The sequence below is a fragment of the Rhizobium sp. WYCCWR10014 genome, assembly GCF_001657485.1.
Classification (GTDB): domain Bacteria; phylum Pseudomonadota; class Alphaproteobacteria; order Rhizobiales; family Rhizobiaceae; genus Rhizobium.
On the sequence record NZ_LXFU01000035.1, the window covers coordinates 57,672 to 286,192 of the forward strand.

Annotated in this window: 209 protein-coding genes and 1 tRNA gene (2 of these 210 cut by a window edge); 110 read left to right on the top strand and 100 right to left on the bottom strand. The window is 61.7% G+C overall.

The features are described from left to right. The 6 genes from A6U98_RS14605 to A6U98_RS14630 all read left to right on the top strand — a co-directional run. Window positions 1-6 carry the final stretch of an SDR family oxidoreductase gene (locus A6U98_RS14605; protein WP_064650877.1) on the top strand. It extends 774 nt beyond the left edge of the window, so the window shows 6 of its 780 coding nt (coding positions 775-780); its start codon lies beyond the left edge, outside the window; its stop codon occupies window positions 4-6. A 150-nt stretch (window positions 7-156) separates the two neighbouring features. Beyond that, window positions 157-588 carry an OsmC family protein gene (locus tag A6U98_RS14610; RefSeq protein ID WP_003543147.1) on the top strand — a complete coding sequence of 144 codons (432 nt, stop codon included), beginning with the start codon at window positions 157-159 and terminating at the stop codon, window positions 586-588. Between the two features lie 276 nt (window positions 589-864). Further along, a complete protein-coding gene (locus A6U98_RS14615; RefSeq protein WP_064650879.1) occupies window positions 865-1,473 on the top strand; it encodes a TetR family transcriptional regulator in 609 nt (202 codons plus the stop codon). 49 nt (window positions 1,474-1,522) lie between these two features. Then, the gene (locus tag A6U98_RS14620; RefSeq protein ID WP_064650881.1) at window positions 1,523-2,662 is read left to right on the top strand and encodes an efflux RND transporter periplasmic adaptor subunit; all 1,140 of its coding nucleotides are present in this window, start codon (window positions 1,523-1,525) and stop codon (window positions 2,660-2,662) included. 27 nt (window positions 2,663-2,689) lie between these two features. Next, entirely contained in the window at window positions 2,690-5,833 is a 3,144-nt protein-coding gene (locus tag A6U98_RS14625) for an efflux RND transporter permease subunit (protein WP_064650883.1), read from the top strand. A 214-nt stretch (window positions 5,834-6,047) separates the two neighbouring features. Beyond that, entirely contained in the window at window positions 6,048-7,958 is a 1,911-nt protein-coding gene (locus A6U98_RS14630) for a family 20 glycosylhydrolase (protein ID WP_064651371.1), read from the top strand. A 51-nt stretch (window positions 7,959-8,009) separates the two neighbouring features. Here the strand turns inward: A6U98_RS14630 and A6U98_RS14635 are convergent, their stop codons facing one another. Continuing rightward, window positions 8,010-8,921 (bottom strand): ROK family protein, encoded by a 912-nt coding sequence (locus tag A6U98_RS14635; RefSeq protein ID WP_064650885.1) that lies wholly within the window; start codon window positions 8,919-8,921, stop codon window positions 8,010-8,012. Window positions 8,922-9,323: 402 nt separating this feature from the next. Here A6U98_RS14635 and A6U98_RS14640 point away from each other — a divergent pair, with 402 nt between their 5' ends. From A6U98_RS14640 to A6U98_RS14680, 9 genes are all read left to right on the top strand, one after another. Further along, entirely contained in the window at window positions 9,324-9,902 is a 579-nt protein-coding gene (locus tag A6U98_RS14640; RefSeq protein WP_017962197.1) for an exopolysaccharide biosynthesis protein, read from the top strand. A 149-nt stretch (window positions 9,903-10,051) separates the two neighbouring features. After that, window positions 10,052-11,005 (top strand): sugar-binding transcriptional regulator, encoded by a 954-nt coding sequence (locus A6U98_RS14645; RefSeq protein ID WP_064650889.1) that lies wholly within the window; start codon window positions 10,052-10,054, stop codon window positions 11,003-11,005. A gap of 146 nt (window positions 11,006-11,151) precedes the next feature. Then, window positions 11,152-12,462, top strand: a complete 1,311-nt coding sequence (locus A6U98_RS14650) for a sugar ABC transporter substrate-binding protein (RefSeq protein ID WP_064650891.1) — start codon at window positions 11,152-11,154, stop codon at window positions 12,460-12,462. A gap of 140 nt (window positions 12,463-12,602) precedes the next feature. Continuing rightward, window positions 12,603-13,475 carry a sugar ABC transporter permease gene (locus A6U98_RS14655; RefSeq protein WP_029871796.1) on the top strand — a complete coding sequence of 291 codons (873 nt, stop codon included), beginning with the start codon at window positions 12,603-12,605 and terminating at the stop codon, window positions 13,473-13,475. Between the two features lies 1 nt (window position 13,476). Further along, window positions 13,477-14,307, top strand: a complete 831-nt coding sequence (locus A6U98_RS14660) for a carbohydrate ABC transporter permease (RefSeq protein ID WP_064650894.1) — start codon at window positions 13,477-13,479, stop codon at window positions 14,305-14,307. Between the two features lie 18 nt (window positions 14,308-14,325). Continuing rightward, window positions 14,326-15,324, top strand: a complete 999-nt coding sequence (locus tag A6U98_RS14665) for an ABC transporter ATP-binding protein (protein ID WP_064650896.1) — start codon at window positions 14,326-14,328, stop codon at window positions 15,322-15,324. An 87-nt stretch (window positions 15,325-15,411) separates the two neighbouring features. After that, window positions 15,412-16,893, top strand: coding sequence for a mannitol dehydrogenase family protein (locus A6U98_RS14670; protein WP_064650898.1), 1,482 nt, complete (start codon window positions 15,412-15,414; stop codon window positions 16,891-16,893). 96 nt (window positions 16,894-16,989) lie between these two features. Next, entirely contained in the window at window positions 16,990-17,679 is a 690-nt protein-coding gene (locus A6U98_RS14675; protein ID WP_064650900.1) for an HAD family hydrolase, read from the top strand. Continuing rightward, the gene (locus A6U98_RS14680) at window positions 17,679-19,262 is read left to right on the top strand and encodes an FGGY-family carbohydrate kinase (protein WP_064650902.1); all 1,584 of its coding nucleotides are present in this window, start codon (window positions 17,679-17,681) and stop codon (window positions 19,260-19,262) included. The genes A6U98_RS14675 and A6U98_RS14680 overlap by 1 nt, the downstream gene beginning before the upstream one ends. 54 nt (window positions 19,263-19,316) lie before the next feature. Here A6U98_RS14680 and A6U98_RS14685 read toward each other — a convergent pair whose 3' ends face one another. Then, entirely contained in the window at window positions 19,317-20,171 is an 855-nt protein-coding gene (locus tag A6U98_RS14685; RefSeq protein WP_003543085.1) for a MurR/RpiR family transcriptional regulator, read from the bottom strand. A gap of 234 nt (window positions 20,172-20,405) precedes the next feature. Here A6U98_RS14685 and A6U98_RS14690 point away from each other — a divergent pair, with 234 nt between their 5' ends. Beyond that, a complete protein-coding gene (locus tag A6U98_RS14690; protein WP_064650904.1) occupies window positions 20,406-21,119 on the top strand; it encodes a sulfate transporter family protein in 714 nt (237 codons plus the stop codon). 3 nt (window positions 21,120-21,122) lie between these two features. Here the strand turns inward: A6U98_RS14690 and A6U98_RS14695 are convergent, their stop codons facing one another. After that, window positions 21,123-21,548, bottom strand: coding sequence for a VOC family protein (locus A6U98_RS14695; protein WP_064650906.1), 426 nt, complete (start codon window positions 21,546-21,548; stop codon window positions 21,123-21,125). Window positions 21,549-21,632: 84 nt separating this feature from the next. Here A6U98_RS14695 and A6U98_RS14700 point away from each other — a divergent pair, with 84 nt between their 5' ends. Continuing rightward, a complete protein-coding gene (locus A6U98_RS14700) occupies window positions 21,633-22,211 on the top strand; it encodes a TetR family transcriptional regulator (protein WP_064650908.1) in 579 nt (192 codons plus the stop codon). On the opposite strand, the gene nth is transcribed toward A6U98_RS14700, so the two are convergent. Further along, entirely contained in the window at window positions 22,176-22,982 is an 807-nt protein-coding gene (gene nth / locus A6U98_RS14705) for an endonuclease III (protein WP_197496394.1), read from the bottom strand. The two genes, A6U98_RS14700 and nth, sit on opposite strands and share 36 nt — an antisense overlap. On the opposite strand from nth, the gene A6U98_RS14710 reads away from it, so the two are divergent. Together A6U98_RS14710 and A6U98_RS14715 are read left to right on the top strand one after the other, a co-directional pair. Further along, window positions 22,981-23,478, top strand: a complete 498-nt coding sequence (locus A6U98_RS14710) for a DUF2244 domain-containing protein (RefSeq protein ID WP_064650913.1) — start codon at window positions 22,981-22,983, stop codon at window positions 23,476-23,478. The genes nth and A6U98_RS14710 overlap by 2 nt on opposite strands. 199 nt (window positions 23,479-23,677) lie before the next feature. Beyond that, window positions 23,678-24,550, top strand: a complete 873-nt coding sequence (locus A6U98_RS14715) for a bifunctional helix-turn-helix domain-containing protein/methylated-DNA--[protein]-cysteine S-methyltransferase (RefSeq protein WP_064650914.1) — start codon at window positions 23,678-23,680, stop codon at window positions 24,548-24,550. 36 nt (window positions 24,551-24,586) lie between these two features. On the opposite strand, the gene A6U98_RS14720 is transcribed toward A6U98_RS14715, so the two are convergent. Further along, the gene (locus tag A6U98_RS14720; RefSeq protein WP_064650916.1) at window positions 24,587-25,612 is read right to left on the bottom strand and encodes a sugar-binding transcriptional regulator; all 1,026 of its coding nucleotides are present in this window, start codon (window positions 25,610-25,612) and stop codon (window positions 24,587-24,589) included. A gap of 431 nt (window positions 25,613-26,043) precedes the next feature. Here A6U98_RS14720 and tal point away from each other — a divergent pair, with 431 nt between their 5' ends. The 8 genes from tal (at window position 26,044) to A6U98_RS14760 (ending at window position 32,500) form a co-directional block, all read left to right on the top strand. After that, window positions 26,044-27,009 (top strand): transaldolase, encoded by a 966-nt coding sequence (tal, locus tag A6U98_RS14725; protein WP_064650918.1) that lies wholly within the window; start codon window positions 26,044-26,046, stop codon window positions 27,007-27,009. A 93-nt stretch (window positions 27,010-27,102) separates the two neighbouring features. Beyond that, window positions 27,103-27,771 (top strand): DUF1345 domain-containing protein, encoded by a 669-nt coding sequence (locus tag A6U98_RS14730; RefSeq protein WP_064650920.1) that lies wholly within the window; start codon window positions 27,103-27,105, stop codon window positions 27,769-27,771. Window positions 27,772-27,819: 48 nt separating this feature from the next. Further along, a complete protein-coding gene (locus A6U98_RS14735; protein WP_064650922.1) occupies window positions 27,820-28,269 on the top strand; it encodes a DoxX family protein in 450 nt (149 codons plus the stop codon). A gap of 126 nt (window positions 28,270-28,395) precedes the next feature. Continuing rightward, window positions 28,396-28,887, top strand: a complete 492-nt coding sequence (locus A6U98_RS14740; protein WP_064650924.1) for a hypothetical protein — start codon at window positions 28,396-28,398, stop codon at window positions 28,885-28,887. 188 nt (window positions 28,888-29,075) lie between these two features. Beyond that, entirely contained in the window at window positions 29,076-29,354 is a 279-nt protein-coding gene (locus A6U98_RS14745) for a hypothetical protein (protein WP_064650926.1), read from the top strand. A 202-nt stretch (window positions 29,355-29,556) separates the two neighbouring features. Continuing rightward, window positions 29,557-30,297 (top strand): response regulator transcription factor, encoded by a 741-nt coding sequence (locus tag A6U98_RS14750; RefSeq protein ID WP_064650928.1) that lies wholly within the window; start codon window positions 29,557-29,559, stop codon window positions 30,295-30,297. Then, complete coding sequence (locus tag A6U98_RS14755) at window positions 30,294-31,670, top strand: HAMP domain-containing sensor histidine kinase (protein WP_064650930.1); 1,377 nt, start codon at window positions 30,294-30,296, stop codon at window positions 31,668-31,670. The genes A6U98_RS14750 and A6U98_RS14755 overlap by 4 nt, the downstream gene beginning before the upstream one ends. 170 nt (window positions 31,671-31,840) lie before the next feature. Beyond that, window positions 31,841-32,500, top strand: a complete 660-nt coding sequence (locus A6U98_RS14760; RefSeq protein WP_197496395.1) for a DUF3313 domain-containing protein — start codon at window positions 31,841-31,843, stop codon at window positions 32,498-32,500. Between the two features lie 82 nt (window positions 32,501-32,582). On the opposite strand, the gene A6U98_RS14765 is transcribed toward A6U98_RS14760, so the two are convergent. Next, a complete protein-coding gene (locus tag A6U98_RS14765) occupies window positions 32,583-32,756 on the bottom strand; it encodes a DUF1328 domain-containing protein (protein ID WP_003552965.1) in 174 nt (57 codons plus the stop codon). Between A6U98_RS14765 and A6U98_RS37160 the strand changes: the two genes are divergently transcribed. Further along, window positions 32,716-32,916: a hypothetical protein gene (locus A6U98_RS37160; protein ID WP_184499860.1), complete on the top strand. Its 201-nt coding sequence runs from the start codon at window positions 32,716-32,718 to the stop codon at window positions 32,914-32,916. The two genes, A6U98_RS14765 and A6U98_RS37160, sit on opposite strands and share 41 nt — an antisense overlap. On the opposite strand, the gene A6U98_RS14770 is transcribed toward A6U98_RS37160, so the two are convergent. From A6U98_RS14770 to A6U98_RS14795, 6 genes are all read right to left on the bottom strand, one after another. Further along, window positions 32,907-34,334 carry a gamma-aminobutyraldehyde dehydrogenase gene (locus A6U98_RS14770; RefSeq protein WP_064650934.1) on the bottom strand — a complete coding sequence of 476 codons (1,428 nt, stop codon included), beginning with the start codon at window positions 34,332-34,334 and terminating at the stop codon, window positions 32,907-32,909. The genes A6U98_RS37160 and A6U98_RS14770 overlap by 10 nt on opposite strands. Before the next feature lie 12 nt (window positions 34,335-34,346). Further along, a complete protein-coding gene (locus A6U98_RS14775; protein ID WP_047622382.1) occupies window positions 34,347-35,159 on the bottom strand; it encodes an ABC transporter permease in 813 nt (270 codons plus the stop codon). After that, window positions 35,149-36,111 carry an ABC transporter permease gene (locus tag A6U98_RS14780; RefSeq protein ID WP_018243634.1) on the bottom strand — a complete coding sequence of 321 codons (963 nt, stop codon included), beginning with the start codon at window positions 36,109-36,111 and terminating at the stop codon, window positions 35,149-35,151. The genes A6U98_RS14775 and A6U98_RS14780 overlap by 11 nt, the downstream gene beginning before the upstream one ends. Beyond that, complete coding sequence (locus A6U98_RS14785) at window positions 36,108-37,094, bottom strand: ABC transporter ATP-binding protein (protein ID WP_064650936.1); 987 nt, start codon at window positions 37,092-37,094, stop codon at window positions 36,108-36,110. The genes A6U98_RS14780 and A6U98_RS14785 overlap by 4 nt, the downstream gene beginning before the upstream one ends. A gap of 216 nt (window positions 37,095-37,310) precedes the next feature. Then, a complete protein-coding gene (locus tag A6U98_RS14790) occupies window positions 37,311-38,471 on the bottom strand; it encodes an ABC transporter substrate-binding protein (RefSeq protein WP_064650938.1) in 1,161 nt (386 codons plus the stop codon). 116 nt (window positions 38,472-38,587) lie between these two features. Then, complete coding sequence (locus tag A6U98_RS14795) at window positions 38,588-39,496, bottom strand: LysR family transcriptional regulator (RefSeq protein WP_003566676.1); 909 nt, start codon at window positions 39,494-39,496, stop codon at window positions 38,588-38,590. Between the two features lie 179 nt (window positions 39,497-39,675). On the opposite strand from A6U98_RS14795, the gene A6U98_RS14800 reads away from it, so the two are divergent. Further along, window positions 39,676-40,389: a hypothetical protein gene (locus A6U98_RS14800; RefSeq protein ID WP_064650940.1), complete on the top strand. Its 714-nt coding sequence runs from the start codon at window positions 39,676-39,678 to the stop codon at window positions 40,387-40,389. An 11-nt stretch (window positions 40,390-40,400) separates the two neighbouring features. On the opposite strand, the gene A6U98_RS14805 is transcribed toward A6U98_RS14800, so the two are convergent. Continuing rightward, on the bottom strand, window positions 40,401-41,291 hold the full coding sequence (locus A6U98_RS14805; protein ID WP_064650942.1) for an AraC family transcriptional regulator: 891 nt from the start codon (window positions 41,289-41,291) through the stop codon (window positions 40,401-40,403). Between the two features lie 132 nt (window positions 41,292-41,423). Between A6U98_RS14805 and A6U98_RS14810 the strand changes: the two genes are divergently transcribed. After that, window positions 41,424-42,176 carry an SDR family oxidoreductase gene (locus A6U98_RS14810; RefSeq protein WP_064650944.1) on the top strand — a complete coding sequence of 251 codons (753 nt, stop codon included), beginning with the start codon at window positions 41,424-41,426 and terminating at the stop codon, window positions 42,174-42,176. 167 nt (window positions 42,177-42,343) lie between these two features. Here the strand turns inward: A6U98_RS14810 and lysS are convergent, their stop codons facing one another. From lysS to A6U98_RS14835, 5 genes are all read right to left on the bottom strand, one after another. Beyond that, window positions 42,344-43,840, bottom strand: coding sequence for a lysine--tRNA ligase (gene lysS, locus A6U98_RS14815; protein ID WP_064650946.1), 1,497 nt, complete (start codon window positions 43,838-43,840; stop codon window positions 42,344-42,346). Between the two features lie 22 nt (window positions 43,841-43,862). Next, window positions 43,863-45,329, bottom strand: coding sequence for a glutamate--tRNA ligase (gene gltX, locus A6U98_RS14820; protein WP_064650948.1), 1,467 nt, complete (start codon window positions 45,327-45,329; stop codon window positions 43,863-43,865). Between the two features lie 245 nt (window positions 45,330-45,574). Further along, complete coding sequence (locus tag A6U98_RS14825; RefSeq protein WP_064651372.1) at window positions 45,575-46,324, bottom strand: TerC family protein; 750 nt, start codon at window positions 46,322-46,324, stop codon at window positions 45,575-45,577. A 155-nt stretch (window positions 46,325-46,479) separates the two neighbouring features. After that, window positions 46,480-47,319 carry an AraC family transcriptional regulator gene (locus A6U98_RS14830; protein WP_064650950.1) on the bottom strand — a complete coding sequence of 280 codons (840 nt, stop codon included), beginning with the start codon at window positions 47,317-47,319 and terminating at the stop codon, window positions 46,480-46,482. A 105-nt stretch (window positions 47,320-47,424) separates the two neighbouring features. Continuing rightward, window positions 47,425-48,105 carry a TetR/AcrR family transcriptional regulator gene (locus A6U98_RS14835; RefSeq protein ID WP_064650952.1) on the bottom strand — a complete coding sequence of 227 codons (681 nt, stop codon included), beginning with the start codon at window positions 48,103-48,105 and terminating at the stop codon, window positions 47,425-47,427. 151 nt (window positions 48,106-48,256) lie between these two features. Between A6U98_RS14835 and A6U98_RS14840 the strand changes: the two genes are divergently transcribed. From A6U98_RS14840 to xylA, 5 genes are all read left to right on the top strand, one after another. Continuing rightward, window positions 48,257-49,468, top strand: a complete 1,212-nt coding sequence (locus A6U98_RS14840; RefSeq protein WP_064650954.1) for an HlyD family secretion protein — start codon at window positions 48,257-48,259, stop codon at window positions 49,466-49,468. Window positions 49,469-49,496: 28 nt separating this feature from the next. Continuing rightward, window positions 49,497-51,095: a DHA2 family efflux MFS transporter permease subunit gene (locus tag A6U98_RS14845; protein WP_064650956.1), complete on the top strand. Its 1,599-nt coding sequence runs from the start codon at window positions 49,497-49,499 to the stop codon at window positions 51,093-51,095. A gap of 207 nt (window positions 51,096-51,302) precedes the next feature. Continuing rightward, window positions 51,303-52,325, top strand: coding sequence for a LacI family DNA-binding transcriptional regulator (locus A6U98_RS14850; RefSeq protein WP_064650958.1), 1,023 nt, complete (start codon window positions 51,303-51,305; stop codon window positions 52,323-52,325). A 21-nt stretch (window positions 52,326-52,346) separates the two neighbouring features. After that, on the top strand, window positions 52,347-53,801 hold the full coding sequence (xylB, locus tag A6U98_RS14855) for a xylulokinase (RefSeq protein WP_064650960.1): 1,455 nt from the start codon (window positions 52,347-52,349) through the stop codon (window positions 53,799-53,801). Between the two features lie 178 nt (window positions 53,802-53,979). Continuing rightward, window positions 53,980-55,290 carry a xylose isomerase gene (gene xylA / locus A6U98_RS14860; protein WP_017989459.1) on the top strand — a complete coding sequence of 437 codons (1,311 nt, stop codon included), beginning with the start codon at window positions 53,980-53,982 and terminating at the stop codon, window positions 55,288-55,290. A gap of 77 nt (window positions 55,291-55,367) precedes the next feature. On the opposite strand, the gene A6U98_RS14865 is transcribed toward xylA, so the two are convergent. Then, window positions 55,368-56,399 carry a LacI family DNA-binding transcriptional regulator gene (locus A6U98_RS14865; protein WP_064650961.1) on the bottom strand — a complete coding sequence of 344 codons (1,032 nt, stop codon included), beginning with the start codon at window positions 56,397-56,399 and terminating at the stop codon, window positions 55,368-55,370. A gap of 171 nt (window positions 56,400-56,570) precedes the next feature. On the opposite strand from A6U98_RS14865, the gene A6U98_RS14870 reads away from it, so the two are divergent. The 5 genes from A6U98_RS14870 (at window position 56,571) to A6U98_RS14890 (ending at window position 62,907) form a co-directional block, all read left to right on the top strand. Then, window positions 56,571-58,097: a sugar ABC transporter ATP-binding protein gene (locus A6U98_RS14870; RefSeq protein WP_064650963.1), complete on the top strand. Its 1,527-nt coding sequence runs from the start codon at window positions 56,571-56,573 to the stop codon at window positions 58,095-58,097. Window positions 58,098-58,173: 76 nt separating this feature from the next. Continuing rightward, window positions 58,174-59,178: an ABC transporter permease gene (locus tag A6U98_RS14875; protein WP_064650965.1), complete on the top strand. Its 1,005-nt coding sequence runs from the start codon at window positions 58,174-58,176 to the stop codon at window positions 59,176-59,178. A gap of 99 nt (window positions 59,179-59,277) precedes the next feature. After that, on the top strand, window positions 59,278-60,225 hold the full coding sequence (locus A6U98_RS14880) for a substrate-binding domain-containing protein (protein ID WP_064650967.1): 948 nt from the start codon (window positions 59,278-59,280) through the stop codon (window positions 60,223-60,225). A gap of 251 nt (window positions 60,226-60,476) precedes the next feature. Beyond that, a complete protein-coding gene (locus tag A6U98_RS14885; protein WP_012759029.1) occupies window positions 60,477-61,529 on the top strand; it encodes a sugar phosphate isomerase/epimerase in 1,053 nt (350 codons plus the stop codon). A 190-nt stretch (window positions 61,530-61,719) separates the two neighbouring features. Then, on the top strand, window positions 61,720-62,907 hold the full coding sequence (locus A6U98_RS14890; RefSeq protein WP_064650969.1) for a Gfo/Idh/MocA family oxidoreductase: 1,188 nt from the start codon (window positions 61,720-61,722) through the stop codon (window positions 62,905-62,907). Window positions 62,908-62,982: 75 nt separating this feature from the next. Here A6U98_RS14890 and A6U98_RS14895 read toward each other — a convergent pair whose 3' ends face one another. Further along, window positions 62,983-63,387, bottom strand: coding sequence for a DoxX family protein (locus tag A6U98_RS14895; protein WP_064650971.1), 405 nt, complete (start codon window positions 63,385-63,387; stop codon window positions 62,983-62,985). Between the two features lie 237 nt (window positions 63,388-63,624). On the opposite strand from A6U98_RS14895, the gene A6U98_RS14900 reads away from it, so the two are divergent. Both A6U98_RS14900 and A6U98_RS14905 read left to right on the top strand, forming a co-directional pair. Continuing rightward, complete coding sequence (locus A6U98_RS14900) at window positions 63,625-64,998, top strand: GH1 family beta-glucosidase (RefSeq protein ID WP_064650973.1); 1,374 nt, start codon at window positions 63,625-63,627, stop codon at window positions 64,996-64,998. Between the two features lie 223 nt (window positions 64,999-65,221). After that, the gene (locus tag A6U98_RS14905) at window positions 65,222-67,435 is read left to right on the top strand and encodes an EAL domain-containing protein (protein ID WP_064650975.1); all 2,214 of its coding nucleotides are present in this window, start codon (window positions 65,222-65,224) and stop codon (window positions 67,433-67,435) included. A gap of 18 nt (window positions 67,436-67,453) precedes the next feature. On the opposite strand, the gene A6U98_RS14910 is transcribed toward A6U98_RS14905, so the two are convergent. The 3 genes from A6U98_RS14910 to A6U98_RS14920 all read right to left on the bottom strand — a co-directional run bounded on the left by A6U98_RS14910 (window position 67,454) and on the right by A6U98_RS14920 (window position 69,819). Continuing rightward, entirely contained in the window at window positions 67,454-68,383 is a 930-nt protein-coding gene (locus A6U98_RS14910; RefSeq protein ID WP_064650977.1) for a rhodanese-related sulfurtransferase, read from the bottom strand. Window positions 68,384-68,444: 61 nt separating this feature from the next. Further along, window positions 68,445-69,353, bottom strand: a complete 909-nt coding sequence (locus A6U98_RS14915) for a CHAD domain-containing protein (protein ID WP_064650979.1) — start codon at window positions 69,351-69,353, stop codon at window positions 68,445-68,447. Continuing rightward, a complete protein-coding gene (locus A6U98_RS14920) occupies window positions 69,331-69,819 on the bottom strand; it encodes a CYTH domain-containing protein (RefSeq protein WP_064650981.1) in 489 nt (162 codons plus the stop codon). The genes A6U98_RS14915 and A6U98_RS14920 overlap by 23 nt, the downstream gene beginning before the upstream one ends. Window positions 69,820-69,973: 154 nt before the next feature. On the opposite strand from A6U98_RS14920, the gene A6U98_RS14925 reads away from it, so the two are divergent. The 4 genes from A6U98_RS14925 (at window position 69,974) to A6U98_RS14940 (ending at window position 72,485) form a co-directional block, all read left to right on the top strand. Beyond that, on the top strand, window positions 69,974-70,612 hold the full coding sequence (locus tag A6U98_RS14925) for a 2-dehydro-3-deoxy-phosphogluconate aldolase (protein ID WP_018243609.1): 639 nt from the start codon (window positions 69,974-69,976) through the stop codon (window positions 70,610-70,612). A 109-nt stretch (window positions 70,613-70,721) separates the two neighbouring features. Beyond that, window positions 70,722-71,441 carry a tellurite resistance TerB family protein gene (locus tag A6U98_RS14930; protein ID WP_064650983.1) on the top strand — a complete coding sequence of 240 codons (720 nt, stop codon included), beginning with the start codon at window positions 70,722-70,724 and terminating at the stop codon, window positions 71,439-71,441. A 145-nt stretch (window positions 71,442-71,586) separates the two neighbouring features. After that, window positions 71,587-72,282 (top strand): GNAT family protein, encoded by a 696-nt coding sequence (locus tag A6U98_RS14935; protein ID WP_064650985.1) that lies wholly within the window; start codon window positions 71,587-71,589, stop codon window positions 72,280-72,282. Further along, complete coding sequence (locus A6U98_RS14940) at window positions 72,279-72,485, top strand: hypothetical protein (RefSeq protein WP_064650987.1); 207 nt, start codon at window positions 72,279-72,281, stop codon at window positions 72,483-72,485. Before A6U98_RS14935 ends, A6U98_RS14940 begins: the two co-directional genes overlap by 4 nt. Before the next feature lie 2 nt (window positions 72,486-72,487). On the opposite strand, the gene A6U98_RS14945 is transcribed toward A6U98_RS14940, so the two are convergent. The 3 genes from A6U98_RS14945 to A6U98_RS14955 all read right to left on the bottom strand — a co-directional run bounded on the left by A6U98_RS14945 (window position 72,488) and on the right by A6U98_RS14955 (window position 75,288). Further along, a complete protein-coding gene (locus A6U98_RS14945) occupies window positions 72,488-73,564 on the bottom strand; it encodes a nickel/cobalt transporter (protein ID WP_064650989.1) in 1,077 nt (358 codons plus the stop codon). Continuing rightward, window positions 73,558-74,199: a DUF1007 family protein gene (locus A6U98_RS14950; protein WP_064650992.1), complete on the bottom strand. Its 642-nt coding sequence runs from the start codon at window positions 74,197-74,199 to the stop codon at window positions 73,558-73,560. Before A6U98_RS14950 ends, A6U98_RS14945 begins: the two co-directional genes overlap by 7 nt. A gap of 195 nt (window positions 74,200-74,394) precedes the next feature. After that, a complete protein-coding gene (locus A6U98_RS14955; RefSeq protein ID WP_018446032.1) occupies window positions 74,395-75,288 on the bottom strand; it encodes a LysR family transcriptional regulator in 894 nt (297 codons plus the stop codon). 527 nt (window positions 75,289-75,815) lie between these two features. On the opposite strand from A6U98_RS14955, the gene odc2 reads away from it, so the two are divergent. The 4 genes from odc2 to A6U98_RS14975 all read left to right on the top strand — a co-directional run bounded on the left by odc2 (window position 75,816) and on the right by A6U98_RS14975 (window position 80,183). Further along, window positions 75,816-76,949: an ornithine/lysine decarboxylase gene (gene odc2, locus A6U98_RS14960; RefSeq protein ID WP_003542992.1), complete on the top strand. Its 1,134-nt coding sequence runs from the start codon at window positions 75,816-75,818 to the stop codon at window positions 76,947-76,949. A 94-nt stretch (window positions 76,950-77,043) separates the two neighbouring features. Continuing rightward, window positions 77,044-77,634 carry an N-acetyltransferase gene (locus tag A6U98_RS14965; protein ID WP_020051676.1) on the top strand — a complete coding sequence of 197 codons (591 nt, stop codon included), beginning with the start codon at window positions 77,044-77,046 and terminating at the stop codon, window positions 77,632-77,634. Window positions 77,635-77,906: 272 nt separating this feature from the next. Continuing rightward, window positions 77,907-78,935, top strand: coding sequence for a serine hydrolase (locus A6U98_RS14970; RefSeq protein ID WP_064651374.1), 1,029 nt, complete (start codon window positions 77,907-77,909; stop codon window positions 78,933-78,935). 90 nt (window positions 78,936-79,025) lie between these two features. Beyond that, entirely contained in the window at window positions 79,026-80,183 is a 1,158-nt protein-coding gene (locus tag A6U98_RS14975; protein ID WP_064650994.1) for a GGDEF domain-containing protein, read from the top strand. Between the two features lie 305 nt (window positions 80,184-80,488). Here the strand turns inward: A6U98_RS14975 and cysE are convergent, their stop codons facing one another. The 5 genes from cysE to A6U98_RS15000 all read right to left on the bottom strand — a co-directional run bounded on the left by cysE (window position 80,489) and on the right by A6U98_RS15000 (window position 84,946). Then, window positions 80,489-81,304, bottom strand: coding sequence for a serine O-acetyltransferase (gene cysE / locus A6U98_RS14980; RefSeq protein ID WP_064650996.1), 816 nt, complete (start codon window positions 81,302-81,304; stop codon window positions 80,489-80,491). Window positions 81,305-81,400: 96 nt separating this feature from the next. Then, the gene (locus A6U98_RS14985) at window positions 81,401-81,898 is read right to left on the bottom strand and encodes a GNAT family N-acetyltransferase (protein ID WP_064650998.1); all 498 of its coding nucleotides are present in this window, start codon (window positions 81,896-81,898) and stop codon (window positions 81,401-81,403) included. 15 nt (window positions 81,899-81,913) lie between these two features. Next, entirely contained in the window at window positions 81,914-82,903 is a 990-nt protein-coding gene (locus A6U98_RS14990; protein ID WP_064651000.1) for a WD40 repeat domain-containing protein, read from the bottom strand. Beyond that, window positions 82,903-84,009: a GTP-binding protein gene (locus A6U98_RS14995; protein ID WP_064651002.1), complete on the bottom strand. Its 1,107-nt coding sequence runs from the start codon at window positions 84,007-84,009 to the stop codon at window positions 82,903-82,905. The genes A6U98_RS14990 and A6U98_RS14995 overlap by 1 nt, the downstream gene beginning before the upstream one ends. Window positions 84,010-84,157: 148 nt before the next feature. After that, window positions 84,158-84,946 carry a creatininase family protein gene (locus A6U98_RS15000; protein ID WP_064651004.1) on the bottom strand — a complete coding sequence of 263 codons (789 nt, stop codon included), beginning with the start codon at window positions 84,944-84,946 and terminating at the stop codon, window positions 84,158-84,160. Window positions 84,947-85,031: 85 nt separating this feature from the next. On the opposite strand from A6U98_RS15000, the gene A6U98_RS15005 reads away from it, so the two are divergent. The 3 genes from A6U98_RS15005 to A6U98_RS15015 all read left to right on the top strand — a co-directional run bounded on the left by A6U98_RS15005 (window position 85,032) and on the right by A6U98_RS15015 (window position 87,670). Continuing rightward, window positions 85,032-85,544, top strand: coding sequence for a MarR family transcriptional regulator (locus A6U98_RS15005; RefSeq protein WP_064651006.1), 513 nt, complete (start codon window positions 85,032-85,034; stop codon window positions 85,542-85,544). A 117-nt stretch (window positions 85,545-85,661) separates the two neighbouring features. Further along, window positions 85,662-86,684 (top strand): LacI family DNA-binding transcriptional regulator, encoded by a 1,023-nt coding sequence (locus tag A6U98_RS15010; RefSeq protein WP_064651008.1) that lies wholly within the window; start codon window positions 85,662-85,664, stop codon window positions 86,682-86,684. A 29-nt stretch (window positions 86,685-86,713) separates the two neighbouring features. Then, window positions 86,714-87,670 carry a 2-hydroxyacid dehydrogenase gene (locus A6U98_RS15015; protein ID WP_064651011.1) on the top strand — a complete coding sequence of 319 codons (957 nt, stop codon included), beginning with the start codon at window positions 86,714-86,716 and terminating at the stop codon, window positions 87,668-87,670. Window positions 87,671-87,735: 65 nt separating this feature from the next. On the opposite strand, the gene A6U98_RS15020 is transcribed toward A6U98_RS15015, so the two are convergent. Then, window positions 87,736-88,515, bottom strand: coding sequence for a gamma-glutamyl-gamma-aminobutyrate hydrolase family protein (locus tag A6U98_RS15020; RefSeq protein ID WP_064651013.1), 780 nt, complete (start codon window positions 88,513-88,515; stop codon window positions 87,736-87,738). A gap of 293 nt (window positions 88,516-88,808) precedes the next feature. Between A6U98_RS15020 and A6U98_RS15025 the strand changes: the two genes are divergently transcribed. Then, window positions 88,809-89,915, top strand: a complete 1,107-nt coding sequence (locus A6U98_RS15025) for a TRAP transporter substrate-binding protein (protein WP_003552852.1) — start codon at window positions 88,809-88,811, stop codon at window positions 89,913-89,915. A gap of 78 nt (window positions 89,916-89,993) precedes the next feature. Here the strand turns inward: A6U98_RS15025 and A6U98_RS15030 are convergent, their stop codons facing one another. After that, window positions 89,994-91,487 (bottom strand): TRAP transporter large permease subunit, encoded by a 1,494-nt coding sequence (locus A6U98_RS15030; RefSeq protein ID WP_064651015.1) that lies wholly within the window; start codon window positions 91,485-91,487, stop codon window positions 89,994-89,996. A gap of 21 nt (window positions 91,488-91,508) precedes the next feature. Further along, window positions 91,509-92,048, bottom strand: coding sequence for a TRAP transporter small permease subunit (locus A6U98_RS15035; RefSeq protein ID WP_064651017.1), 540 nt, complete (start codon window positions 92,046-92,048; stop codon window positions 91,509-91,511). A 328-nt stretch (window positions 92,049-92,376) separates the two neighbouring features. Here A6U98_RS15035 and A6U98_RS15040 point away from each other — a divergent pair, with 328 nt between their 5' ends. From A6U98_RS15040 to A6U98_RS15065, 6 genes are all read left to right on the top strand, one after another. Beyond that, window positions 92,377-94,680, top strand: coding sequence for an EAL domain-containing protein (locus A6U98_RS15040; RefSeq protein WP_064651019.1), 2,304 nt, complete (start codon window positions 92,377-92,379; stop codon window positions 94,678-94,680). 144 nt (window positions 94,681-94,824) lie between these two features. After that, window positions 94,825-95,577 carry a hypothetical protein gene (locus A6U98_RS15045; protein ID WP_064651021.1) on the top strand — a complete coding sequence of 251 codons (753 nt, stop codon included), beginning with the start codon at window positions 94,825-94,827 and terminating at the stop codon, window positions 95,575-95,577. Window positions 95,578-95,819: 242 nt separating this feature from the next. Continuing rightward, window positions 95,820-96,044 (top strand): aa3-type cytochrome c oxidase subunit IV, encoded by a 225-nt coding sequence (locus A6U98_RS15050; protein WP_003542954.1) that lies wholly within the window; start codon window positions 95,820-95,822, stop codon window positions 96,042-96,044. A 155-nt stretch (window positions 96,045-96,199) separates the two neighbouring features. Next, window positions 96,200-97,348 (top strand): Re/Si-specific NAD(P)(+) transhydrogenase subunit alpha, encoded by a 1,149-nt coding sequence (locus A6U98_RS15055; RefSeq protein WP_064651023.1) that lies wholly within the window; start codon window positions 96,200-96,202, stop codon window positions 97,346-97,348. Next, window positions 97,348-97,746: a proton-translocating transhydrogenase family protein gene (locus A6U98_RS15060; protein ID WP_064651025.1), complete on the top strand. Its 399-nt coding sequence runs from the start codon at window positions 97,348-97,350 to the stop codon at window positions 97,744-97,746. The genes A6U98_RS15055 and A6U98_RS15060 overlap by 1 nt, the downstream gene beginning before the upstream one ends. Before the next feature lie 7 nt (window positions 97,747-97,753). Next, window positions 97,754-99,148: an NAD(P)(+) transhydrogenase (Re/Si-specific) subunit beta gene (locus A6U98_RS15065; RefSeq protein ID WP_064651027.1), complete on the top strand. Its 1,395-nt coding sequence runs from the start codon at window positions 97,754-97,756 to the stop codon at window positions 99,146-99,148. Window positions 99,149-99,234: 86 nt separating this feature from the next. Here the strand turns inward: A6U98_RS15065 and A6U98_RS15070 are convergent, their stop codons facing one another. The 5 genes from A6U98_RS15070 to A6U98_RS15090 all read right to left on the bottom strand — a co-directional run bounded on the left by A6U98_RS15070 (window position 99,235) and on the right by A6U98_RS15090 (window position 104,922). After that, on the bottom strand, window positions 99,235-99,717 hold the full coding sequence (locus tag A6U98_RS15070; RefSeq protein WP_064651029.1) for a DUF992 domain-containing protein: 483 nt from the start codon (window positions 99,715-99,717) through the stop codon (window positions 99,235-99,237). Between the two features lie 114 nt (window positions 99,718-99,831). After that, window positions 99,832-101,484, bottom strand: a complete 1,653-nt coding sequence (locus tag A6U98_RS15075) for a sensor histidine kinase (protein WP_064651031.1) — start codon at window positions 101,482-101,484, stop codon at window positions 99,832-99,834. Window positions 101,485-101,924: 440 nt separating this feature from the next. Then, window positions 101,925-102,794 (bottom strand): tetratricopeptide repeat protein, encoded by an 870-nt coding sequence (locus A6U98_RS15080; protein ID WP_064651033.1) that lies wholly within the window; start codon window positions 102,792-102,794, stop codon window positions 101,925-101,927. Window positions 102,795-102,928: 134 nt separating this feature from the next. Further along, a complete protein-coding gene (rpsU, locus tag A6U98_RS15085) occupies window positions 102,929-103,141 on the bottom strand; it encodes a 30S ribosomal protein S21 (protein ID WP_003585885.1) in 213 nt (70 codons plus the stop codon). A 179-nt stretch (window positions 103,142-103,320) separates the two neighbouring features. Further along, on the bottom strand, window positions 103,321-104,922 hold the full coding sequence (locus A6U98_RS15090; RefSeq protein WP_064651035.1) for an adenylate/guanylate cyclase domain-containing protein: 1,602 nt from the start codon (window positions 104,920-104,922) through the stop codon (window positions 103,321-103,323). Window positions 104,923-105,209: 287 nt separating this feature from the next. On the opposite strand from A6U98_RS15090, the gene A6U98_RS15095 reads away from it, so the two are divergent. After that, the gene (locus tag A6U98_RS15095; RefSeq protein WP_064651038.1) at window positions 105,210-107,381 is read left to right on the top strand and encodes an adenylate/guanylate cyclase domain-containing protein; all 2,172 of its coding nucleotides are present in this window, start codon (window positions 105,210-105,212) and stop codon (window positions 107,379-107,381) included. Window positions 107,382-107,386: 5 nt separating this feature from the next. Here the strand turns inward: A6U98_RS15095 and A6U98_RS15100 are convergent, their stop codons facing one another. After that, window positions 107,387-108,439 carry a FecR domain-containing protein gene (locus A6U98_RS15100; protein WP_064651040.1) on the bottom strand — a complete coding sequence of 351 codons (1,053 nt, stop codon included), beginning with the start codon at window positions 108,437-108,439 and terminating at the stop codon, window positions 107,387-107,389. A 254-nt stretch (window positions 108,440-108,693) separates the two neighbouring features. Between A6U98_RS15100 and A6U98_RS15105 the strand changes: the two genes are divergently transcribed. The 6 genes from A6U98_RS15105 to A6U98_RS15130 are packed head-to-tail and all read left to right on the top strand — an operon-like array spanning window position 108,694 to window position 114,677. Then, window positions 108,694-109,947, top strand: a complete 1,254-nt coding sequence (locus A6U98_RS15105; protein ID WP_018497539.1) for a sarcosine oxidase subunit beta family protein — start codon at window positions 108,694-108,696, stop codon at window positions 109,945-109,947. Next, the gene (locus A6U98_RS15110; protein ID WP_064651042.1) at window positions 109,947-110,348 is read left to right on the top strand and encodes a hypothetical protein; all 402 of its coding nucleotides are present in this window, start codon (window positions 109,947-109,949) and stop codon (window positions 110,346-110,348) included. Before A6U98_RS15105 ends, A6U98_RS15110 begins: the two co-directional genes overlap by 1 nt. Before the next feature lie 12 nt (window positions 110,349-110,360). Next, window positions 110,361-110,702 carry a sarcosine oxidase subunit delta gene (locus A6U98_RS15115; RefSeq protein WP_012758989.1) on the top strand — a complete coding sequence of 114 codons (342 nt, stop codon included), beginning with the start codon at window positions 110,361-110,363 and terminating at the stop codon, window positions 110,700-110,702. Further along, window positions 110,699-113,692, top strand: a complete 2,994-nt coding sequence (locus A6U98_RS15120) for a sarcosine oxidase subunit alpha (protein ID WP_064651044.1) — start codon at window positions 110,699-110,701, stop codon at window positions 113,690-113,692. Before A6U98_RS15115 ends, A6U98_RS15120 begins: the two co-directional genes overlap by 4 nt. Then, window positions 113,685-114,233, top strand: a complete 549-nt coding sequence (locus tag A6U98_RS15125; protein ID WP_064651046.1) for a sarcosine oxidase subunit gamma — start codon at window positions 113,685-113,687, stop codon at window positions 114,231-114,233. Before A6U98_RS15120 ends, A6U98_RS15125 begins: the two co-directional genes overlap by 8 nt. 45 nt (window positions 114,234-114,278) lie before the next feature. Next, window positions 114,279-114,677, top strand: coding sequence for a VOC family protein (locus A6U98_RS15130; protein WP_064651048.1), 399 nt, complete (start codon window positions 114,279-114,281; stop codon window positions 114,675-114,677). A 15-nt stretch (window positions 114,678-114,692) separates the two neighbouring features. Here the strand turns inward: A6U98_RS15130 and A6U98_RS15135 are convergent, their stop codons facing one another. The 14 genes from A6U98_RS15135 to A6U98_RS15200 form a co-directional block, all read right to left on the bottom strand. Continuing rightward, complete coding sequence (locus A6U98_RS15135) at window positions 114,693-115,181, bottom strand: MaoC family dehydratase (RefSeq protein WP_027667785.1); 489 nt, start codon at window positions 115,179-115,181, stop codon at window positions 114,693-114,695. A gap of 90 nt (window positions 115,182-115,271) precedes the next feature. After that, complete coding sequence (gene glgX, locus A6U98_RS15140; RefSeq protein WP_064651050.1) at window positions 115,272-117,248, bottom strand: glycogen debranching protein GlgX; 1,977 nt, start codon at window positions 117,246-117,248, stop codon at window positions 115,272-115,274. A 12-nt stretch (window positions 117,249-117,260) separates the two neighbouring features. Next, entirely contained in the window at window positions 117,261-118,892 is a 1,632-nt protein-coding gene (locus A6U98_RS15145; RefSeq protein ID WP_064651052.1) for an alpha-D-glucose phosphate-specific phosphoglucomutase, read from the bottom strand. Window positions 118,893-118,898: 6 nt separating this feature from the next. Continuing rightward, window positions 118,899-120,341 (bottom strand): glycogen synthase GlgA, encoded by a 1,443-nt coding sequence (gene glgA / locus A6U98_RS15150; protein ID WP_064651054.1) that lies wholly within the window; start codon window positions 120,339-120,341, stop codon window positions 118,899-118,901. Window positions 120,342-120,344: 3 nt separating this feature from the next. Then, window positions 120,345-121,607 (bottom strand): glucose-1-phosphate adenylyltransferase, encoded by a 1,263-nt coding sequence (gene glgC, locus A6U98_RS15155; RefSeq protein WP_012758982.1) that lies wholly within the window; start codon window positions 121,605-121,607, stop codon window positions 120,345-120,347. A 19-nt stretch (window positions 121,608-121,626) separates the two neighbouring features. Beyond that, on the bottom strand, window positions 121,627-123,834 hold the full coding sequence (gene glgB, locus A6U98_RS15160; RefSeq protein ID WP_064651056.1) for a 1,4-alpha-glucan branching protein GlgB: 2,208 nt from the start codon (window positions 123,832-123,834) through the stop codon (window positions 121,627-121,629). Then, window positions 123,831-126,293 carry a glycogen/starch/alpha-glucan phosphorylase gene (locus A6U98_RS15165; protein ID WP_064651058.1) on the bottom strand — a complete coding sequence of 821 codons (2,463 nt, stop codon included), beginning with the start codon at window positions 126,291-126,293 and terminating at the stop codon, window positions 123,831-123,833. The genes glgB and A6U98_RS15165 overlap by 4 nt, the downstream gene beginning before the upstream one ends. A 277-nt stretch (window positions 126,294-126,570) precedes the next feature. After that, on the bottom strand, window positions 126,571-127,803 hold the full coding sequence (locus tag A6U98_RS15170; protein WP_064651376.1) for a TadE/TadG family type IV pilus assembly protein: 1,233 nt from the start codon (window positions 127,801-127,803) through the stop codon (window positions 126,571-126,573). Between the two features lie 113 nt (window positions 127,804-127,916). Then, on the bottom strand, window positions 127,917-128,795 hold the full coding sequence (locus A6U98_RS15175; RefSeq protein ID WP_064651379.1) for a transglutaminase family protein: 879 nt from the start codon (window positions 128,793-128,795) through the stop codon (window positions 127,917-127,919). Window positions 128,796-128,800: 5 nt separating this feature from the next. Then, window positions 128,801-131,218 carry a circularly permuted type 2 ATP-grasp protein gene (locus tag A6U98_RS15180; protein ID WP_064651061.1) on the bottom strand — a complete coding sequence of 806 codons (2,418 nt, stop codon included), beginning with the start codon at window positions 131,216-131,218 and terminating at the stop codon, window positions 128,801-128,803. A 40-nt stretch (window positions 131,219-131,258) separates the two neighbouring features. Continuing rightward, window positions 131,259-134,585 carry a transglutaminase family protein gene (locus A6U98_RS15185; RefSeq protein ID WP_064651062.1) on the bottom strand — a complete coding sequence of 1,109 codons (3,327 nt, stop codon included), beginning with the start codon at window positions 134,583-134,585 and terminating at the stop codon, window positions 131,259-131,261. 102 nt (window positions 134,586-134,687) lie between these two features. Beyond that, a complete protein-coding gene (locus A6U98_RS15190; RefSeq protein ID WP_064651064.1) occupies window positions 134,688-136,070 on the bottom strand; it encodes a sensor histidine kinase in 1,383 nt (460 codons plus the stop codon). Beyond that, window positions 136,067-136,744 carry a response regulator transcription factor gene (locus A6U98_RS15195; protein WP_003542898.1) on the bottom strand — a complete coding sequence of 226 codons (678 nt, stop codon included), beginning with the start codon at window positions 136,742-136,744 and terminating at the stop codon, window positions 136,067-136,069. The genes A6U98_RS15190 and A6U98_RS15195 overlap by 4 nt, the downstream gene beginning before the upstream one ends. 176 nt (window positions 136,745-136,920) lie before the next feature. Beyond that, window positions 136,921-138,789 carry an adenylate/guanylate cyclase domain-containing protein gene (locus A6U98_RS15200; RefSeq protein WP_064651066.1) on the bottom strand — a complete coding sequence of 623 codons (1,869 nt, stop codon included), beginning with the start codon at window positions 138,787-138,789 and terminating at the stop codon, window positions 136,921-136,923. A 434-nt stretch (window positions 138,790-139,223) separates the two neighbouring features. Between A6U98_RS15200 and A6U98_RS15205 the strand changes: the two genes are divergently transcribed. The 7 genes from A6U98_RS15205 (at window position 139,224) to A6U98_RS37165 (ending at window position 145,637) form a co-directional block, all read left to right on the top strand. Then, the gene (locus A6U98_RS15205) at window positions 139,224-140,093 is read left to right on the top strand and encodes an ornithine carbamoyltransferase (RefSeq protein ID WP_064651068.1); all 870 of its coding nucleotides are present in this window, start codon (window positions 139,224-139,226) and stop codon (window positions 140,091-140,093) included. A gap of 70 nt (window positions 140,094-140,163) precedes the next feature. Then, entirely contained in the window at window positions 140,164-140,676 is a 513-nt protein-coding gene (locus tag A6U98_RS15210; protein WP_064651070.1) for a GNAT family N-acetyltransferase, read from the top strand. A 95-nt stretch (window positions 140,677-140,771) separates the two neighbouring features. Next, complete coding sequence (locus tag A6U98_RS15215) at window positions 140,772-141,818, top strand: ABC transporter substrate-binding protein (protein WP_064651072.1); 1,047 nt, start codon at window positions 140,772-140,774, stop codon at window positions 141,816-141,818. Between the two features lie 376 nt (window positions 141,819-142,194). Next, window positions 142,195-143,139 carry a tripartite tricarboxylate transporter substrate binding protein gene (locus A6U98_RS15220; protein WP_064651073.1) on the top strand — a complete coding sequence of 315 codons (945 nt, stop codon included), beginning with the start codon at window positions 142,195-142,197 and terminating at the stop codon, window positions 143,137-143,139. Continuing rightward, entirely contained in the window at window positions 143,136-143,627 is a 492-nt protein-coding gene (locus A6U98_RS15225) for a tripartite tricarboxylate transporter TctB family protein (RefSeq protein ID WP_064651075.1), read from the top strand. Before A6U98_RS15220 ends, A6U98_RS15225 begins: the two co-directional genes overlap by 4 nt. Window positions 143,628-143,716: 89 nt before the next feature. Continuing rightward, window positions 143,717-145,234, top strand: a complete 1,518-nt coding sequence (locus A6U98_RS15230) for a tripartite tricarboxylate transporter permease (protein WP_018243554.1) — start codon at window positions 143,717-143,719, stop codon at window positions 145,232-145,234. 232 nt (window positions 145,235-145,466) lie between these two features. Further along, complete coding sequence (locus A6U98_RS37165; protein WP_184499760.1) at window positions 145,467-145,637, top strand: hypothetical protein; 171 nt, start codon at window positions 145,467-145,469, stop codon at window positions 145,635-145,637. 98 nt (window positions 145,638-145,735) lie between these two features. Here the strand turns inward: A6U98_RS37165 and A6U98_RS15235 are convergent, their stop codons facing one another. Next, window positions 145,736-146,827, bottom strand: coding sequence for a DUF475 domain-containing protein (locus A6U98_RS15235; protein ID WP_064651077.1), 1,092 nt, complete (start codon window positions 146,825-146,827; stop codon window positions 145,736-145,738). A 352-nt stretch (window positions 146,828-147,179) separates the two neighbouring features. Here A6U98_RS15235 and A6U98_RS15240 point away from each other — a divergent pair, with 352 nt between their 5' ends. Continuing rightward, a complete protein-coding gene (locus A6U98_RS15240; RefSeq protein WP_064651079.1) occupies window positions 147,180-147,410 on the top strand; it encodes a hypothetical protein in 231 nt (76 codons plus the stop codon). A gap of 57 nt (window positions 147,411-147,467) precedes the next feature. Then, complete coding sequence (locus A6U98_RS37170) at window positions 147,468-147,638, top strand: hypothetical protein (protein ID WP_197496396.1); 171 nt, start codon at window positions 147,468-147,470, stop codon at window positions 147,636-147,638. Window positions 147,639-147,695: 57 nt separating this feature from the next. Here the strand turns inward: A6U98_RS37170 and A6U98_RS15245 are convergent, their stop codons facing one another. Further along, window positions 147,696-148,208 (bottom strand): MgtC/SapB family protein, encoded by a 513-nt coding sequence (locus A6U98_RS15245; protein WP_064651081.1) that lies wholly within the window; start codon window positions 148,206-148,208, stop codon window positions 147,696-147,698. Window positions 148,209-148,440: 232 nt separating this feature from the next. On the opposite strand from A6U98_RS15245, the gene A6U98_RS15250 reads away from it, so the two are divergent. Beyond that, a complete protein-coding gene (locus A6U98_RS15250; RefSeq protein ID WP_064651381.1) occupies window positions 148,441-149,160 on the top strand; it encodes a hypothetical protein in 720 nt (239 codons plus the stop codon). A 102-nt stretch (window positions 149,161-149,262) separates the two neighbouring features. Here A6U98_RS15250 and A6U98_RS15255 read toward each other — a convergent pair whose 3' ends face one another. From A6U98_RS15255 to cpdR1, 5 genes are all read right to left on the bottom strand, one after another. Next, entirely contained in the window at window positions 149,263-149,757 is a 495-nt protein-coding gene (locus A6U98_RS15255) for a hypothetical protein (protein WP_184499764.1), read from the bottom strand. A gap of 432 nt (window positions 149,758-150,189) precedes the next feature. Then, the gene (locus A6U98_RS15260; protein WP_064651085.1) at window positions 150,190-151,233 is read right to left on the bottom strand and encodes a porin; all 1,044 of its coding nucleotides are present in this window, start codon (window positions 151,231-151,233) and stop codon (window positions 150,190-150,192) included. Between the two features lie 339 nt (window positions 151,234-151,572). Then, a complete protein-coding gene (locus tag A6U98_RS36785) occupies window positions 151,573-151,875 on the bottom strand; it encodes a hypothetical protein (protein WP_156667850.1) in 303 nt (100 codons plus the stop codon). A gap of 290 nt (window positions 151,876-152,165) precedes the next feature. Beyond that, window positions 152,166-152,240: transfer RNA gene (locus tag A6U98_RS15265), tRNA-Val, on the bottom strand. Window positions 152,241-152,324: 84 nt separating this feature from the next. Then, a complete protein-coding gene (gene cpdR1 / locus A6U98_RS15270; RefSeq protein WP_003542883.1) occupies window positions 152,325-152,687 on the bottom strand; it encodes a response regulator CpdR1 in 363 nt (120 codons plus the stop codon). A 187-nt stretch (window positions 152,688-152,874) separates the two neighbouring features. On the opposite strand from cpdR1, the gene A6U98_RS15275 reads away from it, so the two are divergent. Then, window positions 152,875-153,756, top strand: coding sequence for an N-formylglutamate amidohydrolase (locus A6U98_RS15275; protein ID WP_064651087.1), 882 nt, complete (start codon window positions 152,875-152,877; stop codon window positions 153,754-153,756). Between the two features lie 278 nt (window positions 153,757-154,034). Continuing rightward, a complete protein-coding gene (hisN, locus tag A6U98_RS15280; protein WP_064651089.1) occupies window positions 154,035-154,808 on the top strand; it encodes a histidinol-phosphatase in 774 nt (257 codons plus the stop codon). A 63-nt stretch (window positions 154,809-154,871) separates the two neighbouring features. Here hisN and A6U98_RS15285 read toward each other — a convergent pair whose 3' ends face one another. Further along, window positions 154,872-155,846 carry an alpha/beta hydrolase gene (locus A6U98_RS15285; protein WP_064651090.1) on the bottom strand — a complete coding sequence of 325 codons (975 nt, stop codon included), beginning with the start codon at window positions 155,844-155,846 and terminating at the stop codon, window positions 154,872-154,874. 422 nt (window positions 155,847-156,268) lie between these two features. Between A6U98_RS15285 and A6U98_RS15290 the strand changes: the two genes are divergently transcribed. Next, entirely contained in the window at window positions 156,269-156,739 is a 471-nt protein-coding gene (locus A6U98_RS15290; RefSeq protein ID WP_018072811.1) for an Hsp20 family protein, read from the top strand. Window positions 156,740-156,798: 59 nt separating this feature from the next. Here A6U98_RS15290 and A6U98_RS15295 read toward each other — a convergent pair whose 3' ends face one another. Beyond that, window positions 156,799-157,848: a bile acid:sodium symporter family protein gene (locus A6U98_RS15295; RefSeq protein WP_064651092.1), complete on the bottom strand. Its 1,050-nt coding sequence runs from the start codon at window positions 157,846-157,848 to the stop codon at window positions 156,799-156,801. 45 nt (window positions 157,849-157,893) lie between these two features. Here A6U98_RS15295 and A6U98_RS15300 point away from each other — a divergent pair, with 45 nt between their 5' ends. Continuing rightward, the gene (locus tag A6U98_RS15300) at window positions 157,894-158,748 is read left to right on the top strand and encodes a LysR substrate-binding domain-containing protein (protein ID WP_064651094.1); all 855 of its coding nucleotides are present in this window, start codon (window positions 157,894-157,896) and stop codon (window positions 158,746-158,748) included. 55 nt (window positions 158,749-158,803) lie between these two features. Here the strand turns inward: A6U98_RS15300 and A6U98_RS15305 are convergent, their stop codons facing one another. After that, a complete protein-coding gene (locus tag A6U98_RS15305) occupies window positions 158,804-159,856 on the bottom strand; it encodes a low specificity L-threonine aldolase (RefSeq protein WP_064651096.1) in 1,053 nt (350 codons plus the stop codon). A gap of 538 nt (window positions 159,857-160,394) precedes the next feature. On the opposite strand from A6U98_RS15305, the gene gltB reads away from it, so the two are divergent. The 3 genes from gltB (at window position 160,395) to A6U98_RS15320 (ending at window position 167,697) form a co-directional block, all read left to right on the top strand. Continuing rightward, complete coding sequence (gltB, locus tag A6U98_RS15310; RefSeq protein ID WP_184499770.1) at window positions 160,395-165,119, top strand: glutamate synthase large subunit; 4,725 nt, start codon at window positions 160,395-160,397, stop codon at window positions 165,117-165,119. Window positions 165,120-165,344: 225 nt separating this feature from the next. Continuing rightward, the gene (locus tag A6U98_RS15315; RefSeq protein ID WP_064651098.1) at window positions 165,345-166,799 is read left to right on the top strand and encodes a glutamate synthase subunit beta; all 1,455 of its coding nucleotides are present in this window, start codon (window positions 165,345-165,347) and stop codon (window positions 166,797-166,799) included. 265 nt (window positions 166,800-167,064) lie between these two features. Next, window positions 167,065-167,697 (top strand): hypothetical protein, encoded by a 633-nt coding sequence (locus tag A6U98_RS15320; protein WP_064651385.1) that lies wholly within the window; start codon window positions 167,065-167,067, stop codon window positions 167,695-167,697. A gap of 144 nt (window positions 167,698-167,841) precedes the next feature. Here the strand turns inward: A6U98_RS15320 and A6U98_RS15325 are convergent, their stop codons facing one another. Further along, window positions 167,842-169,056, bottom strand: coding sequence for a DUF459 domain-containing protein (locus tag A6U98_RS15325; protein ID WP_064651100.1), 1,215 nt, complete (start codon window positions 169,054-169,056; stop codon window positions 167,842-167,844). 189 nt (window positions 169,057-169,245) lie between these two features. Then, window positions 169,246-170,469 carry a lytic murein transglycosylase gene (locus A6U98_RS15330; protein ID WP_064651102.1) on the bottom strand — a complete coding sequence of 408 codons (1,224 nt, stop codon included), beginning with the start codon at window positions 170,467-170,469 and terminating at the stop codon, window positions 169,246-169,248. 204 nt (window positions 170,470-170,673) lie between these two features. Here A6U98_RS15330 and galU point away from each other — a divergent pair, with 204 nt between their 5' ends. Further along, the gene (gene galU / locus A6U98_RS15335) at window positions 170,674-171,561 is read left to right on the top strand and encodes a UTP--glucose-1-phosphate uridylyltransferase GalU (RefSeq protein ID WP_064651104.1); all 888 of its coding nucleotides are present in this window, start codon (window positions 170,674-170,676) and stop codon (window positions 171,559-171,561) included. Window positions 171,562-171,632: 71 nt separating this feature from the next. Here galU and A6U98_RS15340 read toward each other — a convergent pair whose 3' ends face one another. Further along, window positions 171,633-173,174 carry an outer membrane beta-barrel protein gene (locus A6U98_RS15340; RefSeq protein ID WP_064651106.1) on the bottom strand — a complete coding sequence of 514 codons (1,542 nt, stop codon included), beginning with the start codon at window positions 173,172-173,174 and terminating at the stop codon, window positions 171,633-171,635. A gap of 160 nt (window positions 173,175-173,334) precedes the next feature. On the opposite strand from A6U98_RS15340, the gene A6U98_RS15345 reads away from it, so the two are divergent. After that, window positions 173,335-174,330, top strand: a complete 996-nt coding sequence (locus A6U98_RS15345; protein WP_064651108.1) for a KpsF/GutQ family sugar-phosphate isomerase — start codon at window positions 173,335-173,337, stop codon at window positions 174,328-174,330. Window positions 174,331-174,358: 28 nt separating this feature from the next. On the opposite strand, the gene A6U98_RS15350 is transcribed toward A6U98_RS15345, so the two are convergent. The 12 genes from A6U98_RS15350 to A6U98_RS15405 all read right to left on the bottom strand — a co-directional run bounded on the left by A6U98_RS15350 (window position 174,359) and on the right by A6U98_RS15405 (window position 186,305). Beyond that, on the bottom strand, window positions 174,359-174,814 hold the full coding sequence (locus tag A6U98_RS15350) for an NfeD family protein (protein WP_003542867.1): 456 nt from the start codon (window positions 174,812-174,814) through the stop codon (window positions 174,359-174,361). Between the two features lie 3 nt (window positions 174,815-174,817). Then, complete coding sequence (locus A6U98_RS15355; protein WP_011653489.1) at window positions 174,818-175,858, bottom strand: SPFH domain-containing protein; 1,041 nt, start codon at window positions 175,856-175,858, stop codon at window positions 174,818-174,820. Window positions 175,859-176,041: 183 nt separating this feature from the next. Beyond that, a complete protein-coding gene (hemH, locus tag A6U98_RS15360) occupies window positions 176,042-177,076 on the bottom strand; it encodes a ferrochelatase (protein WP_064651110.1) in 1,035 nt (344 codons plus the stop codon). 125 nt (window positions 177,077-177,201) lie between these two features. Then, complete coding sequence (locus A6U98_RS15365; protein ID WP_064651111.1) at window positions 177,202-179,196, bottom strand: bifunctional UDP-sugar hydrolase/5'-nucleotidase; 1,995 nt, start codon at window positions 179,194-179,196, stop codon at window positions 177,202-177,204. Window positions 179,197-179,369: 173 nt separating this feature from the next. After that, window positions 179,370-179,690 carry a hypothetical protein gene (locus A6U98_RS15370; protein WP_064651113.1) on the bottom strand — a complete coding sequence of 107 codons (321 nt, stop codon included), beginning with the start codon at window positions 179,688-179,690 and terminating at the stop codon, window positions 179,370-179,372. Window positions 179,691-179,717: 27 nt separating this feature from the next. Further along, window positions 179,718-180,086: an outer membrane lipoprotein Omp10 gene (gene omp10, locus A6U98_RS15375; RefSeq protein WP_064651115.1), complete on the bottom strand. Its 369-nt coding sequence runs from the start codon at window positions 180,084-180,086 to the stop codon at window positions 179,718-179,720. Window positions 180,087-180,257: 171 nt separating this feature from the next. Continuing rightward, the gene (locus A6U98_RS15380; RefSeq protein WP_064651117.1) at window positions 180,258-181,709 is read right to left on the bottom strand and encodes a homospermidine synthase; all 1,452 of its coding nucleotides are present in this window, start codon (window positions 181,707-181,709) and stop codon (window positions 180,258-180,260) included. Between the two features lie 193 nt (window positions 181,710-181,902). Next, complete coding sequence (locus A6U98_RS15385) at window positions 181,903-182,268, bottom strand: DUF4440 domain-containing protein (protein ID WP_064651387.1); 366 nt, start codon at window positions 182,266-182,268, stop codon at window positions 181,903-181,905. Window positions 182,269-182,285: 17 nt separating this feature from the next. Beyond that, a complete protein-coding gene (locus A6U98_RS15390) occupies window positions 182,286-182,570 on the bottom strand; it encodes a YciI family protein (protein WP_064651119.1) in 285 nt (94 codons plus the stop codon). 2 nt (window positions 182,571-182,572) lie between these two features. Further along, window positions 182,573-183,202: an aminotransferase class IV family protein gene (locus A6U98_RS15395; RefSeq protein WP_064651121.1), complete on the bottom strand. Its 630-nt coding sequence runs from the start codon at window positions 183,200-183,202 to the stop codon at window positions 182,573-182,575. Then, window positions 183,199-184,359 carry an aminodeoxychorismate synthase component I gene (locus A6U98_RS15400; protein WP_064651123.1) on the bottom strand — a complete coding sequence of 387 codons (1,161 nt, stop codon included), beginning with the start codon at window positions 184,357-184,359 and terminating at the stop codon, window positions 183,199-183,201. Before A6U98_RS15400 ends, A6U98_RS15395 begins: the two co-directional genes overlap by 4 nt. Before the next feature lie 89 nt (window positions 184,360-184,448). Next, window positions 184,449-186,305, bottom strand: coding sequence for a M3 family oligoendopeptidase (locus A6U98_RS15405; protein WP_064651125.1), 1,857 nt, complete (start codon window positions 186,303-186,305; stop codon window positions 184,449-184,451). 310 nt (window positions 186,306-186,615) lie between these two features. Between A6U98_RS15405 and A6U98_RS15410 the strand changes: the two genes are divergently transcribed. After that, entirely contained in the window at window positions 186,616-188,160 is a 1,545-nt protein-coding gene (locus A6U98_RS15410) for a sigma-54 dependent transcriptional regulator (protein WP_064651127.1), read from the top strand. Between the two features lie 178 nt (window positions 188,161-188,338). Further along, complete coding sequence (locus A6U98_RS15415) at window positions 188,339-190,186, top strand: DUF882 domain-containing protein (protein ID WP_064651129.1); 1,848 nt, start codon at window positions 188,339-188,341, stop codon at window positions 190,184-190,186. A 153-nt stretch (window positions 190,187-190,339) separates the two neighbouring features. On the opposite strand, the gene A6U98_RS15420 is transcribed toward A6U98_RS15415, so the two are convergent. The 3 genes from A6U98_RS15420 to A6U98_RS15430 form a co-directional block, all read right to left on the bottom strand. After that, window positions 190,340-190,603 carry a DUF2312 domain-containing protein gene (locus A6U98_RS15420; RefSeq protein WP_003542853.1) on the bottom strand — a complete coding sequence of 88 codons (264 nt, stop codon included), beginning with the start codon at window positions 190,601-190,603 and terminating at the stop codon, window positions 190,340-190,342. Between the two features lie 91 nt (window positions 190,604-190,694). Beyond that, the gene (locus tag A6U98_RS15425) at window positions 190,695-191,000 is read right to left on the bottom strand and encodes a DUF1244 domain-containing protein (protein WP_064651131.1); all 306 of its coding nucleotides are present in this window, start codon (window positions 190,998-191,000) and stop codon (window positions 190,695-190,697) included. 50 nt (window positions 191,001-191,050) lie between these two features. Beyond that, window positions 191,051-191,839 (bottom strand): N-formylglutamate amidohydrolase, encoded by a 789-nt coding sequence (locus A6U98_RS15430; RefSeq protein ID WP_064651389.1) that lies wholly within the window; start codon window positions 191,837-191,839, stop codon window positions 191,051-191,053. A 202-nt stretch (window positions 191,840-192,041) separates the two neighbouring features. On the opposite strand from A6U98_RS15430, the gene A6U98_RS15435 reads away from it, so the two are divergent. The 3 genes from A6U98_RS15435 (at window position 192,042) to A6U98_RS15445 (ending at window position 194,724) form a co-directional block, all read left to right on the top strand. After that, on the top strand, window positions 192,042-192,527 hold the full coding sequence (locus tag A6U98_RS15435) for a DUF1036 domain-containing protein (RefSeq protein ID WP_156667851.1): 486 nt from the start codon (window positions 192,042-192,044) through the stop codon (window positions 192,525-192,527). Beyond that, a complete protein-coding gene (gene pyk / locus A6U98_RS15440) occupies window positions 192,527-193,966 on the top strand; it encodes a pyruvate kinase (protein ID WP_064651135.1) in 1,440 nt (479 codons plus the stop codon). The genes A6U98_RS15435 and pyk overlap by 1 nt, the downstream gene beginning before the upstream one ends. A 122-nt stretch (window positions 193,967-194,088) precedes the next feature. Beyond that, window positions 194,089-194,724 (top strand): LysE family translocator, encoded by a 636-nt coding sequence (locus A6U98_RS15445; RefSeq protein WP_064651138.1) that lies wholly within the window; start codon window positions 194,089-194,091, stop codon window positions 194,722-194,724. Window positions 194,725-194,726: 2 nt separating this feature from the next. Here A6U98_RS15445 and A6U98_RS15450 read toward each other — a convergent pair whose 3' ends face one another. The 3 genes from A6U98_RS15450 to A6U98_RS15460 are packed head-to-tail and all read right to left on the bottom strand — an operon-like array spanning window position 194,727 to window position 196,101. Then, window positions 194,727-195,284: a DUF4865 family protein gene (locus A6U98_RS15450; protein WP_064651140.1), complete on the bottom strand. Its 558-nt coding sequence runs from the start codon at window positions 195,282-195,284 to the stop codon at window positions 194,727-194,729. After that, window positions 195,281-195,685 carry a cupin domain-containing protein gene (locus A6U98_RS15455; protein ID WP_064651142.1) on the bottom strand — a complete coding sequence of 135 codons (405 nt, stop codon included), beginning with the start codon at window positions 195,683-195,685 and terminating at the stop codon, window positions 195,281-195,283. Before A6U98_RS15455 ends, A6U98_RS15450 begins: the two co-directional genes overlap by 4 nt. Beyond that, complete coding sequence (locus A6U98_RS15460; RefSeq protein ID WP_064651144.1) at window positions 195,682-196,101, bottom strand: tautomerase family protein; 420 nt, start codon at window positions 196,099-196,101, stop codon at window positions 195,682-195,684. Before A6U98_RS15460 ends, A6U98_RS15455 begins: the two co-directional genes overlap by 4 nt. Window positions 196,102-196,218: 117 nt before the next feature. Between A6U98_RS15460 and A6U98_RS15465 the strand changes: the two genes are divergently transcribed. Then, the gene (locus A6U98_RS15465; protein WP_064651146.1) at window positions 196,219-197,115 is read left to right on the top strand and encodes a LysR substrate-binding domain-containing protein; all 897 of its coding nucleotides are present in this window, start codon (window positions 196,219-196,221) and stop codon (window positions 197,113-197,115) included. 230 nt (window positions 197,116-197,345) lie between these two features. Next, window positions 197,346-198,152 carry a phytanoyl-CoA dioxygenase family protein gene (locus A6U98_RS15470; RefSeq protein WP_064651148.1) on the top strand — a complete coding sequence of 269 codons (807 nt, stop codon included), beginning with the start codon at window positions 197,346-197,348 and terminating at the stop codon, window positions 198,150-198,152. 38 nt (window positions 198,153-198,190) lie between these two features. Here A6U98_RS15470 and A6U98_RS15475 read toward each other — a convergent pair whose 3' ends face one another. After that, window positions 198,191-199,135, bottom strand: coding sequence for a GlxA family transcriptional regulator (locus A6U98_RS15475; RefSeq protein WP_064651392.1), 945 nt, complete (start codon window positions 199,133-199,135; stop codon window positions 198,191-198,193). 126 nt (window positions 199,136-199,261) lie between these two features. On the opposite strand from A6U98_RS15475, the gene A6U98_RS15480 reads away from it, so the two are divergent. Continuing rightward, on the top strand, window positions 199,262-200,059 hold the full coding sequence (locus tag A6U98_RS15480) for an SDR family oxidoreductase (protein ID WP_064651150.1): 798 nt from the start codon (window positions 199,262-199,264) through the stop codon (window positions 200,057-200,059). A gap of 96 nt (window positions 200,060-200,155) precedes the next feature. Here A6U98_RS15480 and A6U98_RS15485 read toward each other — a convergent pair whose 3' ends face one another. The 3 genes from A6U98_RS15485 to A6U98_RS15495 all read right to left on the bottom strand — a co-directional run bounded on the left by A6U98_RS15485 (window position 200,156) and on the right by A6U98_RS15495 (window position 203,955). After that, entirely contained in the window at window positions 200,156-201,130 is a 975-nt protein-coding gene (locus A6U98_RS15485; RefSeq protein ID WP_064651152.1) for a threonine/serine dehydratase, read from the bottom strand. 158 nt (window positions 201,131-201,288) lie between these two features. After that, the gene (gene ggt, locus A6U98_RS15490) at window positions 201,289-203,025 is read right to left on the bottom strand and encodes a gamma-glutamyltransferase (RefSeq protein ID WP_064651154.1); all 1,737 of its coding nucleotides are present in this window, start codon (window positions 203,023-203,025) and stop codon (window positions 201,289-201,291) included. Between the two features lie 75 nt (window positions 203,026-203,100). Continuing rightward, window positions 203,101-203,955 (bottom strand): helix-turn-helix transcriptional regulator, encoded by an 855-nt coding sequence (locus A6U98_RS15495; RefSeq protein WP_064651156.1) that lies wholly within the window; start codon window positions 203,953-203,955, stop codon window positions 203,101-203,103. A gap of 116 nt (window positions 203,956-204,071) precedes the next feature. Between A6U98_RS15495 and A6U98_RS15500 the strand changes: the two genes are divergently transcribed. Continuing rightward, complete coding sequence (locus A6U98_RS15500; RefSeq protein WP_064651158.1) at window positions 204,072-204,788, top strand: SDR family oxidoreductase; 717 nt, start codon at window positions 204,072-204,074, stop codon at window positions 204,786-204,788. A gap of 25 nt (window positions 204,789-204,813) precedes the next feature. On the opposite strand, the gene A6U98_RS15505 is transcribed toward A6U98_RS15500, so the two are convergent. Then, window positions 204,814-205,179, bottom strand: a complete 366-nt coding sequence (locus tag A6U98_RS15505; RefSeq protein WP_064651160.1) for a winged helix-turn-helix transcriptional regulator — start codon at window positions 205,177-205,179, stop codon at window positions 204,814-204,816. 104 nt (window positions 205,180-205,283) lie between these two features. Here A6U98_RS15505 and A6U98_RS15510 point away from each other — a divergent pair, with 104 nt between their 5' ends. Continuing rightward, the gene (locus A6U98_RS15510; RefSeq protein WP_064651162.1) at window positions 205,284-205,613 is read left to right on the top strand and encodes a nuclear transport factor 2 family protein; all 330 of its coding nucleotides are present in this window, start codon (window positions 205,284-205,286) and stop codon (window positions 205,611-205,613) included. Beyond that, window positions 205,610-206,413: an SDR family oxidoreductase gene (locus A6U98_RS15515; RefSeq protein ID WP_064651165.1), complete on the top strand. Its 804-nt coding sequence runs from the start codon at window positions 205,610-205,612 to the stop codon at window positions 206,411-206,413. The genes A6U98_RS15510 and A6U98_RS15515 overlap by 4 nt, the downstream gene beginning before the upstream one ends. On the opposite strand, the gene A6U98_RS15520 is transcribed toward A6U98_RS15515, so the two are convergent. The 6 genes from A6U98_RS15520 to A6U98_RS15545 all read right to left on the bottom strand — a co-directional run bounded on the left by A6U98_RS15520 (window position 206,365) and on the right by A6U98_RS15545 (window position 210,355). Beyond that, on the bottom strand, window positions 206,365-207,414 hold the full coding sequence (locus A6U98_RS15520; protein ID WP_064651166.1) for an alpha/beta hydrolase: 1,050 nt from the start codon (window positions 207,412-207,414) through the stop codon (window positions 206,365-206,367). The two genes, A6U98_RS15515 and A6U98_RS15520, sit on opposite strands and share 49 nt — an antisense overlap. A gap of 113 nt (window positions 207,415-207,527) precedes the next feature. Next, window positions 207,528-208,163 (bottom strand): hypothetical protein, encoded by a 636-nt coding sequence (locus A6U98_RS15525; RefSeq protein ID WP_064651168.1) that lies wholly within the window; start codon window positions 208,161-208,163, stop codon window positions 207,528-207,530. Window positions 208,164-208,275: 112 nt separating this feature from the next. Then, the gene (gene ykgO / locus A6U98_RS15530; RefSeq protein ID WP_003566454.1) at window positions 208,276-208,401 is read right to left on the bottom strand and encodes a type B 50S ribosomal protein L36; all 126 of its coding nucleotides are present in this window, start codon (window positions 208,399-208,401) and stop codon (window positions 208,276-208,278) included. Between the two features lie 164 nt (window positions 208,402-208,565). Next, on the bottom strand, window positions 208,566-209,642 hold the full coding sequence (locus A6U98_RS15535) for a 5-(carboxyamino)imidazole ribonucleotide synthase (protein WP_064651171.1): 1,077 nt from the start codon (window positions 209,640-209,642) through the stop codon (window positions 208,566-208,568). After that, window positions 209,639-210,133 (bottom strand): 5-(carboxyamino)imidazole ribonucleotide mutase, encoded by a 495-nt coding sequence (gene purE / locus A6U98_RS15540; RefSeq protein ID WP_011653459.1) that lies wholly within the window; start codon window positions 210,131-210,133, stop codon window positions 209,639-209,641. The genes A6U98_RS15535 and purE overlap by 4 nt, the downstream gene beginning before the upstream one ends. Window positions 210,134-210,151: 18 nt before the next feature. Continuing rightward, window positions 210,152-210,355 carry a DUF465 domain-containing protein gene (locus A6U98_RS15545; protein WP_064651173.1) on the bottom strand — a complete coding sequence of 68 codons (204 nt, stop codon included), beginning with the start codon at window positions 210,353-210,355 and terminating at the stop codon, window positions 210,152-210,154. 228 nt (window positions 210,356-210,583) lie between these two features. Here A6U98_RS15545 and A6U98_RS15550 point away from each other — a divergent pair, with 228 nt between their 5' ends. Then, on the top strand, window positions 210,584-210,757 hold the full coding sequence (locus A6U98_RS15550; RefSeq protein ID WP_003542831.1) for a DUF465 domain-containing protein: 174 nt from the start codon (window positions 210,584-210,586) through the stop codon (window positions 210,755-210,757). Between the two features lie 205 nt (window positions 210,758-210,962). On the opposite strand, the gene A6U98_RS15555 is transcribed toward A6U98_RS15550, so the two are convergent. Next, window positions 210,963-211,223, bottom strand: a complete 261-nt coding sequence (locus A6U98_RS15555; RefSeq protein ID WP_003542830.1) for a metalloregulator ArsR/SmtB family transcription factor — start codon at window positions 211,221-211,223, stop codon at window positions 210,963-210,965. Window positions 211,224-211,388: 165 nt separating this feature from the next. Further along, on the bottom strand, window positions 211,389-212,153 hold the full coding sequence (locus tag A6U98_RS15560) for a sulfite exporter TauE/SafE family protein (protein ID WP_064651175.1): 765 nt from the start codon (window positions 212,151-212,153) through the stop codon (window positions 211,389-211,391). A 107-nt stretch (window positions 212,154-212,260) separates the two neighbouring features. Here A6U98_RS15560 and A6U98_RS15565 point away from each other — a divergent pair, with 107 nt between their 5' ends. Together A6U98_RS15565 and A6U98_RS15570 are read left to right on the top strand one after the other, a co-directional pair. Next, entirely contained in the window at window positions 212,261-212,914 is a 654-nt protein-coding gene (locus A6U98_RS15565) for a thiamine phosphate synthase (RefSeq protein WP_064651177.1), read from the top strand. 10 nt (window positions 212,915-212,924) lie between these two features. Continuing rightward, window positions 212,925-214,007, top strand: coding sequence for a tetratricopeptide repeat protein (locus A6U98_RS15570; RefSeq protein ID WP_064651179.1), 1,083 nt, complete (start codon window positions 212,925-212,927; stop codon window positions 214,005-214,007). 135 nt (window positions 214,008-214,142) lie between these two features. On the opposite strand, the gene A6U98_RS15575 is transcribed toward A6U98_RS15570, so the two are convergent. Continuing rightward, on the bottom strand, window positions 214,143-215,885 hold the full coding sequence (locus tag A6U98_RS15575; protein ID WP_064651182.1) for a hypothetical protein: 1,743 nt from the start codon (window positions 215,883-215,885) through the stop codon (window positions 214,143-214,145). 342 nt (window positions 215,886-216,227) lie between these two features. Between A6U98_RS15575 and A6U98_RS15580 the strand changes: the two genes are divergently transcribed. The 10 genes from A6U98_RS15580 (at window position 216,228) to A6U98_RS15625 (ending at window position 227,904) form a co-directional block, all read left to right on the top strand. Beyond that, window positions 216,228-216,557: an STAS domain-containing protein gene (locus A6U98_RS15580; protein ID WP_064651394.1), complete on the top strand. Its 330-nt coding sequence runs from the start codon at window positions 216,228-216,230 to the stop codon at window positions 216,555-216,557. Further along, entirely contained in the window at window positions 216,554-216,922 is a 369-nt protein-coding gene (locus tag A6U98_RS15585) for a response regulator (protein WP_003552634.1), read from the top strand. The genes A6U98_RS15580 and A6U98_RS15585 overlap by 4 nt, the downstream gene beginning before the upstream one ends. Further along, window positions 216,919-218,976 (top strand): chemotaxis protein CheA, encoded by a 2,058-nt coding sequence (locus A6U98_RS15590; protein ID WP_064651184.1) that lies wholly within the window; start codon window positions 216,919-216,921, stop codon window positions 218,974-218,976. Before A6U98_RS15585 ends, A6U98_RS15590 begins: the two co-directional genes overlap by 4 nt. Further along, window positions 218,973-219,482, top strand: a complete 510-nt coding sequence (locus A6U98_RS15595; RefSeq protein WP_064651186.1) for a chemotaxis protein CheW — start codon at window positions 218,973-218,975, stop codon at window positions 219,480-219,482. The genes A6U98_RS15590 and A6U98_RS15595 overlap by 4 nt, the downstream gene beginning before the upstream one ends. Before the next feature lie 33 nt (window positions 219,483-219,515). After that, the gene (locus A6U98_RS15600; RefSeq protein ID WP_064651188.1) at window positions 219,516-221,225 is read left to right on the top strand and encodes a methyl-accepting chemotaxis protein; all 1,710 of its coding nucleotides are present in this window, start codon (window positions 219,516-219,518) and stop codon (window positions 221,223-221,225) included. 246 nt (window positions 221,226-221,471) lie between these two features. Then, the gene (locus tag A6U98_RS15605) at window positions 221,472-223,394 is read left to right on the top strand and encodes a methyl-accepting chemotaxis protein (protein ID WP_064651190.1); all 1,923 of its coding nucleotides are present in this window, start codon (window positions 221,472-221,474) and stop codon (window positions 223,392-223,394) included. Window positions 223,395-223,565: 171 nt separating this feature from the next. After that, window positions 223,566-225,380, top strand: coding sequence for a methyl-accepting chemotaxis protein (locus tag A6U98_RS15610; protein ID WP_064651193.1), 1,815 nt, complete (start codon window positions 223,566-223,568; stop codon window positions 225,378-225,380). Continuing rightward, a complete protein-coding gene (locus tag A6U98_RS15615) occupies window positions 225,377-225,859 on the top strand; it encodes a chemotaxis protein CheW (RefSeq protein ID WP_018072866.1) in 483 nt (160 codons plus the stop codon). Before A6U98_RS15610 ends, A6U98_RS15615 begins: the two co-directional genes overlap by 4 nt. A gap of 30 nt (window positions 225,860-225,889) precedes the next feature. Beyond that, complete coding sequence (locus tag A6U98_RS15620; protein WP_064651194.1) at window positions 225,890-226,747, top strand: CheR family methyltransferase; 858 nt, start codon at window positions 225,890-225,892, stop codon at window positions 226,745-226,747. A gap of 59 nt (window positions 226,748-226,806) precedes the next feature. After that, window positions 226,807-227,904, top strand: a complete 1,098-nt coding sequence (locus A6U98_RS15625; RefSeq protein WP_011653450.1) for a chemotaxis response regulator protein-glutamate methylesterase — start codon at window positions 226,807-226,809, stop codon at window positions 227,902-227,904. 82 nt (window positions 227,905-227,986) lie between these two features. On the opposite strand, the gene A6U98_RS15630 is transcribed toward A6U98_RS15625, so the two are convergent. Continuing rightward, a protein-coding gene (locus A6U98_RS15630; RefSeq protein WP_064651196.1) for a 3-oxoacyl-ACP reductase family protein crosses the window boundary here: on the bottom strand, window positions 227,987-228,521 show its 3' portion. 206 nt of this gene lie beyond the right edge of the window; 535 of the gene's 741 nt are visible here — the last part of the coding sequence; its start codon lies beyond the right edge, outside the window — the gene reads right to left on this strand; its stop codon occupies window positions 227,987-227,989.

Genomic DNA, 228,521 nt, shown 5'->3' on the forward strand with positions numbered 1-228,521 from the left:
GCTTGAAAGGGCTTCGATTCCGCTGATTTTTACAAGCCTGTCGTCTTCTCCGGATAGAGCATTATATTGCCCATCGGGAAGGCTCTCTGATCTCCCGCTGGCATGGAGCGGCGCCCCGCCGCTTTCTGAAAGCTCAATCGAAAACAGGAGGACGGCATGCAGATCAATCGTACGGCTTCGGCTCATTGGACCGGTGGCCTCAAGGACGGAAAAGGCCTGATCTCGACGCAGAGCGGCGCCCTGAAGGATTATCCCTACGGCTTTGCGAGCCGCTTCGAAGGCGTTGCCGGCACCAACCCGGAAGAACTGATCGGTGCCGCCCATGCCGGCTGCTTCACCATGGCGCTGTCGTTGATCCTCGGTGAAGCCGGCTTTACCGCCGAGCATATGGAAACCTCTGCCAAGGTGACGCTCGAAAGCGTCGAGGGCGGCTTTGCCATCACCGCCATCCATCTCTCGCTCTCCGGCCGTATTCCCGGTGCCGATGAGGCGACCTTCACCGAACTCGCCAACAAGGCAAAGGCCGGCTGCCCGGTTTCCAAGGCGCTCGCCTCCGTTCCGATCACACTCGACGTCAAGGTCGTCTGACTTGTCACTTTGAAGTGCCGCGCGCTTCGCCGCGGCACTTCCCATTTGCTGCCCCCATTCTCGGCGTCCGCCTATTCCGACGTCTCGGTCGTCGGCATCACGCGTGCGGGCCACGCATTCTCACCATTCATCGATCGTCTCGAGTTGGTGCTTTCGCCGGATCACGCTCGTCCGGCGAGACCTTGTGCTGCGCCACAGCATATTGACAAATAACGTCTGATATTTTACGACTGACGAAATTCGAAAATCGTCAGTCGTAATTGGACCTCGAAAATCATGAACGACATCGCGGAAAATACGCTCGACGTCACCCGGCAAGAGAATGTCACGCGCATTCTCGACGCGGCCGAACGGCTGTTTCGGCACTATGGCTACAGCAAGACGACGGTGGCCGACATTGCTCGCGATCTCGGCATGTCGCCCGCCAATATTTATCGTTTCTTCGCCTCCAAGGTTGAAATCCACCAGGCGCTCTGCGGGCGCATGCTCGCCACCGCCTATCAAATCGCCTATGACATTCGCCATCAGCCTATAAGCGCCAGCGAGCGGCTGCGCCGCTATGTCGAGACCCAGCATCAGTTGACGCTGGATCTGATGCTCGACGAGATGAAGGTGCACGAGATGATCATCGTCGCGATCGAGCGCGACTGGCATGTCATCGAGAAGCATATCGACCGTGTTCATGATCTCATTGCCGAAATCATCGCCGAAGGCATTGCAGCCGGGGAATTCGCCGAGCAAGACCCGGTCATTGCCTCGCGCTGCTTCGGTGCGGCGACGATCAATCTCTGCCATCCGCAGATGGTGGCGCAATGTCTTGCCAAAACGAACCGCGCAAGCGTCGACGAACTGATCGACTACGTGATCAGGGCGCTGAAGAAATAATGGACGGCAGCCGCCGTCGGAACCCCGAAACGATCCAGGAGTGCGGAAGATGTTTTCGCTCAAGACCCTCAGCCATCGCATGCCGTCCGTCGCCAGTCTCGTGCTCTTCGGCGCCATCGGCATCGGCGTTTCCGCCTGCTCGGAAGAGAAGGCTGAGGTCAAGCAAGTCATCCGGCCGGTGAAGGTCGTCGAGATCGCCAAGGCCGGCGACACCCGCAAGCTCGACTATTCCGGCTCGGTCAAGGCGCGTACGGAGATGAACCTCGGCTTTCGCGTCGCCGGCAAGATCACCGAACGCCTCGTCGATATCGGCGACAAGGTGAAGCCGGGCGACGTGCTCGCTCGGATGGACTCCACCGATTACCAACTGGCGGTCAAGACGGCGGAAGCCAATCTCGCAGCCGCTGAAAAAGGCGTCGAAACCGCCGATCTCGTGAACAAGCGCAATCAGCAGCTCTTCGACAAGAATGTTTCGCCGAAATCCCAGCTCGAGCAAGCCTCCCTCAGTTACGATCAGGCCGTTTCAAGCCGCGATGCCGCCGTCTCTGCGCTCGATCAGGCGAAGAACCAGGTGAGTTATGCGGAGCTGAAGGCCGACCACAACGGGATTGTCACGACCATCAATGCCGATGTCGGCCAGGTCGTTGCGTCGGGCACTCCCGTCGTCGCCGTTGCCGTCGATGGCGAAAAGGAAGTGCAGATTGCGGTTCCGGAAAATGACATTGCCGAATTCAAGCCGGGCAAGACAGTCAAGGCAAGCTTCTGGGCCGACGACAGGCTGGTGCTCGACGGCAAGGTGCGGGAGGTTTCCGGAAGCGCCGACCAGCAGTCGCGCACCTTTGCGGTCCGGGTGAGCCTGCCGAACGATCCGCGCGTTTTGCTGGGCATGACGGCGACGATCGAGGCCGATGTCAGCAACGGCAACAGCTATGTCTCGATCCCGCTCAGTGCCCTGGCTGAAAAGGACGGCAAGCAGATGGTCTGGACCGTCAACCGCGACACGGCGACCGTGCATGGCCGCGACATCAAGGTCGCCGATTTCACCGGCGACGGCGTGCATGTGACCGAGGGTCTCGATACCGGCGATCTCGTCGTTTCGGCCGGCACCCAGTTCATGAGCGAAAACCTGAAGGTGAAGGTGCCGGACCAGCAGTCGGCCCTGGCTGCCACGGACCAGACCGTCCGCTAATCGCGCCATAGGATAGGGAACAAGACCATGGACGCCACCACCGAAAAGCGGCCCTTCAATCTGTCGCGCTGGGCGATCGGACATCCAAGCATCGCCCGCTTCCTCTTCGGGCTGATCATCATCACCGGCGTGCTCGGCCTGATGCGCATGGGCCAGCGCGAGGACCCCGAATTCACTTTCCGCGTCATGGTCGTTCAGGCGATCTGGCCGGGTGCTTCCATCCAGGAAATGGAAGATCAGGTCGTCAACAAGATCGAGCGCAAGCTGCAGGAAACGCCGCATATCGACTGGGTCAAGTCCTATACGCGGGCGGGCAACGCGATCATCACCCTGCAGGTCAAGGGCGACACGAATTCGCAAGAAGTGGCGGATGCCTTCTACCAGGTGCGTAAAAAGGTCGGCGACATCTCCAATGAGCTGCCGCAGGGCCTGCTCGGCCCCTATTTCAACGACGAGTTCGGCGATACCTTCATCACGCTGCATTCGATCAGCGGCGACGGTTATTCCTATCCGGAATTGAAGAAATTCGCGATCCAGGCGCGCGACATGCTGCTGACGACGCCGGGCGTCGAGAAAGCCGTCATCATCGGCGACCAGCCTGAGAAGATCTATGTCGACGTCTCGTCGAAGGCGCTCGCCGAGCGCGGCCTGACGATCCTCGATCTGCAGAACGCCATCAAGGGCCAGAACAATGTCGATCCGGCCGGCTCCGTCGATACCGGCCTGCGCTCGGTGCGCATATCGGTCGAAGGCGACGTGAAGAAGGCGGCGGATATCCGTGAGCTGCGCCTTCGCGCCGGCGGCCAGGTGACGCGCCTCGGCGATATCGCCACCGTCAGTTCCGGGCTCGAAGATCCCTACCAGCGCAAGTACCGCTTCAACGGCCACGACAGCGTTCAGGTCGGCGTCGTGATGGCCAAGGGCTTCAATGTGACCGATGTCGGCAAGGGCGTGGAGGCGACCTATCAGCGCTTCGAGGAAGCGCTGCCCTACGGCGTCGCCGTCGATCAGATCGCCAACCAGCCCGACGTGGTGACGGATGCGGTCAGCGAATTCATGCATGCGCTCGGCGAAGCTCTCATCATCGTGCTGGTCGTCTCGTTCGTCTCGATCGGCTGGCGATCGGGCCTCGTCATCGCCATCGCCATTCCGCTGGTGCTCGCCGCCACCTTTGCGCTGATGTACGAACTCGGCATCGACCTGCAGCGCATCTCGCTTGGCGCGCTGATCATCGCGCTCGGCTTGCTCGTCGACGATGCGATGATCGTCGTCGAGATGATGGAGCGAAAGCTGGAGGAGGGGCTCGTCAAGATCGATGCGGCAAGCTTCGCTTATTCCTCGACCGCCTTCCCGATGCTGACGGGCACGCTGATCACCACGGCCGGCTTCATTCCCGTCGGCTTCGCCGCATCGACCGCCGGCGAATATGTGCGGTCGCTGTTCTACGTCGTCGGCATCGCGCTTGTCACCTCGTGGTTCGTCGCGGTCTACTTCACGCCGTGGCTCGGCTATATGATCCTCAAGCAGCGCCATCACGCCGGCGAGCATCACGACGCCTTCGATACCGGCTTCTACCGTCGGCTGCGCGGCACGGTCGGCTGGGCGGTGCGCCACCGTGTCATCGTGCTGCTGCTGACGCTCGGCACCTTTGTCACCAGCCTCTGGGCCTTCCAGTTCATACCGCAGAATTTCTTCCCGCAATCTTCGCGGCCGGAAATTCTCGTTGATCTGTGGCTGCCCGAGGGCACCAGCATCAAGGAAGTCGAGGTACAGGCAAAGGCGCTTGAAGCCAAGATGATGGATGATCCCGACAAGCGGTTCATCGCCACTTATATCGGCGAAGGCGCGCCGCGCTTCTTCCTGCCGCTCGACCAGCAGCTGCGCAATCCGAACTTCGCCCAGCTGCTCGTCATGGCCAATGACGAACCGGCACGCGAGCGGCTGATCGTCAAGCTGCGGACGATCCTTGCGGAAGACTTCCCCGACATTCGCGGCAAGGTCGACCGCCTCTTCCTCGGTCCGCCGACCGGCTGGCCGGTGCAGATGCGCGTCATGGGGCCTGACCGCCGGGAAGTCAGGGAGATCGCCGATCAGGTAAAGGCGCGCTTCCAGGCCAATCCGATGCTCGGCGCCATCCATGACGATTGGCTGGAAGAGGTGCCGGGGATGAAGCTGGTGATCGACCAGGATCGCGCCCGGGCACTCGGCGTCACCTCGCAGCGCGTCCGCCAGATGCTGCAGACCGCCATGTCAGGGGCTGCACTCGACGATTTCCGTGACGGCGAGGAGACGGTCTCCATCGTCGCCCGCGAGCCGGATGCCAGCCGCTCGTTGCTGTCGGCGGTCAACTCGGTCTATGTCCCGACGGATTTCGGCGGCTTCGTGCCGGTCTCGCAGGTTGCCAAGGTCGTGCCCGTCATGGAGCAGGGCATCGAATGGCGGCGCAACCGCCTGCCGACGATCACCGTGCGTGCGACGCTGCCTGACGATGTGCAGCCGAACGACGTGGTGATGAAGATGTATGCCGACATGAAGGACCTGCGCGACAGCCTGCCTGCCGGCTACAATGTCGAGATTCAGGGCGGCGCCGAGGATGCGGCGGAAAGCCAGATGTCGATCGCCGCCAAGGCGCCGATCATGCTCGCCGTCATCATCGTGCTGCTGATGGTGCAGCTGCAGCATTTCGGCAAGGCGATGCTGGTGCTCGCCACCGGTCCGCTCGGGATCATCGGTGCGGCGGCCGCATTGCTGATCAGCGGCGCGCCCTTCGGCTTCGTGGCGATCCTCGGCGTCATCGCGCTGCTCGGCATCATCATGCGCAACTCGATCATCCTGGTCGATCAGATCGACCAGGATATCAAGGCCGGTATGGACCGGCAGGAGGCGATCGTCGGTGCCGCCGTGCGGCGTTTCCGGCCGATCATGCTGACGGCGCTGACCGCCGTGCTGGCGCTGATCCCGATCTCGCGCGGTGTCTTCTGGGGTCCGCTCGCCTACGCGATGATGGGCGGCATCCTGGTTGCGACCGTGCTTACCATTCTGGTTCTGCCCGCCGGTTACGCCCTTTTCTTCGGCCGGGAGCCGAAGACAAAAGACGAGCCAGGCCAGCATGCCGACGCCATCCAGGAAGAGGCGGATGACAGACATCCGCCGGCGTTGGCAGCAGAGTGAGGACGGCGCGGCGAAAGCCGCGCCGTTTTCCTTGCAGGTCGCAGCTTACTCAACAAAGCGCGCTGCTGCCTCCAGCGCCGCGCAGTCTTTACGGGCTACTCCGTCTTGGAGCTGCGCGCCGATTCCATTGCCGCCTCGAAAAAGCTAAGCTGCAAACGCATGCCGGGAGAGCAACCGCGATCCCGGCCACTCATTGACGAGGCAGGGCACGACCATGGCCGATTACCATCTGGAAGCAAGCTGGAGCCCGATCGAGGGCAGTTTCGGGCGCCTCACCTTCACGCTTTTCAATATTTCGACCGAGCCGCTGTCCGGCTTCTCGCTCACCTATACGTCAGAGACGCGAGTTGCCGACAAACATGTCTGCGACGGCGGCAGCCTCAAGCGGCAGGTCGCGCATTTCCATGAATTCCTGCCGCCCGAAGACCTGACCGTGCCGCCCGGCGGGCGCTGGCGGTTCACCGTCGAGGGGCTGACCAGGGAGCCGAAACATAGGACATCAGGCGTCAAATCGGCCTTTCTGACATTTGGCGATGGACGCCACGTTCCTGTTGGTTTCGGCGATCTCATGCTCGAAGGACGGAATGGTGGCGTGGCGCCGCCGCTTCTGCCGCCGGGCCGGGCCGAGGAACCGTATTCGCTGCTGCCCTGGCCGCTGGCGCTCGGGCTGAAGGCGGGAGAGCTGCCGGTTATCCTTTATCCGGCCGAGCGGACACGGCCCGATGCGGTCAAGGCGCTCTCGCTGGTTCTCGCGCTCTACCAGCGGCTCTATCCGGCCGACAATATGCCGTTTTCCCTCAGTGCCGTCGAAGGCGGGCGGGCCATTCGTTTCGTCACCGAATCGTCGATCGCCGCCTTCGCTTACGAATTGCGTTTTACCGCGCATGAGATCGTGCTTTCGAGTTCGGACGATGCCGGGCGGCATTACGGGCTGATCAGCCTGGCGCAACTGCTGCACGGCGCCCGCGCCGATCCCGAGCGATTCAAATTCCCCAGTTTCGGCACGATCGCCGACCAGCCGCGTTATGAGTGGCGCGGCTGCCATCTCGATGTGTCCAGGCAGTTCTATCCGGTGGCGGACGTCGTACGGCTGATGGATATTCTCGCCTGGAACAAGCTCAACATCTTCCATTGGCATCTGACCGATGACGAAGCGTGGCGGCTGGAGATCAAGGTCTATCCCGCGCTGACGGAGATCGGCGCCCGGCGCGGGCCGGATGAGGTGCTCGTGCCGCAGCTTGGCGACGGGGCGCAAACGCGCTCCGGCCATTACACGCAGGAGGACGCCAGGCGGATCGTTGCCCATGCAGCCTCGCTGCATATCGAAGTGGTGCCGGAAATCGATATTCCAGGCCACAGCATGGCGACGCTGTTCTCACTGCCCGAGCTCGTCGACGGGCAGGAGGCGCCGGACAGTTACCGCTCGGTGCAGGGTTATCCGAACAACGCCCTCAATCCGGCGGTGGAATTCACCTATGAATTTCTCGGCAAGGTGTTCGACGAGATGGTGACGCTGTTTCCCGGCGAATATCTTCATATCGGCGGCGACGAGGTGGCGCATGGCTCCTGGCTGTCCTCGCCGCTCTGCAAGGCACTGATGGCGCGGGAGAAACTTGCCGGCACCGCCGAGCTGCAATCCTATTTCCTGAAACGTATCAAAGCCATGCTGTCGGAGCGCGGCAGGAAACTTGCCGGCTGGAACGAGGTCTCGCATGGCGGCGGCGTCGACCGCGACGGCACGCTGCTGATGGCCTGGGAAAAGCCCGCCGTCGGCATCGAGCTGGCGCAGGAAGGCTACGACGTGGTGATGACACCGGGGCAGGCCTATTATCTCGACATGGCGCAGGCTGAGGCATGGGCCGAGCCTGGCGCCGCCTGGGCGGGCTACGCACCGCCAGAACACACCTACGCTTACGAGGCCGAGGGCGAGCTGCCGGAGGCGCTGCAGGAGAAGATGCGCGGCATCCAGGCCTGCATCTGGACCGAGAATTTCGTCTCGCGCGCCTATTTCAACCGGCTGGTTTTTCCGCGTCTCCCGGCGGTCGCCGAGGCTGCCTGGACGCCTTCTGTGCGTAAGGACTGGGACCGCTTCGCAGCGATCGTGCGGATGTGGCCGGTGCTTTAAGGAAACGCAACTGCGGACGGAAAATCGCTTCGCACTTTTCGTGGAATTGCTTCAGGCCATCTCGGCCTTCAGTCCCAGTAGTGCCGCGCCAATCAGGCCGGGTTCGATGCGGCATTCGCTGCGCACCACCAGCGGGCGGTCGAATTTGCGCAGGATACGGGCGCGCACGGCGTGGTCGAGCTCGGCAAGCAGCGGCTCGACATTGGAAAGCCCGCCACCGACCGGCACGATGGTCGCGCCAGTGATGTTGATCGTCAGCGCCAAGGGCGAGGCGACGAGATCGACATAGACGTCGATCGTCCGTGTCGCCTTCTCCTCTCCATGGCGCCATTGAGCGATGATCTCCTCGCTGGCAAAGTCGAGATCGTGCAGCGTCTTGTGCAGGCGCTCCAGGCCGCGGGCGCCGCCGACGGTGTCGACGCAACCCTTCTGGCCGCAGCCGCAGGCATAAGCGGGAATGGCGACGGGCGGATTGCCGGCTGCGGATGCGATGATCGGCCCGTGACCCCATTCGCCGGCAAAGCCGCCGGCCTCGTTGACGAGGCGTCCGTCGGCAACCAGGCCGCCGCCGACGCCGGTACCGAGGATGGCGCCGAAGACGATGCGGTGGCCGCGGCCGGCGCCGAGGCCGGCTTCGGCCATCGCGAAACAGTCGGCGTCGTTAGCGATCAGCACCGGCAGGCTGAGCTCGGCTTCGAGGTCGGACGCGAGCGTGCGGTCGTGGATGCAGGGAATGTTGGCGCAGATCAGGCGCTGCGTATCGGGATCGACGACGCCGGCGATGGAAAGGGCGATGCCGTTCGGCTGTTCGCCGGTTTCGGCGATGATGCCGCGCAGGCTCTCGACGAAAGCGGCAAAATCATCCCTGGGTGTCGGACGGCGGCCGAGGGGAACGATGTCTGTCTCGGAACGAGCGATGCCACCCTTGATGGCGGTGCCACCGATGTCGAATGAAATGATCATTGCCACTCTGCCGTTTCTCTAGTCTCCCGCGTCTGCTTGCATTGTTGACGGGGAATTTCAAGCGTTCATTCGGCGGTGGTGTCGCGGGCTTTATGGTCGTGCCGAGTGCCACCCCTCTGTTCGGCCGGACATCTCTCCCACAGGTGGGGAGATCGGATAGACGGGACGGGTTTCCATCTTCCATTCCGTCATGGCAAGACGTTGGAGAAAGCTGGTGAACCGAAGCCCATCGGCTCCGATCGCAGCCGCAATTTCTAACCCCGCAAGTCATTCAATTGGCATATTGCATCGCCAGAATCCGGCCCTACACTTTCATCAACTGCCGGACCCACGACCATCGATACGAGAGAAAACAATACCATCCGAAGAGCACGTCCCAAAGGCCGCCGCCTCTCATCCATTTTGCGGCAGATGGCCGCCGATCACAGCCGCGAACGGATCTCGATCGGCGATCTATTCGATACGATGGGTGACAGGGCGATCAGCGCGTTGATGCTGATCTTCGCGCTTCCGAACGCCTTTCCCACTCCGCCGGGCACCTCGGCGGTGCTCGGCGCGCCCTTGGTCTTCCTGGCAGCGCAACTGACCTTCGGGCTGAAACCCTGGCTACCGAAGGTGATTGCCAACCGTTCGATGCGGCGGGAGGATTTCGAGACCATTGTCGGCCGCATCCACCGCTGGCTCGCTTGGGCGGAGCGCATGCTGAAGCCGAGGCTTGCGATCTTCGCCGAACCGCCGGCGGAATATCTTGCCGGGGCGGCATGCCTGCTGTTGTCGATCGTGCTGCTGCTGCCGGTTCCGCTCGGCAATATCCTGCCGGCGGTCACGATCTCGGTCTTCGCGTTCGGGATCTTGGGCCGTGACGGTCTTTTCGCGCTCATCGGCTTCGTGATGACGGCCGTGTCGCTCGTCGTTGCCGGCGGGGTGATTTACGGTCTCGTGAAGGCGGCGATCTATCTCGTCGTGCAATGGTTTGCTTGAGCGGGTTTACCCGAGTGACGGCGGTTATTTGGCGGGGCTCCTTGCAACAGGCTCGACATTTGCCGGAATTTTGTTTTGATCTGGCGCGATACAGACTCAAATCATGTTCGGCGACGGCACGCCGGCTCATTTTGCGCGGTAGGCATTAGATGGTAAAAAGATCCGAGACCCCTGCACGGCTCGACGATGCGGCGCGTGCCGGCTGGCTCTATTACGTTGCCGGGCGTACGCAGGATGAAATCGCCGCTGCGATGGGCATCTCGCGGCAATCGGCGCAGCGGCTGGTGTCGCTGGCGGTTGCCGAGCGCCTGATCAAGGTGCGGCTCGATCATCCGATCGCCGCTTGCCTCGAGCTCGGCAATCAGCTGCGGCGGAAATTCGGGCTGAAACATGTGGAGGTGGTGCCGAGCGATCCCGCGTCGTCGTCGACGACGGTCGGTATCGCCGAGGCGGCGGCGGCCGAGATCGAGCGGTGGCTGAAGCGGCCGGAGCCGATCGTCCTCGCCATCGGGACCGGCCGCACGCTGAAGGCAGCCGTCGACCAGCTTCCGGCGATCGAATGTCCCAATCACCGCATCGTTTCGCTGACCGGCAATATCGCCCCGGACGGGTCGGCCGCCTATTACAACGTCATTTTCAGCATGGCCGATGCGGTGAAGGCACGGCATTATCCGATGCCGTTGCCGGTGCTCGTCACCTCGGCGGAGGAGCGGGAGCTGCTGCATGGCCAACAGCTGGTGCGCTCGACGCTGAACATGAGCGCGCAAGCCGATGTCACCTTCGTCGGCATCGGCGAGCTCGGCATCGATGGACCGCTCTGCGTCGACGGTTTTCTGGAGAAGGACGAGATGATGGAGCTGATGCGCGGGGGGGCCGTCGGCGAAATCTGCGGCTGGATCTTCGATGTCGACGGCAGGTTGATCGACAACCCGATCAACGAGCGCGTCGCGTCAGCGCCGATCCCGTCCCGCGACGCATCGATGGTCATTGGGCTGGCCAAGGGGAAGCGCAAATTCAAGGCGATCAGAGCTGCCGTTGTCGGCCATCAAATCAATGCTTTGATCACTGATGAAGAGACTGCTGAGTTTTTGCTCAGGAATTGAGCAAAAAATATTTTAATTAAATCAATGAGATGACCATCTCCTTCGGCATCGCAGCAACGATTGTCGATTGACATTCTTTGTCGTTTGTTGAGTAATTGCCCATGAGCGAAGCGAATGCTCACACCCCATCTTCTGGGAGGAAGATTATGACATTGAGAACTTTTCTGCTGGGCGCCTGCTCAGCACTGGCGTTTGCCGGTATGGCTTCGGCCGAAACGCTGACCATTGCGACCGTGAACAACGGCGACATGATCCGGATGCAGAAGCTGACGGATGATTTCAAGGCGAAGAATCCCGGCATCGACCTTGAATGGGTAACCCTCGAAGAAAACGTGCTGCGCCAGAAGGTCACGACCGACATCGCGACCAAGGGCGGCCAGTACGACGTCTTGACGATCGGCACCTATGAAGTACCGATCTGGGCAAAGCAGGGCTGGCTGGTGCCGCTCGACAATCTCGGCGCCAATTACGACGTCGACGACCTGCTGCCGGCAATCCGCAGCGGCCTGACCATGGACGGAAAGCTCTATGCGGCGCCGTTCTACGGCGAAAGCTCGATGGTCATGTACCGCAAGGACCTGTTCGACGCTGCCGGCCTGAAGATGCCGGACGCTCCGACCTGGGACTTCATTGCCGACGCTGCCCGCAAGATCACCAACAAGGACAAGGAAGTCTACGGCATCTGCCTGCGCGGCAAGGCCGGCTGGGGCGAGAACATGGCCTTCCTGACGGCGATGTCCAACTCCTTCGGCGCCCGCTGGTTCGATGAAAGCTGGAAGCCACAGTTCGATCAGCCCGAATGGAAGGACACGCTCGACTTCTACGTCAAGCTGATGAAGGATGCCGGCCCTCCGGGCGCTTCCTCCAACGGCTTTAACGAGAACCTGGCGCTCTTCCAGACCGGCAAGTGCGGCATGTGGATCGACGCAACGGTTGCTGCGTCCTTCGTCAGCAACCCGAAGGAATCGACCGTCGCCGACAAGGTCGGCTTTGCGCTGGCTCCCGACAAGGGTCTCGGCAAGCGCGGCAACTGGCTGTGGGCCTGGAGCCTTGCCATCCCGGCAGGTTCGCAGAAGGCCGAAGCCGCCGAGAAGTTCGTCGCCTGGGCCACGAGCAAGGATTACACCAACCTCGTCGCCGAGAAGGAAGGTTGGCTGAACGCACCTCCGGGCACCCGCGCCTCGCTTTATGCGAATGCCGAGTACCAGAAGGCGGCTCCCTTCGCCAAGACGACGATCGACTCGATCAACTCGGCCGATCCGAGCAAGCCGACCGTCAAGCCGGTCCCTTATGTCGGCGTCCAGTTCGTGGCGATCCCGGAATTCCAGGGCATCGGCACGGCGATCGGTCAGCAGTTCTCGGCAGCCCTTGCCGGCCAGCTTTCGGTCGACCAGGCGTTGCAGAGCGCACAGCAGCTGGCCACCCGCGAAATGACCAAGGCTGGCTACATTAAATAAAACCTCCTGAGCAAGAGGCGGATCCTTGACAATCCGCCCCTCTGGGCCGCCGATTGCCCGAACTGCATCGGCGGCCGCTTTTTTCCCAGACAAAGCTGCCTTGCGGCCGCTCCCCGCTTCAGTCCAGATCGGTGATTGCCATGGCAACGTTACATACCCGCTCCTCCGCGCGCCTGATGATTGCGCCTTCCGTGCTGCTCCTCTTTGCATGGATGATCGTCCCGCTGGCGATGACGATCTATTTCTCGCTGCTGAACTACAATCTGCTCAGCCCCGGCATGGAAAGCTTCGTCGGTTTTCTGAACTATCAGTACTTCCTGACGGATCCGGCCTTCTTCGCCGCGCTGATCAACACGCTGCTGCTTGTTGCCGGCGTGTTGTTGATCACCGTCATCGGCGGCATCGCCTTTGCGCTGTTGCTCGACCAGCCGATGTACGGCCAGGGCATCGTGCGCATCCTGGTGATTGCGCCGTTCTTCGTCATGCCGACAGTGGCAGCGCTGGTCTGGAAGAACATGTTCATGAACCCGGTCAACGGGTTGTTTGCCCATCTTGCCAAGGCGCTCGGCCTGCAGCCGATCGACTGGTTGGCGAATGCCCCGCTGTTTTCCGTCATTCTGATCGTCGCCTGGCAGTGGTTGCCCTTTGCCACCCTCATCATGCTGACGGCGCTGCAGTCGCTCGACGAGGAGCAGAAGGAAGCCTCCGAGATGGACGGCGCCGGGCCGATCTCGAAATTCATCTACATCATCCTGCCGCACATGGCGCGCGCCATCACCGTGGTGATCCTGATCCAGACGATCTTCCTGCTTTCGGTCTTTGCCGAAATCCTCGTCACCACCAATGGCGGGCCGGGCACCGACAGCACCAACCTCACCTATCTCGTCTATGTGCAGGCGCTTCTCCAGTTCGATATCGGCGGGGCATCGGCTGGCGGCATTGTGGCTGTTATCCTCGCCAATATCGTCGCGATCTTCCTCGTGCGCCTCGTCGGCAAGAATCTGGAGGCTTGAGATGGCCAGAAAAGTTACAACGCAACGTAAGGTCATCGTCACCGCGATCGCCTGGACGCTCGGCATCCTGATCTTCTTCCCGATTCTCTGGACCTTCCTGACCAGCTTCAAGTCGGAAGCCGACGCCATCGCCTCGCCGCCGCAGTTCCTGTTCTTCCACTGGACGACCGAGAATTATACGGAAGTGCAGAGCCGGTCGAACTATCTGGGCCACTTCATGAACTCGGTGATCATCTCCTTCGGCTCGACGCTGATCGGCCTGGTCATCGCCATTCCGGCCGCCTGGGCGATGGCGTTTTCGCCGACCAAGCGGACCAAGGACGTGCTGATGTGGATGCTGTCGACCAAGATGATGCCGCCGGTCGGCGCGCTGATCCCGATCTATCTGATGTTCCGCAATTTTGGCCTGCTCGACACGCGCACCGGCCTGGTGATCGTGCTGACGCTGATCAACCTGCCGATCATCGTCTGGATGCTCTACACCTACTTCAAGGAAATCCCCGGCGAGATCCTGGAGGCGGCGCGCATGGATGGGGCGTCGCTGATGAAGGAGATCGTCTACGTGCTGACGCCGATGGCGGTGCCCGGCATTGCCTCGACGCTGCTTTTGAACATCATCCTTGCCTGGAACGAGGCGTTCTGGACGCTCAACCTCACCGCCTCGAAGGCGGCGCCGCTGACGGCCTTCATCGCCTCCTATTCCAGCCCCGAGGGCCTGTTTTACGCCAAGCTGTCGGCGGCATCGACGATGGCGATCGCGCCGATCCTGATCCTTGGCTGGTTCAGCCAGAAACAACTCGTCCGCGGCCTGACCTTCGGCGCTGTGAAATAACATAAAAGGGAGAGAAACATGGGCAGCATTACCCTTCAGAAGGTTTCCAAGGTCTTCGGCGAAGCCAAGGTCATCCCTTCGATCGATCTCGACATCAAGGACGGCGAATTCGTCGTCTTCGTCGGCCCGTCGGGCTGCGGCAAGTCCACGCTGCTCCGGCTGATCGCCGGGCTCGAGGATGTCTCCGGCGGCAAGATCGTGATCGACGGCAGGGACGCCACCGAAAAGGCGCCGTCTGAGCGCGGCCTTGCCATGGTGTTCCAGTCCTATGCACTTTATCCGCATATGAGCGTGCGTAACAACATCGCCTTCCCGCTGAAGATGGCCGGGATCGACAAGGCGGAGATCGACCGCAAGGTGAGCGATGCCGCCCGGGTGCTTAATCTCACCGATTATCTCGAACGCAAGCCGCGCCAGCTGTCCGGCGGCCAGCGCCAGCGCGTGGCGATCGGCCGCGCCATCGTGCGCCAGCCCTCGGCCTTCCTGTTCGACGAACCGCTGTCGAACCTCGATGCGGCGCTGCGCGTCAACATGCGCCTCGAAATCAGCGAGTTGCACCAGCAGCTGAAGACGACGATGGTCTACGTCACCCACGACCAGGTCGAGGCGATGACCATGGCCGACAAGATCGTCGTCCTGAACAGGGGCAATATCGAGCAGGTCGGATCGCCGCTCGAACTCTACAGTCGCCCCCGCAACCTCTTCGTCGCCGGCTTCATCGGATCGCCGAAAATGAACTTCATCACCGGCCAAAACGCCGCCGCGCTCAATGCTCATACCATCGGCGTCCGGCCCGAGCATGTGCTGCTGTCGATGGAAAGCGGCGACTGGAAGGGCAGGGTCGTGGTCGCCGAACATCTCGGTTCCGACACCTTCCTGCATATCGATGCCGATGGCATCGGCATGCTGACGGCGCGCGGCAGCGGCGATTTCGCCGCCAAAGCGGGCGATACGGTCTTCCTGACGCCGGACCGTTCGCGTATTCATAAATTCAACGAAGGCGGTCTTGCCATCTGAGGCAGCCGGCCGGGCCGGGGGCAGGCATGCGAGCCGGACGATGGCGCCCGGCCGTCTCGGCAAGAAGACCTTCAAGAGGACTGAAACATGACGTGCAAATTATCGCTGGCAACGCTTTCGGATGTGGCGCGCACTGCTGCCATCCCTGGATATGACAGGGCGTCGCTGAAAGCCGGCATCGTGCACTTCGGCGTCGGCAATTTCCACCGTGCCCATCAGGCGATCTATCTCGACGATCTCTTCAACGCGGGCACGGATCACGACTGGGCGATCGTCGGCGCTGGCGTGCTGCCGTCGGATGCCGCGATGCGCGAAAAGCTTGCGGCGCAGGATTTCCTGACGACGGTGGTCGAACAGGACAACAACAAGACGGCGGCGCGCGTCACCGCACCGATGATCGACATCCTGCCGGTCGGCGATGCCGCGGCGATCATCGGCAGGCTTGCCGATCCCGAAATCCGTATCGTTTCGATGACGATCACCGAGGGCGGTTATTTCATCGATGCATCAGGCACGTTCAATCCGGCCCATCCAGCAATCGCCGCAGACGGAGAGAACCCCGATGCGCCGAAGACGGTGTTCGGCCTGATCGTCGCCGGCCTGAAGGCGCGCAAGGACAAGGGCATCGAACCCTTCACCGTCATGTCCTGCGACAACATTCCCCATAATGGCATCGTCACCGCCAATGCCGTCGTCGGCACGGCGGCACTTTCGGATCCTGCCTTTGCCGACTGGATCCGGGCGAATGTCGCCTTCCCGAACGCCATGGTCGACCGAATCACGCCTGCGACCAGTCAGCGCGAGATCGATTTCCTCAGGGACAATTTCCAGATCGAGGACAGTTGGCCGGTCTATTGCGAGGAATTCAAGCAGTGGGTGCTCGAAGATAAGTTCACCGCCGGCCGGCCGGCGCTGGAAAAGGTCGGCGTCACCTTCGTTCCCGATGTTACGCCCTACGAGCATATGAAGATCCGCATCCTCAACGGCGGGCATGCCGCGATCGCCTATCCGGCGGCGCTGATGGACATTCATTTCGTTCATGATTCCATGGAAGACCCGTTGATCCGCGCCTTCCTCGCGAAGCTCGAGAAAGACGAGATCATCCCGATCGTGCCGCCGGTGCCGAACACGTCGCTGACGGATTATTTCGCGCTGATCGAACACCGCCTGCTCAATCCGAAGATTGCCGACACCATTCCGCGGCTGGCGCAGGACGGCTCGAACCGCCAACCGAAATTCATCCTGCCGTCGACGCTCGACAATCTGCGTCAGGGCAGGGACGTCGTTGGTCTGGCGCTGGTTTCAGCGCTCTGGTGCCGTTATTTCGCCGGCAAGACCGACAGTGGCAAGGATATCGTCTTCAACGACGCGAGCGCAGAGCGCCTGCATGCGGCAGCGCTGAAAGCCAAGGACGATCCGTCGGCCTTCCTCGTCTTCGACGATATTTTCGGCGAAGTGGCGAAGTCCGAACTTTTCCGCAAGCGTTTCGCCCATGCTCTCAAAACCTTGTGGGAAAAGGGCACGCGGGAGACGCTGCAGCTCTATCTCGACGGCAAGCTCGCAGTGTAAGGAATTCGGTGGCGGTCTCTACTGCCGCCATTCATCCGGCCTTGCGAGTGAAGCGGGACGGTAACGCGTCCGAATTGAACTCAGGTTGGGTCTTCCATGGCTGATGCTGAAACACGGCTGGTGATCTTCGATTGCGATGGCGTACTCGTCGATAGCGAGCCGATCTCGATCAGCGTGCTTGTCGGGGCGATGAACGATCTCGGCGTCTCGATCACCGAGGACCAGGCCTATGAGCGTTTTCTCGGCCGCAGCCTGTCGACCCTCATCGATACGTTGGAAACCGAATTCAACGTCCATGCCGACGAGGAATTCCTCGAGCGTATCCGCATCGAACTCTACGCCCGTTTTCGCACGGAACTGAAGCCGATCGACGGTATCGCCGCGGCGATCGACGGGCTTGGCGTTCGCTGTTGCGTTGCCTCCTCCAGCCAGATGGAACGAATCCGGTTGTCGCTATCGGTAACCGGGCTTCTCGACAGGCTGCCCGACATTTTCAGCGCAACGATGGTCAAGCGGGGCAAGCCGGCGCCCGATCTCTTCCTGCATGCAGCGCGTGAAATGCAGGTCGAGCCGGCTCATTGCCTTGTCGTCGAAGACAGCCCGGCCGGCATTGCCGCCGCCAAGGCGGCAGGCATGACGGTCTTTGCCTTCACCGGCGGATCACACGCAAATTTCACCGGATATCGTGCCGAACTCGACCGCCTTTCGCCGGAAGTGGTGTTTGACGCCATGCCGGATTTGATACACCTTGTCCGCAACCATAAGCTGGACGGGACCAAGACTTGATGCGTGATCATGTGGTTGCGGTGGATATCGGCACGGGCAGCGCGCGTGCCGGCGTCTTCGATGCACGCGGCCGTCTGCTTGCCAAGGCCGAGCATCCGATCGTGATGAACCGGCCGCGCGAAAACCATGCCGAGCATGATTCCGAAGACATCTGGTCGGCCGCCTGCACGGCGGTGCGCAGGGCGATGGAGCAATCCGGCATCGCCGCCGCCTCGGTCGGAGCGATCGGCTTCGACGCTACCTGTTCGCTCGTCGTCCGTGACCTGGAGGGCCGGCAGCTCAGCGTTTCCACAGGCGGCGACCGGCGTTTCGACACGATCGTCTGGCTCGATCACCGGGCGCTGACGGAAGCCGATTTCTGCACGGCGACGCAGCACAGGGTGCTCGAACATTCCGGCCACGTGATGTCGCCGGAAATGGAAATGCCGAAGCTGATGTGGCTGAAGAAAAAGCTGCCCGCCACATGGGAAAAGGCCGGCTACTTCTTCGATCTCGCCGATTTCCTGACGTGGAAGTCGACCGGATCCCCCGCCCGTTCGCGCTGCACGCTGACGGCGAAATGGAACTATCTCGCCCATCTCGAAAATGGCTGGCAGCAGGACTTCCTGGAGCAGATCGGCCTCGACGACCTTCGGGCGCGCGGTCACCTGCCGGATGAGACCACGGCTGTCGGAGACAGCGTCGGCCGACTGACTGAGGAAGCGGCGGAAGCGCTGGGGCTGACCGTGGACTGCCGTGTCGCTGCCGGGATGATCGATGCCTATGCCGGCGCGCTCGGCGCGCTCGGCGGCTATGCCAAAGATCCTGTCAAACTCGAGCACCAGCTGGCGCTGATTGCCGGCACGTCGAGCTGCATCGTTACCTTCTCGCGGGAGCGCAAGCCGAGTCATGGCATGTGGGGTCCCTATTACGAGGCAGTCTTCCCGCAATCCTGGCTGGTGGAGGCCGGGCAATCGGCGACGGGCGCGTTGCTCGACCACATCGTGCGCATGCATGCGGCCGGCGGTGAGCCGACGGCGGTGCTGCATCAGAAGATCGTCGCGCGCATCGCCGAATTGCGGGCCGAGGAGGGCGATGACTTCGGTGCGCGGATCTTCGTGCTGCCGGATTTCCATGGCAACCGTTCGCCGCTCGCCGATCCGCATGCGGTTGGCGTCGTCAGCGGGCTGACACTCGATACGTCCTTCGACGGGCTCTGCGCGCTCTATTGGCGCTCTGCGATGGGGATTGCGCTCGGCGTTCGCCATATTCTGGAAATGATGAAGGAATACGGCTACATGACCGATACGCTGCATATTGCCGGCGGGCATGTGAAAAACCCGGTGCTGATGGAGCTTTATAGCGATGCGACCGGCTGCAAGGTCGTGGTGCCGAAGATGAACCAGGCGGTGCTGCTCGGTACGGCGATGGCAGCATCCGTCGCCTGCGGCCTGTACAAGGATCTGGCGGCGGCCGGCGAGGCGATGTATCCGGGCGCCGACGAACGGCTTCCCGACAAGGCGAAGCAGTCGCTCTACGACCGCGACTACCGCCGTCTTCTCGCTATGCATCGGCACCGCGCCGAATTGGAAACGATGCTATAGAGCGCCGCTCGAAGGACGCTCTATCACTTTGAATCTGCGCCTGATCCTTTTAATTTAGTGGTTCGCCGTCTCGCCGAGGACGGTCGCGAACTCCATCATGCGGCGGCGGCGAAGTGCCGCCTCTTCTCCGACTTGAAGGATGACGGATTCCGACAGGCAATCGAGCAGCGCGATCAGCGGCGGAAGATTGTCGAGATCGGGGGCGCGAGCGGGCGGCAGGGGCAGCATGACATTCGACTGATCCGCCATCCAGTCGGCTTGCTGCGGCGAAATGAGCACGACCTTATAGCCGTAGCGCCGCGCCGTTCTGGCAAGCAGCCGTGCCTTGGCGAAGCGGCGACAATCGATGATGACGAGCAGCGCGTCGTCGACCGCCAGCCGGGCGAAAAGTTCCGCAAAACGGTTGTCGGCGGCGTCGAGCGTGCGCACGCCGTCGCGGGCTTGCGTCAGCCGCTGACAGAAATGATTGGCCAGGCTTGCGAGCCGCGCATGCGTGGCGATCGACACTTCGCGGGCGGTGCTGATCAAGCCGACGGCTTCCGACCAGTGCGGCTGCGCCGTCAGATGATAGATATGATGGAGGGCCTGGATCTGTTCGGCAACCAGCACGGCGAGCGGTTTGCCCTCCGCGGCGTCGGCATGCAGCTCGCTCATGGCGCTCTGCAATTGCGCCGGCGATGTCGTCACCGTCTCGCGAATCTCCACCTTGACGCTGTCCAATCCCTGATAACCGAGCGAGCGCAGGAAGCGCCCGACGGTCATCGGCGAGAGATCCAGCCTGTCGGCAACGGATGCAGCCGTCTCGAACGGCAGGTCGTTCAGGTGTTCGGTGAAATATTTCGCGATACGGCGCTCGGCTGGAGTACCGGTTTTTGCGTATTGCCTGAGTTTTTGGACAAAGTCTTCCACGTCAGCCTCCCCATCTTCCTCAGAGGCGTTCCGTGGATGCGCTGTTGCGACCCCTTGTCTTTGCAACTATTTCGGAAGCTGCTTCTCAGGCCCGTGCGTATTTCATGTATGCCACAATATTATATTAGTATTTGGTTTTCGACAAGTTTTCTATTACTGAATGCAATTTTATTCTCTCTTGTCGGTGGCCTCCATCTTTCCTACATCTTCGGCGCAACCGGAGACGCCTGAGACATGATTCTTGACGCCGCTCGACTTTCGCTCGCCAATCTGTTCGCGTCGGAAACGCGTTCTGTCTTCTGGAAGGTGCTCGGCCTGACGGTTCTCGTGCTCGTCGGCCTCTGGTTCACTCTGCGCGGAGCCTTCATGGCCTTTCTCTTTCCCTGGCTCACGGGTTTCTTTCCCGATATGCCGGATTGGGCGGGGTGGTTCGCTCTCATCTTCGCAATTCTTGCCGGTATCGGCCTTGCCCTCATGCTGGCGCTGCTGCTGTCGCCGGTCACGGCGCTGATCGCCGGCCTGTTTCTCGACGACGTCGCCGATGTCATCGAAAAGCGCGACTATCCCAAGGACACGCCTGGCACCGCCATGCCGCTCGGTCCGGCGATGGCAAGCTCGATCAAGTTCCTCGGTGTGGTGATTCTCGGCAATATCGTGGCATTGCTGCTGCTGTTCATACCCGGCGTCAATCTGGTCGCGTTCTTTCTGGTGAACGGCTATCTGCTCGGACGGGAATTCTTCGAATTCGCCGCCATGCGCTTCCGTTCGCCGGATGAGGCGCGGCTTTTTCGCGCCAAGCATGCCTCCACCGTCTTTCTCGGCGGGCTGATGATCGCCCTTTTCCTGGCGATCCCGATCGTCAATCTTCTGACGCCGCTTTTTGCGGCCGGCATGATGGTGCATCTGCACAAGCTGATTTCCGCACGGGATACCGGTTTGCGTGCCTAAGGCTCAAGCGGGCAGGGCGGAGGTGTCGTACATCGCCGCGAATTCGGCGCTCGGCGGGATCGGCTTGATGATGTCGATCAGCACGCCGTTCGGGTCGGCGGTGATGAAATGCCGCTGGCCGAAATCCTCGTCGCGGATTTCTCTGAGAATTGGCAGTCCGGCGTTCCGGCAGGCTGCATAAATCGCATCGACATCGTCGACCTCGAAATTGAGGAGCAGGCCGGACACCCTGCCGCGGGCTTTGGCCGGGATGGTCTCGTGGCTGCCGTCAAGGATGGCAAGCGCGATATGCTCCTCCTCTGCCGATTGGAGGTGAACATACCAGTCGCTTTCGAACAGGGCTTTGAAGCTGAAATGCGTGCAATAGAAGCTGGCGGTGCCGGCAACGTCTTCTGTCATGATGACAGGATAATAGCTCGTCGATTTCATCTCTTTTTCCTCCTTTTTTGTTTACATACAGTCTGTATGTTTTTTCTATTAACATACATTCTGTTTGTATGTAAAGAGGTGTGCATGAGCCGCAGCAATCGCGAGAGAACGGAGCAGACGAGACAGGCACTGATCGATGCCGGTCGACGTCTTTTCGTCGAGAAAGGTTATGCCGAAACCGCGACGCCGGAGATCGTCATGGCGGCGGGGGTCACGCGGGGGGCGCTCTACCATCATTTTGAAGACAAGAAGGCGCTTTTTCGGGCGGTTATCGAATGCGAGGCACGCGCGGTGGCCGCAGCGATCGAGGCTCGCTCGGCGTCCTACGACGCGCCGCGTGCCATGCTGATCGCCGGTGCCTCGGCCTATTTCGATGCGATGAGGGCAGAAGGGCGTACGCGGCTGCTGCTGATCGAGGCACCTGCCGTTCTCGGCTCGCTGGCGAGTGCGGCGATCGATGCAGAGAATGCGGAAGCGACGCTGCGGGCAGGGCTTGTAGCGATGCTTCCGGAGGCCGGCGCTATGCTCGAACCGCTGACGTCGCTGCTATCGGCAGCCTTCGATCGCGCGGCGATCGCGATCGAGTCGGGTGCCGAAAGGCGGCAATACGAACAGGCGATCGCTGTCCTACTCGACGGCCTCGCCGATCACCTGCGGCGGTAGCTCGACCAGCGGCGCCGGCACATCCCAGCTCTTCTCGAGCGATTTACAGAGATCGGCGATGACGCAGCGCTCACATTCGGGCCGGCGTGCCTTGCAGGTATAGCGGCCGTGCAGGATCAGCCAGTGATGCGCATGATAGAGGTAATGTTTCGGGATCACCTTCATCAGGCGTTCCTCGACCTCGTCAGGTGTCTTGCCGGGGGCGAGCCTGATGCGATTGGCGATGCGGAAGATGTGCGTGTCGACGGCCATCGTCGCCTGGCCGAAGGCCATGGAAAGCACGACATTGGCGGTCTTGCGGCCGACGCCCGGCAATCTCACCAACTCGTCGCGTGTCTCCGGCACCTTGCCGCCGAACTGGTCGACCAGCATCTGCGAGAGCGCGATGACGTTTTTCGCCTTGTTGCGGTAGAGACCGATCGTCCTGATGTGGTCGCGCAGCCGCTCTTCGCCGAGATCGAGCATCTTTTCCGGCGTATCGGCAATCTTGAAGAGCGCGCGCGTCGCCTTGTTGACGCCAACATCGGTTGCTTGCGCCGAAAGCGCGACGGCGACGACGAGCGTGAAGGGGTTGGTGTGCTCGAGCTCGCCTCTCGGTTCCGGCCGCTGCACCGAGAAGCGGCGGAAGATCTCCTCGCGCTCGGCCAGCGAATAGGCCGTGCGCACCACGGCCGCCGGCTTGCGGTGGGCGATCACATTCGCGTCCTGCGGCGTCTTGGTAACGGATTTGAGTTTCGGATTCGCCATGGAAACTCTATAATCAGCAGCCATGATGGAAAGCAACGCCGACAGCTTCAATGAGCAGCCTGTTTTCGCTGCCGAGCTCTTTCCCCACCGGTCGCTCGGCCGCCGGGGCTTCAAGGTGCTGCTTGCCCTATCCGGTGCCGTCTGCTTGCTTTACGGCACGTTCTTCATCGCGACGGGGGCCTGGCCGATCGGCTTGTTCTTCGGAGTGGATTTTCTGCTTCTCTACGGCGCCTTCTGGCTGAATTACCGCTCCGGGAAAGCGCGCGAACAGGTGACGGTATCGCGCACGGATGTGTCGGTGCGCAAGTTTGCGCCCTCGGGACGGATGGTGGAGCATCATTTCAATCCGTTCTGGACGCGCTTCCTCGTGCGCCGGCACCAGGAGATCGGCATCCTTTCCATGCATATCTTCGGCGAAGGCCGGCGCACGGATATCGGCTCGTTCCTCAATCCCGATGATCGCGAAAGCTTCGCCAAGGCCTTCAAGGGAGCGCTGGCAACCGTCAAGCAGCGGATCTGAGCTAGAGCGGTTCAGCTTTTCACGGAAGCGCAGAACCGCTCTAGCTTTTATTTTTACGCAATTCACGGCAAAAGCGCTTCGCGCTTTGCCTGGGAAAACCGCTTCGCACTTTTCCTGGCATTGCTCTATCCAGATGCACAAGAATCGGGTGGTTTGCTCACCGCCTATTGACTATCTCCTGGTTACAAGGAGAAAGACGATGAATATGATTGCCAACCTGCAGACAGACATCACGCCTGACGGCCCTGATTATGACATTGTCCGTCGGGTGATCGAACTCATCACCGAGGATTACCGCGACCAGCCTTCGCTGGAGGCGATCGCGGCGCGGCTCAACCAGTCGCCGACCCAGCTGCAGAAGACCTTTACCCGCTGGGCCGGGCTGTCGCCCAAGGGCTTCCTGCAGGCGGTGACGCTGGATCACGCCAAACGGCTGCTGCGCAAGGAAGACATGCCGCTGCTCGAGACCTCGATCGAGGTCGGCCTCTCCGGGCCGAGCCGCCTGCACGACCTTTTCGTCACCCATGAGGCGATGTCGCCCGGCGAATGGAAGGCCAAGGGCGGTGGTCTCATCATCCGCTACGGCTTCCACATCTGCCCTTTCGGCGTGGCGCTGATCATGGTGACCGACCGCGGCCTTGCCGGCCTTGCCTTCAGTGATTCCGGCGACGAGAGGGCCTGCCTCGAGGATATGACCTGCCGCTGGCCGAACGCTGAATATGTCGAAGACCTGCAGGCGACGGTCCCCTACGCTGCCCGCGTCTTCGAGCCCGGCAAATGGTCCTCCGACCAGCCGCTGCGTGTCGTGCTGATCGGCACGGACTTCCAGGTGCGCGTCTGGCAGAGCCTGCTGAAAATTCCGTTCGGCAAGGCCGTCACCTATTCCGATATCGCCAACGATATCGGCAGCCCCACGGCGCAGCGCGCCGTGGGTGCGGCGGTCGGGGCAAACCCGATCTCCTTCGTGGTGCCTTGCCACCGGGCGCTCGGCAAGAACGGCGCGCTGACGGGCTATCATTGGGGCCTCACCCGCAAGCGGGCGATGCTCGGCTGGGAATCGGCGCACGCCTGAGGGGCTTTCCTGGGCGGAGGGCGGGTCGTTCGCCGCTTATCGCTCCGCCACTTCTCCCTGCTGGGGAGAAATGGCAGACGGTGATGTCTCGGCCAGTTCCAGTAACGCCCGTGCAGCACTTTCATCGGTGATCAGCGTGTTGCAGCCGATGCGCTTGATCGTCGCACGGATCGCCACGGCCCGATGGGCGCCGCCGGAGGATAGCACGATATGCTTCGCCTCTTTCAGCGTGTCGAGATCGACGGACATCACGCGCCGATTGATCGAATGATCGACCGAATTGCCGTCCTTGTCGAGGAAGTTGAACATCGTGTCGCAGACGCAGCCGGCATCGATCAGTTCCTGCAGCTCGGCCTTCGAGATCCAGCCCTCCGACAGCGAGGTCGAATGCGGGCCAATATCGCCGCAGCTGACGATCGCCAGATCCAGGTTTTCGGCAAGACGGTAGATCGTGTCCAGCCCGCATTTCTCGATCAGATTGCGCTTGGTCTCGATGGAATCGACGAGGAGCGGCGCCAGGAACATGTAGCATTCGGCGCCGAGCTGATTTGCCAGCCGCCATGTGTAATCGATCGGGTTGGTCTGGTGCACGGCAACGATGCCGCCGAGTAGTGAAACGACCTTGCAATTTGCGCGGCGCGGCGGCCGGAAGCTCGACAGCGAGGCGGTCATGGTGCGGCCCCAGCCGACGCCGATGGTATAGTCGTCGGGGATGGCTTCGGAGAGGAACTGGCCAAGCGCCAGACCGACATTTTTAGCCAGAGAATTGACGTCGCCATTGACCGGTGCGGGTACGACGATCGCCTCGTCGAGGCCATAGGCGCGCTCCAGCTTCACCGAAAGTTCAACGCAGTCGCCGATCGAATCGTTGATCCAGATCTGGACTTCGCTGCGCTTCATCGCCTCGTCGAGCAGGCGAATGACGGTGGTGCGGCTGATACCGAGCTGTTCGGCGACATCCTTCTGGGTCAGGCCCTCGTTGTAATAGAGCCATGCCGCCCTTAGCCGCAGCGAGGATGCCTCCGAGTAGGCCGTGTGCGTGCCGCGTTTGAGCTTGACCACATCTCCTCCGCACGATTTCCTGCCCTAGATCCCTCATGACCATGAGATGAAGGCCTTAGCGACGCTTTTGTTGCCGGGGATAATGACGGGTGTGACACTTATGTCAATTGAAATGCACAAATGTCCTTGACTTTTCGTGAGGCGAATGGCGATAGTCCTGACGACACACGTCGTTCTTGTCCGTCCGAGGAGGACATAGTGCGGGCATGCCGAAAGTCACGACCGGCCTTCCAGCCGCAGGCGGTACCGCTTGCGTGCGAGCGGCCGTTCGTTCGCGGCCGGAACACGGCCACTGTCCTTCACGTTTATGAATCATCCGTGACGGATGCGCGCATTTTCGCCTGCAGTATGCAAACAACCTGTCGGTAGATCACCTTTGCCCGGCGGAACTCGCGCCGGTCGCAGCCCAAGTTCAACAAGGATTATTGACCATGACATCCAAGCTTGACCAACTACGCGAGATTACCACCGTGGTCGCCGATACCGGCGACATCGAGGCCGTCGCCCGCCTGAAGCCGGTCGATTGCACGACGAACCCGAGCATCGTGCTCAAGGCTCTCGGCACGCCGATGTTCGCCGACGCCATCAAGGAAGCCGTCACCTGGGGCAAGAAGCAGGGCGGCAATCCCGAGGCCGTTTCATCGGCCGTCGCCGATCGTCTCGCAATCTCCGTCGGTGCAGCCCTGGTGAAGCTCGTTCCGGGCCGCGTCTCGACCGAAGTCGACGCCGATCTTTCCTTCGATACCGAGGCTTCGCTTGCCAAGGCGCGCGCAATCATCGCCGCCTACAAGGATCGCGGCATCGGCCAGGACCGCATCCTCATCAAGCTCGCTTCCACCTGGGAAGGCATCCGCGCTGCGGAAGTGCTGCAGAAGGAAGGCATCGACTGCAATCTGACGCTTCTTTTCAGCAAGGCCCAGGCGATTGCCTGCGCCGATGCCAAAGTGTTCCTGATCTCGCCCTTCGTCGGCCGCATCCTCGACTGGTACAAGAAGTCGACCGGCAAGGACTACACTGCCGAGGAAGATCCGGGCGTCATCTCCGTCCGTGAAATCTACAACTACTACAAGGCGAACGACATCAAGACGATCGTCATGGGCGCCTCCTTCCGCAGTGCCGGCGAAATCGAAGCCCTTGCCGGCTGCGACCGCCTGACCATCAGCCCGAACCTGCTCGATGAACTGGCCAAGGATGAAGGCAAGCTGGAGCGCAAGCTCTCGCCGGAGAGCCGCAAGCCGGATCCGAAGGTCTCCGTCGACGAGAAGACCTTCCGCTGGATGATGAACGAAGACGCGATGGCGACGGAAAAACTCGCCGAAGGCATCCGCGCCTTCGCCAAGGATCTCGGAACGTTGCGCACCATGGTGCAGAAGGAACTGCAGCTCGCCGCCGCCTGATAAGGCGCGGCATGCAATCGGAGGCGCGGCTGTCGGCTGGCAGGCGCGCCTTTTTCATGCTGTTATCAAGGGCATATACTGTCGGAGACCGATATGGCGGATGAGGAACGGGCAAATTCGCTTGCGGCATTTGCCTACAAGCATGCGAGCTTCATCATCGCCGTTGTTGCCGGACTGGTGGTCTTCTTGGCTCTGACCTCGCGCGAAGTCAGCGCCGGCAATATCCTGTTCGGCTGGAATGTCAGCGCCGGCGTTTTTGTCGCGCTCAGTTGGCGCAAGATGCTCTGGGCGACGGTTGAAAGCATCCGAAAACGCTCGGCCGATCTCGATTTCTCCGACACCGTCCTGTTGGCTCTTTCGATCGGTGCCGCACTTGCCAGCATTGCCGGGATCGGCCTCGAGCTTCATTCGATCAAGGAGGCTGCACCCGACGTCGCGCTGGCGCGGGCAGGTGTTGCGGTTCTGACGATCCTGATCTCCTGGATCTTCCTGCACACGCTCTTCACCATCCATTATGCCCATTATTTCTATGGCGGGGCGGACGAGGAGGGCGGGCTCAAGTTTCCGGACGGGATCGAAGAGCCCGGCTACTGGGATTTCCTCTATTTCTCCTTCACCATCGGCGTTGCCGCACAGACGGCGGATGTCGCAGTCAGTTCGACCAGCATGCGCAAGCTGACGTTGCTGCATGCCGTGCTGTCGTTCCTGTTCAATACGACGATCCTGGCGCTGGCGATCAATGTCGGGGCGAGCCTGCTATAATGTGCCTTGCCATGAGCGGGCTAACCACCTGCTCTTCAAACGGAGGGTATGATGGAAAGCGCCTCAAGCCGGCCCCGACTGGCCGATCTCGTTCTTCTCCTCGGCAGGCTTCTGCTGTCGCTGATCTTCCTGCACGAAGGTTGGTCGCTCGCGGCAGATATCACGGCGACTTTCGACATTTTCGCAAAACTGGGGCTGTCGGCGCCGGTGGCGATTGCCACCATTGCCCTTCAGATCGGCGCCGGCCTTTCCGTTGCGACAGGCTTCCTCAGCCGGCTTGGCGCATTGGCATTGGCGCTCTTCTGCCTGGCGACCGCCTTGCTCTTTCACACGAATTTTGCGAGCCAGAATGAACTGCTGCATTTCGAGAAGGACCTGGCGATTGCCGGCGGCATGTTCGTGCTCTCGGCTTCGGGTGCGGGATCGATATCGATCGACAAGCTGCTGAGAAAGCGAACGAACAAAATGCCTCCATGGCTCAGGGCCGTGTTGTCGTGAAATGCGCGCACCGAAATCCGAAGGCCTGGTAAATTTCGCGGGCCCTCGGTGGCGCAATAAAACCGAATAAAACCGAACAAACAGAAGCGTCGATGCGAGCTACACTTTTGGCGACAGGTCAGGAGTGTGCCAGTGATGTCTTCCGCGCAAAACAATCAGCAAAAGCCAATTCTCGTCTTTCTCGCAAAAGGCGCTGCCTGTGACATCGTCTCGAAATTGAATGAGAACGGATATGTCGCGGCGGCCGTGTCCTCGGTGCCGGAGCTCTTCGATGCCTTGCGTTCGGACCGATATTTTCTGGCCGTAACGATGCGATCGGATATCGACATGGTCCGAAACATCAAGCCGATACCGGTCGTCAATCTGGAGGTGTTTTTCCATATCGTCCAGTCGGCCACGAAGTCCATTCGCTCCTCGAAGCAGTTCGACAGCGACGCATTTCTAATAAGGATCGCGGCCCTCACGGAGTCAAGGACAGGCAGGGTTAGTGCAGTCCGAAGAGATCCGGCCGCAAACGAGACAGTGACTGCAAGCACGGCGAAGGCATCCCGGTGGCGGGCCGCCACATCTCTTCTGTTAAGTCGCCGCGCCGCGCCCGGCGCAGAACGGGCCGATTAGACGTGGGCGCATTCTCATCCCCGACGGACCGGTCTTCACCAGGTTCAGATCCCGATGCCCCATCTCTCCGGCTGTCCACGCTGCGCAACGTTCCGGACGGATCTTATGGGCATCTTTCTGCCGGGTTTCGTCGGCTTGAAACCGTCGTTCCGAAAGCAGAACTTCTTACTTGGTGCGGGTGTCTTTTGATGTTTCAGTTGCTCGGGGCTGCGTCAGCAAGCGGATATATCATCACGGCATTGTTCCTGCTCGTGGCGCTCGGTCGTTTCGCCAGAAACAGCCTCGATAGACTGACCGCACGGCTGCCGAAGCGCTCGGCATTGAAGCATTACACGACTGCGGTCGTCTCTCTGGTGTTCTTTTGCCTGCTGGTCATTCGAATGTGTTTCATCGCCACCGTCATCATCGATAGCGCAATCCAAGGTGACCATGTGGAAGTCAGCGGTGACCTAGAAAGGCAGTTTTGACGGCGGACACCGTGACTGAAATCCCGCAACATATCTCAACATTATCGAATATAGCATTGCACGATACTTGATATCCTGAAGGCGGAGCCGTGTCGGTGCGGCGACAGATCGTGTGATGGTGACAGTGGCCGAAGCCGCCTGACCGAGGCACGGTGAAACGTGGTAATTTCGCGCCGAGAGACATCTTCCGGCTAGAGAACGAATGACGATGGCATATGAAATGGCAGTTCCCAATCAGGCTCATATTCTCATCGTCGAAGACGATCCCGCAATCGCAGATATGCTGGTGGACCTTGTTCGAAGCAGCAGCTTCGAGGCCTCTTCGGTGGAGAGCGGCGCGGCTATGGATCGAATGATGGCGCGACAGCAATTCGATCTCATCGTTCTCGATGCGATGTTGCCGGGCGAGGACGGCTTCAGCATCTGCAGACGGCTTCGTGCGTCGTGCTCGGTGCCAATCCTGATGCTGACGGCGCTGCAGGAGGACATCGACCGCATTCTCGGCCTGGAACTCGGAGCCGATGACTATGTCACGAAACCATTCAACTCCCGCGAGCTGCTGGCCCGGATCAAGAGTATTCTCCGCAGAGCGTCATATGCTCATCATCAGGAGGAAGCACTTGGACCGATGATGTTTTCGGGATGGCGCATCGATCCAAAAAGCCGCCAGCTCCACGACGCGGATGGAGCGCAGGTTTCCATGACAACCGCGGAGTTCGATATCCTCCTGGCCTTCTGCTGCAATCCCAACAAGGTTTTGACGCGAGAACAGCTCTTGTCGATGACACATGCCGGATCGGCGGGGCCGGTCGAGCGTAGCATCGACGCCCACATCAGCCGGGTCAGGCAAAAGATCGAACCAAATCTGAAAGATCCGACGTTCATAAAGACGGTGCGGCTGGGGGGATATCTCTTTGCATCCAAGGTAGAGCGTCTCTCTTGAGAAATTTCCGGCGAGCTTCGATCCAAAGCCAGATCCTCATATTGGCGACCTTCCTTGTCGTGCTCGTTTCCGTGGTGGCGACCGCCATGGAGCCCTATATCTACGGCCGTCATGATCGCGGGTTTCAAAACGGTCTGTTTGCTGCCAGAGCGGCGATGGTCGCGGAGCAATTTGCCCAGGCAAGTTCAGCGCAAGACGAAGTCGCCGTTCTCAAGAGAGCAGCGGTACTCGGCGTTGGGGTCGAAAAATTGTCGCTGGAGCAGCCGCTTGCCGGCAAGCAGCAGATGGTATCTCCCGGCGAATTGGTGGCGCGTATCAACACAATGCTCGCCGACAATATTTTTGCAGCATTTCATCGCTTCGTCATCGGTCAATCGCACCCAGATGTGCTGACTGTCAGAATTGACGACAAGCGCGCCCTCGTCTTTCAACTGCCGGTTTTTCCCAGCGACGTCTGGTTTGTTCCGGCTGCTGCGAGCGGGTTTTTGAAAATCGTCATCCCATTGGTGCTGCTCGCATATTTCAGCAGCTGGCTTATCACCGAACCTCTGAGGCACTTTGCCGCCGCTGCAAAGCGAGCGAGCCTGGAGAGCAGTTGGGAAAAGCCCTTCGAACCGGACGGCGCAGCCGAGATTCGAAGTCTGGCGGAATCGCTGAACGTCATGAGCGATCGAATCCAGAGCATGGCGGAGGATCGAACAAGAATGTTGAGTGGCGTGGGTCATGACCTCAGGACGCCTCTGACGAGATTGCGGATGCGTGCCGAGCGTTCCGGCGAGCCCGAGCTTCGCGGCCTGATGCTGGCCGATATCGCCACCTTGAGTTTCATGATCGACGAGTGCCTGGCCTATTTCAAAGATGCGTCCACTGCGGAAACTGATCGAAAGGTCGATATCTCAAGCCTGCTGCAGACGATTGCGACAGACTTCTCCGACATGGGCATCGATGTGAGCTTCACCGGTCCGCGGCGGCTGGCGTTTGTCTGCAAACCTCAGGCCCTTACTCGGGCAATTACCAATCTGATCGACAATGCGTCTCGTTATGCAAAACAAGTCGAAATCGATCTGCAAGATGGAGACGATGGCGGGATCAAAATATCGGTGGGCGACAACGGCCCGGGTTTGACTGACGAGGCCAAGGCGAAAGTTCTGGAGCCGTTCTTCAAAGTGGATAAATCCCGCCAGATCGGTGCCCAGGGCGGTTCCGGGCTTGGGCTCGGCCTTCCGATCGCCAAAGGGATCGTCACCAAAGCGCACAATGGACAATTGACGTTGTTGGACAGGAAGCCAACCGGCCTGGTCGTCATGATCGATCTTCCTGCCCCTCAGGGGATCCAGCCCGGAGGCTCGCCGTCGATCCCTTCATCACCATGACTTCCGGCCGGCCGGTGGCGTTGCCCCGGTTTACATCGGCTGTTTTCGTAGCAAAGACGGCTCGCGAACATTTCCGCATATCATAGCAAACACAGCAACATTCGAATTCCATAAAACCGGTGCCAGCAGATCCCATGCCATTCGGCATTTCCAAAGCTGGAGCCAAGCCCTTGATAAAAAATCTTAAAATCGGCGCCGCCCTGATGCTCGCCTGTTCGAGCGTTGCCGCATGCACGACCCCTGACCCCACGGTTTATTCCGGACTTGCTTCGGCATCGCAGCTCCAGCCGAACACTGAGGATAAGACTGGCCGCGTGCCGTATCGCTATCAAACGAAGGTCAACTGGAGCCAATACAACCGGATCATTGTCGATCCCGTTACCGTCTATAACGGTCCTGACAGTCAGTTCGGCAAGCTTCCGGAAAAAGACAGGATCTTCCTGGCCAATTACATGCAGACTCAATTCACCGAAAAATTGAAGACGCGCTTTGCGGTCGTCAGCGCAGTCGCTCCGGCAACTCTCAGATTGCATCTGACGCTGACGGGCGCCAAGGTGACGACTGCGGTACTCGGAACGGTCACGCGCATCGACGTCGCAGGCGGATTGTACAACACCGTCCAGGCCGCTCGCGGCCGAGAAGGTTCGATGACCGGTTCGGTGAATTATGCGGTGGAGATCTATGATGCTTCGAGCAATCGTCTCCTGTCTTCCTATGTCACCAAGCAGTATCCCAATGCGATGAATATCGGCGCAAGCTTCACGGCGATGGATGCCTCCATGGTGGGCGTCCGCAAGGGTGCCGATGCTCTCCTTGCCGAGTTGAAATAGGCCGCGGGGCTTAAGGGGGCTGTGGCGACAACAGACGGCGAGGGCCGCAAGCGCAAGGCGCAGCGGCCCCCCCCGCGACCGCTCACAGGATCGCCTGTCCGGCCATCAGCGCAAGGACAAGGAAGATCAGGAAGATCACCAGCGCGATACCGAAGAGAACGCGTGCGATTGTCGCGGTCGCTGCGGAGACGCCGGAGAAACCGAAGAAGCCGGCGATGATCGAAATCACGAAAAATATCAGAGCCCATTTCAGCATGACATCATCCTTTGCGTTTGCTTGGGAAAGACGCAGCAACCGGGAAAATGTTCCAGATCGTGGGAATGGAATGGCGCTGATCTTCGGCTTTATCCTCTCGGTGCTGCTGATGGGCGTTGCGTCGAATTTCGTACCTTGCCTTCCCCCTGATCAGCCGTGATTGATCATCACGTGGCGTACGGCGGTGTAATCCTCCAGCGCATAGACCGACATGTCCTTGCCGTAGCCCGACTGTTTGAGGCCGCCATGCGGCATCTCGTTGACCAGCATGAAATGTGTGTTGATCCAGGTGCAGCCATATTGCAGGCGCGCGGCGGTCTTCATGCCGCGGCCGATATCCTTGGTCCAGACGGAGGAGGCCAGGCCGTAATCGCTGTCGTTCGCCCAGGCGACGGCATCGTCGGCATCGGAGAAGCGAGTGACCGATACGACTGGGCCGAAGACCTCGCGGCGGACGATCTCGTCGTCCTGCAGGGCGCCGGCAATGACAGTCGGCGTGAAGAAGAAGCCCTTGTCGCCGGAAACCTTGCCGCCGGCGGTGATCTCCATGTGTTTGTGTTCGGAAGCGCGGGCGACGAAGCTTTCGACGCGGTCGCGCTGGCGCTTGGAGATCAGCGGGCCGATCTCGTTTTCGGTGTCGTCGGCCTGGTTGAAGCGAATGCTCGAGACGGCCGAGGAAAGATCGGCGACGAAATTGTCGTAGACCCTGGCATCGGCATAGATGCGGCAGGCAGCGGTGCAGTCCTGACCGGCATTGTAATAGCCGAAGGTGCGGATGCCTGCGACGACCGCATCAATATCGGCGTCATCGAAGACAATGACCGGGGCCTTGCCGCCGAGTTCCAGGTGGGTGCGCTTGACTGTCTTGGCAGCGGCCTGCAGCACCTTCTTGCCGGTTGCGACATCGCCGGTGATCGAGATCATGCCGATCTTGGCATGATTGATCAGGGCGTTGCCGACACTTTCGCCACGGCCGAGGATGACGTTGACGACGCCTTCGGGAAGGATTTCGGAGAGCAGCTTGGCCATCTTCAACGCCGTCAGCGGCGTCTGCTCCGAAGGCTTGAAGACCACGGTATTGCCGCCGGCAATGGCCGGCGCCAGCTTCCAGGCCATCATCATCAGCGGATAGTTCCACGGCGCGATCGAGCCGACAATGCCGATCGGATCGCGGCGGATCATCGAAGTGTGGCCGGGCAGATACTCGCCGGCCGCTGGTGTGTGCAGGTTGCGCACGGCGCCGGCAAAGAAGCGATAACAATCGACGATCGCCGGGATCTCGTCGTTCAGCACGGCATTGATCGGCTTGCCGCAATTCAAAGCTTCCAGCGTGGCGAAGCCGACGGCGTCCTTTTCGATCGCGTCGGCGATCTTCAGCAGGTAACCGGAGCGCTCGCCAGGCGTCGTCTGCGACCAGCTTGTGAAGGCTTTTTCGGCGGCATCGACGGCGGCATCGACCTGGGAGAGCGACGCTTCGGCAAGGTCGATCACCGTCTCGCCCGTCTTCGGGTTCAAGATGTGCTCTTCCGTCTCCGTGCCTTTTTCGAAGCGGGAACCGATCAGCATTTGGATATCCATGATGTTCTCCCTTTATTTGCCGGCGCCGGCGATCTGGTCGCCATCGCGGGTGAGGTAATAGGCTGCCAGGATTGGCAGGAAGGTGACGAGCACCACGACCATGGCGACCACATTGGTGACGGGGCGCTGGCGCGGGCGGATGAGTTCTTCGAGCATCCAGATCGGCAAGGTCGATTGCTGGCCGCCGGTGAAGGTGGTGACGATGACCTCGTCGAAGGACAGCGCGAAGGCAAGCATGCCGCCGGCAAGAAGAGCGGTGCCGATATTCGGCAGAATGACATGGCGGAAGGTCTGAAAGCCGTCGGCGCCGAGATCCATCGAGGCCTCGATCAGCGAGCCGGAGGTGCGGCGGAAGCGGGCGACCGCGTTGTTGTAGACGACGACCACGCAGAAGGTGGCGTGGCCGAGCACGATGGTCCAGACCGAAAACGGGATGTCGAACAGGCTGAAGGCGGAGCGGAGCGCAATGCCGGTGATGATGCCGGGAAGGGCGATCGGCAGGATGACCAGCAGCGAGATCGCCTCGCGTCCGAAGAACTTCGTCTGGCTGACGGCCGCAGCACAGAGCGTGCCGAGGACCAGCGCGATCGCCGTGGCGATGACGGCGACCTGTACGGAAAGGCTGAGCGCCGACCAGACGTCCGGCCGGTTCCAGGCGACGGCAAACCACTGCAGCGTCAGCCCGGGCGGCGGCCACTGATAGCTCTTCTCTTCGGTCGTGAAGGCATAGACGAAGATCAGCAGGATCGGCAGGTGCAGAAAGAGCAATCCGACGGCTGCGGCGATCTTCAAGGTCAGTGGCGATGTCCTGTGGTCAGAGCGCATCGAAAGCCCCCATTTTCCTGGCGAGCGACAGATAAAGCGCCATGATGACGATCGGCACGACGGAGAAGGCGGCGGCGAGCGGCACGTTGCCGGCCGTTCCCTGCTGGGCATAGACCGCCTGGCCGATGAAGAGCCTGGACGAGCCGATGATCTGCGGGATGATGTAATCGCCCAATGTCAGCGAGAAGGTGAAGATCGAACCGGCGACGATGCCGGGGAGCGCTAAGGGCAGGAGCACGGTGCGGAAGGTCTGGCGCGGCGTGGCGCCGAGATCCGCCGAGGCCTCGATCAGGTTGCCGGGTACCCGCTCGAGGGCCGCCTGCGTCGGCAGGATCATATAGGGGAGCCAGATATAGACGAAGACGATGAAGGTGCCGAGGTAGCTGACCGACAGTGAGTTTCCGCCGATGACGGGCAGGTTCAGGATGGCATCGAGCAGCCAGGAGAGATGGAGCTTCTCGAAGATCCAGGTGAGGATGCCCTCCTTGGCGAGGATTAGTTTCCAGGCGTAGATCTTGACGAGATAGCTCGACCAGAGCGGCAGCATGACGCCGAGATAGAAGAGCGCCTTCCATTTGCCTTGCGCATAACGCGCCGCATAGTAGGCGATCGGGAAGCCGATCAGGGCGGCAGCGATGGTGACCAGCGCCGACATCACCAAGGTGCGGATGATGATGTCGAAATTCGCCGGATTCAGCAGCTGCGCATAGGTCGAGAGGGTGAATTCGGTATTCACCAGCCCGGAGAAATCGTCGATCGAGAAGAAGCTCTGCAGAAGCAGGGCGATCAGCGAGCCGATATAGATGATGCCGAGCCAGAGCAGCGGCGGCGTCAGCATCAGGAAGAGCAGCAGCTTCGGGTGCCGCCAGAAGGCATCCGACAGTTGGCCGAAGAAACCGCCACGCCCCGGAAGGATCGAAGTCTTGCCGCCTGTGATGGTGAGCGCCGTCATGCCGCATCATCCATGTAGTGGATATCGGCCGGCTGCCAGGCGAGGCGGATACCGGCGCCGAGATCCGGCACTGGCGCGCCGGCCGGCAGCATGACATGCAGCCGGCTGCCCTTGAGGTCGACGCTGAGACGCGTCGCCGCGCCGAGGAAGCTTGCATTTTCGACTTTCGCCTCGACGCCGTCGCTTGCCAGCCGGATCGCCTCGGGGCGGAGGCTCGCCCAGCGTTTCTCACCGCCGAGCAAGGCCATGAGATCAGGCGCTATAACGTTCGAGGAGCCGACGAAATCGGCGACGAAACGGGTCTTCGGGCAGCGGTAGATATCCTGTGGTGTGCCCTGCTGAACGATGTTGCCATCGTTGAAAACGGCGACGCGGTCGGCCATGGACAGCGCCTCGCCCTGATCGTGGGTGACGAAGACGAAGGTGATGCCGAGCGCGCGCTGCAGGCTCTTCAATTCTTCCTGCATCTGCTCGCGCAGCTTCAGGTCGAGCGCGCCGAGCGGCTCGTCGAGCAGCAGCACCCTGGGCTTGTTGACGAGCGCGCGGGCGAGCGCCACGCGCTGCCGCTGGCCGCCGGACAGCTGGCCGGGGCGGCGGGCGCCGTAGCCGGGCAGCTTGACGAGCTCGAGGGCATCGCCTGCCGCCTTCATCCGCTCCGCCTTGCCGACGCCCTTGACCATCAGCCCATAGGCAACATTGTCGAGGATATTGAGATGCGGAAAGAGTGCGTAGTCCTGAAACACGGTGTTGACGTTGCGGCGATAGGGCGGAATGCCGTCGGCCGTCTCGCCGAAGATCTGGATATGGCCCGCGGTCGGCTGTTCGAAGCCGGCGATCAATCGTAGGCACGTCGTCTTGCCGGAGCCGGATGGCCCGAGCATAGCAAAGAATTCGCCAGGCGCGATCTCGAGATCGACGCCGTCGACGGCGCGAACCTGGCCGAAATGGCGCGATACCTGCTGGAAACGGACGGCGGGTGTCATTTTGGGGGCTCCGGCTTCTTTGCTTTTGAGAGAGGCTGAGGTCTTGTTTTATAAGACCCCGCCCCAAACCCCTCCCCACGAGGGGGAGGGGCTTAACCTGCCGCACCCTTTCGCAAATACCTTGGCGTTTCGGCAGGATCTCGGCGGTGCCACTCCGAGCCCCTCCCCCTTGTGGGGAGGGGTTGGGGAGGGGATTTTATCGACACGGATCGCGGTTTATCGCCCGCCGATCACGCCGATATAATCAGACACCCAGCGATGATAGGGCACGCATTCGCTCTGCGTCGTGCATTTGGCGACCGGGGTCTTCCAGAACTTGATCTTGTCGAAGTGATCGAAGCCGTTGGTGGCGCAGCCGCTATCGCCCATCAGTTCGTTGCCCTTGCAGGCGGCGGGAACCGAGGGCACGGCGCCGAACCAGGCGGCGGCGTCACCCTGGACCTTGGCTTTCAGCGAATGTTCCATCCACATATAGGCGCAGTTCGGATGTTCGCTGTCGGCGTGCAGCATGGTGGTGTCGGCCCAGCCGGTGACGCCTTCATCCGGAAAGGTGGAGGCGATCTTCTGCTTGTCGGCCTGCAGCAGGTTCACCTGGAAAGGCCAGGAGCCGGAGGCGACGACGCCTTCGTTCTTGAAGTCGTCGATCTGGATCATCGCATCGTGCCAGTAGCGGGAGACGAGCTTGCGCTGGCCGCGCAACAGGTCGAGGGCGGCCTTGTATTGGTCCTCGTTCAGTTCGTAGGGATCCTTGATGCCGAGATCCGGCTTGTGGGCCATCAGATACATGGCGGCATCGGCGATGTAGATCGCGCCGTCATAGGCCTGGACGCGGCCCTTGTTCGACTTGCCGTCGGGCAGTGTCTGCTCCTCGAAGACGACGTTCCAGCTGGTCGGCGCCTTGTCCTTGAACGCATCGGTATTATACATCAGCACGTTCGGCCCCCAGAGATAGGGTACGCCGTAATGCACGCCACCGACCGTGTACCACGGGCCGTTCTGCAGGCGCTCGTCGACGGTCTTGAAGCTCGGGATCAGATCGGTGTTGATCGGCTGGACACGCTTGCCGGCGATAAGGCGGAGCGAGGCGTCGCCCGATGCCGTGACGAGATCGAAGCCGCCCTCGTTCATCAGCGACACCATTTCATCGGAGGTGGCGGCGGTCTTGACGGAGACCTTGCAGCCGGTCTCCTTTTCGAAATCGGTGACCCAGTCGTAGTTCTTGTCGGTTTCGCCGCGTTCGATATAGCCGGCCCAGGCGACGATGCTGACCGCACCTTCGCCCTTGCCCAAGGCCTTTAGCGGTTCGGCGGCGATTCCCTGCGTCGCGAAGCTCAGGCAGGCGAGCGCTGCCGTGCAGGATTTCAACAGATTCGTCATCATCCGTCTCCCGGTTTGCCACTTCTGTGGCGGTTTGTTCCCGGATGAAAAGGTGACGCGAAAAAGCCGCTTTCGCAAATTCATTTATCAGAAAGACGGTATCGGAAATTCCGATATCAGCGGATGCGGCCGGATCTTAAACTCTCGGCGATACCGACGAAGTCGCGGGCCGCCTGCGGCAGGCTGGAGCCCTTGCGCCAGACCATGCCGACCTGGACGACCGGCAGCGAACCGGAGACGTCGCGGCTCTCGATGCGGTCGCCTTCCAGCGACCATGGTCGGTAGACAAGATCCGGAAGCAGGGCCACACCGGCGCCTGTTGCAACCAGGCTGCGCACCGCCTCCACCGAGCGGGTGCGGAAGGCGACATGCGGGCGGGCGCCGAGTGCTGAGAGCAGCTTGCCGGTATTCTCCTCGATTTCGTCGACCGTCAGCATGATCAGCGGTTCGCGGGCGATGTCGGCGACCGAGATGATGTCGGCCGACACCAGCGGATGGCCCATCGGCAGCCATAGTCGATAGGGCGAGGTTTCGAGGATCTCCGCCTGCAGCGCCATGCGGTCGCGCAGGTTGGATATCACCATCACGGCGACATCCAATTCGCCGCCGACCAGGAGATGTTCGAGGTAACCGCCATTGTCCTCGATGGCGCTGACCTCGATGCCCGGACAGGCGCGCCGGTATCGCGCCAGGAGATCAGAGAGCACATAGCCAGCGACAAGCGAGGTGACGCCGATGTTCAGCGTGCCGGAGAGGGCGCTTTGCTGGCCGGAAAAGCTGGTCCGCGCATCGGAGACGGAGGCCAGGATCTTCGTCGCATGACGCAGGAACTGATGGCCGTTGTGGGTGATTGTCAGGCCGCGCGGATGGCGCTCGAAGAGCTCGACGCCGAGGTCGGTTTCGAGCTCCTTCAGCGCTTCCGTCACCGAGGATTGCGAGATCGAAAGGTTCTGTGCGGCTCGCGTCACCGAACCCTGTTCGGCGACGGCGACAAAATATTGAACCTGGCGAAGCGTGAAGGCCATGGGGTTTTAGAGCATGGCGGAACGGGCCGTGGCAAGCGGTCGGAAAAAGCGGACCTTTTTTGGTATTTTCCTAAAATGGAGCGGGCTTCGCATGCCCACTTAAACTTTCGGAAACGTCATTTCCTTAGCTTTCTCAACACTTGTCCTGCGTTGGAGTTTCAGATGGCGGAGCAGTTGGCGTGAAGGCCTTACTGCGCATATTCCGGCCTTCCCGGAAATTGGCAATCATCATTGGCGGAGTCGCTCTTCTGGCGGGCGTGTCCGGCGGTGCGGCGGTCTATGTCGGCAAGGACAGGCTGATCGGTGCAACTGGTGGTGGCTACGGGCTTGAATGCAGTGACGTCAACCTGGTGACGATCCGGAAGCAGGACCACGTCTGGGTGCGCAAATACATCAAGACCGAACCGACCGACGGGATGACGCGGGTCAAGACCGCGCTTCGTGTCGCTCAGGCGGTTTATGCCGCGCAGAAGCCGGATCTGGTGCAGGTGGTGGTGCTCGACGAAAACGGACCGACGATGCGCGCCGATATTCGCGGCCGGGCGATTGGCGCCGATGTCGTCTATATCCCGCATCCCGACAAGACCGTTCCGGGCCTCGACGACAAGTCCTATACAGCGCGTTATTACGACGGCAAGGCCAGCGAAAACGGGCTGTTCTTCGGCGAGCGGATAGAGATGCCGTTCGACGAGATCGCCATGATCAGCGCCGCGTTCAAGGATCCCGAGGATTGCGTCGACCCGGTCGCGGTTGCTTCCACAAAGGGTGAGGGCAAGGCAGCAGCCGGCGGACACGGCGCAGCGCCGGAGACCAAGGAACCGTCTGCTCAGGAGGAGGCTGCCAAGGATGCAGCCGCTCCCGCAGAAGAACCGCCGGCCAAAAGCGGGCACTAAACCAAAAAGCATCAGGCGGCAGGCCTGATATTTTCCCTTATCAGCGAGGCGTCGCGCGCCGGCGGCTGGCCGAAGAAACGTGCATATTCCCTGGTGAATTGCGAGGCGCTCTCGTAGCCCACCGAATAGGCGACCGAGGAGGCGTTTCCGGATTGGGAAATCAGAAGCTGGCGGGCCTGCAGCAGGCGGATACGCTTCTGGAACTGGATCGGGCTCATCGCCGTCACAGCCTTGAAATGGCGATGAAAGGCCGAGACGCTCATGGCGGTGAGGGCGGCGAGTTTTTCGACCTCGACCGCTTCGGCATAGTGCTCGCGAACCCAGCGAATGGCGAGCCGTATCCGCGACAGGGCGCTATCGGGTGCTGCGATATCGCGCAGCATCCAGCCCTGCGGTCCCTGCAGCACGCGATAGAGGATTTCGCGTTCGTAGGCCGGGGCAAGGGCAGGGATATCCTGCGGGCGCTCCATGAGTTGCAGCATCCTCAGCCAGGCACCCAGAAGTTCCGGCGTCATGCGACAGACGGAATAGCCACCGCTTTGTCCCTCCTGATAGGATTGCGGCGGAAGATCCAGCAGAAGCGCTGCGACCTTTGCCGGATCGAGCGATAGGCTGACGCCGATATAGGGCCGGTCGGGACCTGCCTGCTGCACCATGCCCGTCGCTGGCACATCGATCGATATCACGAAGTAGCTGGCTGGATCGTAATAATAGTCCTGTCCTGCGATTGTCAGCGTCTTGCTGCCATCAAGGATCAGGTTGACCATCGGCTCATAAACGGCGCCGAGCCTGTGTTCGAGGATCTCCCCCTTGACCATCAGGATGCCGGGTATGCCGGTTTCCGTCGGGTGGTTTTCGGCGTGGGCCGTCAAACGGCGCATCTCTTCGAGCATTGTTTGCATGGCGAAATCCTGACCCAGCAAGTGACATGGCGCAAGGTAAAAGCAGGAATAGGCAAGAACGAGGCAGTTTCCGGCGGAGTGCAGGCCGGCTGTTTCCCATAGCTTCCGGCCATCGAAGCAAAGGAGACAGAGATGAAAATCGCAATCATTACCGGCGGCAGCCGTGGCATTGGTCAATCGGCAGCTCAGGAATGCGCAAGGCGCGGCATGGGTGTCATCCTCACCTATAACAGCCACAAGCCAGGTGCGGATGAAGTCATCGCCGCGATCAAGGCAGACGGTGGTCAAGCCGTTGCGCTTGCTCTCGATGTCGGTGATGCCGACAGCTTTCCGGCCTTCGTGGCGGAGGTTAAGAGGTTGCTTTCCACCTATTGGGGCCGGGATACGTTCGATTGCCTCGTCAACAATGCCGGTTTCGGCATGTTCAATCTCATGGAGACGGTGACGACGGACCAGTTCGACGCTCTGATGAATGTCCACCTGAAAGGGCCGTTCTTCCTGACGCAGGCCTTGCTGCCGCTGATGGTCGATGGCGGCGTGATCCTCAATGTAACGAGCGCTTCCGTTCGCGTCGCAACAGCAGGTGTTGCGCCCTATGCAGCCCTCAAGTCCGGACTTGAGACGTTGACCCGCTATCAGGCGAAGGAGTTCGGCGATCGCAGGATCCGCGCCAATGCTATCTCGCCCGGTCCTATCCGCACCAATCTTGCCGACGCTGCGCTGGACAAGAACCCGGAGTTCGCCGCGTTGCTTGCCTCACAGACGGCTCTCGGCCGTATCGGCGAAGCCGAGGATGTCGGCCGCGTCATCGCTATGCTCGCGTCCGACGACGGCGCATGGATCAATGCGCAGACAATCGAGGTCGCCGGCGGCTACATGATCTGAGTGTCAGGACGAACTCGGTTATAACAAAAACCAACGAAATAACGTCATTCCGTGATCGACCAAACCACTATGTCTTGGTCCATCGGCTCGGTTTTTCACCAGTCTGCCTAAAACAAAACGGAGCGTCCTTTCGGGCGCTCCGTTTTTTCATTTAAAGAATGTCGTTCTCAGTCGGCTTTGCTGCGGCGGGCCGGGAAGAGGATGACGTCGCGGATCGATGGCGCATTGGTCAGAAGCATGATGAGACGGTCGACGCCGATGCCGAGGCCACCTGCCGGCGGCATGCCCTGGTCGATCGCGTCGAGGAATTCCTCGTCCAGCTGCTTTTCCTTTTCGCCGCGGGCATGCGCCTGTTCAAGCTGCTCCACCATGCGGCGGCGCTGCTCTTCGGGATCGTTGAGTTCCGAGAAGGCGTTGCCGAGTTCCCAGGCGTTGCAATAGGTCTCGAAGCGCTCGACGAGGCGCGGCTCGCCCGGCACTTCCTTGGCGAAGGGCGAGATGTCCTTCGGAAAGTGCGTAACGTGCGAGGGTTGGATCAGCGTCTGCTCGACCTTCTCTTCGAAGATGAAGGCGAGGCATTCGCCCCAGGTCCAATCCTTCTCGACCGCGAAGCCGGCAGCCTTGGCGGCGGCCCGGGCCTCTTCATCGGTCTTGATGGCACGGAAATCGATGCCGGTCGCTTCCTTGACGGCGTCGGGCATCGGCACGCGCTTGAACGGACCCTTGAAAGACATGGTCTTGTCGCCGAAGGGGAATTCCGTTGTGCCGTGAATGGAAAGCGCCAAGCTTTCGAACAGCCGCTCGACGAGGTCCATGATGTCCTCGTAGTCGGCATAGGCCCAGTAACACTCCATCATGGTGAATTCGGGATTGTGCCGGGTGGAGACGCCTTCGTTGCGGAAGTTGCGGTTGATCTCGAAGACCTTGTCGGTGAGGCCCGAGACCAGCGTGCGCTTCAGGAACAGTTCCGGCGCAATGCGCAGGTACATGTCGAGCTTCAGCGTGTTGTGATGCGTCTTGAACGGCTCGGCGGTGGCGCCGCCATAGACCGAATGCAGCATCGGCGTCTCGACTTCCATGAAGCCGTCATTTTCCATGAAGCGGCGGATGCCGGAGAGGATCTTCGAGCGCTGCTGGAAGCGGAGCTTCGAATCCTCGTTGGTCATGATGTCGAGATGACGCTTGCGATAGCGCAGCTCGATGTCGGAGAGACCGTGCCACTTCTCCGGCATCGGCAGCAGCGACTTCGTCAGCATGGTGATGGTCTGCGCGTTAATCGTCAGCTCGCCACGCTTGGTGCGGCGCACGATGCCGGTGACGCCGATGATGTCGCCGATGTCGATCATCGGCAGCAGCGCGCGGGCTTCTTCCGGAGTCGTGTCCTTGTGACTGAAAATCTGGATCTTGCCGCCGGCATCGTGGATGTCCATGAACATGCCGGAGTTGCGCGACGAGTAGACGCGGCCGGCGACGGTGACGACATCCTGCGTCTCGACGTCAGATTCCAGGTTCTCATATTTCGCGATGAGCTCGGCATTGGTCATCGTGCGGTGGAAATGCGCCGGATAGACCTCGCCGATCTGCTCGCGCAACAGCTTCAGCTTCTGGGCGCGCACTTCCGTCGCGTCGGAGGAAAGGGTGTTTTCGGTCTTGTTATCAGCCACTGTCGAAATCCTCTGACTGTTCTTACTTCGAGCCGACGAGGGCGGCGACCGCCTGCGAGGCGAGCTTCAGGCGCTGACGCACAACGGACCGGCCGAGGATCGCCATGGAATCGAAGAGCGGCAGCGAGCGCGACGAGCCGGACACGGCGACGAAGAGCGGCGAGACCACGACCTTCAGCTTCTTGCCCATGCGGTCGGCGATCGCGCGCAGCTCCGCCTCGATCGTCTCGACATTCCATTCCAGGATCTTTTCGAGATCCGGCTGTACGGTGTTGAGGATCTCCAGGATCTCTTCCGGCGGCGACTTGATCTTGGCGAAGTCGGAAGGCTGCAGGCCAAGATCGGACTTCAACAGGAAGCCGGCGAGATCGGGCAGTTCGCCGAGCTTTGAAATGCGCGTCTGCGACAGGCGCAGACCTTCCTTCAGGCGGTCGTTTTCCATCGCCCAGGTCAGCACACGTGCCTGGAATTCCTCTTCGGAGAGCTTCTCGCGGATCCAGCGGCCGTTCAGCCAGTCGAGCTTCTGAATGTCGAAGATCGCGCCGGCCTTGGAGAGGTTCTCCGGATCAAACTTCTCGGAGAGCTCGTTGATATCAAGCAGCTCTTCGCCTTCGGCAATCTGGATGAAGAACAGGCCGAGGAAGTTCATCAGCGCTTCCGGGATGTAGCCGAGCGCGGAGTAATAGGAGATCGAGGTTGGGTTCTTGCGCTTCGACAGCTTCGACTTGTCGGCATTGCGCATCAGCGACAGATGCATGAAGACCGGCTGATCCCAACCGAAATAGCGATAGAGCAGGATGTGCTTCGGCACCGAAGCCAGCCATTCCTCGCCGCGCGCCACATGAGTGATCTTCATCAGATGGTCGTCGATGACGTTGGCCATGTGATAGGTCGGCATGCCGTCGGCCTTGACGAGGACCTGCATGTCGACCGAATCCCACGGGATGCTGACATCGCCATAGACGCCGTCGGTAAAGTCGCAGGAGCCTTCGGTCGGGATCTTCATGCGGATGACGGTCGTCTCGCCGGCGGCCATGCGTGAGGTGACTTCCTCGGCCGCAAGATTCAGGCAGAGGCCGTCATATTTCGGTGGCTTGCCGGCGGCACGCTGGGTTTCGCGCATCTGCTCGAGGCGCGCGGGCGTGCAGAAACAGCGGAAGGCATGGCCCTTGTCCAGCAATTCCTGCCCGTAAGGCTGGTACATGTCCTTGCGATCGGACTGGCGATAGGGGCCGTAGGGACCGCCGATATCAGGGCCTTCCTTCCATTCCAGCCCGCACCATTTCAGTGCGTCCAACACCTTCGTCTCGAATTCCGGGGTCGAGCGCGTCGCATCGGTATCCTCGATGCGCAGGATGAACTCGCCGCCGTGCTTCTTGGCGAAAAGGTAGTTGAAGAGAGCGATGTATGCGGTGCCGACATGCGGCTCGCCGGTCGGCGAGGGAGCGATGCGGACGCGGACGCCGGTGGCTGTCCCGGAAACTGTCATTGTGTGTGCCCGTCAATGAATGCCGGACGGCTTTCATGGGAAAGCGACGTTCGGCCGGAAGGATGCAGATAGCTTCGTCGGCAAACCGGCCGGAAAAGGGCATGCGCCCGCACTATCCGCCGATCGTCCGTTCGGCTGGCCTTAGGCCATATTCAACCGGGCGCGTCAAGAAAAACCGCGCCTGCAAAGGCCTGATAGCGGTGCGTGAGGGCGCGCCGGTTCCGCCGCGCCCTCACGCCGAAGCCTCAATGCGCGGCGTCGCGTTTGCGCTTGCGGGCGTTGCGCGCGAACATGTTCAGCACCTCGACCAGCGCCGAGAAGGCCATGGCGGCATAGACGTAGCCCTTCGGCACATGGAAGCCCATGCCTTCGGCGATCAGCGTCGTACCGATCATCAGCAGGAAGGCGAGCGCCAGCATGACGATCGTCGGATTCCTCTCGATGAAGTTGGCAAGCGGCGTCGCGGCAACAAGCATGACGGTAACGGCGGCGACGACGGCGACCACCATGATCGGCAGATGCGGCGTCATGCCGACGGCGGTGATGATGCTGTCGACTGAGAAGACGAGGTCGAGCAGCAGGATCTGGCCGATCGCCGATGCAAAGCCTGTCGTGGTCGAGTTGGCGATGAAATCTTCTTGATGGTCTTCCGGATCGACGGTGTGATGGATTTCCTTGGTGGCCTTCCAGACGAGGAACAGACCGCCGGCAATCAGGATCAGATCCTTCCAGGAGAAGCCGTGGCCGAAGGCTTCAAACAGCGGTTCGGTCAGCTGCACAATCCAGGCGATGGTGCCGAGCAGGACGAGACGCATGACGAGCGCAAGTCCGATGCCGATCTTGCGAGCCTTCTCGCGGTGCTCGGGCGGCAGTTTGTTGGTGAGAATGGAAATGAAGATCAGGTTGTCGATCCCGAGAACGACTTCCATCACCACCAGCGTGATGAGCGCCACCCAGGCGGCCGGATCCTGAATGAGCGTCATGATTTCCTGCATCAGCATATATCCCTTTTGCGTCACGTGAGTAATGACGCTCGCAATGTAATGTCGCCGGCCTGCCAGGCAAGCGCCGCAAGGGGGTATACGAAACCGATGTGACTTTTATTCCCTGGAACAGGATGTCGTCCGAGAACCGCTGACACTTTTCGGCATTATGCTCTGATCGGCAACCAGATTTCGGTGATGCCCATGCCGGTATAGGGGTCGAAGCGCTCGTCGTAGCGTTCGAACATGTCGGGTGTCTCGCCGTGCTCCAGGCCTGAGGTCGGCCACCATGCGCCAAATATCCGGTTCATGGTCGCCGGAATGCCGGAGACATGGCCGCGATGGGCAAAGACGACGTAGCGCTGGCCCGGAAGCTTGAGCGTTGCAAAATCCGCCGGCAGATCGCCGGCGTCCGAGATTTCGACCGCGGCCATATAGCGGAATTTCTCCGCTTCACCGTCGATATGCGTGCAGATGCCGTAGGCGACATTGCCTTTCTGACCGGAGATATGACCAAAATGGGCATTGAATTTCTGCCAGAGTGAGGGGATGGCGGCATTGCCGCCATAGGGGTAGATCTCCTGCAGGCCGGCAAACAGCATCGGTTGAAGGGTTTCGAAGCGGGGCGGTTCGAGGTCGTTGAGGTGGGCGGGGTCCATTCTGATCGGCTCCAGCAAGACAAGGTTACGGGCGTGCCCCTGTCTGCGCACCGCATCCGGCGTCATGCCGAACTGGTCGCGGAAGGCACGGGTGAAGGCCTCGTGCGAGCCGTAGCCCGCGCAAAGCGCAACCTCGAGAATGGTGGATGAACCGCCGACCAGTGCCGGCACGGCGCGGCTGAGGCGGCGCCCCCTTATATAGCCGCTGATCGAGTGACCGGTGACGAGCCCGAAGACGCGCGACAGATGGTAGCGCGACAATCCGGCTGCTTCCGATATCTCCTCCAGCGATATATCGCTTTCGAAATGGCTCTCGATGAACCAGATCGCCCGTCCGACGGCGCTCATCCTCATTCTCCTGGCTGCAGCTTCTTCTTTAGAGGAAGGCCGCCAGCCGGATTTGATCGCTATTGCGGGATTCTGGCCGATGGAGCGCCGCGGTCAAGGGTGCAGTCAGGCGGTCTCGTGCCGGCGCGCGCCGTAGGCGGCCATGAAGACCCGGATCGCGCCGCGGATGACGCGCTCGATTTCGTCACGCGGCGGCGGCTCTTCCATGCTTCCGAACAGGCGGAGCTTGAAGAAACTACCGCTGGCGAGATCGAGAAACTGGCCGGCGGCCAGATCGATGTCGTCGATCTCAAACCTGCCTTCGGCGATGTGTCGTTCCAGGAAGTCGCGCATGATGGTGCGCAGGTTTTCCGGGCCCCTGAAGAAGCGTTGACAGAGCACCGGCATGCGGTCGCGAACGCCGAGAACGGTGCGCATTGCGCTGATGACCTTTTCGTCGGTCATATGGGTGACGAAGCTTATCCCGAATTCGTACAGGCCGGCTTCGGGATCGTCATGTTCGGCAAGCGCCGTGCGCACGGCTGCCACGAAGGCGGCGCGCTCGGTCTCGATCATCGCCGAAAACAGTTCTTCCTTGTTGGTGAAATAGACGTAGAGCGTTCCCTTCGAGACTCCGGCCTCGCGCGTCACGTCGTTCATGCTGGCGGCGTCGAAACCCATCTTCATGAAGACGCGCTTGGCGCCGGCGAGGATCTGCTGGCGCTTGGCCGGATCTTCGCCTGCGGCAAATCGGCCTCCGGCAGCGGGAGGACTGAATACGGCGGCGTGGTCGGGTGTCAGCGTCATGTCCCCTTAACCGTGTTGACGGTTTCGCATGTTCCTTAAAAGAAATCGAACCGATTGGTTCTATACATCTTGATATGACGATAAAACAGGTTTAAGTCAACTGAACCGAACCGTTCAGTTCGATTATTTACTCCAGATCGGTAAAGTGGCCATGTCGAGCAACCAGAAGAGCAACGTCGCGCGTATCGTCAGCGAAAATGCCGGGACCGAAGAGGTAAAGGCCGAGGTCGCGGCCGTAGAAGCTCCGACGGCGGAAGCCCGCGAAGTTCCCTCTGCTCCCGCGCAGTCGGCGCCGGCTCCGGTCGTCGCACCGGCGGCTGCGAAGAAGCGCCGCAGCCCGGTGCTGCCGATCGTCGTGCTCGCCCTTCTCGCAGGCGGCGGCTGGTATGGTTACGAATGGTGGACGAACGGCCGCTTCATGGTGTCGACCGACGACGCCTATATCGAAGGCGATATCGCAACGATTTCGCCGAAGGTCACGGGCTACGTCGCGAAGGTGAACGTTGTCGCCAACCAGGAAGTCAAAGCGGGCGACGTGCTTGCCACGCTTGATAACGGCGACTACCAGAACGCCCTCGACTTGGCCCAGGCCCAGATCGTCACCGAACAGCTTTCGCTGCAGCGTATCGACGCGCAGATCGAAGGCGCGAATGCAAGCCTCGTGCAGGCGCAGGCGCAGAAGGTGGCACTCGAAGCGGCCGTTCGCGGTGCCGAGATCACCCAGAAGCGCCAGAGCGATCTTCAGGCGAAGTCGGTCGGCACCGCCGCCGATCTCGACAACGCCAATATCGCCCTTGACCAGGCCAAGGCCAATCTTGCCGGCGGCGACGCCAACATCACCGCCGCACAGGCCAACATCACCATTCTTCGGGCCCAGCGCAAGGAAGCCGAAGGCTCGGTCCGTTCGCTTGAGATCTCGCGCGACAAGGCCGTCCGTGACCTTTCCTTCACTGTGCTCAAGGCGCCTTATGACGGCATTGTCGGCAACCGCTCCGTCCAGGAAGGCGACCTCGTCTCTCCCGGCCAGCGCCTGATGGCGCTCGTTCCGGTGCGCCAGCTGTATATCGACGCCAATTTCAAGGAAACGCAGATCCAGCATCTGGTGCCGGGCTCGAAGGTCAATGTCCAGGTCGATGCCTATAGCGATCATCCGATCGTCGGCACCGTCGAATCGATCTCGCCGGCTTCCGGCTCGGTCTTTTCGCTGCTGCCCCCGGAAAACGCCACCGGCAACTTCACCAAGGTGATCCAGCGCGTGCCGGTGCGCATTGCGCTGCCGCAGGATGCGCTCGACAGCGGGCGTCTGCGCGCGGGCCTGAGTGTCGTCGTCGACGTCGATACGCGCACGGCGCCGAGCAAGTAAGCCTTCGGGAAAAGGCGGAGGTGGTCTGATGGCCGGAAGCGCGACAGCAACAGCGGGGACGATGCCGGCGGCACCCGCCCAGGCTGACGAGCGCATGGATCCGAAGAAGCTTATCGCTTTTTTCGCGATGGTGCTCGGCATGTTCATGTCGATCCTCGACATCCAGATCGTCTCGGCCTCGCTCGCCGAAATCCAGGCCGGCCTTTCGGCCGGCAGCGACGAGATCGGTTGGGTGCAGACGTCCTATCTGATCGCAGAAGTGATCATGATCCCGCTTTCGGGCACGCTGGCGCGCATCATCTCGACGCGTTATCTCTTCGCAATCTCGGCCGCCGGCTTCACCATGGCGAGCGCGCTCGCCGCCACCGCGACGAATATCGACCAGATGATCGTTTACCGGGTCATCCAGGGCTTCATCGGCGGCGGCATGATCCCGTCGGTCTTCGCGGCCGCCTTCACCATCTTCCCGCCGTCCAAGCGCAGCATCGTCTCGCCGATCATCGGCTTGATCGCGACACTGGCGCCGACCATCGGCCCGACCGTCGGCGGTTATCTCAGCCATGCCTTTTCCTGGCACTGGCTGTTCCTCGTCAACATCGTGCCCGGCATCATCGTCACGATCGTCACCTGGAACTTCATCGATTTCGACAAGCCGGAACTGTCGCTCTTCAAGAAGTTCGACTGGTGGGGTCTGATCTCGATGGGCGTCTTCCTCGGCGCACTGGAATATGTGCTCGAGGAGGGCAATTCGAACGACTGGTTCAACGACAGTTTCATCACCATCGCAGCGGTTGCCTCCGGCGTTGCCGCCATCGTCTTCTTCTATCGCGCCTTCACGGTGGATTTCCCCGTCGTCGACCTCAAGGCCTTTGCGAACCGGAATTTCTCCTTCGGCTCGGTGTTTTCCTTCGTCATGGGCATCGGCCTCTATGGTCTCACCTATATCTATCCGGTCTATCTCGGGCGCATCCGCGGCTATGATTCACTGATGATCGGCGAGACCATGTTCGTTTCCGGACTTGCGATGTTCTTCACCGCGCCCATCGCCGGGCGGCTGTCGACCAAGATGGACCTGCGCCTGATGATGGTGATCGGCTTCGTCAGCTTCGCCGCCGGCACCTTCATCATGATGCATCTGACGGCGGATTGGGATTTCTACGAACTGTTCATCCCGCAAATCCTGCGCGGCTTCGGGCTGATGATGTGCATGGTGCCGATCAACAACATCGCGCTCGGCACGATGCCGCCCTCGCGCATCCGCGGCGCGTCCGGCCTGTTCAACCTGACCAGAAACCTCGGCGGCGCCGTCGGCCTTGCCGTCATCAATACCGTGCTTACCAACCGGCAGGACGTGCACTACGAGCGGTTGCGGGAGAATATGGATTGGGGCAATCCGGCTGCGATCGACCAGATGAACAACATGGCCGCCAACTTCAACACCTATGGCATGGATGGCGCCTCGGTTGCGATCAAGCAAATGGTCGGCCTTGCCACCAAACAGGCGATCATTCTTTCCTTCAGTGACGTGTTCCTGATCCTGACCGCGCTCTTCCTTGCCATGATCCTCGGTGTCGCCATGATCAAGAAACCCGCGCCGCAAGGCGGGGGAGGCGGTGGCGGCCACTGACCTCCGGCCTGCCGCCCCTTGAAAAGGCCCTCTTCGGAGGGCCTTTTTGTTTGCCGTTTTCAGGTCGCTGTGCCATCGGTTGATCATCGCCGCGGATCGGTCCGAAGCGAATAGGGAATGCCGGGAAAACGATGCGGAAACCGGCCCGTTCGATTTTTTGATTTACGTACATCAAAATTGGCGCTAATGGTCTCGTCAGGAGGAATGATGAGGCCAACCGTTCACGATATCGCCGCCGCCGCCGGTGTCAGTCTGGCGACCGTTGACCGGGTTCTCAATCAGCGCCCCGGTGTGCGCCACGTCACGCGGGAAAAGGTCGAGACCGCGATCCGCGAGCTCGGTTATGTCAGAGACGTCGCCGCCGCCAATCTTGCCAAGGGGCGCACCTATCCGCTGGTCTTCATCCTTCCGGCCAGCGACAATTCCTTCATGCACGGGCTCAATGCCGAGATCCGCCAGGCGATCGTCCGTTCGTCGGCAGAGCGTACCGATATCCGCACCATCGAGGTGCCGGCCTTCGATCCCGCCGCCCTCGTCTCCGTGCTCGAAGAGCTTTCCCGGGAAAAGCCCTGCGGCATCGCGCTGGTTGCGACCGATGCGCCTGACGTGCGCGCCGCCGTCGACAGGCTGGTGCGCGAGCGCTTTCCCATCGTCACCCTGGTTTCCGATCTCACGGGCTCGCTGCGCCATCACTATGCCGGCGTCGACAATATCGCAGCCGGCCGCACAGCGGCCCGTCTGCTCGGACGATTCCTCGGGCCGCGAAAGGGCGAAATCGCCGTGCTCGCCGGCTCCATGCTGGTGCGCGACCATCGCGAGCGGCTGGAGGGTTTTAGCGCAGTCATGGCCGCGGAGTTTCCTGATCTGGCGATTCTGCCGGTTCTCGAAGGCCGCGACGACCCGGAGGTCGCCCACAGGCTCGTTGCCGACGCGCTCGGGAATGCCGGCATCATCGGCGTCTACAGTCTCGGCGCCGGCAATCGCGGCCTGATCCGGGCGTTGAAGGAGAAGGCCGTCGACCGCGTGCTGACCGTGGTTGCCCACGAACTGACCGCCCACACGCGCGCAGCACTGATCGACAACACGATCGATGCGATCCTCAACCAGGATGCCGGCCATGAGGTGCGCAGCGCGATCCGCGTGCTGAAGGCCAAGGCGGACGGGCTTGCCGTCATCGAAGCGCAGGAGCGCATCCGCCTCGACATATTCCTGAAAGACAATCTGCCGTAACGGCAAAGGGAGAAATACCACATGTATCTGGGTCTCGATCTCGGAACCTCCGGCGTCAAGGCGATGCTGATCGACGGTGATCAGAAGATCGTCGGCTCGGCCAATGGTTCGCTCGACGTCTCGCGTCCGCATTCCGGCTGGTCGGAGCAGGAGCCGGCCCACTGGGTGCGCGCCACGGAAGAGGCCGTCGCCGGCCTCAAGGCAAAACATCCGAAGGAGTTGGCGGCGGTCAAGGGCATCGGCCTTTCCGGTCAGATGCATGGCGCAACGCTCATCGATGCCACCGACAAGGTGCTGCGCCCGTGCATCCTCTGGAACGACACTCGCAGCTACGTCGAGGCCGCGGCGCTTGATGCCGATCCGCGCTTTCGCGCGCTCACCGGCAACATCGTCTTCCCCGGCTTTACGGCGCCGAAGCTCGCCTGGGTCGAGAAGCATGAGCCCGATGTCTTCGCCAAGATCGCCAAGGTGCTCTTGCCGAAGGACTATCTGCGTCTCTGGCTGACCGGCGACTATATCTCGGAAATGTCGGACTCTGCCGGCACCTCCTGGCTCGACACCGGCAAGCGCGCCTGGTCCTCCGAACTGCTGGCCGCCACCAACCTTTCCGAGGGGCAGATGCCGGCGCTCGTCGAAGGCACCGAGCAGGCCGGCAAGCTGCGGTCCGAACTATCGGCGCAATGGGGCATATCAGGTGATGTCGTCGTTGCCGGCGGTGCCGGCGACAATGCGGCCTCGGCCTGCGGCATGGGCACGGTCAGCGATGGCGCCGCCTTCGTCTCGCTCGGCACATCAGGCGTGCTTTTTGCCGCCAACGGTTCCTATCTGCCGAAGCCGGAAAGCGCCGTGCATGCCTTCTGCCACGCGCTGCCGAACACCTGGCACCAGATGGGTGTCATCCTGTCGGCCACCGATGCACTGAACTGGCATTCCGGTGTGACCGGCAAGTCGGCCGCAGATCTCACCGGCGAAGTCGGCGAGACGCTGAAGGCGCCCACCGGCGTCACCTTCCTGCCTTATCTCTCCGGCGAGCGCACGCCGCACAATGATGCCGTCATCCGCGGCGCCTTCATCGGCCTTGAACATGAAAGCAGCCGTGTCGTTCTCACCCAGGCGGTGCTCGAAGGTGTCGCCTTCGCCATCCGCGACAATCTCGAAGCGTTGCGCTCGGCCGGCACCGGCATATCCCGGGTCACGGCGATCGGCGGCGGTTCGCGCTCGCGTTACTGGCTGGCGTCAATCGCGACCGCCCTCGGCGTTCCGGTCGATCTGCCGGCCGACGGCGATTTCGGCGCGGCCTTCGGCGCTGCCCGTCTCGGCCTGATCACGGCAACGGGCGCGGATCCCATTGCCGTCTGCACGCCGCCGGTGACGGCAGGCACGATCGAGCCGGTGTCCGCACTGAGCGGCGCTTATGAGGATGCTTACAAGCGCTACCGTGCGCTCTACCCGGCGATCAAGTCGCTGGCGCATTGAGAGTTTGAGCCAGCGGCCCCCTCATCCGCCTGCCGGCACCGACCTGGGTCGAGCCACGTGTCTCGACCCGTCCTTCGGACCCCCTCGGGGGGAAGATGCCGGCAGGCGGATGAGGAGGCCCTTGACGTAGACCAACAATTCAGAACTTCGAAAAGATACGAACCCAAGGAGAACCAACATGAGCACCGGATTTTTCGGCGATATCCAGAAAGTGAAATACGAAGGCCCGGACAGCACCAATCCGCTGGCCTTCCGCCATTACCAGCCGGACGAGATCGTCATGGGCAAGCGCATGGAAGACCATCTGCGCTTTGCGGTGGCCTACTGGCACACCTTCACCTGGCCGGGCGGCGATCCCTTCGGCGGGCAGACCTTCCTGCGTCCCTGGTTCGAGGACACGATGAAGGCCGCCAAGCTCAAGGCCGACGTCGCCTTCGAATTCTTCTCGCTGCTCGGCTCGCCCTACTACTGCTTCCATGACGCCGACGTGCGTCCGGAAGGCAAGACTTTCGCCGAGAACACTAAAAACCTCAACGAGATCGTCGATTATTTCGCCGAGAAGCAGGCCGCAACCGGCACCAAGCTGCTCTGGGGCACGGCGAACCTCTTCTCCCACCGCCGCTATATGTCGGGCGCTGCGACCAATCCGGATCCTGACGTCTTCGCTTTCGCAGCCGCGACGGTCAAGACCTGCATCGATGCCACGCAGAAGCTCGGCGGCGAAAACTACGTGCTCTGGGGCGGCCGCGAAGGTTACGAGACGCTGCTCAACACCGATATCGGCCGCGAGCTCGACCAGCTCGGACGCTTCCTCAACCTCGTCGTCGAATACAAGCACAAGATCGGCTACAAGGGCACGATCCTGATCGAGCCGAAGCCGCAGGAGCCGACCAAGCACCAGTATGATTACGACGTCGCGACTGTCTATGGCTTCCTCAAGAAGCACGGCCTTGAAAACGAGGTGAAGCTCAATATCGAGCAGGGCCACGCGATCCTTGCCGGCCACTCCTTCGAGCACGAGCTGGCGCTTGCCAATGCGCTCGGCATCTTCGGCTCGATCGACATGAACCGCAACGACTACCAGTCCGGCTGGGACACCGACCAGTTCCCGAACAATGTTCCCGAAATGGCGCTCGCCTACTACCATGTTCTGGCAGGCGGCGGCTTCAAGACCGGCGGCACCAACTTCGACTCGAAGCTGCGCCGTCAGTCTCTCGACCCGGCGGACCTGCTGATCGGCCATATCGGCGGCATGGATTGCTGCGCCCGCGGCCTGAAGGCCGCTGCCAGGATGATCGAGGACAAGGCTCTGTCGCAGCCACTCGCCGATCGTTATGCCGGCTGGGAATCCGCCGAAGCGCAGAAGCTCTTCCGCGGCGAGTATTCGCTGGATGAGATCACCCACTATGTCGAGAGCCACGACGTGAACCCGCAGCCGCGGTCGGGCAAGCAGGAATTGCTTGAGAACGTCGTCAACCGTTACGTTTGACGATCAGCGCCGGCGGCCATTGGTCGCCGGCGCAATTTTGCCGGCTAAATGCGCCTTAAGCGCACAGTGATACTGGTTCAACGCTTCGACCAGTTGCGCGACGGCGCCGAGACGGAGTTTCGAACTACCAGATCCGGCCGCAGCAGGATTTCCGTTTCGGCCGGCCGGCCATCGGACAGAAGTTCCAGCAGCAGCGCCATCGCCTGCTTGCCGATCGCCGTTCTCGGCTGGCGGATCGTGGTCAGCGGTGGCGATATGAAGACGGCCTGCGGCACGTCGTCGAAACCGGTCACCGAGAAATCCCGCGGAATGTCGTAACCTCGCGCGCCGAGGCCGACCATGACGCCAATCGCGGTCTGGTCGTTGACGCACATGAAGGCGGTTGGAAGCGTGTCGCGCATGAAAAGCTGTTCGACCGCATGCCGCCCGCTTTCGATCGTGCCGTCACCTTCGAGCACGATCCTGGTGTCGGGCGGGATGCCGGCGGCGTCGAGACCGGCGTCGTAACCCATGCGGCGCCTGGTATAGGCAAGCCGGGTGCGCGAATCGCCGATGAAAGCGATCTTGCGGTGTCCTTCGGCCAGCAGCAGGTCCACCGCTTTCCGAGCGCCCTCGGTATCGTCGACACCGACATAGGGAATGCCGCCGTTGAAGACGGGCTCGAAAACGCCGACGCTCGGCGGCAGCCGCGCGGTCATGGTCTGATGCCCGAAGGGCAGGATGCCGGTGAAAAGGATCAATCCGGCCGCCTGGTTGGAATTGAAGAATTTCAGATATTCCAGGCCGCGCTGGGCATCGTTCTGCGTGTGGCCGATCAGGATGCCGTAGCCGTGCGCGCGCGCTTCGTTCTCCAGCCCGACGAGAATGTTGGAGAAATTGGGATCGCCGATATCGGGCGCCACGACGAGGATCATGTTGGAGCGGCCGAGCCTCAGGCTGCGCGCCATCGCATTGGTCGTATAGCCGGTGATGGCGATTGCCTGGTTGACCTTGAGGCGCGTGGAGTTCGCGACCTTCTCCGGCATGTGGATTGCCCGGGAAACCGTCGCGATGGACACTTCGGCGATCCGGGCGACGTCTTCGATGGTTGCGGGCGTGGAATTCGACACTGGGCTCTGCCTTGGGGCTGTCTTCGCCGCGACACTACACAGACTTGTCGAGAGGTCAAAGGCAGGCTTCAACTGATCTGTGTAAATCAACGATGTAAACCTTTACACGATGTATGTAAAGGTTTACATAAGGGTTCAGAGCGGACGGAGAGCCGCTTTGGGGAGGATCAGATGACCGTGGAGACCGCCGACACCGCACCCGTGGTGCTGTCCGCCAGGCGCATATGCAAATCCTTCAGTGGAGTGCAGGTCCTCTTCAGCGTGAATTTCGATCTCCGCGCCGGCGAAATCCATGCGCTCATGGGTGAAAATGGCGCCGGCAAATCCACGCTTGTCAAGGTTTTGTCCGGTTTCGAGCAGCCGAGTTCCGGCGAAATCCTGCTTGACGGCACGCCCGTCGTCCTGCCGCCCAACGGCGCCGCCGAGGCGCTCGGCATCGTCATCATTCACCAGGAATTCAACCTCGCCGAACATCTGACCGTGACGGAGAGCCTCTTTCTCGGGCGTGAAGTCACCCGTTTCGGCATGCTCGACCGCAAATATATGCGGTCGGAGACACGCAAGGTTCTCGACGTGCTCGGTTCGCATGTCGACGAGAATGCGCTGATCAGCACGCTTTCCATCGCCGACAAGCAGATGGTCGAAATCGCCAAGGCGATCAGCCGCGATGCGCGGGTGGTGTTCATGGACGAGCCGACTGCGGTGCTGTCGCGGGAAGAGACCAACATGTTGTTCAAGCAGGTTCGCAAGCTTCGCGACCAGGGTACCAGCTTCGTCTTCGTGTCCCATAAGCTCGACGAGGTGATGGATTTGACCGACCGCGTCACGGTGCTGCGCGACGGCCAGTGGATCAAGACTTCGCCGACGTCCGTTCTGGATGGGGAATCGATCGCGCAGTTGATGGTTGGCCGCGAACTCTCCAGCCTCTATCCCGCCAAGGCCGAGCCTGATGTCGACGAGGAGGTCGTCCTCAGAGTCGCTTCGGTGTCGACGGGTTATGTGAAGGATGCGAGCTTCGAGGTGCGCAAGGGCGAGATCATCGGTTTTTCCGGCATGATCGGCTCCGGCCGCACCGAACTGATGGAAGCGATCGCCGGGTTGCGGACCCGTCTCGAGGGCGAGGTGGTCATCAAGGGGGAAACGGTTCCCTCCGGCGACGTGCATGCCGCCAATCGCTGCGGGCTCGCCTATATGACCAAGGACCGCAAGTCGAAAGGCCTGCTGCTGCGCTCCGGCATGGTGACCAATCTGACACTGCAATCGCTCGGAAGGCACGCTCGTCACGGCTATCTCAGCCCGGGCAGCGAGGCGGCCGCGATGGCAAAGGCCAAGCGCCGCTTCGATATCAGGGTTCGCGACGGCAATATCGTCGCCGGCCGGATGTCGGGGGGAAACCAGCAGAAGCTGCTGCTCGCCAAGGTCATGGAGACCGAGCCGCAGATCATCATCATCGACGAGCCGACGCGCGGCATCGATGTCGGCACCAAGCAGCAGATCTATCATTTCATCTCGGCGCTCGCTCGGGACGGCCGGTCGATCATCGTCGTGTCCTCGGAGATGCCGGAGGTCATCGGCCTCTGCACAAGAGTGGCGGTGATGCGCGAAGGGCGTATCGTCGGCGTGCTCGAGGGCGACGAGATTTCCGAGCAGGAGATCATGCGTTACGCCGCCGGGCTGAAGAAGAAGGCGGCCGCCTGAAGGCTGAAGCAGGGCTTCGCCGATCAGGACGGCAGATAAGATGCCCAGAAATATGGGACGGGAGGTTGGTTTGGAAATGAGTGTCAACGAGGAGACCAGGGAAATCCGGCGCCGATCCTGGCGAGATGTCGACCTGCGTGCGGTCGCGCCTTTCGTCGCCCTGGCGCTGCTGCTGATCGTCGGAGCCCTGGTCAATCCCAATTTCATCGGCATCACCAACCTTGCCAATGTCGCGACGCGCAGCGCCTTCATCGCCATCATCGCGGTCGGCGCGACCTTTGTGATATCAGCAGGCGATCTCGACCTGTCGGTGGGCTCGATGGTGGCCTTCGTCGCCAGCCTGATGATCCTGCTGATGAATTCGGGCGCCATCGAAAACCCGGCGTTGATGCTGACGTTCGCGGCCGTCTTCACGATCGTCGCCGGCGCGCTCTGCGGCCTGGCAAACGGCCTGATCACGACGGTGGGCAGGATCGAGCCCTTCATCGCGACGCTCGGCACGATGGGCATCTATCGCGGCCTGACGACATGGCTGTCGCAGGGCGGCGCGATCACGCTTCGCTCCGCCGATATTCAGACGCTCTATCGTCCGGCATATTTCGGCAATATCGCCGGGATACCGGTGCCGATCGTGGTGATCCTGGCAGTGACGGCGGTTGCGGCCTTCATCCTCTATCGCACCCGATACGGGCGCCATGTCGTCGCCGTCGGATCGAACAGCGATGTCGCCCGCTATTCGGGCATCGCGGTCAACCGCGTCAGGACGATCGCCTTCGTCATCCAGGGACTGTGCGTCGCCATTGCCGTGCTGCTCTACGTTCCCCGCCTCGGCTCGACGTCGGCGACGACGGGCATCCTATGGGAACTGCAGGCGATCACGGCCGTCGTCGTCGGCGGCACTGCGCTCAAGGGTGGCGCGGGCAGGGTCTGGGGCACGATCTGCGGCGCCTTCATTCTCGAACTCGTCGGCAACATCATGCTGCTTTCGAATTTCATCAGCGAATATCTGATCGGCGCCATCCAGGGTGCGATCATCATCATCGCCATGTTCGTCCAGCGCTCGCTGGTGCGCAAATCTTGAAATGACCGGCTTGCAATTGGCCGGGGTTAAAATTGATCGGGCTTACAGGGCGTCCGGTCCCGTATGGAAAAGTCCCTGAAGTTATTGGGAGGAAATAGCATGCGTAAATTGATGTTGGGCCTGGCGGTTGCGGCGGTGACCTTCGCCGGCGCCGCTCACGCCCAGGACAAGAAATTCACGATCGGCGTATCCATTCCGGCCGCCGACCACGGTTGGACGTCGGGCGTCGTGTTCCATGCCGAACGCGTTGCCAAGCTGCTGATGGCCGAACATCCCGGTCTCAACGTCATCGTCAAGACCTCGCCGGACGCCGCCAGCCAGGCCAACGCCGTGCAGGATCTCGATACGCAGGGCATCGACGCCCTCGTCATCCTGCCGTCGGATCCGGATCCGCTCGTCAACGCCATCAAGGAAGTCAAGGGCAAGGGCAAGTTCGTCGCCCTCGTCGACCGTGCGCCGAGCAACAACGACAATTCCGTGCGCGACCTCTATGTCGCCGGCAACAACCCGGCTCTCGGCGAAGTCGCCGGCAAGTACATCAAGGACACGACGCCGGACGCTGAAGTGGTCATCATCCGCGGCCTGCCGATCCCGATCGACCAGCAGCGCCAGGACGGCTTCGACAAGGGCATTGCCGGCTCGAACGTCAAGGTTCTCGACCGTCAGTACGGCAACTGGAACCGCGACGATGCCTTCAAGGTCATGCAGGACTACCTGACCAAGTACCAGAAGATCGACGTCGTATGGTGCCAGGACGACGACATGGCCGTCGGCGTTCTGCAGGCGATCGAGCAGGCCAAGCGCACAGACATCAAGTATGTCGTCGCCGGTGCCGGCTCCAAGGACATGGTCAAGAAGGTCATGGATGGCGACAAGCTGATCCCGGTCGACGTTCTCTATCCGCCGGCAATGGTCGGCACGGCGATGGAACTGACGGCGGCAGCACTTTACGATCAGGTCCCGGTCCAGGGCAGCTATATCCTCGACGCAACGCTGATCACCAAGGATAACGCCAAGGATTTCTATTTCCCGGATTCTCCGTTCTGATCCATTGATTGCAGACATGCGCCCATTCGAAAGGATGGGCGCATTTTTTATGCCTTGCTTCGGGCGAGTGAGCGAAAATGCTGCACGTACCTCTTGCCCGCCAAAGCCCATCATGATTAGCTCGCAGCCATACCGCATCTGGCCTCGCGCCAAATCACGAGCCAAGGGCGAGGAGGCGCCTTGCTCCCGTCAAATAGCGTGTTACAACATCTCAGAAACGTTTACGGTCGATATTCAGGGAGGAATCTGACATGAAGACGATCAAGGGCCCCGGCCTTTTCCTTGGCCAGTTCGCGGGCGATACCGCACCTTTCAACTCGTGGGACGCAATCACCAAATGGGCGGCCGACATCGGTTACAAGGGCGTCCAGGTGCCGACCTGGGCCAGCCAGCTGATCGATCTGAAGAAGGCTGCCACGTCGAAGGATTATTGCGACGAATTCGCCGGCAAGGCGCGCGAAAACGGCATCGAGATCACCGAACTCTCCACTCATCTGCAAGGCCAGCTCGTCGCCGTTCACCCGGCCTATGACGAAGCCTTCGACGGGTTTGCGGCACCAGAGGTGCGCGGCAATCCGAAGGCGCGTCAGGAATGGGCGGTCGAGCAGGTCAAGATGGCGCTGACGGCATCCAAAAACCTCGGGCTCAAGGCGCATGCGACCTTCTCCGGTGCGCTTGCCTGGCCCTTCATCTATCCTTGGCCGCAGCGTCCTGCCGGTCTGGTCGAGACTGCCTTCGACGAACTCGCTCGCCGCTGGACGCCGATCCTCAATCATGCGGACGAGAACGGTATCGACGTCTGCTACGAGATCCACCCGGGCGAGGACCTGCATGACGGCATCACCTTCGAGATGTTCCTGGAGCGGGTCAAGAACCATCCGCGCGCCAACATGCTCTACGATCCCTCGCACTACGTCCTGCAGTGCCTCGATTATCTCGACAATATCGACATCTACAAAGACCGCATCAAGATGTTCCACGTCAAGGATGCGGAGTTCAATCCGACAGGGCGCCAGGGCGTCTACGGTGGCTATCAAGGCTGGGTCGAACGCGCCGGCCGGTTCCGTTCGCTCGGCGACGGTCAGGTCGATTTCGGCGCGGTGTTCTCGAAGATGACGGCCAATAATTTCGACGGCTGGGCCGTGGTCGAATGGGAATGCGCGCTGAAGCATCCGGAAGACGGTGCCCGCGAGGGCGCAGAATTCGTTGCCGCCCATATCATCCGCGTCACCGAGAAAGCCTTCGACGATTTCGCCGGCAGCGGCACGGACCAGGCGGCGAACCGGCGGATGCTGGGGCTTTAGGCTTTCATTTCCCTTCTCCCCGGCGGGGAGAAGATGCCCGTCAGGGCAGATGAGGGGGATGAGGAGCGATAGCGGCGAATGCCTTGAGCGACAAGCGAAAGGCAAACCTGCCGTGAAGCCCCCTCATCCGACCCTTCGGGCCACCTTCTCCCCGAGGGGAGAAGGGAAGAAAAAGATTCAGGAGGAATCAATGGCAATCGAAGCATCATCCGAACAGACACGCGAGCCGCGCATCCGGCTCGGCATGGTGGGCGGCGGCGCGGGCGCGTTTATCGGCGCGGTGCACCGTATCGCGGCACGCATCGACGATCAGTACGATCTCATCGCCGGCGCGCTGTCGGCCTCGCCCGAAAAGGCGATCACATCCGGCCGTGATCTCGGCCTTGATCCGTCGCGGACCTATTCCAGCTATCGTGAGATGGCGATCCGCGAGGCGAAGCTGAAGAACGGCATCGAGGCGGTGGCAATCGTCACGCCGAACCATGTGCATTACGATGCGGCCAAGGAATTCCTCAAGCGCGGCATCCATGTCATCTGCGACAAGCCGCTGACGTCAAACCTTGCCGATGCGAAGAAGCTGAAGAAGATCGCCGACGAGAGCGGCGCGCTCTTCGTGCTGACGCATAATTACACCGGCTATCCGATGGTCCGCCAGGCGCGCGAGATGATCGCGAACGGCGAACTCGGCGATATCCGCGTCGTCCAGGCCGAATATCCGCAGGACTGGCTGACGGAAGCGGTCGAGCAAACCGGCCAGAAGCAGGCCGCCTGGCGCACCGATCCGGCACAGTCCGGCGTCGGCGGCTCGACCGGCGATATCGGCACGCATGCCTATAATCTCGCCGCCTTCATATCAGGTCTCGAACTCGACAGCCTCGCCGCCGACCTCGACAGTTTCGTTCCGGGCCGCCGGCTGGACGACAATGCGCATGTCATGCTGCGCTTCAAGGCGAAGGGCTCGGAGAAGCCGGCCAAGGGCATGCTCTGGTGCAGCCAAGTGGCACCCGGCCATGAGAACGGCCTGATGGTGCGCGTCTACGGCAGCAAGGGCGGGCTGGAATGGACCCAGAAGGACCCGAACTACTTGTGGTACACGCCTTTCGGCGAGCCGAAGCGGCTGATCACCCGGGGCGGCGCCGGTTCAGGCGCGGCTGCCGGCCGTGTCACACGTGTGCCATCTGGGCATCCGGAAGGTTATCTCGAAGCCTTTGCGACGATCTATACCGAAGCCGCGCATGCGATCAACGCCCGCAAGAAGGGCAAGGTCGTCGATAAGGCGGCGGTCTACCCCACAGTCGATGACGGCGTGAAGGGTGTGGCCTTTGTCGAAGCCTGCGTCGCGTCTTCCAAGAAGAACGGCGCATGGGTCAAGGTCTGAATTTACCGATCCGCATCGCCCCATGAAAAAGCGCCGAGGCGGGTCCAGCCGCCTCGGCGTTTGGTTTATTTTTGATCAGGCAGCAACAGTGCGGCCGCGCTTTAGCAGGTTGTCGACGCTCAACGGTCCGGCACCTGCCGCCACCAGATAAAGGAAGACGAAGCAGAACAGGATCGCCGCGACGCCACCGTTCTGTGCGGGGTAGATGCCCTTCGATGCATGGCCGATGAAATAGGCGAAGGCCATCAGGCCCGAGAGCACGAAGGCTGCGATACGGGTCTGGAATCCGACAAGCACCAGGAAGCCGAAGGTGAGTTCGAGCAGCCCGGCAATCCAGGAGAGCGAGCCCGCGGGTGGCACGCTTGCCGCAGCCGGAAAATGCAGGATCTTCTGTGTTCCGTAGCTGAAAAGTACAAGTGACGAGACGATGCGCAACAGGCTCAGCAGATGAGGCTGCAGCGAATGGACCGAAGAGAGCATTGGATTCCTTTCATATTCGTGCTGTCATTTCCCGTGTAAGGATCGCGGTCTCAATAGCCAAGTCACGACTGCTGACATTGCCGTTATGAGGGTGGCTGCCGGTAAGGGAGCGGCGTTGCAGCTGCTCCGTTTTTCCTCCTGCAACGTTGCAGTTTTTCTCGCCGCCAGCCTGTACTTTGCCCGCAGGCTTGGCTAAATCCGGCGCAAACGGCTCAACCTGAGAGATGGGATTTACAGATGATCGATCCGAAGAAACTCGCAGAGCGCTTTCCCGGCGACTTCACCTTCGGCGTTGCCACCGCCGCCTTCCAGATCGAAGGTGCTAGCAAGGCCGATGGCCGCAAGCCATCCATCTGGGATGCTTTCTGCAATATGCCCGGCCGCGTCCATAATCGCGATAACGGCGACGTTGCCTGCGATCACTATAATCGCCTGGAACAGGACCTCGATCTCATCAAGGAGATGGGTGTCGAAGCCTACCGGTTCTCGATTGCCTGGCCGCGCATTATCCCCGACGGCACGGGTCCGGTGAACGAAGCCGGCCTCGATTTCTACGACCGGCTGGTCGACGGCTGCAAGGCGCGCGGCATCAAGACCTTCGCAACGCTCTACCACTGGGATCTGCCGCTGTTGCTCGCCGGCGACGGCGGCTGGACAGCCCGCTCGACCGCCTATGCGTTTCAGCGCTATGCCAAGACGGTGATGAACCGCCTTGGCGATCGTCTCGACCGGGTTGCGACCTTCAACGAACCCTGGTGCATCGTCTGGCTCAGCCACCTCTACGGCATCCATGCTCCGGGCGAGCGCAACATGCAGGCCGCCCTTCACGCCATGCATTACATGAACCTTGCCCACGGTCTCGGCGTCGAGGCGATCCGCTCGGAAGCCCCCAACGTGCCGGTCGGCCTCGTGCTCAACGCCGCCTCGATCATTCCCGGCTCCGACAGCCCGACCGATCTTGCCGCCGGCGAGCGTGCGCATCAGTTCCACAACGGCGCTTTCTTCGATCCCGTCTTCAAGGGCGAGTATCCGAAGGAATTCGTCGAGGCGCTCGGCGACCGTATGCCTGTCATCGAGGATGGCGACCTGAAGCTCATCAGCCAGAAACTCGACTGGTGGGGCCTGAACTATTACAAGCCCGAGCGGATCACCGATGATGCCGAACGCAAAGGCGATTTCCCCTGGACGGTGGAAGCGCCGCCAGCAAGCGACGTCAAGACCGATATCGGCTGGGAAATCTATGCGCCTGGCCTGAAGCTCTCGGTCGAGGACCTCTACCGTCGCTACGAACTGCCGGAATGCTACATCACCGAGAACGGCGCCTGCGACAACACCGATGTCATCGACGGCGAGGTCGACGATACGATGCGCCTCGACTATGTCGGCGATCACCTCGACATCGTTGCCGGCCTCATCAAGGACGGCTATCCCCTACGCGGCTATTTCGCCTGGAGCCTGATGGACAATTTCGAATGGGCGGAAGGCTACCGTATGCGCTTCGGTCTCGTCCATGTTGATTATGAAACCCAGCTGCGCACGGTGAAGAAGAGCGGCAATTGGTATCGCCAACTCGCGGCGCAATTCCCGAAGGGCAATCACAAGGCGGTTTAGCGCAGCTGACCCGCGGCCACTTGAGAACGGCACCTGTCTGACGCTTATCGCGCGCCATCTGGGCGCGGACCTCCGGCCGGCATGGCAAGCTGACGCTGCTTGCCATGATTTTCGCGACGACCGGCGGTAGGCAGAAAAATAGATCGCGAGAGGCCTGCAACAGCCGGTTGCTTAAACGTTTTTGAACCCTTGGCTGGCAAAGTCCGACGGTCAGGGAGTCGTAATGCAGACAGCCGGAAAGTCGCAGAGCAAAGGATCGGGAATAAGCCGTCACATCACCGTCACCGGCGTGCTTTTCTCCTTCGCGGTCATCGTCGCGGTCGTCACCATCATGGTGCTGACGGCGCTTGAACGCGTGGCCGAAAATTCCAATGTTCTCGATGACGAGCGCTCGCGCGAAACGACGATCGGCGCGTTGAAGACCTTCGAGGATCAGCTTGGTGCGACGCTCGACGATTACGCCGCCTGGGATGACGCTGCCGTCAACGTCTACGCAGCCGATGGTATGGCCTGGACGGTGAGCAACTACGGCGAGATGTCGGTCAACAGCTCGCTTTTCGACATGGCGATCGTCATCGATGCCGAGAAGAAGGCGATCATGGCCTATCGCGATGGCAAACCGATGGAGGAGCCGCTCACGGATTTCTTCGCGCCTTCGCTCTGGACCCTGTTCGACACGGTGAAGGCGGCCGGCCCGGCCGATCGTCCTCAGGCGATCGGTTTCGTCACCACCAAGCGGGGCATTGCCGCCGTCGGCGTGGCATTGGTGCGGAAAAAGTCCGGTTCGCTAGATGTGTCCGCCGGCCAGCAGCGCTATCTCGTTTTCGCCCGCCATCTCGATGACGACAGGGTGACCGCACTCGGTCAGACCTATGTCATCGGCGGGCTGAGGCTGGCGCCGCCGAGTTTTGCGGCCGACTATCTCGTCCCGATCGTCGATCCGACGGGGGCAACGCTCGGCAAGCTCGTGTGGATCTCGCGTTCACCCGGAGATATCGGCTATGCACAGGTGCGGCCGATGGTCATCCAGGCGCTCGGCCTCGTCGGACTGTTCTTCGTCGTGCTGCTGGTCATCGGCTGGCTTGCCGGCCGCCGCCTGAAGGCGGAGGAAAACAGCGCCCGCGAGGAGGCGCTGCGCGACAGGCTGAGCGGTCTTTCCAATCGCGACGGCCTCGGGCTCGCCGTCGATCGTTTTGTCGTCGAGGCACGCCAGACCAAGCGTAATGTGCTGCTTCTTTATCTCGACCTCGATGGCTTCAAGGAAGTCAATGATAGCTATGGCCACGGCACCGGCGACCAGTTGATCCGGGCGGTCGCGGCTGGGCTCGAGGTGCTCATTCCGCAGAGTGCCGTTCTCGCCCGCATCGGCGGCGATGAATTTGCGATCGCCTTTCTCTCCGACAGCGAGAATGCCGCCGCCCTGCAGCTTGCCGAGCAGATCCTCGATTTTCTTGTCGAGCCGCTGGAGATCGGTCGCCGTGTCGTGGTCGTCGGGGCAAGCATCGGTATCGCCATGTCGCCTTCCGGGGCGATCGGACGTGAGGAGCTGGTGCGCCGTTCCGACCTTGCCATGTACAAGGCGAAGGAGGCCGGCCGCGCGCGCATGACGCTCTACGATCCTTCGATGGACGCCGATCGAGAGCAGCGCAATGCGCTGGAGCTCGATCTCCGGATCGCCATCGAAAGCGGCGACCTGACGCTCGCCTACCAGCCGCTGATCGATGCGGCGACGCGTGCGATGACCGGCGTCGAGGCGCTGGTGCGCTGGAACCGTCCGGGCCATGGTCCTGTTTCGCCCGAGCTGTTCATCCCAATCGCCGAGACCAGCGGCCTCATCGAATCGCTCGGCCTGTTCGTGCTGCGCAAGGCCTGCGAGACAGCCAAGCAATGGCCGGAGCTCAACGTCTCGGTCAACGTCTCGCCCGGCCAGTTCCGCAATCCCGCCTTTACGGACTATGTGCGCTACGTGCTGAAGCAGACGGAGATCGAGGCCGGCCGCATCACGCTCGAGATCACCGAAGGCTACATGATCCAGAATCCGCAGCGCACCCGCCAGTCGATCGAACGGTTGAAGGGGCTGGGGGTCAAGGTGGCGCTCGACGATTTCGGTTCCGGCTTCTCCTCGATCGGTTATCTCAGGCAGTTCGGCTTCGACCGCATCAAGATCGACCGCTCGCTGGTCATGGGTGTCAACGACAAACGCCAGCGCGAGATGCTGCAGGCGACGGTGGCGCTCGCCCGCTCGCTCGACATTCCGGTGACGGCCGAAGGCATCGAAACCGAGGAGCAGGCGATAGCCATGCGTCTTTTCGGCTGCGACTGCCTGCAGGGTTATTTGTTCGGAAAGCCGGTGACATCAGACCTTATCACCGAGATGCTCAACGAGCGACGTGCAGCGGGGCCGGAAGCTCGGCGCCGCATCCAGGCGGCAGGCTGATCCAATCAGAATCCTGGCTCAGCTGCCGATATGCCGCTGGCCGCGCTTCTTCGCCAGGGCGATTTGCTGCTGACGCTGACGGTAACGCAGCCGGTCTTCCTCCGTGCGCGTGTCGTGGCAGTGGCTGCAGGAAACGCCTTCCTCGTAAAGCGGCGACGTCATTTCTTCGGCAGTGATCGGGTTGCGGCAGGCGTGGCAGAGCCGGTGTTCGCCTTCCTTCAAACCGTGCTCGACGGACACGCGCTCGTCGAAGACGAAGCAGGCGCCATCCCAGAGGCTTTCTTCCTGCGGCACTTCCTCCAGATATTTCAGGATGCCGCCCTTCAGATGATAGACCTCGTCGAAGCCCTCAGCCTTCATGAAGGCGGTGGCCTTCTCGCAGCGTATGCCGCCGGTGCAGTACATGGCGACCTTCGGCTTGTTGTGCAGACCGGGATTCTGACGCACCCATTCTGGAAACTCACGGAAGCTCTTGGTCTTCGGGTCGAGCGCGCCGCGGAAGGTTCCGATCGCCGTCTCGTAGTCGTTGCGGGTGTCGATGACGATGGTGTCGGGATCGGAAATCAGCGTGTTCCAGTCCTTGGCCTCCACATAGGTGCCGACCACCTTGTTGGGGTCGATATCTTCGACACCCATGGTGACGATTTCCTTTTTCAGCTTCACCTTCATGCGTAGGAAGGGCATTTTGGAGGCGCGGCTTTCCTTGTGCTCCAGGCCCCAAAATTCCGGCTGGGCGCGCAGGAAGGCAAGCACGGCGTGAACGCCGGCGTCCAGGCCCGCGATCGTGCCGTTGATGCCTTCATGCGCCAGAAGCAGCGTTCCCTTGACGCCGTTCTCCTGGCAAAGCGTCTGCAACGGCGCCTGCAGGTCGGCAAAGCGCCGCACGGAAACGAAATGGTAGAGTGCGGCCACGAGGAACGGGCTGGTGTGTGTCAGGCTGTCGGTCATAGGCCGGAAATACAGAAAATCGGCGGGCCGCGCAATTGCCTTCGCCGATGGCGGCCTTCTCTCAGTTTCCAGCCATCAGCCAGAGAAGCTCGATGCGCTGGGCTTCCTCGTCGGCATCATCGGCGAAGACGGCTTCGGCTTTGACCAGCGCTTGCCGCCGGTCTTCCTGCTGGCGGAAGATGATGATGTCGAGCAGATGCGCCAGGTCGTCATTGCGGGTGAAGAGCTGCGGTTCGGCCTCGACCAGTTCGGAGAGCACGGTGAGATCGTGGATGTGGCCGAGATCCTCGACGAGTTCCTTTGCCGCATCGCGCTTGGCCTTCATCGCGCCCGGCCAGACGTCACGCAAAAGGGCATGGTAGAGCCGATAGTCGTAGGTGCGTTTGCGCAGATCGTGGAAATCGTCAGCCGATGCCTCGCCGTGGCAAGCCGCAAGCGCCGTCTTGGCCTTGCGCGCGGTGCGGCGCCAGCTTTTTGCCAGCATGCGTGCATTCTTGCGGTGGCCGCGATCAAAGGAGACTGCGTCCAAGGCGGCGATCGCCTCCTTCAGAAGGTCGGCGGTTTCCGCGAGCCGCTGTTCCAGGCCGCGTTCGGCTTCCGCCATCCAGTCACGGCGCCCTTCGAGAATGGTGACGATGCGGCCGAGCGCCTCGCTTTCCTCATTCCCGCGGGCTGCATGCTGCAGATATTGCGCGGTGCCGATGAGGGCTGCAGCGTCGCGGATCGCCGAAAGCGAGCGCGCGGCATCGCGCAGCCTCGCATTTTCCTGGGCCTGAAAATCCGGCACCTCGCGGGCCACGAGGCGGTAGAGCGAGCGTAATCGCTTCAGGTTCTTTCGGAAAGAATGGATCGCCTCATGCGCGCCGTCCGGGCGTTCCCCGAGGACAGTGATGGCGTGTTCCAGCTGCCTGGTCGCAGCGTTGCGGAACGCTTCGGTGAAATCGGCGTCAGGCCGAATGCGATAGGCCATGCCTGTCGTGCCCGTATTCTGTGGCAAGGGCCTGGTTGGAATAACGGAAATCGCCGGTCACTTCGCGGCCAAGCCAGGTGGGCAGGGCCGGATCATCGGTTTCGGCCGTCATCTCCACCTCGGCAATCACCAGTCCGCGATGCTCGCCGGTAAAGACGTCGACTTCCCAGACGAAACCTTCATGCGGAACGCGGTAGCGCGTCTTCTCGATGACGACGCCGATTGCGTTCTGCAACAGCTCCTCGGCATCGGCGATCGGGATGTCGTATTCGAATTCGTCGCGAGTGATGGTGCTGCGGCCGATCTTGATCGTCAGTTTCGCTTTCCTGTCGTCGAGAATGCGTACCCGCACGGAACGGTCGTCCATCGAGGCGATGTAGCCCTGCCTGAGGACAGACTTCGTCTCGACGGCGGAACGCCATCCATCGCTGCGTACAAGAAACTTCCGCTCGATCTCTTTCGCCATACCGGTGAACCTTATGTGACGATTGCGGCACGGTAGCCCAATTCCCACGCATTTCCTACCCATCTTGTCATATGGTCTGGTTTTATCTCGACAAGGTTTCGTGGGGGCGTTATTCGGGATCCGAATTCAATCGTTTCAAGGAAGTCGCGAGACCATGGGCGAGAAAACAGAGAAGCTCCTTTCCATCCTGAAGCTCCAGCCGGTCGTTCCGGTTTTGATCGTCGACGACGCCAAGTCGGCGGTGCCGCTGGCGCGGGCGCTCGTCGCGGGCGGACTGAAGGCGATCGAGATCACCATGCGCACGCCGGCAGCCCTCGAGGCCGTGCGCGCCGTCGCCGCCGAGGTCGAGGGCGCCGAAGTCGGCGCCGGCACGATCCTCAATGTCGCCCATTGGGAAGCCGCCGTCGCGGCCGGTTCGAAGTTCATCGTCAGCCCCGGCACGACGCAGGAACTGCTCGATGCCGCCGCCGATTCCGACGTGCCGCTGCTTCCGGGGGCTGCGACCGCCAGCGAAGTCATGGCGCTGCGGGAAGAAGGCTACCAGGTGCTGAAATTTTTCCCGGCCGAGCAGGCCGGTGGCGCCGCCTATCTCAAGGCGCTGTCCTCGCCGCTTGCCGGCACGTTGTTCTGCCCGACCGGCGGCATTTCGCTGAAGAACGCCCATGATTATCTCTCGCTGCCGAACGTCATTTGCGTCGGCGGCTCGTGGGTGGCGCCGAAGGAACTTGTCGCGGCCGGCGACTGGGCCGGCATTACCAAGCTCGCGGCAGAGGCGGCCGCATTGAAGGCCTGAGTTTCGGGCAGGGCGGGTGAGCCTGACGGCCCAATCCCGCTTTCCATATTTGTATTTCAGCCGTCCCAAACCTATGTTCCCTCGAGCTTCAACAGGGAGATGACGAGGAATGTTCGACGCGAAGAAGCTTCTCGACCAGTTTTTGGGTTCGCAGGTGCCGGGTCTCGGCGGTTCGGTCCGCGAGAGGGCGGGCGATGCCGTGCAGACGGCCAAGAACAATCCGATGAAGACCGGCGCGATTGCCGCCGTGCTGCTCGGCACCAAGACCGGTCGTGGTATTGCCGGCAATGCACTGGCGATCGGCGGTCTTGCCGCGATTGCCGGCCTCGGCTACCAGGCCTACAAGAATTATCAGGCCGGGCAGGCGCCCGCTGCCCCTTCCGATGCACCGTCTGCCAATAATCCGGTACTTCTTCCGCCGCCCGTCGAATCCGGTTTCGGGCCAGCGTCGCCCGCCGGCAGCAATGAATTCGTGCTGGTGCTGATCCGCGCGATGATCGCCGCCGCCAAGGCCGACGGTCATATCGACGATGCCGAACGCGCCCTCATCATGGACAAGGTCAAGGCCGCCGACGTCAGCGGCGAGGCTGCGGCCTTCATCGAGCATGAACTCGCTTCGCCGACGGATATCGATGCGATCGTTGCCGCCGCGACGACGGAAGAACAGCGCGTCGAGCTTTACACCGCCTCGCGGCTCACCATCGAGCCGGATTCGCGCGCCGAGCGCGGTTATCTCGATCTGCTTGCCGGCCGCCTCGGCCTTGCCGACCAGCTGGTCGACCATATCGAGGCGACGGTGTCCTCCGCCAAGGTGACCTTGTCACAGTGACATCTAAGGCACGTCGCGCAAAAGTGTGCAGCGGTTTTGCGACAACGACATGCGTTGAAATAAGGGCCTAAAGCGCGACGCGCTTTAGGCCGGTTGCCTTTGTCGGGCGGCTGGCCTATCCACTCTTCCGAAAAGGGGAGTGAGCATGCGCGATCTTGCAAATTTCAAGGGCTGCCCGGCGCCGAAGCCGGTCACGCTGAAGGGCCGTTTCGTCACTGTCGAGCCCTATCGGCGCGCGGAACATCTCGAGGCGCTGTGGGACGGGCTCGGCGGCATGGGCATCAACCCGCTGCTTCTCTATTTCGCGCAGGACGATTTCTCCGGTATCGACGATTTCGCCAGCTGGCTGGAAACCGTCAATACCAAGTCCGGTTGGCTCACCCATATCTTCCGCGACAACGCCACCGGCAAGATCGTGGGCATGGCGAATTACATGCGCGCCGACCCGGCAAACGGCGTCGTTGAGATCGGCGGGGTCGCGCACGGGGGCGAGATGAAGCGGTCGCCGCTTTCGACCGAGGCGCATTATCTGATGGCCAAGCACGTCTTCGAGGATCTCGGCTACCGCCGCTACGAATGGAAATGCGACAATAAGAACGAAGCGAGCAAGACGACGGCCGCCCGTTACGGCTTCAGCTTCGAAGGGGTTTTCCGGCAGCACATGATCTCCAAGCATCGCAACCGCGATACCGCCTGGTTCTCGATGATCGACGCTGAATGGCCGATGATCAACGATGCCTTCGAAGCCTGGCTTTCGCCGGGGAATTTTGACGCCGAGGGCAACCAGGTTCGCCGCCTGCAGGATATCCGCGCCGATCTTGAAAAGGAAAGGCTCGCATGAACCCGGAGAGCCGCTCGCAGGCAATCGCCGCCGCCATCATCCTGCTCGGCGCCGCCCTCGTTATCTATTTCCTGCCGACTATCGTGCTGTGGATCGGCAATTTCTCGCCGACGCTGGCGATCGTCGTCGGCGTCTGCCTGATCATGGCGTTTTTCGCAGTTTTCTGGCTGCGGGCGCGTTACCAGCGCGGCCGGGGAAAGTAATTTTATCCCTGCAGCGAGGCTCCGAGCAGAAGGGCGCCCATCAGGATGACAAGCACGGCGCCGAGGATTTCAATGGCATTCCCGACCCAGATCGAGGCGGTCGAGCCGCGTCCGGAGAGGCGGACGGCCGCACTCTTGGCAGTGACGGCAAGTGTGGCAAGCAGGGAAACGGTGATCGCCGTGCCGAGCGACATGGCGGCGACCGAAAGCACGCCGCCGAGATAGAGCCCGTTGAGCAGCGAGAAGGTCATGACCAGCAATGCGCCGGAGCAGGGGCGCAGACCGACGGCCACGATCGCCGACCAGGCCTCGCGGGCACTGAACCTGTCGCCGGCGAGCAGGGCCGGATCAGGCACATGGGCATTGCCGCAGGTCTCGCAGACCATGCCGGGAACGAAGGTGTGGCCGGCCTCCACAGCCTGGGCCTTGCCGTTGAAGGCATAGGCCTGGCGTTCGGCCGCATTGTCCTTCCAGTCGAGCATCATGCTGACCGGACCGGCAGGCGTCGCCATCAGCCGGCGGCGCGGCATATTGCCCGCCATCGAGCGCAGTTTGCGAAACAGCAGCCAGCCGCCGAAGAGCATGACCATGACGAAGCTGGCGATCTCCATCGCGTGGGTCGCTGCCGTCAGCGTGATGCCGGTGCCACGCAGCACCAGCCAGCCGCCGCCGACCAGCGCCACCGCCATCACGCCCTGGACGAAGGCCGAAATGAAGGAAATCACCACGCCGCGCTTCAGCTCGACCTCGTTGGCGATCATGTAGGAAGAGATGACCGCCTTGCCGTGGCCCGGGCCGGCGGCATGGAAGACGCCATAGGCGAAGGAGAGGCCGATCAACGATGCCAGCTGCCAGGGGTCTTGGCGCATCGCCTTCAAGGCACCGGTCAGCGCCCGGTAGAAGGCTTGCTGCTCGTAATTGACGTAGAGAAATAGTGGCGCAAACGGCCCGCCAGTCGGCTGGAAGCTCGGCTCCGCCGTGCCGATGCCAAGCGGCGATTGCGCATGAGCGAGGCTTGCAGCCGTCACCAGCGCAAGGGTCGCAGCGGAAAATATGAGAGGCAGGCGTTTCGTCAGCATGTGACCTCCAGCCGGGTGGCGAAGAGTTTGGACATGTTGGTGCCGGTGGGATCGTTGAAGAAGGCGTCCGTCAGCGACTGCTTGTTTTGCGAGATTACCTCGTCGGCATCCGGCCGCACCACCTGATGTTTGCAGGCCTTGAAGCCGTCTCCGACGATCGCAAGCTCGTTGTCTGTGGGAAAATCGATCGAGGTGTAGAGCGTCGGGTCGTAGACGCCGAAGGTGAGCCTGCCCTTCAGCGGCATCTTCTCCACCGGCTTCACCGCGAAGAACATCAGCAGCTGGCCATCCTTGTAGTCGACATGGATGATGTCGGGCTTCTGGACGGTGATGTTCTTCCCGTTGATCGTCAGGTTCATGTAGTAGTCGTAATCGGCAAGAGACTTCTTGACCGTGTTGCCGACCTCGGTCAGCTCGTTCGGCTCCAGCTTCAGGTCGGTGTTCTTGTCGAAATCCATGACCACAGAGGACGAAAAGACCTCGTCGAAGCGCCAGACATTGCGCAGTTCCTCGACGCTGCCGTCCTTGCCGGCCACGACTTCGAGGCGCGCTTCCACGAAGATGTGTGGATGGGCAAAGGCGGCCGCCGGCGCCAGCGAAAGAAGCGCGGCGATCAGTATCGTTGAATGTCTCATCTATCCCGCTGCCCTGTTCGCTGCCCCTGACTTCTTGCCAGAAATTGGGACGGAATTGGGACCGGCCCCGCATCGGCGAGGCCAGGCGCCACTGCATAATTCCTTAAATCGGAATCGATTTAAGGAATTATGCAGTAGTTCAAAGGGCGCTGTAGAGCGGGGCGGAATGTCGCATCAGCCCGCAAGGGCGCCGGCCTACGGATGCTTCTTGAACCAGTTGTGCAGGTAATCGACGAAGATCCTCACCTTGGCCGGCAGGTAGCGCCGGTGCGGATAGACGGCATAGATGCCGCGGTCCGTTGGGATGTAGTCGTTGAACAGCGTTACCAGTTCGCCGCTCTCGATCGGCTTGCGGGCGATGAAATCCGGGATGAAGGCTATGCCGATGCCGGCGAGTGCTGCGCGTAATGTCGCATGCGGACTGTTGACTTCTATCGGTCCGGATACGGCGACGGCGAACGAGGTGTTGTCGGGATTGTGGAAACGGATGCTCGCCTGGGTGCGCGCATTGGTGTCAACGATGAAGGGGACGTTGGAAAGGTCCGTCGGATGCTCGAGATTGGGATGACGCTCGAGAAACTCGGGGGTGGCGCAGATATGGATGCGGAAATCCGAGATCTTGCGGGCGATCATGCCGGAATCTTCGAGCTTGGTGATGCGGATCGCCACGTCGAAGCTTTCCTCGATCAGGTCCACGAACCGGTCATCCGCGGCGATCTCCAGTGAAAGATCCGGGTTCTCCTTGGCGAAATCGATCAGCGACTGGCCGACATCGGCATCGACGAAGGTGCGCGGCACGGAAATGCGCAGCCGCCCTTTGAGCTGGGCATTGTTCTCACGCACGAGATCGGCGAGGTTGTCGATCTCCTTCAGGATATCGGAGGCGGTACGGTAATAGGTATGGCCGGCCTCGGTCATCGAGAACTGACGGGTGGTGCGGTTGAGCAGCAGGGCGCCGAGTTCGTCTTCCAATTCGCGCACATATTTGGAGAGCAGCGCCTTTGAGCGGCCGGTGCGTCGTGCCGCAGCGGAGAAGCCTTCGGCCTCGACGACGTCGATGAAGGCACGTATGCGGGTCAAGGTATCCATGGCACCCCTCAGGCTGTTTCGGAATGTTGAACAAATTGGCTCGTCTTGTTCAATTATTTTTTTAGCCCAAGATCAAAAAATCGCTTGATTATGAAGGCGAATATTCTTATTTCCCACTCAGCCCAAAGTCGCACGTGCCCATGGGTGTCCGCCGAACCCTCGAATTGGTGAGGAAATCGGTAAGGTACCTGGAATTAACCCCTCCAGTCGCTGTTCCGGCCAACCGGAAAATGCGAGGACGCCTGAAGCAACGACGGTGCGGGCCTTTTTGTTCTCTCCCTGCTTTCCATCAGCGGGGGTTACTGAAGAGGCACACCATCATTGCCGGAAGTGCGGTTGGGATTCTCCCTCCAATCCATGGCAGACAAAGCCGAACTTACACCGCATCGCGGCGTTGGTTCACTATCTGCGCATCGATCGCTTGCTATGGTTCCGGGGTCTCCACCGGCTGGTTCCAATGCGAGCTATCGTATGCCCTTTGTCCTCCGGTTCATGCCGGAGCTCTGGAATTGGAAGAGGGAATCGATATGACCACCCAGCGCATCCGCGACTTTCTCGCAACCCGACGTCCCGATGGTCCCTGCCTCGTGGTTGACCTCGACGTCGTTCGCGACAATTTCCACGCCTTCCGTCACGCCATGCCGGACAGCGCCATCTATTATGCCGTCAAGGCCAACCCGGCTCCGGAAGTGCTGAAGCTGCTTGCAGGCCTCGGCTCCAATTTCGATTGTGCATCCGTTGCCGAAATCGAAATGGCGCTCGAAGCCGGTGCGACCGCCGCCCGCATCTCCTATGGCAACACGATCAAGAAGGAACGTGACGTTGCCCGCGCCCACGCGCTTGGCGTCAGCCTCTTTGCTGTCGACAGCCACGAGGAAGTCGAGAAGATTTCGCGCGCCGCTCCCGGCGCCCGTGTCTTCTGCCGCGTGCTCACGGATGGCGAAGGCGCCGAATGGCCGCTTTCGCGCAAGTTCGGCTGCGTTCCGCAGATGGCTGTCGACGTTCTCGTCTACGCCCATCAGCTTGGCCTTCAGTCCTATGGCGTCTCGTTCCATGTCGGTTCGCAGATGACCAAGGTCGATGCCTGGGATTCGGCGCTCGCCGATGCCAAGCGCGTCTTCGTATCGCTTGCCAAGCAGGGCATCCACCTGCAGATGGTCAACATGGGCGGCGGCTTCCCGACCAAGTACCTGCGTGACGTTCCGTCCGCAGAAGCTTACGGCAAGTCGATCTACCAGGCGCTGCGCACGCATTTCGGCAACCAGATCCCGCAGACGATCATCGAGCCGGGCCGCGGCATGGTCGGTAATGCCGGTGTCATCAAGGCGGAAGTCGTGCTGATTTCGAAGAAGTCGGACAATGACGATGCCCGCTGGGTCTTCCTCGACATCGGCAAGTTCGGCGGTCTCGCCGAGACGATGGACGAAGCCATCCGCTATCCGATCCGCACGGAACACGACGGCGATGAGATGGAGCCCTGCGTCATTGCCGGCCCGACCTGCGATTCGGCCGACGTGCTCTACGAGAAGAACCTCTATCCGCTGCCGATCTCCCTTTCGATCGGCGACGAGGTCCTGATCGAAGGCACCGGCGCCTATACGACGACCTATTCGGCGGTCGCTTTCAACGGTTTCGACCCGCTGAAGGCCTACGTCATCTAAGGTCGTTTCCGCCAGCCCCGTAACCAGCCGGGGCGGCAACCTCACAATTTTCCTTCATCGCCGCTGATAACGGTATTGGGTACGGGAGGCCAAGATGGCCGCTGTTCTTGATTCTGTCCGCGCATTCTTTGCGCCTACCACTTTCGCCATCGACGCCGAAAATCCATCGGATGTCGTTGCGCGTGAAAACCTGCTCGACCGAGTCATGGGCCCGGATCGCCGCAAGAAGTCGTCGGAGAAGATCCGCCGCAACCGCGTCCCGGCCGAGGGCCTTGCGCTCGTGGCGCGCGACCGCGATGGCCATGTCATCGGCTCGGTGCGGCTCTGGAACATCGAGGCCGGCGTCAATGACGAAGGCACGCCGATCAATGCACTGCTGCTTGGACCTCTCGCCGTTGCGCCCCATCAAGGCGGCAAGGGCATCGGCTCGGCGCTGATGCGCGCGGCGATTCTCGAAGCGAAGAAGCGCGGACACGGCGCCGTTCTGCTCGTTGGTGATGCTGCCTATTACGAGCGTTTCGGCTTTTTTGCCGAAAAGGCTCGCCATCTTGTCATGCCGGGTCCGTTCGAACGCTCGCGCTTTCTTGCGCTCGAGCTCACGGAAGGCTGGCTTGACGGCGCGGCCGGCATGATCGTCCCCTCGGGACGCATGCTGGCCAGCGCGCCGGTTCGCCGCGCAGCCTAGAACAGGATTGTGCCGGGTCGCCTGAAACACGCGCGGAGCCGTAAGGCTGCGCCGACCGGCCGGCCAGGTTGGGAATTTTTCCCCCGGCTGGTAATATCCGCGCCGTTTGACCACGCAGGCAGGCGGGCCTGGTGTGGTTGCGGCGCGGATTGTCTTTCTGGCGGGTGAGGCGGCGCGTGGTCGCTAGCTCCCGGCGCACGCGGAAACACAATCGCGTGAAATGGGTCGCTGGCCCCGCGAACAAATCGCTGCGATATCCTATCTTGCGTCGCATGATCCGCCTTCTTTCCCTTCTGCTTTTCTTCTGCCTTCCGCTTGCCGCAACGGGGCCGGCGACTGCTCAGAGTACGGCTTCCGGCGTCGGCGAGCTTGGCCCGCGTCTCGATCGCGCGGCGAGCGACCCCGCGATGCGGCCTCTGAAGACGGTGATTGTCGCTCGAGACGGACGCGTGCTCAGCGAACGTGGGTTCCATGGTCATTCGCCCTCGGAATCGACCAATATCAAATCCGCTTCGAAGTCGATCATCTCGGCGCTGGTCGGTATCGCCATCGACAAAGGCCTGCTCGAGGGGCCGGATCAGAAGATCGCGCCGATCCTGAAGACCGATCTCCCTGTAACGCCCGACCCGCGCATCAACGACATCACCATCGGCAATCTTCTCTCCATGCAGGCCGGGCTCGATCGCATGTCGGGGGCGAACTACGGCCGCTGGGTCTCCTCGCGCAACTGGGTGCGCTTTGCGCTGTCTCAGCCTTTCGTCGATCAGCCCGGTGGCGAGATGCTCTATTCCACCGCATCCACGCATCTGCTGTCGGCCATTCTCACCAAGGTCGGCCGGCGGCCGACGCTGGTGTTGGCGCGCGAATGGCTCGGCCCGGTCGACGGTTTCCGCATCGGTGCATGGGAGCGCGATCCGCAGGGCATCTATCTCGGCGGCAATCAGATGGCGATGAGCGCCCGGTCCCTGCTTGCCTTCGGCGAACTCTACCGTAACGGCGGCAAGACCGCCGACGGCCGCCAGATCGTCCCTGCCGACTGGATCGCCCAGTCGTGGCAGCAGCGCACCAACTCACGCTTCTCCGGCGATGAATATGGCTATGGCTGGTTCACGCGGCAGATCGGCGGCGAGCAGGTGCATTTCGCCTGGGGTTATGGCGGGCAGATGCTCTACATCGTGCCGTCGCTCGATCTCACCGTCGTCATGACCTCGGAAGAGAGCGGTCCGTCTGCCCGAAACGGCTACAGGGACTTGCTGCACGGTCTGTTGGCGGACATCATAGGCTCGGTGCGGGCAGCCTAAAAAACTCGTGATCGTTCAATTTTTAGCGAAGGCTCCAATCAAACCGCAAAACGCATCCTGTAAGTTCCGTGAGAATTTCGGGAAAGCGCCATGCTGCTGGATCTCAGGACAATCTATTTCATTGTTGCCGTGAGCTGTTTCGTGCTGGGCATTCTCCAGCTTGCAGCCTATGCGACGGGTCGCTTCGAGAGGTGGCCGCTCTGGTGGGGTTTGAGCAACCTTCTTGTCGGCGTCGGGTCCTTCCTCGTCGCGTTGCGTAATCTCGTTCCCACCTCCGTCTCGATCGACGGCGGCAATATCGTCACCATCGCCGGCTACATGCTGATGTTCTTTGCCGTCCGGGTGTTTTCGGGACGAGCGCTCGACCAGCGCAGTTTCTGGCTTGCCATCTTGCTCGTCAGCGTCCCTGTCGTCCTCATCGTCAGCGATCCATCGGCAGTCTCGGCGCGGCTCCTCTACGTCTCCGTTGTTTGCTGCCTCTGCGATCTTGCGGTCGCAAGGGAGGCAATCAGCATTGTCCGGCGCGAGAGGCTTTATTCGGCAGCCTTGCTTGTCGGCCTCTACGTCTGCACTGCCGCGATCTTTGCGGTTCGCAGCATTCTCGCGGCGACCGGTGAGATCGGTGGGCCGGATCCTTTCGGCGGTAGTGCAATTCACAGCTGGATGGCGGTGTCTGCGGTCGCGTTCATCATGCTGCGCAGCATGGCGATGGTGCTGATGGCCGCCGAGCGCAGCCGAAATCAGCTGACGGAACTCGCTCACCACGATCCGCTGACCGGCGCGCTCAATCGTGGTGGTCTTGCCCAGCATCTGCCGGCTCTCGGTTCCCGGCCGGTATCGCTGCTGATCATCGATATCGACCATTTCAAGCAACTGAACGACAGACATGGCCATGCCGCCGGCGACGATATCCTGCGCCTTTTCGCCAGTGTTTCGAGAGGCATCATGCGCTCCGACGACCTGCTTGCCCGTCAAGGTGGGGATGAGTTCCTGGCGGTGCTGAGAAATGTTTCCCGGGAAGATGCGGTGGCGATTGCCGAGCGCATCCGTCTCGCCTTCGCCGCAGCCGTCCTGCAGCGGCCGGATCTGGCCGTCTTTCCGACGCTGAGCATCGGTGTTGCCGCGCGTGCGGAAAGCGGCGGAGATTTTGAGCGGCTGATGCAGAAGGCCGATGAGGCGCTCTATCGTTCGAAGCGCGAGGGCCGCAACCGGGTCGAAGTCTTCGGAGAAAATCAGCAGGCCGCGTAGCGCCCTCAGTGATTCCTACCTCTTCCAGCGTGAGCCTAGAGCCTTTCCCGGTTAGATTGAAACATTCTGCCGGAGCAGGTTTTCGTCAGGGCAAAGGCGGTTGGCGAAGGGCATACCCCTTGGTACGTCCGAGCCGATCGTCTTTGCCCTGGCGGAAAGATGCCCGGCCCTTCGGGTTGGCTGAAACGGGCCGCCTGATCGACCGGCCGGCTTGGCCGTAGAACTGGGCTACGACGCGCGCCGGCCGGTCGACCATCCGACTCCGTTTGAGCCAACAGAATGCTTCAATCTAACCGGGAAAGGCTCTAGATATTCTGATCCATCGTCTCGGCCGGGATTTCGTCGGCGCGGTGGACGCGCACGAGCGTCGCCGGCACGCCGGCGACCGTGCAATGCGTGGGAACCGATTTGAGCACGACGCTGCCGGCCGCGACTTTGCTGAAGGCGCCGATTTCGATATTGCCGAGGATCTTGGCGCCCGCGCCGATCATCACGCCGTGGCGGATCTTCGGGTGGCGGTCGCCGGTTTCCTTGCCGGTGCCGCCGAGCGTGACGTTCTGCAGGATCGACACTTCATCCTCGATGACCGCCGTTTCGCCGATGACGATGCCCGAACCGTGGTCGAGCATGATGGACGCGCCAATCCGTGCCGCCGGATGGATATCGGGGCCGAAGACCAGCGAAACGAGATTGGCGAGCCAACTGGCGATCTCCGGCCGGCCGGCGACCCACAGTGCATGAGCGACGCGGTGCGTCTGCAACGCATGAAAGCCCTTGAGATTGAGAAGCGCGTGCAGAAATGTCGTGCAGGCCGGATCGCGCTCGCGCACGGCGATGAGATCGGCCTCGACCTTCCGCATGATATCGCCATCAAGTGTGGACAGGATGAGATCGAACAGATCACCGGTTTCCACCTGCGCCACGGAGAGCCGCGCGGCCAGCACGCGGGCGATGATCTCATCGTTGCCAGCGGTGTCCGTTACCTGAGCGGCAAGCAACTGCTGCAATATCGGCTCGCGTGCGGCAAGCTCGACCGCCTCGGCGCGGATCACGGTCCAGACGGATGCGTCGCCCAAAGTCTGCGGTTGTTCGGTCAAACCGAGGCCGGTCGATTTCGACATTCCCGTTTCCTCCGTCAGCCACGGCAGCGCAAAGCGTTTCCCGCGCGTGGTTTATGTTTCGCCCGGGCCAGGCATTTGGCAAGCCCCGATTATAGTCTAGCCGTCCGACGGTTGCAGGTCAGGTGTCAGTTCCGGAAGCCGGCGCCAGTGATAGAGCACATCCGGCTCCCGTTCTTCGTTGTCGGCGCCATCGGTCTCCTCTTCGGCGGTAAAGCCGTGCCGTTGGTAGAACGCACGAGCGCCCGCATTGCGCTGGAACGTCCAGAGCCTGATCTCGTCCATCTCTTCCTTGGCGCAACCAAGAAGCAAGGAGCCAATGCCCATGCCCTGAAAGTCGGGAAGAACGTAAAGCTGCTCTATCCAGTTGTCGCCATAGGCGATGACACCGACGAGCCGGTTGCCCATGGCAGCGCCGAGGATCGAGCAGTTCGGCAGCAGATGCATGCGCCAGTACTGCTCCTCTTCCTCAGGCGTATGCACATCCGGTAGCCAGGGCAGCAGCTGCCATAGGGCGACACGCCGGATTTCCGCTGCGGCTTGCATGTGATCGGCCGTGAGCGCCACGATTTCGGGTTCTGTCAGGGCGTCGTTCATTGCCGGCAGCGGGGCTCAGGCCGAAATATCGATGACGCCGCAGTCGCCGGCTTCGGAGCCGAAGGCGAGCAGCTTACCGTTTTTGCTCCAGCTCATCGCCGTGATCGCGCCCTTGCCAGGGCGCCGCAGCAGCGCTTCCTTGCTGTCGGCGATGCGCACGGCCAGAATCATGCCGTCGATGAAGCCGATGGCGAGGATGTCTTCGAGCGGATGGAATTTTACCGCGGTCGCCATGATATTGGCGCGAGTGCCGAGTTCCAGCGGCGCCTTGCCCATCGGCCCGTCCTTGCCCTGGAAGGGCCAGACGATTGCCGCGGGCGCGCCTGAAGACGCGAGCCACTTGCCCTTGACCGACCAGGAGAGCGATTTCACCTTGGAGGGGTAGCCGGTCATGCGCATGTGGCGGGCTTCGGTGCCGGGCTTGATGTCGAGCTTCCAACCGTGCAGTGCGTTTTCCTGCATCGAGGTGACGAGGAAATTACCATCAGGCGAGAAGGTGACGCCGGTATGCGCACCCTTCCACTCCAGATCGACCGGCTTGGCGGTCATGCCGATCCAGTGCAGTGACACACCGTTGTAGCGCGCCGCCGCGATGCGCAGACCCTTCGGCGCAAAGGCAAGGCCTTCGACCGTGCGCTCCTCGGGGAATTCCTTGGTCGTGCCGTCGGCAAGACGCACGAGCGAACTCTTGCCGTAGGAATAGGCAACGGCACCCTGCGGGCCGGCCGCCACCTGCGAAATCCACTTGCGCGGCGCGGTCGCGATTTCGCTGACGCTGCCGTCGGCGGCAATGCGCAGCACCTTGCCGTCCTCGCCGCCCGAAATCAGGCTCTCGCTGTAGGGATCACGAATGGCGGTGAGCATGCCCTGATGGGCTTCAGAAACCCTGTCGCCGCCGTCCAGCCGGTGGAAAGTACCGTTTGCGCTCGCGAAGAAGGGTACATCACCTAAAAATTCGACGGCCAGAACGTGGCCGTCGAGATCAAGCGGTGCAACTGTCGGCATCAGGCGGCTGCCTCGCAAGCCTTGAAGGAGGCTTCGAGCTTCTCGCGGTCAAGTTCGCGGCCGATGAAGACGAGACGGCTCTCGTGCTTTTCGCCTTCCTTCCACGGACGCTGGTGATCGCCCTCGATGATCATGTGCACGCCCTGAACGACGTAACGCTCGGGATCGTCCTTGAAGGCGATGATGCCCTTGAGACGCAGAATATTCGGGCCCTGCGTCTGGGTGACCTTCTGGACCCAGGGGAAGAAGCGCTCCGGGTTCATCTCGCCGCCGCGCAGCGAGACCGACTGCACCGTCACATCGTGGATCGCCGACATCGCGCCATGGTGGTGATCATGGTGATGGTCGTGGCCGTGGTCATCATGCTGATGACCGTGATGATCATGGCCATGATGGTGGTGGTCGTGATCACAATCGGGGCCGCAGACATGGTCGTCATGGCCCTGCTCGAGGAAATACGGATCGTTTTCGAGCGCGCGCTCCAGGTTGAAGGCGCCCTGATCGAGCACGCGGGCGAGATCGACGCCGGAGCGGCTAGTCTTGTAGACGCGGGCAGCCGGGTTGATGGCGCGAACGATATCCTCGATCACATCAAGTTCTTCCGGGGTCACGAGGTCGCTCTTATTGATGATGACGACGTCGGCGAAGGCGATCTGGTCCTCGGCCTCGCGGCTGTCCTTCAGGCGCAGCGGCAGGTGCTTGGCATCGACGAGGGCGACGACGGCATCGAGCTCAGTCTTGGCGCGCACGTCGTCATCCATGAAGAAGGTCTGGGCCACCGGCACCGGATCGGCAAGCCCCGTCGTCTCGACGATGATGCCATCGAAGCGGCCAGGGCGGCGCATCAGGCCTTCGACGACGCGGATCAGGTCGCCGCGCACCGTGCAACAGACGCAGCCATTGTTCATCTCGTAGATTTCCTCGTCCGACTCGACGATAAGGTCGTTGTCGATGCCGATTTCGCCGAATTCATTGACGATGACCGCATATTTCTTGCCGTGATTTTCGGAGAGAATGCGGTTGAGCAACGTCGTCTTGCCGGCACCGAGATAACCGGTGAGCACGGTAACGGGAATAGGCTTCAGGGTGGAGATCGCGTCGGTCATGAGAACCTCTAGGATTAGGCGTACGGCCGAGCGGCTTGGGATCGGCTGCTTGAACGGTTGGTCTCATATAATGGCTTGAGCGTGGCAGTTCAAAGGGTTTTATAATGTTATAAGATCACATCGTCTGGCCGGTGCAGATGAGCCATATTCACCGCAGTTGCGCGACATCGAATGCATCGACATCACCAAGCAATTCCACCAGGCCTTTTACCGCATGGGCAATCAGCGCCTCGCCTTTGTCTGCCGTCGCAGCCGCGGCGTTACCTGCCACGCCGTCCGTGTTGAGATCCGACATCTTCCAGCCGAAGGCGTGCGGCCCGTAGGCGCGCAGATGCTTGAAACGCTCGGCGAATTCCGTCTGTCGCGAGCGGAAGTCCGCCGCCTTCGCCATATCCACCTTATCCGGATGAAGCGCCAGCATCGCCGAGGTCTCGATATCGCCGCCATGGATGCCGATCGCCTTTTCCTCCGGCGTGACTACGCCATCCGGCACGCCGAAACGGGTCCAGCTTGTTACCACCACCAGCATGGCAAAGCGGACCCGCGCCTCGGTCGCGACAATGGTCATGACGGGCGAATTGCCGCCATGGGCGTTCAGCATCACGAATTTGCGGATGCCCTGCTTTGCCAGCCCCTCGGCGATGCCGAGCCAGCGGTTTACCGCTTCGTCGAAGGCAAGCGTCTTCGTTCCTTCAACATCCATATGCTCTATGGAATAGCCGACAGATTCGGCGGGCAGAAAGGTGACCGGCAGGCCGGCGGGCAAGGCCATCTTCAATCGCCCGGCGATGCCTTCGGCAATCAGGGTGTCAGTTTCGAAGGGCAGGTGAGGGCCGTGCTGTTCATGGGCGCCGAGCGGCAGCACGGCGATCAGGCGGCGCCCATCAGGGGCAAAGGCCGGGTTGCTGTCCTCGAAGCGCGGCGAAGGTGTCATCATCCGGTCGTTGCCTCTTGTTTATGACGAGATCCTGGGCAATGTCATATCGCAGCGGCGTCGGGGCTTAAAGATCAAAGGGATGGCTATGGGAAAGAAGCACAAGGACGGCAAAAAGAACAAGTCCAAGAAGAAGGACCAGACCGAGTATACGCTCGTCGATCTCTCCCCGGCTCTGACCCAGGCGGCGCGTTCCATGCGGACGGTGCTCTCGCGCAACCTGCTTGAAAGCGGCCTCTATGCCGGGCAGGACGGTGTCATTCTCTTGCTTGCCGAGAGTGACGGCATGACGGCAGGCGGCCTTGCCCAGAAGCTCGGCGTCAAGGCGCCGACGATGACGCGCACGATCGGCCGCATGGAGGCGCAGGGCTTTCTCGAGCGCAAACCCGATGCCGAGGATGCGCGCCTGACCAAGGTCTATCTCACCGAACTCGGCCGTGGCAGCGTGCAGGGGATCGAGTTGGCGGCTTCGGCCTGCGACAGGCTGGCGACGCAGGAGTTCTCCGAGAAGGAAATTCGCAATCTCGTCCGGTTGCTGAAGGCGATCGATGCCAATCTGCAAGCCGAAGCCATTCATATCGAAGAACCGGACGACGACTGAAATTTCCCCGAAAGACGAATTGCTTCCATCGATTAAATCTTTTAATTAAACATTTTAAGGGCCGCGCCGGTTTGCTGGCGGGGTCTTACTGCTTGCGTGCTGCCTGGAGGAGGACACGTGGTCCAGAAGATCAAGCTTTCGACAATTGCCGAAACGCTCGGCATTTCAACGGCGACCGTATCGCTTGCCTTACGCGACAGTCCGCTTGTCGCCGGCAATACGCGGGAGAAGATCAAGGAACAGGCGCGCGCGCTCGGCTATATCTACAATCGCCGTGCCGCGAGCCTTCGCACCTCGCGCTCCGGCATCATCGGTGTCGTCGTGCACGACATCATGAACCCCTTCTATGGAGAGATCCTGAAGGCGATCGAAAGCGAGCTCGACCGCAGCCGCCACACCTTCATCCTTTCCAACCATTACGACAATGTCGAGAAGCAACGCACCTTCATCGAGACCCTGCTGCAGCTCGGTGGCGACGGCGTCATCATGTCGCCGGCGATCGGTACACCGCCTGAGGACGTGCAGCTGGCAGAAGACAACGGCATGCCGGCGATCCTGGTCGCCCGCTCGATGGAAGGGCAGGACCTGCCGACCTATCGCGGCGACGACAGCTATGGCATCTCGCTTGCCACCAACCACCTGATCGGCCTCGGTCATCGCTCGATCGCCATGATCGGCGGCACGGACCAGACATCCACCGGCCGCGATCGCTACCAGGGTTATGTCAATTCTCTGCGCAAGGCTGGCATCGAGGTCGATCCGAACCTGCGCATTCCCGGTCCGCGCTCGAAACAGGGCGGTTTCGAAGCTGCAGTGCATTTCCTTTCGCTGCCGCAGAAGCCGACCGCGGCCGTTTGCTGGAACGATCTCGTGGCGATCGGCCTGATGAACGGCATTGCGCGCGCCGGCATGGTGCCGGGACGCGATATTTCCGTCACCGGTTATGACGATCTCGAGGAGGCCTCGATCGCTACGCCGGCGCTAACGACCGTCTGGAACGGTCAGGCCGAGGTCGGGCGCCTGGCCGCCCGGGCGCTGCTTGATCGCCTTGCCGGCAGCCATGAGCCTGACGGGATGCATCTGATCAAGCCGGAAATGCGCATTCGCCAGTCCACCAGCCCCCATCGGCCGCGCGCCTGAACCAAGACCGCCATCCAAGAGGAAAAGCCATGTCCCGCATCGCCATTCTCGTTCCCGGGAAGATACACGACCGTGTTCTCGAAAGGTTGAAGGATCGTTTTGAGATTATCGCCGTCCCGCGCGAGGAGAAGCTTGCGCTCGACGGCGAGATTGCCGGCCGCATCCGCGGCGTCGCCGTGTCCGGTTCCTTCCCGGGCGCCTGGATGGACCAGCTGCCGCATGTCGAGGTGGTCGCCAATTTCGGTGTCGGTTATGACGGCGTCGACGTGAAACATGCCGCGGAAAAAGGCATCGTCGTTACCAATACGCCAGAGGTGCTGAACGATGAGGTCGCCGATACGGCGATTGGCCTGCTGCTGAATACGGTCCGCGAGTTGCCGCGGGCCGAAGCCTGGCTGCGCGCCGGCAACTGGAAGCCGGGCACGGCCTATCCGCTGTCGCGCTTCTCGCTCAAGGGCCGCCATGTCGGGCTCTACGGCCTTGGCCGCATCGGGCTCGAAATCGCCAAGCGGCTGGAGCCGTTCAAGGTGAAGATCAGTTATCACACGCGTTCGCGCCATGCCGACGTGTCCTACGATTATCACCCGACGCTGAAGGGGCTGGCGAATGCTGTGGATACGCTGATCGCCATCGTTCCGAAGACACCGCAGACGCACAAGACGATCGATGCCGATATTCTGGCCGCCCTTGGCCCTGACGGCATTCTCGTCAATGTCGGCCGCGGCTGGACGGTGGACGAGGAGGCGCTGAGTGCCGCGCTCACGACCGGCGCGCTCGGTGCTGCTGGTCTCGATGTCTTCTATGAAGAGCCGACCGTGCCGGCCGACCTGCTTGAGCCGACCAATGCCGTGCTGCTGCCGCATGTCGCCTCCGCGTCCGTGCCGACACGCAATGCAATGGCCGATCTCGTCGCCGACAATCTCATTGCCTGGTTCGAGAAGGGTGCAGCGCTGACGCCGGTGCCGGAGACGCCGCAGAAGGCTTAGGCGTAGCTGGATCGGCGGGCGATGCTTGCCGAGCAACAGATATAGCGCTTCGCGGGCGCCTGGAGTCAGGCGGTCGCCTGCGCGGGGATGACCGGCAGCTTGGCCGCGGCATAGCTGCGGACGGCGTCGCCGAAAGCGGCGAACAGCTGGTTCGAAGATTTGTCGGTTTCAGCCCAATATTCCGGATGCCATTGCACGCCGACGGCAAAGGCCTTGGCGTCGATGACGGAAACGGCCTCCACCGTGCCGTCTTCGGCGATGGCTTCCACCTGCAGGCGCGGGGCGGTTCTGGCGATTGCCTGGCGATGCAGGGAATTCACGCGGATCTCGCCCGGACCGAGAATGCCGGCGATGCAGGAGCCTTCCTTGACGTGGATGGTCTGGCGAATGGCGTACATGCCGTCCCGATCGACGCCTTCCGGCCGGCGGTGGTCCCAGATGCCGGGCTGCTCCTGGATCTCGCTTGCCAGCGAGCCGCCGAGGGCGACATTCAGCTCCTGGATGCCACGGCAGATGGCAAGTAGCGGGATGGCGCGGTCGATGGCGCGGCGGATGAGCGGCAGGCTGGTGGCGTCGCGGGCGGGGTCGAAGGGGCCGTCCTTGTCATTCGCCTCGGCACCGTAGAGCGAGGGATGAACGTTGCTGGCCGAACCGGAGACCAGCAGCCCGTCGACGCGGTCGAGGATCGCGTCAGTATCGTAGCCTTCCTCGAAAGCGGGGATGATGAAGGCCATGACACCGGATGCATTCAATGCGGCGCGCAGATATTGATGCTGCACGGCATGCCAGGTCGCGCCGTCGAAGCTGCGGATATCGGCAGGAACGGCAACGATCGGTTTCGTCATATCAGCCCCGGTGAAAATCTTTATTCTCGTCGTTTCTTCCGCCTGAACGGCCGTCAAGTCAACGCTTGGCTGTATCAGGCGGCCAAATTGCGGCGAAAGCGGTGCCGAAGGTCTCTGGTTTGCGGCTAAGCCGCTGATTTTGATAGGCGCCTGCGGGCTGCCTTATTGCCGTCTTGATGCCAAAGGCTAATAGACTAAAGCTTGAATCGCGGCCCCCGCCATGCTTAGGTTTGCCCTTGCTGCGGGTAGGGGTGAAGATTGCCGCGCAGTACCATCTATACGGGAGGTTTTTGATGGATCGTCGTTCGTTTTTCAAGAAGGCGGGAACCGCCGGCGCCGGTGCGGTCGCCGCAACGGCATTGGCAGCGCCTGCGATCGCGCAGGAGAATCCGAAGATCGCGTGGCGCATGACGTCGTCGTTTCCGAAGAGCTTGGATACGATCTATGGCGGCGCCGAGGATATCGCTAAACATGTCGCCGCAGCGACAGACGGCAATTTCACGATCCAGCCCTTCGCGGCCGGTGAAATCGTGCCGGGCCTGCAGGCCGTCGATGCCGTTGCCGCCGGCACGGTCGAGGCAGCCCACACCACCTCCTATTATTTTGTCGGCAAGGACCCGACTTATGCCATCGGAACGGCCATTCCGTTCGGGCTGAACAGCCGTCTGACCAATGCCTGGTACTATGAAGGCAACGGCAACAAGCTGATGAACGAGTTTTATGCGACGCAGGGCATGTATGCCCTGCCAGCCGGCAATACCGGCGCGCAGATGGGCGGCTGGTTCCGCAAGGAAATCAATACACTCGATGACCTCAAGGGCGTCAAGATGCGCATTGCCGGCCTTGCCGGCCGGGTCATGGAGAAGGTCGGCGTCATCCCGCAGCAGATCGCCGGCGGCGACATCTATCCGGCGCTGGAAAAAGGCACGATCGATGCGGCGGAATTTGTCGGTCCCTATGACGACCTGAAGCTCGGCTTCCACAAGGTGGCGAAGTACTACTATTATCCGGGCTGGTGGGAAGGTGGCCCGACGGTGCATGGGTTCTTCAATCTCGAAAAATGGAGCAGCCTGCCCAAGCATTATCAGGCAGCGCTGACCGACGCCTGCGCCTTCGCCAACACCAACATGTTGGCGAAGTACGACACGAAGAACCCGACCGCGCTGAAGCAGCTCGTCGCGGAGGGCGCGACGTTGCGCCCGTTCAGCCAGGAGATCATGGAAGCCTGCTTCCAGGCAGCTACGGGCATCTACAGCGAGATCTCGGGCACGAACCAGTATTTCAAGAAGATCTACGATGACCAGACCGCCTTCAAGCGGGACGCTTATCTCTGGATGCAGCTGTCGGAATACACCTTCGATACGTTCATGATGATCCAGCAGCGGGCCGGAAAGCTTTAAGCTCTCCGCCATCGACGCTTCAGACGAGCGCAATGACAAAACCCCGGATCTCCATCCGGGGTTTTGCTTTTTGCTGGACTATTTGGCCGGTGGCGGCGGTGCGCCCGGCAGGCCGTTCAGCGGCGGCAGGGTCAGGCCTGGGATCTGCGGCGAGCCATTGCCGCCGCCGCCCATCGGCGGCAGGCCGAGCTGGCCGCCGAAGCCCGGGACTTCGATCTTGATCGAGTTCGGGTCGACCTTCGGGCCGTGATCCAGCCAATAGGTGACCGATTGCGGCCAGAAGATCACGATCGCCACCAGGATCAGCTGCATACCGACCCAGGGGAGAGCCCCCATGTAAATATCCGAGGTCTTGACGTCCTTGCTGGCGATCGAGCGCAGGTAGAAGAGTGCGAAGCCGAACGGTGGGTGCATGAAGCTCGTCTGCATGTTGACGCAGATCAGGACGCCGAACCAGATCAGGTCGATGCCGAGACTGGAGGCGACGGGTGCGAGCATCGGGATGACGATGAAGGCGATCTCGAAGAAGTCGAGGAAGAAGGCGAGCACGAAGATGAAGATGTTGACGAAGATCAGGAAACCGACCGGGCCGCCGGGAATGCCCGAGAGCATGTGCTCGATCCAGCGCGAGCCGTCCATGCCCTGGAAGACCAGGCTGAAACAGGTGGAGCCGATCAGGATCATCACCACCATGGATGTGATGTGCGTGGTCGATGCCATGGCTTCGCGGATCAGCGGCCAGGTGAGGCGGCGATTCATGGCGGCAAGCACAATGGCGCCGACGACGCCGAGCGCGCCGGCTTCCGTTGGCGTCGCAAGTCCCATGAAGATCGTACCGAGCACCAGAAAGATCAGTACGATCGAGGGGACCATGCCCATCAGCACTTTCGCGAGCAGCGCCCAGTTGAAATCGCCGCGCACCTCTTTCGGCAATGGCGGCATCGATTTCGGCCGGATAATCGACATCACCAGGATGAAGAGCACGAAGATCGTCACCTGCAAGATCGAGGGGCCGATCGCGCCGAGATACATGTCACCGACCGACCTGCCGAGCTGATCGGCGAGAACGACGAGCACAAGCGAGGGCGGGATCACCTGGGTGATCGTGCCCGAGGCGGCGATGACACCGGTGGCAAGGCGCGGATTGTAACCGTAGCGCAGCATGATCGGCAGCGAAATCACCCCCATGGTGATGACGGAGGCGGCCACCGTGCCGGTGATCGCGCCGAGCACGGCGCCGACGAGGATGACGGCATAGGCAAGGCCGCCGGGTATGCCGCCGAAGAGCTTGCCGGTGCCTTCGAGCAGATCCTCGGCAAGCCCGCAGCGCTCCAGCACCGCACCCATGAAGGTGAAGAAGGGAATAGCGAGCAGGAGGTCATTGGAAAGGATGCCGAAGAAGCGCAGCGGCAGCGCCTGCAGGAAGACTTCGCCGAAATGGCCGGTGACGACGCCGATGATGCCGAAAAACAGGCCGACTGCTGCGAGCGAAAAGGCGACCGGAAAGCCGTAGAGCATGAAGATGACCATGCCCAGGAACATGGCTGGCGGGATGATGCCGAAATCAAACAAATCCGTTTCTCCCAGCCCGCTCTACTGCAGCGGCTTTTCGTATTTTATATCGATGCTGATATGGCCGGTAACGGCCGCGATCCGCTTGATCAGTTCGGAAACGCCCTGAAGGGAAAGCAGCGCGAACCCGGCGACAAGGACCAGCTTGACGGGCCATCGGATCAGCCCGCCGGCATTGCCCGATATTTCCCCCTGTTGGTAGGAAAGCGCGAAGAACGGCCAGCAGATCCAGGTAAGGAAGACGCATGCCGGAAGGAGGAAGACAATAAGGCCGACGATGTCCATCCAGATCTTCGCCCTGTCGGAAACCGAACCATAGATCAGATCAACGCGGACATGCTCGTTGTTGCGCAGCGCATGCGAAGCGCCGAGCATGACGACAAAGGCGAAGAGATACCACTGGATCTCCAGCCAGCCGTTCGAACTGTAGTTGAAGGCATAGCGGACGATGGCGTTACCGGCGCTGATCAGACAGCATAACAGCACCATATATTCGGAAAGTTTGCCCATGAACTGACTGACCCTGTCGATCAGCCGGCTTGCGGCCAGAAGTACCGACATTCGCCTCCCCTTGTTCTTGTCCCGCCGGTTTTCCGGCAGTTTTCCCACTTGCAATCGATGTAGACCACGGCCTTTGAAATTGGAAGGATAAATGCCTCGCGTTGGAGTATAGTCTTAGACGCACCGGCTGAGGCGCGGGGCCGTCAAATATTTCAACAACCCAGGCGTGGATAAATTATTTCAATAATCTCGCCGGTAGGCTGCATTAGCGCGCGTAAGCTGTGCGGTTCATCCTATGGTTTTAGAAAATTTGACCAAATGTTTGATTCCATTGAAATCAATTTTTAAAGGGTTGGGCTTAGAATTCCCGCGCACAGGGAAAGTGTGGATGAAGCCAGATAACCCGAACAGGGTCCCTATAGATGTCTATCTGTCGTTTGTGAGTTCCCTTTCCGGGAACCGCATGACGCTTCTTGTTGGCGTGATCGTGCATGTTGCGACGTGCCTTGCAGTGGCTGCCAAGACGCAGTACTCGATCTACATCCTGCTGTCGGTCGCCTTCCTTCTGGTCTTCGGCGCTCGTATGGCCATCTTCCGGCAGTTCGATCGTGTGGATAAGGAGAGCCTCTCGCACGCCGGCATCGAGCGTTGGGAGTGGATTCTCGTTTCCAGTGGAGCCTGCACCACCGCGCTCCTCGGCCTCGCCAGCGGCTACGCCATCTTCGTCGTGCGCGATTCCTTTGCCGAGCTTGCCTGCATTTCCGTCACCATGGCGACCATGGTTTCCGTCGTCGGCCGCAACTACGGCTCGCGCTTCGCAGTCGACCTCCAGACGTTCTTCTGCTGCCTGCCGATGATCGTCTGCAGCCTGCTGGCGCTGGATTTCTATCGCGGCCTGCTGTCAATCCTCCTCATTCCTTTCTGGCTGACGACGCGGGCCATGGCGAACGGCGTGCGTGAGTTTCTCTATGAGAACGTCATTGCGCGCCGGGAAATCACCATCATCGCCGACCGTTTTGATACGGCGCTCAACAACATGCCGCATGGCCTAGTCATGGTCGATGCCGAAAACCGCATTCAGGTCGTCAATCGCAAGGCTTGCGAGCTTCTGAAGATCGGTGCGCCGGATCGGTTGAAGGACCGCGATCTCGGCGCCGTGCTGCGCTATGGCGCGCGCTACAGCTTCATGGACGCCTCGCAGCCGGAGCTCATCCTGCGCCAGCTCACCCAGGTCGCCGAAGGCAACCTGTCGCGGACGCTCATTCATTTCCCCGAGGGCTTGTCGCTCGAATTCTCCGCCAGCCGAAGGGCCGACGGCGGCGCCGTGCTGATCTTCGAGGATGTGTCCAGCCGGGTGAAGGCAGAGCAGAAGATCATGCACATGGTCCGCTTCGATGCGCTGACCGGCCTGCCGAATCGCGAATATTTCGGGCAGCTGGTGCAGGATTATCTCGCCAAACATCAGAAGAAGTCCGGGCCGCTCGGCTTCATGGTCCTCGATATCGACGAGTTCAAACATGTCAACGACATGCGCGGCCACGTTACGGGCGACCACCTGCTCTGCGCCATCGCCGCCCGCATCAAGCAGGCCTCCGGCAACGCCATCCTTGGCCGGTTGATGGGAGACCAGTTCATCCTATTCTTCCCGCATGCGAAGGAAACGGCGTCGCTCGACGTCGAGATCCGCCGCGTGCACGCCGCAATCCAGGGCAATTACGCGGTCGACGAACTGACCTTCCTCGTTTCAATCAGCGCCGGCTACGCGATTCTCGAAAGTGCCGCGTTTGCGATGGATGAATGGAGCGTCAAGGCGGATCTGGCGCTGTTCGAAAGCAAGTCGCGCTTCAAGGGCGGCATTTCCGGCTTCGAGCGGGAGATGGATGGCCGCTATATCGAGCAGCAGAAGCTGAAGGCGGATCTGCGCGAGGCGGTCTCGGCGCAGGCGCTGCATCTCGCCTTCCAGCCGATGTTCCGGGCCGACGGCTCGCGGATCGAATGCGCCGAGGCTTTGGCGCGCTGGGTCCATCCGGAGAAGGGCTCGATCCCGCCCGACGTCTTCATCCGGCTCGCCGAGGACATGGGCATCATCTCCGACATCACCCGCTTCGTCCTGTTCAAGGCGTGCAGCGAGTGCATGAACTGGCCGGAACATATCGCCGTCTCGGTCAATCTCTCGGCGCGGGATCTGCGCGACGCCGATATTCTTTCGGTGGTCGCCGAAGCGCTTGCTCATTCCGGCCTGGACGCGGCGCGGCTGCATCTCGAAGTCACCGAGAGCTGCCTGATCGACGAGCCGGCGGCCGTGCGCGCCATCCTGGCTGAGCTCAGATCCCGCGGCATCACCATCGCCATCGACGATTTCGGCACCGGCTTTTCCAGCCTCAGCTATCTCGACACGCTGCCGCTCGATATCGTCAAGATCGACCGCTCCTTCGTGCGCAACATCGTCGAGGATGCGCGCCGCCTCAAGCTCTTGCGCGGCACGGTCAATCTCGCCCGCGAACTGGGCCTGAAGATCGTCATCGAGGGTGTGGAGACCGAGGAGCAGCTGACGCTGCTCAACAAGCACCGCAGTGCCGATCTGGTACAGGGCTACGTTTTCTCGCCGCCGGTCCCTTCCCAGAATATCAGGCTGCTGCAAGAGGGCATCGGCCGCCGCACCGTTCAGCGCCGCCGCAACAAGGTCGCCTGAGCCGCCTGCAAGTGACTGGTTATCCAGCCGAAAATCTTGCGCCCGTTAACCTTAATAATTTAAATTCAACGCGAATTCTTAGATTTTCTTGCCTACGTGCCGCTGGCGTATGATTAATGATCCGTTAACGAGCGGATCGAGAGAATGTCGGACACACTTTTTACGCGTAGCGATTTCAGCAGGAAAATCTTGGAAATTCTGGATCACGTCGAATATCGCCGTGTCGAAAGCAGCGAAGACATGGAGGACGTGGAGCGGCTGCGCTACAAGGCCTACAAGGCCCACGACGCGCTGTCGCTTGCCCCGGAAGGCCTATTGGACGATGTCGATTTCGACAGCCATGCCTATATCTTCGGTCTGTACTATTATGGCGAACTGGTCAGTACGATCCGAATTCACTATGTGACGCCGGAGCATCGTATCAGCCGGTCCGGAGAGGCCTTTCCCGAGGCGATGGATGAGCTTTTGGATGCCGGGCTGACCTTGATCGATCCGGCGCGTTTTGCGGCCGATCCGGAGCTCGCCGCCAACATGCCATGGGTTCCCTATCTGACGCTGAGACCCGCCATCGTTGCAGCAGCGTATTTCCGGGCTGACCGCGTTATTCAGTCCGTCCGGCCCCCGCATGCCGCCTTCTACAAGCGGGTCTTCTATGCCGATACCATCGTGCCCGGCCGACTGGCGGAGAGTTACGGGGTTGACGTGACGCTGATGGCGACGAATGTGATCGAGGTCGGGCGGAAGCTGTTGACGCGCTATCCCTTCTTCATCTCCAGCGCCAGCGAGCAGCGCATGATGTTTTCGCGCAATCCCAACGACACCTTGCCGCCGCTCACCATTATTCCGACGGCGCGTTTCGTACCGCAAGGCGAACTCGGCACCGACCTGCCGCTGTAATTTGCTCTTGTCTCCCACGGGAAGACGATCTTCGCCGGGGCAGATGAGGGGCGGCGGACGCAGGTGATATCAGTCGTCCTTCAGGTCCGTCCGCGCTCTGACATCGCGGTTGCCAAGCGCGCCTGCGGCATTCTCATGCATTGCGCTTTCGCCTGTCATTGTGTAATCCCTGCAGGAAGGGATTACCCTCGCTCAGGCTGGGGAATCAAGCAGCGCAGAGGCATTTCAGGGAGACGATTTTTATGGCCGAACATCATACCGGACCGGTCGAGACCGGCGCGCCGATGGATTACAAAGAACATGAAAAGACCTACGACATGTTCATCGCCAGCGCGAAATACGGCTCGATGCTTCTCATCGTCCTCCTGCTTGCGATGACCGCCGGTTTCTTCGGCGGCGCCGGCCTTCTCGGCGGTCTCTTCGTCTTCATCATTCTTCTCGCCGCCGGCATCTTCCTGCTCCGCTGATCGCGTGGATTCAGAGGGTCAGAGCGTCCTTTGTGCGTCCGAAAGGACGCACGGCGCTCTGAGGGGAGGAGAGCTTCTCCGAAGCTTTTTGAATGAGGTGCTTGGCCCGCGCAGGGAAGCCTGCGGCGGTCTGGCTGACCCGGAGGAGGGGGCAGTTGGGCAATATCGTTTTCGTTGCAAGGGAAAACACGAGTGAGGAGACGCGCGTCGCCGCCTCCGCCGAGACCGTGAAGAAAATGAAGAGTTTCGGCTTCGACATCGTCGTCGAAGCCGGTGCCGGTGCGGCTTCGCGCATTCCGGACGGGGAGTTCGAGGCAGCGGGCGCCAGGATCGGCAGTTTTGCAGATGCAGCCTCCGCCGACGTGGTGCTAAAGGTGCGCCGTCCCAGCGGATCGGATATCTCCGGCTATAAAAGCGGCGCCGTGATCATCGCCATCATGGATCCCTACGGCAATGACGAAGCGATCGCGGCACTGGCAAGTGCCGGGCTTTCGGCTTTCGCGATGGAACTGATGCCGCGCATTACCCGCGCCCAGTCCATGGACGTGCTGTCGTCCCAGGCCAATCTCGCCGGTTACCAAGCCGTCATCGAGGCAGCGGCGGCCTATGACCGCGCCATGCCGATGATGATGACGGCCGCCGGCACCGTGCCGGCTGCCAAGGTCTTCGTCATGGGCGCCGGCGTCGCCGGTCTTCAGGCGATCGCGACTGCGCGCCGCCTCGGCGCGGCGGTCTCGGCCACCGACGTTCGCCCCGCCGCCAAGGAGCAGGTCGCCTCGCTCGGCGCCAAGTTCATCGCTGTCGAGGACGAAGAGTTCAAGGCGGCGGAAACGGCCGGCGGCTATGCCAAGGAAATGTCCGCCGACTATCAGGCGAAACAGGCGGCTCTGGTTGCCGAACACATTGCCAAGCAGGACATCGTCATCACCACCGCGCTGATCCCCGGTCGTGCGGCGCCGCGCCTCGTTTCGCGCGCCATGCTCGCCTCGATGAAATCAGGTGCGGTCGCCGTCGACCTTGCGGTCGAGCGCGGCGGCAATATCGAGGGTGTCGTCCCCGGCGAGATCGCCGATGTCGAAGGCGTCAGGGTGATCGGTTTCGCCAACATGCCAGGTCGGGTTGCGGCCAGCGCTTCGGCGCTCTACGCCAAGAACCTCGTCACCTTCCTCGAGACCATGGTCAACAAGGAAACCCGGAGCGTTGTCGTCAATCTCGACGACGAACTCGTCAAGGCGACGATGCTGACCTATGCCGGCGATGTGGTTCATCCCGCCTTCGGCGGCGCGAAGAAGGGGGACATCTGATGGCCAGTGAAGCAATGGACAGAGCGCTGGAGCAGCTTGACCAGGCGGTGACCGCCGTCGTCACGGCGGCGGCCCAGGCACCGGAAGCGGCAAGTGCTGCGACCGGCGGGGCGATCGATCCCTTCGTTTTCCAGCTCGCCATCTTCGTATTGTCGATCTTCGTCGGCTATTACGTCGTGTGGTCGGTGACGCCGGCACTGCATACGCCGCTGATGGCCGTCACCAATGCGATCTCCTCCGTCATCGTCGTCGGCGCGCTTCTGGCGGTCGGCATCTCGACCAGCGGGCTTGCGACCGGCTTCGGTTTCGTCGCCCTCGTACTCGTCTCGGTGAACATCTTCGGCGGCTTCCTCGTCACGCAGCGGATGCTTTCGATGTACCGCAAGAAGGACAGGTAAGGGACCGATGACCAATATCGCAGCCTTCCTCTACCTCGTCTCCGGCGTGCTCTTCATCCTGGCGCTGCGCGGCCTGTCGCATCCGGCCACCAGCCGCAAGGGCAATCTCTACGGCATGATCGGCATGGGGATCGCGATCCTGACGACGCTGGTGCTGGCGACGCCGAATTTCGGCGGTTTCGTGCTGATCGTCCTTGGCCTTGCCATCGGCGGCAGCGTCGGCGCCTATGTCGCCCGCACCATCCCCATGACCTCGATGCCGCAGCTCGTCGCCGGTTTCCATTCGCTGGTCGGCCTTGCCGCCGTGCTGGTCGCGGCTTCGGCGCTCTACACGCCTGCTTCCTTCGGCATCGGCGAGATCGGTCACATCCACACCGAGGCGCGCATCGAGATGGCGCTCGGCGTGGCGATCGGAGCGCTGACCTTCACGGGTTCGATCATCGCCTTCCTGAAGCTCGACGGACGCATGTCCGGCAAGCCGATCCTGCTGCCCTACCGGCATGTGATCAATGCGAGCCTGCTGGTGCTGATCGTGCTCTTCATCATCGGGCTTGCCGCCACCGAAAGCCATTTCGACTTCTGGGCGGTCGTCGCGCTGTCGCTGGCGCTCGGCGTCCTGTTGATCGTGCCGATCGGCGGGGCCGATATGCCCGTCGTCGTGTCGATGCTGAACTCCTATTCAGGCTGGGCTGCGGCCGGCATCGGCTTCACGCTCGGCAATCTGGCGCTGATCATCACAGGCGCGCTCGTCGGTTCCTCCGGCGCGATCCTTTCCTACATCATGTGCAAGGGTATGAACCGTTCCTTCGTCTCCGTCATCCTCGGTGGTTTCGGCGGCGAGACGGCGTCCGGCGGATCCGACACATCAGACAGGACGGTCAAGCTCGGCTCTGCCGAGGACGCGGCCTATCTGATGGCCAATGCATCGAAGGTCATCATCGTGCCGGGATATGGCATGGCGGTCGCCCAAGCCCAGCATGCGCTGCGTGAACTGGCCGACAATCTCAAGAAAAATGGCGTCGAGGTGAAATATGCGATCCATCCGGTCGCAGGCCGTATGCCCGGGCACATGAACGTGTTGCTCGCCGAAGCGAATGTTCCCTATGACGAGGTTTTCGAGCTCGAGGATATCAACTCGGAATTCGCCCAGGCCGACGTCGCCTATGTCATCGGTGCAAACGACGTCACCAATCCGGCGGCGCGCGACGACAAAACCTCGCCGATCTACGGCATGCCGATCCTCGATGTCGACCGGGCAAAGACCTGCCTCTTCGTCAAGCGCTCGCTCGGCTCGGGTTATGCCGGTATCGACAACACGCTGTTCTACAAGGACGGCACGATGATGCTGCTGGGGGACGCGAGGAAGATGACCGAGGATATCAACAAGGCGATCGCGCACTGATCGACGCAGATACAGCCGCCCTTCGGGCGGCTGTTTGATACATGCGGCAGGCCACTGCCGTCTGCCCTGGCTGGCCGGCCGCTTCGTCAGGTCTCTCCCGGCACGAGTGTCATCTTTTCGACGCCGATCGCCAGGTTCAGGCCTTCCTGAGCCTGGACGTTCAACGGCTGCAGCATGAAGGCCTTGTTATTGCCGCCGGCGATAACCTTGGCGCCGGCTCCTGCACCGATGCTCGCATCGGCACCGATCCCGTAATATTCGCCGGCAAGGGCGAATTGCGGAATATCCGTGCCGGTCTTTGCCAGCACCTGCCAGATCATGACGCTCTTGCCGGTCTGGCCGATATCGAGGCCGAATTTTTCGATTTTGCCGGCATAGACCGCCTTGGTGCCGCCGGCCGCCGACGTATAGGTGCAGATAAGGTTCTTCTGTGAGGTGACGATCAGACCCTGGCCGCCATCCGATCCACAAACCAGACGGCCAAGCGTGACATAGTTTTCCGCGCCCGCCGGGCTCGCCCAGGCAGCGGCTGTCAGTGCCGCGGCTGCGATCATCGTTTGCTTGAACATGGTCTTTCTCCTTTGGAACGACCTGTCCGAAACGGGTGGAGGTAGCGATTGTTCCGGGGCGCAGATTCAAAGTGATAGAGCGTCCTTAGCGCGTCTGAAGAGACGCGCGGCGCTCTAGTCCCGCTCCAATGTGGCGCGCTGCGCCGTCAGCACCCATAACAGGCCTTCGGGCCGGAAATCGATCTCGACCGTGCCGCGGAAGGCGGAGGCGGCATGAGCCTTGATAACGGTCGTTCCGAAGCCCGAGCGCGATGGCTCGGTGACCGGCGGGCCGCCGCGCTCTTCCCAGATGAAGCGGAGCAGGGCATCCGGCTTGTCCTCCGCGCTGACGTCGCGCCATTCGAAGCGGACACGGCCCTGCGGTACGGAGAGCGCACCGTATTTCACCGAATTGGTGGCGAGTTCATGCAAGGCGAGGCCGAGATTCTGCACTGCATCCGGTTTCAGTACGAAGTCTTCGCCGCTGATGTCGATCTGTTCGCGCGATTGCGGGAACGCGTGCAAATGGATGTCAACGACACGCCGCAGCGACACGCCTCCCCATTGTTCGCTGGTCAGGAGCTCGATCGAACGCACTAATCCCTCGAGGCGGTCGGCGACGGCGGCGCGGAAGCTCTCGACGCTGTCGGACTGCTTGGCGAGCTGGCGCATCATTGCCTGGGCAAGCGTCAGAAGATTCTTGGTGCGGTGGACGAGTTCATGCATGACGAAACGCAGCCTGTCTTCGGTCTGGCTACGATCGAAAGAGGCATTCGAAAGGGCAATCGCCACCTGGTTCGCCTCGATGACGCTGGTCTCGACCGGTGAAACGATATGGCCTTCGCCCATGCGGTTCGCCATGTCGGCGATATCGCGAATGGTAGTGCGCACCTGTCTTGCGACGGCATAGGCGCCCAGCACGGCGACGAGCACAAGTGCCACGCCGCCGATGATGAGGAAACGCCAGGTGCTAAGGATCGAAGCCTGAGCGATCGGTCCCCAGATCACCGTCTTCCACGACCAGCCGGGAATCTGAGCATAACCGAGGAGCATGTGCGGCAGGATCGTCTCGTCCTGGAAGACGCCGCGGGGCGCGATGAGCGCCGGCAGAATGCGCGGATCGAAGGGCGTGCCGGGTTCGAGATTGGCAGGACCGGTCGCCGCGACGACGTGGCCGCTCTCGTCGATGACGGCGGCCGACCAGCCGGAGGCAAGACCCTCGGTGGTCACGAGCTTGCGCAGATCAGTGGCATTCTGGGTAATGATGAGGGCGGCGACAGGATCGTTCTTTCGCGGCAGGGTGACGTTATAGACCCATTCGCCACTGGTTCGGCCGCGAAAGACGTCGGACGCTTCGATGCGACCGGACGCCATGACCGCCTCGAGGGCGGGGATATTCGCCGTCTGGCCGAGCGGCGTGCCGAACGCCCGACGCGTGTTCAGCAACTGCTGGCCGCTGCGGTCGACGGCGATGACGAAAAGCGTATTGTCTCTGAGGGCCGTTTCGGTGCGCTCATGGAAGGAGGCGAGATTGCCGTTTTCCAGCTCCGGCGAACTCGAAAGCAGCCGCAGCGTTGTTGCCATATCCTGAAGCTGGCGGTCGATGATGCGCGAAAGGGCGAGCGCATCCTGGGCCGTCTCGCGCCTCAACGCCGAGCGCTGGTTGTCCTCCAGCTGCAGCAGAAGCAGCGTCACAAAGGCGAAGATCGGCAGTGCGATCGCCACGGCCATAGCGACGAGGTAGGTTCCGATCGAGGCTTTCGGAAAGAACAGCGCGACGATCTTCATCTGTCGCAATTCAAAGTGTTACAGCGTCCTTTGCGCGTCTGAAAAGACGCGCGGCGCTGTAATGCGCGTGGCCCGCAACGGGTTTCGCTTGCGGCCAGGAAAGCACAGATCCGCATGTCTCGCAAACCGCCCCCAAACGTGTTCGACCGCTCGATAGCGGGCTATCGAAGCAGGTCCATGTTAGGGGGAGCAAGAGCAGGTTGCAACACACTATGGCAGCCCATCGACGACGACGGGCGCTTTTTCGGCTTCTCTTTGCAAGGCGGTACGGCCGGTTTGCGGCAGCGTCGTTTCCTTCGCCCGGCATGGCACGATATCACCTCGATGATATCTAACGGCGGGAAGATTCGTTTGAACCATCAGATACTTGGCCGCAGCCCCGATGGGCGGCGCAAGAGGCGGTTGCTGCCACCGATGCTTCGGGCCGCCCAATGATGTTCTTAGCCGGCTGGGGCAACGCCGACGCGAGCAAGGCCGTCACGAGCCGGCTGGTACTTCGGATCGAGGCCGATCGCGTGGCGATAGGAGCGGGCAGCCTTCGCCTTGTCGCCACGGCGTTCGTAGACGAGCGCCTGGTTGGCCCAGGATTCGGCGATGTTGCCGTTAAGCTCGATCGCATGGTTGAAATCGGCAAAGGCGTTGTCGTCGTCGTTCAGCGCGATATAGGAAATGCCGCGGCCATTATAGGGTTCGGCCGAATTCGGCGCGAGCGAGATCGCTTTCGAGAAATCGTCGATCGCCTTATCCTGCTGATTGCGCTTCTGATAGATCAGACCACGATTGTGATAGGCGCGGCCATCGGTGGTGCCGAGCTGGATAGCCTTGTCGAAATCGTTGAAAGCCTGGTCGTCCTGGCCGGCCATGCGATAGACATTGCCGCGGCCGATATAGGCGACGTCGTAGCTCGGATTGATCTGCAGGGCGGCATTGTAATCGGCAATCGCCTGGGCCTGCTGGCCCATATTGCGATAGACGAGAGCGCGGTTGGCGTAAGCCTGGAAAAACCGCGGATTGATCTGCAGTGCCGTGTTGAAATCGTTCAGCGCCGGGCGGAACTGGCCGGCGCGGCCATAGGCGGAACCACGGACGTTGTAACCTTCGGGATCCCTCGGATTGGCGTTGATGACCGCCGTCAGCGAGGCGATATTCTCTTCCGAACCCTGCGCCTTGTCGATGCGGATGACGGCATCCGTGGTATTGGTCGTCTCGCAGCCGGCGAGGCCGAATATTGCCGCCAACGCCAGAGCGGGCAGGAGTGCCGTTTTCTGCAAGCGCAAAGCGCGGGACGGATTGAAGGTGTTGACAGCCATTCGGGCTCGCTTTCCCCATACGGCATATCCGGTGCGCGGATATGCGATCTTCAGCGGCAAACTAAAAAGGCGGCGGCGAACCCATCGCCCCCGCCACAATGCATCTGAAAACGTCGAAAAAACGACGGAAACGCTCAGCGTGCGACCAGACCTTCGCGCTGGGCGCGCTTGCGGGCCAGCTTGCGAACGCGACGAACAGCCTCGGCCTTCTCGCGAGCACGCTTCTGCGACGGCTTCTCGTAGTAGTCGCGCATCTTCATTTCGCGGAAAATGCCTTCGCGCTGCATCTTCTTCTTGAGAGCGCGGAGAGCCTGATCAACATTGTTATCGCGGACAAGTACCTGCACGAGAATCACGTTCCTTTGGTTGGTTGATGCCGGAGGCGGCGCAGCGGCCAGAGGCAAAACAATAACGTTCGCGCGGCCGGAGCCTTGCGATTGGTGATGCGAAATAGCAGATCGGGTACGGGAAGTCTAGACGGGATATGGGAGGCGGGCGGAAAAATCACGCTTCGCCTGATAGCCGGTCATGATCCGGCCGGTTCGGGCGCAGCTTCATCCAGCGCGGCGATTGCCTCGTTGAGAGCGGTCCTCACCCTTAGGCGATCGGCAGGCTCCAGCCGGCTCATATCCAGGTGCAGGTCGAGGCCGGAGAGGTGCTCGCTCAGAACGCGGCTCTTGTGATCCGCACCGAGTGTCAGCCCATCCACCCCATAGGGCACGATCTCGCGCTGTATGCCCTTCATCGTGATCGGCGGAAGGGGATGAGCATCGACGATTTCGTTCACCAGCGCATAGGTTTCGTAGCTGATGACGATCTCTCCTCCCTGGGCGATCGATTGCAGCCGAGCTGCGAGATTGGCCTCCGCTCCGATGATCGTATAGTCCATGCGGTCGCTGCTGCCGAAATTGCCGACGTTGCAATAACCGCTGTTAATTCCCATGCGGACGACGAAAGGCTCTTCGGTGCCGTTTCTGCGCCATCTGTCCTTGAGTTCGCCGAGACGGCGCTGCATGTCGACGGCCATGCGCAGACATGCTTTCGCGTCTTCCTCCGGCCCCTTGGTTTCGGGATCGCCGAAGAAGACCAGCATCGCGTCGCCGATGAACTTGTCCACCGTGCCGCCGTGCTCCAGGGCAATGTTCGACATCTCGGTCAGATATTCGTTGAGCATCTCCGTCAGGGCTTCCGGCTGCAGGCGCTCGGTCGTTGCCGTGAAGTCCTTGATGTCGGAGAAGAAGATCGTCAGGCGCTTGCGCTCGGTATGGACGACGACGTCCTTCTGCCCGGAGAAGATGCTCTTGTAGATCTGCGGTGAGAGATAGCGCGAAATCTTCATGGAAACGCTGGCGAGGAATTCGTTCGCTGCTTCCAGATCCTGGTTGGCGCTATGGATGGCGCGGGCCTGCTGCCGCTGAAGCACAATGAAGCTGATGCCGATGATGGCGACGAAAAGAAAATAGCAAAGCAGGTATTTGAAGGCGAAGACGTTGCTCGCAAAGGGCTGCCGGATGATGACTTCCTGAATGCCGCGCACATCGCCCACCTTCCAATCGGTCTTCGGACTTTCCGGGTGGGTATTGTGACAGGCAACGCAGGCCTGGCCCATGACGACGGGGGTGATGAACCGCAAGGTATCGGTCAATCGGACGCGGGTGAGATCGTTCAGAGTCTGCTGCGGATTGGCGCGCAACGCGGCGATCGCTTGTCTCTCGAAATCGTCGAGCTCGTGGGATGCGCGGCTCTTGAACGGCAGGTCGGAGACGAAACGGTAGGTGATATTGGCCTGCTGCTCCTTGATGACGTCGCCGAGTTCCAGGGACAGCGTGGCCGGCAGCGGGATGGCGCCGGGGATATTTGCGTAAGTGTGAGAGACGACCGTGCCTCCGGTCGCGCCGCTGGCATGGGCAGCCAGAACGCGCCCCACGACATTCGTGGAATAATAGGAGCGGATGCTCGATATCAGCGAGCTCATGTCGCGCGCCTGGCGGCGCAGGGTATTCCCCGAGAGATCGCTGATATCAAGCCAGACGGCAAGCGGCAGCCCTGCGAGCATTGCCAGCACGACGACAATCAGCCAATAGCCGCTGCGGCGTGCGGCGGTTTCGGAAATCACGGCGACCTTCATTCTTCTCTCGAAAAAGCATCCGATTTTCGATCGTTACAAGAACATTTCGCCGCGCGCTGGGCAAGGTCGAAGCCTTGTCATCCAGGCAAAAGCCTGGCCGAAACTAGAGGCGTGGCCTGATTGAAGACGGTTCCCCGCCGTCCGCCGGAAAATGACATGCGGGAGCCTGAAAAGACAGCGCTCCTGACTGCATCTGCGAATGGCGTTTGGAACGAAAGCGGCGTAGCCTGTCTGCCGGCAGGTGCGGGTCGCCCTGCCGGCCGTGGGAGGGGACACCCGGTGAGATCATGACGCGCGCACAGCAAATCGGTGTCGTTCTCGGCCTGGCGATCGTGACTGCGCTTACGATTCTTCGAGCAAGTGATCCCGGGATCTTCAAGTTGATCCGCGGCGTGACCTTCGACGAGTATCAGCGGCTGGTTCCCAGGACCTTCGAGCCGATGCCCGTCCGCGTGATCGACATCGACGAGACGTCGTTGCGCGAATTCGGCCAGTGGCCGTGGCCGCGGGACCGGATGGCTCTGCTGGTGGACCGGCTTTCGGGGATGGGTGCCTCAGCCATTGCCTTCGATGTTCTCTTCGCCGAGCCGGACCGGCTGTCGCCGCGCAATGTTGTGCGCGACGTTGCCGGTGTGGATCCTTCCTTGGCCGAGAAGCTGCCCGACAATGACGAGATATTCGCCCATTCGATTGCCGATAAGCCCGTCGTGCTCGGCTTCGGTCTGTCCAATGAGGGCAATTACCGGCCGCCGGTCAAGGCGGGCTTTGCCTTCACCGGCGAAAGCCCCGTCTCGGCTCCGCCCTATCTCGGCGCCTCGACGCCGCTCAGACCGCAATTGGAGGCCAATGCGGCGGGGCTCGGCCATATCAGCCTCAACCCCGGCAATCCCTCGCCGGTGGTGCGGGCGGTGCCGCTGTTCCTGACGGACGGCGAGCAGCTCTATCCCAATCTCGCGATAGAAGCTCTTCGCGTCGCGCAGGGAGCATCGACCTATGTGCTATCGGGCGCGCCCGATCGCGCCGGCATCATGACATCGGCAAAGATCGGGGATTTCGTCGTGCCGCTGACGGCGGCGGGTGAACTCTGGCTGTATGTCAGCCCCGACCGGGCGGAGCGATACATATCCGCCGGTCAGGTGCTTGCGGCCGAAGGGGCCTCTCCCGAGGTCGCGGCCGCCGTCGCCGGCAGCATCGTCTTCGTCGGGACATCGGCGGCCGGCCTGCAGGACATCCGCGTCACTGCCCTTGGCGAGAACGTTCCCGGCGTTTCGCTGCATGCGCAGGCCGTCGAGCAGATCCTCTCCGGCCATTTCCTGTCGCGGCCCGACTGGGCGGACGGACTGGAAATCCTGCTGATCGCCGTGCTCGGCTGCCTGCTCGTCGTGGTGACGACCTTCGTCAGCCCCGCCGTCGCTCTGATCTGCGGCCTGCTGATCACGGCGATGGCGCTCGTGGCGTCCTGGCTGTCGTTTCTTTATGCAGGGCTTCTCTTCGATCCACTGGCTCCGATCGTCAGCGGATCGATCATCCATTTTGCCGCGACCTCGTTCCGGATCCTGGTGATCGACCGGGAGCGGCGCGCGGTGCGGCGCGCCTTCGGGCATTATCTTTCTCCATCGCTGCTTCACCGCATCGAGCACACCCCAGATGCTTTGCGCCTCGGCGGCGACGATCGCGAGCTGACGGTGATGTTCGTCGATGTCAGGAACTTCACCGAGATCAGCGAGCGGCTGGCGCCGACAGATGTCGTCGCGTTCTTGAACACGTTGCTCGACGCGCTGAGCCGCCATGTGGTGGCCAATGAAGGCACGCTCGACAAGTTCATCGGCGATTCGATCATGGCGTTCTGGAATGCGCCCGTCGATGTGGCCGATCATGGAACCAAGGCGGTTCGCGCAGCACTTGCCATGCGCGAAACGCTGGCCGAATTGAACGCCGGAGACGCCTTCGGCTTCGGGCCCGGACAGCAAGTCGGGATCGGCATCGGCATCCACACCGGCCTTGCCTGCGTCGGCAATATGGGCGCCAAGACGCGCTTCAACTATTCGGCGGTTGGTGATGCCGTCAACACCGCGGCGCGGCTGGAATCATGCTGCAAAGAGGTCGGCTTCGATATTCTGATATCCGACAGCACGGCAAGGTCGCTGCGGGGAATGGCGCTGATCGAGGCCGGCGCCATTCCGCTCAAGGGCAAGAGCAACCGAACGCAGATCCTTGCCGTCGTCGGCGACGAACGCGTTGCAGCATCTGCCGAGTTTGCAGCACTTGTTGTCGTTCACCAGCAACTGATGCGGGCCCTGCTTTCGCATTCGAAGAACACCCGCAAGCTTATCGGCACGGCAAAACTGAGGGCGGCACAGGTGATCGGCGGTTTGGCGGAATTCTATCAGCGGATCTCCGGAAGAACCGATCACTTTCGCGAAGTGCCTGATGGGTTCGAGAAGAGCGCGGCCGACTGAAGGCGTCAGCGGTTACGATTGAAACCCCGGCCCTTGTCGTGGTTCCGATCCCTGTCGTGATCTCGATCACGATCCTTATCGTGATCACGATCTCCTTTATGGTCGCGGTCGTGTCCTCGATGGTCCCGGTCATTCCCGTGATTCTGGCCGTGATTTCCCGGCCTGTCGTGACCGTCATGCCGGCCGTGACCGTCCGGCTTGTTATGCCCGTCATGCTTGTCGGGCCTATCCGGCCTGTCGTGATGCGGCTTTTCGTGATGCGGCTTGTCGGGCTTGTTCGGCCGCTCCTTTTGCGGCTCGGCCTGTTTTTGCGGCGGATCCTGTTTCTGTGGATTGGGCAAAGCCGGAGGCGGGGGCCGGTTCCTGTCCCTTCTTTCCGGTGCGACGGAGGCCATATTGCAGCCGCCGAGCATGCCGATGCCGCCCGCAAGCCGCTGATTGCCGGAGAGGAAAGGGAGGGCGCGCTGATTTCCGAGCGTCTCGAGGATGCTGGGATCGACCCGGCGTGCTGCCGACATATCGCCGTTCGGCTTGGCCACCACGCAATCGCAGCGCTGCTGCAACTGCCGGCAGCCGCCTGGACCGCAGAAACGGGCAGCACCATTCAGCAGCACGACGGCGGTCGTGCCATCCGGGCCGACGTAGAAATCGAAAGCGGTGCCACGTACGCCGATCGTGCCGGCCGGCGTCAGGATCTGGTAGGCCGAAGAATTGGAACTGCCGCTGACCCAGCGGAATGTGCCCTTTGCCGCCCTGATGGTGAGTTTCTTGACCGATTGGGAATCATCGAAGACATATTTGTCGATCACGACCGACGAACCCCAGCCGACCGCGAGCTTCGTGCCGTCATGAAACACGAATTGGCCAAGCCCCGATTGCGATGTCTTGATGCGTTCGTTGCGATGGACGCGGGTGTCGACCTCGATCGGCCCGCTCTGTCCCGTCACCTGCGTCTTGATGACAACAGCCTGGCCGACCGGCTCGGCGGCGAGCGCCGGCCATGCGCTGTTTAACGCGATGCAAAGCATCGCGACTGATCCTGCGCGCCAACCCCACATGATACACGTACCCCCGGGAACAGGCGATTGTTAGCATTTTAGCAATTGCTTGTCTTCTAACCCTCTTGGGCTAGCGCCGGGCCGGCAGCTAAGCGGAAATGCAGACGCCTGCGTCTTCCGCCTGAAGCAGCATTCTCTTCGGCGTGTCGAAACCAAAGCTCTCGCGCGTCGCAAAAGAACCGTTGTGCCGCATTTGGATTTGCGATTTGTATGGGCGCGGAAAACAAGCCCTTTCCCGAAGGAGAAGAAGGCGGATGCGGAAATATTCGGTTTTTGCCGTGGCACGGGAGGCCCTTCGCGGCCACAAGGGCTGGGAGAAGCAGTGGACTTCGCCTGAGCCACGCGCCGAATACGACGTCGTCATCATCGGTGCCGGCGGCCACGGGCTGGGTGCTGCCTATTATCTCGCCAAGGAGCACGGCATCACCAATGTGGCGGTGATCGAGAAGGGTTGGCTCGGCGGCGGCAATACCGGACGCAACACCACCATCATCCGCTCGAATTATCTCTATGAAGAGAGCATGCACATCTACGAGCATTCGATGAAGCTCTGGGAGGGGCTTTCCCAGGAGCTCAACTATAATGTGATGTATTCGCCGCGCGGCGTGATGATGCTCTCGCACAATATTCACGACCAGCAGTCCTTCAAACGGCATATCCATGCCAACCGGCTCTACGGCATCGACAATGAATGGCTGACGCCGGAGCAGGCGAAGGCCTATTGTCCGCCGCTCGATATCTCGGCCAGTGCGCGCTACCCGATCAACGGGGCGGCACTGCAGCGGCGCGGCGGCACGGCACGGCACGACGCGGTTGCCTGGGGTTATGCGCGGGCGGCTTCAGACCGCGGCGTGCACATCATCCAGAACTGCGAAGTGACCGGTATCCGGCGCGGTCCCGACGGACGGGTGACCGGGGTTGAGACCTCGCGTGGCTTTATCGGCGCCAGGAAGGTTGCGGTGTCGGCGGCCGGCCATACGACCACTGTCATGCAGATGGCTGGCGTGCGCGTGCCGCTGCAATCGAGCCCGCTGCAGGCGCTGGTTTCCGAACCACTGAAGCCGATCTTTCCCTGCGTCGTCATGTCGAACACGGTGCATGCCTATATCTCCCAGTCCGACAAGGGAGAGCTCGTCATCGGCGCCGGCACCGATCAGTATAATTCCTATTCCCAGACCGGCGGGCTGCAGATCATCACGCACACGCTCGACGCTATCTGCGAGCTCTTCCCGATGTTCCGGCGCGTCAAGATGATGCGGCAATGGGGCGGCATCGTCGACAATACGCCGGATCGTTCGGCGATCCAGTCGAAGACGCCGGTTCCCGGGCTTTACGTCAATTGCGGCTGGGGCACCGGCGGCTTCAAGGCGACGCCGGGCTCGGCCAATCTCTTCGCGCATCTGATAGCCCGCGACGAGCCGCACAAATTCAATGCCGGGCTGACGCTGGAGCGCTTCCGCAGCGGCCGGCTGATCGACGAGGCGGCGGCGGCGGCGGTGGCACACTGATGTGGACGGCGGCTCTCCTGACGATCGGGATCAGCGGCGCGGCAATACCGGCCGGTGACGTCCTTCCCGGCGTCGGGGATTTCCGCCTGCAGAAGATCCACAGGGTTGCCGGCGAAAGCGAATGGCCCTTCGTTGCCGAGAGCGGAACGCTGCTTTGCGCGATGATCCTGCGCCAACCAGCCGTCTATTTCGTGCCTGAGGTCGGCGGAGCGCCGGGACGTGCCTTCGTGATCGATAACGATATCGCCAAGATGGCTTTTGCGAATATCGGCATGACCGATGTGCTGGAGCCCTATGACAATTTCGAACAGCTTCTCAAGCGCCTCGTCCCCTACGTGACGATGGGAAAGCGTCTCTGCAATCAACCTCCCGGAACCAATGTTTCCGGGTCGGAACTCTAAGACGGGTAACACATGCTGCTGATCTATTGCCCCTACTGTCAGGAAGAGCGCTCCGAGCTCGAATTCCGTGGCGCAGGTGACGCGCATATCGCGCGGCCCGCCGATATCGCCTCGATTTCGGACGAGGAATTCGAGTCTTATTTCTTTATCCGCGACAATCCGAAGGGGCTGATCTTCGAACGCTGGCGGCATATTCACGGCTGCGGGCGCTTCTTCAACGCGGCGCGCGATACGGTGAGCGACAAGTTCATCATGACCTACAAGGCGGGGGAACCAAAGCCTGAGATCGGTGCGGCGGCCAAGCAGCATGGGCCTGTCGAGACATATGAAGCCGTGGAAGGAGAGGCGCAATGAGCGGCGTGAACCGTATCGCCGGCAAGGGGCGCCTGACACCGGCCCGGACCGCGCGCTTCAGCTTCGACGGCAAGAGCTACACGGCGCTCGAAGGTGATACCGTCGCCTCGGCGCTGATCGCCAACGGCGTGCATCTTCTGGGACGTTCGTTCAAATATCACCGGGCCCGCGGTATTCTGTCGGCAGGGGCCGAAGAGCCGAACGCGCTGATCGACGTTTCCCGCGATACGGCGCGCAAGCAGCCGAACGTGCGCGCCACCGTGCAGGAAGTCTTCGACGGCATGATCGTCAGCTCGCAGAACCGCTGGCCATCGCTTGCCTTCGATGTCGGCGCGGTCAACAATTTGATGTCGCCGTTCTTCGCCGCCGGCTTCTACTACAAGACCTTCATGTGGCCGCGCGCCGCCTGGAAACACGTCTACGAACCGCTCATCCGTCGTGCCGCCGGCCTCGGCGTCGCCCCGACGGAGGAGGATCCGGACCATTATGCCAGCCGCTATGCCCATTGCGACGTGCTGGTGGTCGGCGCCGGTGTTGCCGGGCTTTCAGCGGCGCTGGCTGCGGCCGAGACTGGCGCGCGGGTGATCCTTTGCGACGAGCAGGCGGAAGCCGGCGGCGCGTTGCGCTACGATGTAGGGGTGAAGATCGACGGACAGGACGGCAATAGCTGGGCACAGAAGGCCGTGGCGCGGCTGAAGGCGATGGACAATGTCGAGGTGCTGGTCCGCACGACCGCCTTTGGCTATTACAACCATAATTTCGTCGGTCTTGCCGAGCGCGTTACCGATCATATTGCCAAGCCTTCCCGCGACCTGCCGCGCGAGCGGCTTTGGCAGGTTCGGGCGAAGCGGGTGATCCTTGCCACCGGCGCGATCGAACGGCACATGGTATTTCCGAACAACGACCGGCCGGGCATCATGCTCGCCTCTGCGGGGCGGATGTATCTCAATCATTACGGCGTTGCCGTCGGGGCCAAGGTCGGCATCTACACGGCGCATGACTCGGCCTATGAGGCTGCTTTCGACCTGAAACGATCCGGTGTTTCGATCGCCGCCATCGTCGATTGCAGGCAGACGCCGGGAGCGGCGGTGCTGGAGGAGGCGCGGGCGCTCGGCATCGATGTTCTGGCCGGCCAATCGGTCGTTAACACGTCGGGGCGGCTGCGCATCTCGTCGATGACGGTGGCGCGCAACGGCGGCGGTTCGCCACGCAAGATCGCGGTCGATGCGCTCTTGGTTTCAGCCGGTTGGACGCCGTCTGTCCATCTCTTCTCGCAGTCACGCGGCAAAGTGGCCTTCGATGCCGAAAGCCAGCGTTTCCTGCCCGGCTCCTATGCGGAGGACTGCCTCTCGGTCGGCGCCTGCAACGGCACCGACGACCTGCAGCGGACGATCGAGGAATCGCTCGCCGCCGGCGAGCTGATGGCGCAGGCCACCGGCAGAAGCAGTGGCGAGAAGATCGCAATTTCGGCCGAGCAGGCCTATGACTGGACGGGCGGCATGATCGGCGCTGCGGAAGGCGCCGGGCCGAAGACCAACGCCAAGGCCTTCATCGACTTCCAGCATGACGTCTGCGCCAAGGATATCCGCCTTGCCGTGCGCGAGGGCATGCATTCGATCGAGCATATCAAGCGCTTCACGACCAACGGCATGGCCTCGGACCAGGGCAAGCTCTCCAACATGCATGGCCTGGCGATTGCCGCCGAAATGCTCGGCAAGGAAATCCCACAGGTCGGGCTCACCACCTTCCGTGCGCCCTATACGCCGGTCACCTATGGTACGCTGATTGGTCATTCACGCGGAGAGCTGTTCGATCCGACGCGCAAGACGCCGCTGCACGGCTGGGAAGAAGCCCATGGCGCGGTCTTCGAGGATGTCGGCAACTGGAAGCGTGCCTGGTTCTATCCGCAGGCCGGGGAGACCATGCACCAGGCGGTGGCTCGCGAATGCCGGACGGCACGCGAGGCGGCCGGTATCTTCGACGCCTCGACGCTCGGCAAGATCGAGGTGGTGGGGCCGGATGCGGCGGAATTCCTCAACCTCATCTACACCAATGCCTGGGATACGCTGAAGCCCGGCAAGGCCCGCTACGGCATCATGACCCGCGAGGACGGCTTCGTTTATGACGACGGCGTCGTCGGACGCCTGGCGGACGACCGTTTCCATGTGACGACGACGACCGGCGGCGCGCCGCGTGTTCTCCATCACATGGAAGATTACCTGCAGACGGAATTCCCGCATCTGAAGGTCTGGCTGACCTCGGTGACCGAACAATGGGCTGTCATCGCCGTGCAGGGGCCGAAGGCGCGCGAGATCGTCGCGCCGCTGGTCGAAGGCCTCGATCTTTCGAACGAGGCATTCCCGCATATGAGCGTTGCCGAGTGCACGGTCTGCGGCGTGCCGGCGCGGCTCTTCCGCGTCTCATTCACCGGCGAAACCGGCTTCGAAATCAATGTGCCGGCCGATTACGGCCAGTCGGTGCTGGAAGCGGTCTGGGCCAATGCCGAACCGCTCGGCGCCTGCGTCTACGGCACGGAGACGATGCACATTCTTCGCGCCGAGAAGGGTTACATCATCGTCGGGCAGGATACGGATGGGACCGTGACTCCCGATGACGCCGGGCTTTCCTGGGCGGTTTCGAAGAAAAAGACGGACTTCGTCGGCATTCGCGGGCTGAGGCGGCCGGATCTCGTCAAGGACGGGCGCAAACAGCTCGTCGGCCTCGTCACCAAAGACCCGAAGCTGGTGCTCGAAGAAGGCGCGCAGATCGTCGCGAGCCCGAACGAGCCGAAGCCGATGACCATGCTCGGTCACGTCACATCAGCCTATTGGTCGGAAAATTGCGGCCGGTCGATCGCCTTCGCGCTCGTCGCCGGCGGCCGGGCGCGGATGGGCGAGACGCTCTATGTGCCGATGCCGGACCGGACGATCGCCGTCGAAGTGACGGATCTGGTATTCTTTGACAAGGAAGGGGGCCGCATCCATGGCTGATGTCGCAATTCGCAAACCGGCGCTTGCCGGACGTCTCGGCGGCTCCGCAGCGGTGCGGCTTACGACCGCGCCCACTGCCAGCCGGGTGGCGCTGCGCGCGCCGGCGGAATCGCTCGCGGCACTTTCCTCTGCTCTCGGTCTGCCGTTGCCGGATGCCCCGAAGACATCCGGCCGGGCCGGCGCCCGATCGGCGCTCTGGATTGGCCCGGACGAGTGGCTGGTGATCGACGAGGCCGGCGCCGATCTGATGGCAGCACTTTCCGGCGCCGGCACGCTGCATTCGGCGACCGACGTTTCCCACCGAAATGTCGCGATCATCGTCTCGGGACCGGGTGCCGAGGCGACGCTTTCGGCCGGCTGCCCGCAGGATCTGTCGCTTTCTTCCTTTCCGGTCGGCGCTGCATCGCGCACCGTTTTCGGCAAGGCGGAGATCGTGCTTTTCCGTACGGAAGAAGACACGTTCCGGGTGGAGTGCTGGCGGTCGTTTTCGGATTATGTCTTCGGGCTGCTGAACGAGGCGGCTGAAGACGCGGGGCACTGAGCCTCAGCGAATCGCGCGCGTGCGCCCATTCAAGAGGGTAAGCGAATGCTGCATCATGCCTCCCTCGGCGTTTCCGATATCGAGCGGTCGGCGGCATTTTACGATGCTGCCCTTGCCGCGCTCGGTTATATCAGGGTCTGGGAGGATATCAGGCCCGGACAAACAGGGCAGGCAGTCGGTTACGGCCCCCCCGGCGGCGGGGATAAACTGGCGATCAAGCATCGCCCGGACGGCCAGTGCCCGCCCAGCCCGGGTTTTCATCTGGCGTTTGCCGCGCCGAGCCGCCAGGCAGTCGATCAGTTTTATGCGGCGGCAATCGCGCAAGGCGGCAGTGACAATGGCCGTCCCGGCCTGCGGCCTCATTATGGTGAGCACTATTATGCGGCGTTCGTCATGGATCCCGACGGATATGCTCTCGAAGCCGTGTTCAATTCGGCCGAGTAACAAAAGCAGTTTTGCTCAAACGTCCTCGGGACGGTCCTTCGGGTCGAATTGGATGATGGTGATCCATTTTGCCGTCAGCGCCGGCTTCTTCTCGTTTTCGATCTCGATCGTGACGTCATAGGTGGTCATCAGCATGCCGGCGCCGCGGAAGCGGGCTTCGGAGAGCAGGAAGCGGCCACGGACGCGGGCGCCGCTTTTCACCGGCGTCATGAAGCGGACCCGGTCGAAGCCGTAATTGATGCCGAGGGTCTGCTCGCGCACTTTCGGCAGGCAATTGTAGTTCATCGTCGACAGCAGAGACAGGGTCAGGAAGCCATGGGCGATGGTGCCGCCGAAGGGGCTCTCGGCCGCCGCGCGCTCAGGATCGACGTGGATGAACTGATGGTCGTCGGTCGCCGACGCGAAGGCGTCGATCATCGTCTGGTCGACGGTGACCCAATCCGAAAGGCCCGTTTCCATGCCGATCAATCCCCGCACGTCGGAGAGTGAAATTTCCGTGACCATGAATTCCTCGTGAAACAAGCCGCTGCGGCAAAGCCTTATCGTGCATTTGTGACGATTGCGACAAGGATTTGGGTGAGGGAGGGGAGGCTGTCAATTTTCTACGAAAAAGGCGACGGAGCGCGGCTCGACGGTTGCGTGGTCACCGGTTTTCTTTGCGCCATCCGGCGTCAACTGGCGCCAGCCCGGTTCGCCCTTAGACGGAAGCGTGAAAAATTGGCGGCTCCCCGAGCGGTTGAAAAGCACGCCAAGCCGGGTCTGCCTGCCGCGCGCGGAGCGGTCGCCGGTCGATAACAGCATGCCGAGGGTGGAAAGCGACGGCGTCTCCCATTCGGCAACGGTCATCGGCTCGCCGGAAAGCGAAATCCATTCGACATCGCCATTTCCCGCCAGGAAGCCCATTTCGGAAAAGACGGTGAAACGGCGACGCAGCCCTGCAACGAAGGCGGTATGGGCGATGAGACCCGCGTCCAACGCCTTCCAGTCCAGCCAGGTGATCTCGTTGTCCTGGCAATAGGCGTTGTTGTTGCCGTGCTGGCTGCGGCCGCCCTCGTCGCCTGCCGTCAGCATGATGCTGCCGCGGGTGGCAAAGAGCGTTGATATCAGCGCCATCACATCGTCCCGGCGACGCTTGCGGATCGTCGGATAGACGGTTTCCCCCTCGACGCCGTTGTTCCAGGAGTGGTTCTCGTTGTGGCCGTCACGATTGTGTTCGCCGTTGGCGTCGTTGTGCTTTCCGGCGTAGGAAACGAGATCGATCAGCGTGAAGCCGTCATGGGCGGCGAGGAAATTGACGCTGCGCGTTTCCTTGCCGTCGTTGCGGGAGAAGATGTCGGAGGAGCCGGCGAGTGCGGTTGCCAGCGCGCCGGTCTTCCAATCGTCGCCGCGCCAGTAGCAGCGCAGGTCGTCGCGAACCCGGTCGTTCCATTCAAGGAAGGGCAGCGGGAAATTGCCGAGCTGGTAACCGCCCGGTCCGATATCCCAGGGTTCGGCGATCATGATCCGATCGGCCAGCACATCGTCGGAGAGGATCGCGGCCAGGGTTCCGGCGCGTTCAAAGCCCGTCGCGGTGCGGCCGAGCACCGGGGCGAGATCGAAGCGAAAACCGTCGACGCCGGCGTTGAACACGAAATGGCGCAGGCTGTCGATGACGAGGCGGCGGACCTCAGGATGATCGCAGGCGAGCGTGTTGCCGGTGCCTGTGTCGTTGACGAGTTCGCCCGGGCAATTCTGGGCGTGGCGATAATAATGCAGGTTGTCGAGGCCGCGCAGCGACAGCGTCGCGCCGTAACGGTCGCTCTCGCCGGTATGGTTGAAGACGAGGTCGAGGATGACGGCGATACCTTCGGCATGGAGGGCCGCGACCGTCTCGCGCAGTTCCGTCATGCCGCCGGGGACGAGCCGCGGATCGAGCGCCATGAAGGCGACTGGGTTGTAGCCCCAGCCGTTGGTGAGGCCGAGCGGCGGCAAATGGCGTTCGTCGATCCAGGCAGTGATCGGCATCAGTTCGACGGCATCGACACCGATCCGCTTCAGATGCGCGACGACGGAGGGATGGGCAAGCGCTGCGACCGTGCCACGCTCAGCCTCCGGCACGTCGGGGTGGAGAATGGTGAAGGGCCGCACCGCCACCTCATAGATAAAGCCGCCCGGCTTGAACAGCGGCTTGCGGATCGCGGCTCGGGTATCGGTGGTGACGATCGCCTTCGGCATCAGATCCTGGCTGTCCTCGCCATAGATGCCGAGGCGGGGATCGTAGCGGAACGGCCTGTCGATCTCCTTGGCGTAGGGATCGATCAGCAGTTTGGAAGGATCGTACCAGAGGCCGTTATCGGGCGCATAGATACCGTCGGCGCGATAGCCGTAGCGCGCGCCCGCCTTCAGTCCGTCGACAAACAGACGATGGATGTGGTTGCTGTCGCGCGCCATCGGCAGGCGCGCAAACTCCCTGTTGCCGTCATCCTCGAAGAGGCAGAGTTCGATCTGCGCGGCATGATGCGACCACACGGCAAATTCGACGCCGGTCTCGAAGACGATCGCGCCGGCTTGCGCCGAACTGTTCCCGCGCATATTCCCCCCGGATCAGGTGATCACGGTTGGCGCGTCGCGTCCCGTGCGTTCACGAATGCTGGCTATGCTTTCGGCGGCCGCGATCAGATCGGCCAGCGCTTCCTGCGTTTCGATGTTGTGGCGAGTCGAATCCGGCTCGTAGCGTTCGATATAGACACGCAAGGTTGCGCCAGACGTGCCGGTGCCGGACAGGCGGAAGACGACGCGGGAGCCGCCCTCGAAGAGCACGCGGATACCCTGATGTTCGCTCACCGATTTGTCGATCGGGTCGTGATAGGCGAAGTCGTCGGCCTTCTCGACCTTCAGGTTGCCGAAGCTCTTGCCGGGCAGGGTGGAAAGCTGGTTGCGGAGATTGTCCACCAGGCCGTTTGCGGCATCGGTGTCGAGGCCTTCATAATCATGGCGTGAATAATAGTTGCGGCCGTAGGTCTGCCAGTGCTGGGTGACGATATCGGCGACGCTCTCGCCGCGCACGGCAAGAATGTTCAGCCACAACAGCACGGCCCAGAGGCCATCCTTTTCGCGGACGTGACTGGACCCCGTGCCGGAGCTTTCCTCACCGCAGATCGTCGCCATGCCGGCGTCGAGCAGGTTGCCGAAGAACTTCCAGCCGGTCGGCGTTTCATACATGCCGATGCCGCGCTTTTCGGCGACGCGGTCGGCAGCGCCTGATGTCGGCATCGAGCGAGCGATGCCGGCAAGGCCGCCGGAATAGCCGGGCGCGAGATTGGCGTTGGCGGCAAGGATCGCCAGGCTGTCGGAAGGCGTGACGAAGATGCCGCGGCCGATAATCAGATTGCGGTCGCCGTCGCCGTCGGAGGCGGCGCCGAAATCGGGCGCGTCATCGCCCATCATCTCATCGAAGAGTTCCTTGCAGTGAACCGGGTTCGGGTCCGGATGATGGCCGCCGAAATCCGGCAGCGGCATGAAATTGCGCACCGAACCCGAGGGAGCGCCGAGACGATTTTCGAAGATTTCCTTGGCATAGGGGCCGGTGACAGCGCTCATCCCATCAAAGGCAATGCGGAAGCCGAGGCTGATCAGGTTGCGGATGGCGCCGAAATCAAACAGCTCTTCCATCAGCGCAGCATAGTCCTCGACCGGGTCGATGACCGAGAGGATCGTGCCGCCGGGAAGCTCGTCCTTGCCGATGCGATCGAGATTGACGTCGGCGAAATCGGCGATCTTGTAGCTGTCGATCGTCTTCGAGCGCGCATAGATCGCGTCGGTGATCTTTTCCGGCGCCGGGCCGCCATTGTTGATGTTGTATTTGATGCCGAAGTCTTCGGTCGGGCCGCCGGGATTGTGGCTGGCGGAGAGGATGATGCCGCCGAAAGCCTTGTATTTGCGGATGATGTGGGAAGCGGCCGGCGTCGACAGGATACCGCCCTTGCCGACCATGACCTTGCCGAAGCCATTGGCGGCGGCCATCTTGACCGCCTTCTGGATGACCTCGCGATTGTAGTAGCGTCCGTCGCCGCCGATGACGAGGCACTTGCCCTGATAGCCTTCCAGCGAATCGAAGATCGACTGGATGAAGTTCTCCGCATAGTTCGGCTGTTGGAAGACCGGAACCTTCTTACGCAGGCCCGACGTGCCGGGTTTCTGGTCCAGATAGGGCGTGGTGGGGACGGACTTGATCATTTTAGGTCACATGCCTTTCGAGACGAGGCTTGAATAGAGGGCAGCGTAGCGTTCGGCGCTCTTCTCCCAGGAGACATCCGATTTCATGCCCTGCTTTTGCAATTGGGTCCAGAGTTTTCGGTCCTGATAAAAATGCATCGCACGGCGGATTGCCTGTAGCATGCCTGTTTCGGTCACGGGGGCAAATTGTATGCCGGTTGCGACTTTCGCTGCAAGTGCGGCGTGATTGGCGTCGATCACGGTGTCGTTCAACCCGCCGGTGCGGGCGACGATCGGTACGCAGCCGTAACGCAGGCCGTAAAGCTGGGTCAGGCCGCAGGGTTCGAACCGCGAGGGGATGATGATCGCATCGCAGCCGGCCTGCATCAGGTGCGACATCGGCTCGTTATAACCGATCGAAACGCCGATGCGGCCGGGGTGGCGGCTGGCGGAGGCGAGCAGCGCGCCTTCAAGGGCGGCTTCGCCGGAGCCGAGCACGACGAGCTTGCCGCCCATGGCGACGATCTCATCGGCGACGTTGGCGACGATATCCATGCCCTTCTGCCAGGTGAGACGGCTGATGACGCAGAAGATCGGGGCGGCGTCATTGTCGAGACCGAAGAATTCGGCGATCGAACGCCGGTTCTCCTCGCGGTTCTTCAGCGTCGTCTGGCCATAATGGGTGTGGACGACAGGATCGGTTGCCGGGTTCCAGATATCGGTGTCGATGCCGTTGACGATGCCGTGCAGATCGTCGGCGCGGCTGGCGATGACGCCCTCGAGCCCCATGCCGAATTCCGACGTCAGGATCTCATCGGCATAGGTGGGGCTGACGGTCGTGATCGCATGCGCGGTCTTGAGGCCGCCCTTGAGGAAGCCGATAGTGCCATAATATTCGATGCTTTCGGTGGCGAAGGCATGGGCAGGCAGGCGCAGGCCGGGAAAGATCTCGGAACCGAACTGGCCCTGGAAGGCAATGTTGTGGATGGTCAGCACGCTCGGCAGTTCCGGCGTCGGGTAATAGCGCATATAGACCGACGTCAGCGCCGCCTGCCAGTCGTGGGTGTGGACGAGATCGGGCCGCCAGCCGGGCAGCAGGCCGGCGGCGATCTCGGAGGCGGCAAGCGACAGGGCGGCGAAACGACGCCAGTTGTCCGGATAGTCCTTGCCGAGCGGATCGAGATAGGGCCCGCCCGGCCTGTCGTAATAGGCCGGCGCATCGAGGATGAGCAGATCGAGGCCCTCGTGCTCAACCTCCAGCACGGTCGCCCGCTCACCAAGCAGGTCGGGGAATTCGAGCCTGACGACGGGGTCGCGAATGACCTTCATGACGGCGGGATAGCCGGGCAGAAGGGTCTTGGTCTCGACCCCGAAGGCTTTCAGAGCAATCGGCAGGGCGCCGGACACATCGGCCAGACCCCCTGTCTTGATCAAAGGGAAGACTTCGGACGAAACCGAAAGAACTTTCATAAGTCAGATATCCAGCTTGTCGATCATCGGTTGCGTGATCAGGCAGATGCCGCTTTCCGTCCGCCGGAAGCGCTTGGCATCGAGCTCGGGATCCTCGCCGACGACCAGACCTTCCGGAATGACGACACCATGGTCGATCACCACATTCTTGAGCTGCGCGCGCCGTCCGACCTTCACGTTCGGCAGGACGACCGCTCCTTCCAACTTGGAGAAGGAGTTGGCCCTGACGCCGGTGAAGAGCAGGCTGTTGTTGAGCATGGCGCCCGAGATGATGCAATCGCCTGACACAACGGAGGAGGTGGCCGAGCCGCGGCGATCCTCGTCGTCATGGACGAATTTCGCCGGCGGGGTGATCTCGGCATAGGTCCAGATCGGCCAGGACTTGTCGTAGATATCGAGCTCCGGAACGATTGCCGTCAGGTCGATATTGGCCTGCCAATAGGCGTCGATCGTGCCGACGTCGCGCCAATAGGGCTCGTGCTCGAAATCGGAACGGACGCAGGACTTGGCGAAGCGGTGGGCGACCGCCTTACCGTTCTTGACGATATAGGGGATGATGTCCTTGCCGAAGTCGCGGCTCGAGGTCGGGTCGGCGGCGTCGCGGCGCAGCGCATCGAGCAGGAACTTGGTGTGGAAGACGTAGATGCCCATCGAGGCGAGGGCGAAATCCGGCTTGTCGGGAATGGGCGGCGGATCGGCCGGTTTCTCGACGAAGGCGATGATCTCATCCTTCTCGTTGACATGCATGACGCCGAAGCCGACTGCTTCCATGCGCGGCACTTCCAGGCAGCCGATGGTGACGTCGGCGCCGGAATCGACGTGCTGCTGCAGCATCCATTCATAGTCCATCTTGTAGACGTGGTCGCCGGCAAGAATGACCATGTATTCGACGCCGTAATCCTGGATGATGTCGATGTTCTGATAGACGGCGTCGGCCGTGCCTTCATACCATTGCGTCTCGGAGACGCGCTGGCTGGCGGGCAGAATATCGAAGCTTTCGTTGCGCTCGGGGCGGAAGAAGTTCCAGCCGCGCTGCATGTGGCGGATCAGCGAATGCGCCTTGTATTGCGTGGCGACGCCGATGCGGCGGATGCCGGAATTCAGGGCGTTCGACAGGGCGAAATCGATGATGCGGGCCTTGCCGCCAAAATAGACGGCCGGCTTGGCACGCCGGTCGGTGAGTTCCTTGAGACGGCTTCCCCTACCGCCTGCCAGGACATAAGCCATTGCATCGCGGGCAAGTGGCTGAACGCGCTTTTCTACCATTTTCTCCTCCCACCAGTCACTAATTTTCAGGTTCAAGCATGATTGTCGCCAAGGGCGGCAAGGTAATCGAGCAGGTGATGTTGCCGCCGGCATCGACGGCCTGCACGCGCCCGCCATTGCCCTTGCCGCTGCCGCCGTAGATGTCGGCATCGGTATTCAGGATTTCCCGCCAGCGCCCTGCGGACGGCAGGCGGATCGAGTAATTCTCGCGATAGACAGGGGTGAAATTGGTGATGACGGCAACCGGCTTCTGACCAGGCGCCTTGCGCAACCAGGCAAAGACGGAATTCTGGTGGTCGTCGGCGACCAGCCATTCGAAACCTTCACCCTCGCAGTCACGCTCATGCAGCGCCGGCTTGCTGCGATAGGTGAAATTGAGGTCGCGCACCAGGCGCCGCATGCCCTCGTGCATCCGATACTGAAGCAGGTTCCAGTCGAGTGCCTTCTCTTCGCTCCACTCGCTCCACTGGGCGAATTCCTGGCCCATGAACAGCAGCTTCTTACCGGGATAGCCCCACATGTAGGCGTAGTAGGCGCGCAGATTGGCGAACTTCTGCCAGTCGTCGCCCGGCATCTTGGCGATCAGCGAGCCTTTTCCATGCACAACCTCGTCATGCGAGAGCGGCAGGACGAAATTTTCCGAATAGGCGTAGAGCAGGCCGAAGGTGAGTTCGTTGTGATGGTGCCCGCGATAGATGGGATCGCGGCTCATGTAGCTCAGCGTGTCGTGCATGAAGCCCATGTTCCACTTGAAGCCGAAGCCGAGGCCGCCTTCATGGACGGGTTGCGAGACCTTCGGCCAGGAAGTCGATTCCTCGGCGATGGTCATGACGTTGGAATTTTTGCCATAGATGCGGATGTTGAGATCTTGCAGAAAACGGACCGCTTCGAGGTTCTCGTTGCCGCCATATTCGTTCGGAATCCATTCGCCGTGCTTGCGCGAATAATCGAGGTAGAGCATCGAGGCGACGGCATCGACACGCAGACCGTCGAGGTGGAATTTTTCGGCCCAGTAGAGCGCGTTGTTAACGAGATAGGAAACGACCTCGGTGCGGCCGAAATTGTAGATCGCCGTGCTCCAGTCCGGGTGGAAGCCCTTGCGCGGATCTTCGTGCTCGTAGAGTGCCGTGCCGTCGAACCAGCCGAGACCGTGTTCGTCGGTCGGAAAATGCGCCGGCACCCAGTCGAGGATGACGCCGATTCCGACCTTGTGGCAGCCGTTGACGAAACGGGCAAAACCCTCCGGCTCGCCGAAACGAGCGGTCGGCGCATAGAGGCCGGTCGTCTGGTAACCCCAGGAGGGGTCGTAGGGGTACTCGGTGATCGGCAGGAATTCGATATGCGTGAAGCCCATGTCGGCGCAATAGGGGATGAGGCTGGAGGCGAGCTCGTCCCAGGACAGCATGGTGCCGTCCTGCCGGCGTTGCCAGGAGGCGGCATGCACCTCGTAGATCGAGATCGGCTGGCGGCGCTTGTCGGTCTCGCGCCAGTGCTTCAGATGGGCCTCGTCTTCCCACTCCTGGTCCAGCTCGGCCGCGGTGATCGAGGCGGTCTTCGGCCGCAGCTCGCTGCGCCGTGCGAAGGGATCTGCCTTCAGCGGCAGCAATACGCCGTCCTGGCCGCGGATCTCGAACTTGTAGGCAACTCCGATCGGTACGTCAGGGGCAAAGATTTCCCAGATGCCGCTGTCGGCACGGAAGCGCATCACGTGGCGGCGGCCGTCCCAGTTGTTGAAATCACCAACGACGGAGACGCGCTGCGCGTTTGGCGCCCAGACGGCGAAATGGATGCCCTGGGCGCCGTCATGCTTGATGAGGTGGGCGCCCATCTTGTCGAACAGCCGCAGGTGAGAGCCCTCTCGGGCGAAATAATCGTCCATCGGTCCGAGTACCGGACCGAAGCTGTAGGGATCGGTAACAGCCCATTCGGCATCGCCGCGCCGGGCGCGGTAACGCACCGGCTGGACCTTTGTGAGGGAAACCGGACCGGCGAAGACGCCGTCGGCATGGAACTGCTTCAGTTCGCCGATGACGCCGCCGTCGAGCGTCATGGCGGTCACCTCCTCCGCGCCCGGGATGAAGCACCGGGCGACGAAAGCGTCGCCGGCCTGGTGCACACCGAGGACGGCAAAGGGATTCGAATGCGAGCCGGCAAGGATCGCCGTGATTTCATCTGCCGAAATTTCCCAGGAAAGCTTTACTTCAGGGACGGTTTTCGGCGTTTTCATCCGGCTCTCCAGATTTCGTCTGCATATTGCCTGATCGTACGGTCGGAAGAGAACCAGCCCATCCGCGCCGTATTGTTGATCGTCTTGGTGTACCAGGCGGACTGGTTGGTCCAGATCTGGTCGACCTCGCGCTGGGCCTGGGCGTAGGCGTCGAAATCGGCCGCGACCATGAACCAGTCGTGCGAATAGATGCCGTCGATCAGCGCCGTGTAGCGATTGCGGTCGTCGGGCGAGAAGACGCCGGAACTGATAGCGGCAAGCGCCTGGGCAAGTTCGCGCGATCCCTCGATGATGGCGCGCGGATTGTGGCCATCACTGCGGACTTTCGACACCTCGTCGGCCTTGAGACCGAAGATGACGATGTTGTCCTCGCCGACATTGTCGCGCATCTCGACATTGGCGCCATCGAGTGTGCCGATCGTCAGCGCGCCATTGAGGCCGAACTTCATGTTGCCGGTGCCGGATGCTTCCATCCCGGCGGTCGAGATCTGCTCCGAGAGGTCGGCGGCCGGAACCATGACTTCGGCGAGCGAGACATTGTAGTTCGGCACGAAGACGATCTTCAGCAGACCGCGTACCGACGGATCGTTGTTGATCGTGCGGGAGACGTCGTTGATCAGCTTGATGATGAGCTTGGCATTGTAATAACTCGGCGCCGCCTTGCCGGCGAAGAGTTTCACGCGCGGCACCCAGTCGAGCTCGGGATGCGAGCGGATCTGGTCGTAGAGCGCGACGGCCTCGATGATGTTAAGCAACTGGCGCTTGTACTCGTGGATGCGCTTGATCTGGATGTCGAACATCGCCGACGGATCGAGCTTCACGCCCATGCGGCTGGCGACGAGGTTGGAGAGCGCCACCTTGTTGGCGCGCTTTATCGCTGCGAATTTCTGCTGGAAAGCCGGATCGGAGGAATGCACGTCGAGCGCACGCAGCTTCTCGGCATCATCGAGGAATTCGTCGCCGATCGCCTCGCGGATCAGGCCGGTGAGGCCGGGATTACACTGCTGCAGCCAGCGGCGCGGCGTGATGCCGTTGGTCTTGTTGTTGATGCGGTCGGGATAGAGCTTGTGCAGGTCGGCGAAGACGGTGACCTTCATCAGGTCGGTGTGCAGGGCCGAGACGCCGTTGATCGAATGCGAGCCGACGAAAGCGAGATTGCCCATGCGCACACGGCGGTCGCCGCTTTCATCGATCAGCGAGATCGAGCGGATTTCTCCATCGGAGAAGTTCTTGCCCTTGCGGGCGTCAATCAGGATCTTGGCGTTGATCGCATAGATGATCTGCATGTGGCGTGGCAGCAGGCGCTCGAACAGCGGCACCGCCCAGCTTTCCAGCGCTTCGGGCAGAAGCGTGTGGTTGGTATAGGAGAAGGTATGGCGGGTAATGTCCCAGGCCTGGTCGAAATCCATCCCGTGTACGTCACAGAGCAGACGCACGAGTTCGGCGACCGAGACGGCGGGGTGAGTGTCGTTCAGCTGGATTGCCACCTTGTCCGGCAGCGAGGTGAAATCGTCATATTGCTGCAGATGGCGGCGCAGGATGTCCTGCAGCGAGGCCGACGAGAAGAAGAATTCCTGGCGCAGGCGCAGTTCCTGGCCGGCCGGGGTGGCGTCGGCAGGATAGAGAACCCGGGTCAGGCTTTCGGCCTTGTTGCTTTCGCGCAGCGCCCCGATGTGGTCGCCGGCGTTGAAGGCATCGAGGAGGATCGGATCGATCGGCTGCGCCGACCAGAGGCGCAGCGTGTTGACGCGCTTGCCGCGCCAGCCGACGGCCGGCGTGTCGAAGGCGGCGGCGATGACGCGCTCGGCCGGTTTCCAGACGTAGCGCGGCTGGTCGTCATGGGTGGTAATGAATTCGACGGCGCCGCCGAAGCCGATTTCATAAGCGCTTTCGCGGCGCTCGAATTCCCAGGGATTGCCGTGGGCGAGCCAGTTTTCCGGCAGTTCCACCTGCCAGCCGTCGGCCAGTTGCTGGCGGAAGAGGCCGTGGACATAGCGGATGCCGTAGCCATAGGCCGGAACCTCGACCGTCGCCATGCTCTCCATGAAACAGGCAGCCAGTCGGCCGAGGCCGCCGTTGCCGAGTGCGGCATCCGGCTCCAGGCCGGCAATGACGTTGACGTCGACGCCGAGCGAGGCGAGCGCATCGCGCACCTCCTCCATCAGGCCGAGGTTCGAGATGGCGTCGCGCATCAGGCGGCCGATCAGGAATTCGAGAGAAAGATAGTAGACGCGCTTGGCGCCGGTCGCATAAACCTCGCGGGTGGAAGCCATCCACTTGTCGATGATGCGGTCGCGCACCACCAGGATCGTCGCGGTCAGCCAGTCATGCGGCTTTGCCACCTTGGCATCCTTGCCGATGCGGTAGGTCAGACGTTCGATGATTTCTTCAGCGAGAATTTCCGGCCTTGAACTGCGAGGGGCGGGGGAGGGGATGATCGGCTTGGAAACAGTGTTCATCGTCAGGTCTCGCCAATTTTAATTTGGTTTCAGGATGTTATGCCTGATTCAATCAATTTGTCGCTTGCGCCAGCGACAGTTTATGCATCGTTACTAAGCACTTGCAACAAAGGATTTGGACAAACGAAAAATTTGCGAAACCTTCATATTCACGCGGGTCGAGGGGGTTGATTCCAATCGCTTTTCCCGATCTGATGCGCCGAACGAGCACAACGAAAAGCCGCTCCGGTTTGTTCCGGAGCGGCTTTTTTATCGACCTCGCAGCCGATTTCGTGACTTAGTTGGTCAGACGGGTAATCGAGCTTGTCGCCTTTGCGGCGATGTCGCCGAAATCTTCGACCAGTTTGGCCATGTTGTCGGGAGCGTAATAGTTGGTGGTACTGCTTGCGCAGGCCTGCAGCAGATCCTTACCCTTCTGCGGAGCCATGAAGGCAATGGTAAAGATGGTAATGCCATCGCCCTTTACCGCCGTGCAGAGATCGCGGACGTCTTTGTCAATCGGCTGGCTCCACGAACTACTGTCGCCCGTCATTTCACCGTCGGTCATCAGGATTATATATCGTTGGAAACTGTCGTGATTCTTGGATTCGTGCTCCTTGGTCTCCGTGTCGGTGCCGTTGGTCGAGGACTTCAGAGCCTTGTAAGCCGTATCGAGGGCATCACTCGCATCTGTGCCGCCGGTCGGCTTGTAGGGGAGAGCCGAAACGTAGCTCGCGGCGTCCGCGGTGCCCCAATTGATTGCCTTGGCCGCCTGTTCTTCGTCGGTATAGGAGACAGCGCCGACACGGACGAGTTCGTGTTCCGGATCGGCTTTGTTAAGTTCAGTGAAAAGCCCGGCAGCCGCTGTCTGCAACGCTTCGATCTTGCGGGTATAGCAATAGGACTTCAAATCGTTGTCCGGATTCGGCCAACTTTTTTGTGTGTAGTTGTCACATTTCGACGGCTTCGTTTTCTTCTGATCGGTTATGAACGACATCGAACCGGAGCGGTCGAGGACCAGATACATCGACAGCGCGCCCTGTGTATCGGTCTGGCCGTTCTCGCCCGTGCTTGCCGCGCTGATGGTCTGCGTCGTCTTACCGAAGACACGCATCAGGGGACTGAGCGGAAGGTTGAAGGACGTGTTCACATTGACCTTAAAGATCTTGCTTTTCGTGCCGTTCGCTGTGGTGGTGACGCTGACGTTCGTTGTGTCCTTAATCGAGCCTTGGATCGAATTATTCGCAAGAACCTGTGCCATCTGTCCGGCGACAAAATTCTTGGCAAGGCTTTTCGCGCCGGCCTCGTCAGTTTTATCATTGGCCAGCGCGGTCGCCGCCGCGAGAGCAGCTGAATCCGTGGCTTCCTGCAACTCGCGCTTCGACAGTGCCATGTTCGAATAGTCGATCGCCAGGCCTGCGGCACCGAGCAGGACGGGTATCATGATCGCCGTCATCATGCCGAAGTTGCCGCGGCGGTCGTCAAGCAAACGACGCAAGCAGGAATTGTAAAAATGGGAGGTGCTCATCATGTTCACCCAAATAGGAGGCCCTGTGAGGTGACATTACGCACGCTCCTCCTTTCCGCGGTCCTTACGGCGTCAATAGAATTTTAACGAATCGCCGGATTTTTCCAGTTTTGGGATTATTTCAGCGGGATCACGTCGACCGCCTGGACAGCGCGTTGGCCGCCATAGCTTTTCAATACGCCGATGACGGGAACGACGTCGGAATAGTCCCGGCCATAAGCGACGACGATGTGATCCGTGCCGGCGGGGATGTCGTTGGTCGGGTCGAGCTCGATCCAGCCATTCGTCTCACCGCACCAGATCCTGACCCAGGCATGCATGGCGTCCGCTCCTTCCAGCCGTTCCTTGCCGGGCGGCGGAATGGTGCGCAGGAAACCGGAGACGTAGCCGGCCGGAATGCCGAGGCTTCTAAGCGCCAGGATCATGATGTGGGTGAAATCCTGGCAGACGCCGCGCTTCAATCTGAACGCCTCGAGCGGCGTCGTGTCCACCGTCGTCGCGTCCGGGTCGTAGGTGAAATCCTTGTTGATGCGGGCACAGAGCGCATGCGCGATTTGCACCGCCGTCAGATCAGCCGTCGCATAGCTTCGCGCATAGTCGGCGATCTCGCGCGCTTGGGTCAGGCGTGGGCTGTCGCCAAGGAAATGGTGCGGCGAATCCGGCGCCAACGACCAGATGCCTGATATCTCCTCCGGCAGGTCGGCAAGCAGCGGCGAGAAATCGGCGGCGATCGGCTGGCTTTCCACCTGCACCCGGGCCTGCATGCGAATGTCGAGCGTCTCGTGCGGCGCGCGCAGCATGAAGGAGGTGGTGGGATGATGGAAGAAATCGACGAAATGCGACTGCTCATCCGGCGTCGGCGAGATGGTGATCGAGCCGGCGACCAGGCGCTGCCGATTGGTCAGCGACAGCGGCATCAGGCGCATGACGTGGCGGGCGCCGGAGGCCGGCACGTCGTAGATGTAACCCATGTGGAGCGAGAGATCGTAGAGCATCGCCGTCACCCGAGATAAGTCTGGGCGAGCAGATCGGAAAGCTGCTCCAATTCGCGCTCAAGCCGTTGATAGACCTCTACCCCCATGCCCTCCGGCGTCATCACCGCCAGCCCGGAATGGAGCCGCATCGCCTCGCGGTAGAAGGGCGACATCTGGCCGTTGATCAGGGCGTTCGGCAGTTGTTCGACCTCGTGGTGGATCTCGTTCACCTGGAAGAGGACCGAGCGGGGGTTCAGTGGGTCGAGCGCCAAGAGGTCGGTGACGGTCAGCCGCGCCGTGTTGACGTTGTAGCGGCGGCGGTGGGTCATGACGCTGTCGCCGATTTCGAGCAGCATGTCGAGCGCGCCGTCGGGCGCGTCCGGGCCGGACATGTGGCCGAGCAGCCGCGTCATGTGCAGGCCGCGCTCGATATAGCGGCCGAGCGAGAGGAAGCGCCAGCCGGTGAAGCGATACATGTTCTCGTGCACGAGGCCGGCGAAGCCCGCAAGCTTGCGCAGAAGGATCGTCATCGCATGGCTGGCGTCGTCGCCGGCAGCCACGGTGACGTGGAAGCGGCGGGCGGTCTTGGCGAGATCGTTGAGTGCCAGCCAGCCGTCGGGCGAGAAACGGTCGCGGATGTTGCTCGCCGAATAAACGGCGCTGTCGATGTTGCGCAGCAGTGTTTCCGGGACGGCCTCGGCGGTATCGATATCGACGGCTGTGAGATACTCGGAGACATCGGCGAGCAGCGGCTGGCTCGGATCGGCAGCTTCGGCGTAACGCGCATGCCAGGCGCGCAGGATGCGCAGTGCCCCTTCGGCGCGTTCGATGTAACGGCCGAGCCAGAACAGATTGTCGGCTGCCCGGCTCGGCAGGCTGCCCGGCATGTTGCGGGTAAAGCTGCCCTCGGCCGGCAGCAGCGTGTGGCGCTCGACCGGCTTGTCGCTGACGATCCAGACATCGGCGGCCGCTCCGCCCGACTGCATGGCGATCGCCGCGACATCGGCGCCGGAGCCGATGCGGGCAAACCCGCCGGGCATGATCTGCCAGCCGTTTTCCGTGCGGGCAGCGAAAACGCGCAGTGACATCGGCCGCGGCACGAGCTTGCCGTCCACCCAGGCGGGCGTCGTCGACAGCGTGACGACCTCCTGGCCGACCAGTTTCGGGCCGTCCGAACTCAGCCAGTCGGTGATGGAATCCTTGGCGGCCGCACGCAGCGACGAGCCGAGCACGGACTCGCCGTTGTCGTCGAAGAAAGGTGCCCGGGAATAGGCCGGGCCGATCACCATCTTCTCGATGTTCTTTGCGACGTGCTCGCGCTCTTCCTTCTGACCGCACCACCAGGTGGCGATCGAGGGCAGTTGCAGATCCTCCCCCAGCAGACGGTGGCAGATGGTCGGCATGAAGGCCAGAAGCGCCCGGGTTTCGAGAACGCCGGTGCCGAGCGCATTGACGATGGTGACGCTTTCGGCGCGTAGCGCTTCCACCAGGCCGGGCGTGCCGATATGCGAATTCTGGTTCAGCTCCAGCGGGTCGGCAAAGGCAGAATCGAGACGGCGCCAGAGCACGCCGATCGGCTTCAGACCGGCGACGGTGCGCACCATGACGCGGCCCTTGACGACGGTCAGGTCCTCGCCCTCGAGCAGCATGAGACCGAGATAGCGGGCGATATAGGCGTGTTCGTAGTAGGTCTCGTTGGCGGGGCCGGGCGTCAGCACGGCGATGCGGTCGTCGCCCGAATGTTTCATGCCCTGAAGTGCGTCGCGGAAAGCGCCAAAGAAGGAGGCGAGGCGGTGGACCGGGGTTTCGGCGTAGATATCCGAGAAGGCCCGGGTCGTCGCAACGCGGCTTTCCAGCGCAAAACCGGCGCCTGACGGTGCCTGCGTCCTGTCGGCCAGCACCCACCAGTTGCCGTCAGGTCCGCGGCCGATCTCGAAGGCGCAGAAATGCAGATAATGCCCGGAGCCCGGCCGGATGCCGGCGAGCGGGCGCTGGAATTCGGGATTGGCGGCCATCAGCGCCGGCGGCAGGACCCCTTCCTCCACCAGGCGATTGTCGCCGTAGATATCGGCAACGATCGCCTCCAGCAGGTCGGCGCGCTGGACGAGGCCCGCCGACAGCGTCTTCCACTCGCGCTCGTCGATCAGCACCGGAATATGCGAAATCGGCCAGGCGCGTTCGCCGGTGCCCTTGCTGCCATAGGCGCGGTAGAAGACGCCGGCATCGCGCAGGTAGCGGTCGGCGCGGGCAAAACGCTCGGCGAGATCCTTTTCCGGCATCGCGCTCAGATGCGAGAGAAAACGCTGCCAGACCGGGCGGACCGCGCCTTTGTTGTCGACCATCTCGTCAGCGGTGCCAGGAAGCGGCGCATAGTCGAAGGCCACACCCTTTCCGATGCGGTCCTCTGCCTCTCCCCTGCGCTCCGCTGCCGGCCTCTTACCCATCAAAACTGAAACCCTAACCCCCCGGCCCTAACCTTCGGCCTTAAATTCCGGCGGGCCGCCGCAGATCCAGCGTCAGCGGGAATTCAAGCGAACCCGTCTCGGCGCGCGGGATATAACCGCCCGCCGTATGTCCCCACGGCTCGAAGCGGGCGAGCCGCCTTGCTTCCGCCTCGTTGCCGTTGACCGGGAAGGTGTCATAGGTCCGGCCGCCCGGATGGGCAACATGATAGATGCAGCCACCGATCGAACGCTTCGACCATGTATCATAAATGTCAAAAGTCAAAGGCGTGTTGATCGGCAGAACGGGATGCAGACCGGAGGACGGCTGCCACGCCTTGTAACGGACGCCGGTGACCGACACGCCAGCGGTGCCGGTCGGCGTCAGCGGCAGGGTGCGGCCATTGCAGGTGACGGTGTAACGCGCGGTATTGCTGGTTTCGAGCCGCACCTGAAGACGTTCGACGGAGCTGTCGACGTAGCGGACGGTGCCGCCCGGCGCACCTTCCTCGCCCATCACATGCCATGGCTCCAGCGCCTGGCGCAGTTCCAGCTTCGAGCCCTCGTATTCGACTTCGCCGCAGAAGGGGAAGCGGAATTCGAGCTGGGCCTTGAACCATTCCGGGCTGACGTCGAAGCCGTTTTCGCGAAGGTCGGCAAGCACGTCGAGGAAATCGGCCCAGACGAAATGCGGCAGCATGAAGCGATCGTGCAGGGTCGTGCCCCAGCGGACGAATTTGCCGTCGACCGGGTTGACCCAGAAGCGGGCGATCAGCGCCCGCACCAGCAATTGCTGGGCAAGCGACATGCGCGCGTTCGGCGGCATCTCGAAGCCACGGAACTCGATGAGGCCGAGCCGTCCGGTCGGGCCGTCGGGCGAGAACAGCTTGTCGATGCAGATCTCGGCGCGGTGGGTGTTGCCGGTGACATCGGTCAAAAGGTTGCGGAACAGGCGGTCGACGAGCCAGGGCAGCGGCTGCTGGCCGCGGCCGGGAGCTCCGATCTGCGCCATGGCAATCTCCAACTCGTAGAGAGTGTCGTGGCGAGCCTCGTCGATGCGCGGCGCCTGACTGGTCGGGCCGATGAACATGCCGGAGAAGAGGTAGGAAAGCGAGGGATGGCGCTGCCAGTGGAGGATCACGCTCTTCAAGAGGTCGGGACGGCGCAGGAATGGGCTGTTGTTCGGATTGGCCGCGCCTACGACGACATGGTTGCCGCCGCCGGTGCCGGTATGGCGACCGTCGATCATGAACTTGTCGGCGCCGAGCCGGGTGGCGCGGGCCTCCTCGTAGATCGCCGTGGTGATGTCGACGCAGTCCTTCCAGTTCGAGGCCGGATGAATGTTGACCTCGATGACCCCGGGATCCGGGGCGACGCGAATGACGTTGATGCGCTCGTCCTGCGGCGGCGGATAACCCTCGATATGGACGGGAAGCTTGAGCTCGGTGGCGGCATTTTCGGCTGCGGCGATCAGCTCGAGATAATCCTCGATGCGTTCGACCGGCGGCATGAAGACGCAGAGCCTGCCGTCGCGCGGCTCGACCGACATGGCGGTGCGCACGGCGCCGCGGAGTTCGCCGAGCGTCTGTTCGATCCGGCCGCGATTGCTCTCGTCGGCATGGAAAGAGGCTTCCGGCATGGCCCGGCCGGCCGGTACGAAGACATCCGGCAGCGGTTCGCGCGGGATCGTCGGATCGGCCGGGTGGATATAGGGATAACGCGCCGGGGGAACATAGGGCAGCGTGCCGAGCGGCAGGCGGTAACCGATCGGACTGTCGCCCGGGACGAGGAAGATCTTGCCGCGGCGGGTGCGCCATTTCTCGCTGACCCAGACTCGGCTTTCGGCTGCTTTGGCGTTCCACGCCTGGACAGGAAGGATGTAACCGGTCGCGACGGTCAGGCCGCGGGCGAAGACGCGGGCGATGCGGTTGCGTTCCTCAGGATCCTTCAGCTTCGAATTCGCCGGATCGACATTTTCGGGAAGGTTGCCTTCCTTGATGATCCAGTCGGCCGGATCTTCATAGGCGGGCTGCACCATGTCAGGCTTGATCGCCAGTTCCTTAGCGATTGCCGTCAGGAGCTTCTCGGCATCCTCGGCGGTGACGCCGGTATCCTTGCCTTCGGCGGCGACCAGATCGAGGTTCTGCCAGACCGGCTTGCCGTCGCGGCGCCAGTAGAGCGAGAAGGTCCAGCGCGGCAGGCTTTCGCCCGGATACCATTTGCCCTGGCCGTAATGCAGGAAACCGCCGGGGGCGAAGCGTTCTTGCAGCTTGCGGATCAGGATGTCGGCCTTTTCGCGCTTGGTCGGGCCGACCGCGGCGGTGTTCCACTCCTCGGACTGGAAATCGTCGATCGAAACGAAGGTCGGCTCGCCGCCCATCGTCAGATGCACGTCCTCGGCTTCGAGGACGCGGTCGACCTTCTCGCCGAGTTCGTTGAGCTCCTCCCAGCTTTCATCGGAGAAGGGCTTGGTGATGCGCGGGTGCTCGGCGACGCGCGAGACCTTCATGTCGAAGGCGAATTCGGTTTCGGCCTCTCCGAAATAACCGCCGGAAATCGGAGCGGCGGTGCGGTAATGCGGCGTGGCGGCAAGCGGGATGTGGCTTTCGCCGGTCAGCAGGCCGGACGTCGGATCGAGGCCGACCCAGCCGGCGCCGGGCAGATAGACCTCGGCCCAGGCGTGCAGGTCGGTGAAATCGACTTCGGTGCCGGAGGGACCGTCGAGCGCCTTCAGGTCCGGCGTCAGCTGGATGAGGTAGCCGGAGACGAAGCGGGCGGCAAGGCCGAGATGGCGAAGGATCTGGACGAGCAGCCAGCTGGTGTCGCGACAGGAGCCCTTGGCGCTTTCCAGCGTTTCTTCAGGCGTCTGCACGCCGGTTTCCATGCGGATGACATAGCCGATCTGCCGCTGCAGGCGGGCATTCAGACCGACGACCATGTCGACCGTCGGCTGGTCGGGCGACCAGTCGAGCGTCGGCAGCAGCGCCTTGAGGCGCGGACCGGCCGGCTCCGGCGTCATGTAGATCGACAGATCCTCCTGGATCGTTTCAGGGTATCCGAAGGGCCACTTGGTTGCCTCTTCCTCGACGAAGAAGTCGAAGGGATTGTAGACCGTCATGTCGGCGACGAGATCGACCTCGATCTTGAACTCCGTCACCGGATCCGGAAAGACGTAGCGGGCAAGGTAATTGCCGTATGGATCCTGCTGCAGGTTGACGAAATGGTTGGAGGGCGTGACCTTCAGCGAGTGGCTGAGCACCCGTGTCTTCGAATGCGAGGCAGGTTTCAGTCTGATGATCTGTGGGCCGAGGCGGACCGGCCTGTCATAGGTGTAATGCGTCAGATGATAGATGCTGGCTTTGATCGACATATTTCTCTTTTTATCCGGCTCGCATCGTCGTGCGGCTTGCTGTTCCCGAAATCAGTGTGTGCAATGCAGCGAAAGAAAGCAAGGCGGAAAGGTCGACGGTTTTTACGCTGCCTTGGCAAAGGTAACCGCCGCCTTCAGGCCCTTGCCGTCCGTACCCGGCTCCAGCGTCAGGGCGGCATTGAAAAGATTGGCGATTTCTTCGACGATCGGCAGGCCGAGGCCGGCGCCGGGCGCACCCGACTCATTGCCGCGCGAAAAGCGCCGGCGCACCGCCTCCAGCTTCTCGGGCGGAATGCCGGGACCGTTGTCTTCGACTTCGAGGCGGATCGTCTCGGACGCGGCGATGATACGAACGGTGACCTCAGCTCCCTTGCCGGCATAGGCGATGGCATTGCCGGCAAGGTTGCGCAGCATTTCGCCGATCAGCAGCGGCTCGGCGCGGACCATTGCCGGGCTCTCGCCCTCGAAGCCGAGATCGATGCCGGCGACGGCGGCCGTCGGGATCTGCTCGCCGGTGATTTCCTGGGCGATGGCGGCGAGATCGATGGCGGAAGCGGTCAGCGCCTCCTTAGCAGTGGCAGCGTCGATCTTGGCCATCAGGAGAAGCTGGGCAAGGATGCGCTCGGCGTGCGCTACCGCCTGGTCGCCCTTCAGTGCTGCCGTCTGCGCCTCATCAAGCGAGCCGGCACGGGCGGAAAGGGCGAGCTGGGTGCGGATGATCGCCAGCGGGGTGCGCAACTGATGGCTGGCATTGCCGGTGAAATGGCGGAGCGCATCGAGCGCCGATTGCAGGCGGACCATGAAGGAATTTACCGTATCGACCAGCGGCTCGACCTCGCTCGGCACGGTCTGCTTAATCGGATGCAGGTCATCGGGGCTGCGTTCGCCGATGGCGTCGCCGAGCTTGTAGAGCGGGCGCAGAGCCACCGTGACCGAGATCCAGACGATAACGGCCGCGCCCGCGATCATGAAGGCGAGACGGAGTGCGGATCGGACGAGGATCGCCTGCGCCAACTGCCGGCGGGCGATGGTGGTTTCGGCGACCGTCACCACGAAGGGCACGGAGCGGATGCCCGTCGAGGCCGAGCGCTCGAGTGTGGCGATGCGGATCGGCTCGCCGCGGAAGCTATCGTCGGCGAAGGCGGCGGCATCGCCCGGCGTCTTCTTGAGGACCGGCAGAGACTGGTAGCCGGTGATGAATTGGCCCGGCGGGCCGTCGACGCGATAGAAGACGCGATCCTGCGCGGCCGAAGTCAGCATCTCAAGTGCAACATAGGGGATATCGACCTGCAGCGTGCCGTCCTCGGCGACGACGACGCGCTCGGCAATCGCCAGCGCGGAACCGGCGAGCACGCGGTCGGAGACGATATTGGAGGTCTGGACCGCCTCGCGATAGGTATCGGCGAGTGCCAGCGTGCCGATGACGGCGGTGGAGACGAGCAACCAGAAGAGCAGCCGGCGCCTGAGCGAATAGGCGGCTTTCATGAGGCCTCGGGCAGCTTGTCGAGATAATAGCCGATGCCGCGGGCGGTCTTGACGGTCAGGCCGTGCGGCGACAGGCGCTTACGCAGGCGGCTGACATATTGCTCGATGGCGTTTGCGGAAATGTCGTCGTCGAAGGCCGTCAGCGATTGAATGATCGCCTCCTTTGCGACGACCTTGCCGGCCCGCATGAAGAGGATTTCGAGCAGGCCGAGCTCGCGGGCGGGAATATCGAGCGGCGTGGCGCCTGATGAAAAGGTGCGGGAATTGAGATCGAAGGAGATGCCGCCGAAGCCGACTGTCGCCGAGCGCAGCCCGGCCTGGCGGCGCAGCAGCACGCGCACGCGGGCCTCGAATTCGGCAATATCGAAAGGCTTGATCAGATAATCGTCAGCGCCGAGATCGAGCCCCTTCACCCGCTCTTCCGGCGTGCCGCGCGCGGTCAGGATGAGGACGGCCGCCTGGTTCTGCCGGGCGCGCATGGCGCGCAGCACGTCGAGCCCGTCCATCTCTGGCAGGTTGAGGTCGAGGATCACCAGATCGAAATTCTCCGCGGCGATGACCGCATTGGCAGACGCCCCATCATGGACGACATCGACGGCATGGCCCGTGCCGCGCAAGATCGCCGACAGGCCGTCTGCCAGCGCGATATTGTCTTCGGTGAGCAGGATGCGCACGGATGTTTCCCCAGTTTTTCAAGGGAGATTACAGAGATGAAGCAGGGATGTCACAGCGATTTTCAAGCTTACAGCGCCGCGCGTCCTTCAGGCGCGCAAAGGACGCTGTAACACTTTGAAACCACGCATCGTGCTTCGGGCCGATGCGCTACTGAACGGCCGGGAAAAGCTCAACCTCAGCTCCCGGTCCTTTCCATCCGCTCGCGCTGCGTCATCGCGGCGGTGAGCAGTTTCCGGAAGCGGGGATCGTCGCGGATGTTGTCGAGATCGGAATCATTGTCGAACCATTTGATATGGTAGACGGAGCTGTTCGGCAGCAGCTTCTGCAGCAGATCGATCGCCTGGTCGACGTCGCCGAGGACGGAGTAGACGCAAGCGAGATTGTACTGCGCGACGATGTCGTCGGGATCGATGGCGATTGCGCGGTCGGCCCAGTCGCGGGCCCTTGCCGCGTCGCCCATATGGGCAAGCGCCAGCGCGCCGCGATGGGCGGGGCCGGAATTTTCCGGATTGAGGTTGAGGGCGCGTTCGGCACGCAGCAGGCCGAGGCGCGCCCAGTTTTCCGTATCCAGCACCCGGCCGAGCGAGCGATAGGCGGACATCAGATGGATCGGCGAGACGTAGTCATCAGGGCGGATTGCGGCGGCGCGGGTGAAATATTGCACGGATTCGGCGAAGTTTCCGTGCATGAAGAAGAACCGGGCATAGTGGAAATTCGCCTCGAAGAGGTTCGGATCGAGCGCCAATGCACGTTCGAAGGCTGCCGCCGCCCTATCGTCATAGCCGCTCTGATGCAAAGCGAGACCATGGGAGGCGTGGGCTTCTGGAAGGTCAGGATCAAGCGCCAGGGCGCGGGCGCTCATGTCGAGGATGCGCCTTAGCGGCACGTCGTCAGGCGCCCAATCGCGGATCGCCGCGTCGCAATCGGCGATGCCGGCATAGGCGCGGGCATAATCCGGATCGAGCTCGACCGCCTTGCAGAACATGCGTCTTGCGAGTTGGAGATAGGATTTGGTCCAGGTGTGGGAGAGCTGGCGGCCCCTGAGGTAATAGGTATAGGCCTCGACATTGGCGGTCGGCTCAGTCGCAATCGCCTTCTTCTCTTCGGGCAGCAGACGCACCTTCAACTGGCCGACGATCGCATGGGTGATCTCGTCCTGGATGGCGAAGATGTCGGTCATGTCGCGGTCGTAACGCTCAGCCCAGAGATGGTCGCCATTGGCGGTGTCGATCAACTGGCCGGAAATGCGCACGCGATTGCCGACGATGCGCACACTTCCCTCGAGCACGTAGCGCACACCAAGCTCCTGGGCGAGCCGCTTCACTTTCACCGATATGCCCTTGTAGGTGAAAATGGTGTTGCGCGGCACGACGTGCAGGCTGGAGATCTTGGAGAGATCGGTGATGATGTCTTCGGTGATGCCGTCGGAGAAATAATCCTGATCAGCATCGCCGCTCATATTGGTGAAGGGCAGCACGGCGATGAAGCAGGTATTGCGGTTCTGCGCCACCAATCTGGCGGAGGAAGGTGGCGCCAAGCTGACGGTATAGACCTGAACGGGCTGCCTGATGTTCTTCAGCATATGTTCGCCGATGAATTCGAAGCCAAGATTGAGCCGCGAACCGACCTGGTCGCGCACGGAGGCCGACACGGCGATGCCGCCCGGCGCTGCGATACGCTCAAGCCTGGCGGCGAGATTGACGCCGTCTCCGAATATGTCGCCGTTCTCAACCACGACGTCGCCGAGATTGATGCCGATACGGAATTCGACGCGCTCGTCCTTGGGAACGTTCTCGTTACGGGCCGCCATGCTGCGCTGGATTTCGGCGGCACAGGCGACCGCATTCACCACGCTCTGGAATTCCGCAAGGATGCCGTCGCCGGTGAGCTTGACGATCCGGCCCTTGTAGTCTGAAATACGAATGTCGACCAGCTCGCAGCGATGGCGGTTCAGCGCCTGCAACGTGCCGGATTCATCGATGCCCATCAGTCGGCTGTAGCCGACGACGTCTGCAGCAAGAATAGCGCTCAGTCGTCGTTCCATGACCCCTCCCATGGATCTTCCCAGATTAGTCTAGCTATTTATAGAGTTTTTGTCGCGTAGAGTCGTCCCCCGAATAAGAAATTCGGGCGGTTTCGAGGTTTTGACGCGGCAGCGCGACCATATAACGTCGTCGATCTTCATCAATACTCTATATGGGTGAAGGATGGAGCCAATCCCTAATCCTTTGTGATGAAAAGGCGATTCGTATCGGAGAAAAGCGGAGTGTTCTGCTTTGGTCGATACTTTCGGTATCTGCATCATGAGACCGATCAGCGATCGATTTAACGCTTGAGCCGCACCCAGGCATGGCTTGGAAGACGAATCGCGAGGCTATCCAACGTGGGTATGCAATGTGATTCGCGGTTGCTTCGGCGATTGCCGTGAGGCCAGCGAAGGGTATTGTGGCGACGTTTCATGCCCTACGGAGATTTTGGATGACAGGTTCGGCCCGGAATTTTCTGGAGTTTCATGATATTCCGGAGGCTGAGCTTCGATCGATTGTCGCTCGCGCTGGCGAGCTCGCCGAAGCCTGGGATAAGCGCGCGTTGCCGCAAAGCCTTGCGGGCAAACGCGTGGCGCTGATTGTCGATGACGGCGGCTGGCGCAATACGACCGCCTTCGATCTCGGCATCCAGGCGATGGGCGGTATCTGCGTGCATGTGCCGATCGGCTTCAATACCAGGGAGGAAACCGGCGATCTCTCGGGTTATCTCGGCAACTGGTTCGACATGCTGGTGATCCGTACGAAGGAGTTTGCGACATTGAAGGCGGTGGCGGCGGCCTCGCCGGTGCCCGTCATCAATGCGCGCACACGCTCCAATCACCCTTGCGAGACGCTTGGCGACCTTGCTTATATCAAGAGCCGGCGCGGCTCGATCGATGGGTTGAAGGTCGTTGGCGTGGCGGCGGACGCGAATATCCTCCGCTCCTGGGCCGAAGCGTCGATCGCATTGCCGATCGAGGTGGTGCAGGTCTATCCCGAACGCTGGCATATAAGTGACGCCGCGCTGTTCAACGGGCGCTTCCGCGTGAGTACCGATATGGGCGAGCTATCGGACGCCGACGTCGTCATCACCGATTCATGGCCGGGCGATGGCCCCTCGGACGCACTCGTCAGCTACCGGATCGGGGCCGATGTGCTCGACCGTTTGCGGGAGGAAGCAATCTTCCTGCCGTGTCCGCCGGTTACGCGCGGCCAGGAGGTGACGGCCCAGGCGATGGAGCATCCGCGCTGCCTGAGCCGCGCCGCCAAGGCTTTTCTGCTGCACGCGCAGAATGCGCTGATGGAGTGGCTCGCCGCCTAGTTCCAGCCTTCGATCTCCACCACGCAGCATGTTCATGATAAAAGCGGCGAGGGATTGGGAGGTTTGGCAGATGGGAGAGTTGACGATCGAGCTCGCGAAAAGTCCAGGAGAGATCGCTGCCGTGCGTGATCTCTGCCGATCGTTCCGGCAATGGCTCTATGACAATTACACCCAGCATCGGCCGCTGATCGATCTCTATTACAATCCGAAAAAGTTCGAAGCGCTGCTTGCCGCCCTGCCTCAGATTCACGAAAGACCGAAGGGTGCGATCTTCCTGGCGCGGCTCGGTGGAGAACCTGTCGGCTGCGTCATGCATCAAGAGCAAGCGCCAGGCATTGCCGAGATGAAAAGACTTTTCGTCTCAGCGGCGGGACGCGGTCGCGGTGTCGCGGCGGCACTCTGCGAGGCATCGATGGCAAAGGCAAAAGCCGATGGCTACCTCTCGATGCGGCTCGATACCGGCATTCTGCAGACGGCAGCGCAGGGGCTCTATCGCCGCCTCGGCTTTCGCGAACGGGATGCCTATTATCCGGTCCCGCCGGAACTCGAGCAGATCCTGCTGTTCTTCGAGCGCGATCTCTGATCCCGCAAAACAGGCAGCGGGGCCACCGTCTGGCCGGCGCCCTTGCTCCTCCTGGCGCGCTCGGGCATTGTTGCTGCATGAGGAGAGTTTTCATCTTGCTGCTGGCGCTCTGGCCGGGCTTTGCCCTGGCCGATCAGGTGTTCTATCCGGCAAAATCCGGCAATGCCGATGCGCCGGTACTGACGGTTTATTCTTCGCTCGACGAGCCGTTGGCGCAGCCGATGATCCGGGGTTTCCTGGAGGCCAATCCCGATGTCGCGGTCAAATATGAGGACATGCTGACCGGCGACATCTACGACCGGATCGTCAAGGAGACGGATGCCGGCAAGAAGACGGCGGATTTCGCCTTCTCCTCGGCGATGGACCTGCAGGTGAAGCTTTCCAACGACGGATATGCGCAGGTCAGCAATCTGCCGATGAGTGCTGCATGGCCGAAATGGGCGAACTGGCGCAACACCGCCTATGCGCTCACCTTCGAGCCGGCGGTGTTCGTCTATCACAAGCCGAGCTTTGCGCATGAGCCGGTGCCGAGTTCGCGGGCTGAATTCGTCGATTATCTGAAGCGCAAGGGCAACGAGGTCTATGGGCGGATCGGCACCTACGACATCGAGCGTTCCGGCGTCGGCTTTCTCTTCATGGCGCGCGACCAGGAGCAGTTCGGCGACATCTGGTCGGTGATCGGGGCGATGGGGGCTGCCGGCGTCAAGCTTTATTCGACGAGTTCGGCGATCCTCGAACGCGTTGCCGACGGGCGCTTCGTGCTCGGCTACAATATTCTCGGTTCCTATGCGGCCGACTGGGCCTCGCGCTATCCCGATGTCGGCATCGTGCTGCCGAAGGATTATACGGTGGTGATGTCGCGGATCGGGCTGGTGCCGCAGGCCGCCGCCGATCCGGAGCTCGGTCGGCGTTACCTCACCTTCTTCATGTCGAGGGAAGGGCAGACGATCATGGCGCGCGAGCTGCAGATCCCGGCCGTCAGCCCCGAGGTCGCGGGGGAGAATACCGCCAATACGCTGCAGGAACTGCTCGGCGCCCAACTGCGGCCGGTGCCGGTCAGCCCCGGGCTGATGGTCTATCTCGACCAGGTGAAACGGGCGCGGCTGATCGCGCACTGGAACGAAGTTCTGCGGATGCAGTGAAGCGTCAGCTTTCGGCGGGCTGGCTCTCCTTGAGAGCTTTGGGTCGCTGCGCCCGTAGCTCTCGTCAGAAAGGCTCGCGGCCATGCTTCACGGCGGCCAGCGGTGCTGGCCATGCGGCAGCGAAGGACCGGAATGAAGCCGCGTCCGCCAATTACGGCAAAAAAGTGTCTTCTCCGTCTGGATATCTCGCCGATGTCAGCTAAATGACAGGTTGTTGTGGTCGCTTTGGCTACTTCTTCTCCGTGGAGGCGGAGAGCTGAAGCCTTGGGAGGTATTCCGCTCGTCATTCAGGACGCTTGCGTCCGCTGGCCGGCCCATTCCTCCCGATTCCCAGAGAACAACAGGTGGTCTGCTCAGCCGCCACGGAGGACACATCGTGAAGCATACGTTCATCGCAACTCTTTTCGCAGCGACTATCGCGCTGCCGGCCTATGCGGCCGATTACACCATCATCGCGCCGGCTGCTCCCGGCGGCGGCTGGGACCAGACGGCCCGCTCGCTGCAGACCGCGTTGCAGCAGGAGAAGATCTCCGGCAATGTGCAGGTCCAGAACGTCCCGGGCGCCGGCGGCACCATCGGCCTTGCGCAGTTCAGCAGCCAGGCTTCCGGCAACCCGAATTCGCTGATCGTCGGCGGCTATGTCATGGTCGGCGCGATCCTCACCAACAAGTCGCCCGTCACGCTCAAGGATGTCACGCCGATCGCCCGTCTGACCGGCGAGTATGAGGCCGTCGTCGTTCCTGCCGCGTCCGAGATCAAGACGATGGCCGATCTGGTTGCGGCGCTGAAGAAGGATCCGGGCGCGGTTTCCTGGGGCGGCGGTTCTGCCGGCGGCACCGACCATATCGCTGTCGGCCTGATCGCCAAGGCTTCCGGCGTCGATCCGACCAAGATCAACTATGTCGCCTTCTCGGGCGGCGGTGAAGCGCTCGCCGCTATTCTCGGCGGCCAGGTCACGGCCGGCGTCTCGAGCTATAGCGAGTTCGAATCGCAGGTAAAATCCGGCACGCTCCGTCTTCTCGCCGTATCCAGCGAAAAGCGCATCGATGGTGTCGATGCCCCGACACTGAAGGAAGCCGGCACCGACGTCACCATCCAGAACTGGCGCATGGTCGCCGCTGCCCCCGGCCTGTCGGCAGAGCAGGTGGCAGCCGTCACCGCCGATTTCGAGAAGCTGCACAGCTCCGCTACCTGGCAGGAAACGCTGAAGACCAAGGGCTGGGCCGACACCTATCTGTCCGGCGATGCCTTCAAGGCGCAGCTCGAAAAGGATGTCGCGGCCACTGAAGGCATTCTCAAAGACATCGGACTTGTTCAATGAGCGAGGATAACACCTCCTCGGCAACCGAACGCCGCCCTGATTGGGCGGCGTTCATCATTGCCGTTTTCCTCTTCGCCGTCGCCGGCGTGATGGCCTGGGATGCCTTGCATCTGAAAACGATTGCGCAGTACGACCGCATCGGTCCGGCGACCGTGCCTCAAGTGGTGGCATTCGGCCTCTTCTGTCTCGGGATCTGGACCGCCTTCGAAGCCTGGCGCGGCGATTTTCCGGAACGTGACCGGCAGGAAGTCGCACCCGTCATCTGGATCGTCGCCGGTCTTGCCGGCCAGATGCTGCTCCTGCGCGTCGCCGGCTTCTCGATCGCGACCGGAATCCTCTTTGCGCTGACGGCACGCGGCTTCGGCAAACGCAAGCTCTGGATCTCGCTGCCGCTTGGCATCGTCCTCAGCTTCGTCGTCTGGGCGATCTTCTCGCAGCTGCTGCAGCTGACGCTGCCGGCCGGCCCGCTCGAACATCTGTTCTTCTGACCGCGCGGGACGCGCTGTCAGCTCTTTTGATTTTGCGCGGCGCCTGACCCCGAAATCGGATCGTCGGGAACGCCGCTTGGGACACCAAGATGAGCACATTCGAATTCTTATGGCAGGGTATCCTGGTTGCGATGCAGCCGATGAACCTGGTTTATGCGCTGGTCGGCGTGACGCTCGGCACCGCCGTCGGCGTGCTTCCCGGCATCGGCCCGGCACTCACCGTGGCGCTGCTGTTGCCCGTCACCTACAAGCTCGATCCCGGCGGCTCGCTGATCATGTTCGCCGGCATTTATTACGGCGGCATGTATGGCGGTTCGACGACCTCGATCCTGCTCAACACGCCGGGTGAAAGCGCCTCGATCGTCACCGCGCTCGAGGGCAACAAGATGGCGCGCGCCGGGCGCGGCGGACCGGCGCTGGCGACAGCGGCGATCGGCTCCTTCGTCGCCGGCCTGATCGCGACGCTCGGGCTTGCCTTCATCGCTCCCTATATCGTCAAGCTGGCGCTGGTCTTCGGGCCGCGCGAGTATTTCGCGCTGATGGTGCTTGCCTTCGTCACCGTCTCCTCGGCCTTCGGCGATTCGGCATTGAGAGGGTTGACCTCGCTGTTTATCGGTTTTGCTCTCGCCATGGTCGGCATCGACCAGCAGACGGGGCAGGCCAGGCTTTCCTTCGGCATTCCCGACCTGCTCGACGGTGTCGAAGTGACGACGCTTGCCGTGGCGATGTTTGCGATCGGCGAGACGCTTTATATCGCCGCGCAGGGCAACCGGATCGCGGAGAAGGTCGAGGCGGTCAAGGGTTCGCTCTGGATGACCGCTGAGGACTGGGCGCGTTCGTGGAAGCCCTGGCTGCGCGGCACGCTGATCGGTTTCCCGATCGGCGCGATGCCGGCGGGCGGCGCCGAAATCGGCACTTTCCTCTCCTATGCCACAGAAAAGCGGCTGGCGAAGAACCCGGAGGAATTCGGCCATGGCGCAATCGAAGGGGTGGCCGGTCCCGAGGCGGCGAACAACGCGTCGGCCGCCGGCACGCTGGTGCCGCTTCTGACGCTCGGCCTGCCGACGACGGCGACGGCGGCGATCATGCTTGCCGGCTTCCAGCAATACGGCTTGCAGCCGGGGCCGCTGCTGTTTGCCACCAATCCGCAGCTCGTCTGGGGACTGATCGCCAGCCTGCTCATCGCCAATGCGATGCTTTTGGTGCTGAACCTGCCGATGATCGGGCTCTGGGTGCGGTTGCTGACCATTCCAAAGCCGTGGCTCTATGCCGGCATTCTGCTGTTTGCGACGCTTGGGACGATCGGTGCCAATCCATCCGTGTTCGAGCTCGGCATGCTGCTCACTTTTGGCTTGCTCGGCTATGTGATGCGGCTCTTCGGCTATCCGATCGCACCGACCGTCGTCGGCCTGATCCTCGGGCCGCTTGCCGAACAGCAGCTGCGTCGGGCGCTGGCGATCAGCCAAGGCGACGTCACGACGCTGGTGATGTCGCCGATCGCGGCGGGTCTGCTCATTGTCGCAGCCGCCGCCTTCCTCATCCCGCTGATCCTGCGGCTGCGCGGCAGGGGTCAGGTGCTCTCGCAGCTGGCGGCAAATGAAGACTAGCGCATCAGTACGATGCGGAGATTTCAAAGTATTGGAGCGTCCTTTGTGCGTCTGAACGGACGCATGGCGCTCTAAGAAGAAAAAGACCACCCACCCCCTCTCTCGAGGCTGGCCATGGAGACATGCGCCGGCCTCCTGTTTTTGCATGGCTGAGGTGATTTTCTGAGCATTGTGGCGGTGTATGCGCGATGCCATCTATGGGTAGTCAATCAGAGCAAGAGGAAAAGGGACAATGTCCGCCATCCGCAATTCAGTCCGTACAGGTTTCTTTGGTCGCGCATTCGCCGTGCTTGGTGCCGCAAATGCGGTCAGTGCTGCCGTTGAAGCCGGCCGCCGCCCGCGCGCCAACGACCTCAGGGAACTCGGCATCGACCCGGCCTCCTTCGGTCAGGTCACCCGCTAATACCTTCAAGCCATGCATGAATGAATTAGCCCGCAACCGGATGGTCGCGGGCTTTATTTTTAGCACAAGGGTGCCGCGCACTGCGGCTTCTTGCATCGTCAGGCGCGAAGCTCTTCCCGTTGGGCGCTGTCATCCTCCACTCGTTCACGTCTGTTGTGACGGATGGACGACCAGAGGGACAGGCCGATCAAAGCCGCGCCGCCGAGGCCGGTGATAACTTCGGGGATGTGCACCAGCGTCTGGGCATACATGATCACCGAGAGGATCAGGATGGCGTAGAAGGCGCCATGCTCGAGATAGCGGTATTCGGCAAGCGTTCCCTTCTCCACCAGCATGATCGTCATCGAGCGCACGTACATAGCGCCGATGCCGAGGCCGATCGCGATGACGAAGAGGTTCTGCGTCAGCGCGAAGGCGCCGATGACGCCGTCGAAGGAAAAGCTTGCATCCAGCACCTCCAGATAGATGAAGGCGCCGAGACCGCCCTTGGCGGCGGCACTCATCGTCTTTTGCGAGGCATCGAGCAGCCCGCCAACCACCTCGACCGCGAGGAAGGTGAGCAGGCCGTAGAGGGCGCAGTTGACAAAGACGGTCGCTTCCTCCCCGCCGATCAGCCAGGAGAAAACCAGCATCAGCACCAGCACGACGGCGATTTCGATACCCTTGATGGCGGCCGAACGCGCCATCACCCTTTCCAGGCCGGGAAGCCAGTGGATTTCCTTCTTGTAGTCAAAGAAGTAATTGAGGCCGACCATCATCAGGAAGGTGCCGCCGAAGGCTGCGATCGGCAGATGCGCGTCATTCATGATGCGGGCATATTCGGCCGGCTCGCGTGCGGCAAGCACCAGAGCATCCCAGGGGCCGATCTGTGCCGCGATCGCGACGATCGCCAGCGGGAAGACGATGCGCATGCCGAAGACGGCGATGATGATGCCCCAGGTAAGGAAGCGCTGCTGCCAGACCGGCGTCATCTCCTTCAGCTTGTTGGCGTTGACGATGGCATTATCGAAGGAGAGCGAGATCTCCAGCACCGCAAGCACCGTGCAGATGAAGAAGACGGTCGCCATGCCGCCGATCGTGCCGGTCGTCTGCCAGCCGAGTACCGCGCCGAGAACGAGGCCGAGGGCAGTGACGATGAAAGCCCAGCGGAAATAGCTGAGCGAGGATTTGTGGGTCTGAGGTTGATTCATGGCTGCACCTCGCGGCCGCAAATCGTGTTGACGAGGGTTGATATATTGGAAAAACGCGGCACGCCACAACGGGCACGCGGGTCAGGCATGGTGAGCTTGTTCATCGATGAAAAATCCGCCGGCTAAGCTGCAGGCGGTACCGACATCACGAGAGCGCCGTAAAAACTCTCGCCAGAGGGGCCCGGCACCAAAGTTCCCCGTCAGCCGATGTCTGGAAGGCTGCGGGATAGGCACTAGGTAATGAACTTCGCGGGCCAGTCAAGGTCGGTCGTCACACCACGATTGGATGATTTTTTTGGAACCATCCTGATGCCCGCCCGTTAGCCCCTGGTTGAGCTTAAAAAGGAGGCCGATGATGCACACTTCGACCCATCTCCCCGACAAACGCGTGGAGGCGTCCGACCGCATGAAGCGGGCGAAGCCGAACCGCATGCAGAAGGCGCAGGTGCTGCCGCCGCATCATGTCGACCTGACACTGACCCCCGGCATCTACCACGACATTCACGTGCCGGCCCATGTTAGTGGCGCCGATCTTTCCAAGGGTGGCCCCGACATGAAGGGCAATGCAGAGACCAAGAAATAACGGGTATTCCGGAAGCCCTTGAGCGCTGACGTAGATTTGAAACAGGGTGAGAAACATATGACGATGAACTTTGTGCCCCGCGAGATCTTCATCCGGCACGAAAATGAATGGCAGGCCGTACGCGAGGCGGCAGACGAGCGTATCGATATCGGCAAACGCCAGAAGCCGCTCTCCTCCGGCACCGCATCGGTTGGAAAAGACAATCCTTCGGCCGCACGCTCGGAATGACCAACAGACAATTATGCTGACACGAGCGCCCGGCATGATGCCGGGCGTTCTATTTTTCTATTTGTGTTCATCGCGATCGACACGCTGTCCGGAATTAAAGCCGAACCGTTGTTCGAGTTTACCGAATGCGAAGAGTACGCAGATGGCGACGATCGTCGTGAAGAAAGCGATCGGCCAATAGCCGAATCCCATGGCGAGGCCGATGGCGCCGGAGAGCCACATGCCGGCGCCCGTCGTCAGCCCGTGCACCCGACCTCTTGCAAAGACGATCATGCCGGCGGCAAGAAAGGCGACGCCGGCGGTCACGGCCTCGATGACACGTAGCGGATCGATGCGCACCTGCTCGACATCGGTAAAACCCGGCATGTGCACTGCCTCGATCGAGATGATGGCGAAGAGGGCGGCAGCAAGACTGATCAGAATATGGGTGCGGAAGCCTGCCGGGCGGTCGCGGGCCTCACGCTCGAAGCCGATCAGCCCGCCGAAGACGATGGCGCCGAAGAGGCGGGCGAAAATGACGGGATAGTGGATACGCGACTCCGGTATTATGTCGGCGATAATAAGATCCATGGATTTCTCCCCCAGAAAGATGGAATTTTTCGCTGGCTAACGTCTGAGCGCGGAATTTGTTCAGCTTTTTCCCCGCGTGCGTTTCGGCAGTGCCGTTCGCCTTTCCGGTGCGCGCCGGCATGTTCATGTCATTGGAGGGAAAGTTTGGCGAACCAGGCATCATCCTGTCGCCGCGCCAACCTTTCGGAAAGGATTGGGCAGCGATAATCCCGGCCTCACGGGAATCGGACAGATGGCCAAGACAGCGACACGCGGCCGCCGCAAGGCGCCGGCGAGAGGAAAGAGCAAAGCGCGCAGCAGCGGTGGCGGATTGCTGCCCTGGGCGGTGATCGGCATTGCCGCGATCGGCGGCATTGTCGCCCACGACCATTGGAAGAGCATCCAGCCGATGCTTGCAAGACCATCGACGCCGATCACACGGGACACGGCTGAGCCGAGGCCTGTCGTCAGGAAGGACGCGCCGCCGAAGCAGGTAGCGCTTGCCGCACCCACGCCGAAAGTCGCAGTACCGCAGCCGCAGCCGCTGCCCCCGGCCGCGATCCCGACGCCGATGATCCAGCCGGTAAAGGCAGTGCCGCCGCCGGCCTCCGCTGCCGTTTCGCAAACCGGGACAGTCGCCTTCGGCTATTGCGGCCAGGGCGCCCATATCAATTGCGTCGGCGATGGTGGCGTCTTCTGGTACAAGGGCGAGAAGATCGTGATTGCCGACATGGCAAGCCCGGTGGTCGACCAGGCGCGCTGCGACGGCGAGCGCCGGGTGGCCTTTGCTGCCAAGTCGCGGCTGCTGGCGCTTCTGAATGCCGGACCCTTCACCATGAATGCGGCGGGTAAGGCCGAGCCCTCTGGCGCGCCGCGCGTCGTCTCGCGCGACGGGCGCTCTTTCGGCGCGCAGCTGATCAATGAGGGCCTGGCACGCAAGCCAGGGGCCGCCGGCAGTGCCTGGTGCGCCTGAGCAAGAGCATTTCCGTTCTTGAATGCACGGAACCGCTCCCACATGGTTTTCACGCGATTCCGGACGTAAAACCGCTGCGCACTTTTGCCGGAATTGCTCTGGCTACTTACCCTTCTTCACCAGCTTGCCGCCGGTTCGGAAGCTGCCGGTGAAGGAGGAGTCCTTGCTTTCGGCGGTGCATTCGATCGCGATCGGCTTGCCGGCATAGGGATTGCCGAAGGTGCAGAAGCCGGCGACCTTGACCTCTCCGGTCATCTTGTTGCCGACACCCGTGGTGACGAGGCTGAGCGGCAGGCGGGCATTGCCATTGGAGGCAGGTTTGATGCCGCTGCCGTCGCCCTGGAAGCCCAGCGCCTTGCCATCCGAGGTGAAGATGAAGGTCACCACGCCATTGGCCAGCGTAACGCTGGCAAGCTCGTTCTTGCAGCCCTTGGTGGCGTCGAATTTGGCGACGACCAGCTTGGCGCATTTGCCGGAAAGCGTAATGACGCCGGGAGCACCGGGAAAGGTCTCTGCGGGCGCGGCCGGCGCGGCAGAGGCCGGCAAGGCGAGGACGGCGGAAAAAAGGGCGGCAGCGGCAAGCGCGTATAACTTCATTTCGATCTCAAACCCCATGTCGTGGCGAGGCGAATCACTACCTCACCCTCGGTTCGCCATGGCATGGCTCTGTGTCCGAATTTGGCGCCGTTGTTGCTGAGGCGCAAAAATTTTGTCGGCGGCCGAGCTCGCTCGGCGATCGGTCAGTGAAAAGTTGGTTCAGCTTGCCGGTTACAAGATCCAGCAACGGCATAGGCTGCCGGACATCGGCAACGAACCGATGTGATACGACAGTGGCAAGGCACTCATCGAGCGTGCCGTCTTGGACGCATGTCTGGTCAAGGGGAATGGGCCCAGGCAGGGAAGTCCAGGCCCATTCTTTCCCGATCGGAGGTCAGTCAGATCAGGAATTTGTAGCTGCCGGTCCAGAGCATGATGCCGAAAAGTGTGAACGTTTTCGGATGACATCCTGTTCTAGCCGGCAGCCTTTTATCAGAACGCGCGCTGCAGGCGGAAGAAGCCCGAGGTAACGTCGCTGGCATTGTCCGGATCGAGGTACTGAACCGAAATCTTCGTGGAGAGGTTCTCGACGATCTGGTAGTCGATCGTCACGCCGGCCTTCCAGGCATCATTGTCGTCGTTGAACTCGCCAGCAGTGATGCCGTAGTTGTTGTAGTACTGAACGGCCGGGGTGATCTTCAGCTTGTCAGTCGCCTTGATGGCGTATTCAGCGGCGATCGCCCATTCAGCCTTGTTGTAATAGGCGTTCGGGTTGGTTGCGTAGACGACTGCGAGGCCGAGCGTGCCCGGACCGACAGCAACCGTACCCATAGCGCGGACGGCGCCTTCTTCGTTGTCGGTGTCGTAACCGGCAGTGATCTGGTAGCTGAATGCACCAGCCTTGCCGCCGAGACCGACTGCAACGCCGACGTTGTTGGCGGTTTCGCCGTCGTAGAACGGGCTGTCTTCCAGTTCGTCAACGCTGATGCCAGCGTAGAAGGCGTCGGTTTCGTACTGATAACGGATGGAGTTATGCAGGGTGACCGGCGAGCCAATGTCGTCGGTTTCGCCGGAGAGGCCATCGTCCCACCAGCTGTAGAACAGACCGGCACGGAAACCAGCGATGTCGATGTAAGCGGAGTCGAGGATCGCCTTCTGAGCCGAAGCATTGTCAGCATTGAACTGCATGACGATGACGCCGGTCAGCGGACCATATTCGGTGTCGCTCTTGGCGGTAAACTGAACCTGACCACGCGTACGGGCATCCCAGTCCGAGTCGTTGGCGACAGAACCGCCGCCGCCGGCGCCGATCGAGCTGGCGTTCGGAGCAACGTCAACCTGGAAACGGATGTAACCGTTGATCTTGAGGCAGGTTTCGGTGCCCGGGATGTAGAAGTAGCCGGTGCCGTAAGCGTCGCAGACGCGAACGTATTCAACCGGTTCCGGCTCGGCAGCAACGATAGCGTCGGCAGCCTGAGCGCCGGAAACTACTGCAAGTGCAGCAGCGGAGCCGAGAAGAAGGCTCTTGATGTTCATGGAATAAACCTCCAGTTCAGATGCAAGAGGATGAAGACCGTCTGCCCTCGGCAGTCCCTACGTGTCTTCAACCCGTGTGACCGAAGCGGCACCGTTTTGGCTCGGTGCCTGCCTCGCCGCGGAAGTTACATAGGGGATGTTGCACCGCAACGACATTGTCGATCGTGACAGTAGGCTGCCACAGCTATGTTGCTGAAATCACACGCTTTTTGTCATAAACTCGTCATCTATCCGTCACAAAACCGCGCTTCCGGATGCTTCGGCAACGAGGGGCTGAACCTCAGCAACGGTAGTGCAATCGATGATCGCGTAAGCACGTCCTCATATGCGAAGACGCCATCACTGCAATCTGCGCGAATCGGACAAAAGCCCGACGACCACCATCGTTTGCCAAGGCATGCCGATGTCGGGCCATAGGTTCGAACTGGCAGTGATCGGTGGCTGACGATACGTCGCCTCGACGAGAAGCGACAAAGGTCTGGCACGCAGTTTTGCTGGAATTGCTCTATTTGCCCTTTTCACCAGCTTGCCGGCGGCCGCTCGGGCGTCGAACGGGGAGAGCAGTCGTCTTCCTAGGGATTTTTGAAATCGTCCCAGAGGATCGCTATCCCAGCCGCGAGGATCGTGATCGGGATCAGCCAAAGCTTGATGCTGATGGGTTAGACCACATGATACTGCATATAACCGAAACCGAGGAGGCCAGCCCCAGCCAGGGCGAGGCCGAGGATCCGCGTCCTTTGCGTCATGGGTCACCCTATTTCCCACATGGGGGGCCATCCCACAGCCATTGAAACCCCGGCCCGGATCGTGGTCACGGACCAATCACGTGCAAGCCCTCGCTCCGCAAAGTGTTGGATCTGGAGCGCGTGCCAGGCTCAGAAATCAGAAAATCCCCAAGGCGGGGATTTATCAACAATGTCAGGGGGATCGGATGGTGGGCGTGACAGGGATTGAACCTGTGACCCCTACGATGTCAACGTAGTGCTCTCCCGCTGAGCTACACGCCCATCCGATGGCGGCGCATAGATCACAAAACCTTCGGAGCCGTCAATAGGCTTTTTTCAGTTTTGTGACGCGCCGTCCTGCAAGCCTTACGCGGCAAGCATCTTGTTGACCTCGTCGACGAGATCGCGCAGGTGAAAAGGCTTGGAAAGGACCTTGGCATCCTTCGGCGCTTTCGAATCGGGGTTGAGCGCCACGGCGGCAAAACCGGTGATGAACATCACCTTCAGGTCGGGGTCGAGCTCGGTGGCGCGTCGCGCCAGCTCGATGCCGTCCATCTCGGGCATGACGATATCGGTCAGCAGCAAGGAAAACGGCTCCTCGCGCAGCCGGTCATAGGCGCTGGCGCCATTGTCATAAGAAAGGACCTTGTAGCCGGCCTTTTCGAGCGCTTTCACCAGGAAGCGGCGCATGTCGTTGTCGTCTTCGGCGAGAAGTATCTTCTGAGTCATCAATCCAGACCGCGATCCATAGGTTTTTGGTGGGCTGCCAGCCGTTTACACTAGTCTTTATCCGGTAAACAACCGGTGAATTGCCTGTGCGTGACCGCCGTCCCTTCTACATAGTATGGACTTGCGGCCGGGCAACTGGCAACATGGGCAAAGCAGTCAGTTCATGACATGGTAAAGAGGGCCGAAAGTGCCGGAAATAAGCGAATACGAGCTTTTTGAGGTCCATGAGCCCGTGTCGCAGACCATTCCTTTCGTCTACAACTCCCCCCATAGCGGCCGCATTTATCCACCGGAATTTATCGCTCAGTCCAGGCTCGAGGGCATCGCTATCCGCCGTTCCGAGGATCACTATGTCGACGAGCTCTTCGGCTCGGCCGTCGCACTCGGTGCGCCGCTGCTGGCGGCCAACTTCCCCCGCGCCTATCTCGACGTCAATCGCGAGCCCTACGAACTCGATCCGCGGATGTTCGACGGGCTGCTGCCGCCCTATGCCAATGTCAATTCGCTCAGGGTCGCCGGCGGGCTCGGCACCATTCCGCGCATCGTCGCCGAGAACATGGAGATCTATGCGCGGCGCCTGCCGGTGCAGGAGGGGCTCGACCGCGTCGAGGCGGTCTACAAGCCTTATCATGCGGCGCTTCGCCGGCTGATCGCGCGAACGCATGTGCAATTCGGCTTCGGCGTGTTGATCGACTGCCACTCGATGCCCGGCAATGTGCGCGTTGCCGGCAGCACTGCGCGACCTGATTTCATCATCGGTGATCGCTACGGCACCAGCGCTTCGGCCGAACTTTCGCGCGCGGCCATCGCCATCCTCGAGGAAATGGGCTTCGCGGCGATCCGCAACAAGCCTTATGCCGGCGGCTTCATTACCGAACATTACGGCCGGCCTTCGCGCGGCCTGCACGCGCTGCAGATCGAGGTGAACCGGGCGATCTACGTCGATGAAGTGACGCTGGAAAAACGCGAGGATTTCGCCGCAGTGGCTGATGCCGTCACCGACTTCATGCAGCAGATGGCGGAATATGTCGAGAAATTTGCCGGCGAGCGGGCGCTGGCCGCCGAATAGATCTCTCTTTTCGATGTCGCTGACGTCCGGTCTTCGTCTTCCCGGCCAAAAAAAAACCGCGCTTGTGAGCGCGGCTAAGTCTAGGGAGGAAACACCCAAGGAGGGTATTTACAGTCAGAAGACTGTATGAAGACGCTACTATTGCATTGCACAAATGTCAAGCAATATATTGCGCTGCGATATCTTTGAGCAGTTAGATCCAGATTGCCTGCTGCGCTTGCATTCCCGTTGCTTTTCGCTATGAAAAGCGCCATTCCCGCCAGCCAAACGGTGTCATCATGTTTCCTGACCGTTCGTTCTTCAACCGCCTGGCGGAAGCCGCCCGGGCCGAGACGCTGCCGCGCTTCCGCTCCGGCCTCGATGTCACGAACAAGCTTTCCTCCGGTTTCGATCCGGTGACGGAGGGCGACCGGGCGGCCGAACTCGCCATCCGGGCGCTGATCGAGGAGAATTTCCCCGACCACGGCATTCTCGGCGAGGAGCACGGCAATGTCGGGCTCGACCGTGAATATGTCTGGGTGATCGATCCGATCGACGGCACGCGCGCCTTCATTTCCGGTGTGCCGGTGTGGGGAACGCTGATCGGCCTGCAGAAGGATGGCCGGGCGATCATGGGCATGATCGAGCAACCTTTTACCGGGGAGCGCTATTTCGCCGACCAGAACGGCTCGATCTATACCGGGCCGGAGGGCGAGCGGCGCCTGGCGACGCGCCAGTGCGACACGCTTTCGAACGCCATCCTGTTCACCACCTCGCCGCATCTCTTTGCCGGCGAGGAGATGGAGAAATACCGCGAGATCGAGAGCCAGGTGCGGCTCTTCCGCTACGGCTGCGACTGCTATGCCTATGCGCTGCTTGCCGCCGGCCATATCGATCTGGTCGTCGAAAACAGTCTGAAACCCTATGACGTCGGCGGCATCATTCCCGTCATCGAGGGAGCGGGCGGCATCATCACCACCTGGGACGGCGGACGGCCGGAAAACGGCGGCTCGATCATCGCCGCCGGCAGCCGGGCAGTCTACGAACAGGCAATCGCCGTCCTGCAGCGCTGATCCCAGGGTCGGCAGCGCCTCCCCCGGTCAGCAGCCTGATCCCCGGTCAGCAGCGCTGGCCGGTCACGTGCCGAGGGCGGCGACGTCCTGGTTTTCTTCGGCATCGCTGCCGGGAATGAAGGCGTGGAAGGCCGCAAGGGCGGCGGCGCGGTAGATATCGCGCTCCTGGAAGATCTCGTGACGGGCGCCGTTGATCGGCACCAGCTGGCCGGCGCGGAAATAACGTGAAAGCCGCTCCTGCGCCGTATAGGGCACGACACCGTCGCGCGTCGGGGCGATGACGATGGTCGGGATGGTGATCGAGAAGAGATGGTAGGGTGAGGTGACCCGGTCCATTGTGCGGAAAGCCTCGATCAGCCAGCGGGCCGTCGGCGGCCCGAGCGTCAATTCCGGATAGGCCTTCATCATTGCGACGTTGCGCTCGAAGCGGTGTTCGTCCGAGGTCAGCGGGTTGTCGCTGAAGTTCGGCTCCTTCAGTTTCGAGGTCAGCGGCAGGAAGCCGAGGCCGACGGCAGCCAGCGTGCCGGCCAGAGCGCGGATGACACGCGGCGAGGCCGACTGGCCGGTCAGGCCGATGAAGGGCGCCGACAGCACCATGCGATCGATACGGGTGGTGAGATAGGGCGCGGCTGACAGTGCAATCAGGCCGCCCGTGGAATGTGCGAGCAGATAGAAGGGCAGGCGGGTATCCGGCAGCACCACCTTTTCCAGGAAGGTATCGAGATCGCGTTCGTAATCGGCAAAGCGGCGAATGTGGCCGTGGTTGCGGCGCTTCATGAGCCGTGATGAACCGCCCTGGCCGCGCAGGTCGAAGGTTGCGACCCAGAGACCCTTGGCCGTCAGGTCGCGGATGGTTTCGAAGTATTTCTCGATATATTCGTTTCGGCCGTGCAGGATGACGACGGTGCCCTTGGCAATCTGGCCAGTCGAGCGGAAGACGGCGTAACGCAGCTGCTGGCCGTCATGGGTTTCGAAGAACCCCTCCGTGCGGTTTTCCGGGGCGGGATTATCGGGCGTCGAATAGAGAACCTGATCCATGACTTTGCCAATGCGCCGCTGCTGACTGCTTCGCATCAGGGATAGCGCATGGCATCCTGCTTGGAAAGCGGTGCGCCCTCAAGGCCTGCTGCAGGAAAAGGGCCGGCAGGAGCATGAGGGTGCTCGCGGCCGGCCGAAGTTGAGACTGAAGAAGAAGGGACGATGCACTTCAGCCATCGGGACCAGATTCACCCGACGCTGAAATTCCTAAACGAATGCGCCTGAACGCGCTCCGAACCGGTCGTTCATGCGGGGTTCACGGGTCGATCAAGGCGATTGCAAAAAGGTCTTGAACTCCTCGAATCCCATCACCATCTCCTTTCTGCGGGTGCCGAACAGGGCCTGCGCAACCGTCCCAAGGCCGCCAAAGATGGGGTCTCAGGGGCATTTATCGCAACACGTCGCTTCCACAGGAGGACATCATGCGTCACGTAGACTTCTCTCCCCTCTATCGTTCGACCGTCGGTTTCGACCGGCTTTTCACCATGCTCGACAGCCTTGCCCAGCCGGAGCAGGCGCAGACCTATCCGCCCTATAATATCGAGCGCACCGGTGAAAACACCTATCGCATCACCATGGCGGTTGCCGGTTTCGACGAGACCGAACTTTCGATCGAAGCCCATGCCCATGTGCTGTCCGTCAAGGGTGAAAAGAACGAGGAACCTGCCGAAAGCGGCGAATTCCTCTACCGCGGCATTGCCAAGCGCGCCTTCGAGCGCCGCTTCCAGCTTGCCGACCATGTCGAGGTGACCGCCGCTTCGCTGAAGAACGGCCTGCTGCACATCGACCTTCTGCGCAATATTCCCGAGGCCATGAAGCCCCGCAAGATTACGATTGCTGCAGAACCGGTCGAGGCTCCGAAGGCCATCGAAGCGCAGATCATCAACGGCTAATCAGATCCTTATCGGATAAAACGAACGGCGCTCCATCGGGGCGCCGTTTTTATTGTTGCTTAGGCCGGGCTGCCGGCCTCTTTCATCTCTTTTTCCGTTGCGCGGCGGGCTGCCGCGGCGGCGTATTTCTGGGCGATGACGGCGCAGACCATCAGCTGGATCTGATGGAACAGCATCAGCGGCAGCACGATCGCGCCGATCGACTGGCCGGCGAAGATGACGTTCGCCATCGGCACACCGCTCGCGAGGCTCTTTTTCGAGCCGCAAAAGGTGATGGTGATCTGGTCGGCCTTGTCGAAGCCCAGCCACCGGCTGCCGAACATCGTCAGCACCAGGACAATTGCCAGCAGGACAATGTCGGCGACGATGACGACGGCGATATCTGCGATCGAGAAGGTGTGCCATAGGCCCTCGACCACCGCCGTGCTGAAGGCGAGGTAGACGACCATCAGGATCGAGCCGCGGTCGACAGGCATCAGGATCTTCTTCTTGGCGCGGATCCAGTCGCCGATCCAGGGCTGCAGGACCTGGCCGATGATGAACGGGGCAAGCAGCTGCAGCAGGATCTGCTCTAATGCGTCGAAGGAGAAGCCGCCATGGCCGCCGACGGAAAACAGCAGGCCGACGAGCAGCGGCGTCAGGAACATGCCGAAGATGTTGGATGCCGAGGCCGAGCAGATGGCGGCGGGCACATTGCCACCTGCCATCGAGGTGAAGGCGATCGACGACTGCACTGTCGACGGCAGCACGCAGAGGAAGAGGATGCCGAGATAAAGCGGCTGCGGCAGGATGGTGTCGGGGATCAGCCCGAGCGCCATGCCGAGCAGCGGGAAGATGCCGAAGGTCGTCAGCAGGATGACGATATGCAGGCGCCAGTGCAGCAGGCCAGCAATGACGACGTTGCGCGACAGGCGGGCGCCATGCAGGAAAAACAGCAACGCGATGGCAAGGTCGGTGGCGATGCCGAAATAATCCGCAAATGTGCCCCGCGCCGGCAGCAACGAGGCAAGGATGACGGTGCAGACGAGCAGGATGGTGAATGTATCGGGCAAAAAGCGGCGCATGGCGGTCTCGCGGCTTGATAAAACAGTCATTGTTCTGTCATCCATTATGATCCAGGATGCAAGAAATAACAGTTATCGAGAATCTGGATCATGCTGGACCTTTCGCAGTTGCGCAGTTTTGTCGCCGTCGAGCAGATGGGCAGTTTCACGCTCGCCGCAGAAAGGCTGGGCCTCGGGCAGTCGACGGTCAGCCAGCACATCCAGCGGCTGGAGACGGCACTCGGGCGCAGGCTGTTGGCGCGCGACACCCATAAGGTGATGTTGACCGGCGATGGCGAGGCGCTGCTGTCGCATGCGCGCACCATGCTTTCGATCGAGGGACAGGTACAGTCGCTATTTAAGAACAACAGCCTGCGCGGCAGTCTGCGGCTCGGCGTGTCGGAGGATTTCGTCACCAGCCAGCTGCCGGCGGTGTTGGAGGATTTCGTGCGTTCACATCCATCGGTCGACCTGGAGCTGACGGTTGCGCTTTCCGGCGTGCTTTACGAGATGCAGGACAATGGTGAGATCGATCTGGTGCTCGCCAAGCGTCGGCTCGGCGATGCGCGCGGAAAACTCGTCTATCGAGAGCCGCTCGTCTGGCTGGCGCGCGATCCCGAGCGTGTGCTCGTCTCAGGCCCTCTGCCGCTGATCGCCTTTCCGCCGCCGAGCGTCACACGGGTGATCGCGCTCGAAGCGCTCGGGCGAAACGGGGTGCCGTGGCGGATCGTCTGCACCTGCGGCAGCCTGAGCGGGTTGACGGCAGCGGCGCGAGCCGGGATGGGCGTGCTGGTGCAGCCGCGCAGCATGGCACCATCAGGTCTGAAGGAGATCGCTGCGGGAAGACTTCCGGTGCTGGAGGATGTGGAATTCGTGCTGGTGCCGCGTAAGGGCGCGGACCAGGCATTGGTCTCGGCGCTGTCGGAGGATATTCTACAAAAGGTGAGGGGACTGAGGTCGGCGTGAGTCCTTGCCCGTCACCGTAAGGCCTGCCGGGCCGGCAGGCTTTACCGGCAGGCGATCAGGCGGCCAGGCACTTCAGAAAACCATCCACATCCGCTTCCGTGGTCGCGAAGCTGGTGACGAGGCGGATCAGGGTTTCGCTTTCGGCAACAAGTTCGGGCGTTGCCGCCGGGACTGGCCATTCGTAAAATTTCGCGCCCTTTTCCTCCGCAATTTTTGCGGCACCTTTGCTGACGACGGCAAAGACTTCGTTGGACGCGGTCGGCCAGGACAGGCGAGCCGAGTTGCTCGTGCCGATACCGGCGCGCAGCCGGTCGGCCATGCCGTTCGAATGGCGAGCGAGATCGAGCCAGAGACCGTTTTCGAAATAGGCATCGAACTGGGCGGCGATGAAACGCGACTTGGAGAAGAGCTGGGCGGCGCGCTTGCGGATGAACGGCATTTCCCGGGCTTGATCCGGATTGAAGAAGACGATCGCTTCCGCACACCAGCAGCCGTTCTTGGTGCCGCCGAAGGACAGCATGTCGACGCCGCGCTTCCAGGTCATTTCGGCCGGGGTGGCGCCGAGTGCGACCAGGGCGTTGGCGAAGCGGGCGCCGTCCATGTGGAGCGGCAGATTGCGCTTCCTTGATATGGCGGCGATCTCGCCGATCTCCGGCAGGGAATAGACGGTGCCGATCTCGGTCGCCTGGGTGATGGTCACGGCGCTGGCGCGGCCATGATGGACGGCGTCCTCGGGAAAGCTTGCGATCTTCGCCGAAAGCTTTCCCGGATCGATCTTGCCGGCTTCGCCGTCAACGGCAACGAGACGGGCGGCGCCGGAGAAAAATTCCGGCGCACCGCATTCATCCTCGATCACATGGGCTTCCGAATGGCAGAAGGTGATGCCGCCGGGGCGCTGGACGCTTGCCAGCGATAGCGAGTTGGCGGCCGTGCCGGTGGCGACGAAGAAGATCGAAACCTCACGCTCGAAGATCTCGGAAAAACGGGCTTCGACCTTTCTGTCGAGATCGCCAGCGCCATAGGCGGCGGCAAAGCCGGTCGATTCCGTCAGCAGACGTTCGGCAATGGATTTGTGGGCGCCGGCCCAGTTATCGGAAGCAAAGAACATGTGGGGAAACCGTGAGAAAGGAAGGGGGTGGCAGGTCCGCAGCGGACATTACGCCAAAGCTTCACAGGATCAAGGTTGTCGCCCGCGACACATCACGGAAATTGAACTACGCAATCAATAAACAAAATAATACGGCGAAACGTAATTTTCTTTCGTCATCGCTGCTAGCTAGGCAATCTTCCGTCGCAAATTGACGTTTTTTGACGGAGCGCTCTTGCAGAGCCGAATGCTTTCTGGCATAGAACTGATGAATTAGGACAGTGTTGCTGTCCTATTTTGGCCTTTATGACCGAAGAGGCGCCGAAAGCCCTGGAACAGACCGGCTTTCACGCTATAGTTCTTCCGAGCGTCAAGCCTCAAGGGCGGCGCGCGGAGGCGAATGGCAGGCGCGGAACGCGACGGTTTGCTTTCCTTTGAAGCAGATGTCTGCGGCCGATCTTCACAATGCAACAGCGCTGTCATGCGCCGAACCTATCTTCGGGTTGCGGCGCGGGACGAAAAGCCGCCCGCGGCCCCGCGGGCTTCGACAGGAGGAAAGATGATGACGAAGACGCCATCCATGGAAGTTGACCGGTTTGCTGCTGCAGAGCTGCGCGCGACGGCCAATATCTCCAAATCCGCCTCCGGCCTGCCGAAGAAACAGGGCCTCTATGATCCGCGCAACGAACATGATGCCTGCGGCGTCGGCTTTGTCGCGCATATGAAGGGCCAGAAGTCGCACCAGATCGTCAAGGATGGCCTGTTCATCCTCGAGAACCTGACGCATCGCGGCGCCGTCGGCGCCGATCCGCTGATGGGTGACGGCGCCGGCATCCTGGTGCAGATCCCCGACCGTTTCTTCCGCGAGGAGATGGCCGAGCAGGGCATCACCCTGCCGCCGGTCGGCGAATATGGCGTCGGCCATATCTTCATGCCGCGCGATGAAAAGCAGATCGAGCACTTCAAGAAGGTGATCAAGGATGTCATCACCGAGGAAGGTCAGGTCTTCATCGGCTTTCGCGATGTGCCCGTCGATAATTCCTCGCTCTCCAAGGCGCCGGCCATTGCCGCAACCGAGCCGCATCATGTGCAGGTTTTCATCGGCGCCGGCGAGGATGCCGAAAACAACGACGAGTTCGAGCGTCGGCTGTTCACGCTGCGCAAGGTAATCTCCAACCGTATCTATGATGAATTCGACGGCGAGGAGAGCAATTTCTATCCGGTGTCGCTGTCGTCGGCGACGGTGGTCTACAAGGGCATGTTCCTGGCCTATCAGGTCGGCGTCTACTACAAGGACCTGTCGGATCCGCGTTTCGAAAGTGCGGTCGCCCTGGTGCACCAGCGCTTCTCGACCAACACCTTCCCGTCGTGGAAGCTCGCGCATCCCTACCGCATGGTCGCCCATAACGGCGAGATCAACACGCTGCGCGGCAACGTCAACTGGATGGCGGCGCGCCAGGCGTCGGTCTCCTCGCCGCTGTTCGGCGAGGACATCTCCAAGCTCTGGCCGATCTCCTACGAGGGGCAATCGGACACGGCCTGCTTCGACAATGCGCTCGAATTCCTGGTGCGCGGCGGTTATTCTATGGCGCATGCCGTAATGATGCTGATCCCGGAGGCATGGGCCGGCAACCAGTCGATGGCGGCAGAACGCAAGGCGTTCTACGAATATCATGCAGCGCTGATGGAGCCCTGGGACGGGCCGGCTGCCGTCGCCTTCACCGACGGCAAGCAGATCGGCGCGACGCTCGACCGCAACGGCCTGCGGCCGGCGCGCTACCTGGTCACCGACGACGACCGCGTCATCATGGCGTCCGAAGCCGGCGTGCTGCCGGTTCCGGAAGAGAAGATCATCCAGAAGTGGCGCCTGCAGCCGGGCAAGATGCTGCTGATCGATATGGAAGAAGGCCGCATCATCTCCGACGACGAGGTGAAGTCGCAGCTTGCGACGGCGCATCCCTATCGCAGCTGGCTCAACCGCACCCAGCTCATCCTCGAAGACCTGAAGCCGGTGGAGCCGCGGGCGCTGCGCCGCGACGTGTCGCTGCTGGACCGGCAGCAGGCCTTCGGCTACACGCTCGAGGATACACGCATCCTGATGTCGCCGATGGCGACGACGGGCCAGGAGGCGATCGGCTCGATGGGCACGGATACGCCGATCTCGGCGATGTCGGAAAAGCCGAAGCTGCTCTACACCTATTTCAAGCAGAACTTCGCGCAGGTGACCAACCCGCCGATCGACCCGATCCGCGAGGAACTGGTCATGAGCCTGGTTTCCTTCATCGGGCCGCGGCCGAACATTCTCGACCACGAGGGCGCGGCGAACGCCAAGCGGCTCGAGGTTCGCCAGCCGATCCTGACCAATGGCGATCTCGAGAAGATCCGCTCAATCGGCCATACCGAAGACCGTTTTGACACCAAGACGCTCGATTTCACCTATGATATCGAGCGTGGCGCGGAAGGCATGCCCGAGATGCTCGACCGGCTCTGCGAGCGCGCGGAAGCGGCCGTCAAGGGCGGCTACAACATCATCGTGCTCTCCGATCGCCAGATCGGGCCGGACCGGATCGCCATACCGGCACTGCTGGCGACGGCTGCCGTGCATCACCATCTGATCCGCAAGGGGCTGCGCACCTCGGTCGGTCTCGTCGTCGAGACCGGAGAGCCGCGCGAAGTCCATCATTTCTGCCTGCTCGCCGGCTATGGCGCCGAGGCGATCAACCCCTATCTCGCCTTCGACACGCTGCTCGACATGCATGCCAAGGGCGAATTCCCGAAGGAAGTGGATGCTTCCGAAATCGTCTACCGCTACATCAAGGCGGTCGGCAAAGGCATCCTCAAGGTCATGTCGAAGATGGGCATCTCGACTTACCAGTCCTATTGCGGCGCGCAGATCTTCGATGCGATCGGCCTGCAGTCCGAACTGATCGACAAGTATTTCTTCGGCACCGCGACGATGATCGAAGGAGTAGGCCTCGAGGCGATCGCCGCAGAAACCGTCGCCCGCCATAACGCGGCCTTCGGTACCGATCCGCTTCTTGCCACGACGCTCGACATCGGCGGCGAATATGCCTATCGCATGCGCGGCGAAAGCCATGCCTGGACGCCGGATGCCGTCGCAGCCCTCCAGCATGCCGTGCGCGGCAATGCCGAGGACCGCTACCGCGAATTCGCCGATATGGTGAACAATTCGGCGCTGCGCATGAACACGATCCGCGGTCTCTTCAAGATGAAGAGCGCCGAGGCGCTCGGCCGCAAGCCGGTATCGATCGACGAGGTCGAGCCGGCCGCCGATATCGTCAAGCGTTTCTCGACGGGAGCGATGTCCTTCGGCTCGATTTCCAGGGAGGCGCATACGACGCTGGCGATCGCCATGAACCGGATCGGCGGCAAGTCGAACACCGGCGAGGGCGGCGAGGAATCCGACCGCTATATACCGCTGGCCAATGGTTCGATGAACCCGGAACGTTCGGCGATCAAGCAGATCGCCTCGGGCCGCTTCGGCGTCACCACCGAATATCTAGTCAATGCCGACGTGCTGCAGATCAAGGTGGCGCAAGGCGCCAAGCCTGGCGAAGGCGGCCAGCTGCCGGGTCACAAGGTTGACGCGACGGTTGCCAAGACCCGCCATTCGACGCCGGGTGTCGGCCTGATCTCGCCGCCGCCGCACCACGACATCTATTCGATCGAAGATCTGGCGCAGCTGATCTACGATCTGAAGAACGTCAACCCGACCGCCGACGTTTCGGTCAAGCTCGTCTCTGAAGTCGGCGTCGGCACGGTTGCCGCCGGTGTCGCCAAGGCACGCGCCGACCACATCACGGTCGCCGGCTTCGACGGCGGCACGGGTGCGTCGCCGCTGACCTCGCTCAAACATGCCGGCAGCCCTTGGGAAATCGGCCTTGCCGAGACCCAGCAGACGCTGGTGCTGAACGGGCTGCGCTCGCGCGTCGCCCTGCAGGTGGACGGCGGGCTGAAGACCGGCCGCGACGTCATTATCGGGGCGCTGCTTGGAGCCGACGAGTTCGGCTTTGCCACCGCGCCGCTGATTGCCGCCGGCTGCATCATGATGCGCAAGTGCCATCTCAACACCTGTCCGGTGGGTGTGGCGACCCAGGATCCGGTGCTGCGCAAGCGCTTCAAGGGCGCGCCGGAGCACGTCATCAACTATTTCTTCTTCGTCGCCAACGAAGTGCGCGAAATCCTCGCCTCGCTGGGCTTCACCCGGCTTGACGAGATCATCGGCGCCTCGGAGCTTCTGGAGAAGGACGAGATGCTGAACCACTGGAAGGCGAAGGGTCTCGACTTCAGCCGCATCTTCCACAAGGTCGACGCTCCCAAGGAAGAAACCTTCTGGACGAGCCGGCAGAAGCACCCGATCGACGACATTCTCGACCGCGTGCTGATCGAGCAGGCTCAGCCGGCACTGACCGCCAAGACGCCCGTCGCCTTCGAGGTCGGCATCAAGAACGTCGACCGGTCGGCGGGCGCGATGCTTTCCGGCGAGGTCGCCAAGCGCTTCCGCCATCGCGGGCTGAAGGAAGACACGATCAATGTGACGCTTCGCGGTACGGCGGGGCAGAGCTTCGGCGCCTTCCTGGCGCGCGGCGTCACCTTCAACCTGATCGGCGACGGCAACGACTATGTCGGCAAGGGCCTTTCGGGCGGCAAGATCATCATCAGGCCGCCGGAGAATTCGAGGATCGTCGCCGAGGACTCGATCATCGTCGGCAACACCGTGCTTTATGGTGCGACCGAGGGCGAATGCTACTTCCGCGGTGTGGCGGGCGAACGTTTCGCGGTGCGCAATTCGGGCGCGATCGCCATCGTCGAGGGTGTCGGCGACCATGGCTGCGAATACATGACCGGCGGCGTCGTCGTCGTGCTCGGTGCCACGGGTCGCAACTTCGCGGCCGGCATGTCCGGCGGTGTCGCCTACGTGCTCGATGAAACCGGCGATTTCGCCAGCCGCTGCAATATGGCGATGGTCGAGCTTGAGCCGGTGCCCGAGGAGGACGACATGCTGGAGAAGCTGCATCATCACGGCGGTGATCTCATGCACAAGGGACGCGTCGACGTCTCTGGCGACATGACGCGCCATGACGAGGAGCGCCTTTACCAGCTGATCTCCAACCATCTGCATTATACGGGCTCGGCCCGCGCCACGCAGATCCTGGACAACTGGGCCGATTACCGCCCGAAATTCCGCAAGGTCATGCCGGTCGAATACCGGCGTGCGCTCGAGGAAATGGAGCGCAGCCGGATGGGCATCGCCGCGGAATGAATTGCACCGGACATCCGTCACCTGCTGACTGCAGGTGACGGATGACGAAAATATCTCGATGACCCGTGACGATCACACCGACGGCGAAAGCTGTTCAGATCGCACGGATGTCTTTCAGGGGATATGTCCAATGACGGTCAAGACAAGCAACTTGCCCCGGGTACCGGGACTGACGATAGACAGATTGGCTGCGGTGAGGCGGTCATGAGGGTAAGGGACGAAGATATGGGTAAGGTAACAGGGTTTCTGGAAATCGACCGGCAGGTGGCGAAGTACCAGCCGGCGTCGGATCGCATCCGTCATTTCCGCGAGTTCACGATCCCGATGTCGGACCCGGAAGTGCAGAAACAGGCCGCGCGCTGCATGGACTGTGGCATCCCTTATTGCCACGGCCCGACCGGCTGCCCTGTTCACAACCAGATTCCCGATTGGAACGACCTCGTCTACAACAACAACTGGGAAGCGGCGATCCAGAACCTGCATTCGACCAACAACTTCCCCGAGTTCACCGGTCGCGTCTGCCCGGCACCCTGCGAGGAAGCTTGCACGTTGAACCTCGAGGATGCACCGGTCGCCATCAAGACGGTCGAGCAGGCAATTGCCGACAAGGCCTATGAACTCGGCTTCATCCGGCCGCAGCCGGCCACGGTCCATACCGGCAAGAAGGTCGCCGTCATCGGCTCCGGCCCTGCCGGCATGGCGGCCGCCCAGCAGCTCGGCCGCGCCGGCCACGAGGTGCATCTCTACGAGCGCGAGACCAAGCCGGGTGGGCTGCTGCGCTACGGCATTCCGGACTTCAAGATGGAGAAGAACTTCATCGACCGCCGCGTCGAGCAGATGAAGGGTGAGGGCGTCACCTTCCATTGCGGTGTCAATGTCGGCGTTGACGTCAAGGTCGAGCAGATGCTCATCGATCACGACGCCGTGCTTTACTGCGGCGGCTCCGAGACGCCGCGCGAGGCAGGCATTCCGGGCACCGACCTTGCGGGCGTGCATGATGCGATGCCCTATCTGGTGCAGCAGAACCGCCGCGTCGGGCGCGAGAACATCGACAGCGTCGGCTGGCCGTCGGACCCGATCCTTGCCGGCGCCAAACATATCGTCGTCGTCGGCGGCGGCGATACGGCTTCGGACTGCGTTGGCACGGCCTTCCGCCAGGGGGCCGTCAGGGTCACCCAGCTCGACATCCGGCCACAGCCGCCGGAGAAGGAAGACAAGCTTGCCGTCTGGCCCTTCTGGGCGACGAAGATGCGCACCTCTTCCTCGCAGGCCGAGGGCGCCGTGCGTGAATTCCAGGTGGCCACTCTTGAGTTCGTCGGCGAAGACGGTGTGCTGACCGGCGTCAAGTGCTGCGAGGTCGACGAACGCCGGCGGCCGGTTCCAGGTACGGAATTCGTCATTCGGGCCGATCTCGCCTTCATCGCCATCGGTTTCCGCGGGCCATTCACCGGCAGTGTACTGAAGGAGCTCGAGGGCAAGCTGACGCTCAACACCGATAAGCGCGGCTCGACCAACGTCGTCGCCAACGACCGCGACTACAAGACTTCGATCGACAAGTTCTGGACGGCGGGCGACGTGCGCCGCGGCCAGTCGCTGGTGGTCTGGGCGATCCGTGAAGGCCGCCAGGCGGCGCGCGCCATCGACGAGGAATTAATGGGCTCGACCGTTCTGCCGAACTGACCGTCAGTCACACCTTCCCGAAGACCACGAACTCCGCCCCTCCGGCGGAGTTTTTTCATGGCGTGCCGCGCTGTCGTGCGACCGCTTGACGCGGAGGCCGTGCGCCGCAAGCCTCAGGCAATGCCGGAAAGCGAGATTTTGCGCCAAACGCGGGCTGAGAAGCAGCCGGCGGCGACCGAAGCGGAGGTGCCCCGCCGTTTTGGCCGCAGCGCATTTCACCATCGGCCGCGACGCAAGGCCGCGAATGATCGACAAGGATTTTCAAATGGTTTCCGCACTTGACAGCACGCGGCTGGTTTCGGCCCAATATGCCCTGAAAAACCTTCGCGGCTCCGACGACAGCGCGCAGGACACGCAGAGTTCGTCGGCCGCCAGCATTCTGAGCAGCTACGGGCTCGATCCGAGTTCTGCCTCGCTTCTTTCCAACCAGGCCCTTTCCGGGCTGCTCGACACGCTTTCGGCCCAAAGCGACACGGCGGACGAGGCTGACACGACGGGTGACGGCGCCGACGTCACCAGCGCTTCGTTCATGTCGATGCTGAAGCAGCAGCTACAGGATGCTGCTGCGGCCGAAGGCGAGAGCGGCAAGGCCCATGACATGCTGGCCGCCCTCGAAGCGGGCACGCTCACCATCACCGATCCGACACAGGGCGTATCGATAACCGCGTGGGATGTCGACGATCCCGACGAGGCGGACTCTGAGAGCAAGGCCGGCAAGGATATCGACGTCAGCGGCTGGAGCGACTTCCTCGATGCGCATCTGGAGCGCGGCGCCGATGGCGCCTTCGTCAAGGAAAACGGCAGCTATGTCGACCAGACGAACGACAGCAACGCCTTCTTCGGCCTGATCGGCTCGAATTACTATTATCTGAGCTGGCCGCAGGCGGCGGCGAAGTAAAGCGAACGAAGCGGACGGCCGCCTAGAACAGGATGATTTTAGGCCGGGTCGGCCTAAATCTGAATCCTGTTCTACATTATATAGTTAGAGCATGATGTCGTCCGAAAACCGCTCACACTTTTCGGCATCATGCTCGCGCGGCCTTCACTTGACCGAGACTTCGGCCGGCGCCTTAACTGCCGGCAGCCGGTAATCGTCAACGCGGCCGGGAGGTGCGGGCGTCATTTCGCCCTGCTCGACAAGCAGGTCACGCGGCGATCGCGTCAAAGTCATAGGCGGCGGCCTGGCGCCGAGAAGCTCGGCGCCGCCGTCGAGATTGGGATCGGAGAGACTGATCGGCACGGTATGTTCGACCGGATTGGCAGGAAGTCCGAGACCGGGCAGATTGCTGGAGTCGAGGCGGACCAGATCGGGGCTTGCCTGCGTGCCGAGAAGACGCCGCGCCGGTTTTTCCACATAGAAGGCAAGCTTGCGCCGGCCGGCCTGGGTAAGGTTGATGCCATCGGAGGTGCGCAAGCGCACCTGCTGGCCGTTCACATCCGAACCGGTGACGATGAAGTTGCCGTTTTCGTCGACGAAACCATCCCAGATATCGACGAATTCACCGCCGATGCTTTCGACCTGGTTGCGGTAGAGCTGGTTCATCTGAACGGCATCGGCCGTCATCGAATCGGATTCGAAGGCGGGAAGGCCGACCCAGAGCAGCGGGATCTTGCGGGCGGTGACCTCCTTGCCGAAAGAAAGGACACGGCGGCGGTATTCGGTGAACCAGCCATCGGTGCGGAATTTCTCCTTGGCGGTGTCGGTCACCATCTGCTGGCGGTCGTTGGCGCCGATCATGACGACGACCATTGCCGGCTTCAACTCGTCGATCATCTTCGGCAGCTGTTCCGGCCAGTCGTAATAATCGTCGCGGACAAGACCCGATGAGACGTTGCCGCGGGCTTCGACGACGACCCCCGGCGAGGTCTCGAAGGCGGCGGTGAGGCCATCGCCGAGGCCGCTGGCCAGGAAATCGCCGACGATCAGGATCTTTCGGGCGTCGCCGAGCTTTTGTACGGCCGGCTCCTCTTGTACGGGAGCGCGGACCGGCGGCGCGGTGCGGGTATTGACGATGGCTTTCTGCGCCGGCGGGCGTTTGCGCTGCTGGCGTCTCGGCTGCTGAACGTCAGGGGCCTGCGGGCCGTCGTCGAGATAGCGCCGGCCAAGGAAGAAATCGAAGATCGACCGGCGCTGATAACGCTGCTCCTGGGCCTCGGCGACATGCACCGGCGCAGACACGCCAAGGCATAGCGAAGCCGCCGCCAAGGCGAGCACGAGCCAACGGATTTTACGGGTCCGATCAGTTTTCTTCGTCATGGGCAGTTCCGCATCTGCCGGTATCTTGCACGCAGGGCAGGCCAGCGTCCACTCCCGCTATTATCTAGGTCACGCTTCTGCCTGTTGTAGAGCATCATGCCGAAAAGTGTGTCGGGTTTTCGGGCGGTATCATGCCCTACTTCCTTGATTCAAATGCGGATTGAGATTTCCGGCCGGGATCATCCCGATCTAGCGGCGCAGTGCGTTCAGAAGCGGCAGCGAGGGCTCGCCGTCCGGCTGCATGCCGATGCGAGACTGCACGGCCGAGATCGCCGCCTTGGAACCCGAGCCGAAATTGCCGTCGACCTCGCCATTGTAATAGCCGAGCGTCTTGAGACGCGTCTGCAGCTCGAATTTCTCGGTGATGTCGAGTGCGCCGTTCGGGCGCGGCCAACGCTGCTGCATGCCGCCGTAGCCGGCGATCTGGTCAGCCAGCAGGCCGACGGCAAGCGCGTAGCTATCCGAGGCATTGTAGTTCTTGATGGTGAAGAAGTTGGCGGTCATCAGGAAGCCCGGGCCACTTGCCCCGGCCGGCATCTTCAACACGGCTTTGGTAGCGCTCTCGCGGAAGGCCTTGCCGTTCGGACGTGTCAGGCCGAGTGCCGCCCATTGGGCCAATGTATGGGTCTTGCCGGCCTGCTTGGCGGCGGCTGCGGGAACGACGACCTCGTAGCCCCAGGTCTTGCCGGTATCCCAGCCGTTCTTCATCAGGAGATTGGCCGAGGTTGCCAGCGCGTCGGGGATCGAGTTCCAGATATCGCGATGGCCGTTGCCGTCGGCATCGATGGCATAAAGCAGATAGCTTGTCGGAATGAACTGGGTGTGGCCCATGGCGCCGGCCCAGGAGCCGGTCATCTCGCGTGCCGGCACATCGCCGTTCTGCAGGATCTTCAGCGCGGCGACCAGCTGTTTCTTGGCGAATTTGGCGCGGCTCGGATCGGCATAGGCAAGCGTTGCCAGGGCGCGCGGCACGTAGTGCAGCCGGTCGTCCTTGTCGAGGACTGCGCCGTAATTCGATTCCATCGACCAGATAGCCAGCAGAATGGTCTTGTCGACGCCGAAGCGCTGCTCGATCGCAGCGAGCGTCCTTGCGTGCTTGGCAGCCATCTCGCGGCCGATCTTGACGGTATAGGGATTGACGCGACTATCGACATAGTCCCAGATCTTCGAGGTGAATTCCGGCTGGTAAGCAGCCTTTTCGAGCACGGTCGGATCGGGCTCGCTCACCCCGGAAAAGGCCTTTTGATAGGTTGCCTTACTGATGCCACTCTGAGCGGCAGTCTGGTAAAAATCCGCGATCCATTTCTGGAACCGGGAATCAGCTTTCGCGTTGTCGGGGACCAGTGTCACCTGGACGGCGACAACGAGGGCGAGAGCAAGACCACGAAGGGAGTTTTTGTGATTCTGGGTCATCGACAGTCGTATCCGTCATCTTTAGTTTCTGGTGCAGCGGGGCATCACGTCCGCCCAGACCCGAGACTACAGGAACGGAGTCAACAAATTCTTTACCATGGCGATCCGCTGCGGTCACCATTTGCAAAACAGTAGCAATTCTATACTAGTTAAAGCTAAAAAGCTCTATTTCCAAAGCGATATGATCGAAGCAGGAGGCCGGGTGTGGCTCAACACAACAAAGTTCGTAAAGCAGTATTTCCGGTTGCCGGATTGGGAACGCGATTCCTACCGGCGACAAAGGCTGTTCCGAAGGAAATGTTGACCGTCGTCGACAAGCCAATCATTCAATATGTCGTCGACGAGGCGATCGAGGCGGGGATCGAACATCTGGTCTTCGTCACCGGACGCAACAAGCACGTCATCGAAGATTATTTCGACATTCATTTCGAGCTGGAGCAGACGCTGCGCGAGCGCGCCAAGAAGGCGGAAATTACGCTTCTCGCCCAGCAATTGCCGAAGGCCGGCACGGTGAGCTTCACCCGCCAGCAGGAGCCGCTCGGCCTCGGCCACGCCGTGTGGTGCGCCCGTGAGATCGTCGGCGACGAACCCTTCGCACTGTTGCTGCCCGATATGATCATGAAGGGTGACAAGGGCTGCATGAAGGGCATGATCGACCTCTATGCCCAGAGCGGCGGCAATATCATCGCCGTCGAGGAATGCGCACCGGACCAGGCGCATAAATACGGCATCGTCGGCGTCGGCGAGGCGATCGGCGACGGCTTCCGCATCACCGGCATGGTGGAAAAGCCTGCCAAGGGAACGGCGCCTTCCAACTTCTTCATCAACGGCCGCTATATCCTGCAGCCTGAGATCTTCAAGATCCTCGAAACCCAGGAGCGCGGCGCCGGCAACGAGATCCAGCTCACCGACGGCATGCTGAAGCTGCTGAAGGAACAGGATTTCGCCGGCTACCACTTCCGCGGCGCGACTTACGACTGCGGCGCCAAGGACGGCTTCATCCTGGCAAACGTCGCCTTCGCCCTCGAACGCGCCGATATCCGCCCCACCGTCGAAGGCGGCTTCAGGGAACTGCTGGCCAGCCTGAAATAAGGCGTAGATTCAACGTAATAGAGCGCCGCGTGTCCTAACAGATGCGCGGCGTTCTATTTTGGTCGTCATTCCTAGCGTTTCAGCTTGAGACCGACGCCGGCTCGCCATTGCTGCGAATCGGTGCCTTCCTTGCGCGTCGTCAGCTCGTAGCCGAGCGTGCTGGTCAGATCGAGATAGCGGTTGATGTTCCAGGTCAGGCCGGTCGCGGCGGTATAGACGAGCTCGTCGTTGATGGTGCTGTCCGTGGGATAATCGCGCCATATGACCCCGCCGATCATCGTCCCGACCAGGTTGTCGCGCAGCTGGTGGGTGACCGTCGTCGTCAACGCGTGCGAGACGTAGCCGCTTTCGCCTGCCGTGGTCGAGGGCTGGATGCTCGTCTGCAGGTCGAGATTGACATCGGTGCCGCGGATCGGCGACCAGAGCAGGCTCGCGTCGAGCGTGGCGGTATCGATCGAAGACAGCCGGCTGTCTTCGAAATCCGCCATCTCGTAGCCGACGCCGACTTCACCCTTCAGCTTTTCGCCAAGATCGACCTCGACGCCTGCCTTGGCGCCATAGCTATGGCCGGAACGCTCGTAACCGGCGGAATCGCGGGTTTCATCGTAGACCGAGCGGCCGATCGTCGCCTCGATGAAGGGAATGAGCGCGGGAGACAGCTCGTAGCCGACGCGGCCGCGCAGCGTGCCCGTCGTCTGGTTGCGATCGCTGAGGGCGACGGTAGTGCCGTTCGCAAGCTTCGCATCCGAATAGATCGAGCGGGTCAGTGCCAGTGCCGTCGTGCCGCGCAGGATGCCGAAATCGCGTTGAACGGAGGCGCCGGCCGAAAATTCCTGCACGTCCGACTGCTGCGCGGCGTCGGCGATGGCGTCGGGATCGTCCGTATCTTCACGGTAGAAATTATAGCCGGCGGTCAGGTGCGCGGTCGTCTCGTCGGGAAGATCCAGTCTGAGGTCGCTGTTGACTTTAAAGGAAGGCTGCTCCTCGCCCTCGCCGCTGATATTCCTCTGCCAGGCGCCTTCCGAGGTGACGGTCAGCTGGTGCCGGCCCCAGTCGGAAGTCAGTGTCGCTGCCGCATCCGTTTCGAGAAAGGCGCGCCGCTGCCTGGTATTGCCGTCCTTGGTGGTCTCGGTGTTGATGCTCTGGGTGACGCTCGGGCGAAGCACGAACGTGCCGATCGGGATTCCTGGCGTTTCCTCTGTCGAGGCGCTCTCGGCAGCCCCGCGGCGCGGCAGCGTCTCATCGATCGGCGCCTCGCGGGTGTTCAGCCGGCGTATGTCCTCGTCGAGGATGGAGCCGGTAATGTCGTCGCCTGCTTGCGCATCCGGTATGGCGGGCCGCTGCTGGGCATCGTCGGCGTTCGCGGTCGCGCCGTTTGCCGCAGGCGTGGCGGTATCGTCGGTCTCGTCATCGAAACCGGCGGCGGATGCGGCATCGTTGGTGGCGCGATTATCCTGAGAGGCGGCGGAGCGGCCGTTTGCCGGCTGCGGCGAGGCGGACTGCGCGAAGGCTGCCGTCTGGCTGAGAAGCAGGGTACCCAGCACGGCAAAAGAGACGGCACGGCTCATGGCGCGGAGCGGCGTCACACTGCTCGTCTGTTTTGGCTGGCCCATGCAATTTCGCGCCTGACATGCTTTCGGTTCTTACCCAAAGGTAAAGCCTTGTGGTTAACCATTCGTTGCCGGCGGCGGGCGCTGTTCACAATTCGGAAAGAGTGCGGGTCGGAAAGAGCGCGGGGTGGACTTGGAAAGTGAAAAGGTCTAACGCAATTTCATGAACAGAAGAGCGATCAACCTCGTTGAAAACAGCGTGCTCGAATCGGCAAAACGCACCATAGAGACCGAAAGACGCGGTCTTGAAGCGCTCGAACAGGCTTTTGACAATGGATTGGCCGGTCCTTTCACGCGGGCCGTCGAAGTCATCGGCGACATCTCCGGACGTGTGATCGTCACCGGCGTTGGCAAGAGCGGGCATATCGGCGCCAAGCTCGCGGCAACATTCGCTTCGACGGGAACGCCCGCCTTTTTCGTGCATGCGGCGGAGGCCAATCACGGCGATCTCGGGATGATCGCGCGCGATGACGTCGTGCTGGCGATTTCCAAAGGCGGCGAGAGCGCCGAGCTCAAGAGCATCATTTCCTTCACGCGGCGCTTCTCAATTCCGTTGATCGCGATAACCTGCAGCGAAGGCTCCTCGCTCGCGGCCGCCGCCGATATCGTCCTCCTGATGCCGAACGAACAGGAGGCCTGCCCCAATGGGCTGGCGCCGACGACCTCGACACTGATGCAGCTTGCAATCGGCGACGCGCTGGCGGTGGCGCTTTTGGAGGCGCGCGGCTTTACCGCCACGGATTTCCACGTCTTCCATCCGGGCGGCAAGCTGGGCGCGAGCCTGATGCATGTCGGCGATGTCATGCATACCGGCGAGCGGCTGCCGCTCGTTGCCAAGGGTACACCGATGCCGGAGGCGATTACGGTGCTGTCGCGCAAGCATTTCGGCTGCGTCGGCGTGCTTGATGAGGATGGGCGGCTCTGCGGCATCGTCACCGAAGGCGACATGGCGCGCAATCTGACGCGCAATCTCTCTGAACTTGCCGTCGACGACATCATGACGCGGACGCCGAAGACGGTGAAGCAGACGGTGCTCGCGACCGCGGCCCTGGCGCTGCTCAACCAGCATCACATCGGCGCGCTGATCGTCATCGACGACGACCGCCGGCCCGTCGGGCTGGTGCATTTCCACGACCTGTTGCGGATCGGCGTCGCCTGATCAGCTTCGTCTGATCAAAGTTATTTGATCAGACGGGCTCGACCGTCAGGTCGCGGCCGTTGCTCGAAACCACTTTCACCTGCGTTCCGACGGGCAGGTCCGGTCCCATCACCTGCCATAGCGTATCGTCAAGACGGATGCGACCGCGGCCTTCGCGGATCGGTTCGTGCAGCGTCGCTGTGCGGCCGACGAGGCTGGCGCCGCGCTGGTTGAGGAAGGGCTCGTCGGTCGTCGCATTGCGCAGCGTCAGCCGGCGGCCGGCGAAGGTCGTGGCAACGGCGAGAAGCGCAAAAAGGATCGCCTGCAACTCCCAGACCCAGAAGGCGCTGTCCCAGAAGAGCAGCGATAGCGCGCCGACGATCAAGGCGGCAAGGCCGATCCAGACCAGGAAGAAGCCGGGAACGATCATCTCAGCGGCAAGCAGCACGAGGCCAGCGACCCACCAACTCCACGGACCGAGTTCGGCGACGATCTTCGCCAGCATGGCTTAGCGCTCCTGCTCGGGATTGAAAGGATTGGGGGTCGACGGATTGATCGGCGGCGTCGAGCGCGCCGGTGCGGGGCGTGGACGCGGCGGTACCGGCAGCGGCGTTGACGGGCTGTTGCCGGCATCGCCGAAGACTTCGCGGGCAATGGCGCCGATACCACCGAGCGAGCTCAGGATGGAAGAGGCTTCCATCGGCATCATCACGATCTTGGAATTGGGCGCCGAACCGATCGAGGTGAGCGCCTCGGTATATTTCTGGGCGACGAAATAGTTGATCGCCTGAATGTCACCGGCGGCGATGGCTTCAGAGACCATCTTTGTCGCCTTGGCTTCGGCCTCGGCCAAGCGCTCGCGGGCTTCGGCGTTGCGGAAGGCGGCCTCGCGCTGGCCTTCGGCCTGGAGGATGGCGGATTGCTTGGCACCTTCGGCCCTGAGGATCTGCGCGTTGCGCGAGCCTTCGGCCTCCAGCACCTGGGCGCGTTTCTCGCGCTCCGCCTTCATCTGGCGGGCCATCGCATCGACGAGGTCGCGCGGCGGCTGAATGTCCTTGATCTCGACGCGGGTGACCTTGATGCCCCAGGGATGCACGGCCTCGTCGACGACGCGCAGCAGCCGGTCGTTGATCGCATCGCGGTTGGAGAGCAGTTCGTCGAGATCCATCGAACCCATGACCGAGCGGATGTTGGTCATGGTGAGATTGAGGATGGCGTTTTCGAGGTTGGAGACCTGATAGGCAGCCTGGGCGGCGTTCAGCACCTGATAGAACGAGACTGCATCGGCCGAAACTGAGGCATTATCCTTGGTGATCACCTCCTGGGTCGGCACGTTCAGCACCTGCTCCATCACGTTCAACTTGGCGCCGACGCGCTCGATGAAGGGGGTGATGAGGTTGAGGCCTGGCTCCAGCGTGCGGGTATAACGCCCGAAGCGCTCGATCGTATAGCGGTAGCCCTGCGGCACGGTCTTGATCCCGGCAAAGAGCACCAGGATCACGAAGATGACCAGCACGATCACGACGATGTCGAAGCCGCCGAACAGCATGAAAAATTCCTCCTATCGGCGCATGCGCGCCTGCCTAACTAATGTGGTGAGTTAGCACGTTCTTTGCGAGGAAGAAATGAGGGTGCAACCGCCCGGGCTCCAAGTGAAAAGGAGGTTCCGTTTCGGTTAAGCCATTGGACTGTTATGAGCTACTCGTCCGATGCCGGTTTCTGAAGATGTCTCTCAGACCCAACCCTGCAATTCGCGGCGGACGACCTTTTCCAGCACCTTCATGCCGTCATCGCCGTCGTTGAGGCAGGGAATATGCGCGAATTTCTCGCCGCCATTTTCGTGAAAGGAATGGGCGGCCTGTTCGGCGATCTCCTCCAGCGTCTCCAGACAGTCGGAGACGAAGCCGGGATTGATGACGGCGATGCGCTTGACGCCGTCCTTGGCGAGCTTCTCCACGGTCTTGTCGGTATAGGGCTGCAGCCATTCCTCCGGCCCGAAGCGGGACTGGAAGGTGACCATGAAGTTTTCCTGGGTGAGCCCGAGCCGCTCGCGCAGCAGCCGGCCGGTCTTCTGGCATTGACAGTAATAGGGATCGCCCTGCTTGAAATAGGACATCGGAATGCCGTGGAAGGAGGCGAGCAGCATCTCCGGCTTCCAATCGAGGGTCGAAAGATGCTTTTCGACCGACGCGGCGAGCGCTTCGATATAGGTCTCGTCGTCATGATAGGCGGGAACGGTGCGTAGCGCCGGCTGCCAGCGCATCGAGAGCAGCTTCTGGAAGGCCTTGTCGTTGACGGTGGCGGTCGTCGCCGCCGCATATTGCGGATAGAGTGGGAAGAGCAAGATACGGTCGCAACCCTCTTCTTTCAGCGCGTCGATGCGCGAGGCGATCGACGGCGTGCCGTAGCGCATCGCCCAGTCGACCTTGACGTTATCAAGATCCTTCAGGCGCGCGGCCATCAGCTCCGACTGATTGCGGGTGTAGGTCCGCAGATAACTTTCGTTCCTCTCCTTGTTCCAGATCAGCTCATAGGCCTTACCGACCTTCTGCGGGCGGGTGTTGAGCACGATGCCGAACAGGATCGGATACCACTTCCAGGGCGACCATTCGATAACCCGGCGATCGGTGAGGAATGCCCTGAGATAGCGGCGCATCGAGGTATAATCGGTGCCGTCAGGCGTGCCGAGATTGACCAGCAGAACACCGACCTTGCCAAATTTGACGGCCGGATGGTCGGCCGGGCGGAGTGAAATATCTGCTGTCATTCTAACCCCAAAGCTCTTTCTGTCTCTTCGGCTCATACGCAGCCTGGAGATCATGGTTCACCCTATAGAAACAAAAGCCGGCCCGGGAAACCCCGGACCGGCCAATGGCATCGGGACAAATCGTCTTACTTGGCGGGGACCTCGATCTCCTTGCCGACCGTCAGATGACGCGGGTTCGGCTTGCCGTTGGCATCCGAAAGCTTCCGCCACAGCGTGCCGTCGCCATAGAAGGTCACGGCGAGATCCCAGAAGGTGTCGCCCGCGGCGATGACGTGAGTGGAAGGCGTCGTCGCGGCAGGTGTGGAGGCTGCCGGTGCGGGTGTCGGTTCCGCAGCGGGTGCGGGTGCTGCCGGCGCCGGTGCCGCGGGTGCAGGAGTCGGTTCTGCAGGTGCCGCCGGCGCGGGAGCCGGTGCTGCTGGGGCCGGGGCAGCGGGTGCGGGAGCCGGCTCGGTGGATGGGGCGGGAGCAGCCGGTGCAGGGCTGGGTTCGGCAGAGGGAGCCGGAGCAGGCGCTGCCTGCGCCAGTTCGGTGACGCGTCCATCCGTGTAGGGCTTGTAAGGCGAATGTGCGGCGACATATTCGGTGGTCACGTCGGCAAGGTCTGGACCATAATCATAGGCGTTCTTGCCGTCCTTAAAGATCGCATAGCCGTCGCCGCCACCGCGCATGAAGTTGTTGGTGGCGACCTTGTAGGTCTTGGCCGGGTCGATCGGAGCGAAATTGTCACCGTCATTCACCTGAACGTCGCTGACGCGGTTGCCGACGGGCTTCGACTGGTCGAAGGAGAATTTCAGGCCGGCGACCTGAGGGAAGCGCCCGGCGCCCTGGTCGATCTGGCTGACGCCGTTTTCGAGCGCCTTGACGATGTCTGCGCCGGTCAGCTCAAACGTGGCGAGCGTATTCTGGAAGGGCAAGACGGTGATGACCTCGCCCTGGGTGATCTCGCCACCGTCGATCGAAGCACGCAGGCCGCCGCCGTTCTGAACGGCGATGGTGACGCCCTGGTTCTTGGTGCGATCGAGCATGGCGTCGGCCACCAGATTGCCCATCGAGCATTCCTCGACGCGGCAGACCTTGCGGTCGCCGTCGATCGGGCTTTCGGAAGAGCCGATCACCTTCTTGCGCAATTCCTCGATCGGCTTTGCCAATTCGGCAATGCGGGCAATGACGGCAGGATCGGGCGTGAAGGTGGAATCGATCAGGATCGGATCGCCCTTGGCATCCTTGACGACGCCGCTATCGTCGAAATTGACGACGAGATCGCCGAGATACTTGCTGTAGGAAGCAGCCTGGACGACCGGCACCTTGTAGCCGCCGGGATTGTCGACCATCGTCGGGTAGGGGCCTTCGGCCTTCGGATCGGTGTTGGAGAGCAGGCTGTGGGAATGGCCGCCGACGACGATGTCGACATCCGGGATCTTGGCGATCAGGGCGAGATCGCGGGGGTAACCGACATGGGTCAGCGCGATGATCTTGTTGACGCCCTGGCCCTTCAGATCCTGAACGGCCGCGGTAATCGCCTCAACGTCATCGGCGATCGTGACGTTCGGGCCGGGGGAGGAAAGCTCTGCCGTATCATTGGTGACGGCGCCGACGATGCCGATCTTCTGGCCGCCGACATCGAGCACCAGCGACGGCTTGATGCGGTCGCCGAGCTTGGAGGCGGCTGTCGCCTTGACATTCGCCGTCACGACGGGGAACTGCACCTTGTCGAGGAAAGTCGCAAGCCCGTCCTCGCTGTCGTCGAATTCATGGTTGCCGACGGTCATGGCGTCGAACTTCATCAGGTTCAGGAATTCGGCTTCGGCTGCCCCCTTGTAGGTCGTGTAGAAGAGCGAGCCCTGGAAATTGTCGCCGGCATTGAGGAGGACGACGTTCTTGCCGGATAGCGCCTCACGGCGCTGGTCGATCGCGGTCTTCAGGCGGGCAGCACCACCGAAGCATTCCTTCTTGCCTTCCTCCTCTGCCGAGCAGGTGGAGTCGAACTTGTTGATCGATTCGATGCGCGAATGGAAATCGTTGATATGAAGAATATTGAGTTCGTAATCCGCAAAGGCGGCGCCCGTGCTGAGCGCCAGCATGGACGCGGTCAAAAGACCGAAGCTGAAAGACTTCGTCATCCCTGTTCTCCTGATTGAGGCGAAAGATCCCCCTGATCCTCGCCGATCCTTTTCATTATGCGCCGGGGCGGTTTCCCGGCCTGCGGATGTTCCATCAGACGATGCACGACCGCAAGAGAAAGCTGGGCCAGGCGAGGCGCTTTCCAAGGGGGCAGGGTAAAAAAGCCGGGTTCCTATCCCAGGCATTCGCCGTCGGCGGCGTTTCGATAGAGTTCGTGCACGGCCTCCGCAATATTCGGAACCGTGGCGAGCGCGATGATCAGGCAGAGAAGGGAAACGAGGCGATGAAAGCGCCGGCCGGTCTGATAGGCAAGGAGCGCGCCTGCACCATAGATCAGGACTGCCGGCACGGCGAAGATCAGCACCTGCAGCGGCCCGTCGCAATCGGGAGCGGCGATGCCCTGGGCGCGATAGACATTGGCCGGCGAAACGACCGCAAGTGCCGCAAGCGGCAATGCAAGCAGCAGGATGAGATAAAAGACGAAGGCCCGCATGATCTGCTTAGCCTATCACCTCATTTTTCAGCCGCGGCGGGAAAGCGTGAACTGTGCGCCGGAATCGGAGGTGCAATTGAGTTGGCTCGGGTTGACGAGGGCGCAATTGACCTTGGACTGGGTCTTGCGCACCAGCGAGGTCATGTTGATTTCCACCAGGGTCGGTGAGGTGTTGATATAGGTGCCCGAGGCAAGAAGCTGGTTGCTGTCGGTCGTGCGGGTGGTGAAACTACCGCCCTGGAAGGTGGAAACGATGCCGTTCGGATCGCTCCAGTTGCCTTCGACACCGGTGGCTGCGGGCGCGGCTGCAACCGGCAAGCGACGCGGCTCTGATGAAACGCAGGCGGCAAGAGCGGCCGCTGCACCGACAAGAACGAGACCAGTTCTGATTTTCATAAGGCTTCTCCCGGCGAATCGGCGCGGCGGACAGCCGCCAAGTTCGGGCAAAACATGGCGCGCGCCCGGCATGAAGGCAAGCCTTGCAAGGGCAGCGGGCGGAATTTAGACAGCAGGCGTTACAAAAATGCCCGCCTTGCGGCGGGCATTGTCAACGTCGTGCAGGCGATCTCAGCGAACGAGAATGTTCCTGAACTGCCACGGATCCTTGGTGTCGATATCCTCGGGGAAGAGGCCCGGACGGCCGTCGAGCGGGGTCCAGTCGGTATAGTGGCCCTCGACCGGGCCGAGATAGGGCAGCTGCACTTCGAGGCAGCGCTTGTAATCGATCTCGTCGGCTTCGACGATGCCGGCATTCGGGTTTTCCAGCGCCCAGACCATGCCGGCGAGGACGGCGGAAGTCACCTGCAGGCCGGTGGCGTTCTGGTAGGGCGCGATGCGGCGGGTTTCTTCCAGCGACAGGCGCGAGCCATACCAATAGGCATTCTTCTCATGGCCGTAGAGCAGGACGCCGAGTTCGTCGATGCCGTCCTCCAGCTCGTCCTCGTCGAGAACGTGATGGACCGGCTGCGGCGTGCCGCCATTGCCGAACATCTCATGCAGCGAGAGCACGGCGTCGTTGGCCGGATGGTAGGCATAGTGGCAGGTCGGGCGGAAGGTCACTTCGCCGTCCTTGTCGCGGACCGTGAAAAAGTCGGCGATCGAGATCGACTCATTGTGGGTGACGAGGAAACCATATTGCGGGCCGGGCGTCGGGCACCAGGTGCGCACGCGGGTGTTGGCGCCCGGCTGCTCCAGGTAGATCGCCGCCTTGTTGCCCTTCTTGTGCTTCTTGGCGTTCTTCGGCATCCATTCTTCATGCGTGCCCCAGCCGAGTTCGGCCGGCTGCAGGCCTTCGGAGATGAAGCCTTCGACGGACCAGGTGTTCCAGAAGACGTTGAGCGGCTTCGGATGCTTGGTGCGTTGGGTATCGCGCTCGGCGATGTGGACCCCCTTGACGCCGAGCTTCTTCATGAGCTTTGCCCAGCCTTCGCGATCGTGCTGGTCCGGTTCCTCGAATTTGAGGCCGGTGTCTTTGGCGAGATTTACGAGCGCCTGCTTGACGAACCAGGAGACCATGCCCGGATTGGCGCCGCAGGTGGAGACGGCGGTAGCGCCGCCCGGGTTCTTCGCCTTTTCCTTGCGCATGGTTTCGCGCAGCGCATAGTTGGTGCGGTCGGCATTGCTCATGCCCTTGTCGAAATAGAAGCCGAGCCAGGGCTCGACGACGGTGTCAATATAGGGAACGTCGAGTTTGCGGCAGAGCTTGATGATGTCGAGCGAGGAGGTGTCGACCGAGAGGTTAACGCAGAAACCCTGACCTTCGCCTTCCGTCAGCAGCGGCTTCAGCAGTTCCTTGTAATTGTCCTTGGTGACATATTCCTTGATGTGGCGAACGCCGTGCTTCTTCAGGATCTCTATGTCGGAGGGCTCTTCACGAGGGTCGATGACGACCATCCGGCTTTTGTCGAATTTGAAATGGCGCTCGATCAGGGGCAGTGTGCCGCGGCCGATGGAGCCGAAGCCGATCATCACGATCGGACCGGTAATTTCGGCATATACCGGATAATTCTGTTCCGTCATTCTTTTCTCCTGTGGAAGGGGACGAAGGCGTTCAGCCCGAAGAATTGTTTTGAAATTGCCGCAGAGGGTGCGAGGTGACCGGCTCTAACCATAAAACGACGTCACAATAAAGAGCATTGAGGGGGAAAGGCCAAATATCGGGCGGCGATGGAGGCCGGCGAAGCCGTCCCGGGGGCAGCCAGCGTGGCTTGGCTTAACCGATGACGGTGCCCTGGTGGAAGAGCATGCGCCAGTGCCCGTCCTCTTCCAGCCGCCAGATGGAACTGCGCAGCGTTCGTCTTTCGCTTCCGTCGACGTCGGTGTAAATGGCGCGATAGGTGACGAGCGCGATGTGCTCGGCAAGTCTTTGGGTTTCGAAATGCTCGCCGCGTGACGTTCCCGTCCGACGCTCGGCCAAAAGAGCGGGCACGATCATGTCGAAAGTATAGAGCCGTCCGGAACTGCCGATTTCCCGGAAATCGTGAGAGAGCAGCGTAGTCAGCATCTCGCGCGAGGCGCGAACCGATGGGTCGAAGAGTTTTTCCTCGAGTTCTTTGAGATGGGCGGTGAGATCATCCATGATCGGCTCCTGCAAATTCAGCGCTTCAGGATTTCCAGTCCTTCGACCGCCGTCGTTACGGCAAGCTCGGTGATATCGTATTCGGCGACGCCGTGGAGGGCGAAGGGATCGGCGGCGACATAGGCCTCGATTGCGGTGCGATCGCCGATTGCGAGGATGACGCCGCCAGTGCGCGGCACCTTGCGGCCGGAAGCGAGGAACCAGCCCTTGGCATAACCCTCCTTCACCCAGGCCATGTGCGGCTCCATGTGCCTGTCGGCTTCATCGTTGGGTTTCACATAGGTGAGCGAGAGAATGAACATGGTCAGCTCCTGACGAGGTTTGCGCGGATCAGACCGCGCAGCGAATTGCCGATATAAAGCGTGCCGGCATCGAGATCGGCAAGCGAGATACGGCCGACGCGGGCCTGGCGCCGGCAGATGAGCTCGGTGCGCAGCACGCCGGCGAGCAGGCCGCAGGAGATCGGCGGGGTGCGCAGGATGCTGGTTCCATCGTCCAGGAAGATCGAGGTGATGGTGCCCTCGCAGACTTCGCCGCGTTCGTTCAAAAGCATGACCTCATCGGCCTCATCAGGCCTGTATTCGGCGCGCGCGGCCTCGTAGACGGCGCGGCGCGTGGTCTTGACGCGCAGCAGCCTGTCGGCAGAATTCAGGCGGGTCTCGGCGAGGCGGAGGGTCCAGATGGCATCGGGCGCCAGGGGCGCGAAAGCGGCGCTGGTCACCTCGATCCGGCCTTGTGCGTCGAAGGTCAGGCGGATGCGCAGCGGACCGGCAGCGCCTGCCACGGCTTCGTCGAGCTTGGCCGCTGCCTCGATCGGTTGCGGGAAGCCAAGGCGACGGGCAGAGCGGGAAAGCCGGGCGAGATGCAGCCGCAGGCGGATGAAGCCCTCGCCGGGCTGCCAGCGCAGCGTCTCGATCAGCGAAAAATCGATCATCGTGCAATCCATTGGTCGCCGACAGCGAAGCGGGCCTTGAGCAGGCATTCCTCATATTCTGCCTCGGCGGTCGAATCGAAGACGATGCCGCCGCCGACATTGAAGACGGCCCTGCCGCCGTTAAAAAGCGTGATCGTGCGGATGGCGACGGAAAAACGCATGGCGCCGGTGGGCGAGATCATGCCGATCGCCCCGCAATAGGCGTCGCGCGGGACATCCTCCAGCGCATGGAGGATTTCCATTGCCCGCATCTTCGGGGCGCCGGTGATCGAACCGCAGGGGAAGAGCGCGGAGAAGATGTCGCGGATCGAAAGATCGGGGCGGAGCCTTGCCTGGACATGGCTCACCATCTGGTGGACGGTCGGATAGGTCTCGATGTCGAAGAGCTTCGGGACGTCGAGCGTGCCGACCTCGGTGATGCGGGAGATATCGTTGCGCAGGAGATCGACGATCATGCGGTTTTCCGCCTGCGTCTTGATATCGCGGCGCATGGCTTCGATGATTTCGGCATCCTCGGCGGCGGTAGCGCCGCGTTTCGCCGTGCCCTTCATCGGATGGGTCTCGATCCAGCCTTCTTCATCGGTGCGGAAGAAAAGTTCGGGCGACCGCGAAAGGATGATCGGGCCGCCGAGATCGACCAGCGCGCCGTATTTGACCGGCTGGCGTTCGATCAGCGACCAGAAGGCGGCACGAGGATCGCCGTTCCAGCGAGCCTCGACCGGCATGGTGAGGTTTGCCTGATAGGCGTCGCCGAGCCGCAGGTGCTGGTGGAGACGGTCGAAGCGCTCTTTATATATAGGGAAATCCCAGGCGGCTTTCGGAGCGGTGAGGAATTCCTCGTTTTCGAGGCGCTGTTTTGGCAGGGCAAGCGGATGCGTATCGGCCTGCGGAGCGTCGAACACACCGAAACAGATGAGCGGAGTTTCGCGATGCTCCCCGGCGAAGGGAGCGAGTTTTTCTTCGAAGAGGTATCCGGCCTCATAGGCCATGTAGCCGGCAAGCCATTTGCCTGCGGTCTTGGCCTGCTCCATCCTGATAAGGCCTGCAAAGAACTCGGCGCGCGTCCTGGCAAGGATGATCTCTGCCGGCTCGGCGAAAAGCATCACCTGTCCGGTCGCGTCGTCGCGGAACAGAATATAGGGTTGGGTTTCGGCCATCGGCGTCTTTTCTTGGAGTGCGATCTCCCTGGTCCGCCAGCCGGCGCCTCTCCCTAGCGGGAAGAGGTTTGGCGTGGGGACAGAGCTGATCAGGCCGCTCGATCTAACGCTTCCAACTCGTCGATCAGCCCTTCGATCATCGACAGGCCCTGGCTCCAAAACGACGGATCGGTGGCGTCGAGGCCGAAAGGCTTCAGCAGTTCCGAGTGATGTTTGGTGCCGCCGGCCCTCAGCAGTTCGAAATACTTCTCCTGGAAGCCCTTCTCGGCCTTCTGGTAGACGGCATAGAGCGAATTCACCAGGCAATCGCCGAAGGCATAGGCGTAGACATAGAAGGGCGAGTGGATGAAGTGGGGGATATAGGCCCAATAGGTCTCGTATCCCTCGGAAATGCTGATCGCCGGCCCAAGGCTCTCCGACTGGACGGAGAGCCAGAGTTCGCCGATGTCGTCTGCCGTGAGTTCGCCGGCCTTGCGGGCGGTGTGCAGCTTGCGCTCGAATTCGTAGAAGGCGATCTGGCGCACGACCGTGTTGATCATGTCCTCGACCTTCTGGGCGAGCATCGCCTTACGCTCGCGTGTATCGGTGGTCTTTTGCAGAAGCGCGCGGAAGGTCAGCATCTCGCCGAAGACGGAAGCGGTTTCGGCAAGCGTCAGCGGCGTCTGGCACATCAGCGCGCCTTGTGCGCCGGCGAGAACCTGATGCACGCCATGCCCGAGTTCATGGGCAAGGGTCATCACATCGCGCGGCTTGCCCATATAATTGACGAGCACATAGGGATGGGCGGAGGGAACCGTCGGATGGGCGAAGGCGCCGGGCGCCTTGCCGGCACGAACCGGAGCATCGATCCACTGTTCGTCGAAGAAACGCCTGGCGATATCAGCCATCTCGGGAGCAAAATTGCCATAGGCCGAAAGCACCGTGTCCTTCGCCTCCGGCCAGGAGATGATGGCGCTGGAGGTTTCCGGAAGGGGCGCGTTGCGGTCCCAAAAATTCATCTGCTCTATGCCGAGCCATTTCGCCTTCATCTTGTAGTAGCGATGCGAAAGGCGGGGATAGGCTTCGCGGACGGCTGCGGCCAGCGCATCGACGACCTCGCGCTCGACGCGGTTTGCCAGGTGTCGGCTGTCGGCGATGTCCTCGAAGCCGCGCCAGCGGTCGGCGATCTCCTTGTCCTTGGCAAGCGTGTTGGTAATCAGCGTAAAGGTGCGGATATTCGCCTTGAAGGTTTCGGCGAGCGCCATGGCTGCCTTGCGGCGCACTTCCGGATCCTTTTCCTGCAGCTTGTTCAGCGCCACTTCGAGCGGCACTTTCTCGCCATCGACGTCGTAGCGAAGTTCCGCCATGGTTTCGTCGAAGAGGCGGTTGAAGGCGGCGGCCGATGTCATCGACTTCTCGAGGAAGAGCTGTTCCAGCCTGTCGTCGAGCTGATAGGGCTTGTCCTTCCTGAGGTCGAGCAGCCAAGGGCGATAATGTCCGGCGGCGGGATCGTTCGCCATGCAGGCGTCGATCACCGCGTCGTCGATGCGGTTCAGTTCCAGCGCGAAGAACAGGAGATGGCCGGAAAATTCGGTGATCTTGGCCTGCACGTCGCCGTAGAGCTTCCCGTTTGTCGGATTGGTGGTGTCGGAGAAATAGGTCAGACCGGCAAAGGAGCCGAGACGGCCGATGATGTCGTCCAGCGCCTCATATTCCTTCAACGCTGCGCCGATGCCCTCAGCGCCGGTCTTCGTCGCCGCCTCGGTGAGTGTGCCCTTCCACTTTTCTTCAAAGGCGATCGCGGCCTTGCCGGCCTTTTCCATGTCGGCGACGAAGGCGGTGGAGGTGGCGGAGGGATAAAGATCCTGCAGCTTCCAGACCGGCAGATCGCCGAGCGCCGGGTCGACGGCCCCAGCTGGCACTGCTGCCGATAAAAGAAGGCCGGCGTGCGGGAGCTTGATTTTCATGGCGCAATTCCTCTCCACTTTCATAACAGGTCTGATTGTCTACCGCATCGGCCCGAAAATCGGAATCGATTTTCGGAAAGCACGATGCGTCGATTCAAAGTGTTACAGCGTCCTTTGCGCGTCTGAAGAGACACGCGGCGCTGCAAGCGTGCTAACGCCCCGCATCAAGGGGTTCTCGGCGCATGAAAGGCCTCGCTTCGGCACGAAAACGACCCGTTGCAATCGTTAAAATGCAATTATTTCTCAAAACTGGATGTTCAAGCCTTGCTGTCAGAGTGCGCTTTATGGTTTCGCATGAAGTGAGGCGACAATGACCGGTTACAATGAGCTCAAGGGAGCAGGGCAAATCCTCGTGGTCGAGGACGACCCCGTGCAGCGCCGCCTGCTCAAGAACGCAATCGAGCGTCACGGCCATGTCGTGCACCAGGCGGAAAATGGCCGGATCGGCCTGGAAATGGTCAAACGCGACAGCGGCCTTTTCAACGTCATCGTGCTCGACTTGATGATGCCGGAGATGACCGGCCTCGAATTCCTCGACGCGCTTCACGAATTCGGCACGCAGATCCCCGTCATCGTGCAGACGGGGCAGGGCGGCATCGAAACGGTGGTGCAGGCGATGCGCGCCGGCGCCTTCGATTTCGTCGTCAAGCCGGTCTCGCCCGAACGCATCGCCACTTCGATCTCGAACGCGATGAAGCTCGACCAGCGCGAGGTGAAGGCGCGGGCCGGACGCCGGTCGCGCTCAGGCTCGGTCGGTTTCGACGATATCGTCTCGGCAAGCCCGGCGATGCTCCGCGTCATCGATCTCGCCCAGCGGGCGGCTCAGTCCAACATTCCCGTCGTGCTCGAAGGCGAATCCGGCGTCGGCAAGGAACTGGTGGCGCGCGCCATCCAGTCCGGCGGCGACCGCTCGAACAAGCCCTTCGTCACGGTCAATTGCGGGGCGATCCCGCATAATCTGGTCGAAAGCATTCTCTTCGGTCACGAGAAGGGTGCGTTTACCGGCGCGACCGAGCGTCATATCGGCAAATTCATGGAAGCCGACGGCGGCACCATCTTCCTCGACGAGATCGGCGATCTGCCGCTCGAGGTGCAGGTGAAGCTGCTGCGTGCCGTGCAGCAGGGCGAGATCGAGACCGTCGGTGCACGCACCGCGCACAAGGTCAATGTCCGGCTGATCTCGGCGACCAACAAGGATCTGATCGAGGAGGTCAAGAACGGCCATTTCCGCGAGGATCTCTACTATCGCCTCAACGTCTTCCCGATCACCATTCCGGCGCTGCGCAAACGCAAGGAAGACATTCCGCATCTGGTGCGCGTCTTTGCCGACCGCTTCTCCAGCGAGCAGAAGAGTGGTCGCCGCATGACGGTGAATGCCGGCACGCTGGCTTTGCTGACGGCCTATGACTGGCCGGGCAATATCCGTCAGCTCGAAAACGCGATCTTCCGCGCGGTCGTCCTGGCCGAAGGGCCGGAGCTGACCGAGGCGGATTTCCCGCAGATCGCCGCCCAGCTTCCGGAATATGACGTGGTGGATCATCTGGCGCTCGTTGCCGACAATACCGGCCTCGATCCTGACAATGGCTATGGCGAGGACTTCAGGGCGTCGATGTCCGGAGAGGTGCACCACCGCCTGTCCGAGACCTCGGAAAACGCGATCGCCAGCGTCAATCCAGCCGGAGATGTGCGCAGGCTTGCCGATGTCGAGGAGGAACTCATCCGATTCGCACTCAAATTCTATCGCGGGCAGATGAGTCAAGTAGCGCGCAAGCTCGGCATCGGCCGATCCACACTTTATCGCAAGCTCAAGGACTACGGCATAGACCCCGACAATCCCCAGAAAGATGCGGCTTAAGCGCTTTTCATTAAGATTAAGGCAACCACGTTTTGTTACTAGTCATAAACCACTTGTTAGTGGCGCGTTCACTATGTAAAGAAAAGGTTGATCATGTGTGGCATTTTTGCCATCGTGTGACCGCATTTGACAGTCATCTGAGACAGTACGGGACATTGTCTGTCTGACGGGGATCGAGTTGCCGAATCTGAATGGGAATTCCAAGCCTTCGCGCTTGAGCTGGCGTTTGTTGTGCGCCGACATTTGCGGAAAGGCAATGAGGACGGTAGCGGCCGCCCTTCTTGCGCTCGCGGTTTCCTCACCGGTATTCGTTGGTACGCCTTCGCAAGCAGCGGGCGACACCCGCAGCCTCAAGCTCTATTTCATTCACACCGGCGAAAAAGCCGTCATCACCTACAAGCGTAACGGCAAGTTCGACCCCAAGGGTCTGGAGCAGTTGAACCGCTTCCTGCGTGACTGGCGCAAGAACCAGCCGACGAAGATGGACCCGCGCCTGTTCGACCTGATCTGGGAAGTCTATCGTCAGAGCGGTTCGAGAGATTACATCAACGTCGTCTGCGGCTTCCGTTCGCCGGGGACCAACGAGATGCTGCGCGGCCGCTCGCGCAAGTCCGGCGTCGCCGAAAAGAGCCAGCATATGCTCGGCAAGGCGATGGACTTCTTCATTCCCGACGTCAAGCTGGCGACGTTGCGCGGCATCGGCATGAAGATGCAGGTCGGCGGCGTCGGTTTCTATCCGAAATCGGGCTCGCCCTTCGTGCATATGGATGTCGGCGGCGTTCGCGCCTGGCCGCGTATGAGTCGCGACGAACTCGTCAGGCTTTTCCCCAACGGCAATACCATCCATATTCCGGCCGACGGCAAGCCGCTGCCGGGTTACCAGCAGGCGATGGCCGACTACAAGCGCCGCGGCAGCGGCTCGCAGATCCAGATCGCCAGTGCTTCCGAATCGGCTCCGAAGCATAAGACGCTGTTCGAAGCACTCTTTGGCGGCGGAGCGGACGAGCAGGAAGACGAGTCGGATGATTCCACCCCTGTCGCCGTCGCCAAGGCGACGCCGCCGAAGGCCGAGCCCGCCCCTGCCGAGCCGCAGCAGACCGAAGTCGCCGATCTGAACGCGCCGGTGCCGCAGGTTCGCCCGGCATTCAGCAACCAGCCGGCTGCCAGCGAAGTGGCGAGTGCGCTCGTAGCCCCGCCTTCGGGTAATGCTGCACAGCAAGCTCTTGCGGCGGCCCTTCCGGCCGATCAGGCCCAGCCGCAGCAGTTCGCCGATCTCAGCGCCTACAGCATTCCGGTTCCCTCGCTTCTCGGCCAGCGCCGCGCGCCTGGCGACGCCGAGGTCGCATCGACCGATCCCTTGCTGACGGGCGCGAATGCACTTCCGGTTCCGACGCCGATCGAACGGCCTTCCGTTGCCGAGAACCTTCTTGCCGCGGCCGATGCCGATCCGGAGGCAGACGCCGACGAAGCCGGTCAGGACGCGCTGTCGCCTGCCGTTGCCGATGCACTCGACCAGCAGCGAAACGAGGATGCGGAAAACCAGATCGCGTCGAAGGCGCCGCCGCAGACGGTCGAGCAGGCGATCAACGCCGCGATGACTCAAAAGCCGCCTGCCGCAAAGCCGCCGCTCGAACTCGCCGCCTTGGCGCCGATGACCAAATCGGCAAGCTTTGGGGACGGCTTCGACGAACCGGCTGTCGAAAGTGCCGTGGCGCAGGGGCTTCCTGCCAAGGGTGGTCGCCCGACACATAAGGAAGCCGCGGCAGCGGATGCCAGCCGCACGACGGTGCGCACCGAACCGAAGCTGACGGAAAAGATGATCTCGCAGTGGGCGCTGACCAATGCCCGCCTGGAAATGGCCTCCAAGCAGGTCAAGGCGCCGCGGTTCGTCAGCCAGAAGATGCGCGCCCAGCCGACCGCCGTCTATGCCGAGGGCTTCAACGTCAAGACCGCTTCGGTCGACCCGGCCCGCTTCAGCGGCACGGCTGTGAACTTCATGGAAGTGCGCAAGTTCAACACGAACTGAGCCTGCCGACTACGGAATATCGAAAACCGCCGGAGCGATCCGGCGGTTTTTCTTTTTGCTGTTTCGATGCAGCGAGATGGTCGTTCCGCCTTGCGCGCAAAGAAAAGCCGCCGGGAGGCCGGCGGCTTGTCGACATCGGTAATGCCGGAAGGATCAGCCTTCCGGCGGCGACTCGATCATGCCGAGCGCGAGCAGGTAGGTGTCGAGGATTGCTTCCTCTTCCATGCGCTCCTGCTCGTCCTTCTTGCGCAGCGCCACGACCTTCTTCAGGATCTTGGTATCGAAGCCCATTCCCTTGGCCTCGCCATAGACGTCCTTGATGTCGTCGGCGATGGTCTTCTTTTCTTCTTCCAGCCGTTCAATGCGCTCGATGAAAGCGCGAAGCTGATCGCGGGCGACGCCATGAGCATCAGACATCGTGTTCTCCTGGTTTTTTGGTGATCAATTTTGGATGCCAGTGACTGCCGCGAAGCGGCGTCACGGTCAAGCCTGTTCGCGGCCAGCCAAGCTATTTGTGTGGGTTGTTCAGTTCAAAAGCAGCCTTTTGCACAGGCGAGGCCTCGTTCTGGTGAAGATTCTTCCAGTCCTCATAGGGCATGCCATAGACCATTTCGCGCGATTCGTCCCTGGTAACCGGGACACCTTCGGCCTCGGCGGCTTCGCGATACCAGTTCGACAGGCAGTTGCGGCAGAAGCCGGCCAGATTCATCAGATCGATATTCTGGACGTCGCTGCGTTCGCGAAGATGTGCGACGAGGCGGCGGAAGGCGGCAGCTTCGAATTCAATCTGTTGTTCCTTGCTGAGCGCGGTCATCTCGCTTCCTTTCGTTAAAGTGAGGCCTTTCGTTAAATGGGGCCTGTCGTTCAATAGGGGCCGGTGCGCGACAGATGAACGTCGTATCCGTGCAAGGCGGGATCGGCGTTCATCGCCGCAAAGATCGGCGCCAGGCGTTCGGCCCATGCCGATATACCGGTCTCGTCTCCGATCAGGTCCTGCCGCACCTCGAGCAGCGCGTGCGGAATGCCTGTGATCATGCAATGGCGGTACATGGTATCGCCCTTAAGTGCGCCGTCATAGGGTTCGTTGTCGCCAACGGCGAGATCGGGATCGGCACGCAGCATGTCAAGCAACGGGCCGACGGCGCGATGGTCGCTGTCCCAGAGCACGGCAGCGTGCCAGGGACGGGGAATGCCTTTCCAGGCCGGCGTGAAGGAGTGCAGCGACAGCACCAGCGGCGCCCTGCCGGTGGCATTCGCCACGCTGTCGATCGTTGCGGCCACGGCATCGTGATACGGGCGATGGAAGGTTTCGATGCGGTATTCCCATTCCTGCGGCGTGATCGGATGATTGCCTGATATGACGGCGCCGTCGGAGATCTTCATGATCAGTGTCGGATCGTCTTCGCCGCGATTCGGATCGATCAGCAGGCGCGAAAAGCCGCCGAGCACGGCGGGAACGCCGAGTTTTGCCGAAAGCTGCCGCGTCAGGCCTTCGATACCGATGTCATAGGCGATGTGGCGGGCGAAGGCCGCCTCGGGCAGTCCGAGCCGGCCATATCGCGCGGGAAGGCGGTTCATCGCGTGATCTGCGAGGATCACCATGCCTTTGTCATGTTTGCCGGATAGGATTTCGAAGGATTGGAAGTCGTCCATCAGGGAATTGCCGTTTGTCATTGCGCCGTCGGGCGCAGTGATCGCATGCACCTGCGGCAGGTTCAAGCGCGGCAGGGTGGGAAGAGGTTGCGCCCGACCCTCGACGGGTGGTTATGAAAGGAAATATAATCGATTAGCATTGCGTTGACTTTCGCTTGACGGCGGCGCAAGAAGACACGGATACGAATAACCGTGGAGCTATTTGGGAGCCGTGTTGATCCAAGCCGCGCCAAGTTTCCTCACGCGGTCCGGACCGCTGGTCCGTCTCGCTCTGTTCGCTCTTGCAGCCGCCATGCCATTTTTCATCGCAGATGCCGTACGCGCCGATTTTCGCGTCTGCAATGGAACACAGAATCTCGTCGGCGTCGCGATTGGATACCGGGCCAAGGATGGCTGGGTGACGGAGGGCTGGTGGCAGGTGCCGGCAACGACCTGCGCCACGCTGATCGAGGGAGAATTGCAGTCGCGCTATTACTACCTCTACGCAGAGGACGCCGCCCGGGGAGGACGATGGACGGGTGATGTGCAGATGTGCGTGGCGGAAAACGAATTCAAGATCTCGGGTGTGCAGGATTGTTATGCCCGCGGTTACCAGAAGATGGGATTTAAGGAATATGATACGGGCCGCCAGGGTAGCTGGATGGTTCAGCTCTCCGACACCCCAGGGACGCAAGAAAGCCAGAATTGATGAAGCGTAATCGCAAAGTTAAAATCCTCGCCACCCTCGGGCCAGCCTCCTCCGAGGAATCGATGATCGAGAAGCTGCACCAGGCCGGTGCCGATGTCTTCCGCATCAATATGAGCCATGCGAGCCACGACCTGATGCGTATGCTTATCCAGCGTATTCGCTCGGTCGAGGCGCGCTCCGGCCGGCCGATCGGCATTCTCGCCGACCTGCAGGGACCGAAATTGCGAGTCGGCAAGTTCGTCGACAGCAAAGTCGACCTGAAGCCCGGCCAGACCTTCACGCTCGACAACAACGAAGCGCTCGGCGACCAGAACCGCGTCTATCTGCCGCACCCCGAGATCCTGGAGTCGGTGCAGCCCGGCCACCGTCTGCTGATCGATGACGGCAAGCTCGCCCTGCGCGCAGAAAAATGCGACGGCAAGAGCATCGTCACCACTGTTATTTCGGGCACGCGCATCTCCGACCGCAAGGGCGTCAGCCTTCCCGACACGTTGCTCGGCGTCGGCGCATTGACGGATAAGGACCGCGCCGACCTCGACGCCGTGCTTGCCACCGACGATGTCGACTGGGTGGCGCTTTCCTTCGTCCAGCGTCCCGACGACCTTGCCGAAGTGCGCAAGATCGCCCGTGGCCGCGTCGGCCTGATGTCGAAGATCGAAAAGCCGCAGGCTCTCGAGCGCATCGAGGAAATCATCGAACTGTCAGACGCATTGATGGTCGCCCGCGGCGATCTCGGCGTCGAAATGCCGCTCGAATCGGTTCCCGGTATCCAGAAGCAGCTGATCCGTGCCTGCCGCCGTTCGGGCAAGCCGGTGGTCGTTGCCACGCAGATGCTGGAATCGATGATCTCGGCGCCGGTGCCGACACGCGCCGAAGTTTCCGACGTCGCGACCGCCGTCTTCGAAGGTGCGGATGCCGTTATGCTCTCGGCCGAATCGGCCTCGGGCGACTATCCCGTCGAAGCCGTCTCGACGATGGCATCGATTGCCACCGCCATCGAGCGCGAGCCGCATTATCCCGGCATCATTTATGCCCAGCGTGCCCAGCCGGAAGCGACCGGCGCCGATGCGATCTCGCTTGCCGCCCGTCAGATCGCCGAAACGCTGAAGCTGTCGGCGATCGTCTGTTACACCTCGTCGGGCACGACAGGCCTTCGTGCCTCGCGCGAGCGTCCGCAGGTGCCGATCCTGGCACTGTCGCCGATCATCAAGACGGCGCGCCGTCTTGCCGTCGTCTGGGGCCTGCATTGCGTCGTGACCCATGACGCGACCGATCTCGACGACATGGTCAACCGCGCCTGCCGCATCGTCGCGGACGAAGGCTTCGGCAAGCCGGGCGATCGCATCATCATCTCGGCCGGTGTGCCGCTCGGCACGCCCGGCGCCACCAATATGATCCGCATTGCCTATATCGGCTCCGACGGCCAGAGCGGCGTCTGATCCAATCGTATCCTTCGAAAGCCCGCTGCCTGAAGAGGCGGCGGGTTTTTTCGTTGATGGGGCGGTATTGCCAAGGGCTGCGGTGCGTGCAAGTTTCGATGTCCTGGGTTCGGAGGAGCATCATGGATATCGTCACGCTTCTGGCTTTTGCGGCCGTTTCCTTCGTTGGCATCGCGACGCCGGGGCCAACGGTGCTCTTGGCGCTGACCAACGGCTCTCGGCATGGTCTACGCCGCGCAGTTGCCGGCATGATCGGCGCGGTGCTGTCCGATTTCGTGCTGATCGGCGCCGTGGCAATCGGGCTCGGTGCGCTGCTCGCCGCATCGGAATTCTGGTTTTCGATGTTGAAATGGGCGGGTGCCGCCTATCTCGCTTTTCTCGGTATCATGCTGCTGCGTTCGAAAGGCACGATCGATGCGGCGTTGAAGTCCGGAGCGCCTGCGGGCGCGACGTGGTCCTTCTCGATCGGACTGAAGAGCTTCATGGTCGCTGCGACCAATCCGAAGGGCTACCTGTTCTTCTCGGCCTTCCTGCCGCAGTTCATCGACCCGACCCTGCCGCAGGCAACGCAATATATGCTTCTGGCGCTGGTCTTTGCCGCGCTCGATTTCCTGATCATGTTCGGCTACGCCTTCTTCGGCTCGCAGGCGGTGCGTTTCCTGAAAACTTCGGGCGCCATGTGGCTGGAGCGGGCCTGCGGTGGCGCGCTGCTAGCGCTTGCCGGTTCATTGGCCTTCTATCGCCGGGCAACCGTCTGAGTTCAGGGTTGAGGCAGGGATAGGTGGCCCACACGATAGGCTTGCGTGTTCTCACCGATCTCGGGAAGCTCCCGCCAGAGCCTGAAGCGTACCCGCGTCCAACTCGTCGGTTCGAACCCGGAGACGGAGGCGAGTGCGCCGCCCGTCGCCAGGTCGGCTTCGGCTGCCACGCTTTCGGCGCGGCGGATGTCGGCGAGCGGCGCGTAGGGCTCTGTGTGCAGGATATCGCCTGTGGCGAACCTGGCTGAGGCGATATCAGGCGAGATTTCTGCCTGCCAGACGATCCAGGTCTTCACCTGCGGCCGGCCGAAGGCGTCGGTGAGCGTCTCGAAACCCGGGCCGCAGAGGAAGTCGCTAGCCCCTTCCGGCTTCTGCCAGAGATAGAAGGGCGCATAGAGGCTGTCGCGGCTGCCGAACTCCCCCTTGCGGGCGCTGAGATAGGCTTTGAAGCCGAGATTGGGAAAGCCGTCGAGCAGCGGACCCTTATCGCGGATGCGGCGGTCGATGATCGACATGTCGTAATCGGCGGGCAGGGTGAAGCTGTACTGCATGGCGATCATGACTGTCTCTCCACCGGTTGCAGCCATTGGACGACGCTGCCGTTTTCTACCGGCTGGACGCTGATGTAGCTGAAGGGGCTGTCGTCGGCCGCGCCATGCCAGTGGCGCTCGCCGGGCGCAAACCAGACGGCATCGCCGGCACGCAATGCTTCGATCGGGCCGCCGTCGTTCTGCGCCAACCCATGGCCCGAAAGCACATAGAGCAACTGGCCTTTGGAGTGCGTGTGCCAGCGGGTGATGGTGCCGGGATCAAGCGTGGCGCGCATTGCGGTGTTCTCGCCATCGGCGCTGCCTTCGAGCAGCATCTCGACCCAGAAGGGCGCAGTCGCGACGCCCTCCGGCGAGCGGATTGCTCTGCCGGGGCGCCTGATGGTCATGGTCTTCGGGTTCGAAGCGCTCATTGCCGGCCTCCAGCCACACGAAGCCGCCAGTCGGGTTCTGTCATCTGGGCGATGCCGTCGCCGAAGGAGCAATCTTCCGGCGCACTTGTGCTGATGACGATCATCACATCCTCGGGCCGAAGGCCTGGCGATTGCGCCAGCAGATCGACGAGCCGCCGATAGAGCGCCTTCTTCGTCTCGGCCGTGCGGGGTCTGCCTATGGTAATCGAGATGTAGACGAAATCGTCGGAGCGCGGACCGGCGAGATAGGTGCGGTCGAAGATCAGCTCGTTCTCGTCATGCTGATGAATGGTCTGGAAGCGATCGTTTTCAGGCACATCGAAGGTGTCGACCAAGGCGTGTTGGATGTTGTCGGATAGCGCCTTGAGATAGTCCGGCGACTTGCCTTTGCGAAGAGAAATGCGAACGAAGGGCATCGGGATCTCCATGGTTCGGGCCGTTTGTCGGCCTTGACAGCAGAATGATTACACGGCACGATGATGCTGAAAATCAGAATTTTATGGATGAATAATCCTTAAAAACGGGATTATGTAATGCGACGGACGATCTTCGATCTCGATGTGCTTCGAACCTTTTCGACCGGCATGGAGCTCGGCAATTTCGCCAAGGCGGCCGAGCGGCTCGGGCGTTCGACCTCGGCAGTGAGTGCGCAGCTGAAGAAGCTGGAAGAACAGGCGGGCACGCCGATCTTCCGCAAGGCGGGTCGCGGGCTGGCGCTGACCGATGCCGGCGAGACGATGCTCGGTTATGCCAGGCGGCTGTTGGAGCTCAACGACGAGGCGGCTGCGGCCGTGCATAGCGTCGAACTGGAAGGCTGGGTGCGGCTCGGCCTGCAGGAGGACTTCGGCGAGACCCTGCTGCCTGATGTGCTCGGCCGCTTTGCGCGCGCTCATCCGAAGGTCCGGATCGAGGCGCGGGTGGTGCGCAATGCCGAGCTGCTCGAGCGCGTCACCTCGGGCAAGCTCGATCTCGCGCTTGCCTGGAGTGACGGCACGCTGACGGCGCATTGCGAGCGGATCGGCGAAGTGCCGATGCGCTGGATCGGACCTGCCGAGGGGCAGCCGGGCTGGCAAGCCGCAAGCGGCGAGCCGATGCCGCTCGCTTCGCTGGAGGCGCCGTGTCTGCTGCGGAGTGCAGCGACCAAGGCACTTGATGAGGCGGGCATTTCCTGGCGGCTCGCCTTCGTCAGTCCCAGCCTCGGCGGTCTCTGGGCCGCGACAGCGGCAGGCCTCGGCCTCACCATCCGCACGCCGATCGGCCTGCCGGCGAAGGTCCGGCCGCTCACGCCGGAGACAATCGGCTTGCCGGATTTGCCGAAGCTCGGTCTGGTCCTGCATCGAGCGGAAGCCGAACCGCAGCCGGCTGCGGCCCGGCTCGCCGAACTCGTGCTTCAGTCGGTGCATGGCGCGCTGCGCGAGGTGTTGGCTTGACATCTCCGCATTGACCCCTCGGGCGCAAGCCTGTAGCCTCGAGCCGCTATGAAGACGTTCACCCTCAATATCGCTTCGGTCTTCTTCTTGAGCCTCTAAGGCTCTGCCTTCGGGCATCAGAAGATGCGGCCGCTGACCAGCCTTTGCGGCTGGCGCGTCGCCGTGGACGGTAACGACCCTGCGTCTGGCCAAGGAAAGGGCCGGCAGGATTGGCGATAGAGAGATATGTCATGACATCAGATGTTTATCCGGCGGCACTGAGTGCTGCGCAGATCGAGCAATTCATCGAGGACGGTTTCGTCAGGATCGACGACGCTTTTCCCCACGCATTGGCCAAGGAAGCTCGGGCCATCATGTGGCGTGATATTCCCTTCGATGCGGATGATCCAAGGACGTGGACGCAGCCCGTCGTGCGGCTTGCCGGTTATGGCGGCGGACCATTCGAGAAGGCCGTCAACACGCAGGTATTGCATTCGGCCTTTGACCAGCTCGTCGGCAAGGGGCGCTGGGAGCCACGCAGTGGGCTTGGCAGTTTCCCGGTGCGCTTTCCCTATCCCGATGATCCCGGTGATGCCGGTTGGCATGTCGATCTGAGCTTTCCCGGCGAGGATTCCAATCCGGATGAGCAACGGGACTTCTCCGCCTGGCGGGTGAACATCACCTCGCGCGGGCGGGCGTTGCTGATGCTCTTCCTGTTTTCGGATGTCGGGGAGGAGGATGCGCCGACCCGCATCCGCGTCGGTTCGCACAAGGATATCGCCCGTCTTCTGGCGCCGGCGGGGGAAGCGGGGATGGCGCATCTTTGGCTGGAGCATGTCGGGGAAGACCGGCCGCTGGCGTTGGCGACGGGCCTGGCGGGCACGGTCTATCTGTGCCATCCGTTCCTCATCCATGCAGCGCAGATGCATCGCGGCAAGGAGCCGCGTTTCATGGCGCAGCCCGGCCTTGCACCTTCCGAACCTCTTTTGCTTGAACGGGAGGACGGCGCCTATTCGCCAGTCGAGATCGCGATCCGCCGGGCGCTTCAGGAGCAGTAGCGAGGATAGAAAGCACCCAGCCGTCGCAGGCTGGGTGCTCACATCTGCAGCTCCTGCTGAGCGTTGCGGCGTATTGCCTGCGGCGGCTGGCCAAAGGCGCGCAGGAAAGCGCGGCGCATACGCTCGCGGTCGGCAAAGCCGGTCTCGTCGGCGACGACGTCAATCGGATGGCGGCTCTGCTCCATCATCAGCCGGGCGGCTTCGAGCCGCAGGTTCTCGACGGCCTTGGCCGGCGCTTGCCCGGTTTCGGCGCGGAAGGCGCGGCTGAACTGGCGAGGGCTGAGATGGGCCACCTCCGCCAGCTCGTCGACCGAAAGCCCCGATTTCAGATTGCTGCGGGCGTGGGCGAGCGCCTTCTGGATGCGGTCTGATTTGGGCTCCAGCTCCAGCAGGGCGGAAAATTGCGACTGGCCGCCGGCGCGCCTGTGATAGACGACGAGTTTGCGGGAAACGGCGCGCGCCACATCGAAACCGTGATCCTTCTCGACCATCGCCAAAGCCAGATCGAGACCGGCCGTCATGCCGGCCGAGGTCCAGATCGAACCGTCGATGATGAAGATCCGGTCCTCTTCCATCTTTATCTTGGGATAGCGGCTTTGCAGTTCGCGCGAGACGTACCAGTGCGTCGTCGCGCGGCGGCCGTCGAGGATGCCGGCTTCAGCGAGAAAGAAGGCACCGGTGCAGATCGAGGCCAAACGACGCGCGGCCGGCAGGGCTGCGCGGATGAAGTCGGCTTCTGCGGCATTCGGCAACCTGATACCGGGCGCGCCTGTCACGATCAGCGTGTCGAGGGCTGGGTCGCCAAACGCCTCCGTTTCCATCACCATGCCAAGCGAGTTGGCAATCGGTCCGCCATTTTCGGAGAGGTAGCGGATCTCATAAACCTTTTCCTCGAGTTCGAGATTGGCGAACTCGAAGGCGGAGACGGCCGCCAGGCTCATGATCTGGAAGCCGGGATAGAGCAGAAAGCCGATTTGCTGCATGATCATCACCTTCGAAAAAGAGGATGTCCTGAAAAGTGGTATATATGACATTCAGGACAGGCGCAATCGGGCGTAAGACTCTCCTCAAGCGCAAGGCATTGGGTCAGCGCATGCAAGGAGACGGATATGACGCAGGAACATAAGGGTACGGCGCTGGTGACAGGCGCATCCTCGGGCATCGGCGCAATCTATGCCCACAGGCTGGCGAAGCAGGGTTACGACCTCATCATCGTCGCCCGCAACGGCGAGCGGCTGAAGGCGCTGGCAAGCCGGCTGACCGAAGAGACCGGCCGGACGGTCGAGACTGTCGTTGCCGATCTCGGCAACCGGGCCGATCTCGCCCGCATCGAAGGGGTGCTCAGGGAAGACCGGAGCGTCACGCTTCTGGTCAACAATGCCGGTGTCGGTGGAACTGCGCCGCTGCTTTCCGCCGATGTCGACAAGATGCAGGAGATGATAGAGCTCAACGTCACGGCACTGACGCGGCTGACCTATGCTGTCGTGCCGGGTTTCGTCGCACGCGGCGGCGGTACGATCATCAATATTTCCTCCATCGTCGCGATCGCGCCGGAGCTGCTGAACGGCGTTTACGGCGGTACGAAAGCCTTCGTACTCGCCTTCAGCCAGTCGCTGAAGCACGAACTGGCGGACAAGAACATCCGCGTGCAGGCCGTGCTGCCCGGCGCCACCGCAACAGAATTCTGGGGCATCGCCGGCACGCCAGTCGAACACCTGCCCAATGAGATCGTGATGTCGGCGGAGGATATGGTCGATGCGTCGCTCGTAGGCCTCGGGCAGGGCGAATTCGCGACCATACCGTCGCTCGAGGATGCCGGTCTGCTTGCCGCCTACGAGCAGGCGCGCGAAGCGCTGATGCCGAACCTGTCTCGCAGCATGCCGGCGGAGCGCTATAAAATCGCGTGACGTTTGCCGATAAAAAATCATCCACAGCAGGTGCTGTGGATGGCCCAAGAGCGTTCACGGCATTTGCGGCCGATTGCAACCTTGTACCTGCGCTGTCTAGCCGAACCGTTCGAGCGCCGTGGCGAAGATATCGGCATCGACATTGCCACCCGAGGTGACGGCGACGATCGTGTCGCTTTCTAACGCGTCGCCGTGGAAAAGGGCGGCGGCGAGCGCCACGGCACCGCCAGGCTCGACGACAATCTTCAACCGCGTGAAGGCGAGCGCCATAGCGCGCAGCGCCTCCTCGTCGGTGACGACGATGCCCGGGCCCGCGAGGCGCTTGAGGATCGGGAAGGTGATGTTGCCCGGCTGCGGCGTGACGATCGCATCGCAGATCGAGCCCGATACCGCCGCGTTGCGTTCGATCTTACCGGAGGCGAGCGAGCGGGTGGTGTCGTCGAAATCCCTGGGCTCGCAGGGGCGGACACGAAAGCCGGGCGCGCTGGCTTCAAGGGCGAGCGCGATGCCGGAGGTCAATCCGCCGCCGCCGCAGGGCACGAGGACTTCGGCTGATGTCACGCCTTCCTCTTCGGCCTGTTCGGAGATTTCGAGACCGGTCGTGCCCTGACCGGCGATGACCAGTGGTTCGTCGAAGGGCTTGATCAGCGTCAGGCCGCGCTCGGCCGAAAGCCTCGCGCCGATCTCGTCGCGATCCTCGTTGACGCGATCGTAGAGCACCACTTCGGCGCCGAAGGCGCGGGTATTGTCAATCTTCAGCTTCGGCGCATCGCTCGGCATGATGATGACGGAGGGGATATTGTGCAGCTTGGCAGCAAGCGCAACGCCCTGGGCGTGGTTGCCGGAGGAGAAGGCGATGACGCCCTTCGAGCGTAACGCAGCGTCGAGGCCGGAGACGGCCGACCAGCCGCCGCGAAACTTGAACGAGCCGGAATGCTGCAGACATTCCGCTTTCACGAACAGACGCCGGCCGCCTATCTCATCGAGGAAAGGGGAGGAGAGAAGCGGCGTGCGCCTTGCATGACCGCGCAGACGGGCGCGGGCTGCGACAATCATTTCAATGCTGGCCATTCGGGAATCTTTCTGCTTGCGGGTTCGCCCATGCATAGGGCGCGGCAAGTCAATTGTGAACGGCGACTTTGTCACGGTGACATGAATGGTGCCACCTCTGCGTCTTTAGCCGCGTTGCGCTTTCCACCGACTGTTTGACCAGGCGATCCCCGAAAGCGTCAGTAGCCGCTTGCCGACCCTTCCGTTGCGCGGCTGTCCATGGCGCCATTGTAGCGGGCGCCGCCACCCTTTTCGATGGCCGCAAGGCTTTTGCCGCCGACGAGGATGCCGGCGGCCTGGCCCCATTGCGGCGCGTCATTGCCACCATCGAAGCTGTAGCCCATGGCGGCGAGCGTCTTTTCGGTATCGGGGGACAGCGCATAGGGTTCGAGATAGACCTTGTCGGGCTGCCACTGATGATGGAGACGCGGGGCGTTGACCGCCTGGCTGATATCCATGCCGAAATCGACGACATTGAGGATCGCTTCCAGCGTGATGGTGATGATGCGCGAGCCGCCGGGGCTGCCGATCACCATGAAGGGCTTGCCGTCCCGGGTGACGATCGTCGGGCTCATCGAGGAGAGCGGCGTCTTCTTCGGCGCGATGGCATTGGCTTCGCCTTGCACCAGTCCGTAGAGGTTCGGCACGCCGGGCTTGGAGGTGAAATCGTCCATCTCGTTGTTGAGCAGGACGCCGGTGCCAGGCGCCACCACGGCTGCACCGAAGGAGCCGTTCAGCGTATAGGTGACGGCAACCGCATTGCCCTCGTCGTCGATGATCGAATAATGCGTCGTCTCGGTGCTTTCCTTGCCGCCGAGCGGCTTCAGGTTCGCCGAGGTGCCGGCCTTGTAGGGATCGATCTTGGCGGCAGTTTCCAAGGCATATTTCTTGTCGAGAAGCTTGGCGACCGGGTTCTCGACGAAATCGGGATCGCCGAGGGCTGCGTTACGATCGACATAGGCGTAGCGCATCGCCTCGACCATGATGTGCACGGTTTCGGCCGAGTTATAGCCGAGATAGGAAAGCGGGTATCCTTCCAGAACGTTGAGGATCTCGCAGATGATCACGCCGCCGGAGGAAGGCGGCGGCGAGGAGATGATGTCGTAGCCGCGGTAATTGCACTCGATCGGCTTCAGTTCGCGCACGGCATATTGCTCGAAATCCTCCTTGGCGAGGATACCGCCCTTGGCCTGGCTCGCCTTGACGATCGCTTCGGCGGGCGCGGCCTTGTAGAAGGCGTCGGGGCCTTTTTCGGAGATGGCGGCCAAGACTGTGGCGAGATCCGGCTGCTGGAGCTTTTCGCCCGATGCATAGGATTTACCGTCGGGTTTCAGGAAGATCTTCGTCGCCTCCTCGTCCTTGGCGAGGCGCTTAGCGCTGCCGGCGAAACTTGCAGCGTCGCCCTGTTCCAGCGTGAAACCTTCCTTGGCGAAGCGGAGCGCCGGCGCGATAAGATCCTGGCGCGACTTGGTGCCGTATTTCTCGCGCGCGGTCTCGAAGCCCATGACGGAGCCCGGCACGCCGACGGCAAGATAACCGTCGAGGCTGGCACGCGGCACTATATCGCCCTTGGCATCGAGATACATGGTCTTCGTGGCGGCAAGCGGCGCGCGTTCGCGGAAATCGAGGAAGGTCTTGGTGCCGTCTTTCAGGCGGATGGTCATGAAGCCGCCGCCGCCGAGATTGCCGGCCGAGGGATAGACGACCGCCAGCGCATAACCGACGGCGACCGCCGCATCGACGGCATTGCCGCCGCTTTTCAGTACTTCGACGCCGACATCGGTCGCCAGATGCTGGGCGGTGACGACCATGCCGTGCTCGGCTTCGACGGGCGCAGGCGAGGCGGCGAAAGCCGAGGTCAGGCTCAGCGACAGTGCTGATATGACGGAGATCGTCCCGATATGCAGGCGGCCCATGATTTCCCCTCCTATGGATCGTGATGGAAAAACATATGGGACTGCCGGAGCTTGAGGCAATGCAAGGAATTCGCTTTATGCGAGAAGCTCGGCGAGTTTCCTGTTGGTGTCGTCGTCATCGAGCGGCGTATAGACGATGAGCTTCATCTCCGGCCGGTTCGTCAGTGTCAGGCCGGTATGTTCGAAGGACATGCGGCCCTTGGCGGGATGGTCGATGCGCTTGATGCCGGATAATGGGCTGATGACCTCGTGGCGCTGCCACCAGTCGCGAAATTCCGGGCTTGCCTGTTTCAGCAGCGCGATCAGCCGCTCGAAATCCGGATCGCCGGCATAACGCGCGCTGTCTGCGCGAAACATTGCCAGCGAGACGCGTGCAACCGATTCCCAATCGACGAGCAGCCGGCGATGCGCCGGGTCGGCGAAGAGACGATGCATGATGTTGCGCTCGTCGCGGTCGAGCGTGTCATAGCCGCCGAAAAGCACGTCGGCGGCGCGGTTCCAGGCGAGCACGTCCCATCGGCGGCCGAGCACATAGGCCGGTTGATGGGTCAAGTTGGTTAGCATGCGCTGCAGCGGCTCGTCGACGCATTCGGGTGCGGACGAGACTGCCTGCGGCACTTGCCGATTGTTGAGGGTGAAGAGATGCCGGCGTTCAGCCTCGTCGAGGCGCAGCGCATCGGCAAGAGCGTTGAGCACCTGCATGGAGGGCCTGATGTCGCGGCCCTGTTCCAGCCAGGTGTACCAGGTGGTGCCGACCCCGGCGAGCATGGCGAGCTCTTCGCGGCGGAGACCCGGCGTGCGTCGGCGAAACCCCTCCGGCAGGCCAACCTCGGAGGGCGTCAGCCGCTCACGGCGGGAGCGCAGGAAGGCTGCGAATTCACGGCGGCGGGCCTCGAATGTGTCGGATCTCTGGTCCATGTCGGGAACCATATCAGTATTGATACCAGGATAAAACTGGAACTGTTTGCCGATTGCGGGCCGCGCATGATTGACGTGTCGCAGGTGGTTGAAGCGCCTGCGGCTCGATCAATTCAAGGAGCAGCATCATGTCTTTGCAGCATGTGGTCGTCATCGGCGGTTCTTCCGGCATCGGTCTTGCCACGGCGAAATTACTTTTGAAACAGGGATACACGGTCACCATTGCCGGCCGCGACGGCGAAAAGCTTGCCGCGGCGAAGGCATCGCTTGAGGGCGATCCGCGTAGCCTCGTGCTCGATGCGGCGGAGCTTTCCAGCCTCGGGGAGGCTTTTGACGGGGTCGGCGCATTCGGTCATCTCGTGCTGGCGATGGGCAGCGGTCACGGCGCCGGACCCTTCGCGACGCTCGACATGGCGGATCTGCTTGCCGGTTTTCAGACCAAGCTCATCCCGCATGCAGCGGCAGCCCAGGCGGCACTGCCGCTGCTGCAGCCGGGCGGCAGCATCACCTTCGTTTCGGCGGTCAGCGCGCAGGCAGCGATGCCTGGCACGGCTGGACTCGCGGCCGTCAATGCCGGCATCGAGGCGATGGTGCCGGTGCTTGCCGCCGAGTTGAAGCCGTTGCGTGTCAACGGCGTTTCGCCTGGGGTCGTCGATACGCCGTGGTGGAGTTTCCTGCCGCCCGAGCAGCGCAGCAACGTCTTTGCGGATTTCGCCGGCCGCACCCCGGTCGGCCGTGTCGGCAGGCCGGAGGATATCGCGCAGGCGATTGCCTTCCTGATCGGAAACGGCTTCATGAGCGGCCACGTCATCACCTGCGACGGCGGCGTGCGTCTCGGCGCCTAAAGATGCTGAAAAAGGTGAGCGGTTTTCAGACGGTCCCGCCGATGGTTTCGTCGGCGGGAAATTCCATGCCGGAGAGATCGCGGTCCTTCAGTGCCGCCCATTTCAGCAGCGCATCGAGCGCCGGGCAGAGCGCCTGGCCCCAATCGGTCAGACAATATTCGACCTTGGGCGGCACCTGATGATGAACGATACGGCGGATGATGCCGTCCGCCTCCATCTGCCGGAGCTGCTGGATCAGCATCTTCTGCGAAATCGCCGGAATGGCGCGTTCTAGATCGGAGAAGCGCAGGGTCTTGCCGCCGAAGAGGTGGAAGAGAATGATCAGCTTCCAGCGTCCCTCCAGAATTTTCAGCACGTTTTCGACGCCGGTCGCGGCGGAATAGGGTGTCATCCGACTACCTTACTTTTTGGTAAGTACCATACTTTTTTGTAGGTTCTTGTTATTTCGTAAGCCTATCGCCATCCTCTTTCCAAGGCAAGAAGAGAGGATCTTTCATGACTATAGAACTCCCGAAACCGCTGCCGACCTATTTCGCCGCGAAGAACCGCAAGGACATAAATGGCATGCTTTCGACCTTTAACGAGGACGCAGATGTGCGTGACGAGGGCGAGGACATGCACGGCCATGCGGCGATCCGCGACTGGATGGAAAAGACGACACGCAAATACGGCGTCACGGTCGAAGTTACCGGTCTGGCAGGGACGGAGGCTCAGCCGATCGTCTCTGCCCTTGTGGCCGGCAATTTTCCGGGCAGCCCGGCGACACTCCACTACCACTTCACGCTGGACGGCCAGTCCATCATCCATCTGGAGATCGGCGCATGACGATCGCTCCAGGATTCCCCTTCGATCCAAGCGAATTTTCCGGCAAGCGCATTCTCGTCACCGGCGGCACCAAGGGCATGGGCGAGGCGATCGTTGCTCGCCTTTCGGCGGCCGGCGGCCGGGTCGCGACGACGGCGCGTTCGCCGCTGCCGGAGGGCCAGGCGCCTGATCTGTTCGTGCAAGCCGACATCAGCACCACTGCCGGCGTGAAGACCCTCGTTCAACGGATATTCGAGGCATTCGGCGGGCTTGATATCCTTATCAATAATGTCGGCGGATCGTCGGCGCCGAGCGGTGGCTTTGCAGCCCTTGCCGACGAACATTGGCAGGCGGATATCGCCGCCAACCTGCTGACGCCGGTGCGGCTCGACCGGGCGTTTCTGCCCGGCATGATCGAGCGCGGCCATGGCGTCATCATCCATGTGTCGTCGATCCAGAGGCGGCTGCCGCTCCACGAGGCGACACTTGCCTATGCGGCGGCGAAAGCGGCGCTTTCAAATTACAGCAAGGGGCTATCGAAGGAGGTTGGACCGAAGGGCGTCAGAGTAAATACTATCGCGCCGGGCTTTATCGAAACGACGGCAGCCACGGCGTTGATCCGACGCATCGCCGACGAGGCGGGCATAGATGAGGAGGGCGGCCGGCAAATGTTGATGGATTCGCTCGGCGGCATTCCGCTCGGCAAGCCGGGGCACCCCGACGACGTGGCCGAACTTGTTGCTTTTCTGGCGTCGCCGCGTGCGGCCTTCATTCACGGCGCCGAATATACGATCGACGGCGGTACGGTTCCGACCGTCTGATCGCGTGAAGAGGCGACAAGCCTTTCTTCGGCTCTCCGTGCGATTGCCTGCAGGTCGCGCGGCTTGCCTGATATCTTCTCCATGGCGGCGATGGCGACATCGGTTGCAAGGTAATCCGGCTTGTGGCCGACGCCGCGAACGGTGATGAGCTCCGAGCCTGATATATCGCGGGCAAGGCCGCGCGAGTGCAGGTGTTCCCAGACGATCTCGTCGCTGTCGCCCGTTATGATGACGGTCGGCGCGGTGATCTGCGAATAGAGCAGCGACTGCTCCTTCACATAGGCGAGCAGTCTTTTGAAATCGGCTGCATTGTTTTGGAAGGCGCCAGGGCGCAATACGAGCGACGGACCGGTTTTTTCAATGTAGTCGGCCGGGCGCGGATTGGGACGGAAGACATTCAGCGTGCCGCGCTCCAGCCGGCTCAGCCCGAGCGGCACGACGATCGCATGGTTGAAGAGCCAGCCGAGGACCGGCACGGTCGCCACATGATAGTACCAGTCGATACCGCCCGGCCAGGGATGGGTGGCGGGCGCGAGGAAGAGCAGGCCGGCGGTCTTGTCAGGATGGCGCAGGCCGAAGGCGGCGGTGATCGCGCCGCCGAAGGAATGGCCGACGATGATTGCCTTCCCGATGCCACGCTTCTCCATCAGCCTGGCGATTGCATCTGCCTGGCCGGAGGGGACGCCGTTCTCAGGGCCGCCACGTTCGGAATAGCCATGACCGGGACGATCGACGAAGAGCATTTCTGCCCGGCCTTCGAGTGCGGCGCGGAAGGCAACGACCTGGTCGAGCAGATTGCCGCTGGCGCCGTGAATGAAGACCAGCGCCGGCAGATCCGCATTTTCGGGACGCTCGACGTGGACGGCATTCATGCGGTAGCCGCCGACATCCGTCAGTTCGCCGATATTCGGATAGGCGTGTTCGAATTGCCGTGCCTTATAAGTGGAGTAACCGATGGCGGCGGCGAGCGGGGCGAGAAGAGCGGAAACTTCTGCAAGCATGATCTCAACGACCGATAATTGCGGGATGACTTGAGGCGGACAACCGCCACATCGTTCCCTCTCCATTCTAAAATTGTGCAGCGCGATCCGACGTCAAGGTCACCGACCGGGAATCAGGTGCGGTTGCCGGCAAGTTTTTCCGCAAGCGTGTTGGCCTGTTCCTGCGCGGTGCGTTCGGCGGGATAGATATCGAGAAAACGCTCCCACGCCTTCAAGGTCAGCTGGTCGTTGCCGGAATTGCTGAGGATCGCCGCCATGCCGGAGAGCGCGCCGAAATGGCGCGGCTCGAGATCGAGCACACGTTCGATGTCGGACATCGACTTGCGATAATTTCCCATGACGAAATTCAGCGTGGCGCGGCGGTTCCAGCTTTCGGCATAATCGGGCTTCAGCGCGATCGCCTCGTCGAGGAAATCGAGGGCGGCAGGGTTGCGCTTTTCCTCGATCGCCTTGTCGGCCCACTGCATGAGCAGATTGACGGTGGCGCTGCCGGAATCGTTCCATTCCATGCGGATTTCATTGGCGATGCCACTGGCCTTTTCGGGATCGCGTTCACGCTTCAGCTGGCTGAAGAGCTGGTCGAGGTGCTGCTTCGGCGAATTGTTGGCATCCGCCTGCTCGACGATAACCTCCTTTTTCGTGGCGGCGGCCGGCTTTTCCGCGGCAGCGGCCGGAAAGGAGGAGGTGAGCAGAATGATGGCGAGCGGCAGCGCCGCTGATGTCAAAGCAAAAAAGCGCATGGCGGGCATATTAGCCCGCCAGCGCCGAAGATCAAACAAATTTGACGTGATCACCGCAGCGACCCACCGGATACATCTGCCGGCGCAAGCTCACGCGGCAGGGCGATCCGGACGCGCGAAATCAGCCCTGACGAGCCTTGAAGCGCGGGTTCAGCTTGTTGATGATGTAGATGCGGCCCTTGCGGCGAACCAGACGGTTGTCACGGTGACGAGCCTTGAGCGACTTGAGCGAATTCTTGATCTTCATTTTTCTGATCCGCGATCTCTATGGGGGAATTCACATTCGCCCGTATCTTTAACAATCAAAAGCGCGCCATCGGGCGCGCTGTTTAGGTGGGGGAGCAGATACCCCGTCACCTTTTCCGTGTCAACCACATGAAGGTGTTTTTCCCAAGGCGCAGGGGTGTTTTCTCAGGCCAAAACCGGCGATTTCGGCGTCAAGGTGGTGACATGGCCCATCTTGCGGCCGGGGCGCCACTCGGTCTTGCCATAGAGATGAACCAGCGTATCGGGGCGCCGCAGCCAGTCCGGAACGGCAAGAATATCGTCGCCGATCAGGTTCTGCATGACGCAGTCGGAATGGCGCTCGGCATTGCCGAGCGGCAGGCCGGCGACGGCGCGAATATGCTGCTCGAACTGGCTGACGACGCAGGCGGCTTCCGTCCAGTGACCGGAGTTGTGGACACGCGGCGCCATCTCGTTGGCGATCAGACCACCATCGGCAAGCACGAAGAATTCGATGCCGATGACGCCGACATAGTTCAATGCGGCAAGGATTTTCTCCGCCGATTGCCGCGCGGCGTCCGCCGCCGGCGCAGAGATCGCAGCGGGAACCGTCGAGGTGTGGAGGATGCCGTTGCGGTGGACATTCTCGGCGGGATCGAAGCAGACGAGCGTTCCGTCGGTGGCGCGGGCGGCGATGATCGAGACCTCGCGCTCGAAGGCGACGAAGCTTTCGAGGATGAGCGGCACGCCGCCAAGTGCTGCATAGGCGCCATCCGGGCTGTCTGCCGCCGAGCGGAAAACCTTCTGGCCCTTGCCGTCATAACCGAGACGGCGGGTTTTCAGCACGCCCTGGCCGCCGAAATCCTTCAGTGCCGTCTCAAGGTCGGCCTGGCTGTCGATCGTGTGGAAGCGGGCGGTCGATATGCCGCAGCCATTGAGAAAGCGCTTTTCGACGAGGCGGTCCTGGGCGGCTTCCAGCGCCTTCGGCGGCGGATAGACGGACACGCTCGCCGAGAGCCTTTCGGCGGCTGCGACGGGCACGTTCTCGAATTCGTAGGTGACGACGTCGCAGATATCGGCGAGTTCGGCCAGCGCCGAGGGATCGTCATAGGCGGCGGTAATCTGTCGGTTGGCGAGCTGGGCGGCCGGGCAGTCTGCCTGCGGCTCGAGGATGACCGTGCGAAAATTCAACCGGGCGGCGGCAATGGCCAGCATGCGGCCGAGCTGGCCGCCGCCGATAATGCCGATCGTTCTTGCCGTCATAGATCGTCCATCGGGTATTCGGCGACGGCAGCACTCTGGCGCTCGCGCCATTCGTCGAGCCGGTCGGCAATTTCTTCGTCGGAAAGGGCAAGCACCGCGGCGGCGAGAAGGGCGGCGTTGACCGCGCCGGCCTTGCCGATGGCGAGCGTACCGACAGGAATACCGGCCGGCATCTGCACGATGGAAAGGAGGCTGTCCTGGCCAGACAGGGCTTTCGACTGGACCGGCACGCCGAAGACCGGCAGCGGCGTCATCGCGGCGGTCATACCCGGCAGATGGGCGGCGCCGCCGGCGCCGGCGATGATGACCTTGAAGCCCTCCGCGCGTGCGCCCTTGGCGAAATTGACCAGCCGGTCGACTGTGCGGTGCGCCGAAATGATGCGCGCGTCATAGGGAATTTCCAGCGCCTCCAGCGTGTCGGCGGCGTTTTTCATGGTCTCCCAGTCGGACTGGCTGCCCATGATGATGGCGACGGGTGGTCTGTCTGTCATCGTTGCTGCTATTCCCTCTCAGGCGATGATGTCAGGGATGATCTGATCTTCCAGCTTGGAGAGCTTGTCCTTGATAACGAGTTTTTTCTTTTTCATGCGCTGGATCCGCAGAGCATCGCATCCGGTTAGGATCATGGCGTTGATCGCGGCGTCGAAATCCTCGTGCTCCTGGCGCAGACGCGCCACTATGAGCCTGATTTCCGCCTGTTCCTGATCCGCCATATGCATTCCCCGTTATCGTCCCTGGACCTTGTCCGATCTGGCGATGATTTCCGCAAGCTCCTATCACCAAATACAGGTAACGGCTAGTTAGTCTTGATCATGAAATTGCCATCCAGTCTTCATCTTTTGGCCTTCGACAAGCCTTCAAAAATGTGTCACAGTCCCGCCCGTTGACACCTTGATCCCCGACGATGTTGGCCGGGGAGGGTAAGAGGAAGGAAGGGTCATATGACTGTTCAAGCTCATCTTGAGTCACTACAGAAAAAGCATGTCGCTCTCGAGGAAGAGTTGCACGCGCTCAGAACATCTCCCTCTATTTCCGATACGGAACTTGCCGAATGCAAGCGCCGCAAGCTGCGCATCAAGGACGAGATTCAGCGTCTTAAGTCATCCGTCCACTAATCTTCCCAAGGGTCGCCGGGCGATCATCTTGCGCAACAAGGTAAATCCATCCATTCCACCAAAAATTTGCAAGAACCGGTGATTTGACACCATATTTGCGCCAGTCCGATGCATCCGGCATCGTGGCTGGCGCTTTTGGGTCTGTCGCGTCTCACATCGCGTTCTTATGATCGCATCGTATCCCCAGATCTTGCGGGAACCTGCATCAGGCCCAGAACTGATCCAGCCACAAATTGAGCTTGTCGAAGCCGCGGTTGTTGACCGTGTAGATGCGTTTGGTGCCTTCCGAGGTCACGGAAACGAGATTGCTGTCGAGAAGCGCCTTCAGGTGCTGCGAAACAGCAGGACGGCTGATCGGCAGGCCTTCGGCGAGCTCATTGACCGTCCGTGGCGCGCGACGCAATTCCTCCAGCAGAAACCGCCGGTTCGGATCGGCAATCGCAGAGAAAGGGTCTGTGTTCGACATGACGGGAACGCTACGTCAAACCGGCCGCGCCAGCAAGGAAATTGTGCATTGCAGCGTGTTGCTGCATAATTCCTTAAATCGAGATCGATGTAAGGAATTATGCAGCAATTCAAAGTGCTACAGCGTCCTTTGTGCGTCTGAAGAGATACGCGGCGCTGTAGGGCTCTACCAGCCAAGGCCCTCGCGCACGATCAGGAAGGCGGCGATCAGCGCCATTGCATACATGAAGGGATAGAAGATCTGTGGCCTCATGCGGCGCACGCACCAGGCGCCGGCAATGGTGGCGAGCGGGGCAAAGGGCAGAAGCGTCGCGGAGGTTGCAAGGTTCTGGGTGTCGAGCTGGCCTAGTGCGAAATAGGGGATCAGCTTGATAGCGTTGAGGATCGCGAAGAAGCGCACGCTGGTGCCGGTATATTCGCGTGGCTGCAATTTGAGCGGCAGGGCATAAATCTGGAAGGGCGCACCGCCGGCATGGGCAACGAAGCTGCCGTAACCGGAAAATGTCCCCCAGAGGCTGGCGGCTACCGGCCGCTGGCCGCGCGGCGGGATCACCTTGCCGGCGCCCGGGCCGAAATTGTTCCAGAAATAGCGCAAGCAGAAGAAGATGGTCACCGCGCCGATGACGATGCGCAGCATGTTGCCCGGAACCAGCGCCGAGGTCGCCCAGCCCAGCGCGATACCGAAGACCGCGCCCGGCAGCATGATCTTCAGCGTCGCCCAGTCGCCATGCTTGCGCCAGATGACGAGCGAGATCATGTCCATGAAAACCAGGATCGGCAGCAGGATGGCCGCCGCCTCGACCGGCGAGACGACGAGGGCGAGGAAGGGTAAGCCGATCAGCGACAAAGCGTCGCCCATGCCGCCCTTTGCGAGGCCCACCAGCAGAACGGCGGGCACGGCGGCGTAGTAGAATGACAAATCCTGCGGCATGCTTTCGACGTCCTCCTCTTGCCAGCCTCGTCTAACGGAACTACTCACACAAAACGAGTGTGGATCCCTCATTTCGAAGGGGAATTCGCAGGAAACGGAAAGACCCCATGACCGAACCGGAAAACCGCTGCCGCCTTGTGCTCATCGTAGCCGATATCGCCGACGCCGATGAACAGGCAAAGATCGTCGCCGATGCGTTGAAGGGCGGCGATGTCGCTTCGGTGATCGTGCCGCAATACGGGCTCGACGACGGCACCTTCCAGAAACATGCCGAAAAGCTGGTGCCGTTGATCCAGGGCGCTGGCGCCGCCGCGCTGATTGCAGGCGATAGCCGTGTCGCAGGCCGGGCGAAGGCCGACGGCCTGCACCTTTCCGGCAATGCGGAGGCACTTTCGGAAGCGATCGACAAACATGCGCCGAAGCTGATCGTCGGCGGCGGCAACGCGGCCGACCGGCACCATGCGCTGGAGATCGGCGAAGTCAGGCCGGACTATATCTTTTTCGGCAAGCTCGATGGCGACATCAAGCCGGAGGCGCATCCCAAGAACCTCGCGCTCGGCGAATGGTGGGCCTCGATGATCGAGATTCCCTGCATCGTCATGGGCGGCACCGATCCGGCCTCGGCGCTCGCCGTCGCCGAGACCGGAGCGGAGTTCGTGGCGATGCGGCTGGCGGTTTTCGCCGAGCCCGCCAGGGCGCCGGCTATCGTCGCCGAGATCAATGCGTTGCTTGACGAAAAAGCGCCACGGTTTGAGGATTGAAATCGCGCTCATGCCGATCCCGCCCGTCCGTCTTTTGAAATATCTCCTCGCTGGCATGGCCGCCCTCGTTGCGGCCGGGCCGGATGTTGCCTTGGCGCAGGCGCCGGACAGCGTCATCAGCCAGCCGAGCACGGGGCCGGCTTCGACCTTCCGCACCGACCGGCCTTCCAGCCCGGGCGTGCAACCCTCCGATGGTGTCGGCGTATTCGACCGCATGGGCGCGAAGCTGCCGGACCTGCCGCCGGAGAAGGATTACAAGGGGCCGATCGACGAGGCTTACGGCGCCTTCCAGCGCGGTTATTACCTGACGGCAATGGACAAGGCGCTGCCGCGCGCCCAGCTCGGCGATCCGGCGGCGCAAACGCTGATCGGCGAAATCCTCTCGCAGGGCCTCGGCGTCAAGAAGGACGTGAAGAATGCTGCCTTCTGGTACGGCAAGGCGGCCGAAGGCGGCGATGCGGCGGCGATGTTCAAATATGCGCTGATCCTGATGGAAGGCGAGGGCGTGCCGCGTGACAAGGTCAAGGCCGACGACTACATGCACAAGGCGGCCGAGGCGGGCAATCCTTCGGCGGAATTCAACTGGGCACAGCTTCTCATCGCCGACAATCCCGGCGAGAAGGGACTGAGGCTCGCGCTGCCGTTCTACGAGAAATCGGCCGAGCAGGGCATTGCCGATTCGCAATATGCCGTGGCGCAGATCTATGCGACGCTGAAGGACCTACCGGAGGAAAAGAAGAAGCTCGCCCGCGAATGGATGGTACGCGCGGCGCGCGCCGGCTTCGACACGGCCCAGCTCGATCTCGGCATCTGGCTCGTCAACGGCGTCGGCGGGCCGAAGGATTACGTCAAGGGCTTCGAATGGCTGAAACTTGCCGCCAATGGCGGCAATGTCGCCGCGCAGAATAAGCTCTCCCATCTCTATATCAACGCGATCGGCACGGCGCCCAATCCGATCGAGGCGGCGAAGTGGTACGTGCTGTCACGCCGGGCCGGGCTCGCCGATCCGGCGCTCGAGGATTTCTATCTCGGCATCGAGGACACCCAGCAGAAGGCGGCGATCGACGCCGCCAACAAGTTCCGGCGGCGATAGCGGCCGCTTGGCAACCCGGCCGACGAGGCGGACGGGCTATTGCATAATCCCTTAAATCTGAATCGATTTAGGCATTATGCGGCTACAGCATCCTTTGCGCGTCTGAAAAGACGTGCGGCGCTGTAGCGTTCCAACCTAAAAAAGCGCATCGGCGAAGAGGTCTTCATCGTTTTCGGCTTTGGCGGTTTCGGCGGGAGCGGAGGTGCTGTCCTCGCTTGCCGGAATGATGCCGCGATGAATGCTGCGCTCCTGGACCATCGTATAGTGCTTGAAGATCTTGCGGTCGAGCGGCGCGATCGTCTCAGCGAGATCGGAGATATCGGCGACATCGGTGCCGGCGACGGCTTCGAGCATATCGGCGCAGCCGGCAAGGACTTCGCCCAGATTATGCTGGAAATCGAGCTTGCCGATCAGCAGGCTGATCTTGGTGGCGACCTCGCGACCGTTCTCGGCGAGCACCTTTAGCTCGTTTTCCATCACGTTGGCTGCAGAGCGGATGTTGCCGACGGCCGAGGTCAGGCTTTCTCCGAGATTGCCGGATCCGGCATCCGTGGTTGGGGCGACGCGCCCGGCCGCGGCTTCGAGCGCCGGCAGGCCGTTGACGATGGCGTCGGCGGAATCGTCGAGCTTGCCGGCGAAGATGCGCAGTTCGGCGGTGACGACGTTGATCGACTTGCCTTCCTCGCCGAGCCGGCTGCAGCGCAGGTTGGTATTCAAAGCCATATAGTGAATGTCGGTCTTGACGGCGCGGATGTTGCCAATCGCTTCGGAGAGCTTGGCGGCCGTGCCGATCGTCGACTGGCTCACCTGGTCGGCCTGGCGGCTTGCCGTATCGACCTGCTTGACGATGTCATGGGCGGCCGAGACGCTGGATTCCAGCGCGCGCATGAAGTTGCCGCCGGCCTCGCCACTCTCACCGCTCATCTGATCGCGCAGCTTGAGAATCTCCCGCATGTCGTGGTCGAAACTCGCGATCGTCTTGACGACGTTCTCGGAATCCCGCTGGAAATTTGCGCACATGTCGCTCATCTGCGCCGCTGTTAGATGGTGGATGACATTCTGAAGGCGCTGGCGTGCGCCGGCGTCGAGCCTCGCGCCATCCTCGCCAGCAAAGAAATCTTCAAGCAGCGAAAAGGTGGCCTGCACATGCTCGATGCGCTGGCGGGTGATATCGCCGATCTGCAGGGCAGACAGAGTCGAGGCGACCTTGCTCTGGACGGCGCGGGCAATTGCGCCGACCTCGCGGGCGATGACGCCGAGATCCTTGCGGTGTCCGGCAATCTTGGCGGCATCATCGCGCAGGGCTCCGGCGACGGCCGGAACAGTATCGGCATAACCCTTGGAAACACCGGCGCCAAAGGAGGCGGCGAGCTTGACCTCCTTGTCGAGACTGTCGAGGTGCATGGCGAAACGATTGACCTCATCAGTGCCGGAATAGATGCGCTCCAGGATCTCCTGGGCGAAGCCGGCGAATTCGGCAAGGCCGGCACCGGTAATCTTCACGGTCACCGCGAAGGTTCTGAGATAACGCATCGTCTCCTGCATGTCGGCGACGTGCTTGCGCAGCTCTCTGCCGGTATGCGCCAGCGAGACGAGCGCCTGCTGGCGGTTTTCCTCGGTGACGGGCAGCGCCATCAGGCTCTCCACCGTGGCGCGGAGATCGGCGCTGGTGTCGCTCGCCTCCTTGTTGTCGAGCGTCGTGGTGACACTCTCGAGCGAATTCAACAGACGGTTGAGGACCTCCATTACCGAGAGCAGCACGGTGCCGCCTTCGAGGAAACGTTCCTCGACCTGGCTACGAGCAGATTCCAGGGTCTGGCTGATGTCCCGCCCTGACATGTAGGCTACAGCGTTCGATGATACCAGAGCGTGTGCCACTTTTATACCTTTTCTTAAAATACAGGCAATTCGACTCTATTTTTACGGGCAGGATGGAAACGTCCGGTAAACGCGGCGGGACTCGCCAGCGTTGTGATTAACGAAAGATGTCGATGGGGTCCCGGTGAAAGGGTCACTGTCGCGCGGTGTAATTCAACATGCTGTTTTTACTTTATTTATTTCTAAATTTTGAGGAAAAAATACAACTTATCCCGGATGAGAATTGGGAGTCTGGGAATGCGCTATACGGCAGTTTCCTACAACCGCTGTTTACTCTGCATTAACGCTGCCGTGAGAGTCCTTTTAGGGTCATCAAGTATTTTTCTGGCCCAGGAGGCTGCATTGGATACTCCGAAACAATATTGCGAATCTATAAATTTACCGGACGTGCTTAGTATTCGTAACGTATCCGAACTATATTTAAAGTTTAATGATGAATTTCATAGCAATGATACAATCATTATCAGCATTCCTGAAGGCGCGGAAGCGGATCTGAGTTTCGTTCAACTCATCGAATCCTCGCGCCGGCAAGCAAAGGCCAAGGGAAAGACGTTCAAGCTTTCTTCGCCGGCCTGTGGCTCGGTCCTGAAGGTACTTGAGCGCGCAGGTTTCATCGAATCCTTCGATCACGAAGACGCAAATTTCTGGTTGCATAAAGAGGTGACGTTATGAGTGCAAATATCCTGACTGTCGACGATTCCGCCAGCATTCGTCTGACCACCAAGGTCACGCTGACCAATGCCGGCTATAGCGTCACCGAGGCGGTCAATGGCGCAGAGGGCCTCGCGACGGCCAAGGGCAGCAGCTTCGATCTGATCGTGACCGATCTCAACATGCCTGTCATGGACGGTCTGACGATGATCGAGGAACTGCGCAAGCTGCCGGCGCAAGCCGGCGTTCCGATCATCTTCCTGACGACGGAATCGGACGCCGATCTCAAGGCGCGCGCCAAGGCGGCCGGCGCGACGGGCTGGCTGACCAAGCCATTCGACCCGGAAAGCCTGGTGAAGATCGTGAAGAAGGTTCTCGGACGATGAGTACGCTCGATCCGGTTGCCGTATTCCGCACCGAAGCCGCCGAATGCCTTGAAGCAATCGAGGCCGGTCTTCTCGACCTGACCCACCAGCTCGACAATAAGGATCTCGTCGACGCCGTGTTCCGCGGTCTCCACACGCTCAAGGGCTCCGGCGCGATGTTCGGTTTCGAGGCGCTCGCCGCCTTCACCCATCATTGCGAAACAGCCTTCGACCGTGTTCGCAAGGGCGAGGTCGCTGCGACCAGCGAACTCGTCGCCGCCGTTCTCGCCGCCCAGGACCACATGCGAGCCTTGGTCGACCAGCCGGACGCCGATCACGGCGACATCGGGCATAGGCTTCTGGCGCAGCTGCAGGCTGCCGTCGGCGGCAAGGAAGCGGCGCCAGCAGCAGCGCCGGCCGCTGTTTCCGGACCCGCCGCCGTGCGCGACGCAGCGGCGAAGAAGAAGAACAGCTGGCGTATCCGCTTCAGCCTGCCCGCCAATTCGATGGCCAACGGCACCAACCCGCTCGGCCTGCTGGACGAGCTGCGCGATCTCGGCGAATGCACCGTGCGCGCCAACACCTCGGCCATTCCGCCCCTCGACGCGCTGGCTCCAACGGAACTCCACATTTCCTGGGACGTGACGCTGACCAGCGAGCAGGACCGCTCGGCGATCGACGACGTCTTCATCTTCGTGCTCGACGATATGGAACTCAGCGTCGAGGAGATCAGCGGGCAGGCAGCGGCAACCGCCGCTCCGGTCGAGGAAAAGGTTGCACCTTCCCCTGTCGCCGCGGCATCGGTTACGTCCGTTCCGTCCGCTGTCGTCCCGGAATTCCGTCCTGTCGAGGCGGTTCCGGCCAAGCGCGAGGCGCCCGCCGTCGTCAGCCAGGCGAAGGCGGCCGAGAATGTCCGCGTTCCGGCCGAACGTCTCGATGAGCTGATGGACCGCGTCGGCGAGCTCGTCATCGCGCAATCGCGCCTCAGCCAGCTCGCCAGCGCCAGCACCGATATCGCACTGCGCTCCGTCTCGGAAGAAATCGAACGTCTCTCCGGCGAATTGCGCGACACGATGATGGTGCTGCGCATGGTGCCGGTCGCCACCCTCTTCTCCCGCTTCCGCCGCCTCGTCCACGATCTCGCCCGCGAGACCGGCAAGGTGATCGAATTGGTGACGGAGGGCGAGAGCACCGAAGTCGACAAAACCGTCATCGAGCGTCTGGCCGATCCGCTGGTGCATCTGGTGCGCAACTCGATCGATCATGGCCTCGAAACGCCTGCCGATCGGCTTGCCTCAGGCAAGACCGAAGCCGGCACGGTGACGCTTTCGGCCCGCCAGGCCGGCGGCGAGGTGATCATCTCGATCAAGGACGACGGCCGCGGCATCAATCGCGAACGGGTTCGCGCCAAGGCGGAATCCTCCGGCCTCATCCAGCCCGGCCAGCCGCTTTCCGACTCCGAACTGCTGCAACTGATCTTCGCCCCGGGCTTCTCGACGGCAGCCGCGATCACCAATCTGTCCGGCCGCGGGGTCGGCATGGACGTGGTCAAGAAGACGGTCGAGGCGCTCCGCGGCGCGATCGACATCGTCAGCGTGCCGGGACAGGGTTCGGAAGTGTCGCTGCGCATCCCGCTGACGCTCGCCATCATCGACGGCCTGCTGGTGCGCGTCGGTTCTGGCCGCTACGTCATCCCGCTCTCGGCGGTCGAGGAATGCCTCGAACTGTCGCTCGAGGAAGATCTTCGCTCGCGCGGCCGCAGCTTCATCTCGCTGCGCGACAGCCTGGTGCCGTTCCTGCGCCTGCGCGACCTCTTCCGCACCGGCACCAAGCCTGACGTGCATCAGAAGGTCGTCGTTATCTCGACTGGCACGGAGCGCGTCGGCCTCGTCGTCGACCAGATCATCGGCGACCACCAGACGGTCATCAAGTCGATGTCGAAACTGCACAATAACGTCGCGACCTTCTCGGGCGCGACCATTCTCGGCGACGGCAGCGTCGCTCTCATTCTCGACGTCGGGCACCTGGTTGCCGCGGGTCAGCAACAGGAGGCGCAATTGCGTGTAGCAGGATGAGTGCAACAGCAGCAGCCGAACGATTTGACAATCACTGGAGCTATGCCGAGGAAGTCGAGGTCCTGACCTTCGATCTCAACGGCGAAACCTTCGCGCTGGAAGCGGTCATCGTCCAGGAAATCCTGGACTTGCTTCCTGAGACCGCGGTGCCGGGCAGCCAGCCCTTCGTCGCCAGCGTCATCAACTTTCGCGGCAAGGTCATTCCGCTCGCCGATCTGCGTCTCGCCTTCGGAATGGAAGCGGCGGAGGCGACGATCGACAGCCGCATCATCGTCATCGAGATCGATCTGCAGGGCGAGCAGACGCTCGTCGGCCTCAGGACCGACAAGGTGAACGAGGTGACGACGCTTGCAAAGTCCGCGAGCGAGGCCCCGCCGAGTGTCGGCATGCGCTGGCGCGCCGATTACATTAACTGCCTGGTGAAGAGGGGCGGAGAGTTCATCATTCTCCCCAACCTGCAGGCGATTTTTTCATCGAGGCGCGATGCGGCGGGAGCCGCAAATTGACGCTGAATGAATTCAACGAGGGGTTTGGGGACCATGCGACTGACAATCAAGACGAAACTGGTGACCGCGTTCACCTTCATCATTCTGATGCTCGTAGGCACTGCCGCCTACGGTATCTTCAGCCTTGGATCGCTGAACGACACGATCGATAAGCTTCTCACCGGCCCGGCAGCCCGGCTCGATCTGGCGCAGCAGATCAACATTGCCCAGCTCGAGGAGATCCGCCAGCAGAAGAACCTGCTCACTGCCCGCAGCGCAGACGAGACGGCTGGCGCAATCGCGAAGGGCAATCAGGCCCGCAAGGACTTCACCGACGCTTTCAACCAGGTGTTGGCGCTGGCCACGGAAGAAGGCAAGGCGCGCTGGGCGCGCATCGCCGAACTTTCCAAGACCTTCACGGCAGCCGACGATCAGATCCGGGAATATATGAAGGCTGGTAATGCCGAAGGCGCGAATGCCGTTTCCGTCACGACGGCGCGGGTCGCTGCCAACGACATCGACTCGACGCTCAGCGAAATTCTGGCACTTGAAAAGCAGCGTATGAAGGCTGCCGACGACGGCGCCGAAGCGCAGTACACGACGACGCGCACAATGATGGTTGCGGTCGCCGCCGTTGCCCTGCTGATTGCTGCCTTTACCGCGTTCTGGATCGCCAGCACGATCAGCAAGGGTCTCGGCCGTGCCAACACCGTGGTGCGCGAAGTGTCGGAAGGCGATCTGACCAAGATGGCCGATATCACCAGCCATGATGAAATCGGCGAACTTCTGGGCAACGTCAATACGATGATCGAACGCCTGCGCGGCGTCGTCGCCGACGCACTGTCGGCCGCCGACAACGTCTCTTCCGGCAGCCAGCAGCTTTCGGCAAGCTCGGAGCAGGTATCGCAGGGCGCCACCGAACAGGCGGCTTCCGCCGAAGAGGCTTCTGCCTCGATGGAGCAGATGGCCGCCAACATCAAGCAGAACGCCGATAACGCCGCCCAGACCGAAAAGATCGCCCGCCAGTCGGCCAAGGACGCGGAGATGAGCGGTGAAGCGGTGACGCGTGCCGTCGACGCCATGCGCACGATTGCCCAGAAGATCGGCATCGTCCAGGAGATCGCCCGCCAGACCGACCTTCTCGCCCTTAACGCTGCCGTGGAAGCGGCTCGTGCGGGTGAGCATGGCAAGGGTTTTGCGGTCGTTGCTTCGGAGGTGCGCAAGCTTGCCGAACGCAGCCAGTCGGCTGCCGCCGAAATCAGCTCGATGTCGAGCGATACGGTCAAGGCTGCCGCCGATGCCGGCGACATGCTCGGCCGGCTGGTGCCCGACATCCGCAAGACGGCGGAACTGGTCTCCGAGATCAGTGCGGCCTGCCGCGAACAGGATATCGGCGCCTCGCAGATCAACGAAGCGATCCAGCAGCTCGACAAGGTGACGCAGCAGAATGCCGGCGCTTCCGAGCAGATGTCGGCAACCTCCGAGGAGCTCGCCTCCCAGGCGGAGGAATTGCAGACCTCGATCGCCTTCTTTAAGGTCGATACGGCAGGCAGCACACGGCCCGGCGCCTACAAGGCGCAGCCAAAAGCTTCGACCAAGGTGATCAAGGCCCCGGCCGCTGTCCGCAAGTCCGCCCCGCAGGCCAACGGCCAGGGCCGTGGCCAGACGGTTTCGGCTCAGCAGCAGCGTCTCAAGGGCTTTGCTCTCGATATGTCGATGGGCGGTCCAGACGCCAGCGACGACGATTTCAGGGAGAGCGCATAAGCGCTCCCCCGGGGAAAGCGCTGAGCGCTTCGCCTCAATGTGTTCCCTCGGGCTGCTCCGGTGGCCCGAGGTGGGAATATCCCCCAACGCATGTAGGCGTTGGCGCTGCGATCGACAGATGTCCGGCTGCCGGGAAGTGAATGTAGTCGCTTTCCCCCTTTTCAGACACATCACTTTCACGCTCGACGCCCCACCGATGGGACGTGTCTATATCTATTCGTTTTGACCGCAAACAGGGGGTCTCACATGCGTTTCACCATCAAGCTCAAATTGGGTCTTGCCTTCGGCATCATGACGCTGCTGCTGATCAGCATCGCGGTTTATGGAAGTCTGAGCCTCGGCACCTTGAACGACGCAAGCGGCAATATGATCGACGGCCCGATGCGTCGCCTGGAACTGGCGCTGAACGCCAATGTTGCCGAAGTCAACGCCATCCGCGCTCAGAAGAACGCGCTGCTTTCCACCGAACCCGACGCCGCTGCCGGCTTCTATAAGGAGGCCGACCAGACCTTGCAGGCGATGTTCGACGCCGTCGATGCCGGCCACGCCATCGCTTCGCCCGAAGGCAGGCCCTATTGGGAAAAGCTGCAGACGATCGGTGCGAAATTCCGCGACAGATCCGCCGAACTGCAGCAGCTTGACGCCAGGGGCGATCAAGCCGGCGCACTAGCGCTGTCGCTCGGCGACCTGCGCACGATGACCAACGACATGGGTGACGCGATTGCCGCACTCATCGAGATCCAGCGCAAGGGCATGAAGGCGACCGATCAGTCGAACACCGATCTTTACAATTCGACGAAGCTGATCCTCGGCACGGCTTCCGGTATCGCCGTGCTCATCGCTCTCGGCGCTGCGCTGTGGATCACGCTCGGCATCAACAACGGTCTGCGGAAGATTACGACGGTCGTAAACGCCGTGGCAATCGGCGACCTCAACCAGAAGGTCGACGTCAAGACCAATGACGAGATCAAGGATCTCATCAACACGGTCAATACCATGAATGCCAACCTGCGCACCACGGCAGCACTCGCTGATCAGATCGCCATGGGCGACCTCAGCACCGATGCCAAGCCGCTTTCGGACAAGGATACGCTCGGCATCGCGATGCAGAGCATGATCTCCAACCTGCGGACCACCGCCGGCATCGCCGATCAGATCGCAAACGGCGACCTGACGGTGTCTCCGAAGCCGCTCTCCGACAAGGATGCGCTGGGCCTCGCCCTGGAGCAGATGGTCGAGCGCCTGCGCGGCGTCGTCGCCGACGCGATCTCCGCCGCCGAGAACGTCTCTTCCGGTAGCCAGGAACTTTCGGCGAGCTCCGAGCAGGTCTCGCAGGGCGCCACCGAACAGGCGGCTTCGGCCGAAGAGGCTTCCGCCTCGATGGAAGAGATGGCTTCCAATATCAAGCAGAACGCCGACAACGCGGCGCAAACGGAAAAGATCGCCCGTCAGTCGGCCAAGGATGCTGAAGCCAGCGGCGAGGCCGTCTCCCGCGCCGTCGACGCCATGCGCACGATCGCCCAGAAGATCGGCATCGTCCAGGAAATCGCTCGCCAGACCGATCTGCTCGCCCTCAATGCAGCCGTCGAAGCCGCTCGTGCGGGTGAACACGGCAAGGGTTTTGCGGTCGTCGCCTCGGAGGTGCGCAAGCTTGCCGAACGCAGCCAGTCGGCTGCCGCCGAAATCAGCGCCATGTCGAGCGATACCGTGACGGCCGCCCAGGAAGCTGGCGATATGCTCGGTCGTCTGGTGCCCGACATCCGCAAGACGGCGGAACTGGTCTCCGAGATCAGCGCTGCCTGCCGCGAACAGGATATCGGGGCTGCCCAGATCAACGAGGCAATCCAGCAGCTCGACAAGGTGACGCAGCAGAATGCCGGCGCCTCCGAGCAGATGTCGGCAACCTCCGAGGAACTCGCCTCCCAGGCCGAAGAGCTGCAGACGTCGATCGCCTTCTTCAGGGTCGATATGGCAGGCGGGCGCCGCGAGCGCACGCCGGCCGCAAAACTCACCGTCCGCAGCCGGGCTCCGGCCACACCGCGCAAGCCGGCCAGCAAGGCGCCGGCCAATACGGTCGCCGGCCAGCAGGCCCGCGCCAAGGGGTTCGCCCTCGATATGTCGATGGGTGGGCCGGATACGTCGGACGATGAATTCCGCGAAAGCGCATAAAGCTTTTCGGATGCAGAAGCTGGGGCCGCGGTGGACAGCGGCCCTCGATTGAACCGGTGCATGGACGCACCTGGTCATGCCGGCTCTGCCGGTGACGCATGAAGCGTTTTCACGACGGCATGATGTGCGATCCGGCGGAATATCCGCCGTGGTACTAACGGGGGTTTGGAAATGCGCTTCACAATTAAACTTAAACTGAGCCTGGTGTTCGGTTTCATCGTCCTCCTGACCTGCGCCATGGCTGGTCTCTCGATCTACAATCTCTCGTCGCTGAACAGCGACATCTCGGTCATGGTTGCCGGTCCGGTCGCCAATCTGCGCGATTCCGGCGATCTTTCCGATGCCGTCATGCGCTCCATCCGCGCCGAGAAGGATGCCATCATCAATACAGACGCCAGCAAGATCGCCGGCTATGCCGACGAAATCTCGCAGCAGCGCGAGCTCATCAACACGCTCCAGGGCCGCCTTGCCACATCCGACGATCCCGAGATCAAATCCGGCATGGCACAATTCGGTGAACTCTACGGCAAGTGGACGGCGCTGCAGGATCGTGTCGCCGAGCTCGCCAAGCAGAACACCGCCGAGTCCAATGCCCAGGCCGGCGTCATTTCGATGGGCGAAGGTCAGCAGGTGACGACCCAGCTTCTCGGCATCCTCACCAAGCTGAATGACACCGTGACCGGTAACGTCGCCGAAACCGACGCGGCTACCAACGACCAGTATGCCCAATCGCGCAATCTGCTTGTCATCATGACGATCGGCCTGATCATCGTCTCTTCGGCAGCGGCGATCTGGATCCTGCTCAATATCTCGCGCGGCCTGAAGCGCGCCGTCAATCTTGCCGATGCCGTCAGCATCGGCGATCTCGAACAGAATATCGAGCACAAGAGCAATGATGAAATTCGCGATCTCGTGCATTCGATGAGCCGGATGACCGCGAACCTGCGCAACACCGCGACGATCGCCAACCAGATCGCGAACGGTGACCTGACGGTTTCTCCGAAGCCTCTTTCGGAGAAGGACATGCTGGGCCTCGCGCTCGAACAGATGGTCGAACGCCTACGCGGCGTCGTTGCCGATGCGATCGCGGCCGCCGAAAATGTCTCGGCCGGCAGCCAGGAACTGTCCTCGAGCTCCGAGCAGGTCTCGCAGGGCGCCACTGAACAGGCGGCTTCGGCCGAAGAGGCTTCCGCCTCGATGGAAGAGATGGCCGCCAACATCAAGCAGAACGCCGATAACGCTGCGCAGACGGAAAAGATTGCCCGTCAGTCGGCCAAGGATGCGGAAGCCAGCGGTGACGCGGTGACACGCGCCGTACAGGCGATGCGGACCATCGCCGAGAAGATTGGCATCGTCCAGGAGATCGCCCGCCAGACCGACCTTCTCGCTCTGAACGCTGCCGTCGAAGCCGCTCGTGCGGGTGAACACGGCAAGGGTTTTGCGGTCGTCGCCTCGGAAGTGCGCAAGCTTGCCGAACGCAGCCAGTCGGCGGCTGCCGAAATCAGCTCGATGTCGGGCGATACGGTCAAAGCGGCTCAGGAAGCCGGCGACATGCTCGGCCGGCTGGTGCCCGATATCCGCAAGACGGCGGAACTGGTCTCCGAAATCAGCGCCGCGTGCCGCGAACAGGATGTCGGTGCTTCGCAGATCAACGAAGCGATCCAGCAGCTCGACAAGGTGACGCAGCAGAATGCCGGTGCTTCCGAGCAGATGTCGGCGACCTCGGAAGAGCTCGCGACCCAAGCGGAAGAACTGCAAGCCTCGATTGCCTTCTTCAAGGTCGATACGGCAAGCAATCGCCAGCATCGCGGGCCGGCCGCCAAGGTCACGGTCCGCAGCGCGGCTCCCGCTGGCCGTAAGCCCATGTCCAAGAAGCCGGCTGCCAACAGCGTCGCCGGCCAGCAGGCGCGGGCGAAAGGCTTCGCACTCGATCTCTCCATGGGCGGTCCTGATGATGGGGACGCCGAGTTCAAGGAAAGCGCATGATCATGGCCACGACATCTCTGGAAGCGCAATTCGTGACCTTCAGCCTCGGCGAGGAGATTTTCGCCGTGCCGGTTGAGGTCGTACGGGAAATCCTCGACTATGCGGAAGCTTTCAAGATTCCGAATGGTCCCGACTATCTGCTCGGCCTGCGCGATGTGCGCGGGCAGGGCGTGCCGACGATCGATCTTCGCCTGAAGCTCGGCATGACGAAGACTGTGCCGACGCCGCACACGCGGGTGCTCGTCCTCGACGTGCCGATGGAAAGCCGGCTGCTGACCCTCGGCCTCGTCGCCGATCGCGTCTTCGAGGTCACGCCGTTCCGGCGCGAGCAGATCGAGGCGGCGCCCGATATCGGCGTGCGCTGGCGCTCGGACTATATCGCCGGCGTCGTTCGCCGTGAAAATGGCTTCGTCGTCATCATCGATCTTGCACGCTTGCTGTCTCGCGAGGACGCCTCGGCACTGCAATCGGCGGCCTGACCCGCGCATCAACTCGGAGTACTGCATTCTATGAGTATGGCAGCAGCGGTGGAAACCCAATTGCCGGGCGACCGGATCAGCAAGCGCAATTTCGACAAGCTTGCCCGGTTCATCTACGACTATAGCGGCATCAAGATGCCGCCGACCAAGCTGACGATGCTCGAAGGGCGGCTGAGGCGCCGCCTTCGCGCAACCAACCACGCGACCTTTGACGATTATTGCGACTTCCTGTTCAATGAGGATGGCCTCGCCCAGGAAACCGTCTACCTGATCGACGTGGTGACGACGAATAAGACCGACTTCTTCCGCGAAGCCAAGCATTTCGACTATCTGCAGAGCGTGGCGTTGCCGGCGATCGCCAACAGCGGCGTGCGGTCCATCCGCACCTGGAGTTCGGCCTGCTCGACGGGGGCGGAACCCTACACGATGGCGATGGTGCTGGCGGAATTCGCCGAAGGCCGCAACGACGTCTCCTACAGCGTGCTGGCGACCGACCTTTCCACCGACGTGCTGCAGACGGCGCGCCGTGGCATCTATCCGGAAGATTTGATCGCACCCGTGCCGCGCGACCTGCAGCGCAAATACGTGCTGACGGCCAAGCAGCCGGGTCGGCGGGAGGTGCGCATTACGCCGAAACTGCGTAGCAAGATCGGTTTTGCCCGTATGAACCTGATGGACGAGAAATACGCGATCGGCGAACCGATGCACGTCATCTTCTGCCGCAACGTGCTAATCTACTTCGACAAGCAGACTCAGGCCGGTGTTCTCAACCGCCTCTGTGATTGCCTGGCGAAGGGCGGCTATATGTTCATCGGCCATTCCGAATCGATCACCGGTTTCGATCTGCCGTTGAAGCAGGTCTCGAATACGGTGTTTCAGCGTATCTAAAGCGCATCGTTATCCCAAAACCGCTGAGCACTTCTGGACGGCATGCATTAGGGGCATTCATGGCTAAGAAAATCCGCGTTCTCATCATCGACGATTCCGCCAGCATCCGCCAGACGCTGACCCATGTGCTGGAGCAGGATCCCGATATCGAGATCATGGCGGTCGCATCCGACCCCTTCATGGCGGCGCGGAAGCTCCAGGAGGAGATCCCCGATGTCATCACGCTCGACGTCGAGATGCCACGCATGGATGGCATCACCTTCCTGCGCAAGCTGATGTCGCAACGGCCGATCCCCGTCGTGATGTGCTCGTCGCTGACGGAGGCGGGATCGGAAACGCTGCTCCAGGCGCTGGAGGCCGGCGCCGTCGACGTCATCCTGAAATCGAAGATCGGCGCTGCCGACAGCCTTTCCGACGATGCGATGCGCATTCGCGAAGTCGTCAAGAGCGCCTCGCATGCACGGCTTTCCAACGTGCGCCGCGCCGCCGGAACCATTCGCTCCGCCTCAGTGGAAGGGCCGGCCAAGAAGCTGACGGCGGATGTGATGCTGCCGCCGCCGACGGGGCGGGCCATGGCGAAGACGACGGAGATGGTCGTCTGCGTCGGCGCTTCCACCGGCGGCACCGAAGCGCTGCGCGAGTTCCTGGAGGAACTGCCGGCCAATGCGCCTGGCATGGTGATCGTCCAGCATATGCCCGAGAAATTCACTGCCGCCTTCGCCAAGCGGCTGAACGGGCTCTGCGAGGTCGAGGTCAAGGAAGCCGTCGATGGCGATCCGGTGCTGCGCGGCCATGTGCTGATCGCGCCAGGCGACAAACACATGCTGCTCGAACGCCAGGGTGCGCGCTACTATGTGAGCGTCAAGACCGGGCCGCTGGTGTCGCGACACCGGCCTTCCGTCGACGTGCTCTTCCGTTCGGCGGCGCGCTCGGCCGGCTCGAACGCCATGGGGATCATCATGACCGGCATGGGCGACGACGGCGCGCGCGGCATGCTGGAAATGCATCAGGCCGGCGCCTACACGGTGGCGCAGGACGAGGCGAGCTCCGTTGTTTTCGGCATGCCGAAGGAGGCGATCGCCAAAGGCGGCGTCGACCGTATCCTGCCGCTCGATCAGATCGCTCGCGAAGTGCTGATAACGCAGCAGAAGTTTTAAGTCGGTTTCAACGGAAGCGGCTGAAGCCGGCGGTATCGTAAGATGCCGCCGGCTTTTGATTATCACCCTGCAGGTTCTCTGTTCAGGCGAGATAACCGCCGTCGATCGTCAGGCTGGCGCCGGTGACGAAGGCGGCCTCGGCACTGGCGAGATAGGCGGCGAGGCCGGCAATCTCGCGGTCCTCACCCAGGCGGCCAAGCGCCATCAGCGGCTTGAGGCGTTCATGATCGTCTTCATTGGGGTTCATGTCGGTCGCCGTCGGGCCGGGCTGGATGTTGTTGACGGTGATGCCGCGTGGGCCGAGATCGCGGGCGAGGCCGCGGGTCATCGAGGCGATCGCGCCCTTCGTCATGCTGTAGACTGCGGAGGTCGGAAAGCCGCTGCGATCGGCGGTGACGCTGCCGATGGTGATGATGCGGCCGCCTTCCTTCATATGTCTTGCCGCTGCCTGGATGCCGACGAAGGCAGCGCGGACATTAACGGCGAACATCCGGTCGAAATCTTCGAGCGAATAGTCCTCGAGCGGGTTGAGGATGAGAATCCCGGCATTGCTGACGAGAATGTCGAGACCGCCAAAGGTCTCGGCTGTCAGCGCAACGGCATCCTGTACCGCTTTC

Bases quoted from the DNA above. Each gene is read 5' to 3' on its own strand.
- A6U98_RS14610 (WP_003543147.1), top strand. From the start codon at position 157: ATGCAGATCAATCGTACGGCTTCGGCTCATTGGACCGGTGGCCTCAAG.
- A6U98_RS14615 (WP_064650879.1), top strand. From the start codon at position 865: ATGAACGACATCGCGGAAAATACGCTCGACGTCACCCGGCAAGAGAAT.
- A6U98_RS14620 (WP_064650881.1), top strand. From the start codon at position 1,523: ATGTTTTCGCTCAAGACCCTCAGCCATCGCATGCCGTCCGTCGCCAGT.
- A6U98_RS14625 (WP_064650883.1), top strand. From the start codon at position 2,690: ATGGACGCCACCACCGAAAAGCGGCCCTTCAATCTGTCGCGCTGGGCG.
- A6U98_RS14630 (WP_064651371.1), top strand. From the start codon at position 6,048: ATGGCCGATTACCATCTGGAAGCAAGCTGGAGCCCGATCGAGGGCAGT.
- A6U98_RS14635 (WP_064650885.1), bottom strand. From the start codon at position 8,921: ATGATCATTTCATTCGACATCGGTGGCACCGCCATCAAGGGTGGCATC.
- A6U98_RS14645 (WP_064650889.1), top strand. From the start codon at position 10,052: ATGGTAAAAAGATCCGAGACCCCTGCACGGCTCGACGATGCGGCGCGT.
- A6U98_RS14650 (WP_064650891.1), top strand. From the start codon at position 11,152: ATGACATTGAGAACTTTTCTGCTGGGCGCCTGCTCAGCACTGGCGTTT.
- A6U98_RS14655 (WP_029871796.1), top strand. From the start codon at position 12,603: ATGGCAACGTTACATACCCGCTCCTCCGCGCGCCTGATGATTGCGCCT.
- A6U98_RS14660 (WP_064650894.1), top strand. From the start codon at position 13,477: ATGGCCAGAAAAGTTACAACGCAACGTAAGGTCATCGTCACCGCGATC.
- A6U98_RS14665 (WP_064650896.1), top strand. From the start codon at position 14,326: ATGGGCAGCATTACCCTTCAGAAGGTTTCCAAGGTCTTCGGCGAAGCC.
- A6U98_RS14670 (WP_064650898.1), top strand. From the start codon at position 15,412: ATGACGTGCAAATTATCGCTGGCAACGCTTTCGGATGTGGCGCGCACT.
- A6U98_RS14675 (WP_064650900.1), top strand. From the start codon at position 16,990: ATGGCTGATGCTGAAACACGGCTGGTGATCTTCGATTGCGATGGCGTA.
- A6U98_RS14680 (WP_064650902.1), top strand. From the start codon at position 17,679: ATGCGTGATCATGTGGTTGCGGTGGATATCGGCACGGGCAGCGCGCGT.
- A6U98_RS14690 (WP_064650904.1), top strand. From the start codon at position 20,406: ATGATTCTTGACGCCGCTCGACTTTCGCTCGCCAATCTGTTCGCGTCG.
- A6U98_RS14695 (WP_064650906.1), bottom strand. From the start codon at position 21,548: ATGAAATCGACGAGCTATTATCCTGTCATCATGACAGAAGACGTTGCC.
- A6U98_RS14700 (WP_064650908.1), top strand. From the start codon at position 21,633: ATGAGCCGCAGCAATCGCGAGAGAACGGAGCAGACGAGACAGGCACTG.
- A6U98_RS14710 (WP_064650913.1), top strand. From the start codon at position 22,981: ATGATGGAAAGCAACGCCGACAGCTTCAATGAGCAGCCTGTTTTCGCT.
- nth (WP_197496394.1), bottom strand. From the start codon at position 22,982: ATGGCTGCTGATTATAGAGTTTCCATGGCGAATCCGAAACTCAAATCC.
- A6U98_RS14715 (WP_064650914.1), top strand. From the start codon at position 23,678: ATGAATATGATTGCCAACCTGCAGACAGACATCACGCCTGACGGCCCT.
- tal (WP_064650918.1), top strand. From the start codon at position 26,044: ATGACATCCAAGCTTGACCAACTACGCGAGATTACCACCGTGGTCGCC.
- A6U98_RS14730 (WP_064650920.1), top strand. From the start codon at position 27,103: ATGGCGGATGAGGAACGGGCAAATTCGCTTGCGGCATTTGCCTACAAG.
- A6U98_RS14735 (WP_064650922.1), top strand. From the start codon at position 27,820: ATGATGGAAAGCGCCTCAAGCCGGCCCCGACTGGCCGATCTCGTTCTT.
- A6U98_RS14745 (WP_064650926.1), top strand. From the start codon at position 29,076: ATGTTTCAGTTGCTCGGGGCTGCGTCAGCAAGCGGATATATCATCACG.
- A6U98_RS14750 (WP_064650928.1), top strand. From the start codon at position 29,557: ATGACGATGGCATATGAAATGGCAGTTCCCAATCAGGCTCATATTCTC.
- A6U98_RS37160 (WP_184499860.1), top strand. From the start codon at position 32,716: ATGATCGAAATCACGAAAAATATCAGAGCCCATTTCAGCATGACATCA.
- A6U98_RS14765 (WP_003552965.1), bottom strand. From the start codon at position 32,756: ATGCTGAAATGGGCTCTGATATTTTTCGTGATTTCGATCATCGCCGGC.
- A6U98_RS14770 (WP_064650934.1), bottom strand. From the start codon at position 34,334: ATGGATATCCAAATGCTGATCGGTTCCCGCTTCGAAAAAGGCACGGAG.
- A6U98_RS14775 (WP_047622382.1), bottom strand. From the start codon at position 35,159: ATGCGCTCTGACCACAGGACATCGCCACTGACCTTGAAGATCGCCGCA.
- A6U98_RS14780 (WP_018243634.1), bottom strand. From the start codon at position 36,111: ATGACGGCGCTCACCATCACAGGCGGCAAGACTTCGATCCTTCCGGGG.
- A6U98_RS14785 (WP_064650936.1), bottom strand. From the start codon at position 37,094: ATGACACCCGCCGTCCGTTTCCAGCAGGTATCGCGCCATTTCGGCCAG.
- A6U98_RS14790 (WP_064650938.1), bottom strand. From the start codon at position 38,471: ATGACGAATCTGTTGAAATCCTGCACGGCAGCGCTCGCCTGCCTGAGC.
- A6U98_RS14795 (WP_003566676.1), bottom strand. From the start codon at position 39,496: ATGGCCTTCACGCTTCGCCAGGTTCAATATTTTGTCGCCGTCGCCGAA.
- A6U98_RS14805 (WP_064650942.1), bottom strand. From the start codon at position 41,291: ATGCAAACAATGCTCGAAGAGATGCGCCGTTTGACGGCCCACGCCGAA.
- A6U98_RS14810 (WP_064650944.1), top strand. From the start codon at position 41,424: ATGAAAATCGCAATCATTACCGGCGGCAGCCGTGGCATTGGTCAATCG.
- gltX (WP_064650948.1), bottom strand. From the start codon at position 45,329: ATGACAGTTTCCGGGACAGCCACCGGCGTCCGCGTCCGCATCGCTCCC.
- A6U98_RS14825 (WP_064651372.1), bottom strand. From the start codon at position 46,324: ATGCAGGAAATCATGACGCTCATTCAGGATCCGGCCGCCTGGGTGGCG.
- A6U98_RS14830 (WP_064650950.1), bottom strand. From the start codon at position 47,319: ATGAGCGCCGTCGGACGGGCGATCTGGTTCATCGAGAGCCATTTCGAA.
- A6U98_RS14835 (WP_064650952.1), bottom strand. From the start codon at position 48,105: ATGACGCTGACACCCGACCACGCCGCCGTATTCAGTCCTCCCGCTGCC.
- A6U98_RS14840 (WP_064650954.1), top strand. From the start codon at position 48,257: ATGTCGAGCAACCAGAAGAGCAACGTCGCGCGTATCGTCAGCGAAAAT.
- A6U98_RS14845 (WP_064650956.1), top strand. From the start codon at position 49,497: ATGGCCGGAAGCGCGACAGCAACAGCGGGGACGATGCCGGCGGCACCC.
- A6U98_RS14850 (WP_064650958.1), top strand. From the start codon at position 51,303: ATGAGGCCAACCGTTCACGATATCGCCGCCGCCGCCGGTGTCAGTCTG.
- xylB (WP_064650960.1), top strand. From the start codon at position 52,347: ATGTATCTGGGTCTCGATCTCGGAACCTCCGGCGTCAAGGCGATGCTG.
- xylA (WP_017989459.1), top strand. From the start codon at position 53,980: ATGAGCACCGGATTTTTCGGCGATATCCAGAAAGTGAAATACGAAGGC.
- A6U98_RS14870 (WP_064650963.1), top strand. From the start codon at position 56,571: ATGACCGTGGAGACCGCCGACACCGCACCCGTGGTGCTGTCCGCCAGG.
- A6U98_RS14875 (WP_064650965.1), top strand. From the start codon at position 58,174: ATGAGTGTCAACGAGGAGACCAGGGAAATCCGGCGCCGATCCTGGCGA.
- A6U98_RS14880 (WP_064650967.1), top strand. From the start codon at position 59,278: ATGCGTAAATTGATGTTGGGCCTGGCGGTTGCGGCGGTGACCTTCGCC.
- A6U98_RS14885 (WP_012759029.1), top strand. From the start codon at position 60,477: ATGAAGACGATCAAGGGCCCCGGCCTTTTCCTTGGCCAGTTCGCGGGC.
- A6U98_RS14890 (WP_064650969.1), top strand. From the start codon at position 61,720: ATGGCAATCGAAGCATCATCCGAACAGACACGCGAGCCGCGCATCCGG.
- A6U98_RS14895 (WP_064650971.1), bottom strand. From the start codon at position 63,387: ATGCTCTCTTCGGTCCATTCGCTGCAGCCTCATCTGCTGAGCCTGTTG.
- A6U98_RS14900 (WP_064650973.1), top strand. From the start codon at position 63,625: ATGATCGATCCGAAGAAACTCGCAGAGCGCTTTCCCGGCGACTTCACC.
- A6U98_RS14905 (WP_064650975.1), top strand. From the start codon at position 65,222: ATGCAGACAGCCGGAAAGTCGCAGAGCAAAGGATCGGGAATAAGCCGT.
- A6U98_RS14910 (WP_064650977.1), bottom strand. From the start codon at position 68,383: ATGACCGACAGCCTGACACACACCAGCCCGTTCCTCGTGGCCGCACTC.
- A6U98_RS14915 (WP_064650979.1), bottom strand. From the start codon at position 69,353: ATGGCCTATCGCATTCGGCCTGACGCCGATTTCACCGAAGCGTTCCGC.
- A6U98_RS14920 (WP_064650981.1), bottom strand. From the start codon at position 69,819: ATGGCGAAAGAGATCGAGCGGAAGTTTCTTGTACGCAGCGATGGATGG.
- A6U98_RS14925 (WP_018243609.1), top strand. From the start codon at position 69,974: ATGGGCGAGAAAACAGAGAAGCTCCTTTCCATCCTGAAGCTCCAGCCG.
- A6U98_RS14930 (WP_064650983.1), top strand. From the start codon at position 70,722: ATGTTCGACGCGAAGAAGCTTCTCGACCAGTTTTTGGGTTCGCAGGTG.
- A6U98_RS14935 (WP_064650985.1), top strand. From the start codon at position 71,587: ATGCGCGATCTTGCAAATTTCAAGGGCTGCCCGGCGCCGAAGCCGGTC.
- A6U98_RS14940 (WP_064650987.1), top strand. From the start codon at position 72,279: ATGAACCCGGAGAGCCGCTCGCAGGCAATCGCCGCCGCCATCATCCTG.
- A6U98_RS14945 (WP_064650989.1), bottom strand. From the start codon at position 73,564: ATGCTGACGAAACGCCTGCCTCTCATATTTTCCGCTGCGACCCTTGCG.
- A6U98_RS14950 (WP_064650992.1), bottom strand. From the start codon at position 74,199: ATGAGACATTCAACGATACTGATCGCCGCGCTTCTTTCGCTGGCGCCG.
- A6U98_RS14955 (WP_018446032.1), bottom strand. From the start codon at position 75,288: ATGGATACCTTGACCCGCATACGTGCCTTCATCGACGTCGTCGAGGCC.
- odc2 (WP_003542992.1), top strand. From the start codon at position 75,816: ATGACCACCCAGCGCATCCGCGACTTTCTCGCAACCCGACGTCCCGAT.
- A6U98_RS14965 (WP_020051676.1), top strand. From the start codon at position 77,044: ATGGCCGCTGTTCTTGATTCTGTCCGCGCATTCTTTGCGCCTACCACT.
- A6U98_RS14970 (WP_064651374.1), top strand. From the start codon at position 77,907: ATGATCCGCCTTCTTTCCCTTCTGCTTTTCTTCTGCCTTCCGCTTGCC.
- A6U98_RS14975 (WP_064650994.1), top strand. From the start codon at position 79,026: ATGCTGCTGGATCTCAGGACAATCTATTTCATTGTTGCCGTGAGCTGT.
- cysE (WP_064650996.1), bottom strand. From the start codon at position 81,304: ATGTCGAAATCGACCGGCCTCGGTTTGACCGAACAACCGCAGACTTTG.
- A6U98_RS14985 (WP_064650998.1), bottom strand. From the start codon at position 81,898: ATGAACGACGCCCTGACAGAACCCGAAATCGTGGCGCTCACGGCCGAT.
- A6U98_RS14990 (WP_064651000.1), bottom strand. From the start codon at position 82,903: ATGCCGACAGTTGCACCGCTTGATCTCGACGGCCACGTTCTGGCCGTC.
- A6U98_RS14995 (WP_064651002.1), bottom strand. From the start codon at position 84,009: ATGACCGACGCGATCTCCACCCTGAAGCCTATTCCCGTTACCGTGCTC.
- A6U98_RS15000 (WP_064651004.1), bottom strand. From the start codon at position 84,946: ATGATGACACCTTCGCCGCGCTTCGAGGACAGCAACCCGGCCTTTGCC.
- A6U98_RS15005 (WP_064651006.1), top strand. From the start codon at position 85,032: ATGGGAAAGAAGCACAAGGACGGCAAAAAGAACAAGTCCAAGAAGAAG.
- A6U98_RS15015 (WP_064651011.1), top strand. From the start codon at position 86,714: ATGTCCCGCATCGCCATTCTCGTTCCCGGGAAGATACACGACCGTGTT.
- A6U98_RS15020 (WP_064651013.1), bottom strand. From the start codon at position 88,515: ATGACGAAACCGATCGTTGCCGTTCCTGCCGATATCCGCAGCTTCGAC.
- A6U98_RS15025 (WP_003552852.1), top strand. From the start codon at position 88,809: ATGGATCGTCGTTCGTTTTTCAAGAAGGCGGGAACCGCCGGCGCCGGT.
- A6U98_RS15035 (WP_064651017.1), bottom strand. From the start codon at position 92,048: ATGTCGGTACTTCTGGCCGCAAGCCGGCTGATCGACAGGGTCAGTCAG.
- A6U98_RS15040 (WP_064651019.1), top strand. From the start codon at position 92,377: ATGAAGCCAGATAACCCGAACAGGGTCCCTATAGATGTCTATCTGTCG.
- A6U98_RS15045 (WP_064651021.1), top strand. From the start codon at position 94,825: ATGTCGGACACACTTTTTACGCGTAGCGATTTCAGCAGGAAAATCTTG.
- A6U98_RS15050 (WP_003542954.1), top strand. From the start codon at position 95,820: ATGGCCGAACATCATACCGGACCGGTCGAGACCGGCGCGCCGATGGAT.
- A6U98_RS15060 (WP_064651025.1), top strand. From the start codon at position 97,348: ATGGCCAGTGAAGCAATGGACAGAGCGCTGGAGCAGCTTGACCAGGCG.
- A6U98_RS15065 (WP_064651027.1), top strand. From the start codon at position 97,754: ATGACCAATATCGCAGCCTTCCTCTACCTCGTCTCCGGCGTGCTCTTC.
- A6U98_RS15070 (WP_064651029.1), bottom strand. From the start codon at position 99,717: ATGTTCAAGCAAACGATGATCGCAGCCGCGGCACTGACAGCCGCTGCC.
- A6U98_RS15075 (WP_064651031.1), bottom strand. From the start codon at position 101,484: ATGAAGATCGTCGCGCTGTTCTTTCCGAAAGCCTCGATCGGAACCTAC.
- A6U98_RS15080 (WP_064651033.1), bottom strand. From the start codon at position 102,794: ATGGCTGTCAACACCTTCAATCCGTCCCGCGCTTTGCGCTTGCAGAAA.
- A6U98_RS15090 (WP_064651035.1), bottom strand. From the start codon at position 104,922: ATGAAGGTCGCCGTGATTTCCGAAACCGCCGCACGCCGCAGCGGCTAT.
- A6U98_RS15095 (WP_064651038.1), top strand. From the start codon at position 105,210: ATGACGCGCGCACAGCAAATCGGTGTCGTTCTCGGCCTGGCGATCGTG.
- A6U98_RS15100 (WP_064651040.1), bottom strand. From the start codon at position 108,439: ATGTGGGGTTGGCGCGCAGGATCAGTCGCGATGCTTTGCATCGCGTTA.
- A6U98_RS15105 (WP_018497539.1), top strand. From the start codon at position 108,694: ATGCGGAAATATTCGGTTTTTGCCGTGGCACGGGAGGCCCTTCGCGGC.
- A6U98_RS15110 (WP_064651042.1), top strand. From the start codon at position 109,947: ATGTGGACGGCGGCTCTCCTGACGATCGGGATCAGCGGCGCGGCAATA.
- A6U98_RS15115 (WP_012758989.1), top strand. From the start codon at position 110,361: ATGCTGCTGATCTATTGCCCCTACTGTCAGGAAGAGCGCTCCGAGCTC.
- A6U98_RS15120 (WP_064651044.1), top strand. From the start codon at position 110,699: ATGAGCGGCGTGAACCGTATCGCCGGCAAGGGGCGCCTGACACCGGCC.
- A6U98_RS15125 (WP_064651046.1), top strand. From the start codon at position 113,685: ATGGCTGATGTCGCAATTCGCAAACCGGCGCTTGCCGGACGTCTCGGC.
- A6U98_RS15130 (WP_064651048.1), top strand. From the start codon at position 114,279: ATGCTGCATCATGCCTCCCTCGGCGTTTCCGATATCGAGCGGTCGGCG.
- A6U98_RS15135 (WP_027667785.1), bottom strand. From the start codon at position 115,181: ATGGTCACGGAAATTTCACTCTCCGACGTGCGGGGATTGATCGGCATG.
- glgX (WP_064651050.1), bottom strand. From the start codon at position 117,248: ATGCGCGGGAACAGTTCGGCGCAAGCCGGCGCGATCGTCTTCGAGACC.
- A6U98_RS15145 (WP_064651052.1), bottom strand. From the start codon at position 118,892: ATGATCAAGTCCGTCCCCACCACGCCCTATCTGGACCAGAAACCCGGC.
- glgA (WP_064651054.1), bottom strand. From the start codon at position 120,341: ATGAAAGTTCTTTCGGTTTCGTCCGAAGTCTTCCCTTTGATCAAGACA.
- glgC (WP_012758982.1), bottom strand. From the start codon at position 121,607: ATGGTAGAAAAGCGCGTTCAGCCACTTGCCCGCGATGCAATGGCTTAT.
- glgB (WP_064651056.1), bottom strand. From the start codon at position 123,834: ATGAAAACGCCGAAAACCGTCCCTGAAGTAAAGCTTTCCTGGGAAATT.
- A6U98_RS15165 (WP_064651058.1), bottom strand. From the start codon at position 126,293: ATGAACACTGTTTCCAAGCCGATCATCCCCTCCCCCGCCCCTCGCAGT.
- A6U98_RS15170 (WP_064651376.1), bottom strand. From the start codon at position 127,803: ATGATGAGCACCTCCCATTTTTACAATTCCTGCTTGCGTCGTTTGCTT.
- A6U98_RS15175 (WP_064651379.1), bottom strand. From the start codon at position 128,795: ATGCTCTACGATCTCTCGCTCCACATGGGTTACATCTACGACGTGCCG.
- A6U98_RS15180 (WP_064651061.1), bottom strand. From the start codon at position 131,218: ATGGGTAAGAGGCCGGCAGCGGAGCGCAGGGGAGAGGCAGAGGACCGC.
- A6U98_RS15185 (WP_064651062.1), bottom strand. From the start codon at position 134,585: ATGTCGATCAAAGCCAGCATCTATCATCTGACGCATTACACCTATGAC.
- A6U98_RS15190 (WP_064651064.1), bottom strand. From the start codon at position 136,070: ATGAAAGCCGCCTATTCGCTCAGGCGCCGGCTGCTCTTCTGGTTGCTC.
- A6U98_RS15200 (WP_064651066.1), bottom strand. From the start codon at position 138,789: ATGGAACGACGACTGAGCGCTATTCTTGCTGCAGACGTCGTCGGCTAC.
- A6U98_RS15205 (WP_064651068.1), top strand. From the start codon at position 139,224: ATGACAGGTTCGGCCCGGAATTTTCTGGAGTTTCATGATATTCCGGAG.
- A6U98_RS15210 (WP_064651070.1), top strand. From the start codon at position 140,164: ATGGGAGAGTTGACGATCGAGCTCGCGAAAAGTCCAGGAGAGATCGCT.
- A6U98_RS15225 (WP_064651075.1), top strand. From the start codon at position 143,136: ATGAGCGAGGATAACACCTCCTCGGCAACCGAACGCCGCCCTGATTGG.
- A6U98_RS15230 (WP_018243554.1), top strand. From the start codon at position 143,717: ATGAGCACATTCGAATTCTTATGGCAGGGTATCCTGGTTGCGATGCAG.
- A6U98_RS37165 (WP_184499760.1), top strand. From the start codon at position 145,467: ATGTCCGCCATCCGCAATTCAGTCCGTACAGGTTTCTTTGGTCGCGCA.
- A6U98_RS15235 (WP_064651077.1), bottom strand. From the start codon at position 146,827: ATGAATCAACCTCAGACCCACAAATCCTCGCTCAGCTATTTCCGCTGG.
- A6U98_RS15240 (WP_064651079.1), top strand. From the start codon at position 147,180: ATGATGCACACTTCGACCCATCTCCCCGACAAACGCGTGGAGGCGTCC.
- A6U98_RS37170 (WP_197496396.1), top strand. From the start codon at position 147,468: ATGACGATGAACTTTGTGCCCCGCGAGATCTTCATCCGGCACGAAAAT.
- A6U98_RS15245 (WP_064651081.1), bottom strand. From the start codon at position 148,208: ATGGATCTTATTATCGCCGACATAATACCGGAGTCGCGTATCCACTAT.
- A6U98_RS15250 (WP_064651381.1), top strand. From the start codon at position 148,441: ATGGCCAAGACAGCGACACGCGGCCGCCGCAAGGCGCCGGCGAGAGGA.
- A6U98_RS15255 (WP_184499764.1), bottom strand. From the start codon at position 149,757: ATGAAGTTATACGCGCTTGCCGCTGCCGCCCTTTTTTCCGCCGTCCTC.
- A6U98_RS15260 (WP_064651085.1), bottom strand. From the start codon at position 151,233: ATGAACATCAAGAGCCTTCTTCTCGGCTCCGCTGCTGCACTTGCAGTA.
- cpdR1 (WP_003542883.1), bottom strand. From the start codon at position 152,687: ATGACTCAGAAGATACTTCTCGCCGAAGACGACAACGACATGCGCCGC.
- hisN (WP_064651089.1), top strand. From the start codon at position 154,035: ATGTTTCCTGACCGTTCGTTCTTCAACCGCCTGGCGGAAGCCGCCCGG.
- A6U98_RS15285 (WP_064651090.1), bottom strand. From the start codon at position 155,846: ATGGATCAGGTTCTCTATTCGACGCCCGATAATCCCGCCCCGGAAAAC.
- A6U98_RS15290 (WP_018072811.1), top strand. From the start codon at position 156,269: ATGCGTCACGTAGACTTCTCTCCCCTCTATCGTTCGACCGTCGGTTTC.
- A6U98_RS15295 (WP_064651092.1), bottom strand. From the start codon at position 157,848: ATGGATGACAGAACAATGACTGTTTTATCAAGCCGCGAGACCGCCATG.
- A6U98_RS15300 (WP_064651094.1), top strand. From the start codon at position 157,894: ATGCTGGACCTTTCGCAGTTGCGCAGTTTTGTCGCCGTCGAGCAGATG.
- A6U98_RS15305 (WP_064651096.1), bottom strand. From the start codon at position 159,856: ATGTTCTTTGCTTCCGATAACTGGGCCGGCGCCCACAAATCCATTGCC.
- gltB (WP_184499770.1), top strand. From the start codon at position 160,395: ATGATGACGAAGACGCCATCCATGGAAGTTGACCGGTTTGCTGCTGCA.
- A6U98_RS15315 (WP_064651098.1), top strand. From the start codon at position 165,345: ATGGGTAAGGTAACAGGGTTTCTGGAAATCGACCGGCAGGTGGCGAAG.
- A6U98_RS15320 (WP_064651385.1), top strand. From the start codon at position 167,065: ATGGTTTCCGCACTTGACAGCACGCGGCTGGTTTCGGCCCAATATGCC.
- A6U98_RS15325 (WP_064651100.1), bottom strand. From the start codon at position 169,056: ATGACGAAGAAAACTGATCGGACCCGTAAAATCCGTTGGCTCGTGCTC.
- A6U98_RS15330 (WP_064651102.1), bottom strand. From the start codon at position 170,469: ATGACCCAGAATCACAAAAACTCCCTTCGTGGTCTTGCTCTCGCCCTC.
- A6U98_RS15340 (WP_064651106.1), bottom strand. From the start codon at position 173,174: ATGGGCCAGCCAAAACAGACGAGCAGTGTGACGCCGCTCCGCGCCATG.
- A6U98_RS15345 (WP_064651108.1), top strand. From the start codon at position 173,335: ATGAACAGAAGAGCGATCAACCTCGTTGAAAACAGCGTGCTCGAATCG.
- A6U98_RS15350 (WP_003542867.1), bottom strand. From the start codon at position 174,814: ATGCTGGCGAAGATCGTCGCCGAACTCGGTCCGTGGAGTTGGTGGGTC.
- A6U98_RS15355 (WP_011653489.1), bottom strand. From the start codon at position 175,858: ATGCTGTTCGGCGGCTTCGACATCGTCGTGATCGTGCTGGTCATCTTC.
- hemH (WP_064651110.1), bottom strand. From the start codon at position 177,076: ATGACAGCAGATATTTCACTCCGCCCGGCCGACCATCCGGCCGTCAAA.
- A6U98_RS15365 (WP_064651111.1), bottom strand. From the start codon at position 179,196: ATGACGAAGTCTTTCAGCTTCGGTCTTTTGACCGCGTCCATGCTGGCG.
- A6U98_RS15370 (WP_064651113.1), bottom strand. From the start codon at position 179,690: ATGCGGGCCTTCGTCTTTTATCTCATCCTGCTGCTTGCATTGCCGCTT.
- omp10 (WP_064651115.1), bottom strand. From the start codon at position 180,086: ATGAAAATCAGAACTGGTCTCGTTCTTGTCGGTGCAGCGGCCGCTCTT.
- A6U98_RS15380 (WP_064651117.1), bottom strand. From the start codon at position 181,709: ATGACGGAACAGAATTATCCGGTATATGCCGAAATTACCGGTCCGATC.
- A6U98_RS15385 (WP_064651387.1), bottom strand. From the start codon at position 182,268: ATGGATGATCTCACCGCCCATCTCAAAGAACTCGAGGAAAAACTCTTC.
- A6U98_RS15390 (WP_064651119.1), bottom strand. From the start codon at position 182,570: ATGTTCATTCTCTCGCTCACCTATGTGAAACCCAACGATGAAGCCGAC.
- A6U98_RS15395 (WP_064651121.1), bottom strand. From the start codon at position 183,202: ATGATCGATTTTTCGCTGATCGAGACGCTGCGCTGGCAGCCCGGCGAG.
- A6U98_RS15400 (WP_064651123.1), bottom strand. From the start codon at position 184,359: ATGGCCGAAACCCAACCCTATATTCTGTTCCGCGACGACGCGACCGGA.
- A6U98_RS15405 (WP_064651125.1), bottom strand. From the start codon at position 186,305: ATGAAAATCAAGCTCCCGCACGCCGGCCTTCTTTTATCGGCAGCAGTG.
- A6U98_RS15410 (WP_064651127.1), top strand. From the start codon at position 186,616: ATGACCGGTTACAATGAGCTCAAGGGAGCAGGGCAAATCCTCGTGGTC.
- A6U98_RS15420 (WP_003542853.1), bottom strand. From the start codon at position 190,603: ATGTCTGATGCTCATGGCGTCGCCCGCGATCAGCTTCGCGCTTTCATC.
- A6U98_RS15425 (WP_064651131.1), bottom strand. From the start codon at position 191,000: ATGACCGCGCTCAGCAAGGAACAACAGATTGAATTCGAAGCTGCCGCC.
- A6U98_RS15430 (WP_064651389.1), bottom strand. From the start codon at position 191,839: ATGGACGACTTCCAATCCTTCGAAATCCTATCCGGCAAACATGACAAA.
- pyk (WP_064651135.1), top strand. From the start codon at position 192,527: ATGAAGCGTAATCGCAAAGTTAAAATCCTCGCCACCCTCGGGCCAGCC.
- A6U98_RS15445 (WP_064651138.1), top strand. From the start codon at position 194,089: ATGGATATCGTCACGCTTCTGGCTTTTGCGGCCGTTTCCTTCGTTGGC.
- A6U98_RS15450 (WP_064651140.1), bottom strand. From the start codon at position 195,284: ATGATCGCCATGCAGTACAGCTTCACCCTGCCCGCCGATTACGACATG.
- A6U98_RS15455 (WP_064651142.1), bottom strand. From the start codon at position 195,685: ATGAGCGCTTCGAACCCGAAGACCATGACCATCAGGCGCCCCGGCAGA.
- A6U98_RS15460 (WP_064651144.1), bottom strand. From the start codon at position 196,101: ATGCCCTTCGTTCGCATTTCTCTTCGCAAAGGCAAGTCGCCGGACTAT.
- A6U98_RS15465 (WP_064651146.1), top strand. From the start codon at position 196,219: ATGCGACGGACGATCTTCGATCTCGATGTGCTTCGAACCTTTTCGACC.
- A6U98_RS15470 (WP_064651148.1), top strand. From the start codon at position 197,346: ATGACATCAGATGTTTATCCGGCGGCACTGAGTGCTGCGCAGATCGAG.
- A6U98_RS15475 (WP_064651392.1), bottom strand. From the start codon at position 199,135: ATGCAGCAAATCGGCTTTCTGCTCTATCCCGGCTTCCAGATCATGAGC.
- A6U98_RS15480 (WP_064651150.1), top strand. From the start codon at position 199,262: ATGACGCAGGAACATAAGGGTACGGCGCTGGTGACAGGCGCATCCTCG.
- A6U98_RS15485 (WP_064651152.1), bottom strand. From the start codon at position 201,130: ATGGCCAGCATTGAAATGATTGTCGCAGCCCGCGCCCGTCTGCGCGGT.
- ggt (WP_064651154.1), bottom strand. From the start codon at position 203,025: ATGGGCCGCCTGCATATCGGGACGATCTCCGTCATATCAGCACTGTCG.
- A6U98_RS15495 (WP_064651156.1), bottom strand. From the start codon at position 203,955: ATGGTTCCCGACATGGACCAGAGATCCGACACATTCGAGGCCCGCCGC.
- A6U98_RS15500 (WP_064651158.1), top strand. From the start codon at position 204,072: ATGTCTTTGCAGCATGTGGTCGTCATCGGCGGTTCTTCCGGCATCGGT.
- A6U98_RS15505 (WP_064651160.1), bottom strand. From the start codon at position 205,179: ATGACACCCTATTCCGCCGCGACCGGCGTCGAAAACGTGCTGAAAATT.
- A6U98_RS15510 (WP_064651162.1), top strand. From the start codon at position 205,284: ATGACTATAGAACTCCCGAAACCGCTGCCGACCTATTTCGCCGCGAAG.
- A6U98_RS15515 (WP_064651165.1), top strand. From the start codon at position 205,610: ATGACGATCGCTCCAGGATTCCCCTTCGATCCAAGCGAATTTTCCGGC.
- A6U98_RS15520 (WP_064651166.1), bottom strand. From the start codon at position 207,414: ATGCTTGCAGAAGTTTCCGCTCTTCTCGCCCCGCTCGCCGCCGCCATC.
- A6U98_RS15525 (WP_064651168.1), bottom strand. From the start codon at position 208,163: ATGCCCGCCATGCGCTTTTTTGCTTTGACATCAGCGGCGCTGCCGCTC.
- ykgO (WP_003566454.1), bottom strand. From the start codon at position 208,401: ATGAAGATCAAGAATTCGCTCAAGTCGCTCAAGGCTCGTCACCGTGAC.
- A6U98_RS15535 (WP_064651171.1), bottom strand. From the start codon at position 209,642: ATGACGGCAAGAACGATCGGCATTATCGGCGGCGGCCAGCTCGGCCGC.
- purE (WP_011653459.1), bottom strand. From the start codon at position 210,133: ATGACAGACAGACCACCCGTCGCCATCATCATGGGCAGCCAGTCCGAC.
- A6U98_RS15545 (WP_064651173.1), bottom strand. From the start codon at position 210,355: ATGGCGGATCAGGAACAGGCGGAAATCAGGCTCATAGTGGCGCGTCTG.
- A6U98_RS15550 (WP_003542831.1), top strand. From the start codon at position 210,584: ATGACTGTTCAAGCTCATCTTGAGTCACTACAGAAAAAGCATGTCGCT.
- A6U98_RS15555 (WP_003542830.1), bottom strand. From the start codon at position 211,223: ATGTCGAACACAGACCCTTTCTCTGCGATTGCCGATCCGAACCGGCGG.
- A6U98_RS15560 (WP_064651175.1), bottom strand. From the start codon at position 212,153: ATGCCGCAGGATTTGTCATTCTACTACGCCGCCGTGCCCGCCGTTCTG.
- A6U98_RS15565 (WP_064651177.1), top strand. From the start codon at position 212,261: ATGACCGAACCGGAAAACCGCTGCCGCCTTGTGCTCATCGTAGCCGAT.
- A6U98_RS15570 (WP_064651179.1), top strand. From the start codon at position 212,925: ATGCCGATCCCGCCCGTCCGTCTTTTGAAATATCTCCTCGCTGGCATG.
- A6U98_RS15585 (WP_003552634.1), top strand. From the start codon at position 216,554: ATGAGTGCAAATATCCTGACTGTCGACGATTCCGCCAGCATTCGTCTG.
- A6U98_RS15590 (WP_064651184.1), top strand. From the start codon at position 216,919: ATGAGTACGCTCGATCCGGTTGCCGTATTCCGCACCGAAGCCGCCGAA.
- A6U98_RS15595 (WP_064651186.1), top strand. From the start codon at position 218,973: ATGAGTGCAACAGCAGCAGCCGAACGATTTGACAATCACTGGAGCTAT.
- A6U98_RS15600 (WP_064651188.1), top strand. From the start codon at position 219,516: ATGCGACTGACAATCAAGACGAAACTGGTGACCGCGTTCACCTTCATC.
- A6U98_RS15605 (WP_064651190.1), top strand. From the start codon at position 221,472: ATGCGTTTCACCATCAAGCTCAAATTGGGTCTTGCCTTCGGCATCATG.
- A6U98_RS15610 (WP_064651193.1), top strand. From the start codon at position 223,566: ATGCGCTTCACAATTAAACTTAAACTGAGCCTGGTGTTCGGTTTCATC.
- A6U98_RS15615 (WP_018072866.1), top strand. From the start codon at position 225,377: ATGATCATGGCCACGACATCTCTGGAAGCGCAATTCGTGACCTTCAGC.
- A6U98_RS15620 (WP_064651194.1), top strand. From the start codon at position 225,890: ATGAGTATGGCAGCAGCGGTGGAAACCCAATTGCCGGGCGACCGGATC.
- A6U98_RS15625 (WP_011653450.1), top strand. From the start codon at position 226,807: ATGGCTAAGAAAATCCGCGTTCTCATCATCGACGATTCCGCCAGCATC.